General features: G+C 73.8%; 211 protein-coding genes, 4 pseudogenes and 1 riboswitch (1 of these 216 running past the window's edge). Of the genes and pseudogenes, 119 read left to right on the top strand and 96 right to left on the bottom strand.

The features are described 5' to 3' along the window. Positions 1-157: 157 nt before the first annotated feature. Positions 158-310: pseudogene (locus AB1207_RS04155) on the bottom strand (hypothetical protein); the annotation flags it as partial. 296 nt (positions 311-606) lie between these two features. On the opposite strand from AB1207_RS04155, the gene AB1207_RS04150 reads away from it, so the two are divergent. After that, on the top strand, positions 607-1128 hold the full coding sequence (locus AB1207_RS04150) for a hypothetical protein (RefSeq protein ID WP_367636514.1): 522 nt from the start codon (positions 607-609) through the stop codon (positions 1126-1128). A 7-nt stretch (positions 1129-1135) separates the two neighbouring features. Here AB1207_RS04150 and AB1207_RS04145 read toward each other — a convergent pair whose 3' ends face one another. Further along, positions 1136-2989, bottom strand: a complete 1854-nt coding sequence (locus tag AB1207_RS04145) for a phosphatase PAP2 family protein (RefSeq protein ID WP_437178857.1) — start codon at positions 2987-2989, stop codon at positions 1136-1138. 82 nt (positions 2990-3071) lie between these two features. Here AB1207_RS04145 and AB1207_RS04140 point away from each other — a divergent pair, with 82 nt between their 5' ends. Genes AB1207_RS04140 through AB1207_RS04130 form a run of 3 tightly spaced genes read left to right on the top strand, consistent with a single transcriptional unit; the run spans position 3072 to position 6117 of the window. Then, complete coding sequence (locus AB1207_RS04140; protein WP_367636513.1) at positions 3072-4091, top strand: lactonase family protein; 1020 nt, start codon at positions 3072-3074, stop codon at positions 4089-4091. A 13-nt stretch (positions 4092-4104) separates the two neighbouring features. Then, positions 4105-4896 (top strand): phosphotransferase, encoded by a 792-nt coding sequence (locus tag AB1207_RS04135; protein ID WP_367636512.1) that lies wholly within the window; start codon positions 4105-4107, stop codon positions 4894-4896. Between the two features lie 39 nt (positions 4897-4935). After that, the gene (locus tag AB1207_RS04130; RefSeq protein ID WP_367636511.1) at positions 4936-6117 is read left to right on the top strand and encodes a TolB-like translocation protein; all 1182 of its coding nucleotides are present in this window, start codon (positions 4936-4938) and stop codon (positions 6115-6117) included. Between the two features lie 6 nt (positions 6118-6123). Here AB1207_RS04130 and AB1207_RS04125 read toward each other — a convergent pair whose 3' ends face one another. After that, entirely contained in the window at positions 6124-6672 is a 549-nt protein-coding gene (locus AB1207_RS04125; RefSeq protein WP_367636535.1) for a DinB family protein, read from the bottom strand. Positions 6673-6801: 129 nt separating this feature from the next. On the opposite strand from AB1207_RS04125, the gene AB1207_RS04120 reads away from it, so the two are divergent. Then, entirely contained in the window at positions 6802-7677 is an 876-nt protein-coding gene (locus AB1207_RS04120; RefSeq protein WP_367636510.1) for an FkbM family methyltransferase, read from the top strand. On the opposite strand, the gene AB1207_RS04115 is transcribed toward AB1207_RS04120, so the two are convergent. Genes AB1207_RS04115 through AB1207_RS04105 form a run of 3 tightly spaced genes read right to left on the bottom strand, consistent with a single transcriptional unit; the run spans position 7620 to position 10815 of the window. After that, on the bottom strand, positions 7620-8903 hold the full coding sequence (locus AB1207_RS04115) for a glycosyltransferase family 2 protein (protein WP_367636509.1): 1284 nt from the start codon (positions 8901-8903) through the stop codon (positions 7620-7622). The genes AB1207_RS04120 and AB1207_RS04115 overlap by 58 nt on opposite strands. Next, the gene (locus AB1207_RS04110) at positions 8900-9922 is read right to left on the bottom strand and encodes a glycosyltransferase family protein (RefSeq protein ID WP_367636508.1); all 1023 of its coding nucleotides are present in this window, start codon (positions 9920-9922) and stop codon (positions 8900-8902) included. The genes AB1207_RS04115 and AB1207_RS04110 overlap by 4 nt, the downstream gene beginning before the upstream one ends. Continuing rightward, positions 9919-10815 (bottom strand): WcbI family polysaccharide biosynthesis putative acetyltransferase, encoded by an 897-nt coding sequence (locus AB1207_RS04105; protein ID WP_367636507.1) that lies wholly within the window; start codon positions 10813-10815, stop codon positions 9919-9921. The genes AB1207_RS04110 and AB1207_RS04105 overlap by 4 nt, the downstream gene beginning before the upstream one ends. An 84-nt stretch (positions 10816-10899) precedes the next feature. On the opposite strand from AB1207_RS04105, the gene AB1207_RS04100 reads away from it, so the two are divergent. Then, positions 10900-12093 carry a glycosyltransferase gene (locus AB1207_RS04100; protein ID WP_367636506.1) on the top strand — a complete coding sequence of 398 codons (1194 nt, stop codon included), beginning with the start codon at positions 10900-10902 and terminating at the stop codon, positions 12091-12093. Here the strand turns inward: AB1207_RS04100 and AB1207_RS04095 are convergent. From AB1207_RS04095 to AB1207_RS04075, 5 genes are all read right to left on the bottom strand, one after another. Further along, positions 11991-12926, bottom strand: coding sequence for a glycosyltransferase family 2 protein (locus AB1207_RS04095; RefSeq protein ID WP_367636505.1), 936 nt, complete (start codon positions 12924-12926; stop codon positions 11991-11993). The genes AB1207_RS04100 and AB1207_RS04095 overlap by 103 nt on opposite strands. Beyond that, the gene (locus AB1207_RS04090) at positions 12923-13939 is read right to left on the bottom strand and encodes a hypothetical protein (RefSeq protein WP_367636504.1); all 1017 of its coding nucleotides are present in this window, start codon (positions 13937-13939) and stop codon (positions 12923-12925) included. The genes AB1207_RS04095 and AB1207_RS04090 overlap by 4 nt, the downstream gene beginning before the upstream one ends. Beyond that, complete coding sequence (locus AB1207_RS04085; protein ID WP_367636503.1) at positions 13936-15030, bottom strand: glycosyltransferase family 1 protein; 1095 nt, start codon at positions 15028-15030, stop codon at positions 13936-13938. Before AB1207_RS04085 ends, AB1207_RS04090 begins: the two co-directional genes overlap by 4 nt. A gap of 101 nt (positions 15031-15131) precedes the next feature. Continuing rightward, the gene (locus AB1207_RS04080) at positions 15132-16277 is read right to left on the bottom strand and encodes a PP2C family protein-serine/threonine phosphatase (protein ID WP_367636534.1); all 1146 of its coding nucleotides are present in this window, start codon (positions 16275-16277) and stop codon (positions 15132-15134) included. Positions 16278-16354: 77 nt separating this feature from the next. Continuing rightward, positions 16355-16531, bottom strand: a complete 177-nt coding sequence (locus tag AB1207_RS04075; protein WP_367636502.1) for a CsbD family protein — start codon at positions 16529-16531, stop codon at positions 16355-16357. A gap of 175 nt (positions 16532-16706) precedes the next feature. On the opposite strand from AB1207_RS04075, the gene AB1207_RS04070 reads away from it, so the two are divergent. Beyond that, positions 16707-17207 carry a ribose-5-phosphate isomerase gene (locus tag AB1207_RS04070; protein WP_367636501.1) on the top strand — a complete coding sequence of 167 codons (501 nt, stop codon included), beginning with the start codon at positions 16707-16709 and terminating at the stop codon, positions 17205-17207. Between the two features lie 69 nt (positions 17208-17276). Beyond that, positions 17277-18797: an FGGY-family carbohydrate kinase gene (locus AB1207_RS04065; RefSeq protein ID WP_367636500.1), complete on the top strand. Its 1521-nt coding sequence runs from the start codon at positions 17277-17279 to the stop codon at positions 18795-18797. Positions 18798-18816: 19 nt separating this feature from the next. Here the strand turns inward: AB1207_RS04065 and AB1207_RS04060 are convergent, their stop codons facing one another. Beyond that, positions 18817-19755, bottom strand: coding sequence for a sugar-binding transcriptional regulator (locus tag AB1207_RS04060; protein ID WP_367636499.1), 939 nt, complete (start codon positions 19753-19755; stop codon positions 18817-18819). Positions 19756-19829: 74 nt separating this feature from the next. Between AB1207_RS04060 and AB1207_RS04055 the strand changes: the two genes are divergently transcribed. From AB1207_RS04055 to AB1207_RS04045, 3 genes are all read left to right on the top strand, one after another. Beyond that, positions 19830-20231, top strand: a complete 402-nt coding sequence (locus AB1207_RS04055) for a hypothetical protein (protein WP_367636498.1) — start codon at positions 19830-19832, stop codon at positions 20229-20231. 97 nt (positions 20232-20328) lie between these two features. Beyond that, positions 20329-21414 carry an alcohol dehydrogenase catalytic domain-containing protein gene (locus AB1207_RS04050; protein WP_367636497.1) on the top strand — a complete coding sequence of 362 codons (1086 nt, stop codon included), beginning with the start codon at positions 20329-20331 and terminating at the stop codon, positions 21412-21414. Next, the gene (locus tag AB1207_RS04045; RefSeq protein ID WP_367636496.1) at positions 21411-22736 is read left to right on the top strand and encodes an MFS transporter; all 1326 of its coding nucleotides are present in this window, start codon (positions 21411-21413) and stop codon (positions 22734-22736) included. Before AB1207_RS04050 ends, AB1207_RS04045 begins: the two co-directional genes overlap by 4 nt. Before the next feature lie 67 nt (positions 22737-22803). Here AB1207_RS04045 and AB1207_RS04040 read toward each other — a convergent pair whose 3' ends face one another. Beyond that, positions 22804-23568 carry an SDR family NAD(P)-dependent oxidoreductase gene (locus AB1207_RS04040; RefSeq protein WP_367636495.1) on the bottom strand — a complete coding sequence of 255 codons (765 nt, stop codon included), beginning with the start codon at positions 23566-23568 and terminating at the stop codon, positions 22804-22806. Beyond that, a complete protein-coding gene (locus AB1207_RS04035; protein WP_367636494.1) occupies positions 23565-24521 on the bottom strand; it encodes a sugar-binding transcriptional regulator in 957 nt (318 codons plus the stop codon). The genes AB1207_RS04040 and AB1207_RS04035 overlap by 4 nt, the downstream gene beginning before the upstream one ends. Positions 24522-24774: 253 nt before the next feature. On the opposite strand from AB1207_RS04035, the gene AB1207_RS04030 reads away from it, so the two are divergent. From AB1207_RS04030 to AB1207_RS04000, 7 genes are all read left to right on the top strand, one after another. Beyond that, positions 24775-25848, top strand: a complete 1074-nt coding sequence (locus AB1207_RS04030; protein WP_367636493.1) for a zinc-binding dehydrogenase — start codon at positions 24775-24777, stop codon at positions 25846-25848. Between the two features lie 79 nt (positions 25849-25927). After that, on the top strand, positions 25928-27370 hold the full coding sequence (locus tag AB1207_RS04025; protein WP_437178856.1) for an extracellular solute-binding protein: 1443 nt from the start codon (positions 25928-25930) through the stop codon (positions 27368-27370). Between the two features lie 91 nt (positions 27371-27461). Further along, the gene (locus AB1207_RS04020) at positions 27462-28349 is read left to right on the top strand and encodes a carbohydrate ABC transporter permease (RefSeq protein ID WP_367636532.1); all 888 of its coding nucleotides are present in this window, start codon (positions 27462-27464) and stop codon (positions 28347-28349) included. A 1-nt stretch (position 28350) separates the two neighbouring features. Next, on the top strand, positions 28351-29235 hold the full coding sequence (locus AB1207_RS04015; protein WP_366174698.1) for a carbohydrate ABC transporter permease: 885 nt from the start codon (positions 28351-28353) through the stop codon (positions 29233-29235). Further along, positions 29235-30377 carry an ABC transporter ATP-binding protein gene (locus AB1207_RS04010; protein ID WP_367636492.1) on the top strand — a complete coding sequence of 381 codons (1143 nt, stop codon included), beginning with the start codon at positions 29235-29237 and terminating at the stop codon, positions 30375-30377. Before AB1207_RS04015 ends, AB1207_RS04010 begins: the two co-directional genes overlap by 1 nt. Further along, positions 30374-31480 (top strand): ABC transporter ATP-binding protein, encoded by a 1107-nt coding sequence (locus AB1207_RS04005; protein ID WP_367636491.1) that lies wholly within the window; start codon positions 30374-30376, stop codon positions 31478-31480. The genes AB1207_RS04010 and AB1207_RS04005 overlap by 4 nt, the downstream gene beginning before the upstream one ends. A gap of 77 nt (positions 31481-31557) precedes the next feature. Further along, complete coding sequence (locus AB1207_RS04000) at positions 31558-32124, top strand: hypothetical protein (protein ID WP_367636490.1); 567 nt, start codon at positions 31558-31560, stop codon at positions 32122-32124. An 8-nt stretch (positions 32125-32132) separates the two neighbouring features. Here AB1207_RS04000 and AB1207_RS03995 read toward each other — a convergent pair whose 3' ends face one another. The 4 genes from AB1207_RS03995 to AB1207_RS03980 all read right to left on the bottom strand — a co-directional run bounded on the left by AB1207_RS03995 (position 32133) and on the right by AB1207_RS03980 (position 36365). Continuing rightward, the gene (locus AB1207_RS03995; protein ID WP_367636489.1) at positions 32133-32633 is read right to left on the bottom strand and encodes a hypothetical protein; all 501 of its coding nucleotides are present in this window, start codon (positions 32631-32633) and stop codon (positions 32133-32135) included. A gap of 64 nt (positions 32634-32697) precedes the next feature. Next, a complete protein-coding gene (locus tag AB1207_RS03990; RefSeq protein WP_367636488.1) occupies positions 32698-34305 on the bottom strand; it encodes a histidine kinase N-terminal 7TM domain-containing diguanylate cyclase in 1608 nt (535 codons plus the stop codon). A gap of 228 nt (positions 34306-34533) precedes the next feature. Further along, the gene (locus tag AB1207_RS03985; protein WP_367636487.1) at positions 34534-35484 is read right to left on the bottom strand and encodes an MBL fold metallo-hydrolase; all 951 of its coding nucleotides are present in this window, start codon (positions 35482-35484) and stop codon (positions 34534-34536) included. A 32-nt stretch (positions 35485-35516) separates the two neighbouring features. Beyond that, positions 35517-36365, bottom strand: a complete 849-nt coding sequence (locus AB1207_RS03980; RefSeq protein WP_367636486.1) for an alpha/beta fold hydrolase — start codon at positions 36363-36365, stop codon at positions 35517-35519. A 354-nt stretch (positions 36366-36719) separates the two neighbouring features. Here AB1207_RS03980 and AB1207_RS03975 point away from each other — a divergent pair, with 354 nt between their 5' ends. Continuing rightward, a complete protein-coding gene (locus AB1207_RS03975) occupies positions 36720-37235 on the top strand; it encodes a cell wall-binding repeat-containing protein (protein WP_367636485.1) in 516 nt (171 codons plus the stop codon). Positions 37236-37237: 2 nt separating this feature from the next. Here AB1207_RS03975 and AB1207_RS03970 read toward each other — a convergent pair whose 3' ends face one another. After that, positions 37238-38788, bottom strand: coding sequence for an FAD-binding oxidoreductase (locus tag AB1207_RS03970; RefSeq protein ID WP_367636484.1), 1551 nt, complete (start codon positions 38786-38788; stop codon positions 37238-37240). Positions 38789-38899: 111 nt separating this feature from the next. Between AB1207_RS03970 and clpB the strand changes: the two genes are divergently transcribed. Further along, positions 38900-41545 carry an ATP-dependent chaperone ClpB gene (clpB, locus tag AB1207_RS03965; RefSeq protein ID WP_367636483.1) on the top strand — a complete coding sequence of 882 codons (2646 nt, stop codon included), beginning with the start codon at positions 38900-38902 and terminating at the stop codon, positions 41543-41545. Between the two features lie 25 nt (positions 41546-41570). Here the strand turns inward: clpB and AB1207_RS03960 are convergent, their stop codons facing one another. After that, a complete protein-coding gene (locus tag AB1207_RS03960; RefSeq protein WP_367636482.1) occupies positions 41571-42701 on the bottom strand; it encodes an ATP-binding protein in 1131 nt (376 codons plus the stop codon). A gap of 251 nt (positions 42702-42952) precedes the next feature. On the opposite strand from AB1207_RS03960, the gene AB1207_RS03955 reads away from it, so the two are divergent. The 8 genes from AB1207_RS03955 (at position 42953) to AB1207_RS03920 (ending at position 52684) form a co-directional block, all read left to right on the top strand. After that, positions 42953-43825 carry a phosphotransferase gene (locus tag AB1207_RS03955; protein ID WP_367636481.1) on the top strand — a complete coding sequence of 291 codons (873 nt, stop codon included), beginning with the start codon at positions 42953-42955 and terminating at the stop codon, positions 43823-43825. Between the two features lie 12 nt (positions 43826-43837). Further along, entirely contained in the window at positions 43838-44596 is a 759-nt protein-coding gene (locus AB1207_RS03950; RefSeq protein WP_367636480.1) for a FadR/GntR family transcriptional regulator, read from the top strand. Between the two features lie 82 nt (positions 44597-44678). Next, entirely contained in the window at positions 44679-45491 is an 813-nt protein-coding gene (locus tag AB1207_RS03945; RefSeq protein ID WP_367636479.1) for a sugar phosphate isomerase/epimerase family protein, read from the top strand. Positions 45492-45615: 124 nt separating this feature from the next. Beyond that, complete coding sequence (locus AB1207_RS03940; protein ID WP_367636478.1) at positions 45616-46980, top strand: MFS transporter; 1365 nt, start codon at positions 45616-45618, stop codon at positions 46978-46980. Between the two features lie 33 nt (positions 46981-47013). Further along, a complete protein-coding gene (locus AB1207_RS03935) occupies positions 47014-47907 on the top strand; it encodes a phosphogluconate dehydrogenase C-terminal domain-containing protein (protein ID WP_367636477.1) in 894 nt (297 codons plus the stop codon). Between the two features lie 53 nt (positions 47908-47960). Beyond that, a complete protein-coding gene (locus AB1207_RS03930) occupies positions 47961-49577 on the top strand; it encodes a peptide chain release factor 3 (protein WP_367636476.1) in 1617 nt (538 codons plus the stop codon). Between the two features lie 72 nt (positions 49578-49649). Next, on the top strand, positions 49650-51071 hold the full coding sequence (locus AB1207_RS03925; protein WP_367636475.1) for an insulinase family protein: 1422 nt from the start codon (positions 49650-49652) through the stop codon (positions 51069-51071). Further along, a complete protein-coding gene (locus AB1207_RS03920) occupies positions 51071-52684 on the top strand; it encodes a hypothetical protein (protein WP_367636474.1) in 1614 nt (537 codons plus the stop codon). Before AB1207_RS03925 ends, AB1207_RS03920 begins: the two co-directional genes overlap by 1 nt. 8 nt (positions 52685-52692) lie before the next feature. Here the strand turns inward: AB1207_RS03920 and AB1207_RS03915 are convergent, their stop codons facing one another. Further along, the gene (locus AB1207_RS03915; protein WP_367636473.1) at positions 52693-53469 is read right to left on the bottom strand and encodes a helix-turn-helix transcriptional regulator; all 777 of its coding nucleotides are present in this window, start codon (positions 53467-53469) and stop codon (positions 52693-52695) included. 50 nt (positions 53470-53519) lie between these two features. On the opposite strand from AB1207_RS03915, the gene AB1207_RS03910 reads away from it, so the two are divergent. The 3 genes from AB1207_RS03910 to AB1207_RS03900 are packed head-to-tail and all read left to right on the top strand — an operon-like array spanning position 53520 to position 54915. Beyond that, the gene (locus AB1207_RS03910) at positions 53520-53939 is read left to right on the top strand and encodes a DUF2000 family protein (protein ID WP_437178855.1); all 420 of its coding nucleotides are present in this window, start codon (positions 53520-53522) and stop codon (positions 53937-53939) included. Positions 53940-53959: 20 nt separating this feature from the next. Continuing rightward, the gene (locus AB1207_RS03905; RefSeq protein ID WP_367636471.1) at positions 53960-54325 is read left to right on the top strand and encodes an STAS domain-containing protein; all 366 of its coding nucleotides are present in this window, start codon (positions 53960-53962) and stop codon (positions 54323-54325) included. Beyond that, positions 54322-54915: a DUF1684 domain-containing protein gene (locus tag AB1207_RS03900; RefSeq protein ID WP_367636470.1), complete on the top strand. Its 594-nt coding sequence runs from the start codon at positions 54322-54324 to the stop codon at positions 54913-54915. The genes AB1207_RS03905 and AB1207_RS03900 overlap by 4 nt, the downstream gene beginning before the upstream one ends. Positions 54916-54919: 4 nt before the next feature. Here AB1207_RS03900 and AB1207_RS03895 read toward each other — a convergent pair whose 3' ends face one another. Further along, positions 54920-55471 (bottom strand): hypothetical protein, encoded by a 552-nt coding sequence (locus AB1207_RS03895; RefSeq protein WP_367636469.1) that lies wholly within the window; start codon positions 55469-55471, stop codon positions 54920-54922. A gap of 62 nt (positions 55472-55533) precedes the next feature. Then, entirely contained in the window at positions 55534-56334 is an 801-nt protein-coding gene (locus AB1207_RS03890; protein WP_367636468.1) for an exodeoxyribonuclease III, read from the bottom strand. A 70-nt stretch (positions 56335-56404) separates the two neighbouring features. Between AB1207_RS03890 and pyrE the strand changes: the two genes are divergently transcribed. From pyrE to AB1207_RS03875, 3 genes are read left to right on the top strand one after another with little or no spacing between them, the layout of a single operon-like run. Next, the gene (pyrE, locus tag AB1207_RS03885) at positions 56405-56971 is read left to right on the top strand and encodes an orotate phosphoribosyltransferase (protein ID WP_367636467.1); all 567 of its coding nucleotides are present in this window, start codon (positions 56405-56407) and stop codon (positions 56969-56971) included. After that, positions 56971-57351, top strand: a complete 381-nt coding sequence (locus AB1207_RS03880) for a hypothetical protein (protein ID WP_367636466.1) — start codon at positions 56971-56973, stop codon at positions 57349-57351. The genes pyrE and AB1207_RS03880 overlap by 1 nt, the downstream gene beginning before the upstream one ends. Before the next feature lie 14 nt (positions 57352-57365). Continuing rightward, the gene (locus tag AB1207_RS03875) at positions 57366-58196 is read left to right on the top strand and encodes a methyltransferase domain-containing protein (protein WP_367636465.1); all 831 of its coding nucleotides are present in this window, start codon (positions 57366-57368) and stop codon (positions 58194-58196) included. Between the two features lie 107 nt (positions 58197-58303). Here the strand turns inward: AB1207_RS03875 and AB1207_RS03870 are convergent, their stop codons facing one another. The 6 genes from AB1207_RS03870 to AB1207_RS03845 form a co-directional block, all read right to left on the bottom strand. After that, positions 58304-58945 carry an IMPACT family protein gene (locus AB1207_RS03870; RefSeq protein WP_367636464.1) on the bottom strand — a complete coding sequence of 214 codons (642 nt, stop codon included), beginning with the start codon at positions 58943-58945 and terminating at the stop codon, positions 58304-58306. Next, positions 58942-59565, bottom strand: a complete 624-nt coding sequence (locus AB1207_RS03865) for a DedA family protein (protein ID WP_367636463.1) — start codon at positions 59563-59565, stop codon at positions 58942-58944. Before AB1207_RS03865 ends, AB1207_RS03870 begins: the two co-directional genes overlap by 4 nt. A 30-nt stretch (positions 59566-59595) precedes the next feature. After that, positions 59596-60021, bottom strand: a complete 426-nt coding sequence (locus AB1207_RS03860; protein WP_367636462.1) for an acyl-CoA thioesterase — start codon at positions 60019-60021, stop codon at positions 59596-59598. Positions 60022-60044: 23 nt separating this feature from the next. After that, positions 60045-60785 (bottom strand): DedA family protein, encoded by a 741-nt coding sequence (locus AB1207_RS03855; RefSeq protein ID WP_367636461.1) that lies wholly within the window; start codon positions 60783-60785, stop codon positions 60045-60047. Between the two features lie 159 nt (positions 60786-60944). Beyond that, complete coding sequence (locus AB1207_RS03850; RefSeq protein WP_367636460.1) at positions 60945-62054, bottom strand: Gfo/Idh/MocA family protein; 1110 nt, start codon at positions 62052-62054, stop codon at positions 60945-60947. Beyond that, positions 62051-62812: a sugar phosphate isomerase/epimerase family protein gene (locus AB1207_RS03845; RefSeq protein ID WP_367636459.1), complete on the bottom strand. Its 762-nt coding sequence runs from the start codon at positions 62810-62812 to the stop codon at positions 62051-62053. Before AB1207_RS03845 ends, AB1207_RS03850 begins: the two co-directional genes overlap by 4 nt. 147 nt (positions 62813-62959) lie before the next feature. Here AB1207_RS03845 and AB1207_RS03840 point away from each other — a divergent pair, with 147 nt between their 5' ends. The 8 genes from AB1207_RS03840 to AB1207_RS03805 are packed head-to-tail and all read left to right on the top strand — an operon-like array spanning position 62960 to position 69276. Then, positions 62960-63355, top strand: coding sequence for an ankyrin repeat domain-containing protein (locus AB1207_RS03840; RefSeq protein WP_367636458.1), 396 nt, complete (start codon positions 62960-62962; stop codon positions 63353-63355). Between the two features lie 59 nt (positions 63356-63414). Further along, the gene (locus tag AB1207_RS03835) at positions 63415-63822 is read left to right on the top strand and encodes a TOBE domain-containing protein (RefSeq protein WP_367636457.1); all 408 of its coding nucleotides are present in this window, start codon (positions 63415-63417) and stop codon (positions 63820-63822) included. Then, on the top strand, positions 63819-64595 hold the full coding sequence (gene modA, locus AB1207_RS03830) for a molybdate ABC transporter substrate-binding protein (RefSeq protein WP_367636456.1): 777 nt from the start codon (positions 63819-63821) through the stop codon (positions 64593-64595). Before AB1207_RS03835 ends, modA begins: the two co-directional genes overlap by 4 nt. Positions 64596-64642: 47 nt before the next feature. Next, the gene (locus AB1207_RS03825; protein ID WP_367636455.1) at positions 64643-65410 is read left to right on the top strand and encodes an ABC transporter permease; all 768 of its coding nucleotides are present in this window, start codon (positions 64643-64645) and stop codon (positions 65408-65410) included. After that, positions 65407-66516, top strand: a complete 1110-nt coding sequence (locus AB1207_RS03820; protein ID WP_367636454.1) for a sulfate/molybdate ABC transporter ATP-binding protein — start codon at positions 65407-65409, stop codon at positions 66514-66516. Before AB1207_RS03825 ends, AB1207_RS03820 begins: the two co-directional genes overlap by 4 nt. Positions 66517-66564: 48 nt before the next feature. After that, positions 66565-67452 (top strand): ABC transporter ATP-binding protein, encoded by an 888-nt coding sequence (locus AB1207_RS03815; RefSeq protein ID WP_367636453.1) that lies wholly within the window; start codon positions 66565-66567, stop codon positions 67450-67452. Beyond that, positions 67449-68624, top strand: coding sequence for an ABC transporter permease (locus AB1207_RS03810; RefSeq protein ID WP_367636452.1), 1176 nt, complete (start codon positions 67449-67451; stop codon positions 68622-68624). Before AB1207_RS03815 ends, AB1207_RS03810 begins: the two co-directional genes overlap by 4 nt. Positions 68625-68643: 19 nt before the next feature. Continuing rightward, positions 68644-69276: a TrmH family RNA methyltransferase gene (locus tag AB1207_RS03805; protein ID WP_367636451.1), complete on the top strand. Its 633-nt coding sequence runs from the start codon at positions 68644-68646 to the stop codon at positions 69274-69276. 19 nt (positions 69277-69295) lie between these two features. Here AB1207_RS03805 and AB1207_RS03800 read toward each other — a convergent pair whose 3' ends face one another. Beyond that, complete coding sequence (locus tag AB1207_RS03800) at positions 69296-71557, bottom strand: SpoIIE family protein phosphatase (RefSeq protein ID WP_367636450.1); 2262 nt, start codon at positions 71555-71557, stop codon at positions 69296-69298. Positions 71558-71774: 217 nt separating this feature from the next. Here AB1207_RS03800 and AB1207_RS03795 point away from each other — a divergent pair, with 217 nt between their 5' ends. The 3 genes and pseudogenes from AB1207_RS03795 to AB1207_RS03785 form a co-directional block, all read left to right on the top strand. Then, on the top strand, positions 71775-72071 hold the full coding sequence (locus AB1207_RS03795; RefSeq protein WP_367636449.1) for a hypothetical protein: 297 nt from the start codon (positions 71775-71777) through the stop codon (positions 72069-72071). Positions 72072-72198: 127 nt separating this feature from the next. Beyond that, the gene (locus AB1207_RS03790) at positions 72199-72636 is read left to right on the top strand and encodes an STAS domain-containing protein (RefSeq protein WP_367636448.1); all 438 of its coding nucleotides are present in this window, start codon (positions 72199-72201) and stop codon (positions 72634-72636) included. A gap of 453 nt (positions 72637-73089) precedes the next feature. Continuing rightward, positions 73090-74064, top strand: a pseudogene (locus AB1207_RS03785) (RNA polymerase sigma factor); the annotation flags it as partial. Positions 74065-74213: 149 nt separating this feature from the next. On the opposite strand, the gene AB1207_RS03780 reads toward AB1207_RS03785, so the two are convergent. The 3 genes from AB1207_RS03780 to AB1207_RS03770 form a co-directional block, all read right to left on the bottom strand. Further along, a complete protein-coding gene (locus AB1207_RS03780; protein ID WP_367636447.1) occupies positions 74214-74870 on the bottom strand; it encodes a transglycosylase family protein in 657 nt (218 codons plus the stop codon). After that, positions 74867-75037: riboswitch (cyclic di-AMP (ydaO/yuaA leader) on the bottom strand. (Overlaps the previous gene by 4 nt.) Positions 75038-75205: 168 nt before the next feature. Further along, positions 75206-75967 (bottom strand): lysophospholipid acyltransferase family protein, encoded by a 762-nt coding sequence (locus AB1207_RS03775; RefSeq protein ID WP_367636446.1) that lies wholly within the window; start codon positions 75965-75967, stop codon positions 75206-75208. Between the two features lie 133 nt (positions 75968-76100). Next, on the bottom strand, positions 76101-78392 hold the full coding sequence (locus AB1207_RS03770; RefSeq protein WP_367636445.1) for an SDR family oxidoreductase: 2292 nt from the start codon (positions 78390-78392) through the stop codon (positions 76101-76103). Between the two features lie 132 nt (positions 78393-78524). Here AB1207_RS03770 and AB1207_RS03765 point away from each other — a divergent pair, with 132 nt between their 5' ends. The 4 genes from AB1207_RS03765 to AB1207_RS03750 all read left to right on the top strand — a co-directional run bounded on the left by AB1207_RS03765 (position 78525) and on the right by AB1207_RS03750 (position 81673). Beyond that, complete coding sequence (locus AB1207_RS03765; protein WP_367636444.1) at positions 78525-80699, top strand: carbon starvation CstA family protein; 2175 nt, start codon at positions 78525-78527, stop codon at positions 80697-80699. Next, the gene (locus tag AB1207_RS03760; RefSeq protein ID WP_367636443.1) at positions 80696-80884 is read left to right on the top strand and encodes a CstA-like transporter-associated (seleno)protein; all 189 of its coding nucleotides are present in this window, start codon (positions 80696-80698) and stop codon (positions 80882-80884) included. Before AB1207_RS03765 ends, AB1207_RS03760 begins: the two co-directional genes overlap by 4 nt. 132 nt (positions 80885-81016) lie before the next feature. Next, a complete protein-coding gene (locus AB1207_RS03755) occupies positions 81017-81310 on the top strand; it encodes a hypothetical protein (RefSeq protein ID WP_367636442.1) in 294 nt (97 codons plus the stop codon). Between the two features lie 15 nt (positions 81311-81325). After that, positions 81326-81673, top strand: coding sequence for a metallopeptidase family protein (locus tag AB1207_RS03750; RefSeq protein WP_437178862.1), 348 nt, complete (start codon positions 81326-81328; stop codon positions 81671-81673). 3 nt (positions 81674-81676) lie between these two features. Here AB1207_RS03750 and AB1207_RS03745 read toward each other — a convergent pair whose 3' ends face one another. After that, complete coding sequence (locus AB1207_RS03745; RefSeq protein ID WP_367636440.1) at positions 81677-82072, bottom strand: DUF1801 domain-containing protein; 396 nt, start codon at positions 82070-82072, stop codon at positions 81677-81679. 50 nt (positions 82073-82122) lie between these two features. On the opposite strand from AB1207_RS03745, the gene AB1207_RS03740 reads away from it, so the two are divergent. Continuing rightward, positions 82123-82440 carry a tetratricopeptide repeat protein gene (locus AB1207_RS03740; RefSeq protein ID WP_366173522.1) on the top strand — a complete coding sequence of 106 codons (318 nt, stop codon included), beginning with the start codon at positions 82123-82125 and terminating at the stop codon, positions 82438-82440. 9 nt (positions 82441-82449) lie between these two features. Here AB1207_RS03740 and AB1207_RS03735 read toward each other — a convergent pair whose 3' ends face one another. Next, positions 82450-83229 (bottom strand): HAD-IIA family hydrolase, encoded by a 780-nt coding sequence (locus AB1207_RS03735; protein WP_367636531.1) that lies wholly within the window; start codon positions 83227-83229, stop codon positions 82450-82452. Positions 83230-83294: 65 nt separating this feature from the next. Beyond that, positions 83295-83957: a deoxyribose-phosphate aldolase gene (deoC, locus tag AB1207_RS03730; RefSeq protein ID WP_367636439.1), complete on the bottom strand. Its 663-nt coding sequence runs from the start codon at positions 83955-83957 to the stop codon at positions 83295-83297. 90 nt (positions 83958-84047) lie between these two features. Between deoC and dprE1 the strand changes: the two genes are divergently transcribed. Together dprE1 and AB1207_RS03720 are read left to right on the top strand one after the other, a co-directional pair. Then, positions 84048-85466 (top strand): decaprenylphosphoryl-beta-D-ribose oxidase, encoded by a 1419-nt coding sequence (dprE1, locus tag AB1207_RS03725; protein ID WP_437178861.1) that lies wholly within the window; start codon positions 84048-84050, stop codon positions 85464-85466. Positions 85467-85572: 106 nt separating this feature from the next. Beyond that, positions 85573-87168, top strand: coding sequence for a GGDEF domain-containing protein (locus AB1207_RS03720; RefSeq protein ID WP_367636438.1), 1596 nt, complete (start codon positions 85573-85575; stop codon positions 87166-87168). A gap of 25 nt (positions 87169-87193) precedes the next feature. Here AB1207_RS03720 and AB1207_RS03715 read toward each other — a convergent pair whose 3' ends face one another. Beyond that, positions 87194-87640: a winged helix-turn-helix transcriptional regulator gene (locus tag AB1207_RS03715; protein WP_367636437.1), complete on the bottom strand. Its 447-nt coding sequence runs from the start codon at positions 87638-87640 to the stop codon at positions 87194-87196. Positions 87641-87776: 136 nt separating this feature from the next. Here AB1207_RS03715 and AB1207_RS03710 point away from each other — a divergent pair, with 136 nt between their 5' ends. Continuing rightward, a complete protein-coding gene (locus AB1207_RS03710; protein WP_367636436.1) occupies positions 87777-88700 on the top strand; it encodes an oxidoreductase in 924 nt (307 codons plus the stop codon). A gap of 52 nt (positions 88701-88752) precedes the next feature. Then, positions 88753-89163, top strand: coding sequence for a GNAT family N-acetyltransferase (locus tag AB1207_RS03705; protein WP_367636435.1), 411 nt, complete (start codon positions 88753-88755; stop codon positions 89161-89163). Between the two features lie 5 nt (positions 89164-89168). On the opposite strand, the gene AB1207_RS03700 is transcribed toward AB1207_RS03705, so the two are convergent. The 4 genes from AB1207_RS03700 to AB1207_RS03685 form a co-directional block, all read right to left on the bottom strand. Further along, positions 89169-89654, bottom strand: a complete 486-nt coding sequence (locus AB1207_RS03700) for an NUDIX domain-containing protein (RefSeq protein WP_367636434.1) — start codon at positions 89652-89654, stop codon at positions 89169-89171. Next, complete coding sequence (locus AB1207_RS03695) at positions 89651-90478, bottom strand: PhzF family phenazine biosynthesis protein (protein WP_367636433.1); 828 nt, start codon at positions 90476-90478, stop codon at positions 89651-89653. The genes AB1207_RS03700 and AB1207_RS03695 overlap by 4 nt, the downstream gene beginning before the upstream one ends. A 122-nt stretch (positions 90479-90600) precedes the next feature. Continuing rightward, complete coding sequence (locus tag AB1207_RS03690) at positions 90601-91500, bottom strand: carbohydrate ABC transporter permease (RefSeq protein ID WP_367636432.1); 900 nt, start codon at positions 91498-91500, stop codon at positions 90601-90603. Beyond that, on the bottom strand, positions 91497-93062 hold the full coding sequence (locus AB1207_RS03685; protein WP_367636431.1) for an extracellular solute-binding protein: 1566 nt from the start codon (positions 93060-93062) through the stop codon (positions 91497-91499). Before AB1207_RS03685 ends, AB1207_RS03690 begins: the two co-directional genes overlap by 4 nt. Before the next feature lie 153 nt (positions 93063-93215). Here AB1207_RS03685 and AB1207_RS03680 point away from each other — a divergent pair, with 153 nt between their 5' ends. Next, positions 93216-94247 (top strand): LacI family DNA-binding transcriptional regulator, encoded by a 1032-nt coding sequence (locus AB1207_RS03680; RefSeq protein WP_367636430.1) that lies wholly within the window; start codon positions 93216-93218, stop codon positions 94245-94247. Positions 94248-94250: 3 nt separating this feature from the next. Here AB1207_RS03680 and AB1207_RS03675 read toward each other — a convergent pair whose 3' ends face one another. From AB1207_RS03675 to AB1207_RS03665, 3 genes are read right to left on the bottom strand one after another with little or no spacing between them, the layout of a single operon-like run. Then, complete coding sequence (locus tag AB1207_RS03675; protein WP_367636429.1) at positions 94251-95480, bottom strand: DNA polymerase domain-containing protein; 1230 nt, start codon at positions 95478-95480, stop codon at positions 94251-94253. Between the two features lie 20 nt (positions 95481-95500). Continuing rightward, complete coding sequence (locus AB1207_RS03670) at positions 95501-96421, bottom strand: acetamidase/formamidase family protein (protein WP_367636428.1); 921 nt, start codon at positions 96419-96421, stop codon at positions 95501-95503. A gap of 33 nt (positions 96422-96454) precedes the next feature. Then, positions 96455-97429, bottom strand: a complete 975-nt coding sequence (locus AB1207_RS03665; RefSeq protein WP_367636427.1) for a LacI family DNA-binding transcriptional regulator — start codon at positions 97427-97429, stop codon at positions 96455-96457. Between the two features lie 155 nt (positions 97430-97584). On the opposite strand from AB1207_RS03665, the gene AB1207_RS03660 reads away from it, so the two are divergent. From AB1207_RS03660 to eat, 10 genes are all read left to right on the top strand, one after another. Beyond that, the gene (locus AB1207_RS03660; protein ID WP_367636426.1) at positions 97585-99552 is read left to right on the top strand and encodes a glycoside hydrolase family 127 protein; all 1968 of its coding nucleotides are present in this window, start codon (positions 97585-97587) and stop codon (positions 99550-99552) included. Between the two features lie 38 nt (positions 99553-99590). Then, entirely contained in the window at positions 99591-100904 is a 1314-nt protein-coding gene (locus AB1207_RS03655) for an ABC transporter substrate-binding protein (RefSeq protein ID WP_367636425.1), read from the top strand. Beyond that, a complete protein-coding gene (locus AB1207_RS03650) occupies positions 100901-101797 on the top strand; it encodes a carbohydrate ABC transporter permease (protein WP_367636424.1) in 897 nt (298 codons plus the stop codon). The genes AB1207_RS03655 and AB1207_RS03650 overlap by 4 nt, the downstream gene beginning before the upstream one ends. Further along, positions 101794-102717, top strand: coding sequence for a carbohydrate ABC transporter permease (locus tag AB1207_RS03645; protein ID WP_437178854.1), 924 nt, complete (start codon positions 101794-101796; stop codon positions 102715-102717). The genes AB1207_RS03650 and AB1207_RS03645 overlap by 4 nt, the downstream gene beginning before the upstream one ends. A 176-nt stretch (positions 102718-102893) precedes the next feature. Further along, positions 102894-103652, top strand: coding sequence for a FadR/GntR family transcriptional regulator (locus AB1207_RS03640; RefSeq protein WP_367636422.1), 759 nt, complete (start codon positions 102894-102896; stop codon positions 103650-103652). Between the two features lie 28 nt (positions 103653-103680). Next, positions 103681-105036: a glutamine synthetase family protein gene (locus AB1207_RS03635; protein WP_367636421.1), complete on the top strand. Its 1356-nt coding sequence runs from the start codon at positions 103681-103683 to the stop codon at positions 105034-105036. A gap of 1 nt (position 105037) precedes the next feature. Beyond that, positions 105038-106438 (top strand): aldehyde dehydrogenase family protein, encoded by a 1401-nt coding sequence (locus tag AB1207_RS03630; RefSeq protein WP_367636420.1) that lies wholly within the window; start codon positions 105038-105040, stop codon positions 106436-106438. 40 nt (positions 106439-106478) lie between these two features. Next, positions 106479-107258 carry a 3-oxoacyl-ACP reductase gene (locus AB1207_RS03625; RefSeq protein ID WP_367636419.1) on the top strand — a complete coding sequence of 260 codons (780 nt, stop codon included), beginning with the start codon at positions 106479-106481 and terminating at the stop codon, positions 107256-107258. 8 nt (positions 107259-107266) lie between these two features. Further along, entirely contained in the window at positions 107267-107977 is a 711-nt protein-coding gene (locus tag AB1207_RS03620; RefSeq protein WP_367636418.1) for a gamma-glutamyl-gamma-aminobutyrate hydrolase family protein, read from the top strand. A gap of 33 nt (positions 107978-108010) precedes the next feature. Next, positions 108011-109426, top strand: coding sequence for an ethanolamine permease (gene eat / locus AB1207_RS03615; protein ID WP_367636417.1), 1416 nt, complete (start codon positions 108011-108013; stop codon positions 109424-109426). A gap of 12 nt (positions 109427-109438) precedes the next feature. Here the strand turns inward: eat and AB1207_RS03610 are convergent, their stop codons facing one another. The 3 genes from AB1207_RS03610 to yczR form a co-directional block, all read right to left on the bottom strand. After that, on the bottom strand, positions 109439-110038 hold the full coding sequence (locus AB1207_RS03610) for a TetR/AcrR family transcriptional regulator (RefSeq protein WP_367636416.1): 600 nt from the start codon (positions 110036-110038) through the stop codon (positions 109439-109441). 4 nt (positions 110039-110042) lie between these two features. Continuing rightward, complete coding sequence (locus tag AB1207_RS03605) at positions 110043-111086, bottom strand: NAD-dependent epimerase/dehydratase family protein (protein ID WP_367636415.1); 1044 nt, start codon at positions 111084-111086, stop codon at positions 110043-110045. A gap of 123 nt (positions 111087-111209) precedes the next feature. Further along, positions 111210-112637: a MocR-like transcription factor YczR gene (yczR, locus tag AB1207_RS03600; protein ID WP_367636414.1), complete on the bottom strand. Its 1428-nt coding sequence runs from the start codon at positions 112635-112637 to the stop codon at positions 111210-111212. A gap of 139 nt (positions 112638-112776) precedes the next feature. Here yczR and yczE point away from each other — a divergent pair, with 139 nt between their 5' ends. Both yczE and AB1207_RS03590 read left to right on the top strand, forming a co-directional pair. Continuing rightward, positions 112777-113325: a membrane protein YczE gene (gene yczE / locus AB1207_RS03595; RefSeq protein ID WP_437178860.1), complete on the top strand. Its 549-nt coding sequence runs from the start codon at positions 112777-112779 to the stop codon at positions 113323-113325. 38 nt (positions 113326-113363) lie between these two features. Next, positions 113364-113639, top strand: a complete 276-nt coding sequence (locus AB1207_RS03590; RefSeq protein ID WP_367636412.1) for a YciI family protein — start codon at positions 113364-113366, stop codon at positions 113637-113639. 24 nt (positions 113640-113663) lie between these two features. On the opposite strand, the gene AB1207_RS03585 is transcribed toward AB1207_RS03590, so the two are convergent. Next, positions 113664-114431: a phosphotransferase gene (locus AB1207_RS03585; protein ID WP_367636411.1), complete on the bottom strand. Its 768-nt coding sequence runs from the start codon at positions 114429-114431 to the stop codon at positions 113664-113666. A gap of 71 nt (positions 114432-114502) precedes the next feature. On the opposite strand from AB1207_RS03585, the gene AB1207_RS03580 reads away from it, so the two are divergent. The 3 genes from AB1207_RS03580 (at position 114503) to AB1207_RS03570 (ending at position 115829) form a co-directional block, all read left to right on the top strand. Further along, on the top strand, positions 114503-114910 hold the full coding sequence (locus AB1207_RS03580; RefSeq protein WP_367636410.1) for a hypothetical protein: 408 nt from the start codon (positions 114503-114505) through the stop codon (positions 114908-114910). Then, positions 114907-115227, top strand: coding sequence for a transcriptional regulator (locus AB1207_RS03575; protein ID WP_367636409.1), 321 nt, complete (start codon positions 114907-114909; stop codon positions 115225-115227). The genes AB1207_RS03580 and AB1207_RS03575 overlap by 4 nt, the downstream gene beginning before the upstream one ends. Before the next feature lie 104 nt (positions 115228-115331). After that, entirely contained in the window at positions 115332-115829 is a 498-nt protein-coding gene (locus tag AB1207_RS03570) for a DUF4383 domain-containing protein (protein ID WP_367636408.1), read from the top strand. Between the two features lie 27 nt (positions 115830-115856). Here AB1207_RS03570 and AB1207_RS03565 read toward each other — a convergent pair whose 3' ends face one another. From AB1207_RS03565 to AB1207_RS03545, 5 genes are all read right to left on the bottom strand, one after another. Further along, on the bottom strand, positions 115857-117026 hold the full coding sequence (locus AB1207_RS03565) for a DUF475 domain-containing protein (protein ID WP_367636407.1): 1170 nt from the start codon (positions 117024-117026) through the stop codon (positions 115857-115859). 163 nt (positions 117027-117189) lie between these two features. Continuing rightward, on the bottom strand, positions 117190-118158 hold the full coding sequence (locus AB1207_RS03560) for an ABC transporter ATP-binding protein (protein ID WP_367636406.1): 969 nt from the start codon (positions 118156-118158) through the stop codon (positions 117190-117192). Further along, entirely contained in the window at positions 118155-118913 is a 759-nt protein-coding gene (locus AB1207_RS03555) for an ABC transporter permease (RefSeq protein WP_367636405.1), read from the bottom strand. The genes AB1207_RS03560 and AB1207_RS03555 overlap by 4 nt, the downstream gene beginning before the upstream one ends. A 43-nt stretch (positions 118914-118956) precedes the next feature. Further along, positions 118957-119751: an ABC transporter permease gene (locus AB1207_RS03550; protein WP_367636404.1), complete on the bottom strand. Its 795-nt coding sequence runs from the start codon at positions 119749-119751 to the stop codon at positions 118957-118959. A gap of 40 nt (positions 119752-119791) precedes the next feature. Then, the gene (locus tag AB1207_RS03545; RefSeq protein ID WP_367636403.1) at positions 119792-120460 is read right to left on the bottom strand and encodes an NUDIX hydrolase; all 669 of its coding nucleotides are present in this window, start codon (positions 120458-120460) and stop codon (positions 119792-119794) included. 107 nt (positions 120461-120567) lie between these two features. On the opposite strand from AB1207_RS03545, the gene AB1207_RS03540 reads away from it, so the two are divergent. The 3 genes from AB1207_RS03540 (at position 120568) to AB1207_RS03530 (ending at position 125369) form a co-directional block, all read left to right on the top strand. Beyond that, positions 120568-121563 carry an SPFH domain-containing protein gene (locus tag AB1207_RS03540; protein ID WP_367636402.1) on the top strand — a complete coding sequence of 332 codons (996 nt, stop codon included), beginning with the start codon at positions 120568-120570 and terminating at the stop codon, positions 121561-121563. Then, positions 121560-122435 carry a hypothetical protein gene (locus AB1207_RS03535; RefSeq protein ID WP_367636401.1) on the top strand — a complete coding sequence of 292 codons (876 nt, stop codon included), beginning with the start codon at positions 121560-121562 and terminating at the stop codon, positions 122433-122435. The genes AB1207_RS03540 and AB1207_RS03535 overlap by 4 nt, the downstream gene beginning before the upstream one ends. Positions 122436-122507: 72 nt before the next feature. After that, positions 122508-125369 (top strand): FAD-binding and (Fe-S)-binding domain-containing protein, encoded by a 2862-nt coding sequence (locus AB1207_RS03530; RefSeq protein ID WP_367636400.1) that lies wholly within the window; start codon positions 122508-122510, stop codon positions 125367-125369. A gap of 41 nt (positions 125370-125410) precedes the next feature. On the opposite strand, the gene AB1207_RS03525 is transcribed toward AB1207_RS03530, so the two are convergent. Both AB1207_RS03525 and AB1207_RS03520 read right to left on the bottom strand, forming a co-directional pair. Continuing rightward, positions 125411-126433, bottom strand: coding sequence for a CE1 family esterase (locus tag AB1207_RS03525; protein ID WP_367636399.1), 1023 nt, complete (start codon positions 126431-126433; stop codon positions 125411-125413). Positions 126434-126491: 58 nt separating this feature from the next. After that, the gene (locus tag AB1207_RS03520; protein WP_367636398.1) at positions 126492-126914 is read right to left on the bottom strand and encodes a hypothetical protein; all 423 of its coding nucleotides are present in this window, start codon (positions 126912-126914) and stop codon (positions 126492-126494) included. A 137-nt stretch (positions 126915-127051) separates the two neighbouring features. On the opposite strand from AB1207_RS03520, the gene AB1207_RS03515 reads away from it, so the two are divergent. The 3 genes from AB1207_RS03515 to AB1207_RS03505 are packed head-to-tail and all read left to right on the top strand — an operon-like array spanning position 127052 to position 129832. Further along, the gene (locus AB1207_RS03515) at positions 127052-127495 is read left to right on the top strand and encodes a HutD/Ves family protein (protein ID WP_367636397.1); all 444 of its coding nucleotides are present in this window, start codon (positions 127052-127054) and stop codon (positions 127493-127495) included. Then, positions 127492-128628 carry an FAD-dependent oxidoreductase gene (locus AB1207_RS03510; protein ID WP_367636396.1) on the top strand — a complete coding sequence of 379 codons (1137 nt, stop codon included), beginning with the start codon at positions 127492-127494 and terminating at the stop codon, positions 128626-128628. The genes AB1207_RS03515 and AB1207_RS03510 overlap by 4 nt, the downstream gene beginning before the upstream one ends. Continuing rightward, positions 128621-129832 carry an allantoate amidohydrolase gene (locus AB1207_RS03505; RefSeq protein ID WP_367636395.1) on the top strand — a complete coding sequence of 404 codons (1212 nt, stop codon included), beginning with the start codon at positions 128621-128623 and terminating at the stop codon, positions 129830-129832. The genes AB1207_RS03510 and AB1207_RS03505 overlap by 8 nt, the downstream gene beginning before the upstream one ends. A gap of 10 nt (positions 129833-129842) precedes the next feature. On the opposite strand, the gene AB1207_RS03500 is transcribed toward AB1207_RS03505, so the two are convergent. From AB1207_RS03500 to AB1207_RS03485, 4 genes are all read right to left on the bottom strand, one after another. Further along, a complete protein-coding gene (locus tag AB1207_RS03500) occupies positions 129843-131222 on the bottom strand; it encodes a pyridoxal phosphate-dependent decarboxylase family protein (protein WP_437178853.1) in 1380 nt (459 codons plus the stop codon). 184 nt (positions 131223-131406) lie between these two features. Continuing rightward, on the bottom strand, positions 131407-132066 hold the full coding sequence (locus AB1207_RS03495; protein WP_367636394.1) for a hypothetical protein: 660 nt from the start codon (positions 132064-132066) through the stop codon (positions 131407-131409). Between the two features lie 101 nt (positions 132067-132167). Further along, the gene (locus tag AB1207_RS03490) at positions 132168-133172 is read right to left on the bottom strand and encodes a TIGR03557 family F420-dependent LLM class oxidoreductase (RefSeq protein WP_367636393.1); all 1005 of its coding nucleotides are present in this window, start codon (positions 133170-133172) and stop codon (positions 132168-132170) included. After that, on the bottom strand, positions 133169-133735 hold the full coding sequence (locus AB1207_RS03485) for a type 1 glutamine amidotransferase domain-containing protein (protein ID WP_367636392.1): 567 nt from the start codon (positions 133733-133735) through the stop codon (positions 133169-133171). The genes AB1207_RS03490 and AB1207_RS03485 overlap by 4 nt, the downstream gene beginning before the upstream one ends. A gap of 140 nt (positions 133736-133875) precedes the next feature. On the opposite strand from AB1207_RS03485, the gene fbaA reads away from it, so the two are divergent. After that, positions 133876-134898 carry a class II fructose-bisphosphate aldolase gene (gene fbaA, locus AB1207_RS03480; RefSeq protein ID WP_367636391.1) on the top strand — a complete coding sequence of 341 codons (1023 nt, stop codon included), beginning with the start codon at positions 133876-133878 and terminating at the stop codon, positions 134896-134898. Positions 134899-134967: 69 nt separating this feature from the next. Here the strand turns inward: fbaA and AB1207_RS03475 are convergent, their stop codons facing one another. After that, positions 134968-135342 (bottom strand): STAS domain-containing protein, encoded by a 375-nt coding sequence (locus tag AB1207_RS03475; protein ID WP_367636390.1) that lies wholly within the window; start codon positions 135340-135342, stop codon positions 134968-134970. 392 nt (positions 135343-135734) lie between these two features. On the opposite strand from AB1207_RS03475, the gene AB1207_RS03470 reads away from it, so the two are divergent. From AB1207_RS03470 to AB1207_RS03450, 5 genes are all read left to right on the top strand, one after another. Further along, on the top strand, positions 135735-138164 hold the full coding sequence (locus AB1207_RS03470) for an ATP-binding SpoIIE family protein phosphatase (protein WP_367636389.1): 2430 nt from the start codon (positions 135735-135737) through the stop codon (positions 138162-138164). After that, positions 138161-138580: a DUF3151 domain-containing protein gene (locus tag AB1207_RS03465; protein WP_367636388.1), complete on the top strand. Its 420-nt coding sequence runs from the start codon at positions 138161-138163 to the stop codon at positions 138578-138580. Before AB1207_RS03470 ends, AB1207_RS03465 begins: the two co-directional genes overlap by 4 nt. After that, entirely contained in the window at positions 138577-139611 is a 1035-nt protein-coding gene (locus AB1207_RS03460) for an NAD(P)/FAD-dependent oxidoreductase (RefSeq protein ID WP_367636387.1), read from the top strand. Before AB1207_RS03465 ends, AB1207_RS03460 begins: the two co-directional genes overlap by 4 nt. A gap of 146 nt (positions 139612-139757) precedes the next feature. Then, a complete protein-coding gene (locus tag AB1207_RS03455) occupies positions 139758-141044 on the top strand; it encodes an adenylosuccinate synthase (protein ID WP_367636386.1) in 1287 nt (428 codons plus the stop codon). A 7-nt stretch (positions 141045-141051) separates the two neighbouring features. Continuing rightward, positions 141052-141492, top strand: coding sequence for a GNAT family N-acetyltransferase (locus tag AB1207_RS03450; RefSeq protein ID WP_367636385.1), 441 nt, complete (start codon positions 141052-141054; stop codon positions 141490-141492). A 21-nt stretch (positions 141493-141513) separates the two neighbouring features. On the opposite strand, the pseudogene AB1207_RS03445 reads toward AB1207_RS03450, so the two are convergent. From AB1207_RS03445 to AB1207_RS03430, 4 genes and pseudogenes are all read right to left on the bottom strand, one after another. Continuing rightward, positions 141514-142733: pseudogene (locus tag AB1207_RS03445) on the bottom strand (GNAT family N-acetyltransferase). Between the two features lie 42 nt (positions 142734-142775). Then, the gene (locus AB1207_RS03440) at positions 142776-143282 is read right to left on the bottom strand and encodes a hypothetical protein (RefSeq protein ID WP_367636384.1); all 507 of its coding nucleotides are present in this window, start codon (positions 143280-143282) and stop codon (positions 142776-142778) included. 104 nt (positions 143283-143386) lie between these two features. After that, positions 143387-143794, bottom strand: coding sequence for a hypothetical protein (locus tag AB1207_RS03435; RefSeq protein WP_367636383.1), 408 nt, complete (start codon positions 143792-143794; stop codon positions 143387-143389). A 128-nt stretch (positions 143795-143922) separates the two neighbouring features. Beyond that, positions 143923-147078 (bottom strand): MMPL family transporter, encoded by a 3156-nt coding sequence (locus AB1207_RS03430; RefSeq protein WP_367636382.1) that lies wholly within the window; start codon positions 147076-147078, stop codon positions 143923-143925. A 235-nt stretch (positions 147079-147313) separates the two neighbouring features. Between AB1207_RS03430 and AB1207_RS03425 the strand changes: the two genes are divergently transcribed. Both AB1207_RS03425 and cls read left to right on the top strand, forming a co-directional pair. Further along, entirely contained in the window at positions 147314-147898 is a 585-nt protein-coding gene (locus AB1207_RS03425; protein WP_367636381.1) for a TetR/AcrR family transcriptional regulator, read from the top strand. A gap of 7 nt (positions 147899-147905) precedes the next feature. Continuing rightward, a complete protein-coding gene (cls, locus tag AB1207_RS03420; RefSeq protein WP_367636380.1) occupies positions 147906-149360 on the top strand; it encodes a cardiolipin synthase in 1455 nt (484 codons plus the stop codon). 24 nt (positions 149361-149384) lie between these two features. On the opposite strand, the gene aroC is transcribed toward cls, so the two are convergent. After that, a complete protein-coding gene (gene aroC / locus AB1207_RS03415; protein WP_367636379.1) occupies positions 149385-150623 on the bottom strand; it encodes a chorismate synthase in 1239 nt (412 codons plus the stop codon). Between the two features lie 211 nt (positions 150624-150834). Between aroC and AB1207_RS03410 the strand changes: the two genes are divergently transcribed. Next, complete coding sequence (locus AB1207_RS03410; protein WP_367636378.1) at positions 150835-157248, top strand: Ig-like domain-containing protein; 6414 nt, start codon at positions 150835-150837, stop codon at positions 157246-157248. Here AB1207_RS03410 and AB1207_RS03405 read toward each other — a convergent pair. Both AB1207_RS03405 and AB1207_RS03400 read right to left on the bottom strand, forming a co-directional pair. After that, a complete protein-coding gene (locus tag AB1207_RS03405) occupies positions 157229-157705 on the bottom strand; it encodes an Lrp/AsnC family transcriptional regulator (protein ID WP_367636377.1) in 477 nt (158 codons plus the stop codon). The genes AB1207_RS03410 and AB1207_RS03405 overlap by 20 nt on opposite strands. Positions 157706-157800: 95 nt before the next feature. Then, entirely contained in the window at positions 157801-158493 is a 693-nt protein-coding gene (locus AB1207_RS03400; protein WP_367636376.1) for a GntR family transcriptional regulator, read from the bottom strand. 108 nt (positions 158494-158601) lie between these two features. Between AB1207_RS03400 and AB1207_RS03395 the strand changes: the two genes are divergently transcribed. Continuing rightward, the gene (locus AB1207_RS03395; RefSeq protein WP_367636375.1) at positions 158602-159375 is read left to right on the top strand and encodes an IclR family transcriptional regulator; all 774 of its coding nucleotides are present in this window, start codon (positions 158602-158604) and stop codon (positions 159373-159375) included. Positions 159376-159377: 2 nt separating this feature from the next. On the opposite strand, the gene nhaA is transcribed toward AB1207_RS03395, so the two are convergent. Together nhaA and AB1207_RS03385 are read right to left on the bottom strand one after the other, a co-directional pair. Continuing rightward, positions 159378-160700 (bottom strand): Na+/H+ antiporter NhaA, encoded by a 1323-nt coding sequence (gene nhaA / locus AB1207_RS03390; RefSeq protein WP_367636374.1) that lies wholly within the window; start codon positions 160698-160700, stop codon positions 159378-159380. A gap of 190 nt (positions 160701-160890) precedes the next feature. Further along, positions 160891-161229, bottom strand: a complete 339-nt coding sequence (locus tag AB1207_RS03385; protein ID WP_367636373.1) for a bifunctional 3-phenylpropionate/cinnamic acid dioxygenase ferredoxin subunit — start codon at positions 161227-161229, stop codon at positions 160891-160893. A gap of 229 nt (positions 161230-161458) precedes the next feature. Here AB1207_RS03385 and AB1207_RS03380 point away from each other — a divergent pair, with 229 nt between their 5' ends. The 4 genes from AB1207_RS03380 to AB1207_RS03365 all read left to right on the top strand — a co-directional run bounded on the left by AB1207_RS03380 (position 161459) and on the right by AB1207_RS03365 (position 166023). Then, positions 161459-163048: a BCCT family transporter gene (locus AB1207_RS03380; RefSeq protein ID WP_367636372.1), complete on the top strand. Its 1590-nt coding sequence runs from the start codon at positions 161459-161461 to the stop codon at positions 163046-163048. A gap of 178 nt (positions 163049-163226) precedes the next feature. After that, positions 163227-164510 carry an aromatic ring-hydroxylating oxygenase subunit alpha gene (locus AB1207_RS03375; RefSeq protein ID WP_367636371.1) on the top strand — a complete coding sequence of 428 codons (1284 nt, stop codon included), beginning with the start codon at positions 163227-163229 and terminating at the stop codon, positions 164508-164510. Continuing rightward, positions 164507-165637: an FAD-binding oxidoreductase gene (locus AB1207_RS03370; protein WP_367636370.1), complete on the top strand. Its 1131-nt coding sequence runs from the start codon at positions 164507-164509 to the stop codon at positions 165635-165637. The genes AB1207_RS03375 and AB1207_RS03370 overlap by 4 nt, the downstream gene beginning before the upstream one ends. Next, positions 165634-166023 (top strand): nuclear transport factor 2 family protein, encoded by a 390-nt coding sequence (locus tag AB1207_RS03365; protein ID WP_367636369.1) that lies wholly within the window; start codon positions 165634-165636, stop codon positions 166021-166023. The genes AB1207_RS03370 and AB1207_RS03365 overlap by 4 nt, the downstream gene beginning before the upstream one ends. Before the next feature lie 10 nt (positions 166024-166033). Here AB1207_RS03365 and AB1207_RS03360 read toward each other — a convergent pair whose 3' ends face one another. Continuing rightward, positions 166034-167104 (bottom strand): zinc-binding dehydrogenase, encoded by a 1071-nt coding sequence (locus AB1207_RS03360; protein ID WP_367636368.1) that lies wholly within the window; start codon positions 167102-167104, stop codon positions 166034-166036. 91 nt (positions 167105-167195) lie between these two features. Here AB1207_RS03360 and AB1207_RS03355 point away from each other — a divergent pair, with 91 nt between their 5' ends. Beyond that, the gene (locus tag AB1207_RS03355; protein WP_367636367.1) at positions 167196-167993 is read left to right on the top strand and encodes a helix-turn-helix transcriptional regulator; all 798 of its coding nucleotides are present in this window, start codon (positions 167196-167198) and stop codon (positions 167991-167993) included. A 10-nt stretch (positions 167994-168003) separates the two neighbouring features. On the opposite strand, the gene AB1207_RS03350 is transcribed toward AB1207_RS03355, so the two are convergent. Further along, positions 168004-168885: an SDR family oxidoreductase gene (locus tag AB1207_RS03350; protein WP_367636366.1), complete on the bottom strand. Its 882-nt coding sequence runs from the start codon at positions 168883-168885 to the stop codon at positions 168004-168006. Between the two features lie 118 nt (positions 168886-169003). Between AB1207_RS03350 and AB1207_RS03345 the strand changes: the two genes are divergently transcribed. Continuing rightward, positions 169004-169594 (top strand): TetR/AcrR family transcriptional regulator, encoded by a 591-nt coding sequence (locus AB1207_RS03345; protein ID WP_367636365.1) that lies wholly within the window; start codon positions 169004-169006, stop codon positions 169592-169594. Positions 169595-169622: 28 nt separating this feature from the next. Here AB1207_RS03345 and AB1207_RS03340 read toward each other — a convergent pair whose 3' ends face one another. Both AB1207_RS03340 and AB1207_RS03335 read right to left on the bottom strand, forming a co-directional pair. Next, a complete protein-coding gene (locus AB1207_RS03340) occupies positions 169623-169874 on the bottom strand; it encodes a hypothetical protein (protein ID WP_367636364.1) in 252 nt (83 codons plus the stop codon). 88 nt (positions 169875-169962) lie between these two features. Next, positions 169963-170742 carry an MBL fold metallo-hydrolase gene (locus AB1207_RS03335; RefSeq protein ID WP_367636363.1) on the bottom strand — a complete coding sequence of 260 codons (780 nt, stop codon included), beginning with the start codon at positions 170740-170742 and terminating at the stop codon, positions 169963-169965. A 189-nt stretch (positions 170743-170931) separates the two neighbouring features. Here AB1207_RS03335 and AB1207_RS03330 point away from each other — a divergent pair, with 189 nt between their 5' ends. Both AB1207_RS03330 and AB1207_RS03325 read left to right on the top strand, forming a co-directional pair. Next, positions 170932-171765, top strand: a complete 834-nt coding sequence (locus AB1207_RS03330; protein ID WP_367636362.1) for a helix-turn-helix domain-containing protein — start codon at positions 170932-170934, stop codon at positions 171763-171765. 266 nt (positions 171766-172031) lie between these two features. Further along, the gene (locus AB1207_RS03325) at positions 172032-173714 is read left to right on the top strand and encodes an ABC1 kinase family protein (protein WP_367636361.1); all 1683 of its coding nucleotides are present in this window, start codon (positions 172032-172034) and stop codon (positions 173712-173714) included. A gap of 27 nt (positions 173715-173741) precedes the next feature. On the opposite strand, the gene AB1207_RS03320 is transcribed toward AB1207_RS03325, so the two are convergent. Together AB1207_RS03320 and ku are read right to left on the bottom strand one after the other, a co-directional pair. After that, positions 173742-175097: an MFS transporter gene (locus AB1207_RS03320; protein ID WP_367636360.1), complete on the bottom strand. Its 1356-nt coding sequence runs from the start codon at positions 175095-175097 to the stop codon at positions 173742-173744. Between the two features lie 138 nt (positions 175098-175235). Continuing rightward, the gene (gene ku / locus AB1207_RS03315; protein ID WP_367636359.1) at positions 175236-176252 is read right to left on the bottom strand and encodes a non-homologous end joining protein Ku; all 1017 of its coding nucleotides are present in this window, start codon (positions 176250-176252) and stop codon (positions 175236-175238) included. Between the two features lie 78 nt (positions 176253-176330). On the opposite strand from ku, the gene AB1207_RS03310 reads away from it, so the two are divergent. Continuing rightward, positions 176331-177185 (top strand): 3-methyladenine DNA glycosylase, encoded by an 855-nt coding sequence (locus AB1207_RS03310; protein ID WP_367636358.1) that lies wholly within the window; start codon positions 176331-176333, stop codon positions 177183-177185. Between the two features lie 154 nt (positions 177186-177339). Here AB1207_RS03310 and AB1207_RS03305 read toward each other — a convergent pair whose 3' ends face one another. After that, a complete protein-coding gene (locus AB1207_RS03305; RefSeq protein ID WP_367636357.1) occupies positions 177340-177849 on the bottom strand; it encodes a hypothetical protein in 510 nt (169 codons plus the stop codon). A 187-nt stretch (positions 177850-178036) separates the two neighbouring features. On the opposite strand from AB1207_RS03305, the gene AB1207_RS03300 reads away from it, so the two are divergent. Next, positions 178037-179335, top strand: a complete 1299-nt coding sequence (locus AB1207_RS03300) for an AAA family ATPase (protein ID WP_367636356.1) — start codon at positions 178037-178039, stop codon at positions 179333-179335. 160 nt (positions 179336-179495) lie between these two features. Further along, entirely contained in the window at positions 179496-180050 is a 555-nt protein-coding gene (locus AB1207_RS03295) for a hypothetical protein (RefSeq protein ID WP_367636355.1), read from the top strand. Positions 180051-180192: 142 nt separating this feature from the next. Here AB1207_RS03295 and AB1207_RS03290 read toward each other — a convergent pair whose 3' ends face one another. Then, positions 180193-181350, bottom strand: coding sequence for an AAA family ATPase (locus AB1207_RS03290; protein WP_367636354.1), 1158 nt, complete (start codon positions 181348-181350; stop codon positions 180193-180195). Positions 181351-181409: 59 nt separating this feature from the next. On the opposite strand from AB1207_RS03290, the gene AB1207_RS03285 reads away from it, so the two are divergent. Together AB1207_RS03285 and AB1207_RS03280 are read left to right on the top strand one after the other, a co-directional pair. Further along, positions 181410-181673, top strand: coding sequence for a hypothetical protein (locus AB1207_RS03285; protein WP_367636353.1), 264 nt, complete (start codon positions 181410-181412; stop codon positions 181671-181673). An 82-nt stretch (positions 181674-181755) separates the two neighbouring features. Next, positions 181756-182301, top strand: coding sequence for a hypothetical protein (locus AB1207_RS03280; RefSeq protein ID WP_367636352.1), 546 nt, complete (start codon positions 181756-181758; stop codon positions 182299-182301). Positions 182302-182313: 12 nt separating this feature from the next. On the opposite strand, the gene AB1207_RS03275 is transcribed toward AB1207_RS03280, so the two are convergent. Then, positions 182314-183165, bottom strand: coding sequence for a siderophore-interacting protein (locus AB1207_RS03275; RefSeq protein WP_367636351.1), 852 nt, complete (start codon positions 183163-183165; stop codon positions 182314-182316). A 10-nt stretch (positions 183166-183175) separates the two neighbouring features. Continuing rightward, entirely contained in the window at positions 183176-184222 is a 1047-nt protein-coding gene (locus tag AB1207_RS03270; protein WP_367636350.1) for a siderophore-interacting protein, read from the bottom strand. A 118-nt stretch (positions 184223-184340) separates the two neighbouring features. On the opposite strand from AB1207_RS03270, the gene ligD (AB1207_RS03265) reads away from it, so the two are divergent. Beyond that, positions 184341-185267 (top strand): non-homologous end-joining DNA ligase, encoded by a 927-nt coding sequence (ligD, locus tag AB1207_RS03265; RefSeq protein ID WP_367636528.1) that lies wholly within the window; start codon positions 184341-184343, stop codon positions 185265-185267. 3 nt (positions 185268-185270) lie between these two features. Next, positions 185271-186218 (top strand): non-homologous end-joining DNA ligase, encoded by a 948-nt coding sequence (ligD, locus tag AB1207_RS03260; protein WP_367636349.1) that lies wholly within the window; start codon positions 185271-185273, stop codon positions 186216-186218. A gap of 7 nt (positions 186219-186225) precedes the next feature. On the opposite strand, the gene AB1207_RS03255 is transcribed toward ligD (AB1207_RS03260), so the two are convergent. Beyond that, positions 186226-186900 (bottom strand): hypothetical protein, encoded by a 675-nt coding sequence (locus tag AB1207_RS03255; RefSeq protein WP_367636348.1) that lies wholly within the window; start codon positions 186898-186900, stop codon positions 186226-186228. Between the two features lie 124 nt (positions 186901-187024). Here AB1207_RS03255 and AB1207_RS03250 point away from each other — a divergent pair, with 124 nt between their 5' ends. Beyond that, on the top strand, positions 187025-187876 hold the full coding sequence (locus tag AB1207_RS03250) for a GNAT family N-acetyltransferase (RefSeq protein WP_367636347.1): 852 nt from the start codon (positions 187025-187027) through the stop codon (positions 187874-187876). 118 nt (positions 187877-187994) lie between these two features. On the opposite strand, the pseudogene AB1207_RS03245 reads toward AB1207_RS03250, so the two are convergent. Together AB1207_RS03245 and AB1207_RS03240 are read right to left on the bottom strand one after the other, a co-directional pair. Then, positions 187995-188192, bottom strand: a pseudogene (locus AB1207_RS03245) (PH domain-containing protein); the annotation flags it as partial. A gap of 304 nt (positions 188193-188496) precedes the next feature. Further along, positions 188497-189375 carry a hypothetical protein gene (locus AB1207_RS03240; RefSeq protein ID WP_367636346.1) on the bottom strand — a complete coding sequence of 293 codons (879 nt, stop codon included), beginning with the start codon at positions 189373-189375 and terminating at the stop codon, positions 188497-188499. A 75-nt stretch (positions 189376-189450) separates the two neighbouring features. Here AB1207_RS03240 and AB1207_RS03235 point away from each other — a divergent pair, with 75 nt between their 5' ends. Then, positions 189451-189897 (top strand): hypothetical protein, encoded by a 447-nt coding sequence (locus AB1207_RS03235; protein ID WP_367636345.1) that lies wholly within the window; start codon positions 189451-189453, stop codon positions 189895-189897. 10 nt (positions 189898-189907) lie between these two features. On the opposite strand, the gene AB1207_RS03230 is transcribed toward AB1207_RS03235, so the two are convergent. Genes AB1207_RS03230 through AB1207_RS03220 form a run of 3 tightly spaced genes read right to left on the bottom strand, consistent with a single transcriptional unit; the run spans position 189908 to position 192204 of the window. Next, a complete protein-coding gene (locus tag AB1207_RS03230; protein WP_367636527.1) occupies positions 189908-190591 on the bottom strand; it encodes an HAD family hydrolase in 684 nt (227 codons plus the stop codon). Positions 190592-190608: 17 nt separating this feature from the next. Beyond that, positions 190609-191085 (bottom strand): DUF4383 domain-containing protein, encoded by a 477-nt coding sequence (locus AB1207_RS03225; RefSeq protein ID WP_367636344.1) that lies wholly within the window; start codon positions 191083-191085, stop codon positions 190609-190611. A 27-nt stretch (positions 191086-191112) separates the two neighbouring features. Beyond that, complete coding sequence (locus AB1207_RS03220) at positions 191113-192204, bottom strand: FUSC family protein (protein ID WP_367636343.1); 1092 nt, start codon at positions 192202-192204, stop codon at positions 191113-191115. An 85-nt stretch (positions 192205-192289) separates the two neighbouring features. Here AB1207_RS03220 and purD point away from each other — a divergent pair, with 85 nt between their 5' ends. The 3 genes from purD to AB1207_RS03205 are packed head-to-tail and all read left to right on the top strand — an operon-like array spanning position 192290 to position 195467. Further along, positions 192290-193567 (top strand): phosphoribosylamine--glycine ligase, encoded by a 1278-nt coding sequence (purD, locus tag AB1207_RS03215; protein WP_367636342.1) that lies wholly within the window; start codon positions 192290-192292, stop codon positions 193565-193567. Next, positions 193564-194454 carry a phosphoribosylaminoimidazolesuccinocarboxamide synthase gene (locus AB1207_RS03210; RefSeq protein WP_367636341.1) on the top strand — a complete coding sequence of 297 codons (891 nt, stop codon included), beginning with the start codon at positions 193564-193566 and terminating at the stop codon, positions 194452-194454. The genes purD and AB1207_RS03210 overlap by 4 nt, the downstream gene beginning before the upstream one ends. After that, entirely contained in the window at positions 194451-195467 is a 1017-nt protein-coding gene (locus AB1207_RS03205; RefSeq protein WP_367636340.1) for a hypothetical protein, read from the top strand. Before AB1207_RS03210 ends, AB1207_RS03205 begins: the two co-directional genes overlap by 4 nt. Positions 195468-195518: 51 nt before the next feature. Here the strand turns inward: AB1207_RS03205 and AB1207_RS03200 are convergent, their stop codons facing one another. Both AB1207_RS03200 and AB1207_RS03195 read right to left on the bottom strand, forming a co-directional pair. Further along, positions 195519-195692 carry a CsbD family protein gene (locus tag AB1207_RS03200; RefSeq protein WP_367636339.1) on the bottom strand — a complete coding sequence of 58 codons (174 nt, stop codon included), beginning with the start codon at positions 195690-195692 and terminating at the stop codon, positions 195519-195521. Positions 195693-195810: 118 nt separating this feature from the next. Then, positions 195811-196290 carry an Asp23/Gls24 family envelope stress response protein gene (locus AB1207_RS03195; RefSeq protein ID WP_367636338.1) on the bottom strand — a complete coding sequence of 160 codons (480 nt, stop codon included), beginning with the start codon at positions 196288-196290 and terminating at the stop codon, positions 195811-195813. Between the two features lie 253 nt (positions 196291-196543). Here AB1207_RS03195 and AB1207_RS03190 point away from each other — a divergent pair, with 253 nt between their 5' ends. The 7 genes from AB1207_RS03190 (at position 196544) to AB1207_RS03160 (ending at position 200997) form a co-directional block, all read left to right on the top strand. Then, positions 196544-197146: an Asp23/Gls24 family envelope stress response protein gene (locus AB1207_RS03190; RefSeq protein ID WP_367636337.1), complete on the top strand. Its 603-nt coding sequence runs from the start codon at positions 196544-196546 to the stop codon at positions 197144-197146. A gap of 60 nt (positions 197147-197206) precedes the next feature. Then, complete coding sequence (locus tag AB1207_RS03185; protein WP_367636336.1) at positions 197207-197998, top strand: MIP/aquaporin family protein; 792 nt, start codon at positions 197207-197209, stop codon at positions 197996-197998. A gap of 94 nt (positions 197999-198092) precedes the next feature. Continuing rightward, the gene (locus AB1207_RS03180; RefSeq protein ID WP_367636335.1) at positions 198093-198494 is read left to right on the top strand and encodes a hypothetical protein; all 402 of its coding nucleotides are present in this window, start codon (positions 198093-198095) and stop codon (positions 198492-198494) included. Positions 198495-198560: 66 nt separating this feature from the next. Then, complete coding sequence (locus AB1207_RS03175; RefSeq protein WP_367636334.1) at positions 198561-198887, top strand: hypothetical protein; 327 nt, start codon at positions 198561-198563, stop codon at positions 198885-198887. Between the two features lie 31 nt (positions 198888-198918). Further along, a complete protein-coding gene (locus AB1207_RS03170; RefSeq protein WP_367636333.1) occupies positions 198919-199329 on the top strand; it encodes a CidA/LrgA family protein in 411 nt (136 codons plus the stop codon). Further along, positions 199326-200021 (top strand): LrgB family protein, encoded by a 696-nt coding sequence (locus AB1207_RS03165; RefSeq protein ID WP_367636332.1) that lies wholly within the window; start codon positions 199326-199328, stop codon positions 200019-200021. The genes AB1207_RS03170 and AB1207_RS03165 overlap by 4 nt, the downstream gene beginning before the upstream one ends. Positions 200022-200046: 25 nt before the next feature. Further along, on the top strand, positions 200047-200997 hold the full coding sequence (locus tag AB1207_RS03160; protein ID WP_367636331.1) for an ABC transporter substrate-binding protein: 951 nt from the start codon (positions 200047-200049) through the stop codon (positions 200995-200997). Between the two features lie 15 nt (positions 200998-201012). Here AB1207_RS03160 and AB1207_RS03155 read toward each other — a convergent pair whose 3' ends face one another. Then, positions 201013-202530: an MFS transporter gene (locus tag AB1207_RS03155; protein WP_367636330.1), complete on the bottom strand. Its 1518-nt coding sequence runs from the start codon at positions 202528-202530 to the stop codon at positions 201013-201015. A gap of 138 nt (positions 202531-202668) precedes the next feature. Between AB1207_RS03155 and AB1207_RS03150 the strand changes: the two genes are divergently transcribed. Beyond that, positions 202669-203316: a TetR/AcrR family transcriptional regulator gene (locus tag AB1207_RS03150; protein WP_367636329.1), complete on the top strand. Its 648-nt coding sequence runs from the start codon at positions 202669-202671 to the stop codon at positions 203314-203316. A gap of 19 nt (positions 203317-203335) precedes the next feature. On the opposite strand, the gene AB1207_RS03145 is transcribed toward AB1207_RS03150, so the two are convergent. Further along, entirely contained in the window at positions 203336-203848 is a 513-nt protein-coding gene (locus AB1207_RS03145) for an Lrp/AsnC family transcriptional regulator (RefSeq protein WP_367636526.1), read from the bottom strand. Between the two features lie 99 nt (positions 203849-203947). Between AB1207_RS03145 and ald the strand changes: the two genes are divergently transcribed. Next, positions 203948-205063, top strand: a complete 1116-nt coding sequence (ald, locus tag AB1207_RS03140) for an alanine dehydrogenase (protein ID WP_367636328.1) — start codon at positions 203948-203950, stop codon at positions 205061-205063. Between the two features lie 12 nt (positions 205064-205075). Here ald and AB1207_RS03135 read toward each other — a convergent pair whose 3' ends face one another. After that, positions 205076-206227: a glutamate--cysteine ligase gene (locus tag AB1207_RS03135; protein ID WP_367636327.1), complete on the bottom strand. Its 1152-nt coding sequence runs from the start codon at positions 206225-206227 to the stop codon at positions 205076-205078. 65 nt (positions 206228-206292) lie between these two features. Between AB1207_RS03135 and AB1207_RS03130 the strand changes: the two genes are divergently transcribed. Beyond that, positions 206293-207744, top strand: coding sequence for a dihydrolipoyl dehydrogenase family protein (locus AB1207_RS03130; RefSeq protein WP_367636326.1), 1452 nt, complete (start codon positions 206293-206295; stop codon positions 207742-207744). A 103-nt stretch (positions 207745-207847) separates the two neighbouring features. Here the strand turns inward: AB1207_RS03130 and AB1207_RS03125 are convergent, their stop codons facing one another. The 3 genes from AB1207_RS03125 to AB1207_RS03115 form a co-directional block, all read right to left on the bottom strand. Continuing rightward, positions 207848-209539 carry an MFS transporter gene (locus tag AB1207_RS03125; protein WP_367636325.1) on the bottom strand — a complete coding sequence of 564 codons (1692 nt, stop codon included), beginning with the start codon at positions 209537-209539 and terminating at the stop codon, positions 207848-207850. Between the two features lie 110 nt (positions 209540-209649). Beyond that, positions 209650-210522 (bottom strand): aminotransferase class IV, encoded by an 873-nt coding sequence (locus tag AB1207_RS03120; protein WP_367636324.1) that lies wholly within the window; start codon positions 210520-210522, stop codon positions 209650-209652. 31 nt (positions 210523-210553) lie between these two features. Further along, the gene (locus tag AB1207_RS03115) at positions 210554-211432 is read right to left on the bottom strand and encodes a LysR family transcriptional regulator (RefSeq protein WP_367636323.1); all 879 of its coding nucleotides are present in this window, start codon (positions 211430-211432) and stop codon (positions 210554-210556) included. Between the two features lie 70 nt (positions 211433-211502). On the opposite strand from AB1207_RS03115, the gene AB1207_RS03110 reads away from it, so the two are divergent. Next, positions 211503-211883 carry a nuclear transport factor 2 family protein gene (locus AB1207_RS03110; RefSeq protein WP_367636322.1) on the top strand — a complete coding sequence of 127 codons (381 nt, stop codon included), beginning with the start codon at positions 211503-211505 and terminating at the stop codon, positions 211881-211883. Positions 211884-211904: 21 nt separating this feature from the next. On the opposite strand, the gene AB1207_RS03105 is transcribed toward AB1207_RS03110, so the two are convergent. Further along, positions 211905-212678, bottom strand: a complete 774-nt coding sequence (locus AB1207_RS03105; RefSeq protein WP_367636321.1) for an SDR family NAD(P)-dependent oxidoreductase — start codon at positions 212676-212678, stop codon at positions 211905-211907. A 54-nt stretch (positions 212679-212732) separates the two neighbouring features. Then, positions 212733-213767 carry a LacI family DNA-binding transcriptional regulator gene (locus tag AB1207_RS03100; protein WP_437178852.1) on the bottom strand — a complete coding sequence of 345 codons (1035 nt, stop codon included), beginning with the start codon at positions 213765-213767 and terminating at the stop codon, positions 212733-212735. A 93-nt stretch (positions 213768-213860) separates the two neighbouring features. Between AB1207_RS03100 and AB1207_RS03095 the strand changes: the two genes are divergently transcribed. Together AB1207_RS03095 and AB1207_RS03090 are read left to right on the top strand one after the other, a co-directional pair. Further along, on the top strand, positions 213861-214748 hold the full coding sequence (locus AB1207_RS03095) for a sugar phosphate isomerase/epimerase family protein (RefSeq protein WP_367636319.1): 888 nt from the start codon (positions 213861-213863) through the stop codon (positions 214746-214748). A gap of 11 nt (positions 214749-214759) precedes the next feature. Continuing rightward, positions 214760-215755 carry a Gfo/Idh/MocA family oxidoreductase gene (locus tag AB1207_RS03090; protein ID WP_367636318.1) on the top strand — a complete coding sequence of 332 codons (996 nt, stop codon included), beginning with the start codon at positions 214760-214762 and terminating at the stop codon, positions 215753-215755. 26 nt (positions 215756-215781) lie between these two features. Here AB1207_RS03090 and AB1207_RS03085 read toward each other — a convergent pair whose 3' ends face one another. Further along, positions 215782-216189 carry the 3' portion of an MBL fold metallo-hydrolase gene (locus tag AB1207_RS03085; RefSeq protein WP_367636317.1) on the bottom strand. 237 nt of this gene lie beyond the right edge of the window, so only the last 408 of its 645 coding nucleotides appear in the window; its start codon lies beyond the right edge, outside the window — the gene reads right to left on this strand; it ends in the stop codon at positions 215782-215784.

The following is a 216189-nucleotide window of genomic DNA, read 5'->3' as shown; positions in this document are numbered from 1 at the left end:
ACGTGGCGCAGGAGCTGAACGGGCGACCACGCAAGACGCTCGGCTGGGCCAACCCAGCCGAGCGCCTACGTGATCTACTCACCCTCACGTAGACCACGCGGTGTTGCGAGGACCACGAGAATCCGCCGTCGTCCGCGTCGTAGGCCGTGTGCCGCGACAGGACGACGTCGAACCGGTCGTCGGGGAGCGGCAACCGGCCCTGGGACGCGGTGTGGGCCACGACGGGGATTCCCAGGGGAGCGAGTGCCGTCTGGGCGACGGGAACGTTCGGGGCCCAGCCCTCGGTGGCGTGCGTGTCGGCCGGAAGCACGTCCGCCAGACTCGTGAGGAACTCCCCGCCACCGGTCCCGAGGTCGAGCGCGGAGCGCGCCGCGGCCAACGCCTCGCCGGCGAGCGCCGCGTAGGACCAGGGTGGCTCGACCGTCTCGACGACGCCCGAGAACTCGGTGAACGACCACCCGGCGACGGGTTCGGCGAAGCGCCGGGACCAGCCGGCGAGGAGCTCGTCGGAACCGGTGCGTGACGTCACGACTCCACCGTGTCGCCGTGCGGGCAGCCGGGACAACTGGATTGGTGCACCAGAGCACGCGGGTCGAGACTGCGCGCGTGTGGTGGCGTTGGTACACAGCGCCCGCCTGGTGGCGGGTCCTCGAGTTCACCGTGGTGTTCGGGGCGGTCTACGCGGTGGGCGCCGTCGTCACGGACTCGGGAGGAGCTGCAGGCTCGGTGGTGTGGACCGGTCTCGTCGGCGGTCTCGTCTCCGGTCTGGTCGTCGGGGCTCAGACGGCCGGCGCGCGGGAGCGCTTCGTGCGCGCCCTACCCCCGGGGACGACGCCGGAGCAGGTGCGTGCAGCGGTCCGGGCCAGCCACCGCGGGGCCGTTCCTCACGATCCCGTCGTGCGCGTCGTCACCACGGTCCTCCTGAGGCAGCGGGCGGCGGGGGTGCTGAACGGTCGCCGTTCGTCCGTGGTCGTGGGCGCCGTCGGGGCCGTCGTCGGTGTGGTGCTCGCCCTGACGTCCGGCCCCGGTTGGTGGCTGCTCGCCGCGGTCTTCCTCCACGTGCTGGTCGAGGCGTTCTGGGCTCCCCGCCGTCTGACGGCGCGGCTCGTGGCGGTCGCCGGCGACTGACAGGACGTCAGCCGGCGAGCCGCCGGACGCCGACCCCGTGACGGGTCGCCACGAGTTCGGCCCGGCCGCCGCCGGTGACGGCGACCGCGCCGAAACCGCCGCGCACGGAGCGGGCCTCGAGCACCGGCCGGACTTCGCCGACGCGGCAGTCGTCGCCGAACGCGACCTCCAGGCGGCTGCCGGGGGCGAGCGTCGCCGTCCCGGCCACGGTCAGCGGAGCGCGTCGCCCACCCACGGGGACGTCCAGGACCACGCCCGGGGCCTGCGTGAAGTTCCCGTCCAGCCGCAGGTCGCCGGAGAGCGTGAGCGTCCCCCAGCGCAGGTCGACGTCCCCGCACCCCAGCGCCGACGAGGAACCTGCGACCAGCTCGCCCGCCTCGAGACGCACACCGCCGCGGAAGGAGTTCCGGCCCGTGAGGGCCAGGCGGCCGGATCCGCGCTTGACGAGCCCGCCCGTACCGCCGATGTCGTTGCGCCACGCGTCGGTGGCGTTCAGACCACCTGCGCCCGCGTCCATCGCGACCGTGACGTCGCCGTCGAACCGGCCGTAGCCGTCGGCGGCGTCGAACAGGTTCAGGCGGCCCCACAGTTCCGGGCCGTCCAGGACGGGGTACCCCGCCGGGAGCGCCGTGGTGCACAGCACCTCCCGGCGCTGCGTCGCGTCGAGGTAGGGGTGTCGGGTCTGGAGCAGCACCTCGGCGCCCTTCGGGACGACCATCGGCCGCTGCGGCCCCGTCCGCGGGAAACCGTAGGTGAGGTGGTCCAGGACGGCGGCGCGCGCGCTGTCCCTGTCGAACGCGGAGAACTCCACGAGGCCGGTCGCGTCGAGACCGGTGGCGCGCTCGAAGTACGCGAGCGCGGTCGCGCGGGCGGCCTCCGCCTGCGCCGCGTTGGCGGGGTCGGCAAGTTCCGCGGCGGCCAGCGCGGTGGCGAGCGTCCGGCCGCCGAGCACGTCGAGCGGCGAGTGCATGCCCGCGACGATGCGCAGGTGGGCGCGCTCGAACGCGCGGGCCACGAGCGCCTGGTAGCGCTCCGGCACGGCGTGGGCGAGGGCGAGGGTGGCGAGGAACAGGGCGTTGGTGTGACCGCTGGGGAAACCCCCGTCCGTCTCCGGCGTCGTCGAACGCTGCCGCAGGAGCGTCGGCACGACGACGACGTCCGAGCGGTACTCGGGGTACCCCAGGGCGTCGGTGCGACCGGTCGGCTGCACGGTGCTGTCGGGGGTCAACCGCCACGGCCGTGGGTACTGGAAGGCGTTCTTGCTGGGGTTGCCCGAGGCGAAGGGTCCGCGCAGCGTCTGCACGAGCCGGACGACGTCGCCGAGTTCGGAGTCGACCGAACCGGCGCCGGTCGCCGAGCCCGCGGGTGCCCCGGCGGGGACCGCGTCGTCGACCTTCGTCGGCGGCGTCGTCGCCGGGGCGCGGGTGATGCTGGTGACCGCCAGGCTCCCGGCCAGGTAGGCGGGGGCCAGCGGGCCGAGACCCGCGATGACGGCGTAGCTCTGGTCCTGCCGGTCGACGATGAACGCCTCCGCGGCCTGCTCGGCCGTGCGCGACCGGGTGACCTGGGCGCAGTAGCGGACGTTGCGCCGCAGGACCCCGCGGTCGAGGACCCGGCCGGTGTCCCACGTCGGCCCCGTCTGCCAGTACCGGTTCAGGTCCGACAGGATCCGCACGGCCGCGTTCGTCGCCGCGGTCGTGTTCTCCGGGACGTTCGTGCGGTAGGAGTCGACGAACGCGGCGGCCGCGGTGGGGTTCTGCGCGGCCTGGGCGCTGCGCGCGGGGGTGAGCAGGGCGACGGGGGCCGCGAGTCCGACGGCGAGCAGGCTGCGGCGGGTGGGCGCGGCGGTCGGTGGGATCACGGTCACGGACGGTAAGCGGTTTCCCGTGGGGTGGTCAAGGGTGCGGTGCGGGATCGCTCGGCGTCCGTGGTGTGATCGGCGCGTGGACGCACAGGTGCTCGCCGTCGGCTCCTACACCGCCGCGACCGGGGGTCGCGGACCCGGCCTCGTGCTCGTCGAACGGGATCCCGTGACGGGCCGCCTGGGCCGGCTCGGGGCCGCCGTGGACGTCCCCTCGCCCTCGTTCCTGGCCGCCGGCCCGGACGGCACCGTCCACGCCGCGCACGAGGTGGACGACGGTTTCGTGTCGTCCTGGCGTGTCGGTGGCGGGGCCTGGGAACGGGTGGGCGGGGCTCCCAGTGGTGGGTCGTCGCCGTGCCACCTCACCGTCGTCCCGGGGTTCGTCCTCGCCGCGAACTACGGCGGCGGGGTCGGTGTCCTCGCACTGGCCGGGGGCTCGGTCACCGAACTCCGGCAGACGTTGCGCGGCAGCGGGTCCGGCCCCGACACCGAACGGCAGGAGGCCTCGCACCCGCACTCCACGACGGTCCTGCCCGGGGGTCGCGTCGCCGTCCTCGACCTCGGGACCGACGAGGTCCGGGTCCACGACGTGACGGCGCAGGGGTTGTCCCCCGAACCCGCGCAGGTCCTCGCGCTCACGCCGGGGACGGGCCCCCGGCACGGCGCCCTGGTGCCGGGCCCGGACGGGGACCGGTTCGTCGTCGCCGGCGAGCTCGACGCCACGGTGACGTCGCTCGCGGTCCGGGACGGCCTGCTCGCCGACCCCGTCCGGAACCCCGCGCTCGCCGTGCCCGTCCCCACCGCCGGACGGGTCTACCCCTCGGAGGTCTGCCGCACGCCGTGGGGGCTCGTCGTCGCCAACCGCCGCGCCGAGGTGCTCACGCTGCACGAGGTCGCGGACGGCGTCGCCCGTCCCGTGCGGGACGTCGCGATCGGTGCCGTGAACCCGCGGCACGTCGTCGCCGTGGGACGCCACCTCTACGTCGCCGCGCAGGACTCCGACCAGCTCGTCCACCTCGCCCTCGACGACGACCTCACGGTCGTGGACCGCTCGGTCCTCGAGGTCGGGTCGCCGTCCTGCGTCCTGCCCCTGCCGGCCTGACGGGTCCCCGGCGGTGGCGCAGTGCGAGGAGGGTTCCGACGACGTCGAGGTGCTCACCGGCGGTGGGGTGAACGAGGTCGTCCGCGTCGGCCGCACGGTGCGGCGTCCGACCGGCCCGCACACCCCGCGCGTCCACGACCTGCTGCGCCGGCTGGAACCCCTCGCCGGCGTGCCCCGCGTGCACGGGCTCGCCACCACCCCGGACGGGGAACGGGAGGTCCTCGACTTCCTGCCCGGCACGGTTCCGGGCGGTCTCGTCGGCGACGCCGCCTCCGGGACCGCCCTCCTCTCCGCCGCGGAGTTCCTGCGCGGCTTCCACGACGCGACGGCGCCGTTCGCGGCCGAGCTGCCCCGCGACGGCTGGATGTTCCCGGCCGGCGACCCGGTGGAGGTGGTCGTGCACGGGGACTACGCGCCCTACAACTGCGTCCTGGTCGACGACCGCGTCGCCGGGCTCGTCGACTTCGACACGGCCCGGCCCGGTCCCCGGATCGTCGACGTCGCCACGGGTGCCTACCGCTGGGCGCCCCTGTCCGGGGTCGCCGAGCAGAGCCCCGCCGAGCAGGCCCGCAGGCTCGTGACCTTCTGCGCCGCCTACGGTCTGGACGCGGCCGCTCGCGCGGGGCTGCTGGACGCCGTCGGGGCGGAACTGCACCGGCTGGTCGCGTTCCTGCGGGCGCAGGCGGCCGCCGGCTCGGCCGCGTTCGCCGCCCACGTGGCCGACGGCCACGACCTGCACTACCTCGCCGACGCCGAGCACGTGCAGGTGCACCGGCCCCTGTTCCAGGACGCGCTGGACGCCTGATCGCGCAGATCCCCCCGCGGCGCCCCGGAACCTGCTGAGATGGAGGTCGGTCGCGGGGGCGGCCACGGACCGGGGGGTTTCATCGTGCGTGCGTTGGGGGCGACGCTGGGCGTCGTCGTGCTGTCGACCTCCCTCCTCGTGACGGCCGGGTCGGCGTCCGCGCAGGACCGCCCGGGGCCGTTGCTGGCCTACACCGGCGTCTCCGCCGGACGCGTCGACGGGCTCGACGTCGTCGACACCGGGACCGGCCGGCAGTGGCGCGTGGCCGACGGTCTCACCCACGACGCGAGCTGGTCTCCCGACGGGTCCCGCATCGCCTGGATCGCCTACGGCAGTGGCGGCGGGACGGACGACCTCGGCCGCGTGCAGGTCGCGGCCGCCGACGGGTCCGGCCGCACGCAGGTGGACGACGCGGGCGACTCGCGCTCGCTGGCGTGGAGCCCGGACGGAACGCTCGCCTGGTTCCACCGCAGCGCCTGGAACCCCACCGACTGCTCCGCGGCGGACCGGTTGCGGCGTCCCGACCTCGTGCTGCGCGGCGTCGACGGCACGACGCGGACGTTCGGCACCGTGGCGCCCACGGCCGACGGGCTGCAGTTCTCCCCGGACGGCGCCACCGTCGCCTGGCGCGAGCGCGGCGACGACGTGTGCGCCGCGGCCGGCACCCGCCTCGTCGTCGCGGACGTGGCCACAGGCCGGCAGACCGTCGTGGCCGGAGCCGAGGACACCACGGGCCTGTCGTTCTCCCCGGACTCCACGACCCTCGCCGCGAGCCGTGCCACGGCCGACGGCGGCGACGTCGTGCTCGTCGACCTGGCCACCCGCACGGCGCGCACCGTCGTGACCCCGGAGGCGGGCGAGACGTTCCCGGTGTTCGTCGGCGACGGCACCGACCTCGCCGTCGTGCGCACGACCCCGACCGACCGCACCCTCAGCGTCGTCGACCGCTCGGGCGTCCCCGTCCGCGACCTCGCCGAGCCCCCCGAGTTCGTCGAGGCCCTCGTCGCCTCCACCGACCGCACGTCGGTGCTCGTCGCGGGCCGGTCGCTGCCGTCGGCCGACGGTGCCGTCCAGGACACCCAGCTGTGGCGGCAGCCGCTCGACGGTGCCGCCGCCACGGCGCTCGCCGGCAACGGCCGCGCCGCGGTGTTCGAGGCGGCCGTGTCGTTCCGGTCCGCCGACGCTCCGCACCTGGAGCGCCGGCAGCGTCCCCGTCGCTGAGGGGAGTCAGCGCCCGCGGTGCAGGTCGCGCAGCAGGGCGATCTCCGCGCCGTGGTGGATGGCCTCGCGGTTGATGTGCAGGCACAGTTCCGCCATCGAGTGCTCGGACCAGCCGGGCTCGGCCGCACCGACGGGCCGGGCCAGCCCTGCGGGGTCCAGCGCCGCCACGCCGTCGCGCCAGCCGGCGTACGTGCGGTCCAGCTGGTCCAGTGCCGTCGCGGCGTCACCGGGGTACTCGTGCGTGTCGTAGTCGAACGCCGGTCCGCCGAAGTGCGCCGCGACGCGCATCCCGAACACGCCGACGACGAGGTGACCGATCCGCCAGGCGATCGTCGTCACCGGCGGTGGGTCGGGCTCGGGGAACGCGAAGTCGATCGTGAACGGGCCGGCGCCCGCCGACACCGGTGCCGTGGAGGTCCCGCGCGGACGGACGTTCCACGCCCCGGCCACGGGTTCCCACCGGTACTCCTCGTCCGTGAGCCCTTCCAGCCGCGGGCGCAGCGCCGTGCGCCAGTGCCAGTCGAGCTGCTCGACGAGCTGCCGCCCCCAGTCCACCTGCGTCCCGTGCGCCACGACCGGGGACGGTACGCCCCGTCGCGCCGCCCGACCAGGGGACTGACATGCTCCGCAGGCAGGGCCGCGGACGATCCCGGCCCGTGGACGGGACGAACGGAACGAGGACACGTGGCCGAGGCCTGGGTCGACCTGCTGGACACCGCGCGCCTGACGGCGGTCGTCGACATCGGCGCCAACCCCATCGACGGCGACCCGCCCTACGGGCCCATGCTGCGCGACGGGTTGTGCACCGTGACGGGTTTCGAACCCCAGCCCGAGGCGCTCGCCGAACTCCTAGCGGCGGCGGGACCGAACGAGCGCTACCTCCCGCACGCCGTCGGTGACGGGGGCGAGCACGAGCTCAAGGTCACCTGGATGAACGGGATGACCAGCCTGCTCGAACCCGACGTCGAGCGGCTCTCGACCCTCAACGAGTTCGCCCGCTACGGGGACGTGCTGCAGCGCAGCACGATCGCCACCACCCGGTTGGACGACATCACCGACCTCGGGCCGCTGGACCTGCTGAAGATCGACGTCCAGGGCTCGGAGCTGACGATCTTCCGCAACGGCCGGGACACCCTGTCCGGTGCCGTCGCCGTCCACACCGAGATGTCGTTCGTCCCCCTGTACCGCGACCAGCCGCTCTTCGGCGAGGTCGACGCGGAACTGCGGGCGCAGGGTTTCGTCCTGCACACGTTCGCGGCGCTGAAGAAGTGGCCGATCGCGCCGGGGGTGTTCGACGGGAACATCTTCACCACCCACCAGCAGGCCATCGAGGCGGACGTCGCCTACGTCAAGGACTTCGCCCGCCTCGACGAGCTCGACGCGGAGCAGCTCAAGCACCTCGCGCTGCTGGCCCACCACGTCTACGCCTCGCACGACCTCGCGGTGCGGTGCCTGGCCCAGCTCGTGGACGGCGGAGTGGTGGACGCCGAGGTGCTGACCGCCTACGGCGCGGCGGTGGGCCGTTCCGTGGCGACGAACGGCGTGCGCAGCGACCGCTGAAACCGCGGCCGCCGCTGGTGGTCCTCGTGACCCCACCGGCGCTGCAGGTCGACGTCCTGCGCGGGTTCGGCGGTGACCCCGGGAACCTGCAGGACCGCGGGGTCGGGCCCACCGCGGTGCAGGTCGCGGGTGCGGCGGACCGCGAGGTGCTCCCCGACCCGGACGGGGGCGACCTCCGCGAGGTCGGCCAGCGTCGCACCGGTCAGCACGACGGGACGCTCGAGGTCGACGCGGTAGCGGGCCCGTCCGAGCACGCTCGCCGGGGGTTCTCCGCGGTGCACGCGCGGGTCCTCCAGCACGGCGAGCGCCGCCCCGTCGCGCAGCCAGACCCCCGCGTCGGAACCGGTCAGCACGGACCGGACGGACGCCACGACGTCGGCCACCGCGGCGCCGGTGTCGTCGAGGCGCACGACGACGTCGGGGTGGGACCACACGAGCTGGTCGCCGCGGTTCGCGTGCCCCGGCACGAACCGCGCCAGCGTCAGCCCCTCCACGTTGCGCGACCGCCGGGCCTGCGCGTCGTCGGTGCGGCCCGCGAAGTCCGGCCCGTCGTGCCAGGCGACGGCGTCCGGCACGTGCCGGAACTCCGCGCCGCGCAACCAGCAGCGGTGCGCGAACTCCCAGTCCTCCCCGCCGTAGGCCGAGAACGCCTCCTCGAAACCCCCGACGTCCTCGAACAGGCGGCGCGTGGTGGACAGGACGGCGGAGATCACGAACCGGTAGGCGTCGTCCCCGGCGTCGGCGAGGTCCGCCGTCCGCTCGTACGCCTCCCGCAGCCAGGTGGGTTCGTCGAACTCCCGCGGGACGGGCCCCTGGCCGCCGAACCAGCGGCGGAGGGCGTCCGGTGCGGTGGCGGACAGGTCGGCGTGCCGGCGGCGGCCGACCACGAGGTCCGCCCCGGCCGTGACGGCGCGGACCACCGCCGCGACGTAGCCGGGTTCGGGCACGGTGTCGGCGTCGAGGAAGCACAGGACCTCGCCCCGGGCGGAGGCCGCCCCCAGGTTCCTCGCCGCCGCCGCCCGGAAACCCTCGTCGGCCTGGCGCAGGACGCGCACGGCGTAGGGACGGGGCCCGGGCTCGGGGGCGTCCCGGGAACCGTCGTCGGCGACGAGCACCTCGAGCCGGTCGAGGGGGTGGGTCTGGAGCTCCAGCGCGGTCAGCAGGAGTGCGAGGTCGTGCGGGGCCTCGTAGTGCGGGACGACAACGGACACCAGCGGGGCGATCACACCGGCACCCCGGCGAGGACGGGACGCAGCAGGTCCACGGTGGCGGCGACCGTCGGTCCGGGGACCGTCCCCGGCGGGGCCCAGGTGAGTTCGGGCCGGGCCCACGCCTGCGCCAGCGCCTCGCCGAGCGCCCCGGGTTCGTAGACCCGCAGCGCACCGGGGGAGCGTTCCTCGAGTTCGGTGACGTAGTCGCTGCGGGGGACCAGGGGACGACGCCCCGCGCCCGTCCACGCGTTGATCGACCCGGAGGCCGACAGGTGCTCGTGCGGGGCGACCGGCAGGACCGGGGAGCGCAGGACCGACGGCAGGTCGGCGTCGGGGACGAACCCGGTGACCTCGACCGTCCGCCCCACGGCCCGGGCCTGACCGGCGAGCGCCTCGACGAGGTCCTCGTGCCCGTCCGAGGGGCGGCCGACCGCGGTGAGGCCGGCACCGGCGGGCAGCGCCTCGAGGGCCGCCAGGACCTGGTCGTGCCCCTTGCCGGGGTACAGGTACCCGAGGACCGCGACCGTCCGCAGCGGCGTCGAGGGCGCCGCCGCGGGGGCGTGCGTGAGGTCCGGCACGGGCAGGGGCACGACCGAGCAGGGCACGTCCGCGCCGCACGCCCGCAGCAGGCGCTCCTCGTGCCGGCTCGCCACGACGACGTGCCGTGCCGCCTGCGCCACGCGCCGGTAGGCCTCGCTGCGGCGGGGCAGGTTCCGGACGCCGTCGCTGGCCTGGGGGAGGTCGTGCAGCGTCACCACGACGTCGCGACCGCCGGCCAGGTCGACGAGCACGTCGGCCGCCTCCTCGGGGGACCGGCCGAAGAGCCGGTCGGTGACGTGGACGTGGACGGTGCCGGCGGGCACCCCGCGCAGCGCGGTGGCGAGCCCTTCGACCCCCGGCTGGGCGGGGGCGCGGACGAGGAGCGTGCCGGCGTCGTGCCGCAGGACGTCCCACTGGGCGAGGGCCGCGGCCGTCACCCCGTGCTCGGCGGGACCGACCACGAGCTGGACGAGCGGGGAGGGAGCGGTCCTCACGCGGCCAGCTCCTCGGCCGCCTCGGCGTGCCGGTCCAGCCCGGCCTCGGCCACCCCCGGGTGCTCGGCGTACCAGCGCAGGTGGGCCGCGCGGACGTCGGCATCGCTCGTCGCGACGCCGTGGACGCGCCAGTCGGGACGCCCCGCTCCGGGGATCCCGAGCGCGTCCAGCGTCTGCGGCAGGACCGGGGTGTGGATGCTGTCGAGCAGCGTCCGACCGGGGTCGGGGACCTCCGCGGGCAGCCCGAGCGCGGCGAGGACGCGCCCGGCCAGCCCGCGCAGGACGGGGTTGCCGGGGTGGTTGACCGTCTGCGTCGCCCCGTCGCCGGCGGCCTCGAACAGGTCGACGACGGGCAGCGCGCCGTGCCGTTCCCCGCGGGCGTGCAGCTCCCGCGCCGACAGGTCGCGCACCGCGCGGACGGCGCGCGCGGACGGCACCTCGGGCAGTTCCGGACGGCCCGCGGCCAGCGTCAGCGTGCGCAGGTCGTGGTAGGGCACGACCGGCGGTTCCCCGGCGCCGGGAGACCGCACGATGACCTGGAACGGGTGCAGCGCAGCCCACCGGAGCACCGGGACGACGACGAGACGCGGCCGCCGCGGTGCGCGGGCGAGGAGTTCGGCGGTGCCCAGCGGCAGGTCGCGGTAGCCGTCGCGCACGGGCTGGGACACGAGGACGTCGACCTCGTCGAGGACCCGCTGCAGGCGGGGCAGGTCCTCGGCCGTGAGTTCGTGGACGGGCGGGACGCGGACCGTCCGCACCTGCCCGGTCCCCTCGAGCAGCACCCGCGTCGACTCCGCCTGGCAGTTGCCGTGCACGAGGACCAGGGGACGGTCGTCCCGCACCAGCGGGAGCAGGCCGTGGAAGTGGGCGTAGTGCTGCTGCCGTCCGGTCACGTCCCGCACCCTAGGGGCCCCCGCGAGGGTGCACCGGGTGAGCCACCGCACGCGGAGGTGGCGAGGACGTGCTTGCATCTGCAGGTGCCCCGTCCACTGCCGACCCCGCCGACCGCGACCGCGGCGCGACGGCTCACGGTCGCCGTGCTGGGGCCGAGCCGCTTTCCCGTCGCCGAACCGTACGTCGGTGGTCTGGAGTCGTTCGTCGGCGGTCTCGTCGCAGCCCTGCGCGCCCGCGGGCACCGCGTGCTGCTCTTCGCGGCTGCGGGATCGACCGGCGCGCAGCCGGAGGTGCTGGCGGGCGGGGGCTGGGAACCCGACGAGCTGTCGCGGCAGGACCCGTCGATGCCGGCCGAGGCGTTCCTGCGCGAGCACCACGCCCACCTCGCCGTCCTGAACGCGCTGCGCACCACGTACGCCGGCGAGGTCGACGTCGTGCACAACAACTCCCTGCACCACCTGCCGCTGACCCTGTCCTCGACGTTGCCGGTCCCGACGGTGACCACGCTGCACACGCCGCCGACGCCGTGGCTGACCGCGGCGCTCGCGGCCGGGGGTTCCTCGCACGCCTTCACGGCCGTCAGCCGGTTCACGGCCCGGCAGTGGGCACCGTGGGTGGGGTCGGCCGACGTCGTGCACAACGGCGTCGACCCCGGCCGGTGGCGCCTCGGCCCCGGCGGCGGCGGGCTCCTGTGGTTCGGCCGGCTGGTGCCGGAGAAGGCGCCGCACCTGGCGGTGGACGCCGCGGCCCGCGCCGGTCACCACCTGCACCTCGTCGGCCCTGCGCTCGACGAGGAGTACTTCGCCGCGCAGATCGCGCCGCGGCTCGGCCGGGACGTGACGTGGCACGGGCACCTCGGGGGAGCGGACCTGTCGGCCGCCGTGGGCCGCGCCGACGCGGTGCTCGTCACCCCGGTGTGGGACGAGCCGTTCGGCCTCGTCGCGGCGGAGGCGGCCATGAGCGGGACCGCCGTCGTCGCCTTCGACCGGGGAGGCATCAGCGAAGTGCTGCGCCCCAACGTGGGTGAGCCCGCGGGGGTGCCCGCCGGGTTCGTCGTGCCGGCCGACGACGTCGCCGCGATGGCCGCCGCGATCCCGGCCGCGCTCGCGCTGGACCGTTCCGGCGTGCGGACGGCGGCGCTGGCCCACCTGTCGGTGGCGACCATGGTCGGCCGCTACGAGGCCGTGCTGCGGACGGCCGTCGACGGTCCCGCCGCGAGGGGTGCGGGAACCCCCCGCGGGGTCGCGGCCGTCCAGGACCGCGTCGCGGCGTCGTAGTCGACGAGGCCCGCGGCGCGGAACTGCTCGAGCCAGCCCGTCATGGGCCACCACCCCCACCGACGGTGGAACACCGCGCCGTTGCGCAGGATCGCCGCGACGTGCTGCACGGGCGGGTTCCGCGTCGGGTGGTGCTGGTGGAACGCCTCGGCGCCGCCGACCCAGAACAGCGCACCCCCGAGTTCCCGCACGGTGGCGGCGACGTCGGTGTCCTCGCCACCGTAGCCGCGGAACTCCTCGCAGAAACCCCCGAACGACGCCCAGTCGGCGGCGGTCACGGCGAACGACAACGACCAGAACAACCACCACTGCGACTCCGAGGCGCGCACGACCTCGCCCGGGGCCGGAGCCGGTCGCGCGGCGTGCGGTTCTGCGGCCCCGGGGAGCCGGTCGAGGTCGGTGGCGTCGTGGACCCGGACCTCCGGGGGCAGGTACGCCACGGGGCCGCAGAGCAACCGCGGTCCGGGAACGTCGGCCACACGGTGGGCGGCGTCCTCGTAGGCCCCGACGAGTCCTGGTGCGGGGACGCAGTCGACGTCGAGCAGGACGAGGAGGTCGGCGCCGAGGGCCGTCGCCGTGCCCGCCGCGGCGTTCCGGGCCGCGGCCAGGGGAAGTTCACCGTCGGCGGCGACGGGGACGTCGAGGACGACGCGCCGCGTCCCCTCCGCCGCGGGAACGGAGTCGAGCACCGCGCGGATCCCGGGATCGCCCATGGCCGCCACGACGTGCCAGGCCGGTGGCCGCCGGGACCGGGCCAGGCCGAGGAGCTGCCCGCGCAGGTGGTCGTGGCGCCCGGAGACGATCGTCAGGACGGCGGTCCGCCGGCCGTTCACGCGGGAACCCCGGCACGGTCGGCCGCGCTGTCGAGGTAGGCGGCCGCGCGTTCGGCCCCGTCCCCGGGAGCCCAGCGCCGCCAGGGGCCCGGCCCCACGGATCGGGCCTGGCGCAGCAGGTCCGGCCACCGGTCCGCGGCCGGCCAGCCGTCGACCGCGACGAGTCCCTCGGCCCGCAGGAGGTCCACCCGGCGCAACTGCTCGTCGAAGGGCCGTTCCTGCGCGACCACGACGGCGGGGCGCCGGGCCGCGGCGACCTCCGCGACGGCGTTGTGGCCGCCGTGCACGACGACGACCTCGGCCCGTTGCAGCGCGGACCAGACGTCTTCTCCCGCAGCGCCTCCGGTCGCGCCGGTGGTGAGGGGGGACCCCGGCACGCGGAACTCCCACGTCCACCCCGGGGTCGCCGCCTGCGCCGCGTGGAACTGCTCGTCGGTGACGTCGCGGCCACCGCTGCCCCACAGGACGAGGACGGTTCCGGGCCGCGTCGCCGCAGGGGAGGTCGGCCGGCCGTCGAACCGGGAGAACGCGCCCACGTGGACGACCGGGGACCTGGCGGGGTCCTGCTCGGCCACGGGCGGGCCGGGCCACGGCGCCAGCAGGGCGCGTGCGACGTCGCGACCGAGCCGGTGCGCGGGGTCGTGGCGGTCGCCGAGCATCGCGGCGACGACGACGGGAACCCCGCACAACCGGACCAGCGTGGTCACCTCCACCGAGACGTCGGTGACGAACAACCGGGGTCGGTGGGTCGCGATCCAGGCCGCGATCGTGGCGTGCCGTTCCTGCAACCCGGGGTGGTGTTCGGGAACCCAGTGCAGCCGGCCGCCCGCCGTCGCCGAGGTGCGGTCCAGGGGTGGGGTGTCGTCGCGTTCCAGCGGAACCCAGTCGCCGTGGAAACCGGCCGGCCTGGGTGCGGAGCTGAACGCCGTCACGGGCGTCCGCAGGTGCCGGGTCACGGCGACGAGCCGTTGCAGGTGCCCGGCGCCGTGGTGGTGGACGTACCAGCCGATCACGCGGGCACCACCGCTCCGGACTGCGCAGCACGGTGAGCGGTCAGCGTGCGGTACAGCTGGAGGTGCTCGCGGGCCACGTCGAGACGCTGCCTGCGCCGGGCGTCGGGCGTCGCCGCCGCACCGGGAACCCCGAGGAGCGCGTGGCGCAACGCCCGGGTCACGGCGTCCGGGTCGGCCAGGTCGGCCTGGACGAGCGGTTGCTGCTCGTGCAGGAAACCCACCCGGTCGGCGAGCACGACGGTGCCGAGGTCGTGGCACAGTTCCAGCCAGCCGGAGTGCGTCCCGTGCCCGTAGGCCAGCACGGACACGTCCAGGCCGCGCAGGTACTCCTCGAGCTCGTCGTCGTCGAACCGGTGGCGCACGTGGACCTGCGCCGTCCCCTCGTCCGCGGCGTCCCGCAACCATGCCGCGAGGTCGGCGTCGTACCGTGGGAAACCCGGGTCGAGGGCCTCGGTGTGGACGTCCACGCGCACGGTGGTGGGGGTTCCCGTGTCGGTCAGACGCCGCGATGCGACGACCAGGGAACGCAGCACGGGCAGGGCGCGCAGGTTGGCACGCAGGCTCTTCAGGTGCAGACCGACCACGCGTGGGGACCCCGGGCTCCGGGGGAGGCCGATGCGGTCGAGGGGGGCGACGTGGGGGTGCGCCACGACGACCGGTCGCCGGCCCCACCGCTCCTGCACCTGCGCCGCGGCACCCGGCGTCAACGTCACGAGACCGTCCGCCGCGGGCACCAGGACGTCGAGGAGCCCGGTGTAGGGGCGCTGGTCGCGCAGGTGCGGGTTCTGCAGGTCGTGGACCGTGAGGACGAGGGTCCGATCCGTCACCCGCAGCGCGTCGACGAGGGCCTGCAGCTGCGCCGGGGTGCGCCCCTCGAACCCGAAGTGCAGGTGCAGGACGTCGAACTCGCCCGCGTGGGCCAGGACCCAATCCGCCTCCAGGGCGCGGGAGGGGTGCCAGCCCGGGCCCGTCGGAGTGCCGTCGTCGACGACGACGACCCCCGGCACGCGGTCGTCCTGGAGGTGGTCGACGTAGCCGTGGGCACGGGGCACGTGCAGCACCCGGACGGGCGCAGGGCAGGGTTCGGACACGGTGGGGCTCCCGAGCAGGACGGTGGTGCGGGTCGGAGGTGCGGCCCGCTGCTGGAGCCGTCCCGGGGAGGGCCATTCAACCGCGCGCGGTGCGTGATCGCTCAGCGCGGGGAACGGCGCAGGACCATGAGGGTCAGGTCGTCGGTGGGCCCGTCGCCCACGTGGTCGCCGACCGCCGCCAGGACGGCGTCGGCGACGTCGTCGGGGCTCGCGGAGGCCTTGTCCCGCAGCCCGTCCAGGGCGGCGAGGAGGCGGTCGTCGCCGAAGAGCTCGTGCGTCGGCGAGGCCGCCTCGGTGACGCCGTCGGTGTAGAGGACGAGGTGCTCGCCCGCGGCGAGGTCGACGGGTGTCTCGCGCAGGTCGGGGTCGGGGAAGGGCCCCAGGAGCATCCCGGGAGCACCCACCATCCGGCTCGGCCCGGCCACGGGCACGAGGACGGGACGAGGGTGGCCGGCCAGGCACAGGTCCACGGCGCGACCGGGCTCGGGGGGCAGGCGCACGGCGGCGACGGTGGCGAACCGGTCGCCGAGGGTGTCGTGCACCGCGCCGCCCACGTGGCGCAGCGCGTCCGCCGGCCCGGAGACGACCCCGAGGACACCGCGGACCGCCCACCGCAGGGCGGCCGTCGTGGCGGCTGCGGCGGGGCCGCGCCCGGACACGTCGCCGATGACGGCGACGGCCTCACCGGACGTGAGGACGCGCAGGTCGTAGAAGTCGCCGCTCACCTCGCCGCGGCTGCCGTCGGCGCGCGAGGCGGGTCGGTAGCGCACGGCGACCTCCCACCCGGGGACGTCGGGGAGTTCCTGCGGCACGAGCTGCTGCTGCAGGTGGTCCGCGAGTTCGGCAGCCTCGGCCTGGACCGCGTCGCGCGCGGCCTGCGCCTGCACGCGAGCGGTGACGTCCTGCTGCACGGCGACGTAGTAGCGGACGGCGCCGGTCGCGTCCGGCAGCGGGCTCAAGGCCAGTTCGTTGCAGAACACCGAACCGTCCCGGCGCCGGTTCGGGATGAGGACCGTCCCGCCGGCGCGGCGTTCGATGAGCGAGCGGATCTGCGCTGCAGGAGTGCGGACGTCGTACCCGCGGTCGGACAGGCCGTCCTGCAGGAAACGGCAGTTCCGTCCGACGGTCTGCGACGCGTCGTACCCCGTCGTCCGGGTGAACGCCTCGTTGACCCACACCACGGGTTCGTCGGGAAGGCTCACGTCCGCGACGCAGACAGCTTGCTCCGCAGCACGGAGGGCGGACACGAGCAGTGCGTCCAGGCCGCCGGGATCGGCGGCCACGGTCGGCCCCCGCCCCTCACGGGCGGGGGCCTGCGACCGCCTCACTTGTCGTGCAGCGCGTCCTTGGCCTTCTCGGTCTCCTGGCGCGCCGCACCCATCGCCTGGTCCTTCTGACCCTGGGCGATCTGTTCCTGGTCGTCCGTGCGCTTGCCGACGGCCTCCTCGGCCTTGCCGACGGTCTGCTGGACGACGTTCTTGGCCTTGTCAACGAAGGACATGACCGCTCCTTTTCGACGGTGAGTGCCGTTGTCGGCAGTGCCACCCTAGGAACGGTTCGGGGAGCGCGCACCCGGAGATGCGACGGGAAGCATCGGGCGGTCCCGGGGCGTTGTGAGGGGTGGACGAGAGCGGCCCGCGACGGGCCGCCGATCCCCGAGTCCCTGGAGGAACCCGATGACCGATCTGCAGTGGCGTGTCGTGGTGGCGGCCGACGAGGCCGGTGTCTCGTACAAGGACGCGATCAAGGCCGACCTGCTGGAGGACCCCCGGGTCAAGGAGGTCATCGACGTCGGCGTGAACGCCGACACGGACAAGACCGCCTACCCGCACGTGGCCGTCGCCGCGGCCCGCAAGATCGCCGCGGGTGAGGCCGACCGCGGGATCCTCGTGTGCGGGACGGGCATGGGCGTGGCCATCGCGGCCAACAAGGTGCCGGGCATCCGCGCCTCGGTCGCCCACGACTCCTTCTCGGTGGAGCGGCTGGTGCTGTCCAACGACGGCCAGGTCCTGACGCTGGGCGAGCGGGTCATCGGCAAGGAGCTGGCGCGGCGGCTGGCCAAGGAGTTCCTCGGCTACGTCTTCGACTCCTCCAGCGCCTCGGCCGCCAAGGTCGACGCCATCACGGGGTACGAGACCGGCGCCACCGACGGGGAGACCTCGGCGTCCTCCTGCTGACCCGCCCCGACCGCGCCGCCGCTCCGGGGTGACAGGATGCGCCCCGGAGGCGCGCGCGAGGAGGCGGACGTGGGTGGTGTTCAGGAGCTGCTGCTCGGCGTCGACATCGGCACCGGCAGCAGCAAGGGCGTCCTGACGACGCTCGACGGCCGGGTGCTGGCGCGCTCGTCCCGGCGGCACCGCACCGACCACCCGCGCCCGGGCTACGTCGAGCACGACGCCGACGCTGTCTGGTGGGGCGACTTCTGCGCGATCGCGCGCGAGCTGACCGGCCGCGCGGACGACCCCTCCGACGTCGCGCACGGTCGTGTCGTGGCCGTCGGGACCAGCGGGATCGGGCCCACGGTCCTGCTGGCGGACGAGCACGGGAGACCGCTGCGCCCGGCGGTGCTGTACGGCGTCGACACCCGTTCCCTCGCCGAGGCCGTGGCGCTCGAGGAGCGGTACGGCGTCGAAGACCTGTTGCAGCGCTGCGGTTCCCGCATGTCGACGCAGGCCGCGGGCGGCAAGCTGGAGTGGCTGCGTCGTCACGAGCCCGAGGTGTTCTCCCGCGCCCGGCACTTCTTCATGTCGAACTCCTACCTCGCCTTCCGGCTGACGGGGGAGTACGTGCTGGACCAGCACTCGGCGAGCCAGACGACCCCCCTCTACGACCGGCACGCGGCGGCCTGGATCGAGGACCGGTGCGCCGAGGTCGCGCCCGGTGTGCCGATGCCGCGGTTGGTGTGGCCGTCGGAACGGGTGGGGACCGTCACCGCGGAGGCCGCGGCCGAGACGGGCATCCCCGCGGGGACGCCCGTCGCCGCCGGCACGTGCGACGCGTGGGCCGAGGCCGAGAGCGTCGACGTCGGTCGACCCGGCGACCTCATGGTCATGTACGGCTCCACGACGTTCTTCATCGCCGTGACCGACGGCCCCCGCGTCCACCCGTCGCTGTGGGGGACCACCGGTGCGCGGCCGGGGCAGAGCAACCTCGCGGCGGGCATGGCCAGCTCCGGCAGCGCCGTCGAGTGGTGGCGCGAGACGATCGGCTCGCCCGAGGTCGCCGAGCTCGTCGCCGAGGCCGCGGCGGCCCCGCCGGGGTCCAACGGGGTGCTGGCCCTGCCGTACTTCGCGGGCGAGCGCACCCCCTTCGCCGACGCCGACGCCCGCGGGGCGCTCCTGGGGCTGACGCTGCGGACGACGCGCGGCGAGGTCGACCGCGCCCTGCTGGAGGCGACGGCCTACGGCGTGCGCCACAACCTGGACGAGATGCGCGCCGCCGGTGTCGACATCCGCCGCGTGGTCGCCGTCGGGGGCGGGACGGGCTCGGCGCTGTGGCCGCAGATCGTCACCGACGTCACGGGTCTGCAGCAGGAACTGCCCGCCGAGCGCATCGGCGCCTCCCTCGGCGACGCCAAGTTCGCCGCGGTGGCCCTGGGGGCCGTCGACGTCGACGCCACCTGGAACAGCGTCGAGTCGACCACGGAACCCGATCCCGCCGCGGCCGAGGTCTACGCCGGGCTCTACCCGGCCTACCGTGCCCTGCACGAGGCGACGGCCCAGCTGCAGCACCAGCTGTCCGCCCTGGAGCGCCGTACCCGCACCTGAGGGCCCGGAGGGGGGTGGGTCAGGCGGCGGCGAGCAGAGCGGTCGCCGTCGCCGGGTCGGTGACGAGGTGGTTGAAGAACCCGCCCCTCGCCCCGGCCAGGACGCTCGGCACCTTCAGCGTCCCGTAGGCGACGGCGATGCGGTCCGGCACCCGGCGCAGCACCTCGAGGGGGATCGCGATGAGGCGGTCGGAACCGTCGTAGTCGATCTCCCGGCCGTCCGCGTCGTAGAAGCGCGAGGCGACGTCACCCACGGAGTCCCGCAGGGGCGCCTGTTCCGTCGGGACGAACCCGGGGATCGACGACCGTTGCAGCGGAGGCGCTCCGACGCCCATGACGGCGCAGCGCCCAGTCTCCCACAGGTTCGCGAACCGCTTGAACTCCGCGTCGGCGACGAGGCTGCGCCGCAGGGCACGTCCCGGGAACGCGGGGGCGTACAGGAACCGGGGCGTTCCGCCGACGCCCACGGCGACGCGCCGGGCGATCTCGTTCGTCTGGTACCAGGGCTCGGGTTCGTCCTGCCCGCCCACCATGGGAGCGACGACGACGCGCGGCAAGGTCGGCAGTTCGCGCTGCGCGATGTCGTACACGGTGCGCCCGGAGGAGACCAGGAGGACGTCCCCCTCGGCCAGTCCCACACCGGCCAGGACGCGCGACAGGACGGGGGAGACGGCCTCGGCCAGGTGGGCGCTGCTCGTGGGTGCCGTCAGGTGGACGGCCGTCAGGCCGAGGGCGTCGCGCAGGCGCTCCGCGAGGTCGCCGGGATCCTCCTCGGGCAGGGGCAGCACCTCGATGCGGACGAGACCGCGGTCCCGGGCCTCCTGCAGCAGGCGGCTCACCGTGGCGCGGGAGGTGCCGAGCCGTTCCGCGATCTCGGCCTGGGTCGCGTCCTGCAGGTAGTACAACGTCGCCGCCGTGTGGGCGAGGGCGAGCGGGAACCGGCCGTCTCCTTTGGCCACCTGGCACCTCCTGGTTCGGATCACCGTACTTCGTCCCCGCGCCCCGGCGGGGTGCTCGGGTGAGGATGACCGGCGTGCTGACGGAAGCGGACGTGGCGTGCTGGTTGCTCAAGTCCTCCGGCCGTCCGGCGGAGCTCCCGGACGGACCCGCCGCAGGTGCCGTCGTGCTGTCGCGGTGCCTGCGACGCAGCTACCGGCTCGGGCTCCTGCGCGTGGGACAGCCCTGCGTCCTGTGGGTCAGCGGCCGGGTCGACCCGGGGGTGGCCGCCGTCGGGCGCATCGCCTCGCACGTGCGGGAGGAGGGCGGTGGACCCGCCGTCGACGTCGAGCTGACGGCGCTCGCGGACGTCGTCCCGCGCGCCGAGCTGCTCCTCGACCCTGCTGTCGGATCCGCCGAGGTCCTGCGGATGCCCGCGGGCAGCAACCCCTCGCACCTGCGGCCGCGGGAGTGGGCAGCGCTGTCCCGTCGCCTGTGAACAGACGTGCTGGACATCTGTGCAGAGTCGCCGTACGGTCGGGCCCGACCGAGGATGGTGCCCGACGACGTCGGGCGGACCTGCGAGGGAGCAGAACATGACGGGCACGATGCAGGCGGTCGTGGTGCACGGCCCAGAGGACTACCGGCTCGAGCAGATCCCGGTGCCGGAGGCCGGCCCCGGTGAGGCGCTGTTGAAGGTCGAGGCGGTGGGGATCTGCGCGAGCGACCTGAAGTGCTACCACGGGGCGGCGAAGTTCTGGGGGGACGAGAACCGGCCGGCGTGGGCGGAGACGGACACGGTCCCGGGCCACGAGTTCACGGGGCGGATCGTCGAGATCGACGAGGAGGCCTCGCGGCGCTGGGGTGTGCAGGTCGGTGACCGGGTGGTCGCGGAGCAGATCGTGCCGTGCTGGGAGTGCCGGTACTGCAACCGTGGTGATTACCACATGTGTCAGCCGCACGACATGTTCGGTTTCAAGCGGCGGACGCCGGGGGCGATGGCGGAGTACCTGGTGCTGCCGAAGGAGGCGTTGGTCCACAAGGCGCCGGAGTCGATTCCGCCGTGGCAGGTGGCGTACGCCGAGCCGTTGTCGTGTGCGTTGCACGCGGTGGAGCGGGCGGGCATCCGGTTCGACGACACGGTGGTGGTCGCCGGGTGCGGGCCGATCGGGTTGGGGATGATCGCGGGGGCGGCGGCGAAGTTCCCGCAGCGGATCATCGCGTTGGACGCGTTGCCGCAGAAGTTGGAGCTGGCCAGGAAGTGCGGCGCTGACGTCACGTTGAACATCACCGAGGTCGACGTGGTGGAGGAGGTCAAGAAGCTCACGGGTGGTTACGGCGCGGACGTGTACATCGAGGGGACGGGGCATCCGTCGGCGGTGGCGCAGGGGTTGAACCTGTTGCGGAAGCTGGGGACGTTCGTGGAGTACTCGGTGTTCAAGGATCCGGTGACGGTGGACTGGTCGATCATCTCCGACGACAAGGAGTTGAACGTGCTGGGTGCGCACCTGGGGCAGGACACGTGGCCGGCGGCGTTGAGGTTGATCGAGTCGGGTCGTCTGCCGTTGGACGAGATCTGCTCGCACCAGTTGCCGTTGTCGGAGTTCCAGAAGGGTCTGGACCTGGTGGCGGACTCGGCGAACTCCGTGAAGGTCTCCCTCATCCCCGGGACGGCGGCGTGAGCAGCACCTCCGCCACCACGGCGTCGGGCGGTCTGGAGGAGTCGCGGCTGCAGCGACTGGGCATCCCGCCCGTGCTGCGCTGGGGTTTCCTCGGGGTCCTCGTCTTCATGACGGGCAACGGGGTCGAGTCGAACTTCCTGACCCCGCACCTCGTCGAGGTCCTGGGGCGGCCCGAGAAGGCCGTCGCGGTCATCATCACGTACTACAGCCTCTGCGTCCTCGTCGGCAGCTACCTGTCCGGGGCCCTCTCGGACCTCTTCGGTCCGCGCCGCGTCATGGCCGTCGGGTTCGGGGTCTGGGTCGTCTTCGAGGTGCTGTTCCTCCTCGCGCTGCAGGCCGGCAGCTTCCCGCTCGCCGCGGCCGCCTACGCACTGCGCGGCTTCGGCTTCCCGCTCTTCGCCTTCGCGTTCCTCGTGTGGGTCAACATCACGACCCCGCCCGAGCGCAACGGGGCGGCGGTCGGCTGGTTCTACGTCGCCTTCACCGGCGGTCTGCCCACCCTGGGCTCCCTCTTCGCCGTCGGCGCCATCCCGGTGTTCGGCGGAGGGACGCAGGGGGAGACGGGCGCCATGGTCGCCTCCATCGCGCTCGTCGTCGTCGGGTTCCTCATCGCCTGGTTCGGCGTCCGCGACGAACGGGGCCGGCGCCGCATCGCCCCGGCGGGCGAGAGCGCGGGGCAGGTGCTGACGTCCGGTCTGCGCCTCACGTTCACGCGGCCGAAGATCGCGGCGGGGTTCCTCGTGCGCCTCATCAACACCGCTCCGGAGTTCGGGATGTTCATCGTCCTGCCCGCCGTCATCGCGACCGAGCGCGGGTGGGGCCAGTCGCGCTGGCTCGTCATGACCGTCTGCGTCTACGCGACGAACATCCTCGTCAACGTGATGTTCGGGGCGATCGGTGACCGGATCGGCTGGCAGCGGACCGTCAAGTGGTTCGGCATCGTCGGGTCGGCCTGCGGACTGCTGCTGTGGTGGTACGTCCCGCAGCTCGTCCCCGCCGGCAGCGACTGGGGCTACGTGCTGTCCGTGCTCGCCGGCTGCCTCTTCGGGATGCTGCTCGCCGGCTTCGTCCCGATGGGCGCGATCATGCCCGCGCTGGCTCCGGACCACCAGGGCGCCGCGATGGCGATGTACACGACCGCGGCCGGTGGGGCGACGTTCCTCGGCTCGGCCGTCGTCTCGATCGTCCTGGGGGTCGGGGGCAGCAACGTCGCCGTTGTGTGGACCTTCGTCGCGCTCTACGCCGTGGCCTTCGTCCTCGTCTCGTTCCTGCACGTCCCGCAGAAGCACCGCGCGCACGGCCGCCTCGAGACCGTCTCCTGACGCGGCACCGCACGAGGCCCCCGCGACCACCGGTCGCGGGGGCCTCGTGCGTTCGGCGCCGCGTGGGTCAGGCGGCCGAGAACCCGCCGTCGACGGTGAGGTCCACCCCGTTGACCATGGCCGAGGCGTCGGAGGCCAGGTAGACGACGGCGTTGCTGACGTCGGAGGGCTGGGCGAAGTGCCCCAGCGGGATCCGGGCGATCATCGGTGCCGCCTTCGCCTCCTCGCCCCACACCCGCTGCCCCATCTCGGTCATGACGACCGTGGGGCTGACGGAGTTCGCGCGGACGCCGGAGGGGCCGAGCTCGAGGGCCAGCACCTTCGTCGCCATGAGCAGCCCCGCCTTGCTCGCCGAGTAGGAGAAGTGCTCGGCCAGGGCCAGGGATCCCGCGACCGACGAGACGTTGACGATGCTCCCGCGTCCCGTCTCCGCCATGGCCCGGCCGATCCGGGAACCGAGCAGCGCCGGTGCCCGCAGGTTCACGGCCAGGACGCGGTCCCACGTGGCCGCGTCCACGTCGACGACGCGCTGGGGCACCGAGATCCCCGCGTTGTTGACGAGGACGTCGAGGCCACCGAACGTCGCCAGGGCCGCGGCCGCGAGGGCCCCGGTGTCGTCGGCGTCCGCGAGGTCCGCCGGGACCACCTCGACGCGGGTCCCGTGCTCGGTGACCAGCGCCTGCGCGAGGGTCTCGAGCGCATCGCGGCTCCGCGCGCTGAGGACCAGGTCGCAGCCGGCCGCGGCCAGCGTGCGGGCCACGTCGCTGCCGAGGCCCTGCGTGGCGCCGGTGACCAGGACACGGCGGCCGGTGAGGTCGAAGGGGGATGTCACGGGATCTCCTGGGGGTGCGGTGCGGACGTGAGGAGCGCCGACGCCGTGGCGGGGTCGGTGACGAGGTGGGTGAAGTGCCCGCCGCGCGCGCCGGCGACGATGCTCGGCACCTTGAGGGCGCCGTACGCGACGGCGATGCGGACGGGGACGCCCGAGAGGACGTCGAGGGGGATCGCGATCAGCCGGTCCGCTCCGTCGTAGGTGATCTCGGCGCCCGACGCGTCGTAGAACCGGGACGCCACGTCGCCGACGGCGCCGGCGAGCGGGGCCTCGCCGGTCGGCACGAAGCCGGGCAGGGACTCCCGGCGCAACGTCGGGGCGCCGACGCCCATGAGGGCGCAGCGCGCACCGGCCCACAGCTGCGCGAACCGCCGGAACTCCGGGTCCTCGACCAGGCTGCGGCGCAACCGGCGTCCGGGGAAGGCGGGGGCGTGCAGGAACCGGGGAGTGCCCCCCACGGCCACCGCGACGCGGCGGGTGATCTCGTTGGTCTGGTACCAGGGTTCGGGTTCGTCCTGCCCGCCGACCATCGGCACGACGAGGACACCGGGCAGCGCGGGTAGTTCCCGCTCGGCGATCTCGTGCAGGGTCCGTCCCGAGGAGACCAGGAGGACGTCCCCGGGCGAGAGTCCCACTCCGGCCAGCACCGCGGCGACGGTGGGGGAGACGGCCTCGGCGACGTGCGCCTCCGGAGTGGGTGGGCACAGCGAGACGTGGTGCAGGCCCAGGGCCGTGCGGACCTTCTCGGCCAGGTCGCCGGGGTCCTGCTCGGGCAGCGGCACCACCTCGATGCGCACGAGCCCGCGGTCGCGGGCCTCCCGCAGCAGCCGGCTGACCGTCGCCCGCGACGTCCCGATGCGCTGGGCGATCTCGGCCTGGGTCGCGTCCTGGAGGTAGTAGAGCGTCGCCGCCGTGTGGGCCAGTGCCAGCGGGAACCGTTCGGTGTGGACCACCGGCACCCCTCCCCGTCCGTGCGCTCGCGGGCCGGTCGGCTCCGTCGCCGGACCGGTCACCAGATCGTTGCACGCATGTGCTGGACAAGTGTGCCGTACAGGTCCTAGCGTTCGGAAGACCACGGAGGAACCCGGCGCACCCGGTCCCCGCGGGGCTCGCACCACGACGACCCACCGACGAGTTGTCCCACAGCCCACCTCACACCCCCCGCTCCCCGGCCCGTCCCCGGAGCGCGCTGCGAAGGAGCAGTTGATGGCAGAGACGATGAAGGCGGTGGTCGTGCACGGACCGCACGACTACCGCTTGGAAGAGGTCCCCGTCCCCGTCGCCGGTCCCGGTGAGGCGTTGTTGAAGGTCGAGGCGGTGGGGATCTGCGCGAGCGACCTGAAGTGCTACCACGGGGCGGCGAAGTTCTGGGGGGACGAGAACCGGCCGGCGTGGGCTGAGACGGACACCGTTCCCGGTCACGAGTTCACCGGGCGCATCGCCGAGATCGACGACGAGGCGGCGGCGCGGTGGGGTGTGCGGGTCGGTGACCGCATCGTGGCCGAGCAGATCGTGCCGTGCTGGGAGTGCCGGTACTGCAACCGTGGTGACTACCACATGTGCCAGCCGCACGACATGTTCGGTTTCAAGCGGCGGACACCGGGGGCGATGGCGGAGTACCTGGTGCTGCCGAAGGAGGCGTTGGTCCACAAGGCGCCGGAGTCGATCCCGCCGTGGCAGGTGGCGTACGCCGAGCCGTTGTCGTGTGCGTTGCACGCGGTGGAGCGGGCGGGCATCCGGTTCGACGACACGGTGGTGGTCGCCGGGTGCGGGCCGATCGGGTTGGGGATGATCGCGGGGGCGGCGGCGAAGTTCCCGCAGCGGATCATCGCGTTGGACGCGTTGCCGCAGAAGTTGGAGCTGGCCAGGAAGTGCGGCGCTGACGTCACGTTGAACATCACCGAGGTCGACGTGGTGGAGGAGGTCAAGAAGCTCACGGGTGGTTACGGCGCGGACGTGTACATCGAGGGGACGGGGCATCCGTCGGCGGTGGCGCAGGGGTTGAACCTGTTGCGGAAGCTGGGGACGTTCGTGGAGTACTCGGTGTTCAAGGATCCGGTGACGGTGGACTGGTCGATCATCTCCGACGACAAGGAGTTGAACGTGCTGGGTGCGCACCTGGGGCAGGACACGTGGCCGGCGGCGTTGAGGTTGATCGAGTCCGGTCGTCTGCCGTTGGACGAGATCTGCTCGCACCAGTTGCCGTTGTCGGAGTTCCAGAAGGGTCTGGACCTGGTGGCGGACTCGGCGAACTCCGTGAAGGTCTCCCTCATCCCCTGACCGAACGAACCCCGCACCCCACGACCGTCGGTCGTGGGGACGGCACCCCCTACCCTCCCCACGCGATGGAGCGTCAGCCATGAACGAGTTCACCCGGTCCGAGAGCGGACTGCACGTCCCGAAGAAGAAGGTCACCCGCCGCTCGATGCTCGCCGCCATGGGCGGCGCGGCCACCGTCCCCATGCTGTACGGCTGCGGGGTCGGCACCGGTGGTGGCGGCGACGACGCCGGCAGCGCCAACGGCGCCGGCGAGGTCACCGGGTCCTTCGACTGGAAGGCCCTCAAGGGCGAGAGCATCAAGATCCTGCAGACCCCGCACCCCTACCAGCAGGCCTTCCAGCCGCTGCTGAAGGAGTTCACCGAGCTCACGGGCATCGAGGTGCAGGCCGACCTCGTCGCCGAGGCGGACTACTTCACCAAGCTCAACACCGAGCTCGCGGGCAAGACCGGTGCCCACGACGTCTTCATGACGGGTGCCTACTTCATCTGGCAGTACGGTCCGCCCGGCTGGATGGAGGACCTCAAGCCCTGGATCGAGAACTCCGCCGCGACGAGCGACGAGTACGACTTCGAGGACATCTACGAGGGTCTGCGGACGTCCACGCGGTGGGACTTCGAGAAGGGGTCCGAGCTCGGGACCGGTGGTCAGTGGGCCATCCCGTGGGGCTTCGAGACCAACGTCGTCGCCTACAACAAGAAGGAGTTCGACGCCCGCGGCATCGCGCTGCCGGAGACCTTCGACGACTTCATCCAGCTGGCCAACGACCTCACGGACCGCTCGCAGAACCGCTACGGCGTCGCCTTCCGCGGCTCCAAGTCGTGGGCCACGATCCACCCCGGTTTCATGACGCAGTTCACCCGCGAGGGCGCCAAGGACTACACGGCGGAGGGGACGACCTACACCGCGGCCATGAACTCCGACAAGGCCGTCGACTTCACCAAGAAGTGGGTCGACCTCGCCAAGTCCGCGGGTCCGACGTCCTGGACGACGTACGACTACCCCCAGTGCACCGGGGACCTCGGCAACGGCAACGCCATGATGGTCTACGACGCGGACAGCGCCACGTACCCCAAGCAGAAGGCCGGGGCCAGCGCCCAGGCCGGCAACCTCGCCTGGTACCCCGGCCCCGCCGGCCCCGACGGCAGCTACGCCACCAACCTGTGGACGTGGTCGCTGGCCATGAACGCGGCGTCGAAGAAGAAGCAGGCCGCGTGGCTCTTCATCCAGTGGGCGACGGGCAAGGAGGCCATGAACAAGGCCACGTCCTCCACCTTCGCCGACCCGGTCCGCGCCTCGGTGTTCGACGGCTCGTTCAAGCAGACGCTCGGCGAGTTCCCCGGGTACCTGGAGACGTTCGAGAAGGTCATCGACTCCACGAAGATCCAGTTCACGCCCCAGACGAAGTTCTTCGAGACGACCGAGGACTGGGCCGTGGCGCTGCAGGACATCTACTCCGGTGCGGACGCGAAGTCCCGCCTCGACGAGCTCGCCAAGGCCAACACGTCCAAGATCAACGCCTGACCCACCGGGTCGGGGCAAGGGAGGAGGAGTCGTGGCGACCACCGTCGGAGGCCGGACACCCTCGCAGGAGACCTCGCGGGGGAGCGGGCCGGTGCGCCGGGTGCCCGCCTGGCGGCGCGGACTGCGTCCGTACCTGCTGTCGGTGCCCGCCGTCCTGCTCATCATCGGCATCCTGTACGCGTTCTTCTACGGCGTGTACTACACGGTGCTCAACTACGCGGCGACCAACCCGACACCGTCCTTCGTCGGCGCCGACAACTACCGCAGCGTCCTCGGCGACCCGCTGTTCTGGCGCAGCGCCGGGACGACGCTGCTGTACGCCGTCGCGGCGACGGGCCTGGAGACGGTGCTCGGGGTGGCCATCGCGCTGCTGCTGAACCGGTCGACCCTCATCGGCAAGACCTTCGAGCGGCTGCTCATCCTCCCGCTGATGATCGCCCCGGTGATCGCCGGGGTGATCTGGAAGCTCATGTTCAACCCCCAGTTCGGCGTCCTCAACCACGTTCTCGGGCTGGGGTCGACCTTCGACTGGCTGAGCAAGGACCGGGCGCTGGCCTCGACGATCCTCGTCGACGTGTGGATCTACACGCCGTTCGTGGCGATCCTCGTCCTGGCCGGCATCCGGTCCCTGCCCAAGGAGCCGTTCGAGGCGTCCGACGTGGACGGGGCGAACTGGTTCTACATGTTCCGCCGGCTCATGCTGCCGATGATGTGGCCCTACATCCTCGTGGCCGTCATCTTCCGCTTCATGGACTGCCTCAAGGTCTTCGACGCCGTCTACGTCCTCACCGCCGGTGGGCCGGGCGTCACGACGACGACCCTGCAGATCGGGGCCTTCGAGGACTCGATCACCAACCTCAACTACTCCCGCGGCAGCACGTACATGTTCCTGCTGTGGATCATCGTCTTCATCACCGCGCGCTACCTCGTGAGCGTGCTCGGCAAGGCGCAGCGTCGTGCTGCGGGAGCGGGGGCCTGACATGGCGATCACGTCGCGGTTCGCCCGGGAGCTCACCCCCGGACAGAAGCGGGTCACGCCCGGCTCGGTGGTCGCGGACCTCGCGATCCTCGCCTGGTTCGTGTTCTCCCTCTTCCCCCTCGTGTGGATGGTGCTGCTGGCGCTCAAGAACGACGCCCAGCAGACGTCGACGTACTTCGAGTTCTCACCCACCCTCGCCAACTTCGGGACGGTCCTGTCCCAGCGCGGTGAGGACCTCACGAGCGTGGACTTCGGGCACGCCATGCTGACGAGCGTCCTGAACTGCGCGGGCGCCGTCGTCGTCTCCCTCGTCGTCGGCATCCCGGCGGCGTACGCGGCCGGCCGGTGGAAGTTCCGGGGGTCCGAGGACCTCATGTTCCAGATGCTGTCCTTCCGGTTCGCCCCCGAGCTCATGGTCATCGTCCCGCTGTTCGTCATCTACAACACGCTGGGGATCTTCGACACCAAGCTGGGCATGGTGTGGGTCCTGCAGCTGGTGACGATGCCGCTGGTGGTGTGGATCCTGCGGTCCTACTTCACCGACCTGGCCCCGGAGCTGGAACAGGCGGCCCTGCTCGACGGGTACACCCGGACCCGCGCGTTCCTCACGGTGGCGCTGCCGCTGGTCCGGCCCGGCATCGCGGCCGCCGCCCTGCTGGCGTTCATCTTCGCGTGGAACAACTACCTGTTCCCCCTGATCCTCACCGACTCCCAGGCCACGACGGTGACGGTCGCCGTCACGAAGTACCTCGGTGGCGGCGGGCAGGCGTACTACAACCTCACGGCAGCCGCGGCCATCCTCGGCGCGCTGCCGCCACTCGTCCTCGCGCTGACCATCCAGCGGTACCTGGTGCGGGGCCTGTCGTTCGGGGCGGTGAAGGCCTGATGGCCACGGTGCGCATCGCGAACCTGTCGAAGACCTACGGCACGGGCAAGTCCGCCGTCGAGGCGCTGCACGACGTCGACCTGTCCATCGGCGACGGGGAGTTCTTCGTCGTCCTCGGTCCGTCCGGTGCGGGCAAGACGACGATGCTCAAGAGCGTCGCGGGCCTCGTCGAGGTCGAGCAGGGCGACGTCGAGATCGCCGGTGTGTCGATGGACGGCGTGGAGCCCTACCACCGCAACGTCGCCATGGCGTTCGAGAGCTACGCGCTGTACCCGCAGAAGACGGTGTTCGACAACCTCGCCTCGCCCCTGCGGTCGGGACGCACGGGGAAGTACACCGCCGAGCAGCAGCGCCAGCGCATCGACGCCGTCACCACGACGCTGGGCATCAACCACCTGCTCAAGCGGTTCCCCCGCGAGCTGTCCAACGGCCAGCGCCAGCGCGTCGCCCTCGGCCGCGTGCTCGTGCGACCCGCGGACGTCTACCTCCTCGACGAGCCCCTGTCCCACCTCGACGCCAAGCTGCGGGCGCAGATGCGCGCCGAGCTGAAGCAGCTGGGCGAGATGTCGAACACGACGTCCCTCTACGTCACGCACGACTACCAGGAGGCCCTGGCGCTGGGGAACCGCATCGCGGTGCTGCGCGCGGGACGTGTCGTGCAGGTCGGGACGCCCGAGGAGATCTGGCGCCGGCCCGTCGACACGTTCGTCGCGAAGGCGCTGGGGCAGCCGGAGATCAACCTGTTCGACGTCACCGCGGAGGACGGGGTCCTGCACGGGGCCGGTGGGGACCTGTCGGTGCCCCTTCCCCGCCACCTCGACCTGCCCGGCGGCCGCGCCCGCATCGGGATCCGGCCCCGCGACCTGCAGCTCGGGCCCGGCGGGCCGGGCGCGTTGTCGCTGCGCGGCCGGGTGTCGCTGGCCGAGCGACTGGGCAGGCTCATGGAGTTCAGCGTCGACGTCGGGCCGCAGGGGCGCACGGAGCACGTCATCGTCGTCGCGGACTCCGACGCCGGTGCCCGCGAGGGTGACGTCGTCGACCTGCACCTGTCCCTGGAGGACGTGCACGTGTTCGCCCCCGCCGAGTCCGCCGCGGACTCCGTCCGGCTGGGGTCCGCCACGCAGGAGAGGGTGTCCCGGTGAGCGCCACGACCGTGATCCAGCCGACGGCCAAGGCGCTGGTGCTGGACAACCTGCACAAGCGGTACGAGAGCCGCGGCCGCGAGGCGTTCCACGCCGTCAAGGGGATCGACCTGCACATCGAACCCGGTGAGCTCGTCGCCCTCCTCGGCCCGTCGGGGTGCGGGAAGACGACGACGCTGCGGATGATCGCCGGGTTGGAGACGGTGACCTCCGGGGACATCCGGATCGGGGACCGCTCCATCCCGCACCTGCCGCCCGGCAAGCGCGACGTCGGCGTGGGGTTCGAGAGCTACGCGCTCTACCCGCCCCTGGACGTGGAGGGGAACCTCTCGTACGGGCTGAAGGCGCGGGGGGTGAAGGACGCCGACGCCCGGGTGCGGGCCATCGCCGAACGCCTGGAGATGACCGACCTGCTGCCGCTGCGGCCCGCCGGGCTGTCCAGCGGGCAGAAGCAGCGCGTCGCGCTCGCCCGCGCCCTCGTCCGGAACCCGCCCGTGCTGCTGCTGGACGAACCCCTGTCCCACCTCGACGCCGCCCAGCGCCAGCGGGTTCGGCGCGAACTCAAGGTGCTGCAGCGCGAGTTCGGGTACACGACGATCGTCGTCACCCACGACCAGCTCGAGGCCCTCAGCCTCGCCGACCGGCTCGCGGTCATGGACGGCGGGATCATCCAGCAGTTCGGCACCGCCGACGAGATCTTCGACGACCCCGCGAACCGGTTCGTGGCCGACTTCGTGGGGGAGCCCAAGATCAACCTCGTCGAGGGTGTCGTGGACCGCCCTGGCACCGTTCGCGTGGGCCGCGACGGTGTGCTGCCGACGAGTTCGGCCGCCGCCGCGGGAACCGCCGTCACCGTCGGCGTCCGCCCCCAGGACGCCCGGATCGCCGGCGCTGGGGAGGCCTCCGTGCCGGGCGAGGTGCTCGTGTACGAGAACGTCCTGGAGTTCGGCCTCGCCACCGTGCGGGTCGAGGGGCTCGACTCCTCGGTCGTCGTGCAGACCCCTGCGGACGTCACCTACCGCCGCGGTGAGGCGATCCGCCTCACCGCCCCGCCGGAGCGGGTCTACCTCTTCGAACCGGAGGGGGGAGCGCGCGTGCGGTGAGCCGGGGCACGTGGGTCCCGCCTCCACCGGGGTGGGGACGGCGTGCCGCGGAGCCTCTCGTCGGCGACCATGTCGCCGTGAGCGCTCCGGGGGGCACCGACCGGTGGGCGGTTCCCCGGCGTCGCTGGCACCGCCCCACCTGGCGGGATGCGTTGCACTGGCTGCTCGTGCTGGTGGTCGTGGGCGGCACGTTCCTGGTGATCACCGGTGACACGGGCACCCTCGCCCTCGGGGCCGCCTCGATGCTCGTCAACGTCGTCGCCTCCTTCCACCACGCCGACGAGGGGACGCCCTACGCAGCACGCTTCTCCCGGCCACCCGACCCGGCGACCCAGCGCACCGTCCACGAGCACGTCGCGCGCGGGGAGTTCCCCGCCGACGGTGAGCTGCGCGACCTCGCGGTCGACTACGCGGCGGGGTGGACTCGGCGTCTGCGGCGGTTCCTCGTCCTCGCGACGTCAGCAGCGGCTGCGTGGTGCCTCGTGTGCGCGGCGCTCACGGCGTGGTTCGACCGCCTCTGGCCGGAGTCGGCATCGGCGAGGCAGGGGGGTCTCACGGCCGTGGTGGCCGGTACCGCGGTGTGGCTGGTCTGCTTCGTCCTGCCGCTCGCGTCCCGGTGGTGGCGGCTGCGTCGGATGGCCTGACCGCGGGCTCAGCGAGTCGTCCGCTGGCGGCAACCCTCCGCGGGGTCCCGCCCCGGGTCGGGCAGCGTGGCCGAGTCGATCGCGTAGCTGCCTTGCTCGTCGAAGATCCACGAGCTGAACCTGACCTCCGCTATGAGCCGGCCGTCCGCGTCGACGGCGCGCAGTGGCTGGTCCACGGGCGGGCGCGGGGTGGCGCGGGTGACCTCGGACAGGGCCGTGAAGGCTTCGACGTCCCCCTCGGCCCGGCTGAGGATGCCGGAGAAGTACGGGTCGTCGGTGAGCTGCGGGGCCCGGACGTGGAGGTCCTCGAGGGTGCTGCGGGCGCCGCGCAGGTACTCCTCGAACAGCTGGTGGGCGTCGGGAGAACCGGAGATCGACTCGTACACCGCACCGCCGAAGCACCGCTCGGAAGTGACCGGTGTCGGCCTCGGGAACGCACTAGCCGAGGTGAGCAGCAGCGGGCCGGCGACGACCGTGACCAGGCCGACCGCACCGTGCAGGAACCTCATCCGGCGATGGTGCCAGGAACCGCGCCGCCAGGCACAGGTCCGGGTGTCGACGCGGCCGGGGCCCTCAGCGCCCCGGGGAGGTCCCGTCCGCCGCGACCACACGGTTCCGCCCCGCCGCCTTCGCGGCGTACAGCGCGCGGTCGGCGGCCGCCAGCAACCCGGGCGCGTCGGTCCCGTCGCGCGGGGCGACGGCGGTGCCGATGGACACGGTGGGGCGGACGGAGGCGGACGCCGGGTCGTCGACCGGGATGCACGCCCCCGCGCACGCGGCTCGCAACTGTTCCGCGCGGGCGGCGAGGACCCGTTCGTCCGCACCGGGCAGGACGAGGACGAACTCCTCGCCACCGGTGCGGGCGACGAGGTCGCCGGGGCGGGCGGACGCCGCGAGGATCCCGGCGATCTCGACCAGGACGCGGTCGCCGGTGGCGTGCCCGTGGGTGTCGTTGACCTGCTTGAAGTGGTCGACGTCGAGGACCAGCATCCCCACGGGCGCCCGGTGCGCTCCCGCCACGAGGGCGGCGGCCGCGGGGTCGAAGTGGCGTCGGTTGTGCAGCCTCGTGAGCGGGTCGCGGACGGCCTCCTCCGCGAGCCGGGCGCGCAGTTCCTCGGCCACGGCCACCTGTTCCTCGAGCCGCTCGCGGGCCTGGACGAGTTCGGTGATGTCGCGGCCGACGACGACCCGTCCGAGTTCCCGGCCGCGCCGGTCGACCAGGGGGCTGATGCGCACGTCGAGGTGCAGTCCGCCGGCGTAGCCGATGGCGTAGCTCAGGCCCTCCGACGGGAGTTCCCCGAGGGCGCGAGGGGTGAGGAACAAGGACGCGGGCAGCCCGACGGGATCGTCGGGCAGGTCCGGTCGCCGCGTCCGCAGGTAACGCCGACCCGCGCCGTTGACGTCGACGACCGAACCCCCGGCGTCCACCACGACGATCGCGTCCTGGACCGTTTCGAGCACGCGTTCCCGGGCGACGGGGACGACGCGCAGCAGTCCGGCCCGCAGCAGTGCGTACGCGTCCAGGAGCGCGGTGACGGTGAAGAACAACGGCGTCAGGTCGCGCCCGGACAGCGCCGTGGAACCCGCCAGCACCACGACGTTCCCGGCCAGCGGGACGACCCCGGCCACCAGCAGGAGCCCGAGTTGCCGGCGCAGCACGGCCGATCCGTGCCACCACGCGACGGCCAGCCGCCGGAACGCCAGGCCCAGCACGAGGTAGCACCAGGCGGTGTGGACCCAGAACAGGGGACCGAACTCGTCGCGGAACCACGGGAACCGGTCCAGCGGCACGATCCGGCTGAACACGAGGTGGTGCCACGGGTCCGTCGCGACGGCGACCAGGATGGCGGCGGGGACGCCGGCGAGGAACGCGGTGTGCCGTCGACGGGGACGGAAGTGCGGGTCGCAGGCGAACCGGGCGAGCAGGTACAGGCTGACGACGGCGCCGAGGATGCCGACGAACGACACGTAGACGAGGGCGTCGTGCACGGCCCGGGCGACCGGGAAGCTCAGCGGAGCCCCGACGGCCGACCACAGCGTGAGGCTCGCCGCCGCACCGACCAGAGCGCCTGCTGCCGGGGTGGCGGAGCGGTGGCGCCAGGCGATGGCGGCCGTCACGAGGTTGAGCAGGGCGGCGACGACGAACGCCGCGCACAGCGCTGTGGCGAGCGGGTCGATCACCGCGGTCGCGCTCCTGTCCTCCGGCGCTCCCGGACGCTGCGGCCGTCCCGGGGTGCACCGGCGCCGGTCGGCACCCCCTCCGGACCCCGCCCCGGCTACCGGGTGAGCGGCGGGCCGGTCAGTCGCGGTCCAGGTCGTCCGCGACCTCCTCCTCCGGGCGCGGCGGGACGTCCTCGTCCTGCTCGAGCTCGGGGACGGGCGGGTCGTCGGGGTCGAACGCGGGCTGGCTCATGCCGCGACGCTACTGCGCTCGGCGCGCGGTGGCACCGGGACGACGTCGAGGTCCCGCACCACCCGCACCGTGGTCCGCCCGCCGACGGCGGCCACGGCGGCGCGCGCCTCCTCCTCCAGCTCCGCCCCGTCGTAGCGGGCCGAGACGTGGGTCAGGACGAGCGACCGGACGCCCGCGCGGGCCGCGGTCTCCCCGGCCTGCCGCGCGGTGAGGTGGCCGCGGGCCAGGGCGAGGTCGGCGTCCCGGTCGGTGAACGTGCACTCCAGCACGGCGAGGTCGGCGTCGCGGACCACCTCGGAGACCGACGGGCAGAGCCGGGTGTCCATGACGAACGCGAACACCTGCCCCCGGCGGCGGGTGCTGACGTCGGCCAGCCGCACCCCGCGCAGTTCCCCCTCGCGCTGCAGGCGACCCACGTCGGGACCGGTGATCCCCGCGGCTCGCAGGGCGTCGGGCGAGAACGTGACGTGCTCGGGTTCGACCAGCCGGTACCCGAGCGCCGGGACGCGGTGGTCCAGGGCCCGGGCCGTCAGGGCGGACCCGGCGACGTCGGCGACGGGCACGTCCTCCTCGAGGGCCGGGTGCCCCTGGACCGTGACGCGCACGTTCGCCTGCGCGACGACGGCGAGGGCTCGCAGGTGCTCGAAGGCGTCCTCGGGACCGTGCACCGTCACCTCGCGGCCCGGCCGGTCCTGCGCCATCCGGTTCAGCACCCCGGGCACGCCGAGGCAGTGGTCGTTGTGCCGGTGGGTGACGCAGATCCGCTCGATGCGCGGTGAGGACACCCCCGCGTGCAGCATCTGCCGCTGGATCCCCTCGCCGGGGTCGAAGAGGACGGACGTGCCGTCCCAGCGCAGGAGGTACCCGTTGTGGTTGCGCTCGCGGGTGGGGACGGCGCCTGCGGTGCCGAGGACGACGAGTTCGCGCGGTCCGCTGCCCAGGCTCACGGCCCCAGTCTCCCCGCCGCCACGGTGTCCGCTCAGCGGGGTCGAGGGGGGTGCCGCTCCCAGAACTGCAGCACGGCCGCGGAGAACTCCCCGGGACGTTCCAGCGGCAGCAGCGTGCGGGCGCCGGGGACGACGACGACCCGCGCGTCGGCGCAGTCGGCCGCGCTCTCGCGCGCCTGCTCCGGCGTGAGGTCACCGCGGTCGTCGCCGGCGAGCAGCAGCACGGGCACGGGGGAGCGGCGCAGTTCGCTCCCGAGGTCGGACCTGCCGACGACGAACGACCGCAGCGTCTCCGCGACGCTGCGGGGCCGGGCGTCGTCGAGGCAGGCGTTGACGACGCCGACGGCGGCCGGGTCGTGCTCGCGCGTCGCGTCCGTGAGCTGCGCGGAGACGACCGCCGAACGCAGCGGACCGCGCGGACCCGTGCGCTCGACGACGTGGCTGAGGAGTCCCAGGGTGCGGCGGCGGGACTCCGGCAGGGGGAACGTCGGGGCGCTCGCCGCGACGAGGGTCCGCAACCGGGCCGGCCGGGTCCCGGCGAGGCGGTACCCGACGTGACCGCCCCACGCGTTCCCGACCCAGTCCACCGGGCCGGGGTCGACGACGCCGCGCTCGGCGAGCGCGTCGAGGAGGTCCTCGGCGGCCAGGGCGCACTGCGCCATCGTCGTGCGCCGCTCGAGCGGGTCGCTGGCCCCCCAGCCGGGCCCGTCGACGAGCACGAGCCGCCGCTCCCGTCCGAGGTCGGCCGACACCCGGTCGAAGCTGCGGGAGTCGACGAACATGCTGTGCCACAGGACGGCCGTGGGCCCGTCACCCACGGTGCGGACGGCCAACCGGCCCAGCCGGGTCGGGACGAGGGTGGTGGACGTCTCGCTGCTCATCTGCGTGCACATCGCCGTTGACCGCTTCCGGACGTCGGGACGGCGTCGAGTCGGGGCCGCCTCGACGTCTTCGGGCGAGGGACAACGTAAGCCTGGGTCCCAGTGCGCGGAAGGGCTGCGGGGCAGTTCGCCTCGCCCCTTTCGGGGGACAGCGGGCGTGGGTGCGATCCTCCGTGAACCTGACGATCCGTGCCTCCTCCGTCACGTTCCGGAGCGGGGCGGCGGAGTCGAGTGGTGTGGTCCCCCGAGCGGCCGTGCCCACGAGCGCCGACGGGAACGCGGCCCGGCGGGGAACGGCGAACCTGCTCGGACCCCGGCCTCGAGACCTGGCCAGCCGAACACCTGGAGATCGCCGTGCGCACCCGAACCCTCGCCACCCTCGCCGCCGTCGGGCTCGCCGGGGTCACCGTCGTGGGGGCCGGTTCGGCCTCGGCGGCCGACGCCCCGCACCTCAGCCGTGGCAGCCGCGTCTTGTCCCCGCTCGTGACGCACGGCCTGTCGACCGCGGCCACCTCCCAGACCGGCAGTTCCACCCCGACCGTGGTGCGCATCGCCGGCGCCGACCGCTACGCCACGGCCGCCGCGGTCTCCCGGGAACTCGGGTGGTCGTCGGAGAACGCCTCCGTGGTGTTCCTCGCCTCGGGCACCGCGCTGCCGGACGCCCTCGCGCTCGGCCCGTCCGCCCAGGGCACCGGCCCCGTGCTGCTCACCGAGCGCGACCGCCTGCCGGAGGCCACCCGCACGGAGCTGCAGCGGCTGCGTCCGTGCACTCTCGTCGTCGTCGGCGGGACGCCGAGCGTGTCGCAGGCCGTCCTGGCCGACGCCGCGCAGTACGCCGACGTGCACGGTCCGGGCTGCTCCGCCGCCTGACCTCAGATCCTGATCCCGCCGGGGAAGGCGAAGAGGCCGTCGGGGTCCACCGCGGCCGCGACCTGCTGCAACCGCGCGCGGTTCGGTCCCCAGCAGGCCTGCGCCCGGTCCGGCAGGCCGGGGTCGGCGTAGTTCACGTACGCCGACCCGCCGGTCCACTCCCGCAACGCCTCCCGGGTCCCGGCGACGCCGGCGTCGAACGCGGCCGCGTCCCCCGTGCCCGTCCACGTCGCCGTGTGCTGGACCGTGGCCAGGGCCGTCCGCCACGGGAACGCCGTCGCGTCCGGGGCGACGTCGGCGACGGCCCCGCCGAGGGCGTCGAACGACATCCCGGCCTCGACGGCGCCCCGCGGCAGCGAGATGGCCTGCACCGCAGCCAGGGCCGCGTCGAGACCGGCCTGCGGCAGGGCCTGCGGCAGCATCGAGCTGGTCGCCGCGAACGGCTGCCGGTGCTCGGCGTCGAGCGCTCTGGTCGTGCAGGCGTCCGCGTCCAGCCCGGAACACCCGGCCTCGTAGGCCATCGCCGCGGTGTAGGGCAGCCGCTTGCCCGACCGGGACGCCGGAGCGGGCAGGTCGGCGAGCAGGCCCGACAGGTCCGGCGCGCCGCCGCCCGTCCACGTGCCGGAGACCTGGACGCGGTCGCCGTCGTCGGGGTTGCGCAGGAGCTTGCAGGTCGACCAGAGCTCGCGAGGGGCGTCGGCCTGCCAGCGCTGCCAGGCCGCGAGCACGTCGGAACCCTCCGACAGCGGCCACCGCGCGAAGAACACCGCCACCTCCGGCGCGGGTCGCACGGAGAACGTCCACGACGTCACGGCCGCGATGCCCCCACCCCCGCCGCGCAGCGCCCAGAACAGGTCCGCGTCGTCGCCGTCGGTGCTGTCGACGCCGACCGCGCGGGCCCGGCCGTCGGCCGTGACGACGTCGACCGCGGTGACCTGGTCGCAGGTCAGGCCGAACGAGCGGGCGAGCACGCCGACGCCACCGCCGAGCGTGAGCCCGCTGACCCCCACGGTCGGGCAGGACCCGGCGCCCACCGCGACGCCCGCCGCGCCGAGCGCCGCGTAGACGTCGATCAGCCGCGCCCCCGCCCCCACCCGGGCCGTCCGCGCGTCCCGGTCGACCTCGACGGCCGCCATGGGCGACAGGTCGGCCACCAGCCCGTCGCCGGCGGACCAGCCGCCGTAGGAGTGCCCGCCGTTGCGCAGGCGCAGCGGGACCCCGCCGTCCGCGGCGAAGCGCACGCAGGCGGCGACGTCGTCGGCGTCCCTGCAGTGCGCGACCGCCTGCGGCGCAGGGGAGAAGCGCGGGTTGTAGAGCAGCGTCGAGACGTCGTAGCCGTCGGCGTAGCCCGACGCGCCGCGCAGGCTGACGCCGCCGGAGACGCGCAGGGAACCCCAGTTCGGCGACGAGGAACCGCCGGGGGAACCGCTGGAGGTGGCCGGACCGGACGGGGAGCTGGGGGTGCCGGCCGTGCACCCGGCCGTGGCGAGCGCGAGGCCCCCGGCCAGGAGGGCGCGGCGCGTCGGACGTGCGGGTCGGTGCGCGTTCTCCACCCGCCCCACTGTGCTCCCCGGGTGACGAGCCCGCCAGAGTTGAGCGGAACAAGCTCAAGTCTGGCAGAGTTGTCACCAGTGTCGTCAGTCCACACCGTCTGGAGGTAGTCCGTGGACCTCAAGCTCACCACTCGCGCCCAGGAGGCGCTGGCCGATGCGGTCGGTCGCGCCACCTCCGCCGGTCACGCCCAGGTCGAACCGCTGCACGTCCTCGCCGCGCTGCTGGGGCAGGAGAACGGCGTCGCCGGGCACCTGCTCGCCGCCGTCGGCGCCGACCAGGCGCTCGTCCTCCGCCGCGTCGACGGCGCGCTGGCGTCGCTGCCCAGCGCTTCGGGCAGCAACGTCAGCCAGCCGCAGTTGTCCCGCCCCGCCCTGCAGCTCATGCAGGCCGCCGGGGACGAGGCGCGCGTGCTCGACGACGCCTACGTCTCGACCGAGCACCTCCTGCTCGGGGCCGCCGCCTCGACCTCCGCGGCCGGGGAGGCGCTGCGCGCCGTCGGCGCCACCCGCGACGCGCTGCTCGACGCGCTGCCGTCGGTCCGCGGCGGCGCGAAGGTGACCTCGCCGGACCCCGAGGGCACCTACAAGTCGCTGGAGAAGTACGGCATCGACCTCACGGCGCAGGCCCGCGAGGGCCGCCTCGACCCGGTCATCGGCCGCGACGCCGAGATCCGCCGCGTCGTGCAGGTGCTGTCGCGCCGCACCAAGAACAACCCCGTCCTCATCGGCGAGGCCGGCGTCGGCAAGACCGCCGTCGTCGAGGGCCTGGCCCAGCGCATCGTCGCCGGCGACGTCCCGGAGTCCCTGCGAGGCAAGCGGTTGATCTCGCTCGACATCGCCTCGATGGTCGCCGGCGCGAAGTACCGCGGTGAGTTCGAGGAGCGCCTCAAGGCCGTCCTCGCCGAGATCCAGGGGTCCGACGGGCAGGTCGTCACGTTCATCGACGAACTGCACACCGTCGTCGGCGCGGGCGCCGGCGAGGGCGCCATGGACGCCGGGAACATGCTCAAACCCATGCTGGCGCGCGGGCAGCTCCGCCTCGTCGGGGCGACCACCCTCGACGAGTACCGCGAGCGCATCGAGAAGGACCCCGCCCTCGAACGCCGGTTCCAGCAGGTGTTCGTCGGCGAACCCTCGGTGCCGGACACCATCGGCATCCTGCGCGGGCTGCGCGAACGGTACGAGGCGCACCACAAGGTCGCCATCTCCGACGCCGCCCTGGTCGCCGCCGCCACCCTGTCCGACCGCTACATCACGGGACGTCAGCTGCCGGACAAGGCCATCGACCTCGTCGACGAGGCCGCGTCCCGGCTGCGCATGGAGATCGACTCCTCGCCCATCGAGATCGACGAGCTCCGCCGCGCCGTGGACCGCATGAAGATGGAGGAACTCGCCCTCGGCAAGGAGGACGACGTCGCCAGCCGCGAACGCCTCGACGCCCTGCGCCAGAACCTCGCCGACAAGCAGGAGCAGCTGACCGCCCTCACCGCCCGCTGGGAGCAGGAGAAGGCCGGTCTCAACCGCGTCGGCGACCTCAAGCACCAGGTCGACGAACTGCGCTCCCAGGCCGAACGCCTCCAGCGCGAGGGCGACCTCGGCGCGGCCAGCGAGATCCTCTACGGCAAGATCCCCTCCCTCGAGGCGGAACTCGCCCAGGCGCAGGCCGCCGAGCAGGACGTCGCATCGTCGACCGGAGGGAGTGCCCCGATGGTCGCCGACGAGGTCGGGCCCGACGACATCGCCGAGGTGATCGCGGGCTGGACGGGCATCCCCGCCGGACGACTCCTGGAGGGCGAGACCGAGAAACTGCTGCGCATGGAGGAGTTCCTCGGCGCCCGGCTCATCGGTCAGACCGCTGCGGTGCAGGCCGTCTCGGACGCCGTCCGGCGCTCGCGGGCCGGGGTCAACGACCCCGACCGGCCGACCGGCTCGTTCCTGTTCCTCGGCCCCACCGGCGTCGGGAAGACGGAACTGGCCAAGGCCCTGGCCGACTTCCTCTTCGACGACGAGCGCGCCATGGTCCGCATCGACATGAGCGAGTACTCCGAGAAGCACGCCGTCGCGCGGCTCGTCGGTGCCCCTCCGGGGTACGTCGGGTACGAGGAGGGTGGCCAGCTCACCGAGGCCGTCCGGCGCCGGCCCTACTCGGTCGTCCTGCTCGACGAGGTGGAGAAGGCCCACCCGGAGGTGTTCGACATCCTCCTGCAGGTCCTCGACGACGGTCGCCTCACCGACGGCCAGGGCCGTACGGTGGACTTCCGCAACGTCATCCTCGTGCTGACGTCGAACCTCGGGTCGCAGTTCCTCGTCGACCCGGAACTGTCCCAGGCCACCAAGCACGACGCCGTCATGACGGCGGTCCGGGCCAACTTCAAGCCGGAGTTCCTCAACCGCCTCGACGACGTCGTGGTGTTCGACCCGCTGTCGACGCAGGAACTGTCCCGGATCGTCGACCTGCAGGTGCAGAAGATGGCCGAGCGCCTCGCCGACCGCCGCCTCGTCCTCGACGTGAGCGACGCGGCGAAGGACTGGCTGGCCCTCACCGGCTACGACCCCGCCTACGGGGCCCGGCCGCTGCGCCGCCTCGTGCAGCGCGAGATCGGCGACCGCCTGGCCAGGGCGATCCTGTCCGGGGAGGTCCGCGACGGTGACACCGTCGAGGTGGACGTCGCGCGCGGCAGCTTCGACCTCGACGACCCCGCGTCGAGTTCCTCCGGGCTCGTCGTGCGGCGGGCGGAGAGCGCCGTCTCGATCTGACGTTCCCAGACGGTGCGGGGGCGCCTCACTCCTCGGTGAGGCGCCCCTGCATCTCGTAGCGCGCGGCGTGGTCGCGCAGGTACTCGCGCAGGTAAGGGACGGCGAAGTCGACCAGCCCGTGACCAGCGGGCTTGATGATGCCGGCCGTGATGAGGCGGTCGCGGTAGACGTTCTGGTACTGCATGTCCCGCGACATGCGCGCCGCCACGGCGCTCGTCCTCGACGGTCCGTCGTCCTGAGCCATCGCGACGAGGTACGTCCGGTCGACGGCCGACAGGGACGCCAAGTTCGCCTCGTGGACGGTGCTCCCCAGCCGAACCTGGGCCGCTGCGACGCCCGCCGCGGCGGCCTCGACCTCGATGACGCCGTCGTCCGCCCGTCGCCAGACGTGGTAACCGACGAGCTGCACCATGAAGGGGTAGCCGCCCGTGGCCGTCGTGGCGACGTCCAGAGCCTCCTCGGTGATGTCGACCTCGCTACCCGCGATCGTTGTGGACAAGGCCACCCGGACGTCGTCGAGGGGGACGTCCGCCAGTGTCTGCCGGTCGGCGCGCCGGAGGAACGTCAGGACATCGTCGTTCAGGAGGTCGTGCACCGCCGACGGCAGGCCCGCCACGACCAGGGCGACGTCCCGGTCCTCCCGGACCAGGTGCTGGAACGTGGCGGCGATCTGGCGGAGGTCGTCGATCTCCTTGCGGTGCACCTCGTCGATGGTGACCAGCAGGCCGCTGCCCCGCTCCTCGACCGGAGACAACAGTTCTTCTAGGGCTTCGCGCAACCCGGGGGAACGTGGCGGTGGTGGTGGGACGAACTGGGCCCCGCCCAGACGACCGACGGTGAACCCCGTGAGCGCGCGGCGCTTTCCCGGAGCGAGGTCAAGGGTTTCGAATGCGCGGACGGCCGAAAGACGGACGCGCTCCAGGAGTCCCGGGGTCGCCGTCTCGTCGATGGTGACCCAGCCCGTCGTCCGGGCGATCTCCGTCAGCTCCGCGAGCACGACCGTCTTCCCCACACCGCGGGCCCCCGTGACGAGGGAGAGGCGCCCGGGTGCACCCGGCCCGTCCTCGAGCGCGATCCGGAAGTCCTCCAGGACTGCGTCTCGTCCGATGAGGACGGGTGGGCGGGCTCCTGCGGTCGGTGTGAAGGGGTTCGGCACGTCTCCTCCTCTTTTACATCCTTTATATTCTCCGTTCATTCTCGTGGCAAGGCCGTCGGCGCGCCGATGGGCGAGGCGACGAGCCGTGGATCTCCTGGTGAGCTTGCCGAGCAGCTTGCGAACCTGCCAAGCAACCTGCGAACTTGCCGAGCGCTCGTCCCGGTGACGTGTGAGCAGGGGGACGACCCGCGTCCGCCCACCCGCGGAAACCCCTTGGCGCTCCGACACCCTGCGCTGCGACGGTGGACCCCGTGATCGCGTCCGGAGGCAACCGCGTCGGGTGGGAGGACCTGCCCGCCACCGTCCACGCCGCTGTCGCCGAGGTGCTGGGTGCGTCCGTCGTGCACGCCGTCTCCCAGCCCGGGGGTTTCTCGCCCGGGTCGGCCGACCGCGTCGAGACGACGGCCGGGACCCGCGCGTTCGTCAAGGCCGTCAGCCCGGCGCAGAACGCCGCCAGCCCCGCGATGCACGCCCGGGAGGGGCGGATCGCGGCCCTCCTGCCTCCGGGTGTCCCCGCACCGCGGCTGCTCGGCGCGCGCGAGGTGGGGGAGTGGCAGGTGCTCGTCCTGGAGGACGTGGCCGGCCGGCACCCCGCCCTGCCCTGGCGGCGCGACGAGCTGGGCCTCGTCGTCGCGGCGCTCGAGACGCTCGTCACCGTCGCGACGCCCTGCCCCGTACCCGGCCTGCCGACCGCCCGGGAGTCCCTCGCCACCGAGCTGCCCGCCGACGCGCTGGCCCACCTCGACGGCGACTCGCTCGTCCACCTCGACCTGCGGGCCGACAACCTGCTCATCTCCGGCGGCCGGGCCGTCCTGCTCGACTGGCCGCACGCCTGCTCCGGCCCGGCGTGGCTGGATCTGCTCGCGCTGCTCTTCGAGGTCGACCGCCTCGGTGGGGAGGACCTGGCGGAGGAGGTGCTGCGCACGTCGACCCTGACCGGGGACGTCGAGCCGCACGTCCTGACGACCGTGCTGGCCGGGTTCGCCGTGTTCTTCCTGACACGCGCCGCCGAACCGGACCCGCCCGGGTTGCCGACGCTGCGCGCGTTCCAGCGCGCGCAGGGGGAGGCGCTGCAGCACTGGGTCGCCCGCCGTCGCGGCGGATCCGCACCGGAGTGCGCGTGAGAGGGTGACCCGGTGCCCGTCTTCCGCGACGACGACTCCCGACGCGTCGACCTGGAGCTGACGGCGCTGCCCCGCGGTTCGGCCGTCTCCGAGGTCTCCCGCCAGATGACCTCCCTCATCGCCGACGGCACCTTCGCCCCGGGGACGCGGCTGCCCCCCGAGCGCGCGCTCGCCGAGTCCCTGGGGGTCGGCCGCTCCGCCGTGCGCGAGGCGCTGGCCGCCCTGGAGATCCTCGGGCTCGTCTCGGTGCGTCCCGGTTCCGGTACCTACGTCCGCGACAGCATGTCCGAGCTGCTGCCGACCACGCTGAGCTGGGGGCTCATGCTCTCGGCGGGCCACACCGCCCAGTTGTCCGAGGTGCGCGGGGCGCTGGAGGTGCAGGCCGCGGTGCAGGCGGCCGAACGCATCGAGGACGGCGACCTGGGGCGGCTGCGCGCCCACCTCGAGGCGATGGAGGCGAACACCGGCGACCTGCAGGCGTTCATCGAGGCCGACGCGGCCTTCCACCGTCAGCTCGCCGACGCCGCGGGCAACGACGTCATGGCCCAGCTGCTGCAGACGGTCCGCTCCCTGCTGCGCGTGTGGGTCGAGCGGGGTCTGCAGTCGGCCGAGCAGGCGGGCGAGGCCTGCCGGGAGCACCGCGCGGTCTACGAGGCCGTCGCCGCGCACGACGGCGACGCCGCCCGCAGTGCCATGGTCCGGCACATGCGGACCGCCGGGGACCGGGTCGAGCACACCGAGCCGCGGTCCGGCAGCTCGCTGGCGGTCTGACCCCACGCGCCGACCTGTGCCACCATTCCCGGCAACCGGTTGACCAATCAGAGGTTCGGCCGGGTCTGACCCAGGAGGCGTCGTGGCCGTCGGAGTGTCCACCTACGCGTACAGCCACCGGTGGGACGAGGGTGGTCCGGACCCCCTGTCGCTGCTGGAGATGCTGCACCAGACCGCCGACCTGGGGGCTGCGGTCTTCCAGGTCTGCGACCACCCGGACCTCGAGGCGCTGACCCCGGAGCTCGCGGTCGCGCTGCGCGCCGCCGCCGCCGAACGGGGGCTGGTCCTGGAGACGGGCACGCGCGGCACCGGGGTCGAGCACCTGCGGCGGCACCTCCAGCACGCCCTCGCGCTCGGCGCCCGCACCGTCCGGTCGATGGCCTACGCCGTCGTCGACGGCGTCGAGGACCGCCCCACCCTGCAGGAGAGCGTCTCCCGGCTGCGGGAGGTCGTCCCCGAGTACGCGGCCGCCGGGGTGGTCCTCGGCCTGGAGACGTACGAGCAGATCGCCACCGCCGACCTCCTCGCCGTCGTGGACGCCGTCGACGACCCCCACCTCGGGATCGTCCTGGACCCGGCGAACTGCGTCGCCGCCCTGGAGCACCCCCGCGACGTCGTGCGCCGGCTGGCCCGCCGCGTCGTCAACGTCCACGTCAAGGACTTCCGGTTCACCCGGCGCGACGGCTGGGCGGGTTTCACGCTCGCGAGCTGCCCGCTGGGGGAGGGGCAGCTGGACTACCGGGACCTGCTGGACGTCGTCCAGCCGGACCCCGCGCGCGTCCACCAGGTCCTGGAGCACTGGCTGCTGCCCCAGGGGGACGGGGTCGCGACACGAGCGGTCGAGGCGGAGTGGACCGAGCGGTCCCTGCGCACGCTCGAGGATCTCCAGGACTGACTGCAGTCAACCGGTTGACCAATCTGCGGTGGGGGTGCGACAGTCGTGTCGAGCCGCTGGCGCACCTGAGCGGCGCACTCCCGCCACCTCGCGTGGCTCCGACCCGTGCAAGGGAGCACGCCCCATGAGCACCCCCACCTCCACCCCCGGACTGGTTCCGGGGGACGGCAGCACGGCGCTGCGCAAGGCCGCCCTGCGACTGATCCCGTTCGTCGCGGTCATGTTCTTCATCAACTACCTCGACCGGACCGCGATCAGCTTCGCCGGACCGAACGGCATGAACGACGACCTGGCCCTGACCGCCGCCCAGTACGGGTTCGCGGCCGGCATCTTCTTCGTCGGCTACATCGTCCTGGAGATCCCCAGCAACCTGGCCCTGCACCGGTTCGGCGCTCGCAAGTGGCTGGCCCGCATCATGGTCAGCTGGGGGATCGTCGCGGTCCTGTTCACCTGGGTCCAGAGCGACACCCAGCTGTACTGGCTGCGGTTCCTCCTCGGCGTGACCGAGGCCGGGTTCTTCCCCGGGGCCATCCTGTTCCTCACGATGTGGTTCCCCCGCGAGTACCGCCGCCGGGCCCTCGCAGGGTTCTACCTGGCCCAGCCCCTGACCACGGTCATCGGCGCCCCGCTGGCCGGTTTCCTCATGCAGTCCGGGCACGGGGTGTTCGGCCTCGAGGGCTGGCGCTTCATGTTCCTCTGCGTCGGGATCCCCGCGATCGTCCTGGGCGTCGCGTGCTGGTTCTACCTCACCGACCGTCCCGAGGACGCGCGCTGGCTGACCGCCGACGAGCGGGCCTGGATGCGCCGCGAACTCGACGCCGAGGCCGGCGAGAACCAGCAGCGCGGCCACGTCTCGGCCCGCCGCATCCTGCGCGAAGGCCGGGTCTGGGCCCTGGCCGTGGCGTACTTCGGCCTCATCTACGGGCTGTACTCGCTCGCGTTCTTCCTGCCCACCATCATCGGGGGTTTCCAGGAACGCTTCGGCACCACGTTCTCGGTCTTCGAGAAGGGCCTGGTGACGGCCGTGCCGTACGTCCCGGCGGCGCTCGCGCTGTTCCTGTGGTCGCGGCACATCTACCGCAACGGGTTCAAGAGCTGGCACATCGCGCTGCCCACGCTCCTGGCCGGTCTCAGCGTCCCCGTCGCGCTCTACATGAACTCGCCCTACCTGACGATCCTCGTCATCGCCGTGACGGCCTGCGGGATCTTCATGGCGCTGCCGAACTTCTGGTCGCTGCCGGCGCAGTTCCTCACCGGCGCGGCCGCGGCCGCGGGCATCGCCTTCATCAACACGTTCGGCAACATCGGGGGCTTCTCCGCGCCGTACGTGACGGGCTGGCTGACCGACCTCACCGGGGACGAGAAGCTCGGCCTGTGGCTGACCGGCGGGTTGCTCGTGCTGTCCGCAGGGATCCTCCTCGTGCTCTCCCGTCGCAGCCGGGCGACCGACGCCTCCGAGCGCGTCGCCACCCAGACCTCCGCCGCCTGATCCCCGACCTCCCCCACCTCCAGGAGTGACGACATGACCACCACGACCCAGCCCGCCGAGAACCACACCGCGGCCACCGCGCCGGTCCGCATCGCCGTCGTCGGCGCCGGCGGCAAGATGGGCATGCGCGTCTCGCGGAACCTGGCCCGGTCCCACCACGAACTCCGCTACGCCGAGGCCTCCCCGGCCGGCATCGAGCGGATGGCGGCCGAGGGCCGCGACGCGGTGCCCACCGAGCAGGCCGTCGACGGCGCCGACGTCGTCGTCCTCGCCGTGCCGGACACCGTCCTCGGCCCGGTCTCGGAGTCGGTCGTGCCGGCCATGAAGCCCGGCTCGATCCTCGTCACCCTCGACCCGGCGGCCGCGTACGCGAACCTGCTGGCCCAGCGCGAGGACGTCCTGCAGGCCGTCGCCCACCCCTGCCACCCCTCGGTCTTCCTCGAGCGCACCCGCCCCGAGGAGTACGCCGACAACTTCGGCGGCGAGGCCGCGCTGCAGAACGTCGTCGCCGCCTTCGAGCACGACGACCTGGCGAAGCGGGACGTCGCCGAGGACGTCATCCGGATCATGTACGGCCCGGTCGACACCGTGCACTGGGTGACCGTCAAGCAGCTCGCCTACCTCGAGCCCACGCTCGTCGAGACGGTCGCCTGCATGATCGGGTCGCTGCTCAAGGACGCCCTGCACGAGACGGTCCACACCGTGGGCGTCCCCGAGGAGGCCGCCAGGGCCATGCTCTTCGGCCACGTGCAGATCGCGCTGACCAACACCCTGCGCGGGTCCAACCCGTTCTCCGAGGCCTGCCTGGTCGCCATGGACTACGGCCGCGAGACGATCGTCAAGGACGACTGGAAGAAGATCTTCTCCGACGGCGAGCTCGACCACGTCATCACCCGGATGCTCAAGCTCGACGGCATCCAGCGCTGACAGCCCCCCCGTCGCCGTCGCCCAGCACGGCGGCGACGGGGGAGAATGGGCCCGTGACCACCGTCCCGTCCGACCAGCTGACCGACGTCCCCGCCGAGCAGGTGGCCGCCGAGTCCGCCCGCCGTCGCACCATCGCCGTCATCAGCCACCCGGACGCCGGGAAGTCGACGATGACCGAGGCGCTCGCGCTGCACGCGAAGGCGTTGCGCGAGGCCGGGCACGTCCACGGCAAGGCCGGCCGAGCGGGCGTCGTCACGGACTGGCAGGACATGGAGAAGCAGCGCGGCATCTCGATCAGCTCCGCCGTCCTGCAGCTCGACCACCGGGACACGGTCGTCAACGTCGTCGACACCCCCGGGCACGCCGACTTCTCCGAGGACACCTACCGCGCGCTCACCGCGGTCGACGCCGTGATCATGCTCATCGACGCGGCCCGCGGCATGGAGGTGCAGACCCGCAAGCTCTTCGGCGTCTGCAAGCAGCGCGGCCTGCCCGTCATCACCGTCGTCAACAAGTGGGACCGGCCCGGCCAGGAGGCCCTCGCGCTGCTCGACGAGGTCGAGTCCGTGACCGGTCTGCGGCCGACGCCCGTGACCTGGCCGGTCGGCATCGCGGGCGACTTCCGCGGGCTGCTCGAGCGGTCCACCGGCGGGTACGTGAAGTACACGAAGGCCCCCGGCGGCGCCACCCTCGCCGTCGAGGAGCGCTTCGACGCCGCCGGGGCCGAGGCCGTCGAGGGCGACGTGTGGCGGCAGGCCGTCGACGAGCACGAGCTGCTCGAGGCGACCGGCGCCGACCACGACGAGGAGGAGTTCCTCGCCTTCCGCACGACGCCGGTGTTCTTCACCGCCGCCGTCGCCAACACCGGCGTCGGGCAGGTGCTCGACGCCCTCGTCGACATCGCCCCCGCCCCCCGCGACCAGCGCGACGTCGCCGGCGAGGTCCACCCCGTGACGAGCCGGTTCACGGCCCAGGTGTTCAAGACGCAGACGGGCATGAACCCCGCCCACCGCGACCGCCTCGCGTTCGCGCGCATCCACTCCGGGGTGTTCCACCGCGGCATGACCGTCCGCGACGACCGCAGCGGCCGTCCCATGGTGCTCAAGCACGTCCAGACGGTGTTCGGCTCCGACCGCTCCACTGTCGACGTCGCCTGGCCCGGCGACGTCATCGGCCTCGTCAACGCCCGGCACGTCAACGTGGGGGACACGCTGTCCGAGAACGGCCGGACGGCCTACCCGCCGCTGCCGGTGTTCGCCCCCGAGCACTTCCGCACCGTGCGGCCCAAGGACCTCGGCGCGGGAAAGCAGTTCCGCCAGGGGTTGCGCGAACTCGACGCCGAGGGTGTCGTGCGCGTCCTCACGTCGGACTCCCGCGGCGACGGGGAACCCGTCCTGTCGGCCGTCGGCGCGCTGCAGTTCGACGTCGTGCAGTACCGCATGACCCACGAGTTCCGCTCGCCCGTGCTGTTCACCGAACTGCCCTTCACCACGGCCCGCATCATCGAGGCCAAGGACGCGCCGCTGCTGCGCGCGCACCGCGGGTGCGAGGTCGTCCAGAACTCCGATGGCCGCGTGTTCGCGCTGTTCACGGACGAGTGGCGCGTGCGCAGCTTCGAGCGCGACAACCCGGACGTGACGCTCGAGCAGCTCGTCGCCACGAGCGACTGACACCGACGGCGGCCACTGCGCCGGACGGGTGTTCCCGCCCGGTGCGGGGGTGCGCTGCGGCAGACTGGGACGGTGGCGATCGACTACCGCAAGCCCGGGCGTCCCCCGGCCGCCGGCGGTCGCCTCGTCCCGTGCCTGCAGGCGACCTCCTCCGGGGTGGCCTACGGGGCTCTGACGTTCCGCGTCGGCACGGCCGACGAGACGGTGCCGACCCGCGGGGTGACCCACCTCGTCGAGCACCTCGTCATGCGGCGCGCGCACGCGGTCGACCTGCGCTGCAACGCCTCCGTCGGTCTCGTGCACACGACGTTCTGGGCCGTGGGTGACGAGGCCGACGTCGAGGGGTTCCTGCGGCGCGTCGAGGAGGCGCTGCGGGACCTGCCCGTGCAGCACCTGGACTCCGAGCGCGCCCTCATCGCCGTCGAGGAGGAGCACCACCCCGTCACCGTGCCGTCCCCCGTGCAGCACTTCGGTGCGCAGCGCTACGGCGTCGTCGCCTTTGAGCAGCAGCTCGACCACCTCGGGCCCGACCTGCTGCGCTCGTGGGTGCGGGAGCGGTTCACCGCGGGCAACGCCGTGCAGACCCTCGTCGGGGTGGACCGGGGGAGGGCCGCGGTACGGCTGCCCGACGGCCGCTTCCACCCCGAGCCGTCCGTGCCCGCCGCGACCGGTGCCCGGCTGCACGTCGACCCGGGGGAGCGCACCGTCTCCCTCACCGCCCTCCTGCCGGCCGGCTGGGCCGTCCCGGTCCTCGCCGCCGTCCTGGACCGGGCCGTCGCCAACCGCCTGCGGCACCGGGAGCACCTCGCCTACGGCGCGGGCGCGGGCCACCTGCGCATCACCCTCGACACGTCGATGCTGACGATCACGTCCGACTGCGTCCCCGGCCGGGAGGCCGACCTCGTCACCGCCCTCCTCGACGAACTGCGCCGGCTCGAGGCGGACCTCGACGAGGAGACCGTGCTGCGCGCCGTGGGACGCGTCGTCGACCAGGCGGAGGAGGACGCCGGGTCGACCGGCCTGACCGAGGAGGCGTGGCGGCTCCTGCACGGCCGGGACGTCCCCGCGTCCGTGACCACCCTCCAGCGCGACCTCGACGCTCTCACGACGCAGGACCTGCGCCGCCTCCTGCGCACCGTCCTGGACACCGCCGTCCTGCGGACCCCGGTCCCCGTCCCCGCGCCGGCGGGTTTCCACCTCGACACGCCGGCCGCCGTCGAACCCTGGCCCGGCCGGGAGTTCACGGCCGCCGACGGCCGGCGTGCCACCGTCTCCGCCCGCGGTCTGCAGGTCGGCGACGTGCAGGTCACGTGGAGTTCCCTCGTCGCCGCGTACGTGAGCGGCGACCGGTGGTCCCTCGTCTCCCGACGGGGGCTCCGCCTGGACCTGCGGCCGGGGGAGTTCGGGGCGGAGTTCCTCGCCGAGCTGCGGGACAGGGTTCCGACGTCGGTGCGGATCGACCGGGTGAGGACCGAGAACGAGGAGGCGACCTGATGGTCGAGGTGTTGTTCGACGGGCGCGTGCGAGTGGACTACCACCAGTTCTACCTGGAGTCCGGGGAGGTGGAAGGAACCTTCACGGAGGCCTTCGAGGGTCAGGAGAACGGTCTGGTCGGGGCCGGTGTTCCGGGCGCCCTCACGCTGTCGGTCGGCACGGCCCTCGGCGACGTGGGCCTGCGGATCCTCCTGCGGGACGATGAACCGGCCGAGCCGGGCCTGGAGTGGGAGGACGTCGTCGAGGTGTCGTTCACCCCGGTCTCCAGCGAGGTGGGCATCCGCGAACCGCTCGACGGACCGTCCGCCAGGTTCGGCCTACCGGTCGCCGACTACCGTGTCCGGCTCTGCGCCAGGGGGATCGACGACGCCTGGGACGGCACGGTCGGCGACGACGAACTGCTCGTGGACCACTACGAACTCACCTTCTGGCCCGCCGTGCCCGCTGCCGACGCCGTCGTCCGGCTGACGAGCGTGCACGAGGTTGCGGCCCACAGGGCCCGAGACTCCGGACTGGCCCGGGAAGACCTCGTCGCCGCCTGGGACGGGAACCCTCCCGATGACCGGCTGGTGGCTGATGCCATGGCAGAGTGGTTCACCCGTCTCGACCGGCCGTTGGCGGAGGCCCTCCTGGCCGCCGGACCCCTCGTGCAACGTCAGGTGGCGTACTGGGCGGCCGAACATGGGCTGCGGAGAGCGGGCATCGTCGACCTCGACGTCGTCGCTGCCGGTCTGGGGTCCCTGCGGTCCGACCGCCCCCTGCCGCCGCCCTTCACCGATCCGGGGTGGATGTACCAGGCGCTCCAGGACCACCCGGAGAACCCTCGTCGGGTCGTGCGGGTCCAGGGGTACGAGAACGACCAAGGGGGAGCAGCCCTCTTCGCCATGCTCCAAGCTCTCAACCCCGACCCTCTGGACGCTGCGTTCAGCGCGATCACCGGGTTGCGGAACGTCGTGGGTGACGAGGGGGCCGACGCAGCCCTGGCTGCGGCGCGCACCGCCTTGGCCCAGCTCGTGGAGGAGTTCGGCCCTGAGCCGCGACCCGACAGTCGCACCCCCGTGCCCCACGAGGACGTCGACGTGCACTTCGTCGAGGTGGGGCCTGACGACGGCTGGTTCGAACCTGGAACTCTCCTCGCCCGCGACGATCCGGCAGCCCGGTACCTGGATCCGCGACCCTCGTCCGAACAGATCGCCGAACTCGGTGCCGCTCTGCCCGACCTGGTGCCCCGCCTTGAGGCGCTTCAGCCGAGGCAGCAGAGGGACTTCGCCTTCGACCTGGCTCGGAACGCCTGCCAGATGAGTGGGCTGAACCAGCTCCACTGGGTGAACGACGCGTTCCTCGCCTTCGGGCAGTCGTCGTCGCCGGAACCGTGGTCCACGGGAGCGGAGGGCGCCTGGGTCATGTCCCACCCGCGCGTCCGGGAGCGGACGACCCTGCACGACGGGGTTCCCGTTCCCGCGTGGCCGTTGGCGCTGCGAGCGGTGAAGCACGCCGTGGCGCCGGACCCCCGGGAGGCGCTCCTCCTGACGCTGGTGGCTGCACTGCAGACCGCCGGTGACACCCGGCGGGACGACGTCTTGACCTTCGTCGAGTACCGCCTGTCGGTGTGAGGGGGACCTCAGCCCACGAACCGCCCCGGCGTCGTCCCCAGCACCCGCCGGAAGTGCCGGGTGAGGTGCGGCTGGTCGTGGAACCCCGCGAGCACGGCGGCCTCGGCGGGGCGGTGGCCGGTGAGCAGCAACCGGCGGGCCAGGTCGACGCGGCGGCCGGTGAGGTAGGCGTGCGGTGGCATCCCGACCTCCCGGGTGAACGTTCGGACGAGGTGCGCGCTCGAGACCCCCAACCGGGTGGCGGCGTCGGCCAGCAGCACGCCGTCGACCACGTTCTCGTCGATGAGCGCGCGCAACCGGCGGGCGAGGGGCGCGTCGCGATGCGGGGACGGCGGGGTCCGCAGGACGTGGGCGGCGACGGCGTCGAGCAGCACCGCCGCGCGCGCGTGGACGTCGAGCGGGTCCGCCTCGCCGCTCAGACGGGTGTGCAGCGTCCGCACCGCGGCGGTCAGGTGGGGGTCGGGGAGTTCCGGCGCGTCCGCCACCCGCCCCGTGGCCGTCGCGGGCAGCGCGTCGGGGTCGAGGTAGAGGACCCGTTTGCGGAACCCCGCCGCCGTCGCGGCCCGGCCGTCGTGCGGGACGTGCGGGGGCAGCAGCGTCACGAGGCGGCCGGTGTCGTGGGGGCGACGGTCCAGGTCGTAGTGCACGGCGCCGTCCTCGACGAGCAGCAGCGTCCACGTGTCGTGGGTGTGCAGCGGGTAGGCGTGCTCGACGAACCGGGCCGTCAGCACCTCGGCGATGCCGGCGACGTCCGGCCGGTGGCTGCGCACCCGTTCCGGTCCCACGTCACGAACGTACAAGACCGCGGTCCCGGCGCCGGGGGACCGTGGCCCCCGTGACCGACTCCCGTCCCGACTCCCGCACCGCCGTCCTCGTCCGCGACGACCTCGCGACCTGGCAGCGTCTCAACGTCACGGCCTTCCTGCTGAGCGGCGTCACCGCGGCCCACCCCGAACTCGTCGGTGAGCCGTACGCCGACGCCGACGGCACCGGCTACCTCGCCCTGCTCGGGCAACCCGTCCGGGTGTTCGAGGGCGACGCGGCGACCCTGCGGGCGGCCCGGCAGCGGGCCGTCGGGCGAGGCCTGTCGACGGCCCTGTTCACCGCGGAGATGTTCACGACCGGTGACGACGCCGCCAACCGGGCCGCGGTCGCCGCCGTCGCCGCGGACGCCCTCGACGTCGTCGGCCTCGCCGTGCACGGTCCGAAGAACTCGGTCGACAAGGTTCTCAAGGGAGCCCACGCACATCCCTGACGCTGGGTAGCATTCGAGCGGTGACCTCGGGCAACACCTTCTCCGGCCCTCCCGGGTCGGTGGGCGTGCGGTCCGGGGTGGGCGCGTCCGGGGCTGCGGCTCCCGTGCTCGTCACGCTGGCCGGCGAGATCGACGCCTCCCTGGCCCCGGAGCTGGAACGCTGCGTCACCGAAGCCCTCGCGGCCGGTAGGCCCGTCGTGGTCGAGGCGGGGGCCGTGACGTTCATGGACTCCACGGGGCTCGGCTTCCTCGCCCGCCTCGCCTCGCGCAGCGGCGAACGTCGCATCACGGTCCAGGGAGCACCCGAGCACGTGCGCCACCTCGTCCACCGTGCTCGACTGGACGAGATGATCGAGCTGCAGACCCTCCCCGGCGCCACCGCGTGACCCGCCTCGACGTCCTCGACTGGCGCCGCCGCGTCACCGACCTCTACGCCGCCGTGCGCGCGCTCCCCCCGCAGGAGGGGCACACCCGCTGGCGCGCCGGTCGCGACGAGCTCTTCGCCCACCACCCGGCCGGCCCGCTGCTGCCCGCCGACCGCGCCGCGTTCACCGGGCTGCCCGTCGCGCCCTACGACCCCGCCCTGCGGTTCGAGGTGCCCGTCGAACCGGCCGACCCCCTGCGCCGCGAGGCCGTCACCGGCACCGACGGCACCGTCGCCTTCGAACGGGTCGGCACGGTGACGCTGCCCGGGGTCGGGACGCTCGACGTGTGGTGGCTCGACCAGTACGGCGGCGGGTTGTTCCTGCCGCTGAAGGACCCCGGACCCGGGTACGGGGGCGGTCGCTACCTGCTCGACACGGTCAAGGGCGCCGACCTCGGCAGCACCGAGCGCGGCCTCGTCGTCGACCTCAACTTCGCCTACCCGCCGAGCTGCGCCTACGACCCGGCGTGGGCCTGTCCGCTGCCGCCGCCCGGCAACGTCGTCGACGTCCCGGTGGCGGTCGGCGAGCTCGCCGGGCCGTGGAGCGGCTGACCGCTCAGTCGAACGGGACCGCCTGCGCCGGAACGCGCTCGCGCAGGTCCACCACCCGGGGGGCCCGACCGCGGCGCCAGGCGCCGAGCAGCTGCTCGGTGGCCTCGTCGTCGCCCGCGCAGCGGAACATGCCCAGGGTGTAGATGCGGGCGGCCTCCTCGGCCTGCCGGTGCCAGGAGAACTCCTCGCCCAGCTGCAGGTACACGTCGACGTCCGCGCCGTGGCTGTCGAGGATCTCGTCGGCCAGGACGACGGCCTCCCGCAGGTGCCCGCAGACCAGCAGCGCCGACACCACGTAGCAGCGGGTGTCGGGGGCGACGTGGTCGCCGGTGCCGAGGGCCTCCCGGGCCAGTCGCAGCGACCGTCTCGCGTCGCCGGCGAAGGCGGCGTGCTCGCTGGCAGCCACCAGCAGCCGGCCCCGCGTCACGGAGTCGCCCGGCACCGCGCGCCGGGCCCAGGCCTGCAGGAGGTCGGCGACGGCCCGTTGCCCCCGGGCGTCGTTGGCCGCGCTCAGTTCGACCCGCTCGAGGTCGTCGCAGCTCACAGGTGCTCGCACCGTTCGAACCTAGTGAGGCGACTCGTCCCCCGTCGCGCCCGCGGAGCCGGTTCGGGCAGGGTTCACGCGTTCGGCGCAAGCTCCACGATCACGGGTGCGTGGTCGGAGGCACCCTTGCCCTTGCGCTCCTCGCGGTCGATGGTGGCCCCGCTGACGCGCGCCTGCAGGGCGGGGGAGCCGAGCACGAAGTCGATCCGCATGCCCTGGCGCTTGGGGAAGCGCAGCTGCGTGTAGTCCCAGTACGTGAAGGTCCCCGGACCCGGGGCGTAGGGCCGCACGACGTCCGCGAAGCCCGCGTCCACCAGCGAACGGAACGCCGCGCGCTCCGGCTCGGAGACGTGCGTGGCCCCGGCGAAGAAGTCGACGTCCCACACGTCGTCGTCGGTGGGGGCGATGTTGAAGTCGCCGACGAGCGCCACCTGCGCCTGCGGGTCCTGCCCCAGCCAGCCCACGCCCGCCGAGCGCAGCGCCTCCAGCCACGCCAGCTTGTAGACGTAGTGCGGGTCCTGCAGCGTGCGGCCGTTCGGCACGTACAGGCTCCACACCCGCACCCCGCCGCAGGTCGCGCCGATCGCGCGGGCCTCCGCGGCGGCCGGTTCACCGAAGTGCGGGACGTCAGGGGAGAACTGCGTGCTGACGTCCTCCAGCCCCACCCGCGAGACGAGGGCGACGCCGTTCCACTGGGACAGACCGTGGTGCGCGACCTCGTACCCGAGGTCGAGGAACGCCTGCTCGGGGAACTGCTCGTCCTTGCACTTGGTCTCCTGCAGCGCGACGACGTCGACGTCGCTGCGGTCGATCCACGCCAGCACGCGGTCGAGGCGGGCACGGACGGAGTTCACGTTCCAGGTCGCGAGGCGCACGCGCCGGACGTTACCCGCCGCGGCCCGGGGTGCCCGGCGGTGCCTTCCGCAGCACCTAAGCTTCAGCACCGTGAGCACCGACCGAGAACGCCTCGCCGACCTCGTCGCGGCCAAGGCCGTCGTCCACGGCAAGGTCACGCTGTCCAGCGGCAAGGAGGCCGACCACTACGTCGACCTGCGCCGCATCAGCCTGGACGGCGAGGCGTCCGCCCTCGTCGGGCCGGTCCTGCTGGACCTGGTGTCGGACTGGGACTTCGCGGCCGTCGGCGGGCTCACGATGGGCGCCGACCCCGTCGCGCTCGCCATGGTCCACGCGGCCAACGCCCGCGGCTGGGCGCAGGCCCACGGCGGCGCCGCGCTCGACGCGTTCGTCGTCCGCAAGGCCGAGAAGACGCACGGCCTGCAGCGCCGCATCGAGGGCCCCGACGTCGCCGGGCGCCGCGTGCTCGCCGTCGAGGACACCTCCACCACCGGCGGGTCGGTGCTCACCGCCGTCGAGGCGCTGCGCGCGGCGGGCGCCGAGGTCGTCGGCGTCGTCGTCATCGTCGACCGCGACACCGGCGCCAAGGAGAAGGTCGAGGCCCAGGGCGTCCCCTACCGCTACGCCTTCAGCCTGGCCGACATCGGGCTCGCCTGATGGGCACCGCCGGGACGGTCGTGCTGGTCGTCGTCGTCCTCCTCGTGCTCGTCGCGGCGCTGTGGGCCGTCAGCACCCGCGCCGGTCTGGTCCGGATGCGGGACCTCGCCGTCGAGGCCGGTGCCCTCGCCGAGCAGCGCCGCAGCCGGCTCGCGGACCTGTCCGCGCACGTCGCCTCCCAGGAGTCGACCGAGTCCGGCGCCGACCCGCAGACCGTCAAGGCGCTCGCCGACGCCGAACACCGCCTGGCCGGGGACGTCGCCTTCCACGCCGCCGCCGTGCGCGCCTACGACGCGAAGCTGCACGCCGTCCCCGCGTCCTGGGTGGGGGCGCTGTCCGGGCTGCACCCGCTGGGCGCCGCGGCGGAGCAGCAGCGCTGAACCCCGCTCCCGCCGTGCTCGCCGAGGTCCTGCCCGCGCTGCGCTGCCCGCACTGCGCGGGGGACTTCGAGCTGTCCGGACGCGTCCTCGGATGCGGTGCGGGACACCGGTTCGACCTCGCCCGCCAGGGGTACGTCAACCTCGCCGTCGGCCGGTCGGCGAGCGGTGACGACGCCGGGATGGTCGCCGCCCGCGACGCGTTCCTCGGTGCCGGGCACTACGCACCGGTCGCGGCGGCGCTCGCCGACCGCGCGGTCCCCGGCCTGGTCGTCGACGTCGGCGGGGGGACGGGGTACTACCTCGCGACCGTCGTCGAGGCGACGGACGGTCCCGGTGTCGTCGTCGAACCCTCGACCGCGGCGCTGCGCCGGGCCGCGCGCGCCCACCCCCGGGTCGCCGCCGTCGGCGCGGACGTCTGGCGCGGACTGCCCTTCGCGGCGGGGTCCGTCGACCTCGTGACGACGGTGTTCGCGCCGCGCGGCGTCGCCGAGGTCGCCCGCGTGCTGCGACCCGGCGGCCGGTGGGTCGTCGTGACGCCGCTGGCCGAGCACCTCGAGGAGGTGCGCGAGGCCCTGGGCATGGTGGGGGTGGAGGAGCGCAAGGCCGAGCGCCTGCACGCCGACCTCACCGGCTTCGAGATCCTCACCGAAGACGAGCTGCGCTTCACCCGGACGCTGGACCGGGAGAGCCTGCGCGCCCTCGTGCTCATGGGCCCCAGCGCCCACCACGTCGACCCGGCCGCCCTCGACGCGCGGCTCGACGCCGTCCTCGCCGGCCGGCCCGGGGGCGTCGACGTCACCGTGGGTGTCCGCCTCACGGTCGCCGCCAGCCGTCGGGATCGTTGACGCATCGGGCTCATCGGGTGAGCTAGCCGCGTCAGCGAGTTCGACCGGGCTGCTTCCCGTGCTGCGGGCTCGCTGCGTCGCCCGGCTCGTAGGTCGAGCCGGCTGCGTCAACGATCCCCCACCCCGCGGGCGGGGCGGACAGCGGGCCCGAGGCCCTCGACGGTGACGGTGAGTGAGGCCGCGGCGAGGTGGGCGGCGAGCGCGTCGGCGCCGCCCGCGGCCACCGCGACGACGGCGTGCCAGCCGTCGCCGGCCCACTCGACGTCCTCCACCGCGAACGACCGGCGCAGCTCCGCCTCCACGCGCCCGCCGTCGGCCAGGCCTGCCGACACCCGGACCAGGTCGACGCGGCGACGCTGCACCGTGCCCGCCTCGGCGACGGCGGCGCTCACCGAGCCGCCGTAGGCGCGGACCAGCCCGCCGGTCCCGAGCAGCGTCCCGCCGAACCAGCGCGTCACGACGGCGACGACGTCGGTCACGCCCGCACCCCGCAGGGACGTGAGCATCGGCGCGCCGGCCGTCCCGGCGGGTTCACCGTCGTCGGAGGAGCGCTGCTCCTGGCCGTCCTCGCCGAGCACCCAGGCCGTGCAGTGGTGCCGGGCGTCGGGGAACTCCCGGCGCACCCGTGCCACCACGTCGTCGGCGGCCGCCACCGACGCGACGGGCTCCAGGGTGGTGAGGAAGCGGGAGCGCTCGACGACGAGCTCCGTCCGGACCGCGCGGGCCGGAACGGGCAGCGGGTCGCTCACGAGCGGGCGCGGGCCCGCCGCCGGCGGATCCAGGAGACGAGCGGGGTGACGATCGAGGCGAGGATCGCGACGCCGGCGATGGAGTAGGCGAGCGTCCGCACCCAGGGCAGGGAGTCGGCCGCGTACCCGGCCAGGACGAGCAGCGCCCCCCAGCACAGCGCGCCGACGACGTTGGCCGACGCGAACTTCGCGTACGGCATGGCCGCGGTCCCGGCGATGATCGGGGTGAAGGCGCGCAGCCAGGGGATGAACCGGCAGGCGACGACGGCGAACCAGCCGTACTTCTCGTAGAACGCCTCGGCCTTCGGCAGGTGGTGCGCGGCCTTGCCGGCGCGGCGCAGGAGCCAGGGACGCCCGAGCCGGCGGCCGGACCAGTAGCCGACCGTGTCACCGAGGATGGCGGCCAGCGTCACGCCGACGACGAGGACCGGCAGCGACAGCGGCGAGTCGTCGCGGGCGGCCAGCAGCCCCGCCGTGAAGAGGACGCTGCTGCCCGGCAGCCAGAACCCGACGAGGGTGCCCGTCTCGGCGAAGACGATGCCGAAGACGAGGAGGTACAGACCGACGGCGCCCAGGTCCTCCAACGGGGGGTCGGCGAGGTGGGCGAGCCAGTCGGACACCGGTCGATCCTCGCACTGGGAAGGGCAGCCTCACACGGCCAGGGTGGCGAGCCGCGCCCTCTCGTCGTCGTCGAGGCGCCGCGGACGGCCGGAGGCGAAGTCGTAGGCGACGCACACCGTCGACGCCGTGACGTACGTCGTGGGCGTCCCCGTGACGGGCGGGTCGGGCTCGCAGACCTCGTAGTCGACCTCGAAGCTGGCCCCGCCGACGCGGCCCACCCACAGGTCCACGGCCACGGGTTCCATCCGGTAGTCCAGCGGCGCCTTGTACTCGATCGTGTGCTTCGCGACGACCATGCCCGTGGCCAGCATCGGCGCGGAGCCGTCGGGGGAGGCCATGCCGAAGGCCCGGACGCGGGCCTCCTCGAGCAGCCGTAGCAGCTCGACGTTGTTCACGTGGCGGTAGGCGTCCATGTCGCCCCACCGCAGGGACAGGAGCAGGCGCTGGCGCGGCACCCGGACATCCTGCCCGGTGGGGGTCAGTGCTGGTTCTCGGGGGTCTGGCTCTCGGTGGCGCCGCCCTGGCGGGGGAGCGTGCCGGCCCGGCGCTGCTTGTGGCGGTCGCGCACGTACTCGATGCCGACCGGGATGAGCGAGAGGACGACGAGCAGGAGGAGCCCGAGCTCGAGGTTCTCGCGGATGAGCTTGACGCTGCCGAGGGCGTAGCCGAGGAGCGTGATCCCGGTCGCCCACAGCACGGCGCCGATCGCGGAGAAGGTGAGGAACACGCGGCGGGGCATGGCGCCGGCGCCGGCGGCGAGCGTGATGAAGGTGCGGACGACCGGCACGAAGCGCGCGAGGATGATCGCGCGGGCGCCGTAGCGTTCGAAGAAGTCGTGCGTCTGCTTGATGCGCTTCGGCGTCAGCAGCTTCGAGCCCTCGCGCTGGAAGATCGCCGGACCGGCCTTCTTGCCGATCTCGTAGCCGACCGCGTTGCCGAGGAAGGCCGCGACCGACAGCAGCAGGCACGAGACCCACAGCGGGTCCTTGAGGATCCCCGAGTGGGTGAACAGGCCGACCGTGAACAGCAGGGAGTCGCCGGGCAGGAAGAACATGAACAACCCGCACTCGACGAACACGATCGCCACCGAGACCCACAGCGCGGCCATGCCCAGGGAGTCGAGGAAGCTCTCGGGGTTCGCCCAGTCCGGCAGCAGGGCCGGAGCGGCGGCAGGTGCGGCGGACCCCAGGGCAGCCGAGAACTCGGCGAGGAAGGACACGACCCCAGGGTAAGTGCCGGGACGCGGTGCCCGGGCGCCTCGGCCTGGAGATCAGCCCAGAGGATGACGTGCCGCCCGTCAGGACCACCCGCTCGTCGGACGCCGTCCGGGTGGGTGGTGCGCGTCGTCCGGCCTCCCGGTGCCGGACGACGCGCTCCCTCACACGGTGCGGGTGGTGGGGTCCCAGTCGGCCGGCAGCAGCTCGGCCGGGGCCGCGGTGCTGGTGACCGGCACGAACGCACCCGTCTGGGCGGACTCGGCGATCGAGACCATCGCATCGACCACGTGGTGGGCCAACGCCCCCTGCACCCGGTGCGGACGACCCTCGCGCACCGCGCGGGCCATCTCCAGCACCCCCGTTCCCCGCGTCGACAGCGCCTTGGTCGAGGCGACCGTCTCCCAGTCCTCACCGTCGCGGCGCCGGATCCGCAGGTCCCCGTCGAAGTTGTTCGGGTCCGGCAACGCCAACGTCGCCTCGGTCCCGGTGATCTCCACGAACCCGTGCCGCGGCAACGGGGAGTCGAAGGAGAAGATGCTGCTGGCCGAGGCGCCACCGGCGAACCGCGTCAACGCGCTGACGTGGGTGGGCACCGTCACCTCGAACACCTCCCCGGCCTTCGGCCCGGACCCGATGGTCCGCTGCGCCCGGGACGTCCCGGCCACCGCCGCGACCTGCGTGATCGGCCCGAACGCCTGCACCAGCGTCGTCAGGTAGTACGGGCCGATGTCGAACAACGGCCCGGCACCGTGCTGGAACAAGAACGCCGGGTTGGGGTGCCAGGACTCCGGCCCCGGGGACTGCATCAACGTCAACGCGCTCAACGGGGTGCCGATGTCCCCCCGCCTCAGCACCGCCAACGCCGTCTGCAACCCCACCCCCAGGAACGTGTCCGGCGCGCAGCCCAACCGCACCCCCGCCGCCTGCGCGGCCGCGATCAACCGTGCCCCACCCTCACGGCCCAGGGCGACCGGCTTCTCCGACCACACGTGCTTGCCCGCGCCGATCGCGGCCAGCGACACCTCCACGTGGGCGGCGGGGATCGTCAGGTTGATGACGATCTCGACGTCCTCGTGGGAGAGGACGGTGTCGATGCCGCCGTGGGCGGGCACGCCGTGTTCGGCGGCCCGGCGGGCGGCGGCTTCGGGGTAGAGGTCGCCGATGGCGTGGACCTGCACGTCGGGGAAGGAGGTGAGGTTCTCCAGGTAGGTGCCGGAGATCACTCCCGCTCCGATGATCCCGATGCCGACGGGGCCGGTGCGGGCGGTCACGAGAGCGCCTTGGTGAGGTTGGTGTAGCTGTCCTGCACGGCGGTGAACATGTCCCCGGTCGTGTCGTCCAGTTCGAGGACCCCCAGCTCGACGTTCCCGCACGCGGCCAGGATCGCGCCGGTGTCGATCGCGCCGGTCCCGAACGCCACCTGCTTGGTGTTGTCGCGCGAGCCGTCGCCGTCCTTCAGGTGCACGGCCTTGACCCGCGACCCCAACCGGTCCAGCAGGTCCGGCACGTCCACCCCACCGACCACGGCCCAGTACGTGTCCACCTCCAACGCGACGGCAGGGTGCAGGTGGTCGGCCAGCACCTCCAACGCCGGCCGGCCGCCGATGCGGGTTTCCAGCTCGAACTCGTGGTTGTGGTAGCCGATGGTGACGCCGGCGTCGGCGGCCCGCTGCGCGGCGGTGTTCAACTCCGCCGCGATCGCCGCGACGTCCTCGGCCGTGGTCCAGCGGGCGCGGTCCACGTGGGGGTCGATGACCAGCGTGGTGCCGGTGGCCGCCGCCGCGGCCAGGACCGCGTCCAGGTCCGCGCCGATCACCGAGGTGTGCGCCGAGGGCGCCGACAACCCGTGCGCGGCCAACGCCGGCGCCAACGTGGTCGCCGACTGCGTCAGCCCGAACGGTTCGACCTGGGTGAACCCGATCGCGGCCAGCCGGGCCAGCGTGCCGTCCAGGTCGGCGGCCAACGCCTCCCGCACGGTGTACAGCTGCACCGAGATCCGCGACGCGTCGAGGGTGGTGGGTGGGGTCATGAGCGGAGCTCGTCCTTCCAGAGGTGGCGGACGTCCGCCTGGACGCCCTCGTCCCCGGTCCGGGCTCTCGAACCGAACCGGTTCAGCAACCGTACGTCGGGTCCCCGTGCGGGCGCTACCCCCACCGTCCCCGGATACGCTCCGGACGTGACCCACGGGCTGACCGAGGCCGAACTCGCGTTCCTGCACGAGACCTTCGACCTCGCCCGGGAGGGAGCGACCGCCGCCCTCGCGGCCCGCATCGACGCGGGTGTGCCCGCCGACCTGACGAACTCCGCCGGTGACACCCTGCTGATCCTCGCCTCCTACCACGCGCACGCCGAAGTGGTCCGCGCCCTGCTCGACCGCGGCGCCGACCACGCCCGCGTCAACGACAAGGGGCAGACGGCCCTGGGGGCGGCGGTCTTCCGGCAGTCCCGGCCGGTCGTGGAGATGCTCCTCGCCGCGGGGGCGGATCCCGCGCTCGGACGGCAGTCCGGACTCGCCGTGGCGGAGGTGTTCGGCCTGCCGGAGATGACCGAGGTGCTCCAGCGGCACGTCTGACGCCGCACCTGCGGCCGTCTGGCCGTCGTTGAGCCGCACGTGCGGGATATCATCGTCAGGTGCCCGACTACCGCATCCGCGACGTCGCCGACCTGCTCGGCGTCTCCGACGACACCGCCCGGCGCTGGGCCGACAGCGGCGCGCTCCCGAGCAGCAAGGACGCCTCCGGCCGGACCGTCGTCGACGGGGCGGCGCTGGCGGCCTTCGCCGTCGAGAACGCCGCCGGAGCCGCGACCGACACGACGACCGTGGCCCGGTCGGCCCGCAACCGCTTCGCCGGCCTCGTCACCCGCGTCGTCGCCGACGGGGTCATGGCCCAGGTCGAGATGCAGTGCGGACCGCACCGCGTCGTCTCCCTCATGAGTTCCGAGGCGGCCACCGAACTCGGCCTGGAACCCGGCAGTCGCGCGACCGCGGTCGTCAAGGCCACCACCGTCATCGTCGAGACCCCGGACGGCCGCTCGTGAGGCTCCGCGCGCTCCCGGGTCTCCTCGTGGTGGCCCTCCTGGCGGCCTGCGGCGCGGGCGGCGGCTCCGCGACCGGTGCGACGAGCAATTCCCCCGCCGAACGGACCCTCACGGTGTTCGCGGCCGCCTCGCTGAAGGGGACGTTCACGAGGATCGGCGAGGAGTTCGAGGCCGCCAACCCCGGCGTCCGCGTGACGTTCTCGTTCGCCGGTTCCTCCGACCTCGCGACGCAGATCGGCGAGGGTGCCCCCGCGGACGTGTTCGCCGCGGCCGACGAGAAGAACATGGCGAAGGTCACGGGTCAGTCCCTGACCGCGGGGGATCCGGTGGACTTCGCCACCAACGTACTGGAGATCGCGACACCGCCCGGGAACCCCGCGGGGGTCCGGAGTTTCGCGGACCTCGCGCGTCCCGGTCTGAAGGTCGTCGTGTGCGCCGCGCAGGTCCCCTGCGGGGCGGCGACCGAGACGGTGGAGAGGTCGACGGGTGTGACGCTCGCCCCCGTCAGCGAGGAGAACTCGGTGACGGACGTCCTCGGCAAGGTCACCGCCGGCGAGGCCGACGCCGGCCTCGTGTACGTCACCGACGTGCGCGGCGCGGGCGACGCGGTGACGGGCGTGGAGTTCCCCGAGTCCTCCCGTGCCGTGAACACCTACCCGGTGACCGCGCTGAAGGACGCCGCCGACGCCTCGCTGGCGAAGGGTTTCGTCGACTTCGTGTCGGGTCCGCAGGGGCGGGACGTGTTGCAGGACGCGGGGTTCGGCGCGCCGTGACCGCCCGGAGGGTTCCGGTCCGGCGGGGCGGTGCGGTGGAGGGGAGCGTGCTGCCCCGCTGGGTCCTCGTCCCCGCGGCGATCGGGCTGCTCCTGTTCGTCCTGCCCCTGCTCGGGATCCTCTCCCGGGTTCCGTGGTCGAGGTTCCCGGCGCTCGTCACGTCGGACTCGGCCCTCACCGCGTTGCAGCTGAGCCTGCGGACGGCGTCGGCGAGCACGGTGCTCTGCGTCCTGCTCGGCGTGCCGATGGCCCTCGTCCTGGCCCGCGGTCGCGTCCCCGGGGCCCGGGTGCTGCGCTCGGTCGTGCTGCTGCCCCTCGTCCTGCCGCCCGTCGTCGGCGGGTTGGCGCTGCTGTGGGCGCTCGGCCGTCGCGGGCTGCTCGGCCCGACCCTGTCCGTGCTGGGCGTCGAGGTGGGTTTCACCACCGCGGCCGTGGTCCTGGCGCAGACGTTCGTCTCGCTGCCGTTCCTCGTGCTCAGCCTGGAGGGGGCGCTGCTCACCGCGGGCGACCGCTACGAGTCCGTGGCCGCGACGCTCGGCGCCCGGCCCGGACGCGTCCTGGTGCGCATCACCGTCCCGCTCGTCGCGCCTGGCCTGCTGTCCGGTGCGGTGCTCGCGTTCGCCCGGGCGCTGGGGGAGTTCGGCGCCACGCTCACGTTCGCGGGCAGCCTGCAGGGGGTGACCCGCACGCTGCCGCTCGAGGTGTACGTCCAGCGCGAGACCGACCCGGACGCCGCGGCCGCGCTGTCGCTGCTGCTCGTCGTGGTCGCCGTGGTGGTCGTCGTCGCCGTCCGCGGCCGGCGGAGCACCGTGTGACGCTCCACCTCGACGTCCGCTTCGCACCGCGCGACCTCGACATCGCCCTCGACGTCGCGGCGGGAGAGGTCGTCGCGGTCCTCGGGCCCAACGGGGCGGGGAAGTCGACGCTCCTGGCGCTGCTCGCCGGGCTGCTCCGTCCGACGTCCGGACGCATCGAGCTCGGCGGCACCGTCCTGGCCGACGTCGGGGGCGCGGGTCGTGGCGTCTTCCTGCCCCCGCACCGGCGCGGGGTCGGGCTGCTGGCCCAGGAACCGTTGCTGTTCCCCCACCTCGACGTCGCCGCGAACGTGGCCTTCGGCCCGCGCAGTGCCGGTGCGTCCCGGGCGCACGCCCGCGCCCGCGCCGCCGACGTGCTCGCGGAGGTGGGGATGGCCGGGTTCGCAGACCGGCGACCGCGGGCGCTGTCCGGTGGTCAGGCGCAGCGCGTGGCGATCGCCCGCGCCCTGGCTGCCGACCCCCGCCTGCTGCTGCTCGACGAACCTCTCGCCGCGCTCGACGTCGCCGCCGCCCCCGAAGTCCGGCAGGTGCTGCGCCGCGTCCTGGGCCGGGGTGAGCGGTCCGCGGTCCTCGTCACCCACGAACCCCTCGACGCGCTCGCGCTCGCCGACCGGGCCGTCGTCGTCGACGGCGGCCGCGTGGTGGAGGAAGGGCCGGTGCAGCAGGTGCTCACCGCGCCCCGCAGCCGTTTCGCCGCGCAGCTGGCCGGCCTGGACCTGCTCCCCGGCGTGTTCACCGCCGACGGGCTGCGGACCCCCGACGGGGGGCTGGTCACGGGGTTGTCCGGCGACGGGCCGGCCGCCCCCGGCCGCCCGGGGGTCGCCGTCTTCAGCCCGTCGGCCGTCGCCGTGCACGTCACCGACCCCGGCGGCAGCCCGCGCAACCGCTGGGCCGCGACCGTCGCCGACGTGAGCCCGCGCGGTGAGGTGGTCCGGGTGCGGGCCCGGTTGAACCCGTTGCCCGAGCACGACGTGCTGGCCGACGTCACCGTCGCCGCCGCGGCGGAACTCGACCTCGTGCCGGGGGCCGCGGTCCACCTGGCGGTCAAGGCCACGGCCGTGAGACTGCATCCCACCGTCGAGGGGGAACGAGTGCCGTTCCGGTAGACGTTCGGTGGACGCGGCTGCCCCCGGTCGGCCCCTAGGTTCGGGCGGGTGCTCGTCCTCGACACCATCACCCGCCGCTTCGGGGAGCGTCTCGCCCTCGACGACGTCAGCCTCAGCGTGCCCGACGGCCGCATGGTCGGTTTCGTCGGTGCGAACGGCGCCGGCAAGACCACCACCATGCGCATCGCCCTCGGGGTCCTCGCCGCCGACTCCGGGTCGGTCACGTTCCGCGGGAAGACGCCCGACCTAGCGACCCGCCGGCGCTTCGGGTACATGCCCGAGGAACGCGGCCTCTACCCCAAGGGCCGGCTGCTGGAGCAACTCGTGTTCCTCGCCCGCCTCCACGGCGTGGACCGCGGGGTGGCGACGCGTCGCGGGCAGGACCTGCTGGACCGCCTCGGCCTGGGCGACCGGTCCCGCGACAAGCTCGAATCGCTGTCGCTGGGGAACCAGCAGCGCGTCCAGGTCGCGGCCTCCCTCGTCCACGACCCCGAACTCCTCGTCCTCGACGAACCGTTCTCCGGTCTGGACCCGCTGGCGGTCGACGCGATGGCCGACCTGCTGCGGGAGAAGACCGCAGCGGGCGTCGGCGTCCTGTTCTCCAGTCACCAGCTCGACCTCGTCGACCGCCTGTGCGACGACCTCGTCATCCTGCACGCCGGCCGCGTCGTCGCGTCCGGGGAACCCGAGAAGCTGCGCCGCCAGCGCGCCGGGTCGCGGTACGAACTCGTCGCCGAGGGGGACCTCGGTTGGCTCGACGCTGTTGCCGGTGTGCGGATCGTCGACCACCGCCGGCACGGAGTCGTCCTCGAACTGTCCGGGGCGCCCGACCTCGACCAGACCGTGCTCGCGGAAGCGGTCCGCCGCGGTCCGGTGCGCTCGTTCGCGCCGTTGCTGCCCTCGTTGTCCGAACTGTTCCAGGAGGTGTCCCGGTGAGGGGTCAGTGGCGGATCGTCGCCCAGCGCGAGATGACGGAGCGGCTGCGCGACAAGGGGTTCATCTTCTCGACCCTGTTCCTGTTCCTCATCGTCGCCGCCGCCGCCGTGCTGCCGGGGGTGTTCTCCGGGGGAACGGACGACTACGACGTCGCCGTCACCGCGGACTCCAAGCCCCTCGTCGCGACGGCCCTGCCGACGGAGGACTCCGGAACCCGGATCCACCTGCGCGACGAGGCCGACGTCGCCGCGGCCGAGGCCGCGGTCCGGGCCGGGGACGTGGACGCGGCCGTCGTGGTCCAGGGGGGCACGGCGTCGATCGTCGGCGACCGCAGCGTGTCCGACACCCTGTCCACCGTTCTGCGCAACCGCGTCAGCACCGCCCAGACGGTGTCCGGGTTCGAGAGCCTCGGCGTCAGCGGCACCGACGTCGGACGCGTCCTGTCCCTGCCCCCGCCCGCGACCCGCCTGCTGGCCCCGAACGCCGTCGACCCGATCACCGTCTACCTGCTCGGCCTGGCGTTCGCGATCATCTTCTTCCAGATCGTCATCATCTTCGGCTACTCCATCGCGCAGAGCGTCGTGCAGGAGAAGCAGACCCGCGTCATCGAACTGCTCGTCACCACCGTCCCGGTGCGGCAGCTGCTCATCGGCAAGATCGCCGGGAACGGGTTGCTCGCGTTCTGCCAGGTGCTCCTGCTCGTGGGGGCCGGGGTGGGCGCGTTGTCCGTGGCGCAGCCGGACCTGCTGTCCTCGATCCCCGGGATCCCGTCGGCCGCCGTCTGGTTCCTCGTGTTCTTCGTCTTCGGGTTCGCGATGCTGTCGTGCCTGTGGGCCGCCGCCGGCGCGATGGCCAGTCGGCTCGAGGACCTGCAGTCGACCGCGACGCCGGTGCAGATGTTCGTCATGCTGCCGTTCTTCGCCACGTTCTTCACCAACGACCCGGGGACGCTGCAGACCGTCCTCAGCTACGTCCCGCTGACGTCGCCGATGGTCATGCCGAAGCGGGTCGTCCAGGGCGACGTCGCGCTGTGGGAACCGCTGGTCTCGCTCGGGATCATCGCGCTCACCGCCGTCCTCTTCGTGAGCATCGCCCGCCGGTTGTACGAGAACAGCCTGCTGCAGACGGGACGGTCCCTCGGGCTGAAGTCCGCGTGGCGGAAGGTGGCCTGACACCTGGCAGGATCGGCGGGTGCCGGAGCAGCAGGGGGAGCAGCGGGTCGTCGGTGTCGGGCCCTGGGAGGGGCCCTGGCCCGACGACCCGCGGTTCGACCCGGAGCTGCTCGCCGAGGGTGACCGCCGAAACGTCGTCGACGAGTACCGGTACTGGTCGAACGCCGCGATCGTCGCCGACCTCGACACGCGGCGGAACCCGCTGCACGTCGCCGTGGAGAACTGGCAGCACGACGCCAACATCGGCTCGGTCGTGCGGACGGCGAACGCCGTCAACGCCGCGGGCGCGCACGTCGTGGGTCACCGCCGCTGGAACCGGCGCGGCGCCATGGTCACCGACCGCTACCTGTCTGTCCACCACCACGAGGACGTGGCGGCGCTGGCCGCGTGGGCGGCCGACCGTGGACTGCCTGTCGTCGGCATCGACAACGTCGAGGGGTCGGTGCCGCTGGAGACCTACGACCTGCCGCGCAAGTGCGTCCTGCTCTTCGGTCAGGAGGGCCCCGGGCTGACCGACGAGGCCGTCGCCCACTGCGTCGACGTGCTGGCCATCGCGCAGTTCGGGTCGACGCGGTCGATCAACGTCGGGGCCGCCGCCGCCGTGGCGATGCACGCGTGGGTGCGGCGGCACGTCTTCGGGCAACAGCCCTGAACGCTGGGCGGGCCGGTGGTCAGACCACCCGACGCCCTGCGGCCTCGGCCGGGCGGGGACGGTCCTCCGGATGGGCCCGCACGGCCAGGATCGCGCAGTCGTCCTCCGGTGAGTCCCCGACCAGATCGACCACGACGCGGTCCAGCAGTTCCTCCACCGAGAGGTCACGGCACGAGCTCAAGACCCGACGCAGGTCGTCGATGCCGTCCTCGAGGCTGCGGCCGCGGTGCTCGATGAGGCCGTCGGTGTACAGCAGCACCGTCGACCCCGGCGGCAGCGCCACGAGGTGGTCGCTGCGCTCGGCGTCCGGCAGGAGTCCGATGAGCATCTCCGCTTCGCTGGTGAGCACCTGCGTGGACCCGTCAGCCAGCAGCAGCAGGGGCGGCGGGTGCCCGGCGTTGGTCCACCGCAGTCGACGCAGCCCGCGTCCACCGGCAGCACCGGCCTGCGCGGTGTCGGCGGGGACCTGCTCGATCCGGCCCAGGACGAGCGTGGCCAGGCCGTCGACGCCCAAGCCGGCCAGAGCCCGGTCCAGACGGGTCACCACCTGGGCGGGGGGTTCGTCGCGGTCGTAGGCGAACGCCCTGAGCAGTCCGCGCATCTGGCCCATGTGGGCGGCCGCGGCCATGTCGTGACCGGTGACGTCGCCGATGACCAGCACTGTGGACCCGTCCCGCTGGACGATGGCGTCGTACCAGTCCCCGCCCACGTGCTCGCCGGCCGCGGCAGGTACGTAGCGGGACCGGAGTTCGAGGTGGTCCGGCTCGGGCAGCCGGGTCAGGAGCGACCGTTGCAGCACCTCGGCGGCGCTCCTGCGTTCCGCGGCCAGCACCGCGCGCTGGACGGCCTGCGCGGTGTACCGGCCCAGCGCTTGCAGCACCGCTCGATGTCGACTGGAGAAGGGGCGGGGCTCGGCCCAGGACAGGAAGACCGCCCCGATGACCTCGCCGGCGCTGATGAGGGCCAGGCTCGCGCTGGCTCCCACCGTTGCGGGCCCGACGTGCGCGGCGGTCACGGGATCCGCTGCCCGCGACGCGGTGCCGTCGCCGGAGAACACCGCCGCTCGCTGGCGCACCGCCTGGGCCGGAGGGACGTCGTCGCCCCAGCCGATGCGCGACCACACTCCGTCGGCGGGGGTAGGGGCGGCGGCGGACCTCACGAGGTCCAGCCGAGTGCGGGCGGCATCGGCCAGCAGCAGACCGCTGCCGGTCGCGCCCAGTTCGACGGTCACGACGTCGGCGATCGTGGCGGCGACCTCCGCCACGGTGGTCGTCGCCGTCAGGGCCTCGGACAAGGTCAGCAGCAGACGCCCTGAGCGGTCGGCGTCCTCGGCGGCGGTCTGCGCCTGGCGGGCTGCGTCCAGGCGCTCGTCGGTGTCTCGCCGTTCCCGGGCGCGCTCGTGCCGGGCGAGGACGTGAGCGGTGACGTCGCTCTGCAGGCTGATCCGGTGAGCGGTGCCGCCGTCCTCGTCCAGGACGGGGAGGACGGTGAGGTGGTTGTAGAACGCCGACCCGTCGCGACGGTGGGCCAGCAACGTCTCGCGGATCGCGTCGGCGGCGGGTTCCTCGGCGGGTACTGCCCCACGGGACGTCCGGACGAGGTCGCCACGCAGTCGGGCCAGGGCGTGCGGGTCCGTGTCGGGCCCGGTCCAGAACAGCAGGTCGCGGCCGACGGCGTCGGAGGAGGTGCAGCCGGTCAGCTGGGTGAAGGTGGACGAGACCCACACCAGGGGGTCCCCCTCGACGGTGGGGTCGGAGAGGGTCAGGGCCAGGCCGCTGGACAGGACCGAGCCGTGGTCGCGGCCGGCCCCTGCCCGGGTCCCGTAGGCGTCCGGGAGGTCGACAGGCACCAGGACGAGCAGCGACCGGGTCTGCAGTGGCGGCGGTGCGCCGTGCAGCGGCGCACCGGTCGCCCACAGGGCCTCACCTGCGTGGGCAGCGACACGGTGCAGGAGGGCCGTGGTCTGCTGCCCGGGCTCAGGACCACCCGCGGCCACGCGCAGCAACGAGGTGCCGTCCCGGCCGTCGAGCCCGCCCGGGGCGGCCTCCAGACCCGCTGCGCGGGACCAGTCCTCCACGGCCGCTGGAAGGTGCAGACCCGGGGCCAGCCGGCGGGCCGCGTCGTTGCCGGACAGCACCTGCTCGGCGACGACGTCGACGACGAGCACTGCCACCGGGCCCTCGTGGGCGACGACCGGCAGGTCCAGTCGACCCGGCACCCTCGCGGCCCCGTCCACCGGCCTGCTGTCGGCGTCCTCGCCCTTCCCGGGCCACTGGCGCACCAGCCCAGGGTAGCCACCCGGCGACCGACCGACCGGCGTCGGCGGCTTCGCCGGGAAAGGCCGACGTCCCGGCGGCTCGACGGGCCGCGCGGGCGCCGGTGCCGCACACTGGTGGGACACGGAGCCGTGGGCACCACCCGGTGGGTCAGAGCGTGGCCGGGAAGGCATCGTGACCAGCAGGCGTGCGCGCGTCGTCAGGACGTCGCCAGGAGCACCCGTGACCGACCCCACCGTCACCATCGTCGTCTCCCGCGTCCTGCGGGGCCGGAGTTGGGCTGAGCACGAGGCTCGGGTCAGCGCTGATCTACGTCGCCGGGCCACTGCCAGAGCCGTCGAGGCGGGGCTGTCGCCCGGCGACGTCGGTGACGTGGTCGTCCTCGCCGGGTCGGACGGTCTGTGGGCGCGCCTCACGTGCACCGCCACCGCACGTCCCCACCAGCGCGCCGGCGCGAGCTCCGAGGAGGGGGCTGATGGAGGGGCGTCCGTCGGCCCCGCCCACCCGGAGGACCTCTGACGCGGGGTGTGACCGGCGCCCACGCCTCGGCAGCCGTCGTGACCGGCGGTTCCGGGGTCCGCACGTGCGTCGGTGGGAACACCTGCCGGCGAGGAGAACGACCACCAGTGGACGGGAACAGCGCGCGATGGAGCTGCACAGCAGTACGCGAGGGAACGAACGGACCGTCGTCGTCGAGGGGGTCGTCGGCCCGGCGGAGGTGCCGGAGTTGCTCGCCGAGTTGTTGGCGGCGGTGCAGGACGGTGGCGGACACGACGTGCTGCTGGACGTGAGGGGGGTTTCCTCGTTCGCGGACGAGGCACTGACGGCCTTGACCGCGGGGAGGTCTCGTGCCAAGTCGTTGCGCCACCGTATCGTGGTCGTCGACGACCGGGAGGGTGAGACGGCGAAGAGCCTGCGACGCAGTGGACAGGTCTTCCGGTTCCCCGTCCACCCCGACGCCGGGAGTGCCAGTGCCGCTCTGGAGGCCGACCGGGTTTCGTTGGCCGCGACGAACCCCCTGCAGGCGGCGGACGGGCCCGCTGCGACGACGGTGCGAGCGCTGCGTGGGGCAGGACCGCGGTGAGGCTCCTCTGTGCGGAGCACCTCGCGGCCGACGGTTCCGAACTCGACGCGGTGACCGTCTGGGCCGGTCGCGCTGTCTGCCGGACGTGCCTGACCGGCCTCAGCGACAGGTCGACGACCGACGCGTGGGACCTCGAGGAAACGCGTGCGCGAGACCAGCGTCGCGCCGTGGACGACCTGCGTCGGTTCCCCCGTCCGGAGCGCTGAGCGCGAGAGGGGGCGGCCCAGGGCGCTGGGGGACGATGGTGTTCCGGGGCTGAGCGTGGTGTGATGGACGTGCTCAGGGGTACATCGAGAGCCGTCGATGCGTGCTTGGACATCAGACCGGTGCGCGGGACGACCGTCGCGTGCTGGTGTCGGCACCGTGACGAAGGGTTTTCCCGTGTCCTCACCGATCGTCCTGACGCAGCCGCGGGAAACCGCTCGGCTGACTGGTCCGCAGCAGAACGCCTCTCCGGTCGCCGTGGACGTCCTCGAGGACGAGGACGACGGTCCGATCGCGACTCTGGACACGGTCGGATCGAGCAGCGACCCGGTCAAGGACTACCTGCGGCTCATCGGCAGGGTCGCCCTCCTCACCGCCGAACAGGAGGTGGATCTCTCCCAACGCATCGAAGTCGGCCTGTTCGCAGATCAGAAGCTCTTGGCGGGTGACGAGCTGGACCCGGTCCTCGCGCGCGAGTTGCGATGGATCAGCGAGGACGGCCGCCGGGCCAAGAACCACCTCCTCGAGGCCAACCTGCGCCTGGTGGTCTCGCTCGCAAAGCGGTACACGGGTCGGGGGATGCTCTTCCTGGACCTCATCCAGGAGGGGAACCTGGGGCTCGTACGAGCCGTCGAGAAGTTCGACCACGCCCGGGGTTTCAAGTTCTCGACGTACGCGACGTGGTGGATCCGGCAGGCCATCACGCGGGCCATGGCGGACCAGGCGCGCACTGTCCGCCTTCCGGTGCACGTGGTGGAGCTCATCAACCGGCTGGCACGCTTGCGGCGGCAAGTGATGCAGGACCTCGGGCGCGAGGCCACCGTGGACGAGCTCGCCGAAGGGCTCGACACGACCCCGGAGAAGGTCGCCGACCTCCAGAAGCACGGCCGTGACACGATCTCGCTGCACACCCAGCTGGGGCAGGACGGGACCTCGGAGTTGGGTGACCTCATCGAGGACGCCCACGCCGTCGACGCACTGGCTGCCGTCACGTTCACGCTCTTGCAGGAGCAGGTGCGCTCGGTCCTGGACACGCTGTCCGAGCGCGAGGCCGGCGTCGTCTCGATGCGCTTCGGCCTCGTCACGGATCGGCCGATGACGCTCGACGAGATCGGCAGGGTCTACGGGGTCACGCGTGAGCGGATCCGGCAGATCGAGTCCAAGACGATGTCCAAGCTGCGTCACCCCTCGCGCTCCAACGTGCTGCGCGACTACCTGGAGTGAGTCGACGCCGGCGGACGTCCTCCTGCGAGCTGGACGTCACCGCGTGAGACCCGCTCGGCTCCCAGCGCCCGGACGACGAACGCCCCGGGCCCGGCCGAGGCCGGACCCGGGGCGGGTCACGTCTGCGGGCGCTCAGGCCCGGGGGTGCGTCAGGGCAGGACGAGGACCTGGCCGACGCGGATGTGCGCGGGGTTGTCACCGATGGCGGCGCGGTTGGCGTTCCACACGGCCACGTAGCCGCCGGCGACACCGTTGTTGACGGCGATCCGGTACAGCGTGTCGCCGGGGGCGACGACGTGGGTGCGGGCGCTCGCCGGAGCGGACTCGACGACCGGCGCGGGGGCCGGAGCCGGCGCCGGGGCGGGAGCCGGGGCGGGGTGCAGCAGCGCCGCCTCCATGCCGACCGGGTCGGCCGCGCCGCTCAGGCCGAGCTTGCGGGAGCAGGACGGCCAGGCGCGCCAGCCCTGCTTGGCCAGCACGCGCTCGGCGACGACGATCTGCTGCTCGCGGGAGGCCAGGTCCGCGCGGGGGGCGAACTGCCCGCCGCCGAAGCCGGTCCAGGTGCGGGCGCTGAACTGGACGCCGCCGTAGTAGCCGTTGCCGGTGTTGATGTGCCAGTTGCCGGTCGACTCGCACTGCGCGAGGCGGTCCCACTCCTGCACGGGGGCCGCGGAGGCGCTGGAGACCGGGGCGAGCAGCGCCGCGCCGGCGGCACCGGCCGCGGCGGTCGCGAGCAGGCCACGACGGACGAGCTTGGTGTTGCTGGGCGCACGGTGGCGCGCGGGGGCGCGACGGATCGCAGACATGTGACCTCCAACGCCTACGAGGTCAGCTGTCGGGTTCGGGTCGAAGGTGTTTGACCCGGCCGCGTGGGCGCGGCTTCACCCCGAGGACTCCCGCCGGAGCGGTCGTCCGAGGAACGTGTGGGTCCCCCGCTCCTGCCCACGGGCTCTGCTTCCGGCGCGGTGGGCAGGACTCGGCGTTCCGCGGCCGTGTCCCCGGGGTTCCCCGGGAACGTTCCGACGGTAACGGCTCAGCGGCCTGGCGTACACCGTCCCGCGACCTGCCCGTGACCTGGACCCGCGGCACTGAGCGGCCGCAACCGCTCGTTCGTGACGCAGATCACGCGCGGGGCCGGGTGTCAGCTGTTGGCGAGCAGCTTCGCGACGGCTTCCTCGATGCGGGTGGTGAAGTCGCCGGCGCGTTCGCCCTCGCGACCGTGGAGGGGTTCGCCGAAGGTGACGTGGATGTCCGGCCGGCCCTTGACGGGCCAGTTCTTCTTCGGGGGCATGGCCTCGAAGGTGCCGCGCAGCGCGATCGGGACGACGGGCACACCGGCGTCGAGCGCGAGGTAGGCCGCCCCCTTCTTGAAGGGCCGCATCTCGCCCGTGTAGCTGCGCCCGCCCTCGGCGAAGATCACCAGGCTCCAGCCGTCCGCCAGCAGCTGGGAGGACGGGTTCGGGCCCCGACCGCCGCGCCGTTCCAGGGGGTAGGTGCCGATGACGAGGCCCGAGGGCGCCGCGCGCCACCAGACGTCGAAGAAGTAGTCCGCGGCCGCGGCGATGGCCACCCGGCGGCGCCGGCGCGCCCCCAGCGCCTCGAGGATGACGGGCGCGTCGAGGTGGGAGGAGTGGTTGGCGACCAGGACGGCAGCGGTCCCGAGCCGGTCCAGCGCCTCGACGTTGTGCACGTGGATGCGCACCTGGGACTTCATGAGCGGGGTCATCAGACCGCGCTGCAGGGTGGCGCGGACGGCCGTGGCCGGCCCCGAGCGCACCCAGTCGTTGCGGTGGACCGAGCGGCCGCCCTCGTCGGGCTCGGACGGTCCGGTGGAGTGCTTGCGCAGCAACGGCAGTGCGCGCACGATCCGGGTCGGTCGCGGGATCCCCATCAGCCTCGCCATCCTTCGGTCCTCGACACACCGGCGGTCACTGGCGGTGCGGAGTTCACAGGGGGCATCCTGCCACGGCCCCCGCCCGGGGGCCGGTCCGCCACCACCGACCCGGCCCCTGCACCCGTGTCCTCGATCCGTGGCCTCAGTCCGTGCCCGCCAGCACCTGCTGCGGCACGCGCAGCCGGCGGGTGGGGGACGAGGCCGCCCAGTCGGCCACCGGCCAGCGGGACGCGCGCGCCACGCGGAACAGCGGGACGTCGGGGGAGACCGCGCTCGGGTTGCCGACGGTCTTCAGCAGCGGGATGTCGACGTGGGAGTCGGCGTAGGCGTAGCTCGCGGCCAGGTTGGCCCCCTCCACCTCGGCGTACCGGCGCAGCCAGGCCGCGCGCGCCTCACCGACGAGGGGTGGGGACGTGAGGAAGCCGCTGGCGACCCGGTGGCCGTCCTGCACCACCTCGTCGAGCTCGGTGCAGACGACCTCGTCGAACAGCCCCTCCAGCGGGCGGGTCACCTGGCGGACGTCCCCCGTCATGAGGATCGTCCGGTGCCCGGCGTCGCGGTGGGCCTGGATGCGGCGCAGCGCGTCCGAGGACACCTGCTGCAGGAAGGAGGGGGCGAAGACGTCGTCGACGTACTCCTCCAGGGCGTCCAGGTCCACGCCCGCGTACCCGCGGAACAGCGAGCGCAGGAAGCTCCCGCGGTCCCGGCGCTCGGCCGCGATCCAGCCCGGCAGGTGACGCATGATCCGGCCGAACTCCGCGATGCGGGCGGGAGCGTCCAGGGAGGACAGCCGCAGCGTCAGGTACGTGTCGACGACCGTGCCCGGCAGCAGCGTCCCGGCGAGGTCGAAGACGGCCAGGACGGGCGCGGACCCCTCGGTCGCGGGGCGCAGCTCGCGCGGCCCGCTGGCGGCGGCCTGCGTGCGCCGGCGGCGGATCTCGTCGTACTTGCGCATCTGCGCCGTGACGCTCGGGCAGTGCGACTCGAGCCAGTAGTGGTCCCAGTCGACCTCGGAGGTGTCGAAGCCCCACATCTCGACGTCGGCCGGGTCCAGAGTCCGGTGCAGCGCCAGGGTCCGGTCGTCGACGAAGCGCAGCTCGGCCTCCGTGTACGCCTTGTACAGGTCCATGTACCGCCGGGCGAACTCGACCTGGCCCTGGGCCTTGTCGAGCTTGCGCGAGACCTCGCGCACCCGGGACGACCGCGGGGCCAGGGCCAGCACGCGGTTGCCCGCGCTCGTCAGCAGCTCGCCGGCGCGCACCTTGCGCTCGACGGCGCGGCCGCCGGGGAAGTCCCACGTCGGCATGACGGCGGGGGAGGAGTCGAAGGGGTGCTCGGTGAAGTACTCGCGGATGAACTCGTACACGTCGCGGAACGTCAGCGGGTTCCGGCTGCCCGAGCTCACGTGGTAGTACGCCGGCTGCGACAGCGGCGGCGGCGTCGCGGCGGCCACGACGATCGCGTTGACGACGTGGTCGATCGGCACGACGTCGATGACGGAGTCGGGAGCCGCCGGGAACTCGGTGAGCTCCCCGCGGCCGTAGGCCAGGATGATCGGCTCCGCCATCTTGAAGCCCTCGATCCACCCCGGGTGCGGGTGCTTGACCGCGGACTCGACGATGCTCGGACGCAGGATCGTCGTGGGGATGACGGGGGCCGCGATCTCCTCGACGAGCCGCTCGCCCATCGCCTTGGTGAACGTGTAGCAGTCGGTCCAGCCCAGCGTCCGGGCGCGCTCCTTGCCCGCTGCCTTCTGCTGCGCGGTGACCCACGCGACGCGGCGCTCCTCGGCGCCGGCGGCCACGCTCAGCGGGCCCGCCCGGCCGTGGTCGCGCTCGGCGGCGCGCAGGAACTCCCGCAGGCGACCCTCGAGGCGGGAGTCCTCCTCGATGCGCGCGGCCAGCCGCAGGCCCGACTCGGTCTCGGTGCGCCAGTCGACCTGGTGCTCCACGGCCCGCTCGGGGACGGCGCCGCGACGGCGACCGCCGACGTAGGCGGTCGAGACGTGGACGTAGTGGACGGTGCGGCCGCCGCGCTCGCCGGCCTCCAGCGTGCGCTCGACGAGCGCCCGGGTCCCCGTGACGTTGGTCGTGAAGGCGTCCTGGATGAGCGGGTCGAACGAGACGTCCCCGGCGCAGTGCACGACGACGTCGATGTCGGAGGGCAGCTCGGGCACGTTCGACAGGTCGCCCTCGAGCGCCTCGACGCGCGTCTTCAGCAGGTCGTCGGCCTCACCGGCGGCGCGGAAGATCGGCTTGCGCAGCACCGAGCGGAGGCGGTCCTCGCCGCTCTGGCCGGGCTTGGGACGCACCAGCGCGACGGCGGTCGTGGAGGGCAGGTCGACGAGCAGGCGCTGCAGCAGCGCCTCACCGATGAAGCCCGTCACCCCGGTCAGGAGGAACCGCTTGCCGTCGAGCTGCTCAGCCAATCGCACGCGGAGGATCCTGCCACGGATGCGGCCCCCCTCCGTGCGTGCGCGTCCGGTCCGGCGTGCGTCCGCGCCCACCCACCGCGCCTGTGCCAGGCTCAGCAGGTCCACAGGACGCTCGACCGCGAGGAGGCGGCGATGAGCCGGTTGCAGTCCGATGCCCTCGAGGTGACGCGCAGGCGTCCCTCGCCCCGTTCCGTCGTCGTCTGGACGGCCGTCGCCGCCGTCGGCGCGCTGTGCTGGACGGTGCTGGCGCTCTCGCGCGGGGAGTCCGTCAACGCCCTCTGGGTGCTGTTCGCGGCGCTCGCCTCGTACGCCATCGCCTACCGCTTCTACTCGCGGTTCATCACCTACCGCGTCCTGCGCGCCGACGACCGGCGGGCGACGCCGGCGGAGAAGTACGAGAACGGCGTCGACTTCGAGGTCACCGACCGCCGCGTCCTGTTCGGGCACCACTTCGCCGCCATCGCCGGCGCCGGCCCGCTCGTCGGCCCCGTCCTGGCCGCTCAGATGGGCTACCTGCCCGGCACCATCTGGATCGTCGTCGGGGTCGTCTTCGCCGGCGCCGTCCAGGACCTCACGGTGCTGTTCTTCTCGATGCGCCGCGGCGGCAAGAGCCTGGGGCAGATGGTCCGCGAGGAGATCGGCGTCGTCGGCGGGATCGCAGCGCTCATCGCCGTCTTCGCCATCATGATCATCATCCTGGCGGTCCTCGCGCTCATCGTCGTCAACGCGCTCGCGGAGTCACCGTGGGGCGTCTTCTCCATCGCCCTCACCATCCCCATCGCCCTGTTCATGGGCGTCTACCTGCGCTTCCTGCGGCCCGGTCGGGTGCTGGAGGCCACCGCGCTCGGCGTCGTGCTCCTCCTGCTGGCCATCGTCGGCGGCGGGTACGTCGAGAGCTGGGGGCTGGCGGAGTCGCTGACCCTCTCGCCCGAGACGCTCGTGGTGGCCCTCGTCGTGTACGGGTTCGTCGCCTCGGTCCTGCCCGTCTGGCTCCTGCTGACCCCGCGCGACTACCTCTCCACCTTCATGAAGGTCGGCGTCATCGCGCTCCTGGCGGTCAGCCTCGTCGTCGCGCGGCCCGTGCTGGCCAACGACGCGGTCACGTCCTTCGCGCGGGAGGGCAACGGGCCCGTCTTCGCCGGTTCGCTCTTCCCGTTCGTGTTCATCACCATCGCCTGCGGCGCGCTGTCGGGGTTCCACGCCCTCATCTCCTCCGGCACGACGCCGAAGATGGTGGCCAAGGAACGGCAGGTCCGGCTCATCGGCTACGGCGGCATGCTCATGGAGAGCTTCGTCGCGATCAGCGCGCTCATCGCCGCCTCCGTCATCGACCAGGGCCTCTACTACGCGGTGAACTCCCCGGCCGGGGCCACGGGCGGCACCGTCGAGACGGCGGCGAGCTTCGTCTCCGGGCTCGGCTTCACGGCGACCCCCGAGACGCTCGCGGCCGCCGCGCAAGCCGTCGGCGAGGAGTCCGTCGTCTCCCGCACCGGCGGTGCCCCCGCGCTCGCCCTCGGCATCTCGCAGGTCTTCCATGAGGCGTTCGGCGGTGGGCTGCAGGCGTTCTGGTACCACTTCGCGATCATGTTCGAGGCGTTGTTCATCCTCACCGCCGTCGACGCCGGCACCCGCGTCGGGCGGTTCATGCTCCAGGACACCCTCGGCAACGTCTGGAAGAAGTTCGGTGACCTGTCCTGGCGGCCGGGCAACGTCCTCGCCAGCGCCGTCGTCGTCGGCGCGTGGGGGTACTTCCTCTACACCGGCGTCACCGACCCCCTGGGCGGCATCAACCAGCTGTTCCCGCTCTTCGGCATCGCCAACCAGCTGCTCGCCGCCATCGCCCTGACGCTCGTGACGACGCTGCTCGTCAAGCACGGACGGGTCCGGTACGCGTGGGTCACGGCCGTGCCGCTCGTCTGGGACCTCGTCGTCACGATGACCGCCAGCTACCAGAAGGTGTTCTCGGACAACCCGGCCATCGGGTACTTCGCGCAGCGGGCCAAGTACGCCGACGCCCTCGCGGCGGGGGAGGTGCTCGCCCCGGCCAAGGACGCGGCGCAGATGCAGCAGGTCGTCACGAACTCGACGGTCAACGGCGTCCTGCAGTCGTTGTTCGCCCTGCTCGTCGTCGTCGTGGCGGCCAACGCGGCCGTCGTCATCGCCCGGGCCCTGCGCGCCGGGCAGCTGCCGACGACGGAGGAACCGGCCGTGCCGTCCGCGCTGGTCGAACCGGCCGGGATCGTCGTGACCGCGCGGGAGCGGGCCGAGCTCGACGCCCTGCGCGCCGAGATCGGCGCGGAGCGGTGACCCGGCTGCTGCCCCGCGTGCGGGCGGGACTGCGCTGGGCCCGCCGGCAGGTCGACGGTGAGGACCGGTGGGAGGCGCACCTGCTCCGGTGCGCCCGGCACGGTCACCCGCCGGGCAGCCGGGCCGAGTTCGAGCGTCGTCGCGCCGACGCCAAGGCGGCAGTGCCCGGTGGTCGGTGCTGCTGAGCCCGCGGCGGGCGGGGCGAACCGATCCCGGCGCCACCTCGTTCCCCCGGCGGAGCCCCCTCCGACGCCGACCTGAGACGGAGCTGAGACGTCGTGCTCGACAGCTGGAGGACGAAGCGACACCATCGGTGCGTGAGCACCGCGCAACAGTCCGTGAAGCAGCCCCGGTACCGGGTCACCGTCGTGGCGCACCGGCGCTTCGCGGCCGGCCGGCCCCGCGGCCTGCCGTCCGGGCTCGAGCACGTCGTGGTCCTGCGCGCCGAGACACCCGCCCTCGCCCGCGACACCGCCCTCGTCCACCTGCACGCCGAGGCGGCGCTCGCGGACGCGGTCCTCGGGGTGGACGCCGTCCTCGTCGAGCGGCTGCGGTGGGGACGGGTCGCGGTGCGCGAGCTCGACAGCCGGCGCGCGCTGGCCGTCGGCTGAGCCGCCGTGGTCGACATGTCCCGCGCGGAGTTCGAGGAAGCCGTCGCGGACGCGCTCGACCGCATCCCCGCCGAGCTGGCCCGGGCGATGGACAACGTCGTCGTCCTCGTCGAGGACGACCCGCCGGAGGGTTTCGAGGCGGACCTCCTCGGGCTGTACGAGGGCACACCGCTGACCGAGCGGGACGGCTGGTGGGCCGCGGGCGCCCTGCCCGACCGCATCACGGTGTTCCGTCGTCCGACGCTCGCGATCGCCCGCGACCGCGACGAGGTCGTCGCCGAGGTGGGGATCACCGTCGTGCACGAGATCGCGCACCACTTCGGCATCGACGACGCCCGGTTGCACGAGCTGGGCTGGGCCTGAGGGCTACCGCTTCCGGGTGCTCGCCTTCGCGGCGTTGTGGGCGATGGCGGCGCGGACCAGGTCGGCGAAACCCTCCTCGTCCAGGACGTCGCCCTCGGCGAACTCCACGGACCGGCGCTGGTTGCCGCCCAGTTCGCCGTTGAACAACCCCTTCGGGTCCTCCAACGAGGCGCCCCACAGGAACCCCATCTTCACCTTGGCCTTGAACACGCCGCCGACGATGAGCGTGCCGTGCCGCGACCACACGGGCGCGCCCATGTACTTCCACTCCTCGACGACGCCGTCGTCGACGGCGAGGATCGTCCGCCGGCACGCGGCGAGCAGCTCCCCGCGCCAGTCGGGGTGCTTCGCCACCAGGTCGTCGATGTGCTGGGAGGCGGTCAGGTCGGCGTCGGCCACGCGCCGAGGCTATCCGGAATCAGCGGCTCGGTGCGGGGGTTGTGGGATCCGTGAACATCGACCTGCTGAGCTTCGAGATGGCCCGCGACGCCTTCGACGAGCGCCGGTTCACCGACGCTGTCCGGTCGCTGGAACCCCTGGTGCGCCGGCACCCCGACGACCGGTCGCTGCGCGAACTGCTCGCCCGCAGCTACTTCGGCGCGGCGATGCTGGGCAAGGCCGAGGAGCAGGCGCGGGACCTGGTGCGCCGCAGCCCGTCCGACGCCTTCGCTCACCTGCTGCTGTCGCGCGCCCTGGAGCGGCAGAGCCGGCACGACGAGGCCCGCGGCCACCGCGTCATGGCGCACGTCCTCGGCGCGGAGGTCTGACCCCCGCCGTCAGACGAGGTCGACGAGGTCACCGATCCCGTCGACCACCTGGTGCGGCTGGAACGGGAACCGGCGCACCTGGTCGCGCTTCGTCGATCCGGTGAGCACGAGGAACGTCCGCAACCCGGCCTCGATGCCCGCGACCACGTCGGTGTCCATGCGGTCGCCGATCATCGCGGTCGTCTCCGAGTGCGCTTCGATCCGGTTCATCGCCGAGCGGAACATCATCGGGTTGGGCTTGCCGACGAAGTACGGTTCGGCGCCCGTGGCCCGCGTGATGAGCGCCGCCACGGATCCCGTCGCCGGCAGCGACCCCTCCTTGGAGGGGCCGGTGGCGTCGGGGTTCGTGGCGATGAACCGGGCGCCGGACTCGACCAGGCGGATCGCCTTGGTGATCGCCTCGAACGAGTACGTCCGGGTCTCGCCGAGCACGACGTAGTCGGGGTCGGTGTCCGTCATCGTGTAGCCCGCCTCGTAGAGGGCCGTGGTCAGACCGGACTCACCGATGACGTACGCCGAACCCCCCGGCATCTGCCGCGCGAGGAAGTCGGCCGTCGCCAGCGCCGACGTCCAGATGTTCTCCTCCGGCACCTCCAGGCCGCTGCGCGACAGGCGGGCGGCCAGGTCGCGCGGGGTGAAGATCGAGTTGTTGGTCAGCACGAGGAACCGGCGGCTCGCGTCGGCCAGTCGCTGCAGGAACTCGGCGGCGCCGGGCAGGGCGTGCTCCTCGTGCACGAGGACGCCGTCCATGTCGGTCAGCCAGCACTCGATGCCGTTCGCGTCGCTCATCTCGTTGCCCTCCACGCGTCCACCCTGGGTCCTCGTCGTCGTCCTCGCGCGCCCGAGCGGGCCCCTCAGTCCGAGAGGCCGCCCAGGACGGCCGCCGACCCGGACAGCCCGAGCCGGGTGGCGCCGGCGTCGAGCAGCGCCAGCGCCAGCTCGGTCGTCCGGATCCCGCCGCTGGCCTTGATGCCGAGCCGTCCGCCGACCGCGGCGTGCATCACCTCGACCGCGTGGACGGTCGCCCCACCCGCCGGGTGGAAGCCCGTGGACGTCTTGACGAAGTCGGCGCCGGCCGCCTCGGCCGCGCGGCAGACGGCGGAGAGGACGTCGTCGGGCAGGGCCGCGGACTCGACGATGACCTTGAGCACCGTGGGCGCGGGCGCGGCCGTCCGCACGGCGGCGATGTCGTCGCGGACGGCGTCGAGGTCCCCGGCCAGGGCCGCGCCGACGTCGATGACCATGTCCACCTCGTCCGCACCGTCCTGCACGGCCGCGGCGGCCTCGGCCGCCTTCACGGCGCTGGTGTGCTTGCCGGAGGGGAACCCGCAGACGGTCGCCACGACCAGCTCACCGGTGTCCGCCAGCGGCAGCATCGTCGGGGAGACGCACACCGCGAGGACGCCGAGCTCCCGCGCGTCGGCGACGAGCGCCGCGGCGTCCGCGGGGGTCGCCTCCGGCTTCAGGAGCGTGTGGTCCACGAGGCGGGCGACGTCGGAACGGGTGCGAGGGCTCACGCGGCGAGTCTGCCACCCGGGACTGCGGCCGCCCGTCCCGCGCCGGGGAACGAGGCGGTGTCGGAGCCCGCCGTTAGGCTCGCCCCCGTGGTGAGCATCCCCGGTCTGAAGTCCGCGTCCCGTTCCGCGTCGCCGTCCGCCGGCGGGGCCGAGCGCCGGACGGAGCGCCTCACCGGCTGGGGTCGCACGGCCCCGACGACGGCGACGGTGCTGCACACCGCCGACCTCGACGTCATCGCCGAGGCGGTCCGCACGTCCGGCCCGCGCGGGGTCATCGCCCGCGGCCTGGGCCGCTCCTACGGGGACCCGGCGCAGAACGCCGGTGGGCTCGTCGTCGACATGACCGCGCTGGACCGCATCCACGACATCGACGTCGACGCGGCCGTCGCCGACGTCGACGCGGGCTGCTCCCTCGACAAGCTGCTGCGGGCCGTCGTCCCCCACGGGCTGTGGGTGCCCGTCCTGCCCGGCACCCGGCAGGTCACCGTCGGCGGGGCGATCGGCGCCGACATCCACGGCGGCAACCACCACACCCAGGGCACCTTCACCCGTCACGTGCTGTCCCTGGACCTGCTGACCGCCGACGGGCAGATCCGGACGCTGACGCCGGACGGCCCGGACCGTGAGCTCTTCCTCGCCACGACGGGCGGCATGGGCCTGACGGGGATCGTCCTGCGCGCCAGGATCCGCCTCGACCGCGTCGAGACGTCCTACTTCATCGCCGACGTCGAGCAGGCCACCGACTTCGACGACATGCTCGAGCGGCTGCAGCACAACGACGAGAACTACACGTACTCCAAGACGTGGTTCGACTCGGTGACCAAGGGCGCGCACATGGGCCGCGGGTTCCTGCTGCGCGGCTCGTCGGCGAAGCTGTCGGACCTGCCGCCGGAACTGCGCAAGGACCCGCTGAAGTTCGACGCGCCGCAGCTCGCGACCTTCCCGGACGTCTTCCCGCCCGGCATGCTCAACACCCTCACGGCCAAGGCGCTGAACGAGGTCTACTACCGGAAGTCGAAGACCAAGTCCGGTGTCGTGCAGAACATCACGCAGTTCTACCACCTGCTCGACCTGTTCGCGGACTGGAACCGTGCCTACGGTCCGCGGGGGTTCCTGCAGTACCAGTTCGTCGTGCCGTTCGAGCGGGCCGACCTGCTGCGCGCGAGCATGGAGGCCATCGTCGACTCGGGCCACATCTCGGCGCTCAACGTCCTCAAGCGCTTCGGCGACGGCAACGACGCGCCGCTCTCGTTCCCCCAGCGCGGCTACACCCTCGCGGTCGACCTGCCCGTGAAGAAGGGCCTGGACCAGCTCTGCGACCTGCTCGACGAGATGGTCCTCGACGCGGGTGGCCGGCTCTACCTGGCCAAGGACTCGCGCACCACGGCCGACCGGTTCGCCCGGATGTACCCCGAGCTGCCGGCCTGGCGGAAGGTGCGCGACGCGGTGGACCCGGAGCGGAAGTTCGCCTCCGACCAGGCCCGCCGTCTGCAGCTGGTCACCGGCTGAGTCCGGTCGGGGGAGAGCGGTCGCAGGAGGTCAAGCCGGGCTCCCCACCTGCCGACACCCCCCACAGGTCCACTTCGGGGCCGAAGACCGGAAGGCGGTGGTGGCGGTGACCGGCGATCTCGCGCTGGGCCCTGCCGTCGGCCACGCCGCGACGCCCGCCGAGCTGGCCTCGGTGCACGCCGACCTGGAGGCCCTGGACGACCTCGTGGGCCGCGACCCGGCGCAGGCCGCGGCGTGCGCCCGGGACATCGCGGCCCGTGCCGCGCTGCTGGGCGACCACGTCAGCGTCGCGCTCGCCCGGGTCGGGGAGGCCGAAGCCGTCCAGCGCGACGGCGACCCGGCGGGTGCGGCCGACATCGTCACGCGCCTGCTCGGTGAGACCGACGCCACGGGGCGCGGGGCCGAGGCCACCGTCCGCGCCTCGTGGGTCCTGTCCCGCGTCTTCACCGACCTCGGCGACCGTCCGACCGCGCTCGAGCACGCCCTCGACGCCGTCGCGGCCTTCTCCGACGACGTCCCCCAGCGCCTGCGGACCCGGGTCCTGCTCACCGTCGCGGACCTCCTCGACGAGCTCGGGGGCGTCGAGGACGCCCGCACCTGGTACTCCCGGGCTGAGGAGCTCGCGGTCGGGGACGCGGTCCTGCACCTGCGGGTCGTCAACAACCGCGCCTACGGCGAGCTGGACCGCGGGGACGCCGTCAGCGCCCGCCGCGAGCTCGACCTGCTGCTGCGGCTCGGTGAGCAGTACGCGATGCCCCTCAACGCCAACACGCTCGACACCGTCGCGCGGGTCCAGCTGCTGTGCGGGGAGCTCGACGCGGCGGAGGCCTCGGCCCGGGCGGCCGTCGCCACCAGCGCCGCGATGGACGCCAAGAACGCCGACGACGAGCCGGTCTACCTGCTGACCCTCGCGATCGTGCTGCGGTCCAAGGGGGACCCGGCCGCCGCGGCGGAGGTCCTGACCGAGGCCCGGTCGCGCTGCACCGGGGCGGGCTTCCGGACCGTCCGCGCCCAGCTGCTCGCCGAACAGGCCGAGGTGCACGCGGCGCTGGGGGACCACCGCGCCGCCTTCGAGACGCACAAGGAGTTCTACGCGGCCGACCGGGAACTGCTCTCGGAGCAGCGCGAGGCGCAGGCCCGTGCGCGCCAGGCCATGTTCGAGACCGACGTCGCCCGCGCCGAGGCGGCCCGGTACCGCGAGGAGGCCCGGCGCGACGCGCTGACCGGTCTGCGCAACCGCCTGTTCGTCGACGAGAAGCTGCCCGCGCTGGTCGAGGACTTCCACCACGGCGGCCCGTCGGTGAGCGCCGTCCTCTTCGACCTCGACCACTTCAAGTCCGTCAACGACACCTTCTCCCACGAGGCCGGGGACGAGGTGCTGCGGCTGACGGCCGGCATCCTCGAAGCCTGCGTGGCCGAGTGCCCCACCGGGAACGCCTTCGCGGCGCGGCTCGGCGGGGAGGAGTTCGTCGTCGTGGTCACCGGTGGCGGCGACGGCACGGCGGCGGAGCTCGCCGAGCGGGTGCGCCGCACCGTGGCCGGTTTCGACTGGTCCGGTCCCACGCCCGGCCGGGGCATCACCGTGAGCGCGGGGGTGGCCCTCCTGGAGCGGGGTGGCGACAAGACCTCCCTGCTGTCGGCCGCCGACGCCCGCCTCTACGCCGCCAAGGCCGGCGGCCGGAACCAGGTGCGCGCCGGCTGACGCCTCCGTCCCGCGGGGTCCGCCCTCACGGGCGGGCGCCGTGCTCGGCGCGGTGGGTGAGGACGGCGTCCATGTTGGCCTGGGCCCACGTCCGCAGCGCGCCCACCACCCGGTGCAGCGACAGACCGAGCTCGGTGAGTTCGTACGTCACCGTGACCGGCACCGTCGGGGCCACCGTCCGGGTCACGAGGCCGTCGGCCTCCAACGAGCGCAACGTCTGGGTGAGCATCTTCTGGCTGACGCCGGCGAGCAGCCGGGACAGCTGGGAGTAGCGCAGCACCCGGGGACCGGCGGGGGTGCCGCCCTCGTTCGCGGTGGCCTCACCCGCCAGGGCGCACAGGACCAGGGTGACCCACTTGTCGGAGATCCGGTCCAGGAGCTGCCGGCTCGGACAGACCGCCAGGAAGGCGTCGTACTCCTGCGCTGCGGTGCGGCCGGTCTGCGTCCCCGCCGTCGTCCTGCTCGCGGTCACGTCCCCTCCTGAGGTCCACGGTGGTGCGTTGCGCACTCGAAAGTGCCTACTTCCCGGTGGAGAGCGGGGGTGTCAGTGTCGTGCTCGCCGCACCTGCGGCGCCACCACCGGCTCGCCCCACGACGAAGGACACCCCGTGACCACGACCTCCACGCCCACGACCTCCACGCCCACGACCTCCACGCCCACGACCTCCACGCCCACGACCCTCCCCGGCGGCACCTGGATGCTCGGTGACCGGGAGGTGACCAGGTTCGGCTACGGGGCCATGCAGCTGGCCGGCCCCGGGGTGCTGGGTCCGCCGGCCGACCGCGCCGGCGCCCTCGACGTCCTGCGTGCAGCCGTCGAGGCCGGCGCCACCCACGTCGACACCTCCGGCGCCTACGGTCCCCACGTCACCAACGAGCTGATCCGAGAGGCCCTGCACCCCTACCCGCCGACGCTCACGATCGCCACGAAGGTCGGCGCGGACCGCGACCCCCAGGGCGGCTGGCCCACCGCGCGGCGGCCCGAGGACCTGCGCCGCCAGGTGCAGGAGAACCTGCGCACCCTGGGCGTGGACACCCTCGACCTGGTGAACCTGCGCATGGGCGACGCCGCGGGCCCCCGGGCCGGCTCCCTCGCGGAGGCGTTCGAGACCCTCGCCCGGCTGCAGCAGGACGGTCTGGTCACTCACCTCGGGGTCAGCAACGTGACCGCCGAGCAGGTCGCCGAGGCCCGGGGCATCGCCCCCGTCGTGTGCGTGCAGAACCTGTACAACCTCGCCGTCCGCCACGACGACGACCTGCTCGAGGACCTGGCCCGCGACGGGATCGCCTACGTCCCGTTCTTCCCCCTGGGCGGTTTCACGCCGCTGCAGTCGCAGGCGCTCTCGGCCGTGGCGCAACGGTCGTCCACCACGCCGATGGCGGTGGCGCTCAGCTGGCTGCTGCAGCGTTCACCGAACGTGCTGCTCATCCCGGGCACGAAGTCCGTCGCCCACCTGCGCGAGAACATCGCCGGAGCGGGCACGGTCCTGTCCGCGCAGGACGTCGCCGAGCTGGACACCATCGGGCGCTGACCGGCCGGGAAACCCGCTGGAACGGGACCCGGCCGCAGCGCAGGCTGTCCCCGTGCCCGCAACCCCGAGCTACCGCTGGCGTGCAGACGTCGACGACGACGACCTGCTCGACCTCGTCGCCTCCCACGGCGGCCGCGCCGACCCCGGCTGGTGGCCCCGCGTCCGCGAGCACTCGCTCGGCTGGGTCACCGCGCACGACGACGACGTACTCGTCGGGTTCGTCAACGTGGCCTGGGACGGGGGAGACCACGCGTTCCTGCTCGACACGAAGACGCGGCCTTCCCACCAGCGCCGGGGCGTTGGCACCGGGCTCGTACGGCACGCCGTGCAGGAGGCGACGGCGGCCGGGTGCGAGTGGCTGCACGTCGACTTCCTGCCGGAGCTGGCGCCCTTCTACCTCGAGGCCTGCGGGTTCCGGCCGACGGAGGCCGGGCTCGTGCACCTGTCCGCTGCGAGGCCCTGAGGACGTCAGGCGCCGACCACGAGCGGCGACGAGCCGGCGGGCAGCCGGGCCGCCAGCGGCACCAGGTCGGCGAGATCGCGGGGAGCGGGGACGATCCCGACGTCCCCCATCGCGGCGATCTCGGCCGGCGACCACCAGCCGAAGCCGTGCAGGTCCTCGGCCAGCAGCCGCTCGGCGTCGAAGCTCCCGCGGGGCGTGAACGCCGCGGGCACGCGGACGAGGAAGACGTCCTCGGACAACCCGTCCCACCCGGGTGCCGCCCACGGCTCCACGACCGTCCGGCGCCACACGTGCGGGCAGTCCGCCGGGTCGACGTCGAGGCCGACCTCCTCGAGGAGTTCGCGCCGCAGGGCGGCGCGGACGTCCTCGGCGGGTTCGAGTCCGCCGCCGGGCAGGGCCCGGACGGTCACCCCGTCCGGGTGGTGCTCCGCGAGCAGGACCCGCTCGTCCGGGGTGAGGACGAGGGCGCGCGCGGCCCGCCGCAACCTCACGCGAGGAGGGGGACGGCGCTGCCGGTCACGACGATGCCCCCGGTGGGCGGCACGTCGACCGTCAGCAGTCCGGGCCGGCCGACGTGCCGGCCCTGGTGCACGACAACGCGGGCGGGCGGGTCGACGAGGCCCAGCGCCCGCAGGTACCCGCCGAGCGCCGCCGCCGCCGACCCCGTCGCCGGGTCCTCGGTCACCGGGCCCACGGGGAACGCGTTGCGGGCCTCGAAGACCAGTGGCTCCCGGCGCAGCGCGACGGTCAGCGTCGCCGGCCAGCCGTTGCCGTCCAGGACCCGGCGGGCGCGAGCGGGGTCGAACGTGAACCCGTCGAAGCGGTCGGCGTCCCGCAGGACCAGCAGCGGGTGCGGGTTCCCGGCTGCCGCGATCCGGGGCGGGCACTGCGGGTCGAGGTCGTCGGCGACCAGCCCGAACAGGTCGAGGAGTTCGACGAGCTGCGCGTCCGTCAGTTCGGCGACGGACGGCTCGACGCTCGTGAACGACGCCCGCCCGGCGGCCACACCCAGCTCGATCTCCCCGACCGGTGTCTCGAACGTGAAGTCACCGTCGCCGCTGCGCCCGGCGAGGGCGACGGCGGTCGCCACGGTCGCGTGCCCGCAGAACGGGACCTCGGCGTGCGGGGAGAAGTAGCGCATCGTCACCCGCCGGTCGCCGGGGTGCCCGACCACGAAGGCCGTCTCGGCGTACCCGACCTCGGCGGCCACGGCGAGCATCTGCGCCGCCGTGGCCCCCGCGGCGTCGAGCACGACCCCGGCGGGGTTCCCGCCGGCGGGGTCGTCGGTGAAGGCGGCGTAGCGCAGGACGTCCACCCGCGCGACCCTACTGCGCCCCTCGCTCCGCTCGGGGGACGCATCGTTGGACCCTCGCTTTCGATGAACGGAAGCGAGGGTCCAACGATCCGGCCCCTGAGCGGAGCGGGCGGGGCGGCGGGTCAGCCCTTGAGCGCTCCGGCGGCGATGTTGGCGATGAAGTGCCGGGAGCCGATGAGGAAGATCCCGATGAGCGGGACGACGCTGACGACGGCGCCGGCCATGATCATCCCGTAGTCGGTCGTGTAGACCGAGTTCAGCTGCGCCAGCGCGGTCTGCAGCGTCTGGCGCCCGGGGTCCACGAGCACGACCAGCGGCCAGATGTAGTCGTTCCAGGCCGTCACGAACGTGAAGATGCCGAGGAACGCCAGACCGCCGCGCAGCATGGGGATCGCGATCGACCACCAGGTGCGGAAGAACCCCGCGCCGTCGAGGGTGGCGGACTCGATGAGCTCGTCGGGGATGGACGCCTGCGCGAACTGGCGGAGCAGGAAGATGCCGAACGCGTTGGCGGCGCCCGGGACGATGAGGGCCTGCAGCTGCCCCATCCACCCCAGCTCGGACATGAGGACGAAGCTCGGGACGAGGGACAGGTTGCCCGGGACGAGGAACGTGATCAGCAGGACGGCGAAGAGGACGTCCCGGCCGGGGAACTTGTACTTCGCGAAGGCGAACGCCGCCAGGGAGTCCAGCAGCACGACCAGGACGGCCAGCGAGCCGGCGACGATGAACGAGTTCAGCATCGCCCCCAGCAGGTCGATGTTGCCGACGACGTTGCGCAGGTTCTCCAGCAGGTGCGTGCTCGGCAGCAGGTTGGGCGGGTAGCCGAAGATCTGCGCCGTCGTGCTCGTCGACATGACGAGCAGCCAGTAGAACGGGAACAGCGACAGGACGACGCCGACGAGGATGCAGCCGTGGGTGACGACCCGGCCGAGGACCCACTGCCGGCTCCGCCGGGGCTTCACGACGCTCAGCCGGTCGCGGTGGCCGCGGGACGTGCGGGTCAGTTCCGGAGCGCTCACCGCGCCACCTCCTTCGTGCGGCGGCTCTTCTTCGGCACCGCGTCGCGGTCCCGCAGCAGCCGCCAGTTGATGATGGCGAAGACGGCGGCGAGGGCGAACAACGCCCACGCGATGGCCGAGCCGTACCCGAAGTCGAGCTGGGAGAACGACTGGTTGTACTGGTACAGCACGATCGTCATGCCGGCCTCGTTGACGCCACCGACGGTGCCGTTGCCGTTGGCGGCACCGAAGAGGATCTGCGGTTCGGTGAAGAGCCCCAGGCCGCCGATGGTCGAGGTGATGACCGTGAACAGGATGACCGGCCGCAGCATCGGGATGGTCACGGAGAAGAAGGTCCGCCAGAACCCGGCGCCGTCCACCTTGGCGGCGTCGTACAGCTCGTCCGGGACGGCCTGCAGCGCCGCGAGGTAGAGGATCGCGTTGTAGCCGGTCCACCGCCAGATGACCATGACGGCGATGGTGATCTTGATGCCCCACTCGGTGGACAGCCACGCGACGGTGGGCAGCCCGAGCGCGGTGAGCGCGGAGTTGACGATGCCGAAGCTGTCGGAGAACACCGAGCCGAAGACGATGGCCATCGCCACCATGCTCGTGACGTTGGGGATGAAGAAGGCGACGCGGTAGAAGCCCTTCAACCGGATGTTCTGGTGCAGCAGGAAGGCCATGACCAGGGCCAGGAACAGCATCGGCACCGTGGAGATGACCCAGATGATGAGCGTGTTCGACACGGCGTTCCAGAACCGCGAGTCCTGGAGCAGGTAGGCGTACTGCTGCAGGTTGCGCGTGACCTTGGCCTGGACGGCCTTGACGGCGGTGTCCCACGCCTCGCGGATCGCCGAACCGGGCTCGTGGAAGAGGGGCTTGTCGTCCTTGTCGAAGTACCTCTCGGGTGAGGCGTTGACGAACTGGTTGAAGACCATGACGGCGTTGCCGGCGAGCGCGACGTCGCTGCTCTCCCGCAGCTGCTTCCCGAAGGCGATCCAGTCGTCCCACGTCCGCACCGCAGCCGACACCTCGTCGGGCTGCGACGGCATCCCCGCGGCCTCGAACAGGTCGGTCCGGTAGAAGAACCCGGTCGGGCCGGTGTCCATGGGGAAGAAGAGGAAGCGGCCGCTCGGGGTGCGTCCGAGATTCCACTTCCAGTCGTAGTAGTCGCCCTTGAAGTCCTGGGCGCCGTAGTCGTCCAGGTTGACGAACTGGTCCTCGGTGGGGAAGTACAGCGCGGCGTTGGAGTTCACGGCGGTGAGGTCGGGGATGTAGGCCCGCGCGGCGAACCCCGTGCGCAGCTTGCTGTCGAAGGCGCCGCCGATGACGTCGGCGCGCAGGCGCTTGGACGTTCCGGGGATCTGCTCGGCCGCCTTCTGCAGCAGGCTCGGGGCGATCGACCGGTTCCAGTACCACAGGACCAGTTCGGCCGGGTCGCTGGAGATCGAGGTGCCCGACCCGCAGCCGGTCAGCGCGGCCGTCAGGGGGATGCCGGCCGCCCCGGCCAACCCGGCCCGCAGGAGCGCGCGGCGGGAGGGGGGACGGCCGGAGGCGACCCCCGGCGGGGGAGACGTCACGTGCAATCCAACCAGCCCACTCTCTTCGTCGAGATCTTCGGCCGTGCTTCCGTGAGCGCTCACGGAGTGGTAGGACGGTGCCACCGGCCAGGGACGCTGTCAAGGCGCGCGATGATGCGTGCCGGGTGTCCAGACCAGGGAGCGAGGGTTCGTGTGACGGCTGACCAGGGCGAACGCGTCGAGGAGAGGGTCCGTCGAGCGCGGCGCAGCGCTGCGACCATCGAGGACGTCGCCACCGCCGCGAGCGTGTCGCGCCAGACGGTGACGCGGGCCATGAACGACATGGAGGGCATCAGCGCCGCGACGAAGGCGAGGGTGCTCGCGGCCGCCAAGGAGCTGAACTACCGGCCCTCGCGGTTCGGTCGCGGCCTGGCCCGGGCGACGCACGACACCCTCGGCCTCGTCGTGTCCGACCTGGCCAACCCGTACTACCCCGAGTTCGCCGCGGCCACCGTCCGGTACGCGGGGGAGCTGGGCTGGAACGTCGTGCTCGTGGACACCGCCTACGCGACGGACCAGCAGCGGTTGCTCGTCGACCTCGCCAGCCAGGTCGACGCCGTGCTGGGGTACCTCGGCCCGAGCGAGGTGTGGGCCGACGCGCTCAGCGGCATGACCGTCGTCACCGTCGACCCGGCGCCGAACGGGCGCGCTCCCGGGGCGCACGCGGTCCGCCTCGACCCGCGGGCCGCCCTGCGCGACGCGGCGGCGCACCTGGCCGGCGTCGGCACGCGGACCGCCGTCGTCCTCGACGCCGACCGCCCCGGCCGCACCAACGAACGGGGTGAGTCCATCGCCTCCTCGTTGCGGCACGTCGGGATCGCCGTCGAGGTGCTGCACGCCGGCGGGCAGGACGTCGAGACGGCGCGGCAGGCCACCCTCGGGCTGCTGCGCCGGGGGTTGCCGGACGCGGTGTTCGCCTGGAACGACATCCTCGCCGTCGGTGCGCTCGCCACGTTCGTCGAGCAGGGTGTCTCGCTGCCCCGTGACGTCCGCCTGGTGGGGATCGACGGGCTGTCGCTCGGCACGTTCGTCACCCCGCAGCTGACGACGCTGGCCGTCGACCGGCACGAGGTCGCGCGGCAGGCCGTCGACCTCGCGGTGAGGGCACTGAGGGACCCGACGTCGGGAAGGGAACCGCAGACGCGCTGGGTCGAGCACGTGTTCACCCCGCGCGGGACGGCCTGACCTTCAGCGCCGCTGCTGGCGTCCGCGGTACGTGGCCCACGGGTCGTAGTCGACCTCGAGCTCGGCCTGCTCCGGCCGCTGGTCCTCGGGCACGTGCTGCAGGTTGACGCGCACCCGGTACCAGAGGGAGCTGCTGCCGCGCATGCCGTCCACGAGCACGTCGGCCTCGGCCAGCAGCGGGACGACGTCGGGGTGCTTGGCCTTCCACGACTCCAGGCCGGCCAGGACCTCGGGCTTCGTCCGGGCCCGGGCGACCTCGATGAGCGGCATGGTCTTCGTCCGCGAACCGGTGCCCTTCGGGGGTTTCTCCGCCGGGCCGAGCCGTTCGGCGAGGTCGAGCAGCGCCTGCAGGGAACCCCCGGTCCCGTCCATGCCCGCCCACGGGTCACCGCCGAGTTCGGCCCAGCGCCGCGGGACGGTGAGGACCGTGTGGTCCTCGGGCCGCACGTCGCGCACCTCGTCCCACGTCAGGGGCGTCGAGACCCGGGCGTCCGGCAGCGCGCGCACCGAGTAGGCCGAGGCGACGGTGCGGTCCTTGGCGTTCTGGTTGAAGTCGACGAACACGCCTTCGCCGCGTTCCTCCTTCCACCAGCGGCTCGTGGCCAGGCCCTCGGCGCGGTTCTCCACCTCGCGCGCCACGGTCTCGGCCGCGAGCCGCACCTGCGGGTAGGACCACACGCCGGGGTCGATGGGGGCGTAGACGTGGAAACCCCGGGAACCGGACGTCTTGGGCCACGCGGTGAGCCCGTGGTCGGCCAGCACGTCGCGGGCGACGAACGCGACGTCGACGATCTGGTGCCAGTCCACCCCGGGCTGGGGGTCGAGGTCGATCCGCAGTTCCACCGGGTGGTCGAGGTCCTCGGCCAGCACGGGGTGGGGGTTGAGGTCCACGCAGTTGAGGTTGAGCACCCAGGCGAGCGAGGCCTCGTCCCGCACGACCGTCTCGGCGGCCGACGTCCCGCGGGCGTAGTGGAGTTCGGCGACCTCGATCCAGTCGGGCCGCTTCTCCGGGGCCCGCTTCTGGAACACCGCCTCGGCCTCGATGCCCTTGACGAAGCGCTTGAGCACCATGGGCCGCCCCCGCACCCCGCGCAGCGCCCCGTCGGCGACCGTCAGGTAGTAGCGGACGAGGTCGAGCTTCGTCGTCCCGGTCTGCGGAAAGACCACCTTGTCGGGGCTGGTGATCCTCACCTCGCGGCCGGCGAGCTCCAGGACGTGCTGCGTGGACGCCACGTCCGCAGACTAGGGGCCGCTCAGCTCCGGCGCAGGGCGTCGTGGCGCAGGACGGCGTGCACGCCCCACGTGCGGTTCGCGACCTGCGTGACGCGCAGGTCCGCGCAACTGCTCAGCAGGGCCAGCGCGGTCAGGCGGTCGAGTTCGTGCTCGGCGGCCACCCACGTCACGAGGTCCCCCAGGGCCGCGTCGGTGGCGGCGTTCAGGTCGGCGTCGAAGCCGAACGTGATCCGCTCGGTCGGGGTCACCGCGTGCACGGTGGGCAGGGCCGGGTCGGCGACGACGGAGACGGTGAGTTCCGTCGTCGTCGCGCACTCCACCGCGGTGCCGCAGACCTCACCGTCGCCCTGCGCGGCGTGCCCGTCGCCGAGGCACAGCAACGCGCCCGGGACGTGCACGGGCAGGAACAGCGTCGAGCCCGCGACGAGGGACCGGCAGTCGACGTTCCCGCCGTGACCGGGCCGCGGGGGGATCGTCGAGTGCCGCCCGGGCGCGGCCGGCGTCGTCCCCACGACACCGAGGAACGGGGCGGTGTCGACCGTGAACCCCAGCTGGTTCGTCGCGGTCCCGCCGTCGACGTCCCACAGCAGGTCCACGCGTCCGGTGGTGCCGAGCCGCTGGTTCAGCGGGGTGTCCATGCCGGCGACCGTCCAGCCCCAGTCGCCCGTGCGGATCGAGTGGAACGTCACCGCCAGGACGTCGCCGGGTTCGGCGCCGCGGACGGCGACCGGGCCGGTGAGGCAGTGCCCCTCGGCGTCCTCGAGCAGGCGCGGGGTGGGGGCGCCGGGGTGCTCGGGCCGACGGGTGAACCCGTGCGCGTCGAGGGCCTCGACGGTGAAGCGCTCGCCGCTGTCGACCGTGAGGACCGGTTCCAGCGCGGGGTCGAAGGCGTCGGTGACGGTGCCGGGCGCCGGGCGGAGGACCTGCTGTGCGGGAGTCACGGGTTGATCCTCTCCCCGACGGGGACGCCACGCTCAGGCCGGAACCGTCGACTCCCGCACCACGAGCCGGGTCGGGAGCGTCGTCGTCCCGGGAGAGGGCTCTCCGGCCACGGCCTGCAGCAGGAGTTCCCCCGCGCGCCGTCCCAGGGCCTCCAGGCCGAGGTTCACGGTCGTCAGCGGTGGCCGCGACGCCAGGGCGATGACGTCCCAGTCGTCGAACCCGACGACGGCCACGTCCTGCGGCACCCGGCGGCCCGCGTCGCGCAGCCCGTCGCACAGGCCGCGCGCGATCTGGTCGCTGCCGCACGTCACCGCGTCGAGGTCGGGGTGTCGGCGCAGCAGCAGGTCCGCGGCCAGCCGTCCCCAGCGCTCGCTCCAGTCGCCGTGCAGCACGGGCCCGGCGAACGCCTCGCCCGCCGTCCGCTCGGCGGCCTCGGCGCGCACGCGGGTGGCGTGGTGGTCGGCCGGACCGGTGACGTGCGCGACGCGGCGGCGCCCGAGGTCCAGGACGTGCTGGACCGCGTCGGCGGCGCCGGCCGCCTGGTCGGCGACGAGCGAGGTGTCCCGGGCGTCCTGCGAGGGCGTGAACGCGTAGACGACCGGGACGCTGGCGGCCAGCGGCGGCCGCGGGTCGGTGCGCCGGCCCGTGACGATGATCCCGTCGACCCGCCGTGCCTGCAGCGTCCGCAGGTAGTGCTGCTCGCGCAGCGGGTCGTCGCGGCTGTCGCACAGCAGGACGCTCATCTCCCCGGCGCCCAGCGCGTTCTCCGCGCCGAGCATGACGGGGATCGAGAAGCGGCCGAAGCTGTCGGTGGTGATGAGCCCGACGGTGTAGCTGCGCCCGGAGGACAGGCCCCGTCCGACCGGGTCCGGGGTGAACCCCAGCTGCTCGGCCGCCCGGCGCACGCGGTCGCGGGTCTCGGCGCGCAGCTGCCCCGTCCCGTTGAGCGCCTTGGAGGCCGTCCCCGCCGAGACGCCCGCCAGCGCGGCGACGTCCACGATCCGCACCGGAACGACGCTTTCCGTCACTGCCCACCTCCCGACCCGTTGAGTCGCAGCAGACTACCGCGCTCTTGACGGGCCAGGGCGCCCGTTCTAGATTCGGAGCAGAAAACGTGTTCCGGAGTTTCCGGACACGCCGGCACCGCCTCGATGGAGAGCTCATGACCAGCACGACCGCTGGACCGGACCTGACCGTCACGCCCGGTACCTCCCCGGTGAACGCGCCCGTCGCCCCGACCGCGGACGCGGCCGTGGCGCTGCAGCCCGTCCCGCTCGGCGCCTCGCGCAGCACCGGCGGTTTCTGGTTCGAGCGCATGCAGGCCAACCGCCGCCAGGCGATCCGGACGGGCTACGAGAAGCTCGAGACCGCCGGGAACCTGCGGAACCTGCGCATCGCCGCCGGGATCGAGCAGGGCGAGGCCAAGGGCCCGATCTTCATGGACTCCGACGTCTACAAGTGGCTCGAGGCGGCGGGGTGGGAGTACGGCCGCGAGGCCGACGAGGAGGTCCTCGGCTGGATCCGCGAGGTCACCGCCGTCGTCGCGGCCGCGCAGGCCGAGGACGGCTACCTCGACTCCGTCCAGCAGGTCCGCGGGAAGGGCGAGCGCTACACCGACCTGCACTGGAGCCACGAGCACTACTGCGCCGGGCACCTCTTCCAGGCCGCCGTCGCCGTCCACCGCAGCACGGGCGACAACGGCCTGCTCGACGTCGCCGTCAAGCTCGCCGACCACCTCGTCGCGACCTTCGGGGCGGGGAAGACCGAGGAGGTCGACGGACACCCCGTCGTCGAGATGGGTCTGGTCGAGCTGTTCCGCGAGACCGGGAACCGCGCCTACCTCGACCTCGCGCGCTGGTTCGTCGACGCCCGCGGGCACGGCATCATCCAGACGAAGCACGACTCCGAACCGACGTACTTCTCCGACCGCGTGCCCGTGCGCGAGGCCACCTCACCCGAGGGCCACTCGGTCCGGGCCGTCTACCTCACGGCCGGCGCGGCGGACGTGGCCGCCGAGACCGGCGACGCGGAACTGCTCGACGCCCTCGTGCGCCAGTGGGAGGGGATGCTCGCCTCGAAGACGTACGTGACGGGCGGCATCGGGGCGCGCTGGGACTGGGAGCAGTTCGGCGACCACTACGAGCTCGGCCCCGACCGCGCCTACGCCGAGACCTGCGCGGCGATCGCGAGCGTGCAGTGGAGCTACCGCCTGCTGCTGGCGACGGGGGAGGCGCGCTACGCCGACCTGGTCGAGCGGACCCTCTACAACGCCTTCCTGCCCGGGGTGTCCCTGGCCGGGACGGAGTACTTCTACGTCAACGCCCTGCAGCTGCGGCACGGTGCGCACGCCGAGGAGGAACGCAGCGTCGCGCACGGCCGGCGGCCCTGGTTCGACTGCGCCTGCTGCCCGCCGAACATCATGCGGACGCTGTCCCAGCTCGACGCCTACGTCGCGACGAGCGCCGACCGTGACGGGGTTCCCGGGGTCCAGCTGCACCAGTTCACGACGGGTGAGGTCGAGGCCGGCGGGGTCCGGCTCCGCGTGAGCACCGACTACCCCTGGGACGGGACCGTCCGCGTCGAGGTGCTGGACTCCCCCGGGGAGTTCGAGCTCGCGCTGCGCGTCCCCGGGTGGGCCGAGGGCGCCACCGCCACCGCCGCCGGGGAGGCCCTCGCGACGACCCCTGGCGAGTACCTGCGGGTGCGCCGGGAGTTCGCGGCCGGTGACGTCGTCGAACTCGTCCTGCCGATGACCGTCCGTCCCGTCGAGGCCGACCCGCGCGTCGACGCCGTGCGCGGCTGCGTCGTCGTCGAACGCGGGCCGCTCGTCTACGCCGTCGAGCAGGTCGACCTGCCCGACGGCCTCGTCGCCGACGACGTCCGCGTCCGCGTCGCCGAACTGCGGGGCGCCCGCGCCGAGCACCGCCCCGACCTGCTCGAGGGGGTCACCGTCCTGCACCTGCCCGTGCACGCGGCGGCGGCCGCCGCGACGGGTCCGCTGTACCGCCCGGCCGGGGACGACCCCGCGCCGCAGGCCGAGGACGCCACCCAGGTCGTCCCGGCCGTGCCGTACTACGCCTGGGCCAACCGCGAGCTCGGCGCGATGCGCGTCTGGCTGCCGCGGGCCTGACCCCGGCCCGGTCCGGAACTCGTTCCCCAGGAGGTGCGATGGAGCTCCACCGCAGGACCCTGCTCGCGCTGGGAGGGCTCGCCGGTCTGTCGGCGCTCCTGCCCTCCTGCGCGTCGCAACTGCCCGAGGCCGACGTCACGGCCGCCGGCTTCGGCCAGGACGCGACCGGGACCGTCCGGTTGTGGTGCCGGGCGGCGACGGTCGTCGGCGTCCGGCAGGTCGTCGACGCGTTCAACGCCTCGCAGGACGCCGTCACCGTCGAGGTGACACCCGTCCTCGACGGTCAGTACGTCACCAAGCTCGCCACGGCCATCCGCGGCGGGAACGTGCCGGACATCGTGGACATCGACGACATCAACTCGATGCTCTTCATCTACCGCGACTCGTTCACGGACCTGACGCCGCTCGTGCAGCAGCTGGGTTTCGCCGACCAGCTGAACCCCGGCCAGCTGGCTCTCGCGACGCGGGACGAGAAGCACTACGGCGTCCCGTACATCGCCGACAACTCGGCGCTGTTCTACAACACCGAGCTGTTCGAGAAGGCCGGTCTGGACCCGGCGGACCACACGCAGGACTTCGACGGCCTGCTCGAGGCGGCCCGGGCGATCGGGGCCCTGGGGGACGGGACGTACGGCTGGTCGGTCGACGGCAACGCGGCCGGCATCCTGGGGTTCGTCGTGCAGCCGCACATCTGGGCGGCGAAGGCCCCGAACATCGTCGGGGACGTGGGGGAGCAGCGCGGGTCGATCGCGGACAACGACGCCGTCCGGCGCACGTTCGAGCTCTACCGGACGATGTGGGACGAGAAGCTCATGCCGCAGGGGAACTTCTCCGGCGACGGGTCCCGCTGGGGCGCGGACTTCCGCGACGGCACGGTCGGGCTCTTCCCGGCGAACTTCTCCGTCGCGGCCCTCAACGCCTCCGAGGAGATGCGCGCCAAGACCGGGGTCGTCCTGCTCCCAGGACCGGACGGGGGACGGGCCACCTTCGCCGGCGGGGACAACCTCTGCATCCCGCGGGGCGCCGCCAACGCGTCGGGGGCCTGGCAGTTCGCCCGGTTCGCCCTCGACCTGCCGCAGCAGGAGAACCTGCCCGCCGGCGGGTACATCCCCGTCCGCTCCGACGCCGCCACCGAGCAGTACCGCGAGAAGTTCCCGCTCGCGGTGGCGCCGCTGGACGGGATCGCGGGGGCGTACGCCCCGACGACGCTCGCCTACAACCTGCTGTTCAACCAGCAGGACTCGCCGTGGATCGCGGCGTTCCGCCGAGCCGTCTTCGACGGGGACCTCGACGGGGCGCTGGCGCAGGGGCAGAAGGACTTCGACCGCATCCTGGAACAGGCGCAACTGTGAGCACCCTCGAGAGAAACCCCCGGTCCCTCACCCACCCGCCGCGCACCGGTCTGCTCCTGACGCTGCCGGCCCTCGCCTTCGTCACGGTCTTCGTGCTCGTGCCGCTGGTCTTCGCGGTCTACATGTCCTTCACCAACTGGCCCCTCATCGGGTCCTACCAGTTCATCGGTCTCGGCAACTACGCGGCCATCGCGTCGGACCCCGTGTTCTGGAAGTCGGTGGGCTACACGGTCCTGTACACCGCGATCGTGACCGTGCCGATCCTCGTGCTCGGCTACGTCCTCGCCGTCGTGGTCCGGGCCAACCGGCGGTTCTCCACGGTGTTCCGGACGGTGTTCTTCGTCCCGTACGTCATCGGGCTCACGACGCTGAGCTTCCTCATGGTGCTGGAGGCGCAGCCCGGGTCGGGCATGGTCAACGTCGTCCTGGAGACGCTGGGGATCACCGACGGGACGACGGCCTGGCTGGCCGACGGGCCGCTCGCGACGGGGCTCATCTGCGTGATGATCGTCTGGGCCGTGTCGGGGCTGACGATGGTGCTGCTCATGGGTGGCATGCAGGGCATCCCGCGCGACGTCTACGAGTCGGCCGAGATGGACGGCGCGTCGTGGTGGCAGCGCGAGCGGAGCATCACGATCCCCATGCTGCGCCGCACCATCGCCATGAGCCTGGTCATCTCCGTCATCGGCTCGCTGCTCGCGTTCACCCAGTTCTACGTCCTCACCCGCGGCGGACCGGGGACGGACACACAGACGGTCGTCATGTACGTCTACCAGCGCGGTTTCGTCCAGCTCCAGCTCGGTGCGGCCTCCGCGCTCTCGATCGTCCTGGTCGTCGTCATCGGTCTGGTGACGGCCGCCCAGTTCCGGCTGCTGCGCGAGAAGGAGGGATGACCGTGGCCACTCTCACGAAGACCGGGGCCCCGCAGGACCTGCGGGTCCGGAACACCCGCGGGGCGGCCGCGGCCGGCCGCGCCGAGAGCCGCACCAAGCTCACGCTCTACTGGCTCGGCGGGACCCTCGCCGCCCTCGTGTTCCTCGTCCCGCTGGTGTGGTCGGTCCTGCGCTCGTTCCAGTCCAACGACGCGATCGTGGCGACCGACCCGAAGGCGGGGGACCTGTTCTCCCTCACGACGGCCAACTTCTCGGCCCTGTTCAGCAGCGACCTCGACATCCTGCGCTCGGTGGGCAACAGCCTCGTCGTCGCCGTCGGGACCGCGGTGCTCACCGCGGTCGTCGCGACGCTGGCGGGGTACGGCTTCGGCCGGTTCACCTTCCGCGGCCGCAACGTCCTGTTCGGCCTCGTCGTCGTGACGATGATGGTCCCGTTCCAGGCGATCATCACGCCGCTGTACCTGCAGATGAACGCCATGGGACTGACCGACTCCCGCCTGGGCCTGGTGCTCTTCTACACGACGGTCAACCTGCCCTTCGGCGTCTTCGTCATGCGCAACGCCTTCGAGACGATCCCCGCCGAGATCGAGGACTCGGCCCGCGTCGACGGCGCCGGGACCATGCGGGCCCTGGTCTCAGTGCTGCGGCCCATGCTGATCCCCGGGATGGCGACGAGTGCGCTCTACGCCTTCCTCGCCAGCTGGACCGAGTTCCTCGGCGCACTGACGTTCCTCACCGACGACCGGCTCTACACGCTGCCGTTGTCCCTGGTGAACCTGCAGTCCGGTGCCTACGGGGCCGTGAACTACGGCTACCTCGTGGCCGGCGCCGTCGTCGCGATGATCCCGTGCGTCATCCTCTACGTCGCCCTGCAGCGGTTCTACGTGGCGGGCCTCGCCTCGGGGGCCGTCAAGGGCTGAGCCCCCCAGACCGGGCCCGGGCCGCGCACCTCGTGCGCGGTCCGGGCCCTTCCACGTCCGGGCCGGTCCCCGTGAGGGTGCCCGTTCCCGGCGGGGGCGCGGGGGCGAAACCCGGCACCCAAAGGTCTGAGATCAGACCATTGACGGCGGCTGCGGGCGTCGGCACACTGACGCGCATGCTCGCCGACGCCGACGCCACGCCCCGGGGTGCCGGCGACGCGCCCGGGCTCGGCTGGCTCGTGCTGCACCCCGTGCGGGGGCAGCACGCGTTCGAGGCGTGCGTGGAACAGCTCGGCACCGCCATCCGCCTCGGGGTGTTCCCGCGGGGTTCCGCGCTGCCGACCGAACGTGACCTCGCGACGCGGCTGGGGGTCTCGCGGGCCACGCTGCGCGAGGCGATCGCCGCCCTGCGCGCGGCGGGCATGGTGGAGACGAAGCGGGGCCGCGGGGGCGGGACCGTCGTGACGATGGCCCCGACCCTGCCGCGGCGGGTGGGAGCCCAGCAGCGGCAGGCGCGGCGGCAGGCGTGGCTCGACACGCTCGACTTCCGACGCATCGTCGAACCCGGTGCCGCGCACCTCGCGGCGACGCGGGACCTCACGCCCGAGCAGCGGGACCGGCTCGAGGCGGCGCACACCGCCGTCCTGGAGGCCACGGAACCCTCGACCCACCGGCAGGCCGACTCGCGGTTCCACCTGACGGTCGCGACCCTCGCCGGCTCCGACCTCGTGCTCGAGGCCGTCACCTCCGTGCAGGCCGGGGTCCACGAGATGCTCACGGCGATCCCCGTGCTCGGCACGAACATCGACCACTCCGACCGGCAGCACGCGCGGATCGTCCGGGCCGTGCTCGACGGCGACGGCTCCCGTGCCCGCCGGGCCATGGAGGAGCACTGCGACGACACGGCCGCGCTGCTGCGCGGTCTCCTCGACTGACCCACCCACCCGGCGACCGGAGGACGACGTGCGCAACGACCGACACCTGACCCGCGAGGACCTGCTCGGCCTGATCGACAGCGGGACCCTCGACACGGTCGTCGTCGCGTTCACCGACATGCAGGGGCGGCTGCAGGGCAAGCGGTTCCACGCCGCTTACTTCCGCGACGTCGTCCTGGAGCACGGCACCGAGGGCTGCAACTACCTCCTCGGGGTCGACGTCGACATGAACACCGTCCCCGGTTACGCGATGACCTCCTGGGAGAAGGGGTACGGGGACGTCGAGTTCGTCCTGGACCTCGAGACCACGCGGCTGCTGCCGCACCTGCCGGCGACCGCGATGGTCCAGGCGGACCTGGCCTGGCTGGACGGGACGCCCGTGGACCAGAGCCCCCGGACGGTGCTGAAGAAGCAGGTGGACCGGGCGCGCGACCTCGGGTACAGCGTCGTGGCGGGCACGGAGCTGGAGTTCATCCTCTTCGACGAGACCTACGAGGCCGCGTCGTCCCGCAACTACCAGGACCTGGTGCCGTCCAACCAGTACAACGTCGACTACTCCATCCTGGGCACGACCCGCGTCGAACCCGTCCTGCGCGACATCCGCAACACGATGTACGCCGCCGGGCTCAACGTCGAGTGCGCCAAGGGCGAGTGCAACTACGGCCAGCACGAGATCGGGTTCCTCTACGACGACGTGCTCACCACGGCGGACAACCACTCCGTCTACAAGACGGTCGCCAAGGAGATCGCCGCGCAGCACGGCAAGGCGCTGACGTTCATGGCCAAGTACGACCAGCGCGAGGGGAACTCCTGCCACATCCACCTCAGCCTGCGCGGACTGGACGGCGGCACGGTCTTCTGGGACGAGGGGCACCGGACCCCGCTGTACGACTCCTTCGTCGCCGGCGTCCTCGCGACGATGGCCGACTTCACCCTGCTCTACGCGCCGAACGTCAACTCCTACAAGCGGTTCGCCCACGGTTCGTTCGCACCGACCGCGATCGCCTGGGGCGAGGACAACCGCACGTGCGCCGTCCGGCTGGTGGGGGACGGTGCGGGGGCGCGGCTGGAGAACCGCCTGCCCGGCGGCGACGTGAACCCCTACCTCGCCCTCGCCGGCGTCCTCGCCGGTGGTCTGCACGGGGTCGAGCAGGGTCTCGAGCTCGAACCGGCGCTCACCGGCAGCGCCTACACCTCCGACGCCCCGCGCGTTCCCGGCACCCTTCGGCACGCCCGGGACCTGTTCGCCGCCAGCACCGTGGCGCGCGCGGCGTTCGGCGACGAGGTCGTCGACCACTACACCAACGCGGCCGACGTGGAACTGGCCGCGTTCGAGTCGGCCGTGACCGACTGGGAACGCCGCCGCGGATTCGAACGGATGTGACATGAGCACCCCTGTGGACACCGGCAGCAGCAGCACCGACAGCGGCGTGCACGTCGTCGTCGACCCCTCCTCGGGCGAGCGCCTCACGGAGGTCCGCCTCGCCGGTCTGGAGGAGACCGACGCGGCCATCCAGCGCGCCGCCCGGGCCTTCACCACCTGGCGCGACGTCGCCCCCGCCGACCGGGCCAGGATGCTGCGCGCCTTCGCGCGCGTGGTGGACGACCACGTGGAGGAGCTGGCGGACCTGGAGGTCCGCGGCGCCGGGCACACCCGCGGCAACGCGCGCTGGGAGGCGCGCAACGTGCGGGACTGCCTGGAGTACTACGCGGCGGCCCCGGAACGCCTCTTCGGCCGGCAGATCCCGGTGCCCGGCGGCATCGACGTGACGTTCCGCGAACCGCTGGGCGTCATCGGGATCATCGTGCCGTGGAACTTCCCCATGCCCATCGCGGCGTGGGGGTTCGCCCCGGCCCTGGCGGCGGGGAACACCGTCGTCCTGAAACCCGCGGAGCTGACGCCCCTGACGGCCGTCCGGCTCGGCGAACTGGCCCTGGATGCCGGCCTGCCGGAGGGCGTGTTCACCGTCCTGCCCGGCCGCGGCCCGGTCGTGGGGGAGCGGTTCGTGACGCACCCCCTCGTGCGGAAGGTCGTGTTCACCGGGTCGACGGCCGTCGGCAAGCGCATCATGGCCGGGTGCGCCGAGCAGGTGAAGCGCGTGACGCTCGAGCTCGGCGGCAAGAGCGCGAACGTCGTCTTCGCCGACGCCGACCTGGAGAAGGCCGCGGCCGCGGCACCGTACGCGGTCTTCGACAACGCCGGTCAGGACTGCTGCGCCCGGTCGCGCATCCTCGTCGAGCGCTCGGTCCACGACGAGTTCGTCGAGCGCCTGCAGGCCGCGGTGGCGGGGATGCGCGTGACCGACCCGCGCAGCGACCCGGACTCGGAGATGGGGCCCCTCATCTCGGCCGGCCAGCGGGACCGCGTGCGCGCCTACCTCGACGACGCCGACGTCCTGTCCACCGGGCCGGCCCCCGACCTCGGGGGTTTCTGGGTCCCTCCGACCATCGTCCGCGTCCAGGACGCCCGGGAACGGATCTGGCGCGACGAGGTGTTCGGTCCGGTCGTCGCCGTCATGGCGTTCGACGACGAGGCCGACGCCGTCGCCAAGGCCAACGACACCGACTACGGCCTGTCCGGGTCCATCTACACGCGGGACGTCGGCCGGGCCCTGCGCGTGGCGCGCCGGGTCGAGGCCGGGAACCTCAGCGTGAACTCGCACTCCTCGGTCCGGTACTGGACCCCCTTCGGCGGGTTCAAGCAGTCCGGGCTGGGGCGTGAACTCGGCCCGGACGCGCCGAACTCCTTCACCGAGGAGAAGAACGTCTTCCTCAGCGACGACTGACCGACCACCCCGCAGCAGCACGAGAGCAGGAGAACAGCGCATGGCAGGACGCATCGAGGGTCGCGTGGCCGTCATCACCGGCGGGTGCTCGGGCATCGGCCTGGCCACGGCCCGGCGCTTCGTCGCCGAGGGCGCCAAGGTCGTCGTCGGCGACATCGACGAGGCCTCGGGGGCCCGCGTGGTCGAGGAGCTCGGCGGCGCCGAGGTCGCCGCCTTCGTCCGGGTGGACGTCACCGACAAGGAGCAGGTCGACACCCTGTTCCGCACGGCCAAGGAGACGTTCGGCTCCGTCGACATCGCGTTCAACAACGCCGGCATCAGCCCGCCCGACGACGACTCGATCCTCACCACGGACCTCGACGCCTGGCGCCGGGTGCAGGAGGTCAACCTCACGAGCGTGTACCTGTGCTGCAAGGCGGCCCTGCCGCACATGCTGGAGCAGGGGCGCGGGTCGATCATCAACACGGCGTCGTTCGTCGCGGTCATGGGGGCGGCGACGAGCCAGATCTCCTACTCCGCGTCCAAGGGCGGGGTGCTCAGCATGAGCCGCGAGCTCGGCGTGCAGTTCGCCCGCGAGGGCGTGCGCGTCAACGCGCTGTGCCCGGGGCCGGTGAACACGCCGCTGCTCAAGGAGCTGTTCGCCAAGGACGAGGAGCGCGCGGCGCGGCGGTTGGTGCACGTACCGATGGGGCGCTTCGCCGAACCGGAGGAACTGGCCGGCGCCGTGCTGTTCCTCGCCTCCGACGACGCGAGCTTCATCACCGCCTCCACGTTCCTCGTGGACGGCGGGATCTCGGCCGCCTACGTGACCCCGTTGTGAGCTCCGGCGTGAGCACGCCCGTCGTCGGCGTCAGCTGCTACCGCGAGCGGGCGGTCCACGGCATCTGGGACGAGGTCTCCGACCTGCTGCCCACCGTCTACTCCGACGCCGTCCGCCGCGCGGGCGGGGTTCCCGTCGTCCTGCCGCCCACCGCGCCGTACGGCCCGTCGGCGCGGGCGGTCGTCGAGCGGCTCGACGCGCTCGTCGTCGCGGGCGGCGCGGACGTGGACCCCGCCGCCTACCGCGAGGAACCGCACGCGCGCACGGGGACACCGCACCCGGACCGGGACTCCTGGGAGCTGGCCCTCCTCGACGCCGCCGTGGAGCTCGCGAAGCCGACCCTCGGGGTCTGCCGCGGGATGCAGGTCATGGCGGTGCACGCCGGCGGCGCCCTGCACCAGCACGTCCCGGACGTCGTCGGGCACGAGGGGCACGACCCGGGCGGGGACTCCTACGGTTCGACGCTCGTGACGATCGACCGCGCCGGCACCGTCGGCCGGTTGCTCGGCGAGCGCGCCGTCGTGCCGTGCCACCACCACCAGGCCGTCCGGGAGCACCCCGGGTTCACGGCCGCGGCGTGGGCCGAGGACGGCACGCTGGAGGCGTTCGAGCGGACCGACGGCACCGGTCACCCGTTCTTCCTCGGGGTGCAGTGGCACCCCGAGGCGTCCGAGGACCTCGGCCTGTTCCGGGGCCTCGTCGAGGCCGCCCGAAGCTGAACCCGTTCCACCTCTCGAGACGAAGGAGTCACGATGTCGGACCGCTCGACCACCGCCACCACCGCGAGCGAGGACTACCTCGAGCGGCGGCAACTGCGCCGGGGCACGGCCGGCTGGGTCCTCCTGGCCGGCCTCGGCGTCAGCTACGTGATCTCCGGGGACTACTCGGGGTGGAACTTCGGGCTGGGGCAGGGCGGGTTCGGCGGCCTGGCCGTCGCGGCCGTCGTCGTGGCCGGCATGTACCTCGCCCTCGTCCTGGGCATGGCCGAGATGTCCTCGGCCCTGCCGACCGCGGGCGGGGGGTACACGTTCGCCCGTCGCGCGCTCGGCCCGTGGGGTGGGTTCGCGACCGGCACCGCCATCCTCATCGAGTACGCCATCGCGCCCGCCGCGATCGCGACGTTCATCGGCGCCTACGTGGAGTCCCTCGGCCTGTTCGGCATCACCGACGGCTGGTGGGTCTACCTCGCCGCCTACGCGCTCTTCATCGGCGTCCACCTCGTCGGCGTCGGCGAGGCGCTGAAGGTGATGTTCGCCGTGACGACGATCGCCGTCGTCGGGCTCGTGGTGTTCGCCGTCGCCGCGCTGACGGAGTTCGACGTCGCGAACCTCACCGACATCGCCCCGGACGGCAGCCTCGGGTCCTCGGACCTGCTGCCCTTCGGGTTCATCGGGATCTGGTCGGCGATCCCGTTCGCCATCTGGTTCTTCCTCGCGATCGAGGGGGTGCCGCTGGCGGCGGAGGAGACGCGAAACCCCGAGCGCAACGTGCCGCGCGGGATCATCGCGGCGATGGCCGTGCTGCTCGTCACCTGCGCCGCGACCCTCGTCCTGACCACGGGCGCGGGCGGGGCGCAGGCCATGTCGACGTCGGGCAACCCGCTCGTCGAGGCGCTCGGCGGGTCGACCGCGGCGACCGTTGTGAACTACATCGGGCTCGCCGGGCTGATCGCCAGCTTCTTCTCGATCATCTACGCGTACTCGCGGCAGCTGTTCGCGCTGTCCCGCGCCGGGTACCTGCCGACGGTCCTGTCGGTGACGAACCGCCGCAAGACGCCGACGCTGGCCCTGGTCGTCCCCGGCCTGGTCGGGTTCGTCCTGTCCCTCACCGGGCAGGGGGCGTTGCTGCTGAACATGGCGGTGTTCGGGGCGGCCGTCAGCTACGTGCTGATGATGGTCAGCCACATCGTCCTGCGCGTCCGCGAACCCGGAATGCACCGCCCGTACCGCACGCCGGGCGGGGTCGTCACCACGGGCTTCGCGCTCGTCGTCGCGGTGCTCGCCGTCGTCGGGACGTTCCTCGTGGACAGCGTCGCGGCCGCGTGGTGCGCCGTCGCGTTCCTGGTGCTCCTGGCGTACTTCGGCCTGTACTCCCGCAAGCGCCTCGTGGCGAACTCCCCGGACGAGGAGTTCGCCGCGCTGGCGGACGCGGAGAAGGACCTGGCGTAGCGGGCCGCCCCCTCAGCCGCCGTCCCGCGGTGCCTGGGCGAGGGCGACCGCGGCGCGGACGAGCACGGGGGCGACCTCCCGCAGGTCGTCCCCGCGCTCCAGGACGGACGCCGTCAGCGCCTCGATCCCCCCGGCGAGCAACCGCGCGGTCGCGTCGTCGAGGGGTTCCAGGCCGTCGCGCCCGAAGGCCCGGCTGCGCGACAGGTTCTGCAGCAGCGACACCACCGTGTCCATCGACCGGGTCCCGACCTCGACCCCCGGCGCCCCGAGGACGGGCAGGTCGCGGACCCACGACAGGCAGATCGCCGGTTCCGCCGACACCGTCTCGACGTAGGCGTCGACGGCCTGCCGCACCTGGTCCCGCCACGGGGCGGCCGGGTCGACGGCCGACCGCACGTTCGCCGCCATCCGGGCGTCCTCCTGCTCCAGCAGTGCGATGTAGCACTGCTCCCGCGTCGCGAACTCCTCGTAGAACGTGCGGCGCGAGACCCGGGCGAGCCGGACGACGTCGGCCACGGTCACGGCGCGCAGGGGTTTCTCCCGCAGCGCCGAGCGCATGGCGTCGAGCAGACGCCCCCGGGACAGCGAGGACGACGTGGGGGTTCCGGGCACGGCGTCAGCCTCGCACGGCGCGGTTCCGGCTCCAGGCCCGGTAGTGGTCGCGCAGGCTATCGGCGACCGGACGGTAGGACACGCCGAGCTCGGTGCGGCTGCGCCGGTTGTCGAGGGTGAACCGGATGCCGACGTGGTGCTCGATGAACTGCCGGTCCAGCCCGAACGCCGGTCCGAGCAGTCGCACGGCCGGAGTGGGCAGCCGGGTGCGCGGGACCCGCCAGGGGTGGTCGTGCACGGACCGCAGGATCCTGGCCATCTCGGTGAACGGCACCATCTCGCGGTGGGACACGATGTACCGGCCGGCGGCGTCGGTGCGCTCACCTGCGGCGACGTGCGCGTCCGCGACGTCGCGGACGTCGACGGCGGCGAAGGCGATGTCCGGGACCCCGAACCACAGCTTGCCGGCCATGAGCTCGTCGAGCAGGAACAGGCTGCCCGACGCGGACCCGGGGACGAGGACGGGTCCGAGGACGAGCCCGGGGTTGACGCTGACCATCGACCAGCGGTCCTGTTCGTCGGCGATGCGCCACGCCTCGTTCTCGGCGAGGACCTTGGAGTAGTGGTACGGACTGCGCTGCAAGGAGCTCGACGTGTTGACGACGTCCTCGGTCAGCACCCGCCCGGGCAGGGCGAGGGTGTCGGAGTAGTCGCCGAACATCGCGCCGATGGTGGAGGTGAGGACGACCCGGCGCACGCTCGGCGTGCGGTTCACCGTGCCGAGGACGTTGCGGGTGCCGAGGAGCGCGGGGTCGACGAGTTCGGTCTGCGGGTCGGTGATCTGCTCGGCCATGAAGAACGGCGAGGCGACGTGGAACACCGTGTCCACGCCCTCCGCCGCCGCGTCGAAGGACCCCTCGGTGAGCAGGTCCGCCGCGTGCACCGCCAGGTGACCGGGACGGCCGACCGTCAGGTTCCGCAGCGCCGCGGTCCGTCGACCGCCCGGGTCCCGGACGGTGACGGACACGTGGTGGCCGTCCTGCAGCAGCCGGGCCACCAGGTGGCTGGCCACGAACCCCGTCCCGCCGGTCACGAGCACTCGGTCCACGGTGGTGTCCTCTCGTCGGGCACCCTGGTACGGGTGCGTACCAGGCGAGGTTAGAGGGGTTCCCCACCGCGGAGGACCGCCGGTCGCCGAACCTTCACGAGACGTCCCCCCGGGGCCATGCCGTCAGACGACGACCTCGAGCCGCCCGGGCACCGGAACCATCGCGCCCGCCTCGCGCCAGGCCCGCACGAGGGCGGGCACGACGACCGACCGCAGCGTTCCGGCACCGGCGCCGAAGGGCAGCCGCAGGTACCGCTCGAAGGCGCCGTCGACCCCGAACCGCGGTCCCGCGGTGAGCAGCACGCCGTGCCGGTGGGCGGCGAGGGCGAGCGCCGAACTCGTCGCGGTCGGCAGGTGGACCCACGCCGCCAGACCTCCGGGGACGTGTGGGACCTCCCACTCCGGCAGGGCGGTGGCCAGCCCGTCCCTCAGCGCATCGCGCCGACGCCGCAGTTCCGCGCGCCGCTCGACGAGGACCTCGTCGAGCTGCGGCAGGCACCGGGCGACGACGAGCTGCTCCAGCACCGGAGTTCCCAGCTCCCAGGGCGCCCGGTGGGCGGCCAGGTGCCGCACGGTCGCGGCGTCGGCGCGCACCCACCCGATCCGCAGCCCGCCCCACAGCGACTTCGCCGTGGACCCGACGTGCAGCACGTCCGCCGGGAAGGGCGGGGGGACGGGGCCGTCCAGGGCGAGGTCGTTCGTCGTCTCGTCGACCACGAGCCGGGTCCCGTGCCGGCGGGCGAGTTCGACGACGCGTCTGCGCAGCGCCGGCGCCATGACGGCGCCGGTGGGGTTCTGGAACCCGGGCATGAGGTAGGCGAGCGCCGGTCGGGTCCGGGCGAAGGCGTCCTCGAGCGCCTCCTCGTCCCAGCCCCCGGGGGTGTCCGCCGTGGCGGCGGTGACGGGGACCGCGACGGGACGGCCACCGGCGGCGCGGGCGGCGTCGACGGCGTGCGGGTAGCCGGGGGACTCGACGAGGACGCGGTCGCCGGGGGAGAGGACCGTCCTGCACAACAGTCCGACGGCGTGCTGGGCGCCGAGCGTCACGAGGACCTCGTCGGGGGTCGTCGGCAGGCCGCGGGCGGTGTAGCGGTCGGCGACGGCGGCCCGCAGTGCCGGGATGCCGAGGAGTTCGTACCCGTCCCCGGGCAGGTGGTCGAGCAGGTCCTGCGCGGCGTCGCGGGCGGCGTCGGCGACGACGGGGGCCGCGGGGAGCACGGCACGGGTGAGGTCCACCAGCCCGCCGGGGACGGAGAGCGGTTCGGACGGAGCGGCCGCGGGGGCGGCGGGCAGGGTGATGACGCTGCCGGACCCCCGCACGCTGCGCAGGTGTCCGCTCTCGCGCAGGCGGGAGTACGAGGCGGCCACCGTGGTGCGGCTGATCCCGAGCGCCGCCGCCAGCTCGCGTTCGGCCGGCAACCGGGTGCCGGAGAGCACGCGGCCGTCGAGCAGGAGGAGGCGGACCCGGTCGGCCAGCGCGCGCAGGGCCGGACCGTCGTCGCGCCAGTCGCCGAGCAGTTGGGCCAGTCCGGAGGCGGAGAGGGTCGGCACCAGGCCACTCTAGGCGGATTGGCGCTGTTGCCGGGCGAGGAACGTGCGGTCCAATCCTCGTGTGAGCAAGCCAGTCTTCGCCGCCCGCGTGGCGCGTCTCCTCGTCGGTCTCGTCCTCTACGGCGTCGCGGAGGGGTTGATGGTGCTGGCCCACGTCGGCGTGGGGCCGTGGACCGTGTTCGCCACCGGCCTGGCCGAGCGGACCGGTGCGGGGGTCGGCTGGCTCACGAACGTCATCGGCATCGCCGTGCTCCTGCTGTGGATCCCGTTGCGGCAGAGGCCGGGCGTGGGGACTGTCCTGAACGTCCTGCTCGTGGGCACGGTCATCGAGGCGACCGTGGACCTGCTCCCGGCGCCGGAGCACCTGGCCCTGCGCGTGCCGCTGTTCGCCGCCGGGTTGCTCCTGCTGGCCGTCGCGAGCGGTGTCTACATCGGGGCCGGTCTCGGCCCGGGCCCGCGGGACGGGTTGATGACCGGCCTGCACGCGCGGACCGGTCGCCCGATCTGGCAGTGCCGTGGTGTCGTCGAGGTGTCGGTGCTCGGCGTCGGGTGGCTGCTCGGCGGCGACGTCGGGGTGGGGACCGTCGTCTTCGCGTTCGGCATCGGCCCGCTCGTCGGGGTCGTGCTGCCGCGGCTCGACGGGTCCCGGGCCGCGCGCCCGGTCGTCGCGCCCGTCGGCGCGCGGTAGGAGTTCGGCGTTCCGGAACGTGCCGGTAGCGTCCCGGCATGCCGTACTTCGTCGCCACCTACGCCTACACGACCGACACCGCCGCGCGGGACGCCGGCCGCGCAGCCCACCGCGAGTACCTGGGGTCCCTGTCCGAGGTGGTCGTCTCCGGCCCCACCGACGACGACGGGGCGGTGCTGGTGTTCGAGGCGTCCGACGCCGCGGCCGTCGAGGCGCTGCTCGACGCCGACCCGTTCGTGCGGGACGGGATCGTCGCGCAGCGCCGCGTCGTCGGGTGGACCCCCGTGCTGGGGCGGATGGCCTCGCAGTTCTGAGGCGCCCCGCCGCCGGGGGTCGGTTCAGTCGAACGCGCTGAGGGCCTCGCGGAGCATGCGGTGCCCCTGGCGCTCGAACTGCCCGTCGCCCACCTCGTGGGCCCAGACGGCCGTCGCCACCGCCTCGCGCACCTGGAGGAACGGCCAGACCCCCGGGTCGCGGGGATCGCTCCCGTAGCCGTCGAGGAACGCCGCCTCCAGTCGCACGTCGCTGCGCCACTGCTGCACGGCGAGGCGGCACAGGTCGCTCATCGCGGGCCGCCGGTCGAAGCGTCCGAAGTCGATGACCCGGACGGCGCCGGCGTCCAGGAGCCAGTTCCGCGGCTGCCAGTCGCCGTGGGTGGGGACGAGGACCGCGAGGCGGGGCCGGTAGGCCGTCAGCACCGTCCGCACCCGGTCCGCCTGCGCCGCAGGGATGCGGTGCGGGCGGTGCAGCGCCGCCAGGCTCTTCGCCGACGCGGAGCGCTCGAACTCCTGCTCGACCCGTCCGTCCTGCGCGTGCAGGACGCGCAGCAACCGGCCGGCCTGCCGGTGGACCTCCGGGTCGTGCTCGGCCGCCGTGCCCTCGACGAGGTCGCCCGGCAGGTACCGGGTGACGAGCACCCGGCGCTCGCGGTCGGCGTGCAGCAGCCGGGGTGCGTGGCCCGTCGCGGCCAGCACGGCGACGGCGTCCTCGTGGGCGCTGATCTCGCGCAGCAGGTGGTGGTTCGTCCTCCCCGACGCCTTCACCACGAACTCGCCCGTCCCGTCCGTCACCCGCAGGACCGTGGTGTCGAGCTGGTTCCAGGACATCCAGCTCCAGACGCATGGCGCAGCATCCGGAGTACTTGCGCGACTGGAAAGTACTCCGGTAGGAATGAGCCATGACCACAGCAGACCGCGCCAGGAGCGACCTCCGGACCGCCGACGCTGCGCTCGCGGCCGCCCGGCCGGACCCGTTCCCCCGCTGGGTGCCGCCCGCCGTGACCCTGCCCTACGTGACGGGGTTCCTCGCCCTCGCCGTCGCCGTCTGGACCGGCGGGTCGGGCTGGGCGGTCGCGGGGATCGCCCTGCTCGTCGCCTTCTTCGTCCTGTTCCTCCTCACGTACCTCCGAGGGCCGGTGCGCGCCTACCCGCGCCGGAGCTGGCGACGCTCGCTCGTCGAGGTGGGTGTGATCGCCGCGGCCGTCGTCGTGTTCCTCCTCGTCGACGAGGGGGTCGCGATGCTGATGATCGGCGGTGCCTTCGGAGTTCCCCTGTACCGCCAGCTCCGCGGCTGGGGCCGGGCGTGAGCGGGGAACCCCGGCTGGATCCCGCCGTCCAGCACCCCACGAAGCTCGCGGTCGTCGCGTTCCTCTCCGGGTGCGCCGAGGCCGACTTCAAGACGGTGCGCGACCGGTTGGGGCTCAGCGATTCGGCGTTGTCCCGGACGTTGTCCGGCCTGGAGGAGACGGGCCACGTCGCCGTCCGCAAGGGTTTCGTCGGCAAGCGGCCCCGCACGTGGGTCTCGTTGACCGGCGACGGGCGACGGCGACTGGCGGGCCACCTCGCAGCGCTGCAGCAGATCGCGGCGGACGCCCTCGCCGCCGTGCCGGAGACGACCGCCTGACCCTCCGGGATGCCCGGCACGCCCGCGGTGCCTACGGTGGGGCGAGGTCGAAACTCCGGCCGGCACATCGCCGGGAGTTCCCGGCTGCGCTCCAGGAGTCGTCCATGAGCACCACCCGTCCCTCCACCCCGGCCTCGTCCCGCCGAGCGCCCGTCCAGACCACCGCCCTCGTCGTCGGCGCGGCGTTCCTGCTCGTCGGAGTCCTGGGGTTCGTCCCCGGGATCACCACCGACTACGGCTCGATGAGCGGTGCGGGGCACCACTCCGGCGCCATGCTGCTCGGGGTGTTCCAGGTGTCGGTCCTGCACAACCTCCTGCACCTCGCGTTCGGGGTCGTCGGCATCCTGCTGTCCCGCAAGCCGTCCCCGGCCAAGCTGTTCCTCGTCGTCGGCGGGGTCACCTACCTGGCCCTGTGGGTCTACGGCCTCGTCGTCTCCGAGGACAGTTCCGCGAACTTCGTCCCGCTGAACACCGCGGACAACTGGCTCCACCTCGTCCTGGGTCTGGGGATGGTGGCGCTCGGGCTCGTGATGCCCCGTCGCTACACCCGCGAGACCGCGCCGTCCCAGCACGGCCCCACCGCGGGCGGCGACATCCAGTGACGCCGCACGACGGCGCCGCGCGGCGCCTCAGCGGCCACCGGCTCCCCGGTGGTCGGTGGTGCGGCGGGCGCGGACGAGGGAACTGACGAGCGCGGCGCCGACCACGACGCCCCCGAACCAGCCGGCGACGAGCGAGGGCACGGGCCGGAAGAGGCTCACCCACAACAGGACCGCCAGGACCCCCAGGACGTAGGCCGCCCCCGCGGGCAGGTGCTCGTAGCGCCGCAGCGACCCGTGCTCGTCGAGGCGGCGGGTGAGCTGGACGAGGAACACGGCGCCGATCGCGACCCCGCAGACGGCGATGCCGACGCGTTCCCACGCCGGCAGTCCGTCGGCGCCGCCGGTGAAGGAGTAGGTGCCGTCGAGCACCTCCAGCAGCATGAACACCGCCAGGGCCCGCTCGAAGACGACCGCCGCGCCGTGGGCGGTCGCCCGGACCCACGACGTCCGCGGCGCCGGGTCGCCGGCGGTCGGCGGTGGGGGAGCCGTGCGCAGGGCGATGCCCTTGACGACGCCGTAGGCCACCAGACCCCCCAGCCCGGCCAGGGCCACCCGCCCGTTCTCGGCGGCGGGAGCCAGCAGCGCGGCGGCACCGGCCAGGACGACGGCGACGGCGACCTGCACGACCCGGGGGTGGCGCAGGTGCAGCAGCGGACGTTCCAGGGGCCCGATCCACGCCGGGCGGTCCTTGCGGTCGCAGTTGAAGAGGAACTCGGTGAACACGAGCCACAGGAAGACCCCGCCGAAACCGGCCAGGCCGGGGCGGATCTGGGACAGGTGCGCGGCGTAGGCGCCGGGGTCGTCGATGACGTCGGCGGCGACCTGCACGGCGGACTCGTGGCTGGTCGCCGAGACGAGGGTGGGTGGGGCGAAGAGGCGCATGAGCAGGACCCCGGCCAGCAGCCCGGCCGCCAGGAAGACCTCCTTGGCCTGCTGGTGCAACCGGCCCGCGACCCCGGCCATGGGGACGGCGTTGTCGGCGCTGAGGGCGATCTCGTAGGCGGCGAGGCTCGTGAGCGCCGCCGCGGCCGACCAGCCGTCCAGCCAGTAGGCGGCCCCGGCCCCCACGACGAGAAGGGCCAGCGGCAGCCGCAGGACGCTGTGCCGGGCCCGGGGGCGGTTGCCGTCCGGCGCGGAGACCTCGAGGGCAGGCCGGAGCGTCGAGGGGGTCTGGGGGTCTCGCGTCGGGCGGGACACGGTTCTCCGATCGCCGGGTCTGGACGGTCCGGGACACCCTTGGCCCGGGGTCACTCTTCCGGACCGCAAGCGACCGTGCCACCAGTGACGTGTCGGCTCGACACGTGACCGGGTTCCGGAAACGGTTGTGCTGGAAGGACTCTGAGTGTCGGCAGTGGACGGGTCAGGAGTTCGACGCCGCGTACAGCCGCCGCAGGACGTCGGCGATGTCCGGTTCCTCCACCGACAGGTCCCGCACCTCGGCCGAGCGCGACACCTGCGCCAGCACCTCCGCCGCCGTCGTCACCTCGGCCGAGAACGCGTAGCGCCGGCGGTACCCGCCCTCCTCGACCGCGAGCAGGTCGGCCCCGGTGACGGGGCCGGGGTCGACGGGGTCTCGCAGGTCGACCACGAGGACGCGGCGCGCGCCGACGCGCCGGACGAGGCCGGGCAGGTCACCGTCGTACGCGGCGCGTCCGTGGTCGACGACGAGGACGCGGTCGCACAACCGCTGCACGTCGCCCATGTCGTGCGTCGTCAGCAGCAGCGTCGTGCCGTGCTCGGCGCGCTCGGCCCGCAGGAACTGCCGCAACCGCTCGCTGGACAGGACGTCGAGGCCGATCGTGGGTTCGTCCAGCAGCAGGAGTTCGGGGGAGTGCAGGAGCGCGGCCGCGACCTCGCCCCGCATCCGCTGTCCCAGCGACAACTGGCGGACGGGGGTGGTGAGGAACTCACCCAGGCCGAGCCGTTCGTCGAGGTCGGCCAGCCGCGGGCGCCACACGTCGGCCGGCAACCGGTGGATGGCCGCGAGCAGCCGGAACGACTCGCTCAGCGGGAGGTCCCACCACAACTGGCTGCGCTGGCCGAAGACCACACCGATGCGCCGGGCGAGCTCCCGCCGGTGCGTCACCGGGTCCAGGCCGCAGGTCCGGACGGTGCCGGCCGACGGCACGAGGATGCCCGTCAGGAGTTTCACCGTCGTCGACTTCCCGGCCCCGTTGGCGCCGATGAACCCCACGGACTCCCCGGGCGCCACGCGCAGGGACAACCCGTCGACGGCGCGGACGACCTTGCGACGGCGGCGGAACCGCGAGGCCCCCGGTTCGCGGACCACGTACTCGCGGACCAGGTCCTGGACCTCCAGCGCGTTCACGACCCGCTCCCCGTGTAGTGACGGACCCCGCCCCGCCACAGCAGCAACGCGACCGCCCAGAGGACGGCTGCCGCCAGCGGTGAGCACCAGCCCAGCCAGGCGGGCAACCCGGCCGGCCCGGGTTCGCCGAGCAGCGCCAGCACGGGCAGGTAGGCCACGAAGGCGGCCGGGACGACGTAGCAGAACAGCCAGCGCAGTGGCCCGGAGTACAGCGACGCCGGGTACTGGGCCGCGTTCGACCCGCCGTAGGTGATGGAGTTCACCGCCTCGCGGCCGTCCAGCAACCAGAACTGCAACGAGCCAGCGACCACGAACACCGCGCTGAAGATCGCCGCCCCGCCCGCCACGGCCACCGCCAGCAGCGCCACGGCGCGACCGTCGAACGGGACGTCCGCGCGGGGCCAGGCCACGGCGAACACGAGGGCGGCGACGAGGACGCGCCCGACCCGGCGCAACGCGACGTCGGACGTCGCGAGCTGCGCCAGCACGGGCAGCGGCCGCAGCAGGAACGCGTCGAGGGTTCCGGTGCGCACCAGGGTGGGCAGGGTGTCGACGTGCCCGACGACGAGGTCGGCCAGGGAGAAGGCGACGTTGGCCAGGGCGAAGACGAGGGCGGCCTGCCAGACGGTGAGCCCGCCGAGTTCGGACGTCCGCGAGAACACGACGTAGATCGTCGCGAACTCGCCGAGCCCGATGCCGACGTTCGCCAGGACGTCCGCGGCGAACGACGTGCGGTACGAGAGCTGCGCCCGCACGCGCGATCCCAGGAGCGCGCGGTACGGGCCGGGTGCGCGCCGGTCAGCCACCCTGCACCACCAGGCGTCGGGCGCCGACGGCCAGGAGGAGGCGACCCGCCCCCAGCAGGACGGCGAGCCAGACGAGCTGCACCCCCAGCAACCGCAGCGCCCCGAGGCCGGCGGCGCGGCCGAGGACGACGTCGACGGGCGTCTGCAGCATCGACGGGAACGGGGTGGAGTGGGCGAGCGTGGCCATCCACGGCGGGAACCAGGCGACGGGGATCGACAACCCGGTGAGGGTGGTGGCGAGGACGGTGTAGAGCAGGAGGACTCCTCGCACCTCGGTGAGCCAGAACGCGGTGAGGTTGACGATCCAGCGCGCCGCGAAGCTCACCGAGACCCCGACGACCAGGCTCACGACGCCGAGGACGTACGGCAGCGGCGAGGCCGGCACGGCCAGCCCGGTCAGCAGGGCGCCGAGGACGAGGGGTGGGACCCCGCGGGGCAGCAGCTGGTACGCCGCCCGGCCGAGGTCGGTGGCCCAGCCCGCGAGCTGCGGGTCGACGGGGCGGGCGAGGTCGACGGCGATGTCTCCCGTGCGCACGCGGCGGGCGAGTTCGTCGTCGGCGAAGACGCTGACGGGCGCGAGGAAGGCCTGCGTCGTCCAGGCGAACGTCGCGGCCTGGAGGGGGTCGTACCCGGCGACGGAGGCGCCCGCGGACGTCACCGTCCCCACGAGGACCGCGGCCTTGATGGCGCCGAAGACGGAGTTCGTCAGCGCGCCCGCGGCTGTCGCGGCGCGGTAGGTGGACCACCTGCGGAACCCCGCCGCGACGAGGGCGGGGTACGGCGACACGGCGTTCGACCCTAGACCACGCAGCGTCGCGTGAGAAGGCTCAGCGCAGCAGCGGCGGGTGCAGGGTGGTGGCCGGCCCGCGCCGGAACAGCGTCGCCGGCCGGCCGCCGTCGCGCGTCGTCGTCCCGCCGGTGGGTTCGAGGAAACCCGCTGCGCCGGTGACCTTCCGGTGGAAGTTGCGGGCGTCCAGCGTCGTGCCCCACACGGCTTCGTAGACGCGCCGGAGTTCGGCGACGGTGAACTCGGGGGGGCAGAACGCGGTGGCCAGCGGCGTGTACTCGAGCTTGGCCCGGGCCCGTTCGACCGCGTCGGCGAGCAGGACGTCGTGGTCGAAGGCGAGGTCGGGCAGGTCGGCGACGGGGGCCCACCGCGCGTCCGCGGCGTCCGTCCCAGCCCGGGGGACGGGCAGGTCGGGGGCCAGGGCCAGGTAGCAGACCGTCACGACGCGCTGGCGGGGGTCGCGGTCGGGTGCCCCGTAGGTGGCGACCTGCTCCAGGTGGACGAGGCCGCGGGGCAGGCCCGTCTCCTCCTGCAGTTCCCGGGAGGCGGCGCCGGGCAGGTCCTCGTCCGGCCGGACGAACCCTCCCGGCAGGGCCCAGCGGCCCAGGAACGGTTCCTCGCCCCGCTCGACGAGCAGGACGTGGAGGGCGCCGGCGCGCACGGTGAGGACGACGAGGTCGACGGTCACGGCGAGGGCGGGGTGGCTCACCCGGTCAGCGTACCCACTTGTCGTCGACTTGACGACAAGGGGTCGGGAGGGCTTATCGTCATCTCGACGACAACGAGTCGCCGCACACCCCGACACAGGAGGCAGTCATGGCCGACATCACCCGCTACCCCTTCGCCCGGCACCTGCGCAGCACCCCCACCACGCACGTCATCCACCACCGCGGCGGCAAGGTCGCCCACTCCGGCACCGGCCAGGCGTTCTGGTTCCGGCCGCTGAGCGCGACGCTGTCCGAGCTGCCCGTCGACGACCGCGAGCTGCCGCTGCTCCTGCACGCCCGCACGGCCGACTTCGTCGACGTCACCGTCCAGGCCACCGTCACCTTCCGCATCGAGGACCCCGAGCTCGCGGCCACCCGCGTCGACTTCTCCCTCGACCCCGCCACCGGCCGTTGGCGCTCGGCCCCGCTGCAGCAGATCGCCGGGCTGCTCACCGAGACCGCCCAGCAACACGTCCTCGACGTCCTCGCCGGCATGCCCCTGCGGGACGTGCTCGTCACCGGCGTGACGCTGACCCGCGAACGCATCACCGCCGGCCTGCTCGCCGACAGCCGCCTCGCCCAGACCGGACTCGCCCTCGTCGACGCCCGCGTCGTGGCCGTCCGGCCCGACCCCGACGTCGAGAAGGCCCTCGGCACCCCCACCCGCGAGCAGCTGCAGACCGAGGCCGACCGGGCCACGGCCGAGCGCCGGGCCCTGGCCGTGGAGCGGGAGCGGGCCATCAGCGAGAACGAACTGCAGAACAAGATCGCGCTGGCCCAGCGCGAGGAGCAGCTCGTCGCGCAGAAGGGCGCCAACCAGCGCCGCAGCGTCGAGGACGCCGCGGCCGCCGACGCCATCCGCACGACCGCCGAGGCCGAGCGCGAGGAGCGGCTCGCCCAGGCCCGCGCCGCCGCGCGCCGTCTCCAGGGCGAGGCGGACGCCGGGGCCGAGGCCGCCCGCATGGCCGCCATCGCCGGCACGCCGCCCGAGGTGCTCCTGACCCTCGCGCTGCGCGAGTTCGCCGGGCAGCTGCCGAACGTCGGGACGCTCGTCCTGACCCCCGACGTCGTCACCGGCGCCCTCGCGAAGCTGGTGCAGCCGTGAGCCTCGCGCCCCGCGCCGTCCTCGTGCACCGCCGCACCGCCTACGCCGAAGCCGTCGCCCGGCACGGCACCCCCGGCGCCGCCGACTTCTTCCTCCGCACCCGTGGGCGATCCCTCGACGAGCTGGAGGAGGCCGACGAGCAGCAGCGCCGGGCCCTCGCCACCGTCGCGGCCGCCGTGCCGGTCGACTGGCGGACCGGGACCGTCGAACGGGCCGACCTGTCCCGCTTCCTCTTCGCCCCCGAGGACGTCGTCGTGGTCGTCGGGCAGGACGGCCTCGTGGCCAACGTCGCGAAGTACCTGTCCGGCCAGGTCGTCGTCGGCATCGACCCCGCGCCGGGCCGCAACGCCGGCGTGCTCGTCCCGCACCCCGCGTCCGCCGCGCGGGACCTGCTGCACCGCAGCCTGTCCGGAGGAGTGTGCGAAGCCCGGACGATGGTCCGGGCGAGCACCGACGACGGGCAGGAGCTGCACGCCCTCAACGAGGTGTTCGTCGGCCACCGCAGCCACCAGACCGCCCGGTACGTCCTCGGCGCGGGCGGCCGGCGCGAGGAGCAGGCCTCCAGCGGGGTCGTCACGGGGACGGGCACGGGGGCGACGGGGTGGCTCGCCTCGCTGTCCCGGGGGCGCGCGGGTCTCCCGGCACCGACCGACGCCTCGCTGGCCTGGTTCGTGCGCGAGGCCTGGCCGTCCCGGACCACGGGCGCCGACCTCGTCGCCGGTGCCGTCCGCGACGAACCCCTCACCCTCGACGTCCTGTCCGACGAACTCGTCGTCTTCGGCGACGGCCTCGAGGACGACCGGCTGACCGTCAGCCGCGGCCAGCGGATCACGGTCACGGTGAGCCCGCGGCGCCTCGCGCTGCTGCGCTGAGGCCCCGGTGACGTCCCAGGTGAGGTCCGACTCCGTGTCGGAGCACCCTCCCGGCGGCGGCACACTGAGGACGTGACCCTCATCGACGACGCGCGCGCCCAGGCCACGCCGGAGGCGACGACCACCACGACCGCGGAGCTGGTCGCCGCGCTCGACGCCGCCCTGGGGACGACCCCGGGGTCGGGGACCGTCGACGCGTCCAGCCGCCGCCGCGCCGAGTACACGACCGACGCGTCGAACTACCGCGTCGTCCCGCTCGTCGTCGTCTTCCCCCGCACGGTCGAGGACGTCGTCGCCGCCTGGGGCGTCTGCCGCGAGCTCGGCGTCCCCTTCACCTCCCGCGGCGCCGGCACGTCCGTGGCCGGGAACGCCATCGGACCCGGCGTCGTCCTCGACTTCTCCCGGCACCTGCACCGCGTCCTGGAGATCGACGCCGAGGGCATGACGGCGCTGATCGAGCCGGGCGTCATCCTCGACGACCTGCAGCGCGAGGCGGCCCCGCACGGGCTCCGCTTCGGGCCGGACCCCTCCACCCACGCCCGCTGCACCGTCGGCGGGATGATCGGCAACGACGCCTGCGGCTCGCACGCGCTGGCCTACGGGCGCACGTCGCACAACGTCGTCGCGCTCGAGGTCCTCGACGGGCACGGCCGCCGGTACTGGACCGACGCCCCGCCCGCCGAGCTGCTCGAGGAGCTGCGCTCCGTCGCCTCGGCGCACCTGGGGCTGATCCGCACGACGTTCGGGACGTTCGGCCGCCAGGTCTCCGGGTACGCCCTCGAACACCTGCTGCCCGAGACCGGCGGACCCACCGGGACGGCGCTCGCGCGCCTGCTCACGGGGTCCGAGGGGACCCTGGCCACGATCCTGCGGGCCCGGGTCCGCCTCGTCCGGCAGTCGCCGTCGACGACGTTCGTCGTGCTCGGGTACGACTCGATGCACGAGGCCGCCGACGCGACGCCCTTCCTGCTGGAGCACTCCCCGCTCGCCGTCGAGGGCATCGACCGCCGCCTCGCCGACGTCGTCGTGCGGCGCGGCGGTTCCGTCGACGGCCTGCCGAGCGGCAACGGCTGGCTGTTCGTCGAGATGGGGGGCGAAACCCCGCAGGAGTCCCTCGCGGCGGCCCGCGCGATGGTCGCCGACTCCCGCGCGCTGGACTCCGTCGTCATCCCGACCGCGGCCGAGGCGAAGAAGCTGTGGCGCATCCGCGAGGACGGCGCCGGCCTCGCCGGGCGTTCCCCCGAGGGGCAGCCCGCGTGGCCGGGGTGGGAGGACGCGGCCGTCCCCCCGGCGAAGCTGGGGGACTACCTGCGCGAGTTCGACGCCCTCATGGCCTCCCACGGTGTGGACGGGCTGGCGTACGGGCACTTCGGCGACGGCTGCATCCACGTCCGCATCGACTTCCCCCTGTACGAGGACGGCGGCGGCGCGGCCGCCAAGGCGTTCCTGGAGGACGCTGCCCGCCTCGTCGCCCGCCACGGCGGGTCGCTGTCCGGGGAGCACGGCGACGGCCGCGCCCGCGGCGGGTTGCTGCCGCTCATGTACGACGCCGAGGCGATCACCGCCTTCGAGCAGGTCAAGCGCGCCTTCGACCCGGCCGACCTGCTGAACCCCGGCGTCATCGTCCGCCCGGCCGACGTCGCCGCCGACCTGCGGGTCCCCACGGCGCGCCCGGCGCACGCGCTCGGAATGCCGCTCAAGTTCGCGTACTCGCGCGACGAGGGCGACCTGACCCGCGCCGTCCACCGGTGCGTCGGCGTCGGGAAGTGCCGCGCCGACTCCGGCGGCGTCATGTGCCCCTCCTACCTGGCGACGGGCGACGAGAAGGACTCCACCCGCGGCCGGGCGCGGCTGTTGCAGGAGATGGCCAACGGCACCCTCGTCACCGACGGCTGGCGCTCGCAGGAGGTCAAGGACGTCCTGGACCTCTGCCTGTCCTGCAAGGGGTGCAGCGCCGACTGCCCCGCCGGCGTGGACATGCCGACCTACAAGGCCGAGTTCCTCGACAAGTTCTACGCCGGCCGGTTGCGGCCGATGAACCACTACCTGCTGGGCTGGTTGCCGCGCTGGTCGAAGCTGGCGTCCATCGCGCCGAAGGTCGTGAACCGGCTGACGTCGGTGCCGGCGCTGGCGTGGACGGCGCGGGCCCTCGGCGGGGTGGACCAGAACCGGCCGCTGCCGGCGTTCGCGGAGGAGACGTTCCGCGCCTGGTTCGCCCGGCGGCCCGAGGTTCCGGGTCAGCCGGTGCTGCTGTGGGTCGACTCCTTCACCGAGCACTTCTCTCCCGAGGTGGGCAAGGCGGCGGTGAAGCTGCTGGAGCACCTGGGGTTCTCGGTGCGGCTGACGGAGAAGCAGGTCTGCTGCGGGCTCACGTGGGTCTCGACCGGTCAGCTCGACGGTGCCAAGCGGCAGTTGCGGTCATCCCTCGACGCGCTGGGGAACTCCGCCGTCCCCGTCGTGGGTCTGGAACCGTCGTGCACGTCGCTGCTGCGCGAGGACGCCGCGGAACTCCTGCCCGACGACCCCCGCGCCCAAGCGCTGGAGAAGAGGGTCAAGACGCTCGCCGAACTCATCGCCGAGCAGCGCCCGGACTGGATCCCGCCGCGTGTGGACCAGAAGGCCGTCGTGCAGCCGCACTGCCACCAGCACGCGACGATGGGTTTCGGCCCCGACGAGCGGTTGCTGGCCAAGGCGGGCGTGGACGCGCAGGTCCTGTCCGGCTGCTGCGGTCTCGCGGGGAACTTCGGGGCCGAGAAGGGGCACCACGAGGTGTCGGTGAAGGTCGCCGAGCACAAGCTGCTGCCCGCCCTGCGCGAGCGCGGTGACGCGCTCGTCGTGGCCGACGGGTACTCGTGCCGCACGCAGGCGGACAACTTGGCCGGGGTGCGGCCGAAGCACCTCGCCGAGATCCTCGCCGACGCCCTCCCGGACTGAGAGAGGTGGTGCGCCCCCGGTTCTCGGGGACGCACCACCGGTCAGACGTGCTTCGGGTGCGCCTCGAAGAACGCCCACATCGTCTCGGACGCGTCGACCTCCTGCGTGATGGGCCCGAGCGGTCCTTCCGGTTCGTCGGCGCCCGGCCAGGTGTGACCACCGCCGACGATGCGCTGGAACTCCACGTCGGCACCCCCTGCGCACCGGGTGTACGTCGTGACGGTGACGTGCTCGGTGAGCGTCGTGCGGAGCGGTCCGGTGCGGCAGTCGTTGAGCCGCGCCCAGGTCTGCGCCGCGACGGGGGCGGAGTACCCCCAGCGCAGGTCGTCGCTGCCGTCGTACGGGTTCACCCCGTCAGCGGTGCCGTGGAACGTGAGCACCGCGACGGGTTCCCGTGGCGTGCAGCCCTGGACCTCCGGTACGGACACCTCGTCCGGCGCCGGGCGTCCGGCGCGCAGCCCGGCGACCGGGGCGATGGCCGCGATCCGGTCGGACACTTCGCAGGCCAGGGCGGAGGCCATGCGTCCCCCGCCGGAGTAGCCCGTTGCGTAGGTGCGACGGGTGTCGACGCAGGCCGCAGCCCCGAGCTGGTCGAGCAGGGCGGAGAGGAAGGCGACGTCGTCCCGGGCGCCCGCCGGTGGGAACTGACCGGCGGTCGTGGGAACGCCCGGCACGTTCCAGGCCCAGCTCCCTCCAGCCAGGGGCGGGTCCGTCGGCGGGAGCTCGATGGCTGCCGTGGGGTTGGCCACGACGAACCCTTCCCGCTCGGCGACGGCCTTCAGGTCGCTGATGCCGGCCTGGGTCGGGCCGTTGGAACTGCTGCCGTGCAGGTCGAGGACGAGCGGGACGCGCGTCGGGCGGTGCGAGGGGACGAACACCTGGACGTCGGTGGTGGCACCCGCGAAGCGGATCGGCACGGTCTGCGTCCCCGGCGGCAACGTGGGCGTGCACGCGGCCGCCCGTGGAGCGGGTGTCGCCGGCGCGGCACCGGCACTGCTGGCGGTGGACGCCGCCACCGCCACGACGGCGACCGCGGCGAGGGCGAGCGAGGTTCGACGGGACACGGTGGACTCCTTCGTCCTGGATCGGTCCGGCGATCTTTGCGTGCCCTGTGAAACCGTGTCAACGCCCCGCCGGCCCGTCGGAACCGGAGTTCGTCCGTCGGACGGCGAGGTCCACGAGGAGGTGGGTGTCGCGGCGGTCGCGACCGTTCCGGAGGTTCTTGGGGGGACGGTGGACGTCGCGGAGTTCCAGGGAACCGGGCACGGGACGGCGGTCGTCGGAGGGACCGGACAGTGCCCAGTTCACGAGCCGGATGCGGATCGGGAAACCCGTGGTCTCCACGCCGCCGGGGGCGGGATCGCACGTCGCGTGGCGCACGACGGGACCGAACTCGGCGGGGGAGGGGCGGACCCGCAGGAACCACGTCACGTCGTCACCGACGGTGGGTTTCGGGCGGTGCGGCAGCTCCTTGACGTGGAGCAGGACGCGGAGGACGACGAACAGGCGCAGGCTGACCGGGGTCAGCGCGGTGTGGCGGTGCACTCGAGGACCCGCGCACTCGACGGACCGGGGGACGAAGCCCCCGGGCGCGGGTTGACCGGTGACAGGGTGGACCGCGCGCCGTACCCGGGTCAAGCCCCGGGGAACCGCCCCGCGGCGCGAGGGGGCATCCTGGTCCCGTGCGGACGGTCACCTACGAGGAACTCCCGGACGTGCCCTGGCGCAACGGGCTCGGCACGACGCGGGAGGTGCACCGCGACGAGCGGTGGCGGCTCAGCATCGCCACGATCACCGCGCCCGGGCCGTTCTCCGTCTTCCCGGGGGTGGACCGCACGGTCGTGGTGGCCCGCGGACAGCTCGTGCTGACGGTCGAGGGCCGGGTGCACCGCCTCGGGCCCGGGGACCTCCTCCGGTTCGCCGGGGAAGCCGCCGTCACCGCCGAGCCGGACGGCGACGTCACGGCCGTCAACGTCATGACGACGCGTCCGCACGAGGCCCAGGTGCGGGTCGGCGTCCCCGAGCAGGCCGTGGTGGCCGTCGACCTGTCCACGTTGCAGTCCCACGTCGCCGTCGCTGCCGGAGACCTCGCGCGACGCGCCGTCGTGGTGGAGGCGGTCTCGTGAGTTCGGAGTTCCTCGTCGTCGGCGCCGGGTTGGCGGGTGCCTCGGCCGCCTGGCGGCTGGCGCAGCGCGGGTTCTCGGTGACCCTCGTCGAGCGCGACGTGCCGGCGTCCGAGCGCGGCAGTTCGCACGGCTCGGCGCGCATCTTCCGCTACGCCTACCCCGAGCGGGTGTACGTCGACCTCGTCGGCGCCGGCGAACCCGGCTGGGCGGAACTGTCCGCGCTGCACGGGTCCGACCTCGTGCAGCGCTGCGGAGCACTGGACTTCGGGGCACGGCGCGGCCCGCACGGGCTGGCGGCAGTCCTGGCCTCCGCGGGTGTCGAGCACGAACTGCTGTCCCGGGACGACGCCCGCGACCGCTGGCCGCACATCGCGTTCGACACCGACGTCCTCCTGCACCGGGCCGGCGGCGTGCTGGACGCCGAGTCCACCGTCACGACGATGGTGTCGGCGGCGCAGGCGCTCGGGGCGGAGGTGCTCACCGGGTGGCCGCTGCGGCGGCTGGAGCGGACCGGGGCGGGGTTCACCGCGCACGCCGAGGACGGGCGCACCCTGTCGGCCGGTCGTGTCGTCGTCGCGGCGGGCGGCTGGCTGCCCGACCTCCTCGGTGACCTGGGGCTGCCGAGCGGGTTCCTCGCCGCCCTGCCGCCGCTGCGGGTGACGGAGGAGAACGCGTTCCACTTCCCCTACCGGGACGGCGCGGACGAGTGGCCCACGCTCATCCACGACCGCGACGAGATCTGCGTCTACGCGCTGCCCGGCGGACGCGACGCGCACTTCCGGGGGCAGAAGGTGGCCGAGTTCGCCGCGGGGCGGGCCATCGGCTCCGCCGCGGCGCGGACGGGCCGCGTCGACCCCGCCAACCGGGAGCGGGTCGTGGAACACGTGCGCCGGTTCCTGCCCGGCCTCGTTCCGGAGCCGTACGCCGAGACGACGTGCCTGTTCACGAACACCCCCACCGAGGACTTCGTCGTCGACGAGGCCGACGGGGTGACCGTCGTGTCCCCGTGCTCGGGGCACGGCGCCAAGTTCGCGCCCGTCCTCGGCCAGCTCGCGGCCGACGTCGCCCTGCGGGCGGGATCCGGTGCGGCGTCCGTGCCGGACCGGTTCCGGGTAGGTTCGGCCCGTGCCTGAGACCGCGCAGCTGCTGGCCGCCATCGCCGACACGGGCCGCGACCCCGTGCGCGGTGGGTACTCCCGACCCGTCTTCGCGAGCGCGGAACGTGAACTGCTCGAGTGGTACCGCGCCGAACTCGGCCGCCGCGGCCTCGAGAGCGAGACCGACCGGAACGGCGTCGTCTGGGCGTGGTGGAACCCCGCCGGGGTGCCGCTGCGGGACGCCGTCGTCACCGGCAGCCACCTCGACTCGGTCCCGGGGGGCGGCGCCTTCGACGGGCCGCTCGGAGTCGCCTCCGCCTTGCGCTCCCTCGACCTGGTCCGCGAGCGCGGGGTGGAACCCGTCCGGCCCCTGGGGCTGGCGGTGTTCCCGGAGGAGGAGGGGTCCCGGTTCGGCGTCGCGTGCCTCGGCTCGCGGTTGCTGACGGGGGCGATCGCCCCCGAGCGCGCGCTCGCCCTCACCGACCCCGACGGGAACACCTTCGCGGACGTCGCCCGCGGCGCCGGGCTCGACCCGGCGGGTTTCGGACGTGACGACGAGGCGTTGGCCCGCATCGGCTGCTTCGTGGAACTCCACGTCGAACAGGGCCGGGGCCTCGTCGACCTCGGCGCCCCCGTGGCCGTCGCGTCGTCCGTCATCGGGCACGGGCGGTGGCGGTTCACGGTCCACGGTCAGGGGAACCACGCCGGGACGACCCTGCTCGCCGACCGCCACGACCCGCTGCTCGTGGCGGCCCTCGTCGTCGCGGCCGCCCGGGAGGTCGCCGCCGCGCACCCCGGGACGCGGGCGACGGTGGGACGGCTGAACCCGGTGCCGGGCGGGACGAACGTCATCGCCTCCCGCGTCGACCTCTGGCTCGACGTGCGTCACCCCGAGGACGCGGTGACCGCGGCCGTCGTCGCCGAGGTCTCCCGGCGCGCAACCGGGCTCGCGGCCGCCGAGGGCTGCACCGTGGACGTCCGCGAGGAGTCCCTCAGCCCGACCGTCGACTTCGACGTCCCCCTGTCCCGCAGGTTGTCCGGGGTCCTGCCCGGCGCGCCGCTGCTCGCGACCGGCGCGGGTCACGACGCGGGCGTCCTGGCCGAGCGGGTCCCGACCGCCATGCTCTTCACCCGGAACCCCACGGGTGTCTCGCACTCGCCCGAGGAGTTCTGCACCGACGACGACGCCGAACTCGGGTCCGTCGCCCTCGCCGACGTGCTGGCCGACCTCCTGGTGTGAGGCCGCGCGGTCAGCTCATCGTGTCCAGGATCGCGGTGAGGTCCTCGATCGTCGTGCGCGGGTTGACGATCGCGAACCGCGCGTTGGGGCGGCCCCGGTGGCTGCTCGGCGTCACGAACGCGAGCTGCTCGTCCAGCAGCCGCGCCGACCAGGCGTCGTAGTCGGCCTTCGTCCAGCCCACGCGCTCGAACACCACGACGGACAACTGCGGCTCGCGCACGAGGGACAGTTCCGGGCGCCCGGCGATGACCCGGCCGATCTCGGCCGCCAGGTCGATGGCCGCGTCGATCGCCTCCCGGTAGGCCCGGACCCCGTAGGTCGCCAGCGAGAACCACGTCGGCAGCCCGCGCGGACGCCGGGTGAGGTGGGCGGCGAAGTCCGAGGGGCTCCAGTCCTTCGTCTCGGTCAGGGTGTCGAGGTACTCGGCGTGCTGGGTGTGGGCGCGACGCCCGCGTTCAGGGTCGCGGTAGATGAGCGCGCACGCGTCGAACGGTGCGAACAACCACTTGTGCGGGTCCACGATGACGGAGTCGGCGTGCTCGAGGCCGGCGAACACCTCGCGGCGCCGCGTCGACAGCCTGCCGGCCAGACCGTAGGCGCCGTCGACGTGCAACCAGGTCCCGCGCTCGGTGGTGACCTCGGCGATGCCGGCCAGGTCGTCGACGATGCCGAAGTTCGTGGACCCCGCGGTGGCCACCACCGCGAACACCCGCTCGCCGTGCTCGTCGAGGGCTGCGCGGACGGCGTCGCCGCGCAGGACGCCGTCCTCGCCCGGAGCCACGGCCACGACGTCGACGTCCATGACCCGGGCGGCCGACGCGATCGAGGAGTGCGCCTCGGCGCTGCAGACGACGGCCCAGCGACCCGGCGCGGTCCCTCGACCACGGGCGTCCTCCCGGGCGGCGACGAGCGCGGAGAGGTTGCCGAGGGTCCCGCCCTGGACGAAGACCCCGCCGGAACCGGCGGGCAGCCCGAACTCGTCGGCGAGCCAGCGCAGCACCTCGTTCTCGGCGTGCACGGCCCCGGCCCCCTCGAGCCAGGAACCCCCGTAGAGGGCGCTCGCCGAGACGACGATGTCGAAGGCCGCGGCGGCCTTGGAGGGCGCGGAGGGGATGAACGACAGGTAGCGCGGGTGGTCGGTCGTGATGCAGGCGGGCGCCAGCACGTGCTCGAACACGGCCAGCGCCCGGGCGGCACCGATGCCGTCCTCGGTGACGGCCGGCGGTGCGAGACGGCGCAGGTCGGCGCTGCTGACGGACTTGTCCAGAGGCAGGTCGCGCGCCGTCAACCGCTTGCGGGAGTAGTCGAGCACGAGGTCGAGGGCCGCCTCGTTCTCGGTGGTCGTCTCGTGCATGCGCGCGGACGTGCCCGCGGGGGTCTCGTCGTGCATCGGCCAGCTCTCGGTGGGCGTCCGGGGCCACACGGCGCCGGACGGGACGGGGACGGACCGCGGCGGGTGCCGGCTCCACCACCACGCTAGGGGTGCGTGCAGGGAGGCTCAAGACGCCTGGCGTGCGCGCACGCGCAACGGATGCACCGTCTCGCCGGGCGGGGCGGGTGGTCCGTTGCGCGCCTCACGCGGCCTGGCCCCGGGGTTCGTCGTCGAACCAGCGGTCCGGTGGGTCGGTGGGGCTCTCGTCGAGCCACCGACGTGCGGCCTCGGGGTCGCGCCGGTGCAGCTCGGTGAGCAGCAGGCTCAGCGCTCCCACGAGCCGCTCCCGCTCAGCCCCCGGAGCACCCTCCGACGCCGTGCGCAGGGCCCGCCACTCGGCGAAGAGGGCCTCCAGCGGCAGGACCCCGAACAGGTCGGCGAGGGCGTCGGGGCTCTGTCGCACGTCGACGGGCGGGGCAGGGGTGACGTCCCGACGGGCGGGGGCGGCCGACGCCTCCCACGACAGCAACCACCGCACGACGACGGCCGACCCGAGGCCGAGGACGGCGGCGGAGAGCAGCCGGGACGGGACGCCGGCCGCGTGCGCTCCCGCCACCAGCGGGCCCACCGCGGCGGCGGCCAGCAGCAGCCCGCGCGTACGGCGTCGAGTCTGCGGGCGACGGGCGGACTCCGGCGTCGTCACGGCCGGCAGGACGAGCAGCACCAGGCTCACGAGCGCGGCCGAGAGGAGGACGGTGGCGGGGGTGCCCACGGCCCCCACGACCGCCACGACGGTGGCGACCGTGCCCGCCACCGCAGCACCGGCCCGCAGCGACCAGCGGGCTGTGACGTCCGACCGCACCACGACCCTCCTCACCGCCCGCCCCGGGACCAGGCGACCGCGGTGGTCCTGAGGAGTTCTCTCGTCGTGGACAACGCCCACCGGGCCCCGGGGGTTCCCCGTCAGCTCGGGGAGGGGTCCGATCCCTGGGCCGCCTCGCGCAGCGCCGGGATGATGTCGGACTTCGCGGCCGCCAGGAACTCCTCCTGGTGCTCACCGCCGATCTGGACGAGGGCGAGGTCGGTGAAGCCCGCCTCGAAGTACGCCGACGCCGCCTCGACGACGGCGTCCACGTCGTTCCCGCAGGGGATCTGCCCGGCGACGTCCTCCGGCCGCACGAACTGCGTGGCCCCGGCGAAACCCGCCGTTGTCGGGAGGTCGGCGTTCACCTTCCAGCCGCCGGCGAACCAGCGGAACTGCTCGTGGGCGCGGGCGATCGCGGCGTCCTTGTCCGAACCCCAGCTGACGGGCATCTGCCCGATCTTCCGGCTGGGCTGCTGGCCGGTCTCCCGGGCTGCGTCCCAGGCCTTCAGCGCCGCGTCGGGTTCGACCGCGATGGCGTGGTCGGCCAGGGGGGAGAACCGCGTGGCGGACTTCTCCCCGCTGATCGCCACGGCGATCGGCACCCGGTGCTCGGGGACGTCCCACAACCGGTGGGAGTCGACGCGGAAGTACTCACCCGCGTAGGTGAGCAGGTCGCCGTCGAAGAGGTTCGAGATGATCTCGCACGCCTCGACGAGCATGTCCTGGCGTTCCTCGACGGCGGGCCAGCCGTGGCCGACGACGTGCTCGTTGAGGTTCTCGCCCGACCCCAGGCCGAGGACGAAGCGTCCCTCGGACAGGATCTGCACCGTCGCGGCCTTCTGGGCGACGATCGCGGGGTGGTACCGGACCGTCGGGCACGTCACGTACGTCATGAGTTCCACGCGCGACGTCGTGGCGGCCACCGCGCCGAGGACCGACCAGGCGTACGGCGCGTGGCCCTGCGACGTCAGCCACGGCGAGGCGTGGTCGGAGAACACGACGGTGTCGAACCCCGCCTCCTCGGCCGCACGGGCGTCGCGGACGAGCCAGCGCGGGTCGGACTGCTCGCTCATGCAGGTGTAGCCGATGCCGGGCGCGCTCACGACAACGCCTCCAGCAGCGCGCGGTTGAACGCCGGCAGGTCGTCGGGGTTGCGGCTCGTCACCAGGGGGCCGGGGCCGTTGCGGTCCACGACGACCTCCTCGTCGACCCACTCGGCGCCCGCGTTGCGCAGGTCCGTCTGCAGGGAGGGCCACGACGTCATCCGCCGGCCCGTCAGCACGTCGGCCTCGGCCAGCGTCCACGGCGCGTGGCAGATGGCGGCGATGGGCCGCGTGGAGGCAGCGAACTGCTGGACGAAGGTCACCGCGGAGCGCGAGGTGCGCAGGGCGTCGGGGTTCGCGACGCCGCCGGGCAGGACGAGGGCGGCGTACTCCGACGGGCTGGCGTCGTCGACGACGACGTCCACGTCGAAGGTGTCGGCCTTGTCGAGGTGGTCGAACGCCTGGACCGTGCCGGGCTCCAGGGACAACAGCACCGGCTCGCCGCCGGCCTCCTGCACCGCCTTCCACGGTTCCGTCAGCTCGACCTGCTCGATGCCCTCGCCCGCGACGAGGAACGCGATCTTCTTGCCCGTGAGCTTGCCCGTGAACGTTGCGTCCGTCATGCCGCCACGCTCGCACCGCGGGCGGGGGTCGGCATCCGGGAGCGGGTGCCGTGCACGCCGGTGGCGGGGCCACTGCCAGCGGCGCTGCGGGCGTGGAAGGATCACCCCTGCCAGAGCCGTCGCACGGAGGAGTGCCCCCCATGCCCATCGCCACCCCGGACGTCTACGCCGAGATGCTGGACCGCGCGAAGGCCGGTTCCTTCGCCTACCCGGCCATCAACATCTCCTCCTCGATCACGTTGAACGCGGCCATCCGCGGCTTCGCCGAGGCCGAGAGCGACGGCATCGTGCAGGTCTCCACCGGCGGGGCCGAGTTCCTGTCCGGCACCACGGTCAAGGACATGGTCCTGGGCTCGCAGGCGCTGGCCGAGTACGCCCACCACGTCGCCAAGGCGTACGACGTCAACATCGCGCTGCACACCGACCACTGCCCCAAGGACAAGCTCGACGGGTTCGTCCGCCCGCTGCTCGCGATCTCCGCCGAGCGCGTCAAGAGCGGTCGCGACCCGCTGTTCCAGTCGCACATGTGGGACGGCTCGGCCGTGCCGCTGGAGGAGAACCTGCAGATCGCCCAGGAGCTCCTGGCCCAGGCCGCCGCCGCCAGGATCGTCCTCGAGGTCGAGATCGGCGTCGTCGGGGGCGAGGAGGACGGCGTCGCCCACGAGATCAACGACAAGCTGTACACGACGGTCGAGGACGCCCTGGCCACCGTCGACGCGCTCGGCACCGGCGAGAAGGGCCGGTACATGGCCGCCCTGACGTTCGGCAACGTGCACGGCGTCTACAAGCCCGGCGGCGTGAAGCTGCGCCCGGAGATCCTCAAGCAGATCCAGGACGAGGTCGGCTCGCGCGTCGGCAAGGACAAGCCCTTCGACCTCGTCTTCCACGGCGGGTCCGGCTCGTCGGCCCAGGAGATCAGCGACGCCGTGGACTACGGGGTCATCAAGATGAACATCGACACCGACACCCAGTACGCGTTCACACGCCCCATCGTCGGCCACATGTTCACCAACTACGACGGCGTCCTCAAGGTCGACGACGAGGTCGGCAACAAGAAGGCGTACGACCCGCGCGCGTGGGGCAAGGTCGGCGAGACCGGCATGGCCGCGCGCGTCGTCGAGGCCGCGCAGAACCTCCGCAGCGCGGGCAAGTCGGTCAAGTGACCCGCTGACCGGACAGCACGCGGCCCCGCTCACCGGAAGGTGGGCGGGGCCGACTGCTGGGGGCCGGTGTCAGGCGGGCTGCGGGCCGTCCCCGTCCGCGGCGCTGCTCAGGCCCGGCTCCTCGTCGACGACGTCGAGCAGCTGGACGATGTTCGTCGTCTCGATGAGGAACTTCACCACGGCCGGGGGACGGATGAGCGTCACCCGGTGCGCCTTGGACCGCGAGGCCAGCCGTGCCAGGAAGGCGAGGCCGGTCGAGTCCATGAAGGTCACGTGGTGGGCGTCGACCTGCAGCGGACGGCCGGAGCTCAGCGCGTCCTCGGCGGCCTCGAGCAGGTCGGGGCCGAGTTCGGCGTCGATCTCGCCGGTGAGCACCACGCGGGTGGCCCGGGGTTCGTAGAGGACGTGCACCGAGCCCGGGTCCACCGAGCGCACCTGGGGCACCCGGGGCGCCTGTCCCGGCGGTGTCGCGTCGTTCGTCATGGGTCCTCCGAAAGGTCCGCACCCTGTACCGCTGAGCCCGGCTCTCTTCAGGCAGCGGACGACCGTCCCGCGCGGTCTTGCACCACGCGGGTGAGGCGGGCGCCCCGGCGTCTCCTCGACGCGCGGTCCGTCCGACCCCCCTGCATGCTATCGACGCCGGATCGGCACCCGCGCCGTGCACCGCGGACGGCTGGTCCTGCGGGCGTCCGGGGGGCCGAACTGGTCAACCGACCGCCGGACACCCCCGGCCGTCGGGCAGACTCCACCACGACCCGGCCGCACGACCAGGCCGCACGACCCGCCGCCCGCCCGCCGTCCCGCCGCCCGTTCCGCCGCACCGAGGAGCCCCGCCCATGCCGGCCAGCAGTCCGCAGGCGCTCGCCCTCGGCGAGCCCGCTGCCGTGCTGCTGCTGGCCCCCGGCGCGGGGACGCTGCTGGCCGCGGACGCCGGGGCCCGGGGGCTCGCCGGCGGGCGGGGGTTGCCGCGGACCCTGGAGGACTTCCGGGTCGCGGCGGGTCTGCCCGCGGGGACCGTCTGGCAGGCCGCTTCCGCGGGCCGCCCGGTCCTCGGTGAGCTGCTGGCGGGGGACCTGTGGTGCAGCGCCGACGTCGTGCCGGGCCGCGACGAGGTCGTGGTCGTCCTGGCCCCCGTCGACCGGGCCCACGCCTCCGCGGGCGGCGTCTCCGTCGTCGCGGCCGCGCCCGGGGCCGCCCTGTCCGCCGTGCGGGAGGGCCGCTTCGTCGTCGACGCGGTCGACGGGGCCTGGACCCGCACCACGGGTGTCGCAGCCGGGGACGTCGAGCACCGACCCGCCCACCACCTCCTGCGCACCCGCGACCAGCGGGCGCTCGGTGAGCTCGACCGGGCGCTCGCCAGCGCGGAGCCGGTGTCCCTGACGGTCCTGGACCAGCGCGCGGACGGCTCCGACTTCCTGCACCACGTCCGCACCGTGCCGCTCCTGGACCGCGCCGGTGCGGTCTGCCACGTCCTGACCTGGCACAGCGACGTCACCCGCCGGACCGCCGCGGACCGGACCGCCGGGGCCCGCCTGGACGTCCTCACCCGCCTCGACGCCGGCGTCGGCGACGCGGTCGACGGGCCGCGCGACCCGGGGACGCCGCCCGCCCCGCCCGACGCCGACCGGGTCCTGCAGGACGTCGCCCGCGTCCTCGGCGACCAGCTCGTGGCCGGTGCGCTCGTCGTCCGGGCGCGGGAGCGGTCCGGGCGCACCGACCTCGAGGTGGTCGCCGCGCACGGCAAGCGGCTGCACGCGCTGCTCGGCCGGCGCCTGTCCCGCGGCCGGGCCGCCGCGCCCGACCCGTTGCTCGACGCCTGCACGCGCGAGCTGACCGACCTCGCCGACGTCCCGGACGAGCCGGGTTCGGTGGCCGCGTGGCTGCACGGGATGTGCACGGACTCCGACCACCCCGGGGCCGCCGCGACGGGCACGTCCGCGCTCGCCGTCCCGTTGAGAGGGCAGCAGGAGGTCCTCGGGCTGCTCGTCGTGTGCCCGCACCCGACCGGGCTGGCGCCGCAGGACCGCGCCGTCGTGGTGGGTGCGGCGGCGCGGACGGCCCTGCTGCTGGAGAACGCTCGACTGCACGCACGGGAGCACGACTTGGCGGAAACACTGCAGCGCAGCCTGTTGCCGGACGCGGCGGGGCTCGTCGGCATCGACGGGCTCGACGTCTGGACCTTCTACGCGCCCAACGCCGACCACTCGCAGGTGGGCGGCGACTGGTACGACGTGCTGCCCGCCCCGGCCGACGGCGGCGGCAGCGCGGTGGCCGGCATCGTCGTCGGCGACGTCGTCGGGCACGACGTCGAGGCGGCCGCGGCCATGGGGCAGATCCGCTCCGTCGTCCGCTCGGCGGCGCACGACGTCGACGACCCCGGCAGCGTCCTCATGCGCGTCGACCAGCTCGCCGGCGGGCTCGGCATCGGCCGGATGGCCTCCCTCGTCTACGCGACGCTGCAGCGCCTGGACGACGGCGGCTGGGAGATGGCCTGGTCCAGCGCCGGGCACCTGCCCCCGCTGCTGCGGCGCGGCGCCGGGGGCGGATCGCCCGCCGGTCACCGCGTCGAGGTCCTCAGCGAGGCGACGGGCACGCTCGTGGGTCTCGGCGAGCGCCCGCGTCCCACCCGCGAACGCGCGCTGTCGCCCGGCGACGTCCTGGTGCTCTACACCGACGGCCTCATCGAGACGCGTTCGCGCCCCATGCGCGACGGCCTCGAGGTGCTGGTCGAGGTGCTGGCCCGCTCCAGCGCCCGCGACGCCGCCGGCATCGGCGAGGAGCTGCTCGCCGGTCTCGGTGAGACGCCCGAGGACGACACCGCGATCGTCGTCGTGCGGGTGCCGGAGGAGTCCGAGCGCGACGGCGAGCCGCTGCCGACGGCCGACACCCCGCGCCGCCGCCGCTGGCAGCTGCCGTCCGAACCGTCCTCGATCGGCAAGGCGCGGCACGCGACGTTGCGCGCCTGCGCCGTGTGGGGCCTGGACTGCGGGCCGCGGGCCGAGATCGTCGTCTCCGAGCTCGTCGCCAACGCGGTCCTGCACGGCTGGGGCACGATCGGGCTGCGCCTGTTCGACCTCGAGGGCCACCTGCGCATCGAGGTCGAGGACGACAGCCCCGAGCAGCCGCAGCTCGTCGACGCGCGCCCCGACGGCGGCGGGGGCCACGGGATGCGCCTCGTCGCATCGCTGGGACGGTGGGGGAGCACACCCACCCGGCGCGGCAAGATCGTCTGGGTCGAGATCAGCACTGGAGAGGACCGAGCGTGAGCACCGGCACCAACCTCCTCGGAGGACCCCCGCCCACCCACCTGCCCGCGAACTCCGAGGTCGACGACGCCCTGGCGGCCGGCACCGACCCCGCCGCGGTCGCCGCGACCCACCCCGCGGCGTCGCTGCCGTGGGCGCTGCTGGCCGAGCGCGCGCTCGTCGCGGGGGACTCGGTGACGGCGTACGCCTTCGCCCGCACCGGGTACCACCGCGGGCTGGACGCCCTGCGCCGCGCGGGGTGGCGCGGTCACGGGCCGGTGCCGTGGGCGCACGAGCCGAACCGCGGGTTCCTGCGGGCGCTGGCCGCCCTGCAGCGTGCCGCGCAGACGATCGGTGAGACCGAGGAAGCGGTGCGCTGCACCACCTTCCTGAACGACTGCGACCCGGCCGCCGCCCGCGAACTGCTGCCCTCGTGACCGACGTCACCACGGTCGACCCCGCCCGTCCGGTCCTCGTGGTCGGGGCCGGGATCTCCGGGCTCGCCTGCGCCCGTGCCCTCACCGACGCCGGGGTGCCCGTGCGCGTCGTCGACCGCGGTCGGCGCAGCGGCGGGCGCATGAGCGGCCGCCGCGTCGAGAGCACTGGCGGCGTGCGCGTCGTGGACCTCGGCGCCTCGTACTTCACCGTCTCCGGGGACGGGGACTTCTCCCGCCTCGTCGCCGGCTGGGAGGAGCGCGGCCTGGCGCGGCCGTGGACCGACACCTTCGCCGTGCTCGACGGGTCGGGCGGTGAGCCGGGGTCGTCCTCCGGGCCCGTCCGCTGGGCCTCGCCCACAGGGCTGCGCAGCCTCGTGGAGGACCTCGTCGCACCGCCCGGCGCGACCCCGCTCGACGTCGTCCAGGGCATCGACGTCGAAGGCGTCTCCAGCGGTGACGACGGTCCCGGCGTCGACGGCCGCACCGCCCCCGCGGTCGTGCTCGCCATGCCCGACCCGCAGGCCGCGGACCTGCTGCCGCGCATGGTCGCCACCCGGCTCGACGTGTCGGCCCGGTGGAACTGGCGGCCCTGCATCGCCGTGTACGCCGGCTGGGAGCAGCGCTGGTGGCCCGACTTCCACGGGGCCTTCGTCAACGACTCGGACCTTCTCGTCTTCCTCGCCGACGACGGCTCGCGCCGCGGTGACGGGGCCCCCGTGCTCGTCGCGCACACGGCGCCCGACGTCTCCAGCGAGCACCTCGACGCCCCCGCGAGCATCGTCCCGTCGGTGCTGGAGTCCCTCGGGCCCCTGCTCGGCGTGACCGGGGCACCGGCCCCGACGTGGGCCCGTGCGCACCGCTGGTCGCTCGCGAGCCCGCTGCGCCAGCACGAGGACGCCGTGTTCGGCTTCGACGAGGAGAGCGGCATCGGGGTCTGCGGCGACGCCTGGGGCGAGCGGTCCAAGGTGCAGACCGCCTGGGAGTCCGGGACGGCGCTCGGGCGGCACCTCGCCGGGCGGTTCACGGGCTGAGCGCGGAGCCGCCGTCGGACGGTCGCCGCAGGTCCACCACCCGGTAAGCTCGTCGTGGTCTGCGGTGACCACCCCCTGAGCTGGGCCGGTGGTCCGTGGGGCCGTGCAGGACCCGGACAGTCGTCACCAGGAAGCAGGGGATCTGAATGCCCGCGATCGTGCTCGTCGGCGCCCAGTGGGGGGACGAGGGCAAGGGCAAGGCCACCGACGCCCTCGGCGCACGCGTGGACTACGTGGTGAAGTTCAACGGCGGCAACAACGCCGGGCACACGGTCGTCGTCGGCGACGAGAAGTACGCGCTGCACCTGCTGCCCAGCGGCATCCTCACCCCGGGCGTCACGCCCGTCATCGGCAACGGCGTCGTCGTCGACCTCGAGGTGCTGTTCCACGAGATCGACGCCCTCACCGCGCGCGGCGTCGACTGCTCCAAACTCCTGCTGTCCGCCTCGGCCCACGTCATCGCGCCGTACCACCGCGTGATGGACCAGGTCACCGAGCGCTTCCTCGGCAAGCGCAAGATCGGCACCACCGGCCGCGGCATCGGCCCGACGTACGCCGACAAGATCAACCGCATCGGGATCCGGGTCCAGGACCTGTTCGACGAGTCGATCCTGCGGCAGAAGGTCGAGGGTGCCCTCGACCAGAAGAACCACCTGCTGCTCAAGGTCTACAACCGCCGTGCGGTCTCGGTCGACCAGACCGTCGAAACCCTGTTGTCCTACGCCGAGCGCGTCCGGCCCATGGTCCGCGACGTCAGCCTGGAACTGTCCCGCGCGCTCGACCGCGACGAGATCGTCCTGTTCGAGGCCGGGCAGGCGATGATGCTCGACATCGACCACGGCACCTACCCGTACGTGACGTCCTCCAGCGCCATCGCGGCCGGGGCCTGCACGGGTGCGGGGATCCCGCCGAACCGCATCGACCGGATCATCGCCGTCGTCAAGGCGTACACCACGCGCGTCGGCGAGGGGCCGTTCCCGACCGAACTCCTCGACGCCGACGGCGAGAAGCTGCGCCAGGACGGCGGGGAGTACGGCACCACGACGGGCCGGCCGCGCCGGACCGGCTGGTACGACGCGGTCATCTCCCGGTACGCCGCGCGCATCAACGGCGTGACCGACTTCGTGCTCACCAAGCTCGACACCCTCACGGGCTGGGAACGCATCCCCGTGTGCGTGGCGTACGACGTCGACGGGGTCCGCTACGACGAGATCCCCATGTCGCAGAGCGACTTCCACCACGCGACGCCGGTGTACGAGTACTTCGACGGGTGGACCGAGGACATCTCCTCGGCGCGGTCGATGGCGGACCTGCCGAAGAACGCGCAGGCGTACGTCGAGGCGCTCGAGCAGATCTCCGGGGCGCGCATCAGCGCCGTCGGCGTCGGTCCGGACCGCGAGCAGACCGTCGTCCGGCACGACCTCCTGGGCTGAGTCGCCGATGAGTTCCGTGCAGGTGCGGGAGGCGGCGCTCGCCGACCTCCCGCCCGCGGTGCTGTACGCGCTGCTGCGGTTGCGCGTCGACGTGTTCGTCGTCGAGCAGGAGTGCGCCTACCCCGAACTCGACGGCCGGGACCTCGAACCCACCTGCGTGCACGTGTGGGCCGACGTCGACGGGGCCGTCGCCGCGACGTTGCGCGTGCTGCGCGACGCCGACGGCCGCGGACGGATCGGCCGGGTCGCGACGGCACGGGACTTCCGCGGGGCCGGGGTCGCCGCGCGGTTGATGGAACGGGCGTTGGAACTGCTCGCGGGTTCCGACGTCGTGCTCGACGCGCAGGCGCACCTGCAGCACTGGTACGCCCGGTTCGGGTTCGTCGCGCAGGGGTCGGAGTTCCAGGAGGACGGGATCCCGCACGTGACGATGGTGCGCACCGCCTGAGACCCCGGCGGTGCGCCACGGTCAGAAGACGTGGTGGGACCAGGGGGCGCGGTCGGTGCGGAACAACTGCTCGGCCCTCACCACCGCGTCCTCGTCGCGCGCCCGGATGCGCCCGGCGCGGACGAGGTCGCGGGGCGGCACACCGCCGAGGTACAGGCTCCCGAGGTCGCTGACGTCCAGGACGAGGTCGGGTTCCCGCGCGGTCGTCGCGCACTCCGCCGCCCCGTCCACCACGGTGAGCTCGTACCGCGAACTCCCGCCGAGGAACGGGTCCTCGACCTGCAGGACGAGCGTCCCGTCCCCGGCCCACCCGCGGGCCCGCAGTGCGGCCGGGACGTCGAGGACCCTGACCCACAGCCAGGGTTCGTCACCGCTGGAGGTGACGGCGTCGTGGTCGAGGAGCTGCCAGCGCAGCGGGTGGTCGGTCGGGGCCTGCGGGAACACCACCTCGCGCACGAGGTCGTGACCCAGGACGAACCGGTCGAGGACCTCGCGCACCGCGTCGTCGGTGGTGACCGTCTCGTCGACGGTGAGGACGCCGTCGTCGAGGGCGTAGCTCACGTAGCCGTCGGGCCGGCCGTCGGCGGTGCGGTGCAGGCCGATCCACCGCTGGTCCCGCGACACCGGAGGGTGCCCCGCGCCGCGGGCCCACCACCGGTGAGGACGGTCCAGGGCCCCGACGTGGTGGAGCCGGTGCTGCTCGTAGACCTCCTCCAGAGCCGCGACGCAGTCCCGCCGGCGGACGACCTCGACCGTCCCCTCGTCGCGGGCCGCCGGTCCGAGCCGGTGGTCGTCGAACGCGGCCCGAGCCCGGGTGACCGCCACCCGGCGGCTGAAGGTGACCGGCCCGTAGCCGAAACGCCGGTAGATCGTCGGTTCCATCGCCAGCAGCACGGTGACGCACTCGCCGCGGGCGCGGAGGTCCTCGAGTTGCCGGCGCATCAGGGCGGTCGCCGTGCCGCGGCGCCGGTGCGAGGGCACGACCCCGACGTTCGTCACCCCGGTGGTCGGGACGCGGGCCCCGCCGGGGAGGGTCAGCTCGAACGAGTACCCCGCGGCCGTGCCCACGGGCCGGCCGTCGTCGGTGACGGCGAGGAGGTTCCGGTCCATCTCCAGGACGGACCAGAACACCCCGCTGCCGTCCTCCTCGGGGGTGTCCGGGAACCGCGCGAAGCGGCGTGGACGGTCTCGACGAAGACGTCGAGGTCGGCGGGGGTGGTGGCGCGGACGGTGACGGGCACCCGGGCACGCTAGGGACGGGCGGCGCCGCTGTCACCGGGGTTTCAGGTCCGCTGGCGCCGGATCACCAGTGACACCACGGTTCCCGCGGCGATGACCGTGCCCGCGACGACCGCGGTGGTGACGCCGAACCGCCCGTGAGTGGCGCCGAGGACCAGGACGGCCAGTGCGGCGACGCTGCACGGGGCGATCCGCGACCCCCAGCGTCCGGGGGGTTCGGGGGTGTCCCTGTCGTTCCAGGAGAACCACATCGGGACCGTCGTGAACAGCAGCAGCGGCCAGAGCCCGCCCGCCTGCGCCTCCGAGGAGGGCTGCTGCACGACCACCAGGGTGAGGACCACGACCACGACGGCGAAGACCGTCCAGAACGCGGTGTCGACGCGGTCCGGCACCCGACCCGCGTCGCGCAGCGGGACGTACCACCAGGCGCGCCGCCGCAGTGCGCGGCTCGCGAGCTGCAGGGCGATGGCGGGGAAGAAGAGCCACGGCTGGGCTCCCCAGCTGTCGGACAGCAGGGGTGTGGCGGCCACGGACAGCAGGACCAGCCACACCAGGTCGCAGGCGAGCGCGCCGGCGTACAGCGCCCGCCCCGCCCCGCGTCCGCAGCGGGTGGTTCCCGGCGGCCCGGGTGAGTTCCTGGGTCATCGACGTCCCCTCACAGTCCGCGGTTCTTCAACGTCTTGTGCAGCGCCTGCCGGGTGACCCCCAGCAGGTCGGCGAGCTCCACGAGGCTGTGGTCCTGCACGAGGTCGGCGAGCAGCCCGGCCCGCGCCGCCGCGACGTGGGAGCGCAGCACGGACGCCGCCGCATCGACCTCTGCGAGCACGAGGACGGCCCCGAGCGGCCCACCGCAGTCGGTGACCCAGTCGCGGTCGGTCGGCTGCCCCGCGAGCTGGCGCAGCAGGCCGTCGCCGTGGTCGGCCAGCGCGGCGGCCACGACGGCGGGGGAGGTCCACCGCTGCAGGCGGTCGGCGACGGCGGGGGCTGCCGGGTCGTAGGGCGGTCGGTGGGTCAGCACGGCGAACCACTCGTCGCCCTGCACCGCCTCGCGCACCTCGTCCACGGCAGCAGTGAACCCAGGGTTGACGAGACTGTCAACCCTGGGTTCAGGAGGGGCGGAAAACACTCTTTCCGCCCTCAGGACGGCCTCTCAAGGGCGGAAGGAGTGTTTTCCACGGGGGCGTGGGTGGGTCAGGAGCGGGCGGCCTCGTCCGGGTCGTGCTGGACGGCCTGGCCGAGGCGCACCTCGACCTCACGGTGCCCGCCGTCGGCGACCTCGACCGGAGTGGCCACCGGCGGGAAGCCGGCCGCGGTGAGCGTGTACCGGCCGCGGGTGAGGTCGTCGAAGGCAAACGTGCCGTCCACGTCCGTCGTCGCGGTGTCGACCACCGACCCGCCCTCGTCGACGAGCGTCACGGACGCCTCGGCGACGGGGGAGCCGTCGCCCGTGCCGACCGTCCCCACGAGTCGCCCGCCCGCGCTCAGCGTCACGTCCAGCTCGACGTCCCCACCGTGGTCGACCTCGAGGGTCTGGGCGACGGGGCGGAAGCTCGACGACAGCACGGACAGGACGTAGCTGCCGGCGACGAGGTCGGCGATGCGGTACCGGCCGCCCTCGTCGGTCCGGGTGGTGGCGACGACGGCGCCCTGCACGTCCAGCAGCGTGATGACCGCTCCGGCGACCGGGCCGTCCGCGCTGCGCAGGACCCCGTGCAGCGCAGCGCTGCCGACGAGGCGCACGTCGTGCCGGACGGTCCGCCCGGCGACGGGCACGAGGTGCGCGACGGGGCGGGCGTCGGCCGCGGCGACGATGAGGACGAACGTCCCGCCGGCCTCCAGCGGCAGCGAGAAGAACCCCACCTCGTCGGCGGCCGTGCGCGCGAGCTGCCGTCCGGAGTGGTCGGTGACGGTGAGCACGGCGCCCGCCAGCGGTCGTCCCGCCGGGTCCCGCACGAGGCCCACGACGCCGAGCGGCAGGTCGAGGAGGACCCGCTCCACCCGCTGCTCGGCCGGCAGGCCGTGCGGAGGACCGTCCGGGGCGTCCTCGGGGTGCCGGCGTTCCTCGCGCGGGGTCGGGACCTCGGGGGTGGCGGGCGCGGCGGCCTCGCCCGTGCCCGAGGCGATCGCGGTGGTCCCGCCGGCCTCGCGGGCGAGCATGGCCTCCAGGCCTCGGCCCTCGGCGTCGACGTTCGGCACGAGCCGGCTCATCCAGCGCGGCATCCACCACGCGGCCCGGCCCAGCAGAGTCAACGCCGCGGGCATGATCACCATGCGGACGACGAGGGCGTCGGCGAGGACGCCGACCGTCAGGGCCATGCCGATGGACCCGATGATCTGGTCCCCGCTCGTGGCGAACCCGACGAAGACGCCCGACATGATGAGCGCGGCGGCCACGACGACGGGAGCCGAGCGGCGGAACCCCGCCAGCACCGCGTCCTTCGGGCTGCGGCCGTGGGCGTGCTGCTCGTGGATCGCCGACACGAGGAACATCTGGTAGTCCATCGCGAGCCCGAACAGGATCCCGACGACCAGCACCGGCATGAAGCTCAGCAGGGGTCCGGGCTGGGCGACCTGGAAGACGTCGGACAGCCAGCCCCACTGGTAGATCGCGACGACGGACCCCAGCGAGGCGCCCAGGGAGAGCAGGAACCCGACCGTCGCCAGCAGCGGCACCGCGAGCGAGCGGAACAGCATGATGAGCAGGAACAGCGCGAGCACGACGATGATCGCGATGTAGACGGGCAGGGCGTCGTTGAGCGCGTCCGTGACGTCGATGTCGAGGGCCGTCTGACCGGTGACGAGGACGCTCGCGCCCGACGTGTCGCCGGTCGCGGACCGGATGGCGCGCACCAGGTCGCTCGTCTTCTCGTCGGTCGGGCCCGAGGCGGGGACGACCGTGATGAGCTGCGCGGTGCCGTCCTGGGACGGGACGGCCGGCACGACGGCGGCGACGTCCGGCAGGCCCTGGACGGTCGTGGCCACCTGCCCGGCCGCGGTCGCGACGGCGGAGGCGTCCGTGCCGTCGACGAGGACCAGCAGGGTGGACTGGGAGCCGGGGCCGAAGCCCTCGACGAGCAGGTCGTACGCCTGCCGCTGGGACGTCGCGGGGTCGGCGTTCTCGGCCGACGGCAGCGCCGTGCGCATCGAGGCGACGGGGATCGCGACGGCGCCGACGGCCACGACCGCCAGCAGCAGGGCGATCACCGGGTGGGCCGTGACCCCGCGCACCCAGCGGCCGAGGAACCCGCGGCCGGCGAGGTCGACCGTGGCCCTGTCGACCAACGAGTCGTCGCTGTCGGCGACAGCCCGCAGACCGGCACGGTCGCGGCCGCGCTCCTTCTTCGGCAGGACGCGCATCCCGAGGACCTTGAGGAACGCGGGCACCGCCGTGAGGGCGACGAGCACGGCGATCGCGACCGTCGCCGCGGCGGCCAGCCCCATCTGGGTCAGGAAGGGGATGTTCACGACCGACAGGCCGACGAGCGCGATGATCACGGTGGTGCCGGCGAAGACCACCGCCGTCCCGGCCGTGCCGGTGGCCTTGGCGATCGCGAGGTCGAGCTCCTCTCCGCGCCGCAGCTCGGTCCGGGTGCGGGCGAAGACGAAGAGGGCGTAGTCGATGCCGACCGCGAGGCCGAGCATCCCGGCCAGGGCGGGGGTCGTCGTCGACAGGGAGACGACCTTGCCGAGGGCCGTGATGCCGAGGAAGCCCGCGCCGACGCCCAGGCCCGCCGTCAGCAGGTTCGCGCCGGCGGCCGCGAGCGAGCCGTAGGTCAGGACCAGCACGAGGGCCGCGACGGCGACGCCAATGGCCTCGCTGGTGTGCCCGGCCTCGGTCTGCTGGACCTGTGAGGTCACCTCGACGCGGACGCCGTCGACCGTGCGGTCGGCCACCCGTTCGAGCGCGTCGGCCTGCGCCGCGGTGACGTCGCCGACCGTCCCGTCGAAGGTGACGCGGGCCGCGGCGATGCGGCCGTCGCGCGAGACCATCGGGCTCTGCTGGGCGAACGGGTCGGTGACCGACGCGATCCCGTCGAGACGGCCGACCTCGGCCACGACGTCCTGCACGACCGTCGCGTTCGCGGCCGTCAGCGTCTGACCCTGCGGCGCCTGGAAGACCACGGTCGCGGTGGCGTTGTTCGCGCCGCTGGCGAACTTCTGCTCCAGCAGGTCCAGGCCGTCGCTGGCCTGGGTCCCGGGGATCGAGAAGCTGGTGTCCTTGGCGGCCGTCTGGTTCAGGCCGAACGCCAGCGCCGCCAGCGCGGCCACGAGCGCCGCCCACACGGCGAGCACCAGCCAGTGGCGACGGGCGCTGAACCGCCCGAGTCGGTAGAGCAGCGTGGCCATCGGGCGGGCTCCTTGGGGAGGCGTGGAGGGGTCCGTCGGCTCCGGTGGCGACGAGGAACGTGCTGTTCGGCTCGTCGACGGTACCCCGGCGACCGGGGTGTCGCCAACGGTTCGCGCTAGTCGATCGGCTAGTACCGAGGGCCCCCGACGTCCTCCGGAAGTCGTACCGCGGGCGGTGCCGACGGCCACGGATACAGTTCTCCCACCGGGCGCGCAGCCACGAGCGAGGAGACCCATGACGACGACGGCCGGCGAGGCTCGGCCCGCCGGGCCGGGGCGGCAGCGGTTGCACGAGGCGGCGCTCCGGTTGTTCTCCGAGCACGGGGTCAGCGGGACGTCGCTGCAGATGATCGCCGACGAGGTCGGGGTCACCAAGGCGGCCGTCTACTACCACTACCGGACCAAGGACGAACTCGTCGTGGGCGTCGTCGCCCCGTTCCTCGACCGCGTGTCCGACGTCGTCGAGGCCGCCCGGGCGCGGCGCGGTCGCCGGGCCCAGGTCGAGGTGCTGCTCGAGGGCCTCGTCGACCTCATCGTCGACGTCCGCCGCCTGTACGTCGTCGCCGCGGTGGACCCCGTCATCGCGCACCTGCAGGAGCACTACCCCCGCATGCGCGAGATCGGGGACGAGTTGCGGGAACTGCTGGCCGGTCCCGACGCCGACGCCGAGCGCCGGGTCGCGGTGGTGTTCTTCCTGTCCGGTCTCGTGGGTCCGCTGGGCGACGCGTCGTGCCGCGACATCCCCGACGAGGACCTGCGCCGGATGCTGCTGGGGACCGGACGCCGTTCGCTGCTGCCGCGTCGGGCCTCGCGCGCGTGAGCCGGCCGTGACCACGATCGCCGTCCTGAGCGAACTGCTCGTCGTCGTCGACTACGCCGTGAAGGTGTGGGCGATCGGGACGGTCCCGGAGGACCGACGGCCCGGGTCCTCCTCGGCCTGGCTGCTGCTCATCCTCTTCCTGCCCGTCGTGGGGCTCCCGCTGTTCCTGCTGCTGGGCAGCCCGTACGTCGCGGGTCGCCGCCACCACGTGCAGCAGCTCACGAACCAGGTCATCGCCGACAGCGTCGTGGACATGCCCCTGATCCCCGAGGGCGTCGTCGTGGACGAGCACCTGCGCAGCCTGCTCGGGCTCAACCGCCGGCTGACCTACCTGCCGTGCGTCGTGGGGGACCACCGGAACCTGCTGGCCGAGGACGAGTTCGTGCCCGCGCTGGTGCGCGCCGTCGACCGCGCCGAGCACACCGTGCACGTGGAGTTCTACATCGCCGCGCTGGACGCGACGACGGAACCGTTCTTCGACGCCCTGCGGCGCGCGGTGGCCCGGGGGGTGCGCGTGCGGTTCCTCTACGACCACCTCGGCGCCCGGGGGTACCCGGGGCACCCGCGGATGAACGAGCGCCTCACCGCGGACGGGGTGGAGTGGCACCGCATGATGCCCATCGACCCGTTGCGCCGTCGGTGGCGCCGGCCGGACCTGCGCAACCACCGCAAGCTCGTGGTGGTGGACCGCCGCACGGGTTTCGTCGGATCGCAGAACCTCATCGACCCCGGGTACCTGAAACCCCGGCACGTCCGCGCGGGCCGACGCTGGGTCGACCTCAACGTGGAACTCACCGGCGCGGTCGTGCAGTCCCTGGAGGAGGTGTTCGCGACCGACTGGTTCGCCGAGACCAGCGAGGTCCTCACGGAGGTGGCCTCCGCGGCCGAGCAGAGTTCCCCCGGGGGTTCCAGCGGCGCGTTCCAGGTGGTGCCGTCGGGGCCGGGCTACCCGACGGAACCGAACCTGCGGATGTTCTGCTCGCTCATCCACGCCGCGACGCGGAAGGTCTCCATCGTCAGCCCGTACTTCGTCCCCGACGAGGGCCTGGAACAGGCGATCACGACGGCGTCCTACCGCGGGGTCGAGGTGGAACTGTTCGTCTCGGAGAAGGCCGACCAGTTCATGGTCCACCACGCCCAGCGGTCCTACTACTCCTCGCTGCTGCGCGCCGGGGTGCGGATCCACCAGCTGCCCGCCCCCGCCGTGCTGCACGCCAAGGTGCTCGTGGTGGACGGCGAACGGGCGGTCATCGGGTCCAGCAACATGGACATCCGCTCCTTCAACCTCGACTACGAGGTCTCGTTGCTCGGCCTCGAACCGAGGTTCGTCGCCGACCTGGCCGCCGTCGTCGACGACTACCGCGCACGGTCGGTGGAACTGACCGCCCAGGAGTGGGCGCGCCGGCCGTTCCGGCAGCGCTACGTCGACAACGTCATGCGCCTGACCGCTGCGCTGCAGTGACTCCCGCACCCCTCGCGGAGGGGATCAGGGCGTCGGGGCGACCTTGACCTCGAGGGAGTCGAGGTAGCTGCGGACGTTCGCTCGGACCTGCTCGACGTTGTCCCCGCCGAACTTCTCCACGACGGCGTCGGCGAGCACGAGGGCGACCATGGCCTCGGCCACCACCCCCGCGGCCGGGACCGCGCACACGTCCGAACGCTGCGCGATCGCCTGCGCCGCACCGCCGGACGCGGTGTCCACGGTGTCGAGCGCGCGGGGGACCGTCGAGATGGGTTTCATGGCGGCGCGGACGCGGAGCACCTCGCCGTTCGTCATGCCGCCCTCGAGGCCGCCCGCGCGGTCGGTGCGGCGCCGGACGGTGAAACCCTCGGTCCCCTCGCCGCCGTCGACGCGCTCGATCTCGTCGTGCGCCTGCGAACCCCGACGGCGGGCCGTCTCGAAACCGTCACCGACCTCGACGCCCTTGATGGCCTGGATGCCCATGAGGGCCGCGGCCAGGCGTGCGTCGAGCTTGCGGTCCCAGTGGACGTAGGACCCCAGGCCCGGCGGCAGGTCGTGGACGACGACCTCGACGACGCCGCCGAGGGTGTCGCCCTCGCCGTGGGCGGTGTCGATCTCGGCCACCATCCGGGCGCTCGCCTCGGGGTCGGCGCAGCGGACCGGGTCGGCGTCGACGGCGTCGCGCTGCCCGCGCGCGGGGACGGTGCCCTCGGCGACCGCCTGGGTGCCGATGGACACGACGTGGGACAGGACCTCCGCGCCGACCGTCTGGGCCAGGAAGGCACGGGCCACCTCGCCCAGCGCCACGCGTGTCGCGGTCTCGCGGGCCGAGGCGCGTTCGAGCACGGGACGGGCGTCGGGGAAGCCGTACTTCTGCATCCCGGTCAGGTCCGCGTGCCCGGGGCGGGGACGGGTCAGCGCGGCGGCGCGGCCGCGGGCCGGGATGCGGCCGGGCTCGTCGTAGCGGCGGCCGTCGGCGTCGGCCGGGTCGGCGGCCATGACCTCCTGCCAGCGGGGCCACTCGCTGTTGCCGATGCGCAGGGCGATCGGCCCGCCCTGGGTGCGGCCGTGCCGGATGCCGCCGATGACCTCGAGCTCGTCCTGCTCGAAGTTCATCCGGGCGCCGCGGCCGTGGCCGAGGCGGCGGCGCGCGAGCGCCTGGCGGATCTGCGCGCTGTCGACCTCGACCCCGGCGGGGAGGCCTTCGAGGATGCCCGCCAGCGCGGGGCCGTGCGATTCACCTGAGGTCAGCCAGCGCAACACGCGCCCGATTCTGCCGTACCCGCCGGGGCGGACCGTCCGCGCCGGGGGGCCTGCGCCGGGCGCTTGATGAGCCGAACGGGTGGACATGGCCGTTCTAGAAGGTTCGTGGGGTCCGGTCGCTCCAGTCCGGTGGGTCGTCGTCCGAACCACGTCTAGAAGTTCTAGATGTCACGTCCTCGCGGCGTGGTGGATCGGAAGTGAGGTGGTCCGGGTGCCCCAGTCGCGCCCCGTCACGGTCGTGGTGCTGTCGCGCCCGAGCGTCTCGCTGGCGGCCGTCGCCGCCCGCGGTCGGCACGCCCTCGCGGGCCTCGTCGCGCTGTCCATCGGCGTCGGCCTCCTCGGCGGTCCCTTCGCCCCCGCCGCCTCCGCCTCGCCGACGTCCTCCCTGTGGTCGGCGACCAGCGGCGCGACGCTGGCGAAGGTCGGGATCTCCGCCGTGGGTGCCAACCTGGCCACCGTCGGCGTCGGCCCCGCCGTCGGGACCGCCGACTCCAGCTCCGCCCGGCGCGTGGTCGCCGACGTGAACACGCTGAGCGCCGGCATCGCGGGCCTGTCCATCCCCCTCGGGGTCGCCCACCAGGAGGGGCCGGCCGACAACCCCACGCCCGCCACCAACGGTGTCGGCGTGGCGGTCTCGAGCGGACTGCTCGACGTCCAGGCAGTCAAGGGCTCGGCCGGGGCCCGCTGGGCCGGTGACGCCGTCTGCCTGCCGAACGCGTACGACCTGACGAGCACCACGACGCAGACCGCGGGCCTGAAGGTCGGCACGCTGGTGAACACGCAGGCCCTGAAGACGTCGACGACGACGGGCTTCACCGCCGCGGACGCCTCCCGCCGCGTCGGCGTCCGCGCCGCCGCCACCACCGACTCCGTCGACGTGGCGTTGACCAGCAACGTCGTCGTCCACGTCCCGCGCCAGACCGCCACCGTCACCGCCTCGGGGACCGCCGGTGGAGCCGTCGCGACCTTCACCGACACCGCGCCCACCGTGACCGTCGGGACAGGTTCGCCCGTCACCCTGTCCAAGGGGCAGTCGCAGTCCTTCGCGTCCGGGACGATCACCCTGAAGTACAACGGCGCCACGAGGACCGAACCGTCCGACGGCCGCTCCGCCTCCGTCACCAGCCCCGGTCTGCTGACCGTGTCGGTCAACGTGCTCGGCGTCGCGTCGACCACCGTCGACCTCTTCCCCCTCGACACCCGCGTCGCCGCACCCGCGGGCGGCGTGGACTGCACCGTCCCCGCCCCCGTCATCACCGCCCCCGCCGACGGCACCGTCCACACCTCCGGCGCCGTCGCCGTCAGCGGCACGGGCGTCCCGGGGGCGACCGTCACCCTCAAGCGCGGCGCCGCGACCGTCGGCACCGCGACCGTCGGCCCGGCCGGCACCTGGGCGACGACCGCGACCCTGCCCGACGGCCCGACCACCCTCAGCGCGACGCAGACCGCCTGGTCGCAGACGTCGGGCGCCTCCGCCGCCGTCGCCCTCACCGTGGACAGCACCCCGCCCGCGGCGCCGGTCATCACCTCGCCGGTCCCGGCCGCGCCCGTGCGCACGGCGACCTACCAGCTCACCGGGACCGCCGAAGCGGGCAGCGCCGTCGTCCTCTCCCGCGGCGCGGACACCTTCGGGCCCGTCACCGCCGACGCCGGCGGCGCGTGGACCGTCCTCGTCACCCTCGTCGAGGGCCCGAACACCTTCACCGCCACCGCGAAGGACGCCGCCGGCAACGCCTCGGCCGCCTCCGCCGGTTGGACGGTCACCGCCGACACCACCGCCCCCGTGACGCCGGTCGTCACCGCTCCCGCCTCCGGCACCGTCACCCGGAACACCGCCCCCGTCGTCTCCGGCACCGCCGAGGCCGGGACGACCGTCACCGTCCTGACCGCGGCCGGCGCGACCCTCGGCACGACCGCCGCCGACGCCTCCGGCCGCTGGAGCCTCACCCCCGCAGGCACACTGCCCGAGGGACCCTCCGCCCTCTACGCCGTCTCCGCCGACGCGGCCGGCAACCAGAGCACCTCCGCCCAGGTCCTCGTGACCGTCGACTCCCAGGCCCCGGCCGCTCCCGGGGTCACGACGCCCCAGGACGGGTCGTCCGCCGCGGTGACCGCCACCTCGGTCACCGGGACCGGTGAGCCGGGCGCCACCGTCGCCGTCGTCGTCGACGGCGCCTCCTTCGGCACGACCACGGTCGACGCTGCGGGCCGCTGGACCGTCACCGGCTCGCTGCCCGCGGCCGTCGGCCCCCACTCCGTCGCCGTCGCGCAGACCGACGCCGCGGGGAACACCTCGCTGCCGACCACCGTCCGCTACACCGTCACCGCCCCGGCCAACGCCGTCAGCGTGCCCGTCGTCGCGGCGCCCACCGGGACGTCCCTCGACGCGGCGAACACGGTGCGCGGCAGCGTGGCCGGCGCCCTCGTCGGCGACACCGTGACCGTCACCGTCACCCCCTCGGCCGGCACGACCGGCAGCACCCGCACCCTGTCCGCCACGCTCGACCCCGCCACCGGCGCGTTCGAGGCGCCCGTGACCCTCGGCGACGGCGGCTGGATCGTGACCGCCACCCACACCAGCGGTGCGGTCACCTCCGACGCCAGCGCGCCCGTGCTGCTGACCGTCGACTCCACCCGTCCCGACGCCCCCGCGGTCACCGCCCCGGCCCCCGGCACGACGGTCACGACGTCGACCCCCCTCGTCACCGGCACCGCCGAACCCGGCTCCGTCGTGACGCTGACCGTGGGTGGCCAGGACGTCGGGTCCGGGCAGGCTGGGCCCGACGGCGCGTTCGCCGTCGTCGTCTCCGCGCTGCCCGAAGGGCCCGTCACCGTCACGGCGAACGCGAAGGACCCCTACGGCCGCAACTCCTCCGCGACCCAGCGCTCCTTCACCGTCGACGCCCTCCCGCCGGCCCCGGTGACCATCACCGCCCCGGCCGCCGGTGCCGCGTTGAACGGGGCCGTCACCGTCGCGGGGACCGACGCGGACCCCGGCGCGACCGTCACCGTCCGCGACGAGCTGGGCCGCGTCCTCGGCACGGCCACCGCGGACGCCCGGGGCGAGTGGTCCGTCGCCGCCGGCACGCTGCCCGACGGCCGCCACACCGCCACCGCCGAGCAGGTCGACCGCTTCGGCCGCCCCTCGGCGCCCACGAGCGTCAGCTGGACCAGCGACGCCACCGCTCCCGACGCGCTGACGGTCGCCTCTCCGCTGGGGACCGTCGCCGTGCGCGACACCGTCCCCGCCGTGAGTGGTGCGGGCGCCGAGCCCGGCGCCACCGTCCGGCTCCTCGCCGCCGACGGCACCGTCCTGGCGACCGCTCCGGCCGCCGCCGACGGCACCTTCGCCCTCGCGCCGGTGGCCCTGCCCGCCGGCACCCCCGAGGGTCCGCTCACGGTGACGGTGGTCCAGGTCGACGCGGCCGGCAACGTCTCCGCCCCCGCCCCCGTGCAGCTCACCGTGGACACGTCCGCGGCGCCGCCCGCCGTGACCGCGCCCACCAGCGGCACGACGACCCGCGACACCCGCCCGTCCCTCAGCGGGACGGCCGAGCCCAACGGGTCCGTCGTCGTCACGCTCGACGGCACCGCCCTGCCCGCCACGCCCGTGGCCGCCGACGGCACCTGGGTCGTCCGGCCCGGCACGGCGCTCGCGGACGGTGCGCACACGCTGACCGCGGTGCAGACCGACGCCCTCGGCAACGTCTCCACGGACTCCCCGGCCGTCACGTTCACCACCGACACCACGGCCCTGCCGCCGGTCGTGACGTCCGCGCTCGTCGACACCACCGGCGCCGGGACCGTCGCGGGCACCGCCGAACCCTTCGCCCACGTCGTCGTCCGCACCACGACGGGCACCCCCGTCGGCGAGGCCGACGCGGACGCCCAGGGCGCGTGGGCGGTGCACGGCAACGGGTTGAGCCTGCTGACGATCCTCACCGCCGTCCAGACCGACCCGGCCGGCAACACGTCCGCGCCGGCCCTCGACGTGCACGTTTCGCTCGGCCCGGTGACCACGCCGACGCCGACGCCGACGCCGACGCCGACGACCACGTCCACCGGCACGCCGACGGACACCGCCACCGCGACCGGCACGTCCACCGCGACGCCCACGGACACGTCCACCGCGACGCCCACGGACACGCCGACCGCATCGGCCTCGCCCACGACCAGCGCTGCCGTCTGCGGGATCCCGGTGCTCGGTGGGCTGCTCTGCCCGACCGACACCCCGACGAGCACGCCCACCACCCCCACGGGTGTCCCCACCGACACGGGCAGCACCACGGTCCCGACGAGCACCCCGACGGGCACTCCGACGGGCACCGCGACGACCACCGCGACGAGCGGACTGTGCGACCTCCTGGGCGCCGTCGGCCTGTGCCCGACGGCGAGCGGGACGCCCACCACGTCGACCCCGACGGACCTGCCGACCGGGGCCCCGACCGGCACCCCGACCGGCACCCCGACGACCGCTCCGACGGGCACCCCCACGGGCACGCCCACCGGAACGCTCTGCGACCTCCTCGGCGCACCCGTGTGCGCGACCTCCGTGCCGACCACCTCGGTGCCGACGACCTCGGTGCCCACCACCTCCGTGCCGACCACGAGCACCCCGGTGGTCACCCCGACCGTCACGGTCACGGTCACCCCGACCAGCACCCCCACGGTGACCACGCCCACCGCGCCGGCCACGCCGGCCACGCCGGCCACGCAAGGACCTTCCATCGTGGTCCCGGCCGACGGGTACGTGACCGCGCAGGGCCACCAACTGGTCCGCGGCCGCGCGGCGCCGGGCAGCACCGTCATCGTCAAGGACGGCGCGACCGTCCTCGGCACCGTCGTCGCCGACGCCAACGGCATGTGGACCATCGCGCCCACGACCGCCTTCACCGCCGGGACGCACGTCCTGACGGCCACCCAGGTGAGCGCGGACGGCAAGCGCGCGACGTCGGCCGTGAACCGGCTGACGATCACCGCCGCCGCCGGTGTCGGACCCGTCATCACCTCGCCCATCACGGGCACCGTGACGCCGAGGACCCGTCCCACGTTCTCCGGCACGGCGGCCCCCGGGTCGACCGTGACGCTGCGCACGCTCGACGGCCGGGTCGTCGGGACCGCCGTCGCCACGGCCAGCGCCGCTGACCCGACGGTCGGCACCTGGGTCGTCCCCTCCGGCACCGACCTGCCCACGGGGGACACGACGGTGATCGCCACGCAGGTCCTGGGCGGGGTCGCCAAGACCTCGAACACGACCACGGTGACCATCGACCCGAACGCTCCGGCTCCGGTCGAGATCGACACCCCGCTCGACCTGACCCTGAACACCACCGGCCACGAGACCGTGACCGGCACCGGTGAACCCGGCGGCGTCGTGCGGCTGTGGACGAACTCGAGCACCGACCACGACTTCGGGCAGATCCTCGTGGGCGCGGACGGCCGCTGGCGCGCCGACCACGTCGACATCGACATGGGCATGCGCTACGTCGTGGCCCACCAGGACGTCGCGTGGGGTCCGGGCATGGTCACGAAGAGCACGACCCGCTCGAGCTCGACCCCGGCCACGACCCAGGAGCGGGGGACCGCCCGTCTCCTGTCCTCGCGCACGGTGACGCTGCTCGCCGACGACACCTCGACCACCACCGTGAGCTCGACGTCGCAGACGGTCCGCCTGTTGCGCGCCGCGGCCGCGACGCCGGCCGTCGCGCCGCCCACGGTCCTCACCCCGACGGAGGGTCAGGTCCTGGCGGGCAACCGCCCGACCATCACGGGCACCGGGGAGCCGGGGGCGACGATCACCGTCCTCGACTCCGCGGGCAACGTCCTGGGCGTCGCGCTCGTCGCGGCCGACGGGACGTGGAGCCTGGTGCCGGCGAACCCCCTGCCTGCGGGGACGACGTCGATCCGCGCCGTGCAGACGCTCGCCGACGGGACCGCCGTCGGGACGAGCGAGGTCCGCAGCTTCGTCGTGCCGCAGTCCGCGGCCGGCGCCCCGCTGCCGACCGACCCGGCCCTGCCCACGGCGCCGGGGGCACCCGCCCCCGGGACCGCGGCGGGCAGCCCGGCTCCCACGTCGGCCTCGCCGGCGCCGGCGACGGCGGCGCGACCCGCCAGCGGCTCGGCCACGACGGCCCGCGCGGCCTCCGGGTCGGCGACCGCGGTCAAGGCGGCGGGTGCCGCGGTGACGCGACTGGCCCGCACCGGGGCGGACTCGAAGCCGCTCGTCCTCGGGATCGCCCTGCTCCTGCTCGGGATCGGCGCGATCCTCGCGGCCCGCACCGGCCGCCGCCGGCCCGCCCGCCCGACGACGGTCGCGCTGACGGACGCCGTCCCCACGAGCGGGGAGGCTCCCGCTGAGGGTTCTGAACCGTTGCGGCGCAAGCGGACGCTGTGGACCGGTGTGGGACGGGGGACGGGGACGGCGGTCCTGGACCGGCCCGCCGCCGCCGCACCCCAGCGCCCGTGGCAGGGACCGGACGCGCTGTCCGGCCTCCCGCGCCTGGCGGTCGACCCGTCCGCGGTCAGGAGGGGGTCGGCCACCCGGCGCAGACGGCCCGCCGACCACCTGCCCCCGGGCCGCGGCGGGCGGCCGAGAGCGGCCGGCGTCAGTCCGCGAGGTCGGTGAGCAGCGGGTCCACCCGGTAGGGGACCAGTTCGCGCATGGCCAGGGAGGTCCTCGTCCGGACGACCCCGGGGATGGACAGGACCTCCTGGCCGACGCGGTAGAGGTCGTCGGCGTCCCGGGCGACGATGCGGCACATGAGGTCGCCGTCGCCGGTGATGCCGTGCACCTCGAGGACCTCGGGGGTCTCGCGCAGCCGGCGCAGGGTGTCCTCCTGCTGGCCCTGGTGGATCTCGATCATGACGAACGCCGAGACCGAGAAGCCCAGGGCCGCGGGCGCGAGCCGCCGGGAGAACCGGTGCAGCACACCGTCGGACTCCAGCCGTTCCAGGTGGGCCTGGACGGTGCCGCGGGCCAGGCCGAGCTGGCGCGACAGGCCGAGCACGGTCGCGCGCGGGTCCTCGTCCAGCGCGAGGAGGATCCGGGCATCGATGGAGTCGAGGCGGCGCACGGACGACATCTTGGCGCATCGTCCGCCCGCTCCGGCGGACAATGTGCGCACCGAGGTGTGCGTCACCTGTGCACCGGGCCCCTGCGGACCCGTCCGGAGGGGCGTCAGAGGACCTGACGGACCGACTCCTCGAAGCCCGTGACGTGGGCGAGGGCGAGCTCGGCCGCGCGGTCGGCGTCGCCCGCGACGATCGCCTCGAGCAGCTCCACGTGCTCACCGACGTGCCCGGCGAAGTCCGGCAGCCGGTCCAGGACGAGGCACCAGATGCGCGTGGCGAGGTTGTCGAGCCGGACGAGCACGTCCTGCAGGTAGGGGTTCTGGCTGTGCCGGTAGATGCTGCGGTGCACGTCGACGTCGTGCTCCATGAGCTCGCGCTGGGTGAGGTCGCCGCCGTCGACGGCCGCGTGCAGCGTCGCCACCGTGCGGGCCAGCGCGCGCATCTCCTCGCGCGCCGCGGGTCCGGCGCGGCGGGCGGCGGCCGCCGCGGCCGCCGGTTCGAGCGCACGCCGGACCTCGGAGATGTGGCCCAGGTCGGTCATGTCGACGGTCGTGGCGAAGGTCCCGCGGCGCGGGTAGGCCACGACGAGCCGGTCCACCTCGAGGCGCTTGAGGGCCTCGCGGACGGGGGTGCGCCCGACGCCGAACTCCTTGGCCAGCAGGTCGTCGTTGAGCGGCTCGCCCGGCCGGATGTCGAGCACCACGAGCCGGTCCCGCAGGCGTTCGTAGGCCACGTCCGCCAGTGACCGGGCCGCGGGGGAGGTCTCCTGACCCGCGTGCGTGGTCGTCGGTGCGCTCACGGCCTCACCCTACGCGTCGTCTGGTACACCAGTCCCGGTGCAGGGTCCGGGGCGGGTACCGGGCACGCCCCGGCCCGACGGGCGCGGACACCCTGACACCATGACGCCATGACCGGCACCCCCGACGCGCGCACCTCCCCGGTGCAGTCCGTCGACCGGGCCGTGACGGTCCTGGAGGTCCTCGCCGAGCTCGGGGAGGGCGGCGTCACCGAGATCGCCCAGCGGCTCGAGGTCCACAAGTCGACCGCCTTCCGCCTCGTCACGGCCCTGGAGGCGCGCGGACTGGTCGAGCAGGTCGGCGACCGCGGCAAGTACCGCCTCGGCATGGCCGTCGTCCGGCTCGCCGGCGCCGTGACCGACCAGCTCGACGTCACGCGGCGCTCGCGGGCGGCCTGCGAGGAGCTCGCGGCGACGACCGGGGAGACGGTGAACATCGCCCTCGCCGACGGCGACGCGGCGCTCAACGTCGACCAGGTCCGCGGCGCGTCGTCCGTCGTCACGCACAACTGGATCGGGGAGCGCACGCCCCTGCACGCCACGTCCAGCGGCAAGGTCCTCATGGCGTTCTGCGCCCCGGTGCGAGCGGCCGGCACGGCCGGCCGGCTGCGCCGGTACACGGACGCGACGACGACCCGACGTCGCGACCTCGAGGAGCAGCTCGACAAGATCGCCGTCGACGGGTTCGCCACCACGACGGAGGAGCTCGAGGTCGGGCTCAACGCCGTCGCGGCCCCCGTGCGGGGGGCCGACGGCGAGGTCCTGGCGGCGCTCAGCGTGTCGGGGCCGTCCTACCGCCTCACCGCCGACCGGCTGTGCGAGATCACGCCGGCCGTGGTGGCGGCCGCCGACCGCGCCTCGGCCGCCCTCGGCTGGCGCGCCTGACCTCAGCCCGCGGGGCGCTGCTGGTAGACGTCCGGGATCCCGTCGCCGTCCTCGTCGACCTGCTCCAGCTCGTGCAGCCGCTTGTAGGTGCGGTTGCGCAGCCGCAGGACGACGGTCGCCAGGGCCGCGGCCACCAGCGACCCGGTGAGCACCCCGACCTTGACGTGCTCGTCCCGCAGGCTCCCCGCGCCGAACGCCAGCTCGCCGATCAGCAGCGAGACGGTGAACCCGATGCCGCCGAGCATGGCAGCGCCCAGGACGTCCCACCACGACAGGGAGCTGTCGAGCCGCGCGCGGGTGAAGCGGCAGACCAGCGCCGTCGCGCCGAGGATGCCCACGGTCTTGCCGACGACGAGCCCGGCGACGATGCCCAGCGCGACGCGGTCCTGCAGGGACTCGACGAGGCCGGAGAACCCGCCGACCGTGACCCCCGCCGAGAAGAAGGCGAAGACCGGCACCGCGAAGCCGGCCGACAGCGGACGCCAGCGGTGCTCGAAGTGCTCGGCCAGCCCGGGACCGGCCTCCGGCCCGCCCGCCGCCTGGGAGCGGACCACGGGCACGGTGAAGCCGAGCAGCACCCCGGCGACCGTGGCGTGCACCCCCGAGGCGTGCATGAGGGCCCAGGCCACGACGGCCAGCGGGACGAGCAGCCACCACGTGCGCACTCGTCGTTGCACGAGCACCCCGAAGACGGCGACGGCGGCCAGCGCCCCCAGCAGCGGCCCGACGGAGAGCTGGTCGGTGTAGAAGACGGCGATGATCGTGATGGCGAGCAGGTCGTCGACGACGGCCAGGGTGAGCAGGAACGTGCGCAGCGCCGACGGCAGGTGGGTGCTGATGACGGCGAGGACCGCCACGGCGAACGCGATGTCCGTCGCGGTCGGGATCGCCCAGCCCCTCGTCGCGTCCCCGTCACCCGCGGTCACGAGCGCGAAGAGCAGCGCGGGGACAGCCATGCCGCCGACCGCGGCGACGACGGGCACGACCGCTCGCCGGGGGTCGCGCAGGTCACCCGCGACGAACTCCCGCTTGAGCTCGAGGCCGGCGATGAAGAAGAAGACCGCCAGCAGGCCGTCGGCGGCCCACTGGCCGAGCGAGAGGTCCAGGTGCAGGGCGTGGGGGCCGACGACGAGGTCGCGCAGTCCCGCGTAGGAACCGGAGGCGGGGGAGTTGGCCCAGACCAGCGCCACCACGGTCCCGACGAGCAGCAGCAGCCCACCGACGGTCTCCTTGCGCAGCACCTCGGCGACGCGCTGCGTCTCGGTCCAGGAGCCCCGGGAGAAGAGGGTGCGGCGGGGCGTGGGGGTGGTGGGGGGCGGAGTCACGGGGTCCTTCCGGGGTCGACGGACGAGCAGATCGCCGCAGCGACCGCCGACCAGACTTCCCGGCACACCGCGGTCCACCGTACCCGCCGACCCTTGACGCCGCTCCCCACGCCTCCGTAGTCTGCGCACTGGTATATCAGTCGCGACGAGGCGACGACCTCGTCCGGACCGTCGGAGGTGCCGTGGCTGCTCAGGCGGGTCGGGGTGTGCCCACCTCGACGACCACGTCCCCGTCGACGACCTCGACCAGGTGCGTCCGCACCGGCGTGAGGGCCGGCGGGCTGGACGGGACTCCGGTGCGCAGGTCGAACGCCGAGGCGTGCCGGGGGCACTCCACGGCGCAGTCCTCCACCCAGCCCTGCGCCAGGGACTCGTCGGCGTGGGTGCAGGTGTCGTCGATCGCGAAGAACTCGCCCTCGACGTTGAACACCGAGACCGGCGCCCTGAGCTCGGGGCGGTCCACCCGCACCACTTCACCCGGCGGCAGGTCCGCCACCGGGCACGCCACGATCCGTGTTCCCGTCGCCATGGTCCTTCGTCCTCCTGTGCGCCGCTCCGTCGTCCGGGTCCCGTGGACCGTCCCCGGGATGCTCCCACCGTCCTGGGGTCGCCGCCCCGGCGGGCCGGTGTTCCGCGAGTGTTCCCGCTCTGTTGCGTTCTGGTGAACTCGTTGCTCATCGCGCAACAACCGCACTACCGTGCCACAGCGTCACTCCCACCCACCGGGTGCTCGGCACCCCCTCCGGAGAGGACCTCTCGTGATCGAGCAGGAGATCGACGAAGAGCGTGCGGAGAACAGGCGGAGAAGACCGCTGGACGTCCCGGTGCTGGCCGCCTCCCTGGTGGTCGTGGCCGTCCTCCTCGCGGTCGGGGTGGTCGTCCCCGGCCGGCTGGCCTCGGGCACGGGGACGGCGCTGTCCTGGATCACCGGCAACCTCGGCTGGGCGTTCGTCCTCGGGGCGACGGGTTTCGTGGTGTTCGCGCTCGTCCTGGCGTTCAGCCGCGTGGGTCGCATCCGCCTCGGGGCCGACGACGAGCGGCCCGAGCACTCCCGGGCGTCCTGGATCGCCATGATGTTCTCGGCGGGCATGGGCATCGGCCTGATGTTCTACGGCGTCACCGAGCCGGTGACGCACCTCATGACGCCGCCGGAGGCGGGCACCGAGCCCGGCACGGACGCCGCCGCCGGTGAGGCGATGAACTACGCGCTGTTCCACTGGGGCCTGCACCCGTGGGCCATCTACGCGGTGGTGGGTCTGGCCCTGGCCTACTCCAGCTACCGCAAGGGGAGGTCCGGAGGTTTCTCGGCCGCCTTCGCGCCCCTGCTGCGCGGACCCCGTGGGGCCGGGGCCGCCCGCGCCATCGACGTCCTGGCCATCTTCGCGACGATCTTCGGCTCGGCCGTGAGCCTGGGCCTGGGGGCCGCGCAGATCAACGGCGGCCTGTCGCAGGTGTTCGGTGCCGGCAGCGGCACGGGCTGGCAGGTCGGCATCATCGCCGTCCTCACGCTGTGCTTCGTGGTCTCGGCCATCAGCGGCATCGAGCGCGGCGTGAAGATCCTCTCGAACACGAACATGGTGCTCGCCGGGGTCCTGCTGCTGTTCCTGTTCGTCGTCGGCCCGACGGTGTTCATCCTCGACCTGATGCCGAACGCCGCGGGGAACTACCTGGCCCACCTGCCGGAGATGTCGGTGCGCACCGGCGCCTACGGCGGCTCGGAGTGGCTGTCGGGCTGGACCATCTTCTACTGGGCGTGGTGGATCTCCTGGACGCCCTTCGTCGGCGCGTTCCTGGCGAAGATCTCCCGCGGCCGGACCATCCGCGAGTTCGTGGTGGGCGTCATGCTCATCCCGACCCTCGTCTCCCTCGTGTGGTTCTCCGTCTTCGGCGGCACCGCGATCCACGAGCAGCTCACCGGGGCGCTGGACGTCCTGGCCAGCCCGGACCAGAACACCCAGATGTTCACGCTGCTCCAGCAGTTCCCCCTGGCCGGCGTCACCTCCGTGCTCGTGGTCGTCCTCGTCGCCATCTTCTTCGTCTCGGGCGCCGACGCGGCGAGCATCGTCATGGCGTCCCTGTCGAGCCACGGCGACGACGAACCCCGGCGCTGGCTGACCGCCCTGTGGGGTGTGCTCACCGGTGCGGTGGCCGTGGTCCTGCTCTACGCCGGCGGCCTGCAGGCGCTGCAGAACGTCACGATCATCGCCGCGACCCCGTTCCTCGTCGTCATGGTGGCCTTGTGCATCGCCATCACCAAGGACATCCGGTCCGACCGCCTCATGCGTCCGGTGAGCCCGCGACCGGTGCAGGTGGACGTGTCCAAGGCGCCGGTCACGGTCGACGACTGACGCTCGCAAGGCGTTGCGGGGCGCTGTGATCGGCCGTCTCCCGGCGGCCGGCCGCGGCGCCCCGCGCGTTGCTTGACACGGCCTTCTCCGCGGTCCCAGACTCGTTCCGCGATGAGGCACCTGTTCCGTGATGCGGAACGGACCGGCCAGGACCGAACTCCTCGAGAGGGAGCGCAGCATGACCGCTCACACCGTCGCCCCCCGCAGCGCTCCGGGGGTCCAGCAGACCCCGGAGGACGTCGACGAGCTGGTGCGCCGTCGCGTCCCGGGCATGAGCCTGGAGGCGCCCTTCTACACCTCGCAGGAGGTGTACGAACGCGACCTCGACGTCGTGTTCGGGCGGAACTGGATCTTCGTCGCCGCGGCGGCCGAACTGCCCGAACCCGGGGACTTCGTCACCGTCGAGGTGGGCGACTGGTCGGTGATCGTGGTCCGCGACGACGACGAGCAGGTGCAGGCGTTCCACAACGTGTGCCGCCACCGGGGGTCGCGGTTGCTGCCGGAGCGGCAGGGGTCGGTCGGGAACATCGTCTGCCCGTACCACCGGTGGACGTACGGGGTGGACGGCAAGCTGCTGTTCGCCGAGTCGCAGCCGGCGACGTTCGACAAGTCCTGCTTCTCGCTGCGGTCGGTGCACGTCCGCAACCTCGCCGGCCTGGTGTTCATCTGCCTGGCCCAGGACGCGCCCGAGGACTTCGACGCCGTGGCGGAGGTCCTCGAACCCCACCTGCGGCCGTACGAGCTGGACCGCGCCAAGGTCGCCGTGACGTACGACCTGCAGGAGGCGGGCAACTGGAAGCTCGTCATGGAGAACAACCGCGAGTGCTACCACTGCGACGGGCACCCCGAACTCATCACGGCGTACTTCCCCCTCTTCGCCTACGAGGCCGAGGACATCACCCCCCGCCTGAAGCCGCTGTACGACCGCTACGTCAAGGCGGCCGACGCGCTGGCGAAGGTGCGGGCCGACCACGGCCTGCCGCTGCGCGACCACCGCGAACTGGACACGCGCCAGGTGGGTTTCCAGCTCTCGCACCTGCCCCTGGACGGGGAGGGAAAGTCCTTCGCCCCGAACGGCGCCGCGGTCTGCACGAAGCTGCTGGGGTCCGTGCAGGACGCCGCCTTCGGGGACCTCTCGCTGCACATGCAGCCGAACTCCTGGTTCCACCTGCTGTCCGACCACGCCGTGGTGTTCTCCGTGCTGCCGACCTCGACGGGCACGAGCACGCTGCGCACGACGTGGCTCGTCCACCCGGACGCGGTCGAGGGCGTCGACTACGACCTCGACGCGCTGACGATGGTGTGGCGCGCCACCAACGACCAGGACCGGGCGCTGGTCGCCGGGACGCAGGTCGGCTGCGCGAACCCCGGGTACGTGCCGGGGCCGTACTCGATGGTCGAGGACGACGTCGAGGCGTTCGTGAACTGGTACGTGACGCGGCTGCTCGAGGCGATCGCGTGACGGTCACCGAGACGCAGGGCGTCCCGCACCCCGGCGAGATCACGGCCTGGGGCGACGACGTCGACGTCGCCGAACTCGTCTGCGGCGGGGTCCGGGAGATCACCCACGACGTCAAGACGTTCTGGTTCGAGCCGGTCGGCCCGCAGGTCTTCCACTTCGACCCGGGGCAGTTCATCACCCTGCACCTGGACGTCGACGGGCAGCGCCTCCAGCGTTCCTACACGATCTCCTCCCCGCCGACCCGGCCGCACCGTCTGGCCATCACGGTGAAGCGCAAACCCGGCGGACTCGTCTCGAACTGGCTGCACGACCACCTGTCGGTGGGGGACCGGGTGTCGGCGGCCCCGCCGCTCGGGGCGTTCAGCATGGTCCACCACCCCGCGCGCAAGTACCTGTTCCTCTCCGCGGGGTCGGGCATCACGCCGCTCATCTCGATGACGCGCACCCTCGTCGACCTGGGGTCCGACGTCGACGTGGTCTTCGTCCACTCCGCGCACAGCCCGGCGGACATCATCTTCCGGCCCGAACTGCTCGGGCTGCCCACCCAGTTCCCGACGGTCAACGTGGTGCAGGTCTGCAGCCAGGACAGCCCCGGCCAGGAGTGGTGGGGCTGGAAGGGTCGGCTGACGCGCGAGGCCTTGCGGGAGATCGCCCCGGACCTGCACGACCGCGAGGTGTTCGTCTGCGGCCCCGACGGCTACATGGCCACGGTCCGGGAGATCCTCGGCGAGCTGGAGTTCGACCTCGCCCACCACCACGAGGAGACGTTCACCTTCGAGGCACTGCCGCAGGCGGCCTTCGCCGACACCGACCCCGTCGACGTGGGGTCGATCGGGGCGGACGTCCCGGCGGGGGCGGACGCGGGGACGTTCACGATCTCGATGGCGAAGTCCGGCCGCACCTTCCCCTGCGCCCCGGACGAGTTCATCCTCGACGCGGCGTTCCGTGCCGGGATGTCCCCGCCGAGCTCCTGCAGCCAGGGCATGTGCGGCACGTGCAAGACGGTGCTCCTGACCGGCGAGGTCGACATGCAGCACAACGGCGGCATCCGCCCGCGGGAGATCGCGGCGGGCAAGGTCCTCATCTGCTGCAGCCGGCCCCTGGGCGACGTGGCCATCGACGCGTGAGCGGCGAGGAGGGCGCAGCCGGACGGGTCGCCCGGTCCTTCGCCGACGCCGTCGACGACCGCGACTGGGCCTCCCTCGCCTCCCTCCTGGCGCCGGGGTCCACCGCGACCCTGGTCCACACCGGGGAGACGTTCACGGGCGAGCAGTTCGTCGCCTTCAACCGCGACTACCCCGGCGGCTGGCGGTTCACCGTCACCGACCTCGTCGCCTCCGGTGACCGCGCGGTGCTGCGGGCACGGGTCACCCCCGCGTCCGGGGGCGACGGGGTGTTCCACGTCGCTTCGTTCCTGCGCGTGGCGGACGGTCTCGTGACCGAGCTCGTCGAGGTGTGGGGCGAGGAGCTCCCGGCACCTCCGGCCCACCGGCCCGGGGTCGCGGGCACGTGAGTGTCCGGCCTCAGGGGACCAGGACGACGAACTCCAGCCCGCGCGACCGTGCGGCCTGGTCCAGCGCGCCGGCGGGGTCGTCGAGCCCGACGGTGGCCACCGCCACCGCGTCGAGGTCCAGGACCGCGCCGTGCACGAGCCGCCACACCGTCGCCAGCGTCTCCGGACGGGCCATCCAGGACCCCGTGACGGTCTGGCGCCGGCGCATGAGGTAGCCGTAGGGAATCGTCAGGTCGTGCCGGACGCCACCGACGAGGACGAGCGTCCCCCCGGGGGCGAGGCTGTCGAAACCCGTCAGGGTGGGTTCGGCGCTCGTGGCGGCACCGAGCGCGTCGAGGACGACGCCGGGAGCTCCTCCGGCCGCGACGGCCGCCGCGTCCCGCCGGCGGTCCCCGGTGAGGACGACCGGGACGACGCGGGTGTCGAGGGCGGCCAGCCGGTCCAGCGCCTCGGCGTTGCGGCCGACGGCCACGACGCGCGACGCCCCCCGGGCGAGGGCGAGCAGGACCGCCGCGCCGCCGAGCTGGCCGGTGGCCCCCAGGACGGCCACGCCGTCGCCGGGGCGTTGGCCGCCGCGGTCCCACCCCTGCGCGGCGATGGCCAGCCAGGGGAGCACGGCGAGGCGTTCGGGCCTGGGGTCCTCCTCGGCGCCGGGCAGCCGCACGAGCACGGAGGCCGGCAGGACCGCGCGCTCGGCGAAGGTGCCGTCCCGCCACACCCCTCGCAGGCGGGCGACGTCGGGCGTGCGGTCCCCGGTGCCGCCGATGCCCGTCCAGGACAGGATGAACTCCTCGGGGCGGGTGACGTCGGTCGAGCGGAGCAGGCCGCCGTTGACCACCACGTCGCCGACGTGGACGCCGAAGACGTCGTCGGCGACGGCCGTGACGCGGCAGACCCCGCCGGTGCCCAGGACCATCGGCGTCGGCAGGTCGCCGCGGGCGCCGGTCGTCAGTGCGGAGGTGTAGGCGGGGACGTGCACGGCCAGCACGTCCACCAACGCGGCGCCCGGCCGCAGCACGGGCTCGGGCACCTCCTCCCGCCGCAGGTCGGAGGACGTCTCGTCGAGGAACCAGGTCTTCACCGGACCAGCGTCGAACGGGTCTAGCCTGGTATCCAGAATCCCTTCGTCCTGGTACCCGGGGTACCAGGCGAGCACCGCCGCGGGAGGTTCGGTGACCGTCGTCGAGGACCGTTCCGTCGCCGCCGCGCGCCGCCGGGAACTGGGGTCGTTCCTCCGCAGCCGCCGCGAACGGCTCACCTGCGCGGACGTGGGCCTGCCGCTCACCGGCCGTCGCCGGACCCCGGGGTTGCGCCGGGAGGAGCTGGCCGTGCTGACGGGGATCAGCGCCACCTGGCTCACGTACCTCGAACAGGGCCGCGACGTCCGCCCCTCCCGCCAGGTGCTCGACGCCCTCGCCACGGCGCTGCAGCTCACCGCCGCCGAGCGTCGTCACGTCGTGGACCTCACGGCTCCACCCCTGGAACCCTCCGCGCCCGAGGTCCCGGTCGCCGTCGCCGGGGTGGTCCGGGCGCTGGACCCCGACCCGGCCTACGTCGTGACCGGCACGTTCGACGTGCTCGTGTGGAACCCGGCCGCGGCGGCGGTGTTCCCGCTCCTGGTGGGTGGTCCCGCCCCGAACCTGGCGCGGTGGGTGTTCACCGACCCGGCCGCGCGTGAGGTGCTGGTGCAGTGGGACGCCGTCGCGCAGGACCTCCTGGCGCGTCTGCGCGCGACGGTCGCCCAGCGGCCCGACGACCCACGCCGCGACGCGCTCGTCGCCGACCTGCGGGCGGTGAGTCCGCAGGCGAGGGAGTGGTGGTCGCGGCACGACGTGCGGGCGAGCCGCAGCGGGACGAAGCGGTTGCGCCTGGCCGGACGCGGCGTCCTCGACGTCCCGCACGCGTCCTTCGCGGTGGCGGGGCAGCCCGACCTCGCGCTCGTCGTGCACCTGCTCTCGCAGGCCGGGTGAGGCGCACCCCTCAGGGTTCGAGGAGTTCCAGGTCCGCGAGCAGGCCGGGGTGGCGCGGTTCCCAGCCGAGCACCGCCCGGGTGTGCGCGCTGGAGGCCGGCTGGTCGGCGGCGAACACGGGTCCGAAGGGGCCGAACGACTCGGCCGGGACGGCGCGGACGGGCAGTCCGAGCCGCCGTCCGATGACGGCGGCGATGTCGCGGACCGCGTCCCCCTCGTCGGCGACGGCGTGCCAGGACGTGCCGGCGGGCGCCGACTCCAGGGCGAGCCGGACGAGCGAGGCCGCGTCGGCGGCGTGCACAGCGGGCCAGCGCTGGGTGCCGTCGCCGGGGTGGCCCGCGACGCCGCTGCGGCGGGCCGCGTCGGTGAGCAGCCCCGCGAAACCTCCGGTGCCGCGCTGGTGCACCGTGCGGGGCATGCGCACCGAGGAGACCCGGACGCCGCGGTCGGCGAGGGCCAACGCAGCCGTGACCGTGCGTCCGCGCCCGGCGACGGGACCGTCGGTCGGGAGCGGATCCGCCTCCGTCGCAGCGCGTCCGGGGACGGCGGGCGTCCCCGAGACGACGACGAGCGGTTTCCCGGTGCCCACGAGGGTGTCGCCGAAGGCCGCGACGGCGGCGGCCTCCTGGGCGACGGAGGCCGCGAGGGCGTCCGCGTCGGGCGTCGCGTGGTCGAAGGCGAGGCTGACGACGCCGTCGGTGGCTGTGGCCCCGGCGCGCAGGACGTCGAGGTCGGCGAGGGAGCCGCGCAGGGGTTCGGCTCCGAGGGCGCGGACGGCGTCGGCGGAGGCGTCGGAGCGGGCGAGGGCGAGGACGGTGTGGCCGTGCGCGAGCAGTTCGGCCGCCACGGCGGAACCGATCGTGCCCGTGGCGCCGGTGAGGAGGACGTGCATGGGTGAACCTCCAGGTCAGGGTGACGGGACCGTTGTCCCGTGGAACTCACCGTACGCCCCTGATGGGACCCTTGTCCCGTCAGGACGGGACTGTTGTCCCGTGACCTAGGGTGGGGCCATGGCGCGATGGGAACCGGGAGCCCGCGAACGGCTGGTCGTCGCCGCGGTCGACCTGTTCACCGAGCAGGGGTACGACGCGACGACCGTGACCCAGATCGCCGAGCGGGCCGGCGTCACCAAGAGCACGTTCTTCCGGCACTTCCCCGACAAGCGGGAACTGCTGGTCGCCGGGCAGGAGACCCTCAGCGCCCTGCTCGCCGAGGGCATCGCCGCGGCGCCCGAGGGGGCCCCGCCGCTGGACGCGGTCGCCGCCGGCCTCGAACTCGCCTGCGACGCCATGGGCCCGGCGAACCGGGAACTCGGCCCCCGCCTCAAGGCCGCCGTCGCGGCCAGTGCGGAACTCCAGGAGCGCGACGCCCTCAAGAGCGTCGGGATGGCCGCGGCGATGGCCGAGGCGTTGCAGGGCAGAGGGGTTCCGGAGGTGCAGGCGCACGTCGCGGCCGAACTCGGCGTCCTGGCGTTCAAGCGGGGTTTCTCCGCCTGGAGCGAGGCGGAGGCCGAGCGTGCGGGCAGTTTCTGGGACCACGCCGCCGTCGCGTACGAGGAACTGCGCGCAGCCGGCGCGGCGCTGGTCCACGGCGGGAGCTGAGCCCGCGGATGGACGGCTGACCCCGGGGTCAGCCGTCTCGGGCGGCTCGCCGCAGGAGGTGCACCTCGCGGACGGCGTCGGCGGTGGCCCCGACGGCCGCCAGCCCGCCCAGGACGGTCAGCCAGGGGCTGATGTCCTGGATCCCCAGCAGCACGGCCACTCCCACCACCAGGGCGGCCAGGCAGACGTCGGAGGCGACGAGCGCGCCGTGGCGGGGCCGCGTGCCGCGACGCCAGCGCGCGAGGCCGGACCGCAGCGAGGTGTCGGTCCCGGTGTCCACCCTCCGCATCCTGGAGGAGTGGCCCTCCGGCCGCCAGACCGTCACCCGTTCGGACCACCCCGTCCCCGGGCGACGCCCGGGGCCGGCGTCAGTGCCCGGCGCCGAACAGGTACCGGTTGGCGATGTCGATGACGAACGTCCCGTCGTAGTCGGGGTACCGCTCGGTGATGGCGGCCTCGTAGGCGTCGCCGTCGTCGCCGAGGACCTCCGCGGCGGTGGCCAGGTACCGCTCCACCTCGGCGTACACGGCCGGGGTCGTCGGCTGCCCGTGCCCGGGCAGGACGACGTCGTACCCGGGGTCGGCGGCCAGGACGGCGACCGCGCGACGCCACCCGGGGATGTCGTCGTCCCCGAGGAACAGGTGGATGTGGTTGTAGACGAGGTCCTGGACGATGGCGACGCGCTGCTCCGGTAGTTTCACCACGAGCTGGTCGGGGGCCTCGCCCCCGCTGACGGCCTCGAAGACGAAGGGGACGCCGTCGATGACGGTCGTCCCGGGTTCCAGGGCCTGGGTCGGCAGGACGTCGCGGAGGGCCACCGTGGTGCCCGTCGGGTCCTGGACGTCGCCGCGGGCGCGGATCTGGTCGATGACCACGGGCAGGGCGTGCTTGGGAGCGTCGAAGTGCCCCGCACCGGCGTAGTGGTCGGGGTGGGCGTGCGTGATGACGACCCGGTCGACGGGTTTGCCGAGGTCGCGGGTGAGTTCGACGACCTCGTCGGCGAAGCGGCCGAGGAACTGGGCGTCGACGACGACGAGGGAGTGCGGGGTCTCGACGACGTGCGAGGTGACGTTCACGCTCGCGTCGGGGGCGACGTAGGTGTGGACGCGCACGGCGCCCCGGTCGGTGACGTGGACGGTGCCGATCACGGTGGTTCCTCCTGGGGGACGGGCTCCGGACTGGAGTGGTTCCACGGTGCCCCTTCCGGTGCTGCGTGGGCACGGTGCGATCCCGCCGGGTCAGGGTCAGGATCGGACACGGAGCGCGGCCGGGAGAACCGTCCGAGGCGTGCGCGCGGGGTGGGGGACGCGGTGCCGGGACGTCAGAGGATTCCGCGGTTGCCCTTCTCCGCGGCCGTGCGGACTCCCGGGTTCGAGGTCGTCAATCTCGCCGAGCTCCGGGACCGGCGGGCACGGCACCCGGACCGCCTGCACCGGCTCGAGTTCCACACGCTGAGCCTCGTCACCGCGGGACGGGGCCGACGCGAGGTCGACTTCGACTCCTGCGCAGCGGTTCCGGGGACGTTCCTGTGGGTGAGGCCGGGTCAGGTGCAGCGCTTCGACCGGGACGACACCACGCAGGGGTGGCACGTGCTGTTCACCGCCGACTTCGTGTCCCCGGTGGTCCAGGTGTCCGGGCTTCTCGACACGTGGGTGCCCACGTCGGTGCGGCAGACGTCGATCGGCAGCGAGCAGAACGCCCGGCTCGTCCGGTTGTGCGAGCAACTGGCCCTGGAGGGCGGGAACGGTCATCCCGACGCGGGGGTCCTGCAGCTGCTGCTGGCCGCGCTGCTGCTGGCGGCCGAGCACGGATCGCCCGTCTCCGCGAGGACCGGCGGGGCCGACCAGGTCCACGCGCGCTTCCGTCGCCTGCTGGAGCAGCGCTTCGCCTCGGACCGGTCCGTGGAGTCGTACGCCGCGCTCGTGGGGTGCAGCCCGCGGACGCTCACGCGCGCGTGCCACGCCGCGGTCGGGTCCTCGGCCAAGGACGTCGTGGACGACCGCGTCGCCCTGGAGGCTCGGCGGTTGCTGGCCCACACCGACCTGACCGTGGCCGCCGTGGGGCGGCGGCTGGGTTTCGAGGAGACGACGAACTTCGTGAAGTTCTTCGTCCGCCGCACGGGGACGACGCCGGGAACGTTCCGGCAGGACGCCACGACGCCGCGGGGCTGAGGTTTCTCCCCCCCGACGGGTCCCACCGAGTTCCGCGTCGACCCGCGTCGGTGGGACGGTACTCTCGCCGGAGGCCGAGGCCGGTCCACCCCCGAGCGCGGGGCGAGGTGGCGCGCGGTGTCGCCGGACGCCCTCCCGGGCCCCGGCCGAAACACCCCCAGGTTCCACCTCCACCCCCTCCGGGACTCCACGACGACCGGCAGTCCACGGTGGCTGCCGGGCCCGCTCGGTGTTCCCCGGCCCTCGACGTGAGGAGACCGTTCGGCATGGACGACGGTGCACGACCCGGACAGCGTGCGGTGCAGCTCCTGCGCACCGCGCGGCGGCACGGCCTGCTGCCCCCGAACCGCCTGGACCTCGGTCGTGATCCGGCGACCAGCGCTGCCCGCCGACGGCAGGCCGCCGCCGCGGTGGGAGCGCTGGAGGAGGCGGGCGCGGTCTTCGTGAAGTCCGGTCAGCTGCTGTCGACCCGCGACGACCTCCTGCCACCGGAGTGGACGGGTGAACTGTCCCGGCTCCAGCACGCGGTCACCCCGGTGGCCTGGGCCGACGTGCGTGCGGTCGTCGAGGGGGAGCTCGGGACGACGCTGGGCGACGTCTTCCGCACCTTCGACCCTGAGCCCGTGGCCGCGGCCTCGATCGCCCAGGTGCACCGGGCCGTGCTGCACGACGGGTCGGTCGTCGCGGTCAAGGTGCAGCGACCCGAGGTGCGCGCACTGGTCCAGCGGGACGTGGACCTCCTGCGCCGGCTGGGGGAGCAGGTGGTGCGCTGGTCGGCGGAGGCGCGTCGGCTCCGGATGGACGAGGTGGTCTCGCAGTACGCCGACGAACTGGTGCGCCAGGTCGACCTCTCGATCGAGGTCCGGAACCTGCGGTCGCTGGCCGCTGGTCAACGCGATCCCGGTCGGCCGGGGAGGGTCCGGTACCCGGAGGTCTTCCCGCGGTGGTGCACGGTCCGCGTCATCACGATGGAGTTCATCGAGGGCGAGAGCCTGGCGGACGTCGCCGCCCGGCGCGCGGCGACGTCCCCCGACTCCGCACGGGGTGCCGGTGGCACCGAGCGGTCGGCGGTCTCGGACGCCCTGCGGCTCCTCGCGCGGTCCTTCGTGACCCGGCTCGTCCTCGACGGGAAGTACCACGCCGACCTCCACCCCGGGAACGTCCTGGTCCAGCCGGACGGGTCTCCCGCCGTCGTCGACTTCGGCGCCGTCGGCGTGCTGGACCGGGAGGCGCGGGAGTCGCTGCTCGAACTGCTGGTGGCGTACCTGCAGTCCGACCCCCAGCGCATGGCGGACGTGCTCCTGACCGCGGCACCGGTGGAGGACCCGGTCGTCGAACGACGGTTCCGGGCCGGCCTGTCCCGGTTCAACGTGCAGGAGATGGGCGCCGGCGCGGTGGTGGACTCGTCGATGGTCTACGGCGTCGTGCTCCTGCTGCGCACGCACGGCATCGCGGTCCCACCTGACCTGGTCGCGGCCGCGCGCGCTCTGGCGACCCTGCAGGGGACCGTGCAGGCGCTCAGCCCCGAGGTGGACCTGCTCGCCGAGTTCCGCGCCGTCGCGGCGGAGCGGCCGGACGTCCTGCTGACGGGGGCCGGGGTGCGTGACCGGGTGGCGGTCGAGGTGCTGTCGGCCCTGCCCGGGCTGCGCCGGCTCCCGCGGCGCCTGGACCGGATCGGCCGCTCCCTGGAGTCCGCCGAGGTCACCGTCCGCGTCGCGCTGACCGACCAGGACCGCCGTCGCCTGGCCGGGGGTCTTCGCCGCGGCTCCGCCCTGGTGCTCGCGACGCTGACGGGTCTGCTCGGCCTGCAGCAGTTGACCACCCCCGTGCCGGCGGACGACCGGGGTGCCGTCCTCGCCCCGACGACCGCCGGGTGGATCCTGCTCCTCGTGTGTTCCCTGGCCCTCCTGGTCCTCCTCGACCGTGCCGCCGACCGGAGGCGCCGCTGACCGGGGGTTCCGACGAGGACGGACGGCTCAGGCCTCGGCCGACCCCCGGGACCGGACCGCCGCCAGGACAGCCCCGACCGCGACGACACCGGCGCCGAGGAACAGCACGCTCGTCACGGCGTCGGAGTGCGCGGCGGCCGAACCAGCGGCGACCCCGGTCGCGACGAACACGACGCTGACCGCGCCCGAGCCGGTCGACTGCGACACCGTGCGGTTGAGGTTCAGGACGCCCGCGGCCGACGACGAGTGCCGCAGGGGAGCGGCCGACATCATGTCCCGGTTGTTCGGGGACTGGAACACCGCGAACCCGAGCCCGCACACCGCCGTCCGCACGAGGACGTCGACGGTGGAGGCGTCGTCGGGCAGCAGCGCGAGGGAGACCAGGCCGCCGGCCAGGACGGTCAGGCCCACGCACGCGAGCAGGGTGGGGGAGACGCGGTCGGCGAGCCGGCCCGCGAGGGGTGCCACGACGACGATGACCGCGGGCCACGGCGTGAACAGCAGGGCCGAGCGCAACGCGCTGTCCCCGAACGACTCCTGGAACAGGAACGGCAACGCCACGAACGCCGTCCCCTGTCCGAAGAACGAGCACGTCGCCGTGACGACCGCCAGGGAGAAGGGGCGCGTGAACAACCCGGGCGGGATGACCGGTTCGGCGGCCCGGCGTTCGGCCCGCACGAACAGGACCGTGACGACGACCGCGACGAGCAGCAGCGCCACCGAGACCGGCAGCGTGGAGACGGCCCCCAGACCGCGGACCCCGAGGAGGAACGCGGCGATCGCCCCGGCGACGAGCAGCGCGCCGCGCAGGTCGAACCGCGCCTGGCGTCCCGGCACGCTCGGCAGGTAGCGCCAGCCGAGCGCGGTGGCCGCCGCCCCGATGGGGACGTTGACGAGGAACAGCCACGGCCAGGACGCCACCGTGAGCAGCACCCCGCCCAGCGCCGGGCCCGCGGACGTCCCCAGCGCCACGGTCATGGCATTCAGTCCCAGCACGCTGCCGAGGCGCTCGGGCGGCACGACGCGGCGGAAGACGGGGATCGGGACGGCGAGGACGAGCGAGGAGGCCATGCCCTGCACGACGCGGGCGGCCACGAGCAGGTCGAGCGTCGGGGCCGCCGCGCACGCGACCGAGGCGAGCGTGAACAGCGGGACGCCGAGGAGGAACAACCGCCGCCGGCCCACCCGGTCCCCGAGGGCCGCCGTCGCGGGGATGCAGCAGGCCGCCGCGAGCAGGAACCCCGTCGTCACCCAGACGGTGTCCGAGGGGGAGGCGTCGAGGTCGCGCGCGAGGGTCGGGAGCGCGACGTTGACGATGGACGCGTCGATGGTGGCCATGAACGTCGCGGCCAGCAGCGCGGCGAGGATCGGACCCCGCCGCACGACGGGCCGGTCCGGCGGGTCGGTGCTCAGGAGGGGCGGTCCTTCCGTGCGTCGGCCGGCGCACGGGGCGGACGCCGGAGGCCGGGGCCTCGGGCAAGCATCGGTCACCCCGCCGCCCGGCGGACGGCGGGGTGGGGGTCAGGCGCTCTTGCGGGCCCGCGTCGTCGTCTTGGCGGTCGTCGTCTTGGCGGTCGTCTTCTTGGTCGTCGTCTTCTTGGCCGCGGTCTGCTTCGTCGCCGTCTTCTTCGCTGTGGCCTTCTTCGCGGTCGTCTTCGCCGTCGCGCTCTTCCTGGCCGCCGGCCGGCTGGACCCCTCGGCGTCGTCGTCGGCGACCTCGGCCGGCGCGGACGCACCGGACCCGCCCCGGGCCCGTTCGACGGACCGCTGGAGCGCGGTGAGCAGGTCGACGACCTCGCCGCCGCGCGCTCCGCCACCGGAGGCGTCCTCGTCGGCGAGCGCGGCGGGGGCGGCGGCCGCGTCGTCCAGCCGGGCGTCGATGAGCTTCTTCACCGCGACGGCGTAGTCGTCCTCGAACTCCTCGGGGTGGAAGTCGCCCGCGAGCGACTCCACGAGGGAGGCCGCCATCGTCAGCTCCTGCGGGCGCAGCTCGACGTCGGTCTCGAGGACCTCGAACTCCGCCGCCCGGATCTCGTCCGGCCACAGCAGCGTCTGCAGGACGATCGCCTTGTCGCGCACGCGCAGCAGCGCGATGGACTCCCGCTGCCGCAGGGCGACCTTGACGACGGCGACGCGGTCGGTCGCGGTGAGGGCCTCCCGCAGCAGCGCGTAGGGCTTGGCCGCGCGCGACTCCGGTTCGAGGTAGTACGGCTTGGACAGCATCATCGGGTCGACCTGGTCGACGGGGACGAACTGCAGCACGTCGATCTCGTGGCCGCTGGCCACCGGCAGGTCGTCGAAGTCCTCGTCGCTGAGGACGACGAGCTTGCCGTCGGGGCTCTCGTAGCCCTTGGCGACCTCGTCGTAGGAGACCTCTTCGCCGTCGATGGAGCAGGTGCGCTTCATCTTGATCCGGCCACCGTCGGTACGGTGGACCTGGTGGAAGCGGATGTCGTGCTCGCCGGTCGCGGCGTAGAGCCGCACGGGCACGTTGACCAGACCGAAGGACACAGCGCCCTTCCAGATGGCGCGTGGCATGACGTACCCCTTCCGGAGACCGGAGTTCCACCGTACGGGGTGGACCCGGCCCGCGCACAGGAATCATCGGCGGCTCCGGTGCTGGCCCCCACGGCCTGGCGGGAACGGGAGCGCCGGCACGCCGAGCGTGCCGCCGCGCTGACGGGGCAGGCCGCGCAGCGGCGGTCCCGGGGGGAGACGCACCCCGTCGAGGACTTCCTCTACACGTACTACGCGTGGGCGCCCGGCAAGCTGCAGCGCTGGCACCCCGGCGTCGGGGTCGTCCTGGCCGGGGCCGAGGAGCGCGCGGACTGGGCCAACTACGTCGCCGTCCCCGCGGGCGTGCAGGTCGACGCGGCCGGGATCGTCGGGCGCAGACGCGCCACGGTCCGGCTCGCGCGCGACGTCCTCGTCGCCACCCGCGGCCGCGCCCCCCAGCTGGCCTGCTTCGGGCTCCACGAGTGGGCGATGGTGCACCGGACCCGTCCTGAGCAGGTCCGGCACGCCGGTCTGCCGCTGCGGCTGGGGCACGACGGCACGGACGCGGTCGTGGAGTCGCACCGCATCCGCTGCAGCCACCACGACGCGTTCCGGTTCTTCACCCCCACCGCCGTCCCCCTCAACGAGCTGCAGCCCACGCGCCAGGACCAGCCGGCGCAGGAGCAACCGGGGTGCCTGCACGCGACGATGGACCTCTACCGGTGGGCCATGAAGCTGTCACCGGCCGTGCCGGGGGAACTGCTCCTCGACTGCTTCGAACTCGCCAAGGACGTCCGGGTGCTCGACATGCGCGCCTCGCCGTACGACGTGACGTCGATGGGTTTGAGCCCCGTCGCGATCGAGACGCCGGAGGGGAAGGCGGAGTACGCCCGCGCCCAGCGGGAGTTCGCGCACCGGGCGGACCCGCTGCGCGTCGCCCTCGTCGCCGTCTGCGAGGCGCTGCTGCGGGCGTGAGCGCCTGCTCCTGCAAGGTTCTCCCGGCCTCAGGGGTACTCCCGGCGGGGGGCCTGGTGGTCCGCGCCGACGTCTCCGGCCGGGGACGGTGGGACGCGCTCCAGGCCGCGCTGGACACCCCGAGCGAGGGCGGTTCCCCGAGGTTCCTGATCCCTCAGCTGCCGCCGTTCGTGCAGCTCCCGCGGCCGGCCGGTGGTTCGAGGGAGTACGTGAAGGACTGCAGGACGTACCCGTCGGCGGCGGTCGGTTCCACGAACACCTGGCCGGCGAGGCCGTACCGGGCTTCGGCCACGACGCGGCCCTGGTCGTCCTGGGCGGTGAGCCGGAGGGAGCCGGGTGCGGTGTCGCTGTCGGCGCCGGGCCGGCTCAGTGCCCGAGCGGCGTCGGCCTGCGCACGAAGGTCCCGGGCTCCGGCCGCGTCGGCGCGTCCGGCGTCGGCGCGGAGAGCGTCCGCCCGCCGCGCGAGGTCGGCGCGCACCGCGTCCGGTCCCCGCAGCCCGGCCGCGTCGGTGCCGTGGGAGTACAGGGCCGTGACGGAGCAGTCGGCGGGGACGGGCGGCGCCGAGGCGTCCCGCACGGAGGTCTCGTGGAGCTGACCGCCGGCCAGCAGCAGGAGCGGGGTGAGGATCCCCACCGCCATCGTCGTGCGCGTCACGCTCGGCATGCCCGCTCATCGGCACGTGCTCCTCGGTTCTTGAGGCCGCCGCCTTGAGCGCCCGAACGGGTGGTTTCGCGGGTGGGGACGCGATCGACCCCCGAAGAGCGGTCGTCCTTCGCGGAACGTCAAGAGTTGCGCTTCTTGCGCCCCGAGCCGGAGTCCTGGGCCGCCCGCCGGCGCCCACAGTGGCAGGGTGTCCGAGCCAACGCACCCGTCCTCCGGGCCGGTCAGCCTGCGTCCCTTCCACCCCGACGACGTCGAGGGCGTGCTCTCCCTGTGGGAGGCCGCCAAGATGACGACGGGTGAGCCCGTCTACGGGCTGGCCGAGGTCCTGGCCTCCTGCCAGAAGGACCACGCGGTCGTGGCCCACTCCCGGGGACGCATCGTGGGCGCGGTCGTGGGCCGGGCGGCGCACGCGCAGGGTTGGGTCGTCTTCCTGGGGACGGCGTCCGGTGGACCGGACCTCGGCGCCCGACTGCTCGCCGAACTCGAACGGGTCATGTCCGGCGCAGGGTTGTCCCAGCTCTCGGCGCTGCTGAACGACGACCTCGCCGCCTCCGAGGCCTTCGCCCGGCAGGGTTTCGTCGCGAAGAAGGACCTGCACTACGTCGAACGCCACCTCCCCTTGCAGCGGTCGGAAGTGCAGTTGCTGAACGACCTCGGAGGGCGGATGCTGCCGCGCTGCTTGTGGGACGGGATCGGCGGGATGGAGCAGGAGAAGGCGCTGCTGGAACGCCGTCTCGTCGTGCCGTTGGCGCAGCCGGAACTCGCGGAGCAGTTCGGGGTGACGCCGCCGCGCGCGGTCGTCCTCTTCGGGCCGCCGGGAACCGGGAAGACGACCTTCGCCCGCGCCATCGCGTCCCGGTTGGAGTGGCCGTTCGTCGAGGTGTTCCCCTCGCGGCTCGCCGCCGACCCCCAGGGGTTGGCGGGGGCGCTGCGCGAGACCTTCAGCCGGGTCGCGGACCTCGAGCACGTCGTCGTCTTCATCGACGAGGTGGAGGAGATCGCCGGCCGGCGCGGCGGGTTGCCTCCCTCGCCCCTGCAAGGGGTCACGAACGAACTGCTCAAGCTCATCCCCGCGTTCCGGGAACGCCCGGGGCGCCTGCTGGTGTGCGCGACGAACTTCATCCGTTCCCTCGACGGCGCCTTCCTGCGTCACGGCCGCTTCGACTACCTGCTGCCCATCGGCCTGCCCGACGCCCGGGCGCGGGAGGCGATCTGGCAGCGCTACGTCCCGAGCGCGGTGCGCGACCGGATCGCGCTGGGCGACGTCGTGGCGCGCAGCGACGGTTTCTCGCCGGCGGACATCGAGTTCGCCGCTCGCCGTGCCTCGCAGTCCGCGATGGAGGAGGCGCTCGAGGGGGGTGCCGACGCCCCCGAGGGTCCCGCGACGCGCCACTACCTCGCGGCCATCGCCGTGACGCGCAAGACGGTGTCGGCCGAGGTCGCCGGTGAGTTCGTCGAGGACATCGAGCGGCTCGCGCGGCAGTGAGTCGTGTCGCCGAGCAGTGGGACCGGCGAAGGCGATCGACCGGGAGGTCGGGGTTCGCGCCTGGCACGATGGTCGGGTGCTGGGACGGTGGAGGCGTCGGCGACGCGAGCGCGCCTGGCGGAGCACGGAGCGGCGGCCGCTGGACCCCCAGCCCGACGACGTGAGCCCTCCGGGCGTGCGCCTGCGCGAACTCCTCCCCGCGACGCAGCGTCGGGTTGCGGCGGACGACGCGGGGGTGCTCCCGACGGTTCGCCAGGCCGTCGTGGGACGCGAACTGGGGTTCGTGCTGTCGAGCGATCTGCCCGGTCTGGCGGCGCGCTGGTTGGCGGCGGGGCTGGACAGCCCCCTCATGAGGGAACTCGCCGGTCATGCCCGGCACGACGCGTGGGGCCTGGACGACCTGTGGCGGCGGATGCTCGAGGAGTTGCCCGGTGCTGCCGTGGACGAGGCGGTGCCGGGAGAGGAACCCGCCGGGGCGGAGTGGTTGCCGGTCGAGCTGGCGCGGTGGTCACGGGGTGAGATCACCGTCGAGCAGGTGACGTCACGACTGCTCGCCCTCCAGCAGGACGGCCACGTCGGCGCCGTGGCGGGGCTGGGGGAGTTGTTGCTCGTGGAGGAGCTGCGCTGGGCGCCGTCGGCGACGAGGGAGGCCGGCGACCACGAGCGGGACGCGATCCTGACCGGGTTGGCAGCCGACGTCCTCCACGAGGGGTGAGCCGGGGCACTCCGGCCAGTGCAGCGACGGGTCAGCCCGCCTGGAACTGCCGCCGGAGCCGCGCGTCGCGCGGAGCCGGTGGTCCCGACGAGGGTTCCCCGTGGGCGAACCCGTCGGCAGGGTTGCCAGTCGACTCGTCGGGTCAGCCGTCCTCGGCCGGTTCCCCGCCGAGCAGGGCCGCGATCTCCTCCGCGACGGCGTGGGCGTCGACGCCGTCGGTGTCCACGACGACGTCAGCAGGGTCTTCGTCCTCCAGACGCCGCTGCTCGCTGAGTGCTCGGTCCACGGTGCGCTGCACCTCGTCGGCGTCCGCACCGACGAGTTCGTCGCCGGCCAGAGCCGGCCCGAGGCCGAGGGTTCGTTCCCTCAGCCGGTCCTCGAGGGATTCCCGTCCGACCCGCAACCGGACCACGGTGAGCGTCACGTCACCCAGCGCGGCCCGGTAGTGCGCGACGTCCCCCTGCGTCCTCACGTGTCCGTTCAGCACGAGGGCGCGCGCCCCGCCGGCACGGTGTTCCCGCCACACCTCGGCGACGCACGCAGCCCTGAGCCGGTGGCCACCGGGATCGTCGGCGGGCCGGGGAACGTCCGCGAGGAAGCCCACCTGCTGCAGGTCGAGGAAACTGCTGGGACGACCGTCGTCGAGCAACGTGCTGAACAGGGCGAAACCTGCGGTGGACTTCCCCGCACCGGGCGGGCCGACGAGGAGGACGGCGGTGGCACCGTCGGGCGCGGGAAGCGGTGGTGGTGCGGGGAGCGGGTCGACGCGTGGCGGCGGGGAACCGGGCCTCGCCCCCTCCAGGAGTTCCGCGGCCCGCGCGGCGACCTCCCGGGGAGGGGCCGAACCGCTGTCGACCGTCAGGTGCCCCTCGTCCAGCCGGTCGGCGTCCTCCGCCTCGTCGAGGGCGCGCTGGGCGAGGTCGGGGCCGTACCGGGCGCGCAGACGGCGAACCAGTTCGTCGCGGTCGACCCGCACCCGGCAGAACGCGACGTCGGTGCCGTGCACCGCCTCGCCGCGCAGGGCCTGCATGGACGCGTCGTCGAGCACGCCCGAGACGACGACCGTCCTCGCGCCGGCCGCCACCAGGCAGCGCGCGAGGGCACGGGCGCTGCGGGCCTTGAGGGCGTACCGGTCCGGGTCGTCCTCGCGCTCGGGGTAGCACATGCCGACCTGGTCGACGTCGAAGTACGCGCGGGGCTCACCGGCGAGGAGGTTCGTGTGGAGTTCCCAGGCGGTCACCGACTTCCCCGCGCACGGGGACCCGTGCAACCACCAGAGCCGCGCCGTCGCTGTCCGCACGGGAAGCAGGGTAGAGGCGCTGCGCTGCGGCCCCCACGACCACGGGGCCATGATGAGGCGTGACCACTCACGCCCCGCGGGCCCTGTCCACCCGGCTGCGCGCGCTCGCCGGCGACGACGCCGAGGGCAACCCCCACCTGCGCACGATGCGGTCCGCTGCGGTGGTCAGCCTGGTGGCGGGGCTGCTCCTGCTGGTGTCCGGCGTGACGACCGGCGACGTGGCGCTGATGGTCCTGGCCGGCGTCGTCCTGCTCTGGACGGGAGTCGTCCAGGTGGGTTGGTGGGTGGTCTGCGCCCTGATCTGGGAACGAGCCCAGGACTGACTCTCGTCCCAGGGGGACGAAGGCGTTCCTGAGGAGTTCGAGAACGCCGGACACCGGCGCCCCCGCCTGTCATGGTTCGACCATGATCAGACGTGGGGCCGCGGTCGGCGCCGTCGTGCTCGTCCTGGTGGCCGGCTGCTCGGCCGGTGCGGCCCCGGACGGGAGGCACGACGCCCAGGTCGGCACCCCGCCCGTCAGCGACCACCGGGCGGAACTGGCCCACGACGGCGAGGTGCTGGGGCAGGTGTTCCAGGTCCCCGCCGACGCGGTCGGCGTGAGCCGCACGCAGGTCCCCACGGGATCGGACACGCCGGACGGGTGGCAGGTGGAGGGCTTCACGTCCGTCACCGGAGCAGACCTCGTCCCGGTCGGCGCGCACCAGGTCCACGTCGCGTGCGTCGGGACCGGTTCCCTGACCGTCCTCACCCGGCCGGCGGCCGGCACCACCGCGTCACCGAGCCCGGCGTCGGCACCCGTGGATCCCCAGGCGTCGTCGGTCGTCGGCTGCGCCCCCGACGGGGTGGTGGACGTCCACGACCTCACGGTGGCCGCGGAAGACCCCGGCGTCGAGACGGTCGTCCGGCCCGCAGAGGGCACGGTGGCGGTGCTCGGCTACGCCCTCACCTGACGGTCGAGGGCCCTAGACGCCGGCGCTCGCGTCGTCCGTCTCGGTCGCGGCGACCCAGTCGCGCTTCTCCTCGCGCCACCCGTCCTCCGTGCGTCCGCGCCGCCAGTACCCCGACGCCGACAGCAGTTCCCGGGTGACGCCCAGGTCGGTGCGCGCCCACCGCCGCACGGCGCGGACGGTGTCCGCTTCGCCGTGGACGAAGGCGTGCGGGGCTCCGGCGGGCAGGTCGAGGGACCGCAGGAACTCGACGAGCGCCTCGGGGTCGGGCGCGGCGCGGTGGACCCAGTGCAGCCGCAGGTCCCCCGGGCAGGTCAGGAGCAGTTCCTCGGCGGGGGAGTGCACCTCGACGACGGCGACCGCGATCGCACCCGCGGGAACGTGCTCCAGGGACGCCGAGATCGCGGGCAGCGCGCTCGCGTCACCGACGAGCAGGTGCCACGGGGCGTCGGCCGACGGCGTGTACGCGCCGCCCGGCCCGAGCATCCAGACCTCGTCCCCCGGTCGGGCGGCGGCGGCCCAGGGGCCGGCGATCCCCTCGTCACCGTGGACGACGAAGTCGATCGTCACCTCCCCGTCGGTCACCGCGCGCACGGTGTAGGTGCGCTGCGCGGGCCACTCCTCCCGGGGACGTTCAGCACGCACGGCGGCGACGTCGAACGGTTCGGGGTAGCTCACACCGGGGAGGGGGAACACGAGCTTCACGTACGAGTCGGCCTGCTCGACGCCGAAGTCCGCGAGGTCCTCGCCGCCGAGGACGACGCGCACCATCTCGGGGGTCAGCCGTTCGACGCGCTGCACCACGCCGCGTCGCTGGCGACGGCCACCGGCAGGACGCTCGGTGCCGCGCTTGAAGGGGTTCCGCACGGTCCGATCCTCACTCACCCTCGGCCCGCCCGGCACGCCAGTACCCCATGAAGGCCACCGAGGACCGCGGGACGCCGACCTCGCGCACGAGGTGGCGCCGCAGCGCCTTGACGACGCCCGACTCCCCGGCCAACCACGCGTAGAGGCATTCCGGGCCCGCGGCCTCGGCGTTCTCCGGGACGTCCCAGAGGATCCCGTCCTCGTCCTCCCCGTCCTGGTCGGTGCCCTGGCTGGTCAGGTCCTCCGCGCGCACCTGGTCCACCAGGGCCGAGGCGACGTCGTGGACCCGGCGCTGCAGGAGGTCGCCGGGGGCGTGGACGTCGTTGCGCGGCAACCACTCCACCGTCAGGTCGGCGTCCGAGCGCAGGTCGAGGATGTCGCCCGCGTCCGGCACCTCGAGCAGCGCGGTCACGGCGACGCCGGCGGGCAACTGCTCCAGCACCGCGGACACGGCCGGCACCGCCGTCTCGTCGCCGGCCAGCAGCAGCGTGCGGGCCTCGGCGGGCGGAGCCCACTCCACGCCCCACATGCGACCGGTCCCCGGAGCGTCCGGCCCGACGAGGACGACCTCGTCACCGACCGCGGCACCGGCGGCCCAGCGCGACGCCGGCCCGGCGTGCGCGCCCCCGTCACCGGTCCCCTCGCCGATCCCGTGCAGGACGAAGTCGACGTCGATCTCCGCGTCGGCGGCGGCCGTCGCCGGCCGGAACGCCCGCACCGTGTACGTCCGCATGACGGGCCGGACCTCGTCGGGCAGTTCGCGCCACCACGTGTACCAGTCGCCCTGCGGCACCCCGTAGTCCTCGAACGGGCGGGGGAACAACAGGACCTTGAAGCGTTGGTCGTACCCCGCGGCGCCGAAGCGGGCGAGGTCCGGGGACGTCATCGTCAGCCGGACGAAGCTCGTGCCCAGCCGTTCCACGGCGGCCACGCGGACCCGGAACAGGGTGTACGAGGCCCGCGCCGCCTCCCCGCGGGCGACCCGCACCTCGTCCGTGCGCTGGTCCGTGCGCTGGTCCGTGCGCTGGTCCGTGCGGTCGTCCGTCTGCGCGCTCATCCCCACTACCCCTCGATCGATGTGAGGACAGGCTAACCAACGTCGAGCGCGGTGGGAACCGCCGGGCCCCCACTGGCCCGGCGGGCGCCGTCCCAGCAGAGTGGGACCCGTGCTCCCGATGCTGGCGACCGCCGCGCCGGCCGCCGGGGTGCCCGCGGACGGCGACCGCTGGGCCTACGAGGTGAAGTGGGACGGCATGCGCGTCCTCGCCGACGTCCACGAGGGCCGGGTGTCGCTGCGCTCGCGCACCGGCCGGGACGTCACGGTCACCTTCCCCGACCTCGCCGACCTCGCCGACGCCCACGCCGACGTGCTGCTCGACGGCGAGGTCGTCGCCCTGCAGGACGGCCTGCCGTCGTTCGCGGCGCTCGCCGAGCGGATGCACGTCCAGGACGCCCGCTCGGCCGCCGCCGCCGCCCGTCGCACGCCCGTCACGCTCATGGCCTTCGACGTCCTGCGCCTCTACGGCGTCGGCCTGCTCGACCGGCCGTGGCAGGAGCGCCGCGAGTCCCTCGACCGGCTCCCGCCGTCGGGCAGCGCCTGGCAGGTCTCGCCCGTCTACCCCGACGCGCGGTCGCTGCTGGCCGCGACGCTGGAGCAGGGCCTCGAAGGGGTCGTGGCCAAACGCCGGACGTCCGTCTACCAACCGGGCCGGCGCAGCCCCGACTGGGTCAAGCACGCCCACCGGAGGCACCAGGCCTGCCTCGTCGTCGGCTGGCGACCCGCCGAAGGCTCCTCGCACCGGATGGGGGCCCTGCTGCTCGCGGTGCCCGCGGCCGACGGCCGGCTCCGCTTCGTCGGGCGCGCCGGCAGCGGTCTCAGCAGTGCGCTCGAGGAGGACCTGCGGGCCCGGCTGGCCGGTCACGAGGTGGCCGAGCCCGTCGTGGACGTGCCGCGCGTGGACGCCAAGGGCGCCACGTTCACCGCACCCGTGGCCGTCGTCGAGGTCCGCCACCTCGGCCGCACGACCGGTGGCCGCCTGCGCCAGCCCACGCTGCGCGGACTGCGCGGCGACCTCGACCCGTCCGACGTCCGCGAGGAGTGACCCATGGCCACGCAGAACGCGAGGAAGAACGAGGGCGAGGACACCGTCGTCGAGGTGGAGGGACGGCGGCTGCGGCTGCGGCGCCTGGAGAAGGTGCTCTACCCCTCCACGGGGACCACCAAGGCCGAGGTCCTGACCTACGTCACGACCGTCGCGCCCGCCCTGCTCGCCCAGCTCCACCAGCGCCCGCTGACCCGCAAGCGCTGGCCCGACGGCGTCGCCTCCTCGTCGTTCTTCGAGAAGAACGTCCCGCGCGGGATGCCGGACTGGGTGCGCACGGTCGAGCTCGATGCCCCCGGCAGCACGAAGAACCGCGAGAAGATCCTCTACCCGCTCGTCGAGGACCTCGCGGGCCTCGTCTGGCTCGTCAACCTCGCCGCGCTCGAACTGCACGTCCCGCAGTGGCGCGTCGGCCCGCGCGGTGGCGTCCACCACCCCGACCGCCTCGTCGTCGACCTCGACCCGGGCGAGGGCGCCGGCCTCGCCGAGTGCGCGGAGGTGGCGCTCGCGGTCCGCGAACGTCTCGCCGACGACGGGCTGGAGTGCCTCCCCGTCACGTCCGGGTCGAAGGGGATGCAGCTCTACGCACCCGTCAGCGGGGAGCAGGACGCCGACGTCCTGCGCTCCTACGCCCACCGCCTGGCGCAGGGGCTGGAGAAGGACCGTCCCGACCTCGTCGTCAGCCGGATGACGAAGGTGCTGCGCGGGGGCAAGGTGCTGCTGGACTGGAGCCAGAACAACTCCGCCAAGACGACCGTCGCCCCGTACTCCCCGCGCGGGCGGGAACGTCCGTGCGCCGCGGCCCCCCGCACGTGGGACGAACTCGCCGACGCGGACGCGTTGCGGCAGTTGACGTTGGAGGAGGTCGGGGAGCGCTACGCGCGGGACGGGGACCTGCTCGCCGACCTGGGACCGGACGCCCCGCCCGGCCCGCGCGTCCCGACGTCCTGAGCAGCCCTCAGGCGCCGACGCGCGCGATCCGCACGTGGCCGGGGTGCAGGCTGATCCGCGGGGAGTAGCCGAAGACGGCGCTCGCGGTCAGGAACTCCTCGGCCCCGAAGTCGACCGACGTGAGGCTGACCTGCAGGTACCCGCGCAGACCCGTGAGCTGCTCGTCCGCGACGACCGCGTACCAGGGACGCTGCCGGCGGGAGGTGAACTGCACGTCCGCCTCGCACCACCCCGCGTCGACCGTCCGCCGGCGGCCGCCGATGAGGCGGAGCCCGGCGTGGCGGCGCAGCTCGGCGTCCAGGTAGGCGGACGGGCTGTCGACCGACGCGGACGCCTCGCTGACGGACTGCGTGGCCTCGACGAGCCAGGCGGCCAGCGCCTCCGGGGCCACGTCCTCGACGTCGACCTGCGGGAGCAGCCGTTCCAGGCACGCGTGGTCGACGGCACCGGCCAGCGTCGTGAGCGCCTCGGTCTCGGCCCGGGTCACGTCGTCGAAGTCGGCGCGCCGCACGGGCACCGGCTCGCCGACCGCGCGCACCTGGGTGCGGGGGTCCGGGTCGTCGGGGGACTCGGCGTCGTCCCACAGGCTGAAGGCGCTGTGCCGGTGCACGTCGCCGACGTGCTCGGCGTCCAGGGTGATCGTCTCGCCCCGGCGGGACAGGACGGTGGGTTCGCTCTCCATCGCCGACGATGGTAGGGAACCGACCCCCGCCCAGGCCAACCACTTCGCCCTCCTGTGGAGGCGCACGCGTGCCGGCGGGTGGAAAGCCGTTGACCGGCCGCGCACACCACGGTCGACTGGCGACGTGCTGCGCGCCCGGACCCACCTGACCCCCGACGACCTCAGCGCCGTCGCCGACCTCGAACGGCGCGTCGTCGCGCACGACGGTGGGCGCTTGAAGATCGAGTGGGAGGACCTGCGTGCTCGCGCCTCCGACCCCGGCGACGGTCCGACGACCGACCTCCTCTGGACCACCCCGGACGGGCGCGCCGACGGGTACGTCGGCTTCGACTCCTGGGACGGCCGCACCGTCGAGCTCGTCGGCATGGTCGACCCCGACGCGCGCGGCCGGGGCATCGGCGCGGCCCTGCTCGGCGCGGCCGTGCAGGTCTGCCGCGACCGGGGTTTCGCGCAGGCCCTCCTCATCGTGCCGCGGCCGTCGGAGGCGGGGCACCACCTCGCCCGGCGCCTCGGCGCGCCGCTGGAGCACTCCGAGCACGCGCTGCGTCTGGACACGCCACCTCCGCCCGCCGAGGAAGACCCGCGCACGACGCTGCGCGCCGCCACGACCACCGACCTCGACGTGCTCGCAGAACTCCTGACCGCCGCCTTCGGCCAGGCCCCGACCCACCTCGCGGCGAGCTTCGCCGCGGGCGACACGCTCGCCGTCGAGCACGACGGGGCCGTCGTCGGAACCCTGCGCCGCCCGCGCGACGGGAGTTCCGGCGGCATCTACGGTTTCGCCGTCGCGCCGGAGTTCCAGGGTCGCGGCATCGGGCGCGACGTGCTGCGCCGGGTCAGTCGTGCGTTCTTCGACGAGGGCGCCACGTCGGTGCGCCTGGAGGTCGCCGTCGGCAACGACCGGGCGCTCGGGCTCTACACGTCGGTGGGTTTCCGGAGGGTGCAGACCGAGGACTACTACGACCTGCCGTTGTGACCGCGGCCCGCCCCGGTGGTGGGAAGCGCCACGCCCCACGGTGTCCCGGTCCGGCGTCCTCGCACCAGTCCCGGTTCCGCGCCTCGAGCGACTCGGACAACCGCCGAGAGTCGTCGACGGGCGCCCCGGTCAGCCGTTCGGTCCGGCCGTTCCTCAGGACCAGTTCGCTGGCCTCAGGCCAACGGCCCTGCACCCGCACACCCTCCACGTCGGCCCACGGGATGGCCCGGGCGCCGGGGAAACCCTTGCGCACCGTCACGGCGTCCTGCGTGAGGAGGGTTCCGGGGGTCCAGAGGAAGTAGGCGCCGAGGAACAGGTGAACGCGAGCAGTTGGACGACCGACAGCACCACGCGAAGCTGTCGGGGGACGACGACAGCCGGATGACCGCTGTCACCGCCTGCAGGCTGGTCGAGGCGAACAGGACGGTGCGCAACCCCCGGCCCGTCGTCCACGTGCAGCGCGGCTGCAGCCCGGTGAGGTCGGGGGCATCCGGCTGCTTCAGCCTCCCTCGACCCTGGCAGAGGAACTCGTCCCTGCGAGCCGTCCTGGAGGGTTGCACCCCGCTCGGCTCAGGGGGCGCCGAGGGAGTTCTCGGCCGGCACGCGGTCGCCGACCAGCGTCACCTCCGCCACCACCGCTTCCGTCCCGGTTCCGGACGCGTCCGGTACGCTGCGACCACCTCGTCGACCGTCCGTCCCAGGACGAGGCGGAACCACTCGACGTCCTCGGGCTGGTGCTGCTGCGCGAGTTCCTGGCGACCGTCGACGGTCCGGGTGATCGACCACAGGCCGGGCGAGGTCCGGACGTCGGAGGGGACCAGGGGTTCGGTGAACGCCTCGTACCCCTCCACCTCCCGGGCGACGGCAGCGACGAGCCACAGGTGCGCGACGCCCACGGGGCGCAGGCTCCCGCGCCGGCCTCGCGGGTCGTCGACGAGGGTCATGGTGTCGATCCGTCGCGCGACCCACGTCCCGTCGCCGACCCGGAACCGGCAGACGGTGTCGGTGTGCAGGTCGACCACCGCCCCGAACGCGGCCAGGGCGTCGACGGTCTGCGTGTCCAGCAGCCGTGCGGCGACCGTCCGCTCGCGCTCCCGCAACTCCCGTTCCCGGCGTTCGGCCGCGACGGGTGCCCACCGCCGCTCCAGGGCACGGCGGTCGAGGGGCTCGCCCGCGCGCAGCCGTTCCAGCAGCCAGTCGGAGTCCATTTGCGTCCAGTACGCGTGGAACAGCTCCGGCGTCCCCTCCCGCACGGGCAGGTCCGCCAGCGTGCGGTACCGCTCGTCCCACACGCGGCCCCCGCGCCCGGAGGACCACACGGCGAACGGCACGCCGTTCCAGTGGCACACCCACGTCCACGTGTCGGGCGCCGAGACGTCCGGCCAGGCGGTCCGCAGGAGCTCGGCGACGCTCGCGTCGTCGGCGACCTCCAGGGTGCGGTGGTGGGGGACGGCGTCGTCGCCCATGGCGACGCTGTCGCGGTCGACGCTAAGGTGCACGTCGTCATCCTCGCGCGGTGGTCCCGTCGTGCCGGTTCGGCCGCGCGGAGGCGAGAGGGCTGGCACGGTGGGGACGTGCCCTCGACAGGACCCCGTCCCCGCGCACCGCGGGACCCGCTGCTGCTCGCGCTCCTGGGGCTGCCCGCTGTTGGGGCGGTGACGACGCTGGCGGTGTCGGCGCACCTCACGAGCTGGGACGTCTCCACGGAGAGTGCCCTGATGGTCGTCTTCTCCGTGGTCTCGACCGTGTGGTCGGTGCTGCCCTTCGCCGCCGCGGTCGCCGTGGGGCTGTCGGTGCGCCGGCACTGGCGCGGGGGAGCGGCTGCGGTCGTCGTCGGGGACGTCCTGCTCGTCGCCCAGACGGTCTGGTTCCTGTCGGACGTCCTGACCTCGGAGTCGTCCACGGCGGTCCTGGGCCTGCTGTTCGCGCCCGCCCTGCAGGCCGCGCTCGCCGGGGTGACCCTGCTCGCGGCGATGGGGCTCGCCCGCCTGCGGGGACGGGGCCGCCCGCGCACCGCGTGAGGCCCGTGAGTCAGCGCAGGAAGACGCCCAGCTCCCGCAACGACGTCATGCGCTCCGCCTCGTCGGCGGGCCCCTCCCCGTGCCGGTCCAGGTGCACGGCGCTCAACCCCGCCGCCCGGGCGCCGACGACGTCGACGGGGTGGTCGTCGCCGACGTGCAGCGTGCGCGCGGGGTCGGCGCCGACGGCCGCGCAGGCGGCGTGGAACACCTCGGGACGGGGTTTGGCCAGGCCCAGCTCGCCCGCCGTCAGGACGGGGCCGACCCGGCCGCTCAGACCGAGGGCCTCGAGCTTGGCGTGCTGCTGCTCGGGCACGCCGTTGGTGAGGAGGGCGACGCTCACGCCGGCCGCGGCGACGGCCGTGAGCGCGTCCTCGACGTCGTCGAAACCCCTCCAGTGCGCGCGGTAGCGCACGAGGTACTCGTCGTGGAACTGCGCGTCCAGGACGGCGTCGTCGCCGACCGGACGGCCCACCAGGGGCAGGAACTCCCGCAGCCGACGGCGGCGGTGCTCGTCGTGGGGGACGAGGCCGTCGCGCCACGCGCGGTGGTGGCGCTCCTCGGCGTCGTGCCAGGCGGCGTGCAGGGCCGGCGTCGGCTCGCGGCCGCACGCCCGGACCCAGTCGTCCACCGCGGCGCGGGAAGCGCCGCGGTGGTCGAAGAGGGTGCCGTCGAGGTCGAGGACGACGGCCTGCAGGCGAGGCCCGGGACGGCTCAGAAGACGCCCAGCTGCTCGACGTGCTTCTTCCGGGTCGCCCAGGCGCCGCCCAGGATGACGACGAACAGGGCCAGGTGCAGCCAGTTGCTCGCCACGTTCACCGGCAGGTCCGTACGGGAGGCGTTGACCATGAGACCGGCCCCGCCGAGCCCCGCGGCCAGGTAGGCCAGGGCGACCCAGACGACGACCTTGTGGGCCTGCCGGGGCGATCCCGAGAAGGCGAGGATGGCCAGCCCGAACAGCACCTGCACACCGATGACGACGGCCGACGTGCGGAACAGCCCGAAGAGGTTCGCCTCGGAGGAGTAGAAGCCCATCTGCGAGTAGTTCGACGTGATCCCGGGGACCGCGCCGAGGACGGCGAGGGCCAGGACGAGGACGGCGATCGCGCGGGCGTACCCGCAGACCGGGCCGCCGGCCTCGGCGGGGTTCGCGGACTCGATCGCGAGGGGCTCGTGCGCGGGAGCGTTCATGGTCCCCATCATCCCCGACGGTGACGCTCAGTGCGGCAGCAGCCGGTGCGCCTCGGCCGCGCCCACGCCTTGCGCCTGCAGCAGGTCCACGACCGTCGAGCGCAGCTGCGCCACGACGACCGTCGCCGACAGCGACTCGGCCCCCAGGGTGCGGGGGCCGAGCGTGACCGCGAGCTCCTGCAACCCCGCTACGGCCGGCGTGAGGGTCTCGCCGGCGTAGGCGGGTTCGCCGGTCGAGCGCACGGCGGCCGCGAGCTGCTCCATCGCCCCGGCGAGGGAGTCCGGCAGCTGCTCGTCGTACTCCAGCGCCGTGCTCACCCGGCGCAGGGCGACCCGCACGTTGCGGGTCGCGCGGTCCATCCCGGCCTGCAACTTCTTCTGCTGCACGATCTCGCTGCGCCCCCGCCGGCGCAGGGGGGACAGCCGGTGCACCTCCTGGCCGGCGTTGACCGACTGCGACCAGCCGTCGAGCTCGGTCTGAGTGCTCCGCGCCCGGGACAGCACCTCCTCGGCCTTGGCCGCGTCGTGCTCGCGGACGGCGGCGGCCGCGTCCTCGAGGAGGTCGGCGAGCTGGCCTGCGTAGGCCCGGGCCCGGCCCCGCACGTCACGGCGCGGGTCCGGTGGCAGCAGGGCCGCCACCCCGAGCGCGACGACGACGCCCGTCATGGCGTCCAGCCAGCGCGCCCCGCCCGTGCTCCCCGGCATCGGGGGGTAGGCCACGATGAAGCACGCCTGCAGCGCCGCCTGGTTCACCAGGAGGATCCCCGAGTCCAGGAAGCGGGCGATGAACATCGCCGCCACGACGATGCCCGCGATCTGCAGGGGCCCACGGCCGACGAGGTGCACGATGAGCGTGCCGAAGATGACCCCGATGGTCACCCCGACCCCGAGCTCGCCGACCCGCCGCAGCCGCTGGTTGTTCTGCACCCCGAGGCACACGACGACGGCGACGCAGGCGAAGACGGGGTACTGCTGGTCCCACAACGCCTGGGCCAGGAGCCACGCGATGCCCGCGCCGAGCCCGCACTGCACGATCTGCCACCACGAGCCCTGCCAGCGCTGCCAGCCGGTCCGGAGCCGGCGGCGCAGGCTGAGCGCGAAGGGGATCGTGCGGGGCACGGCCCGATCCTGCCGCACCCGGTCCCGGCCGCGCGGTGGACGCACGGTCGGGGCGGCCGCCCCGGAACCTCTACCCTCGGTGCCCGTGGAGGTCCTCGTCATCGGCTCCGGTGCCCGTGAGCACGCCCTCGTCCGCGCCCTGCTCGACGACCCGGGGGTGGATCGCGTCGTCGCGGCCCCGGGCAACGCCGGCATCGCGCTCGTCGCCCCCGTCGAGCCCGTCGACGCGACCGACCCCGACGCCGTCGCGGCGCTCGCCGGCCGGCTCGGTGCGGACCTCGTCGTCGTCGGCCCGGAGGCCCCGCTGGTGGCGGGGGTCGCCGACGCGGTGCGCGCCGCCGGCATCCCGGTCTTCGGTCCGTCCGCGGAGGCGGCCCGCCTCGAGGGCTCCAAGGCCTTCGCCAAGGAGGTGATGGCCGCGGCCGGGGTGCCGACGGCCATGGCGCACCTGTGCACGACAGAGGAGGAGGTCGCGGACGCGCTCGACGCGTTCGGCGCTCCGCACGTCGTCAAGGACGACGGTCTCGCCGCGGGCAAGGGCGTCGTCGTGACCTCCGACCGCGAGGCGGCCCTCGCCCACGCCCGCACGTGCCTGGCGCACGGGCCGGTCGTCGTGGAGGAGTTCCTCGACGGTCCCGAGGTGAGCGTGTTCTGCCTCACCGACGGCACCTCGGTGGTCGCACTGGCCCCGGCCCAGGACTTCAAGCGCGCGCTCGACGGCGACGAGGGCCCCAACACCGGTGGCATGGGCGCCTACTCGCCGCTGCCGTGGGCGCCCGCCGGTCTCGCCGAGGAGGTCGTCGAACGCGTCGCCCGCCCGGTCGTCGTCGAGATGGCCCGCCGCGGCACGCCGTTCTCCGGGGTCCTGTACTGCGGCCTCGCCCTCACCTCCCGGGGGACGCGGGTCATCGAGTTCAACGCCCGCTTCGGCGACCCCGAGACGCAGGTCGTCCTGGCCCGGCTGGCGACTCCGCTCAGCACGGTCCTGAACGCCTGCGCCACGGGCACCCTCGACACCCAGCCGGACCTGCGCTGGCGCGAGGAGGCCGCCGTCACCGTCGTCCTCGCCGCCCCCGGGTACCCGGAGGCGCCCGTCACCGGCGGGACCCTGCGCGGTCTGGACGCCGCCGAGGCCGTCGGCGGGGCCGCCGTGCTGCACGCCGGGACCTCGCCCGCACCCGACGGGACGGGCATCGTCAGTTCCGGCGGACGCGTGCTGTCCGTCGTGGGCACCGGAGCCGACCTGCACGCCGCCCGCGCCAGCGCCTACGAGGCCGTCGAGCTCCTCGACCTCGAAGGGGGCCGGTTCCGCCGGGACATCGCCCTGGCGGCCGCGAACGGCACGACGGGGGCGCAGGCGTGAGCGTCGTCGAGCTCGAGGGCTGGACCCACCGCTACTCCGGCAAGGTCCGCGACCTGTACGAACCCGCCGAGGGGTCGGACCGGGCCGGCGACGGCACGGTCCTCGTCGTGGCGAGCGACCGGATCTCCGCCTACGACCACGTCCTGCCCACGCCGATCCCCGACAAGGGCAAGGTCCTCACCGCCCTGTCGCTGTGGTGGTTCGAGCAGCTGACCGACCTCGTGCCGCACCACGTCGTGTCCACGGACGTGCCGGCCGCGGTGGCCGGTCGCGCCATGGTGTGCCGGCGGCTCGACATGTTCCCGGTCGAGTGCGTCGCCCGCGGGTACCTCACCGGCTCCGGCCTCGTGGAGTACCGGCGGGACTCCACGGTCTGCGGCGTCCCGCTGCCCCCCGGCCTCGTCGACGGGTCGCGGCTGGACGAACCGGTCTTCACGCCGGCGACGAAGGCCGAACTGGGCGAGCACGACGAGAACGTCACGTTCGAGCACGTGGCCGCCACCGTCGGCGCCGACGCGGCCGCGGAACTGCGCGACCTCACCCTCGCGGTGTACCGCCGGGCCGAGGGCATCGCCCGCGACCGCGGCATCGTCCTGGCCGACACGAAGCTGGAGTTCGGCCGTGCCGACGGCGTGACCGTCCTCGGCGACGAGGTGCTCACCCCGGACTCGTCCCGGTTCTGGCCCGCGGAGACGTGGGAACCCGGCCGGGCCCAGCCCAGCTTCGACAAGCAGTTCGTGCGCGACTGGCTGACGTCCCCGGCGTCGGGGTGGGACCGGGGCGGCGTCGAGGCGCCGCCGGAACTGCCCGCCGAGGTGGTCGAGCGCACCCGCTCGCGGTACGTCGAGGCGTACGAACGGCTCACCGGGCAGACGTTCGCGGGGTGAGCCGGGCTCCCCGCGGGCTGCGCCTCGTCCGCAGCACCAAGGCCGTCCAGCACCTCACGACCTTCGTCGTCGCAGGCGTGTCGACGATCCTGCTGACGCGGCTGTACCTCGCGCTGACCGGGTACCCGCAGATCGGCGGCGACACGGGACTGCACGTGGCGCACGTCCTGCCGGGCGGGCTGCTCATGCTGGCGGCGATGTGGTTGCAGTTCTCCTACGTCGGGCCCGGTCCGCGTCCCCTCGCGGCGCTGCTCGGGGGCGTGGGGTTCGGGTTGTTCATCGACGAGGTCGGCAAGTTCGTCACGTCCGACAACGACTACTTCTTCGCCCCGTCGGCCGCGATCATGTACGTGGTGTTCACGGGTTTCGTCGTCGGTGCGCACTTCTGGCGACGACGCGTTCCCCTGTCGGACGCCGAACGCGTCGCGAACGCGGCCCACGTGCTGGTGGACGGGCTCGCGGGACGGTTGTCCGCTCAGCGCCGGGCCGAGGTGCTGCACTCCCTCGACGGCCTGGACCACCCCCGGGACGCCGTGGGCGTCGCCGAGGTGCGGGAGCTGCTGGAACGGGTGGAGACGCGCACACCGGCCGTCCCGCAACGGTTCGAGGAGCTGTGGCAGCGGGTCGGCGAGGGTTTCACCCGGCTCGCGTCCTCCCGGTTCGCCCTCCCCGTCATGGGAGTCCTGCTGCTCGCGCAGATCGCGTGGGCCCTCGCCGTGCTCACAGAGCTCGTGCTGAGCCGGACCCCGCACGGGGTCGCGGTCGGCGGTGTCCTGGTGGGAGCGGGTGCCTCGACCGTGTTCACCGCGACCGGGTTGTGGCAGGGGCGCCGGCGCGGGCGTCGCGCAGCGGTGGAGTCCTTCCAGCGGTCGGTGCTCACGTCCCTGCTGCTGACGCAGGTGTTCCTCTTCGCCGTCTCGCAGTTCGCGGCGACGGCCGGGCTCCTGGTGGACCTCGCACTGCTGGGGCTCGTCAACGCCGACCTCGCTCGCCTGCGCCGCGCGGACCGCTAGACGTGCCAGGGGGCCGGACCTCCCCGTCCGGCCCCCTGCGCTCGAGTGTCGTCAGCGCTTGAAGGCGTCCTTGACGTCCTCACCGAACTGCTTGGTCGACGCCGAGGCCTGGTCCTTCTGACCCTCGGCCTCCAGCTTCTCGTTGTCCGTGGCCTTCCCGACGGCTTCCTTGGCCTGGCCGGCCAGCTTCTCGGCGGCGTTCTTGGCCTTGTCGGCGATGCTCATGGAAATCTCCTCTTCTCGGGTTCTCCAGTGGGACCACCGGCCGGTGCCGGTGGGGGGTTCGTGTCGTACCGGCGTCCGCCGGCACGGAGTCACTGCCAGGTATCGGTCAGGGCACGGGTCACTGCACGCGGGTGACGTGCTTCTCCTCGTCCTGGTCGTCGTCCTCGGGCAGGTGGATGTCGGAGACCTCGATGTTCACCTCGGTGACCTGCAGGCCGGTCATGCGCTCGACCGAGCTGATGACGTTGCGGCGCACGGCGGAGGCGAGGTCGGCGATCGGGGCGCCGTACTCGGCGATGAGTTCGATGTCGACGGCGGCCTGGCGTTCGCCGACCTCGACGGAGACACCCTGGGAGTGGTTCACGCGCCCGCCGGGGATGCGCTCGCGCAGGGCGCCGACGGCGCGGGCGGCGCCGCCGCCGAGGGCGTGGACGCCGGAGATGTCGCGGGCGGCGATGCCGGCGATCTTGGAGACGACGGTGTCGGCGATGGTGGTGGCGCCGTGGTCGCTGCCGAGACCGGAGCCCTGGCCGGACGTCCCGCGGCCGGCGCCGGTGGCAGCGGTGGTGGGACGGGGCGTGGTGGCGGTGTCAGCCATGGTTCCTCCTGTGCTCCGGGTGAGGGGCCGGTCGTCTCGGTGCGGCCGGTCGGTTGCGCTCACGACGGGTTGGAGCCGTCGGGCCGGGAATCGTCACGGTCCTGTTCCTGTGACGTGCATCACACTTCTCAAGCCGGGTCGGTGTGGCGCACGTCACACGGAGGGGTCCGTGACGTTCCCCCCGGACGGTGCTCTGACACGGCGTCGTCCACCCGTCAGGCGGAAGCGCCGCCGACCGAGAGGGAGGAAACCCGTGACCGACGAGACCGTCCGCCCCGCAACCGCTCCCGAGCCCGGGACCGCCGTCCCGGTGGTCGTGGACCGCCCTTCTGCCGGGGGTGCGGACCCCTGGCGACCCGGCACCACGAGCTCGGGGGAGAACTCCCGCGCGCCCCGCACGACGATGACCGACACCGTCGTCGCCAAGATCGCGGGGATCGCGGCGGCGGGTGTCCCCGGGGTGCACCGTCTCGGTGGCCCGGTCGACCGTGCGCTGGACCGCGCTCTCGACGGCGTGCGGGACGGGGTGCTGCGCGGACTGCAGCGAGACCTCGGCGACGCCCTGGACGACCTCGCGCCGGACCCCGTGCTGGACCCGGGGTCGGACGGACGGGACGCCCATCGCGGCGTCACCGTGCTCGTCGGCGAGCGCGAGGCGGCGGTCACCGTCGAACTGACCGTCGAGTTCGGCGTCTTCGTCGACGAGGTGGCCGCGGCGGTCCGCCGCGAGGTCTCGGCGGCCGTGCAGCGCATGACGGACCTGCGCGTCCGCGAGGTCGACGTCCGCGTCGCCGACGTCCACGTCCCCGCAGCAGGACCGTCCGACGGACCCGCCGGAACCCCACCCGCGCACTGAACCCCGTCCTGGAACCACCGTCACCACCATGAGATCCCGAACCCCGGAAGAGGAGTTCCCGTGACCACTCGCAGTTCCTCCGACCGCCTCGACGTCCGTCGCAGCGACCGCCCCGAGGTGGACCCGCAGGGCCTGTTCGGCAGCAGCCCCGGGACCCGGCTGGTGCGGTCGGCGACCGCCGAGGTCGTCGGCACCTCCGTCCTCGTCCTCGCCGGCACGGCCACCGCCATCGGTGCCGGACGTGCCGACGCCGTCTACGAGCTCGTGGCCGTCGTGCTGGCCTTCGGCATCGCCCTCGCCGCGATGGCCGCGACGCTCGGCCACGTCTCCGGATGCCACCTGAACCCCGCCGTGACGCTGTCCCTCGCGGTCACCCGGAAGTTCCCCTGGAAGGCCGTGCCGGCCTACGTGGTGGCGCAGCTGCTCGGGGGTGTCCTCGGGTCGCTGGCCGCCTGGGGCGTCTACGCGGGCAGCGGCCGGGAGGTCGTCGCCCTGTCCGCCACCGTCCCCGCCCAGGGGGTCGGGACGGGACAGGCGTTCTTCGTCGAGGCCGTCGTCACGTTCGTGCTGGTGCTCGTGGTGATCTCCGTGGCCACCGACGAGCGCGTCCCCGGCGGGCTCGCCCCGCTGGCCGTCGGCGCCGCCCTGGCGACCGCCATCTTCATCGCCGGCCCGATCACCGGTGGTGCCGTGAACCCCGCCCGCGCCTTCGGCCCGGCCGTCGTCTCCGGCACCACGACGTCCCTGTGGCTGTACCTCCTCGCCCCGGTCGTCGGCGGTCTCGTCGCCGCGGTCCTCTACGACCGGCTCCTGAAGCCGACCGCCCCGCCCGCGCCGGTGGAGGCCCACTGACCCGCGAAGACCTCCAGGGGGCGGGGTCCACCGACCCCGCCCCCTCCGCCGTCCGGAAGCACCTCTCCCGCAGCGCACACCGAAGGAGCAGACCGTGTACCGCACCCGTGCCTCCGCGTCCCGCTACCCCACGTCCCGCAGGCCGCGTGTCGTCCGCGCGTCCACCGGTGCGCTGCTGGTCGTCCTGACCCTGCTGCTCGTGCTGGGTCCCGTCCTCGGCCTCGTGGGGGCCGCGGCCGCCGCCGGCCCGCTCCTGCAGGTGCCGTACGCGAGCATCACCGCCGTCGTGGTCCTCGGGGTGCTCGTCGCCGCGGCGTGCGTCCTCGCGGCGTACCGGACGTCGGTCGGCTGGCTCGGCTGGACCCTCGTGGTCGTCGCCGTCCTGCTGACGCTCCTCGCCTCGCTGTGGCCGTTGCTGGCCACCGGCGACGCGGCCGTGGACAGCGCCCGCGACATCTGGCCGTGGATCGTCCAGCTCGTCCGGGACGTCGCCTGAGCGTCGTCCCCCGGACGGCCGGTGGTCGAGAGGCGATCACCGGGGTGGGGGAGGACAGTGGCGCGCATGACGCTGCTGGCCCCCGAACCCCGACCCGCCACGACCCCTGCGCCGGAAGCGGATCCGGTCCTCGGTACCGGTCTGGACACCACGTCCCTGGACACCACGTCGGCGACGTTGCTGACGTGGTGGGACCGCCTCCCGCGGGGTCGTCGTGAGCAGATCCTCTCCCTCTCCCCGGACGAGGTGCTGCCCCGTTCGGTGGCTGCGGAACTCCAGCGCCTGGGCGTCGAGTGCCCGCTGACCCTCGTCGCCGAGGACCTGCGCCAGGTGCGCCGGGCCATGCCCCCGCGGGCGCTCCTGGAGCTGATCGAGCGCGAGCGCGGTCGCTGACGGCGTCCTGACCGACTGGCACCCTGGGGCGGTGCCCGGAACCCCGCCACCGCCACCCGAGCCCGCTCGCGGGTGGGCCCACCACGTCCCGGCCGTCCTCGCCGGGTTGGCGCTCCTGCTGGGGTTGCAACTGGCCGGCACGGCGCTCGTGGAGGTCACCGGTATCCCGGTTCCCGGCGCCGTGGTCGGCCTCGCCGCGCTCCTGGCCCTCGGGGCCCGGTGGCGGGGCGTGGTCGCGCGGGCCGAACCGGCGGGCACGCCCCTGCTCAAGCACCTGCAGCTCCTCTTCGTCCCGCCCGGTGTGGGGGCGCTGACGCAGCTGTCGACGCTCGTGCAGAACGCCGGCCCACTCGCCCTGGCCGTCGGGGGATCGTTCGCGGCGGGCCTGGTCGTGGCCGGCACCCTGCTCCAGAGGCTGTTGCGCCGCAGGGTCAGTGCATGAGCGCGCTCGTGCACGCGCCCGGTTTCGGGCTGTTCCTCACCCTCGCCGCGTACCTGGGGGCGGGGGAACTGCACCGTCGGTTGGGCAGGCCCGCGCTGCTGGCCCCCGTGCTCGTGGCGATGGTCGTCGTCGCGGTCGCCCTGGAGCTCCTCGGCATCGGCTACGACGAGTACCTCGCGTCGGTGTCCGTGCTCACCCTCCTGCTCGGACCCGCCACCGTCGCCCTCGCCCTCCCGTTGCTGCGTTCCGGCCGCGCACTGCTCGCCGACCGCGGGGCCGTCCTCCTCACGCTCCTGGCCACCGGCGCCGTCAGCGTCGCCGTCACCGTCGCCGCCCTCGAGCTGTGGGGGGCCTCCGACGCGCTCGTCCTCACGACGTTGCCGCGCTCGGTCACCACGCCCGTCGCGCTGACCCTCGGTCAGACCATCGGGGCCAGCACGACGCTGGCGGTCGTGCTCACGCTCGTCTCGGGCGTCCTGGGTGCGACCGTCGGGCCGTGGCTCCTCGACCGGGTGCGGGTCGTCGACCCACGCGCCCGCGGGTTCGCGGTCGGCATGGTGTCGCACGGCATCGGCACCTCGAGGGCTCTGGCCGAGTCGGACACGGCGGGCGGCTGGTCCAGCGCCGCGATGGTCCTCAACGCCCTGGCCATGACCGTCGTCCTGCCCGTGGTGGCTCGCGCGTTCTCCTGACCATGGTGAGGATAGGCTCACCTGCGTGCTGCGACCGCGTCTCGCCCTCGTCCTGTCCGCCGGCCTGCTCCTCACGGGGTGCTCGGCGTCGACCTCCACCCCGGACCCCTCCTCCGCGTCCGCCGCCGGACCGGCTGCGCCGGAACGGGTCGTTGAGCACGCTCGGGGTCAGACGCGGGTGCCGGCCGCCCCGCAGCGGGTGGTCGTCCTCGAACCCGTCCAGCTCGACACCGCCGTCGCGCTCGGGACGACGCCCGTCGGCGCGGCCGTGGCGAGCAACGTGACGGGGGTTCCCGCCTACCTGGGGGTCGGCGACGCCGTGGAGCCGGTCGGCACCGTCCCCGAACCCGACCTCGAGGCGATCGCGGCGCTGCGCCCGGACCTCGTGCTCGGCACGCAGACCCGCCACGGGCAGCTCTACGACGCGTTGAGCCGCATCGCCCCGACCGTCTTCATGGCCTCGCAGTCCGACCCCTGGCAGGAGAACGTGCGGCTCGTGGGGGAGGCCCTCGGCAAGGTCGACCGCGCCGAGCAGCTCCTCGACGGGTTCGAGGCGCGGTGCGCCGAGGTGGCGCAGGAGCACGGCCTCGGTGGGACGGGCACGGCGCCGGTGACGGCGAACCTGCTGCGTCCCCGCGACGGCGGCACGTTCAGCCTCTACGGGCCGACGTCCTTCGCCGGCAGTGCGCTGGAGTGCACCGGCCTGGACCTCCCGGACCGCGACTGGGGTGGCGGCATCCAGGTCGACCTCTCCGCGGAGAGGGTTCCGGAGGCCGCGGCCGACCACCTGTTCGTGCCGGCCGACCCCGGGTCCCTCGACGACCCGGCGGTGGTCCCGGCCCTCGTCGCGGGGAACGCGGGCGCGTTCGGAGCGGTGCACGTCGTCGACACCTCGTACTGGATCTCCGGTGTCGGGCCGCTCGGCGGTCGCCGTGTCCTCGACGACGTCGACCGGATCCTCACCGCGGCGTCCTGAGCAGTTCTCCGGACCTCAGTGCGCGGTGCTCGGCGCGGGGATCGCGGCGAGGCCGGCCAGGCGTTCCTGCCGCACCGAGTGGCGGTTGACGAGGGTCGCGGAGACGACCGCGACGAGCAGCACCGCGAACGCACCACCGGCGAACGCGACGTGGTACCCGTGCAGGACGGCCTCGGCGGGAGTTCCCCCGGCGCTGCGCACGGAACTGGCGAACACCGTCGACAGCAAGGCGGTGCCGATCGACCCGCCGATCTGCTGGAACGTGTTGACGCTCGCGCTGGCCGCGCCCGCGTCCTCGCGCGCCACCCCGCTGGTCGCGGTGTTCATGGCCGAGGAGATGGTCAGCCCCATCCCCAGGCCGGTGACGACGAGCGCGGGCAGGACGGTACCGGCCCAGGTGCTGTCCACGTCGGTGCGCAGGAACAGCAGGATGCCGGCCGCGGCGACGAGACCTCCGCTGCGCAGCAGCACCTTCGGTCCGACCCTCGGCAGCAGGCGCGGGGTGATCTGCGTCGCCGCGGTCATGATCGACAGGGGCATCGGCAGGAACGACAAACCGGTCTCGAGGGAGGAGAAACCGAGGGTCTGCGTCAGGTAGTAGGTCAGGAACAGGAAGATCCCGAACATCGCGACACCGACGAGGCCGATCGCCGTGAGCGCGCCACCGCGGTCGCGGTCGCGCACGATCCGCAGCGGCAGCAGCGGGTGCGACACCCGCGACTCGACGAGGACGAACAGGGCGACGAGCACGACACCGGCCGCGAGCGAGGCGATGGTCACCGGGTCCGACCACCCGTCGGTCTCCGCGGAGGAGAACCCGTAGACGATGCCGACGAGGCCGAGCGTGATGGTGACCGTGCCGACGAGGTCGAGCCGCGGCCGCGGACCGCGTGCCTGCTTCGGCATGAACAGCAGCGCCCCGAGGACGCCCACGACGGCGAAGACGACGTTGACGTACAGGCACCAGCGCCACGAGGTGTACTCGGTGAGCACACCACCGAGCAGGACGCCCGTCGCCGCGCCGGAACCGGCGATGGCGCCGAACACGCCGAACGCGCGGGCACGTTCGGCCGGGTCGGTGAAGGTGGTCGTGAGCAGCGCGAGCGCGGAGGGGGCGAGGAGTGCGCCGAACACGCCCTGCAGCGCACGGGCCGCCACGAGCTGGGAGAAGTCCTGCGCCAGCCCGCCGACGACGGAGGCCGCCGCGAAACCCGCCAGGCCGAGGACGAACAGGTTCTTGCGCCCGAACAGGTCCCCGAGCCGGCCGCCGAGCAGGAGCAGCGAACCGAACGCGAGCGAGTAGGCCGTGACGATCCACTGCCGCTGGTCGTCGGCGAACCCCAGCTGCTGCTGGGCCGAGGGCAGGGCGATGTTGACGATGGTCGCGTCGAGGACGACGGCGAGCTGGGCGATGCCGATGACCGCCAGGACGATCCAGCGGTGGTCCCGGGCGGCCCGGTGCTGCGGGGCCGCGGGCGCGGGGGCAGTCACGTCGGGGGCCGGGCCGGTGCGTGCGGAGGGGGTGGAGCTCATGGAGTTCTCCAGGTGGTCGAGGTGCCGGCGGGTGGTTCGAGCCGGCTGAAGCGGACGTCTCGCGTCCACTTCCAGCAGCCTACACGCAAACGGACGGACCCTGTCCACTTGTTCCCGGTCCGGCGTATCCTCGACGGCGTGAGCACGACCACCGCCCGCCCGTTGCGCGCCGACGCCGTCCGCAACCGCGCCCTCATCGTGGACGCGGCGCGCCGCCTCTTCGCCGAGCGCGGGCTCGACGTCACGCTGCACGACGTCGCCGAGGCCGCGGGCGTCGGGGTGGGGACCGTCTACCGGCGCTTCCCGGACAAGGACGCCCTGCTGGGCGGCCTGCTCGCCGCGAAGTACGAGACGCTCGTCGACCTGGCCGAGCAGGCGCTCGCCGAGCCCACGGGCCGGCAGGCGCTGCGCTCCTACCTCCTGGGGGCCATGGAACTGCGGGCCAGCGACCGCGCCCTGTCCACCGCCGTGCTGCGGGCCGCCCCCCAGACGCAGGAGGCGGCGGAACTGCGCGAGCGCCTGCACCGCGTCGTCGAGGAGGTCGTCGACCGCGCCCGGGCCGAAGGTGCTGTGCGGCGAGGTTTCACGGGGGAGGACGTCCCGGCCGTCACGTCCATGATCGGCTCCATCGCCGACCGCTCCCGCGACGAGCTGCCGGGGGCCTGGCGGCGGTACGGGCTGCTCGTGGTGGACGCCGTCTGCCCCCCGGACGGCCCCCTCGAACCCCTCGCCGGCAGTCCGCTGCCGGCTCCGACCGCCACCTCCTGCGTCGTCAGCCCCAGCTGACCTCCCGCGCCGGCGCGGGTCAGGACCGGCCGGCGGCGCGAGTGTGCTCGAAGATCAGGCTCGTCTCGGTGAGGCCCACGTCGGGGTCGCGGGAGAGGTGCTCGGCGACGAAGTCGCGCAGGGCCGCGGTGCTCTCGACGGCGACGTGCAGCAGGTAGTCGTCGGCCCCGGCCACGAAGTAGACGTCGAGGACCTCCGGCTGCCGGCGCATCCGCGCGACGAAGGGGCCCATGCTCCCGCGGGCGTGCGCGGCGAGCTTGACGGCGATCATCGCCTGCAGGTCCAGGCCGAGGGCTGCGGGGTCGACGTCGGCGTGGAAGCCGCGGATGACGCCCGACTCGCGCAGGGCGCGCACGCGCAGCAGGCACGTCGACGCCGCGATGCCGACGCGCTGTGCCAGAGCGGCGTTGGTGATCCGCGCGTCCTCGGCCAGGACGTGCAGGATCGCCCGGTCGACGGGGTCGACGACCTTCTGCAGCTTCTTCGGCTGGACCGGGCCACCCGACGTGATGTCCGAAGTATCTTCCACCAGGACAGCCTTGCACGAATCTCCTGCAGCTTGCTTGTCCTCCCGTCGAACCGTGTTCACGCTGGACCCCAGAAGGCCACGCATCGACGAGGAGTGAGCACCATGCGCATCGGCGTCCCCACCGAGGTGAAGAACCGCGAGTACCGCGTCGCCCTGACCCCGGCCGGCGTCCACGAACTCGTCGGTCACGGGCACGAGGTGCTCGTCCAGGCCGGGGCCGGTGCCGGCAGTTCCCTGCCCGACGCCGAGTACGAGGCGGCCGGTGCGAAGGTCCTCGCCGACGTCGACGAGGTGTGGGGCGCCGCCGACCTGCTGCTGAAGGTCAAGGAGCCGATCTCCTCGGAGTACCACCGCCTCCGCCGGGACCAGGTCCTCTTCACGTACCTGCACCTCGCCGCGTCCCGTGAGTGCACCGACGCCCTCCTCGCGGCCGGCACGACGGCCGTCGCGTACGAGACCGTGCAGCTGCCCGACCGCTCCCTGCCGCTGCTGGCTCCGATGAGCGAGGTCGCCGGGCGCCTGGCACCCCAGGTCGGCGCCTACTCCCTCATGCGCGCGGCCGGCGGACGCGGTGTCCTCATGGGCGGGGTTCCCGGCGTCCGCGGCGCCGACGTCGTCGTCGTCGGGGCCGGCGTGTCCGGTCAGAACGCCGCCCAGATCGCGCTGGGCATGGGTGCCGAGGTGACCGTCCTCGACCTCTCGATCCCGAAGCTGCGCGAGGTGGACGCCCGGTTCGGCGGCGCGGTGCGCACGATCGTCTCGAACTCCTACGAGCTGCAGCGCGCCGTCCGCAGCGCCGACCTCGTCATCGGCGCCGTCCTCGTCCCGGGGGCCCGCGCCCCCAAGCTCGTGAGCAACGACCTCGTCGCGCAGATGCGCCCGGGATCGGTCCTCGTCGACATCGCGATCGACCAGGGCGGCTGCTTCGAGGACTCCCGGCCCACCACGCACGACGACCCGACGTTCACCGTCCACGGGTCGGTGTTCTACTGCGTCGCGAACATGCCGGGCGCCGTGCCGCACACCTCGACGTACGCGCTGACGAACGCGACGCTGCCCTACGTCGCCAAGCTCGCGAACTCCGGCTGGAAGGCCGCGCTCGCCTCCGACGCCGCGCTCGCGCACGGGCTCTCGACCCACGCCGGCGAACTCGTCAGCCCCGAAGTCGCTGCGGCGCACGGCCTGCCGAGCACGACGCTGGCGGCCGCACTGGCCTGAACCGGCTCTGGTTCAGCCCTCGCGCAGTTCGGCGACGAGGGAGTCGACGACGGCGTGCAGGGGGTTGGCGTCCCCCCGCGCGCACGCGGCCTCGTACGTCGACCGCTGCCGCTGGTAGCTCGCTCCCCGTCGCGGGATGTCCGCGACGAGGGCGAGTTCGTCCGCGCACTCCAGCCGCCGGGCGACGGGTTCGAGGCGGTTCAGCCACTCGTCCAGGTCGTCGGTGACGAGGCGTTCGCGGCCGGCGGCGTCGACGATGACCTCGGCGTCGAGGCCGTAGCGCGCGGCGCGCCACTTGTTCTCCTGCACGTGCCACGGCGGCATCGTCGGGAGTTGTTCACCGTTCTCCAGCCGCTCGTCGAGGTGCACCACGAGGGCGTGGATGAACGCGACCAGACCGCGCAGTTCCCGCAGCGTCGGGGTCCCGTCGCACACCCGGACCTCGATGGTGCCGAACCGGGGGGAGGGGCGGATGTCCCAGCGCACGTCGGACAGTCCGTCGATGACGCCCGTGACGAACATGTCGTCGACGTACTCCTCGAACTCCCCCCAGGCCGCGAACTGGAACGGCAGTCCCGCCGTCGGCAGCTGCTGGAACATCTGGGCGCGGTTGCTGGCGTAGCCGGTGTCGAACCCCGTCCAGTAGGGCGAGCTCGCCGACAGCGCCTGCAGGTGCGGGTAGTGGTTCAGCAGGGTGTTGAGGATCGGCAGCACCTTGTGGACGGAGTTCACGCCGACGTGGACGTGCACGCCCCAGATGAGCATCTGCCGGCCCCACCACTGCGTGCGCTCCAGCAGTTCGGCGTACCGGTCGTCGGCCGTGACGAGCTGCTCGTCCCAGCGGGCGAAGGGGTGGGTCCCCGCGCACATGAGGTCCAGGCCGAGCGGGTCGGTGACGCGGCGGACGGCGTCGATCGTCGTCGTCAGGTCCGCGGTGACCTCCGCGACGGTGTCGCAGACGCCGGTGACGGCCTCCAGGGTGTTCCGGAGCAGTTCCTTGGTGACCCGAGGACCTGTGGGCGAGGCCTCCCGGTCCACCGCCTCGAGCACCTCCGAGGCCCTCGACGCGAGGTCTCGCGTGCGGCGGTCCACCAGGACCATCTCCCACTCCACGCCCAGCGTCGGGCGGGGGGAGGCGTTGAACTCCACCGTGCGTCGACCCACGCGACGATCACACCACACCGCAGCCCCCCTCGCCGCACCATCGCGCGGGCCGTAGCGTCGCGGGCGTGAGCACAGGACAGGGGGCGGCGGAGGCCGCGCGCGAGGTGGACCGGACCGTCGACGTCGTCGTGATCGGCGCGGGGGCGGTGGGCGAGAACGTCGCCGACCGCGCGGCCCGCACCGGACTCGACGTCGTCGTGGTCGAGAAGGAGCTGGTCGGCGGGGAGTGCTCGTACTGGGCGTGCATGCCCAGCAAGGCGCTGCTGCGGTCCGGGCACGCGCTGGCTGCGGCGCAGCGGCTGCCCGGTGCGGCCGAGGCCGTCACCGGCGGGCTCGACGCGGCGAGGGTGCTGGCGCGGCGCACCTCGTTCACGAGCGGCTGGGACGACTCCTCGCAGGCGCAGTGGCTGGACTCGGCGGGGCTGACGCTGCTGCGGGGGACCGCCCGGCTGACGGGCCCGCGTCGTCTGGAGGTGACCGGCACCGACGGCACGACGACGTCGCTCACCGTGCGGCAGGCCGTCGTCCTGGCGACGGGGTCGGTGCCCGTCCTGCCCGACGTCCCCGGGCTGGCCGACGCCTCGCCGTGGACCTCGCGCGAGGCGACGAGCGCGCGGGAGGTCCCCGGCCGGCTCGTCGTCCTCGGCGGGGGCGTCGTCGGCGTGGAGCTCGCCCAGGCGTGGGCCCGGCTCGGCTCGACCGTGACGCTGCTCGCGCGCAGCGGGCTGCTGGGCGGCCAGGAGGACTTCGCGGGCGAGCTCGTCGCGGAGGCCCTGCGCGCCGACGGCGTCGACGTCCGGCTGGGCGTCTCCCCGACGCGCGTGGTCCGGGACGGTGCGGTGCGCGTCGAGCTGTCCGACTCCTCCGTCGTCGAGGCGGACGAGTTCCTCGTCGCGACCGGCCGTCGCCCCGCGACCTCCGGGGTCGGTCTGGAGACCGTCGGTCTCGAGGACGGTGGGTCCCTGGAGGTCGACGACACCGGCCTCGTCGCGGGCGTCGACGGCTCCTGGCTGTACGCCACGGGCGACGTCTCCGGACGCGTGAAGCTCACGCACCAGGGCAAGTACGACGCCCGCGCCACCGGCGACGTCATCGCCGCCCGCGCCGCCGGCCCCGTCGAGACCCCGGCGTGGTCGAAGTACACCGCCACGGCCGACCACCACGCCGTCCCGCAGGTCGTCTTCACCGACCCCGAGGTCGCGCAGGTCGGGCTGACCGCCGCGCAGGCCCGCGAGGCCGGGATGGACGTGAAGGTCGTCGACTACGACATGGGCAACGTCGCCGGCGCCTCCCTCGTCGCCGACGGGTACACGGGCAAGGCCCGGATGGTCGTCGACGAGCAGCGGCGCGTCGTCGTCGGCGTGACCTTCGTCGGCCAGGACGTCGCCGAGCTGCTGCACGCCGCGACGGTCGCGATCGTCGGCGAGGTGCCGCTGGAGCGCCTGTGGCACGCCGTCCCCGCCTACCCCACGGTCAGCGAGGTCTGGTTGCGCCTCCTCGAGAGCTACGGGCTGTAGTCGCCGCGCCCTCCCGGTGGTGGGTCGTCGACGCTGCGGGCCGGTAGGTCCGGCCCGCAGCGTCGACGAGCCCCCCGGGCCGCGCCGCGCTGGTGACCGAGCGTCACGCGTGGGCGGGGGTGGCGGCTTCCTCGGCGGGGCGGGTGGGGGTGCTGACGGCGAGGACGGCGAGCACCGCGGCCACCAGGGTCGCGACCCCGCACACGACGTAGCCGAACGCGTAGGCGTGGTCGAGGGCGGCGAAGGCGACGTCCTTGAGGGGGTTGAAGGGCACCGACGTCCCGTCCACCTCGATGGTCCCCGGCACGGCGTTGGCGCCCAGCGGACCGGACTGCACGGCCTCGACGGCCGCCTCCAGGGCGGCCTTCTGGGCGCCGGTGGCGGCGTCGGGGGCGGCGGAGAAGGTGGCGAGGGCCTGGCGCAGCGAGGCGTCGGCGGCCAGGCGCTCGGCGATGCTGTCCGCGGCACGCGACAGCGCGATGGACCCGATGACCGCCGGGCCCAGGGTGAACCCGAAGTCGCGCAGGAGGCTGGCCGTGCCGCCGGCCATGCCGGCCAGGTGCGGCGGGGCGGCGTCGACGGCGGCCGCCGAGACGGCGTTGAGGGCGAGAGCGAACCCGAGGCCGACCACGGCGACGGGCGCGGCGATGAGCGCGACGGACATCGTCGACGCGGGGACCGCGGCCGCCCAGAAGCACCCGACGGCCATGAGGCCGAACCCGGTGACCATCGTCCAGCGCGCGCCCCAGCGCTCCATGAGGTGCGAGACGGGACGGGCGAAGACGAGGGTCGAGCCGTTGAGCAGCACGAACGCGACGGACGTCGTCAGCGGCGAGAAACCCTGGATGGCGGACAACCGGATGCTGGAGGAGTAGGCGCAGCCGAGGTAGCCGAACATCCCCACGACGGTCGCGAGGGCGGTCAGCGAGAAACCCCGTCCGGCGAACAGGTCGAGACGGACCAGCGGCGAGGGCGAACGGTGCTCGATCCGGACGAACGCCGCGAACGCGGCCAGGGAGACGACGTAGGCGCCGACCACCAGGGGGCTGCCCCAGCCGCTCGAGGAACCCTGGATGGTGCCGAACAGCAGGCAGAACAGCGCGACCGAGATCGCCGCCTGACCGGGCCAGTCCATCGACCGGCCCTCCGGCGAGCTCGACTCCTCTGCCAGACGTGCCGTGAGGACCAGGCTGACGAGCGCGAGGACGGCCGCGGCGAGGAACGCCCACCGCCAACTGCCGGTCTCCGAACCGCGGAAGGCGAACTTCGCCAGGAACCCGCCGACGACGGGGGAGACGAAGCTGCCCGTCGCCAGGGCCGCGGCCCACACCCCGATGGCGCGGCTGCGGTCCCGGGCGGTGTGGGTTCCGGCGGCCACCATGGCCAGCGACGTCGGCATGATCGCCGCCGCGCCGAGACCGCAGAGCACCTGACCGGTGAGCAGCCAGCCCACGCGCAGACCCTGGTCGCCCGAGACCGGGGTGAGCATGCCGACGACCTCGCCGACGGCGAGCACGGCGGCGCCGGCCAGCAGCAGCCGTCGACGGCCGTGCAGGTCGCCCAGCACGCCGAAGGCCAGCGTGAAGAGCGCGACGGGCACGAAGTACGCGTCGGAGATCCAGGTCAGCTGGGACGCGCTCGTGCCCAGGTCCTGCTGGAACAGGCCGTTGAGGACGGCCGGCATCGCCAGGGCCACCTGCGCGACGAAGATGCCGCCGGCGGCGGCGACCAGGGTGCGGGTCGTGAGCCGGTAGGGACCGGTGGTGCTGTCGGACGGGACCGCGGTGCCTGTCATGGGGAACCTTCCACGCCGAAGGGTGCCGGACGTCGGTGAAGGTAACAGCAAACCTGACAGTACGGAATGCTGATGGTGTGACCGGGCCAGGACCTCCGTGGGTCGCCCCGTCAGTCGTGGACCGTCAGCAGGTGGTGCAGGAGTTCGGCCTGCAGCGCCGCGTCGGTCGGTCGCGGGACCCCGTCGAGGCTGCGGACGGGGGCCGACAGCCGTCCGCTGGACAGCAGCCAGACGGCGTCCGCGACGCGCAGGTCGTCGACCCGCAGGCGGGCGACCTCCGTCCGGTCGCCGCGGCCGGCCGCCCAGGCGAAGGCCCGCCCGGCCGTCGTGCCGTCGAGGATCCCCAGGTCCGGCGGCGGGGTCACCCAGCGGTCGGCCAACCGGGCGAGGACCGTCGAGTTCGGGCCCTCCAGGACGTCGCCGTCGCTGGAGACGAAGACGACGTCGTCCGCGCCGTGCGCCCGGGCGTACCGCTGGGCCGCGGTGTTCAGGGCGTACGACAGCGTCTTGGCCCCCTGCAGCAGCCACGGCGCCCGCGTCACGACGTCGCTGGGGTACGCGCGTTCCAGGACGAGCACGTCGATCCCGGCGGTGCGCTGGGAGCCGTAGTCGTGGGCGGGGAACACGTGCACCCACCCCGTCGGCACGTCGCCGCCCTCCACCCCGCGGGTCAGGACGAGCTTGGCCAGGAGTTCGGGGGCCGACGCGTGCGCGGCCGCGGCGTCCGCGACGGCCTGTGCCCAGGCCGCCGTGTCGGGTGCGGGCAGCTCCAGCAGGGCCGCGGACCGGGCGAACCGCTCGAGGTGGTGCCGCAGGCTCTGCGGGTGCCCGTCGACGACGGCCACCGACTCGAAGATCCCGTCCCCGCGCGTCACCCCGAGGTCGTCGACCCGCACGTGCGGGGCCGAGGCGTCGGCGGGGCTGAACGTGGTGGCGCCGTCGGGGTGGATCTCGGCGAGGAACAGGACAGGGCTGCTGGACACCGGGACATCCTCCCGTCCGGCGGCCCGCACCTCAGGTGCGGGTGCCGCCGGTGCGGACCAGGGCGGTGAATGCGCGCAGGGCGGGCGAGGGGTTGGCCCGGCGCCACGCCACGCTGACCCGGCCTGCGGGGACGGGCCGCACGATCCGCACCGCGTGCACCCCGTCGGCGACCGGCGCGGACGCGGGGACCACCGCGACGCCGTGCCCCTCGCGGGCCAGGGCCGCGAGCAGCACCGGGGAGTTCGCCTCCACCTCGACGTGGGGTCGCAGGCCCAGGCCGGCGCTCGCCGCGTCGAGCGCCCCGCGGACCGCGCCGCCGGGTGGGGCCACGAGCAGCGGTTCGGCGCACAGGTCAGTGAGGTCGACGGTGCGCCGCCGGGCCCAGCGGTGCCCGGCGGGGACGAGCGCGGCCAGGGGTTCGGTGCTCACGAGGTGGCCGGTCAGGTCGTCCGGCAACGGTCCCGCCGTCGCGGTCCAGGCGACGTCGAGGCCGCCGTCGCGCAGCCGGGCGAGCAGGGTCTCGGCGTCCGCCTCGACCACGCGGACCTCGACGGCGGGCGCCCGGTCGCGGAAGGTGCGCAGCACCGCGGGCATGTCCATCCCGTTGCTGGACAGCAGGATGCCGATGCCCAGTCGGCCGCGGAGCAGCCCCGACAGTTCGGCGACGCTCTCGCCGACGGCGGTCGCCGCGGCCAGCGCCGCTCGCGCGTGCGGCAGGGCGGCCTCGCCCGCCGGGGTCAGCGTCGCGCCGCGGGCGTGCCGCTCGAAGAGGGCCTGGCCCAGCTCGCGTTCCAGTCCCCGCACCTGGGCGCTCACCCCGGGCTGGGCGACACGCAGGCGTTCGGCGGCCCGCGTGAATCCCCCCTCGTCGACGACGGCGACGAAGTGCTCCAGTGCTCGCAGGTCCATCACGACATCGTATGGCTGGGACGCCGAACTGGTCTTGGACGTATGGGTCGCGCTGCGTCAGGGTGGGGGCATGGCCACCACGACCACCGCCGGCGACGTCAGGAACCACGCCACCGCCTACTTCGACGGCTGGAACACCGGGGACGAGGAGGCGTTGCGCGCGCTGTTCGCCCCCGGCGTCACCTTCCGCGGACCGATGGGCACCGTGCACGGCCCCGACGAGTGCGTCGCGGGACTGCTCGGGATGCGCCGGGCCTTCCTCGACGAGGTCGCCGTCGAGCACCTGCTCGTCACCGGCGACGAGGCCGTCACGTGGTTCGAGATGCGCACCCGGCTCCCGGGCGTGGAACCCTTCCCGGTCGTGAACCGGATGCACGTCGGCCCGGACGGCATCGACCGCATCCGGGTCGTCTTCGACCCCCGGGAACTGCTCGCCGCGCTCGGCGGTTGACGACCACCGCGGCGGTCGCCCTCAGTCCTGCTGTGGGCGACTCGCCCGCGCGAACTCGGCGGCCTTGACCGGGTCGCTCAGCGTCCGGTTCCGGGCGGCGTCCTCCCGGGTGGCTTGGTCGCCGCCGATGACGTGGTCCTGGTCGGCGAAGAGGGCGTCCAGTCCCTGTCGGGCCACCAGGGCAGGGTCGTTCTTCCAGTCGATCGACCCGAACTTCGTCGCGCCCATGCCTGCGGTCTGGTGGAAGTCGGTGGCCGTCGCCCCCGGAAGCAACGCCGTGACGACGACGCCGTGCTCCGCCATCTCCTCGCGCAGACCTTCGGCGAAGCTCAGCATGAAGCTGCGGGTGGGGCCGTAGATCGACTCGTACGGGGTCGGGGTCAGCGCCGAGCACGACGTGGTGACCAGGAGGTGCCCAGCCCGGCGGGGAGCCATGTGCCGGACGACGTGCTTGGCCAGTCGGACCTGGCCCGTGACGTTCAGCGCGAGCATCGCCAGTTCGTCGTCGAGGTCGGTGTCGAGGAATGCTCCGCCGAGGCTGCGGCCGGCGTTGAGGCACGCGACGTCCAGCGGGCGCCCGGTGGCCTCGACGGCGGCCCAGACCCGGTCGACGCCCTGTGCGGTGGACAGGTCGGCCTGGACGGGGAGGACCTCGACGCGGGCGACGCGGTCCTGGAGGTCGGCGATGCGTCCGCTCGCGCCGACGCCCACGAGGTCGTACCCGCGCTCGGCGAGCTGTCGGGCGAGCTGGAAACCGATGCCGGCGGAGGCGCCGGTGACGAGGGCCAGGGGCACGGGACTGTTCCTTCGGGTGGGAGTTCGGGTTTCGGTGGGGGCTCGAGGTCGCGGTCACGACGCCGGGGGACTGCTGGTCGTGCGCCGCACCACGAGTGACGCGGGAACCTGGTGGACGCGGGGCGCGTGGGCCTGACCGTCGATGCGCTCGGCCAGGAACCGGGCCGCCTGCACGCCGATGGCCAGGGTTCCGTTCTCGACGCTGGTCAGGGACACGTGCCGGATCATCGCCAGGTAGGTGTTGTCGTACCCCACGACGGACACGTCCTCGGGGACGCGCAGTCCGAGGTCGTGCGCCGCGGACAGGGCGCCGATGGCGGCGAGGTCGTTGTAGGCGACGATCGCGGTCGGCCGCCGGGTTCCGGTCAGGACGCGGCGCGCGGCGGCGTACCCGCTCTCCTCGCTCATCCCGCCGGGAACCGCGGTGGGTTCCAGACCGGCCGCGGTCATCGCCTTCCGGTACCCCTGGAGACGGAGTTCCCCCACCCGTCCGGGGCCCTGCAGGTGCGTCACCGCGGTGTGACCGAGGTCGGTGCAGTGCCTTGTCGCGGCCACCGCCCCCTCGACGTCGTCGTTGACGACGACGTCGACGGCGGTGCCGGAACCGGGGCCGAGGTCGGCGGGTTCGTACGTCCCGGCCAGCACGATCGGCACCACGGTCGCAGCCCGGCGCAGCTCCTCCTCGTCCTCGGTGGTCCCCACCACCACGATGCCGTCGACCTGCTGCCGCAGGAGCTGGTCGACGGGGGAACCCCCGACCCGGCGGGAGGTCGCGGAGTCCACCAGCACCGGCGCCAGGCCCACCGTGTCCAGGGTCGCCGTCGCCCCGGCCAGCAGGTCCACGAACCACGGGTTGCGCAGGTCGTTCAGGAGCACCCCCACCGTGCCGGAGCGCCTCGTTCCCAGCACCTGGGCCACCCGGTTGGGCTGGTAGCCCAGCTCGTCGACCGCCCGGGTCACCGCATCCCGCCGCGCCGGGCTGACCCCCGGATCGCCCCGCAGCACCAGCGACACCAGGGACTTCGACACCCCGGCCCTGGCCGCCACGTCGCGGATCGTGGGCGTTCGTTCCGTCGACACGAGGACCATCCTAGCCTAGGATGGACCGGTCCAGTCCTGTCCAAGTCGTCCCGGCCGGACCCCGACCGGGAGCGCGACGCAGCACCGACGCCCAGGAGCACCGTGGCACCGAAGATCTCGATGAACGTGACGACCACGTTCTTCGGCAACGTCGTCCAGGACATCCGCCTGGCCAAGGAGGCCGGGTACACCGGCATCGAACTGCAGAGCCCCAAGCTCTACCGCTACCTCGACGCCGGCTTCGACGTCCGCACCCTGCCCGAACTGCTCGCCGGCCTGGAGGTCACCGGGCTGGGGGCGGTGCTCGACATCGAGCGTCAGGGCCCAGCCCGCGAGGAGTTCCTGGCCGAGGTGGACCGCATGTGCAAGGTGGCCGTGGCGGTCGGCGCGCCCATCGTGCAGCTGTGCACCGGACCGGTGGACTGGAACGTCGTCGAGGACTTCACCGCCGGGCGGCTCGCTGCGGACGACGGCCGCTACCGCGCGACCCTCGGCCTGGACGAGGCGGACGCGATCCGCGTGACCGCCGCCAACGTGCGCGCCGCCGCCGACGTCGCCGGCTGGTACGGCCTGGACCTCTACCTCGAACCCCTGGCCTGGGCCCGGCTGAACCGCTGCCGCCACGCCCTGGCCCTCATCGAGGAAGCCGGCCGCACCAACGTCGGCATCGCCCTGGACACGTGGCACTTCTGGACGACCGGGGACACCCTGGAGGAGGTCCGCGCCCTCCCGAAGGAACTCATCAAGGCCGTCCACCTCTCCGACGGCCTGGACCTGGACCGCGCCCAGGACGTCCCCGACCAGTCCCGCCACCGCAACGTCGTCATCGGTGGTGGCTCGATCCCGCTGCAGCAGTGGGTGGACGCAGTCAAGGCGACCGGGTACGACGGCTGGTGGGTCACCGAGATGTTCTCCGACCGCGCCAACGAACACGACCCCGCCGTGGTCGCCCGCACCATGCGGGACCTCACCGCCATCCTCGTCAGCTGAAGGACCTCACCGTGCAACGCTTCGCCCTCATCGGCGCCGGTTTCATCGGCGCGGTCCACGCGGCCTCCCTCGCGGCACACCCGGACGTGGAGTTCGTCGGCGTGCACGACGTCGACACCTCCCGCGCCGGCGCGCTGGCCACCCGGTACGGGACGCGCGTCCTGGACGCGTCGGAGGTCTTCGACGCCTCCCGCCTGGACGCCGTCTTCGTCGCCTCCTCCACCGACACCCACGCCCAGCACCTGCGGTCCGCAGCCGACGCCGGACTCGCCGTCCTGTGCGAGAAACCGATCGCCCCCGACCTGGCCGAGGCCGTTGCCGTGGCCGACCACGTCCGGGCGTCCGGGGTGCCGGCGATGGTCGACTTCAACCGGCGGTACGACCGGGACCACGCCGAACTGCGTCGTGTCGTCGCCTCCGGCGGCGTCGGTGACGTCGAACTCATCCAGCTCACGTCCCGCGGGCCGAGCCTCCCGCCGGTGGAGTACCTGCGGTCCTCGGGCGGTCAGCTGCGGGACCAGACGGTGCACTTCTTCGACCTGGCCCGGTGGATCAGCGGTCAGGACCCGGTCGCGGTCTCGGTCACGGGGTCGGCGCTGGTGGACCCGACCATCGCCGAGTTCGGTGACGTCGACACCTCGGTGGCCACGCTCTCCCTGCCCAGTGGGGCGCTCGTGCAGATCGACAGCGTCCGCCGCACCAGCTACGGCTACGACGAACGCATCGAGGTCATGGGGTCGACCGGCCTGGTGGAGTCCCGGCGCCAGCGCCGCGGGAACGTCGCCCGCTACGGCAGGGCCGGCGTCCTCGACGACGGGTTGCACGAGGGCTGGTTCGAACGGGTGCACCCCACCTACGCGGCCACCCTCGCGGCCTTCGTCGACGCCCTGGAGCGGGGAGTGGAACCGCCCGTCACCCTGGACGACGGCGTCCGCGCCCAGGCCGTCGCGGAGGCGGCGAGCCGCGCGCTGGAGTCGCGTCGACAGGAGGTCGTCACCTACCCCTGAGCCGACCGGCTCGGGGCGGGCTCGCGTCAGAACTCCAGAGGTGCCGTCCCGTCGCTCTCGCGCACGTCCAGCCCGCCCAGCGCCCGCACCTGGTTCCCGTAGACGGCCCTGCCCGGGGCCGCGAGCAGACCGTCGTGGATGGCCAGCCCCGCCGAGGCCCCGACGGCGCGGACGAAGTCGACGGTCTCCTTGAGCGCGGCCCACGGGGCGTTGACGGGCACGGCCAGGACGTCCACCCCCGCGGGCACGGCCTCGTAGGAGTCGCCGGGGTGGAACAGCGTCGGCTCGCCCTCGGCCGACAGCAGGACGCCGACGTTGCCGATCCGCGGGACGTCGGCGTGGATGACGGCGTGCCGCCCGCCGGCGCCGGTGAGGCGGATCCCCGCCAGCTCGACGGAGTCGCCCGCGTGCAGGGCCGTCGCCTCGATGCCGGA

The organism is Kineococcus endophyticus (assembly GCF_040796495.1).
GTDB classification, from domain to species: domain Bacteria; phylum Actinomycetota; class Actinomycetes; order Actinomycetales; family Kineococcaceae; genus Kineococcus; species Kineococcus endophyticus.
This window is presented reverse-complemented; position numbering and strand designations above follow the sequence as displayed.

Excerpts from the sequence above, each read along its gene's own strand:
- AB1207_RS04130 (WP_367636511.1), top strand. The coding sequence starts at position 4,936 with ATGGAGGTCGGTCGCGGGGGCGGCCACGGACCGGGGGGTTTCATCGTG.
- AB1207_RS04075 (WP_367636502.1), bottom strand. The coding sequence starts at position 16,531 with ATGTCCTTCGTTGACAAGGCCAAGAACGTCGTCCAGCAGACCGTCGGC.
- AB1207_RS04070 (WP_367636501.1), top strand. The coding sequence starts at position 16,707 with ATGACCGATCTGCAGTGGCGTGTCGTGGTGGCGGCCGACGAGGCCGGT.
- AB1207_RS04050 (WP_367636497.1), top strand. The coding sequence starts at position 20,329 with ATGACGGGCACGATGCAGGCGGTCGTGGTGCACGGCCCAGAGGACTAC.
- AB1207_RS04030 (WP_367636493.1), top strand. The coding sequence starts at position 24,775 with ATGGCAGAGACGATGAAGGCGGTGGTCGTGCACGGACCGCACGACTAC.
- AB1207_RS04025 (WP_437178856.1), top strand. The coding sequence starts at position 25,928 with ATGAACGAGTTCACCCGGTCCGAGAGCGGACTGCACGTCCCGAAGAAG.
- AB1207_RS04015 (WP_366174698.1), top strand. The coding sequence starts at position 28,351 with ATGGCGATCACGTCGCGGTTCGCCCGGGAGCTCACCCCCGGACAGAAG.
- AB1207_RS04010 (WP_367636492.1), top strand. The coding sequence starts at position 29,235 with ATGGCCACGGTGCGCATCGCGAACCTGTCGAAGACCTACGGCACGGGC.
- AB1207_RS03995 (WP_367636489.1), bottom strand. The coding sequence starts at position 32,633 with ATGAGGTTCCTGCACGGTGCGGTCGGCCTGGTCACGGTCGTCGCCGGC.
- AB1207_RS03980 (WP_367636486.1), bottom strand. The coding sequence starts at position 36,365 with ATGAGCAGCGAGACGTCCACCACCCTCGTCCCGACCCGGCTGGGCCGG.
- AB1207_RS03940 (WP_367636478.1), top strand. The coding sequence starts at position 45,616 with ATGAGCACCCCCACCTCCACCCCCGGACTGGTTCCGGGGGACGGCAGC.
- AB1207_RS03935 (WP_367636477.1), top strand. The coding sequence starts at position 47,014 with ATGACCACCACGACCCAGCCCGCCGAGAACCACACCGCGGCCACCGCG.
- AB1207_RS03920 (WP_367636474.1), top strand. The coding sequence starts at position 51,071 with ATGGTCGAGGTGTTGTTCGACGGGCGCGTGCGAGTGGACTACCACCAG.
- AB1207_RS03880 (WP_367636466.1), top strand. The coding sequence starts at position 56,971 with ATGGGCACCGCCGGGACGGTCGTGCTGGTCGTCGTCGTCCTCCTCGTG.
- AB1207_RS03845 (WP_367636459.1), bottom strand. The coding sequence starts at position 62,812 with ATGACCCCACCCACCACCCTCGACGCGTCGCGGATCTCGGTGCAGCTG.
- AB1207_RS03790 (WP_367636448.1), top strand. The coding sequence starts at position 72,199 with ATGGAGCTGCACAGCAGTACGCGAGGGAACGAACGGACCGTCGTCGTC.
- AB1207_RS03780 (WP_367636447.1), bottom strand. The coding sequence starts at position 74,870 with ATGTCTGCGATCCGTCGCGCCCCCGCGCGCCACCGTGCGCCCAGCAAC.
- AB1207_RS03775 (WP_367636446.1), bottom strand. The coding sequence starts at position 75,967 with ATGGCGAGGCTGATGGGGATCCCGCGACCGACCCGGATCGTGCGCGCA.
- AB1207_RS03765 (WP_367636444.1), top strand. The coding sequence starts at position 78,525 with ATGAGCCGGTTGCAGTCCGATGCCCTCGAGGTGACGCGCAGGCGTCCC.
- AB1207_RS03750 (WP_437178862.1), top strand. The coding sequence starts at position 81,326 with ATGTCCCGCGCGGAGTTCGAGGAAGCCGTCGCGGACGCGCTCGACCGC.
- AB1207_RS03735 (WP_367636531.1), bottom strand. The coding sequence starts at position 83,229 with ATGAGCGACGCGAACGGCATCGAGTGCTGGCTGACCGACATGGACGGC.
- AB1207_RS03660 (WP_367636426.1), top strand. The coding sequence starts at position 97,585 with ATGACCAGCACGACCGCTGGACCGGACCTGACCGTCACGCCCGGTACC.
- AB1207_RS03655 (WP_367636425.1), top strand. The coding sequence starts at position 99,591 with ATGGAGCTCCACCGCAGGACCCTGCTCGCGCTGGGAGGGCTCGCCGGT.
- AB1207_RS03645 (WP_437178854.1), top strand. The coding sequence starts at position 101,794 with ATGACCGTGGCCACTCTCACGAAGACCGGGGCCCCGCAGGACCTGCGG.
- AB1207_RS03640 (WP_367636422.1), top strand. The coding sequence starts at position 102,894 with ATGCTCGCCGACGCCGACGCCACGCCCCGGGGTGCCGGCGACGCGCCC.
- AB1207_RS03630 (WP_367636420.1), top strand. The coding sequence starts at position 105,038 with ATGAGCACCCCTGTGGACACCGGCAGCAGCAGCACCGACAGCGGCGTG.
- AB1207_RS03625 (WP_367636419.1), top strand. The coding sequence starts at position 106,479 with ATGGCAGGACGCATCGAGGGTCGCGTGGCCGTCATCACCGGCGGGTGC.
- eat (WP_367636417.1), top strand. The coding sequence starts at position 108,011 with ATGTCGGACCGCTCGACCACCGCCACCACCGCGAGCGAGGACTACCTC.
- yczE (WP_437178860.1), top strand. The coding sequence starts at position 112,777 with ATGGTGCTGGCCCACGTCGGCGTGGGGCCGTGGACCGTGTTCGCCACC.
- AB1207_RS03590 (WP_367636412.1), top strand. The coding sequence starts at position 113,364 with ATGCCGTACTTCGTCGCCACCTACGCCTACACGACCGACACCGCCGCG.
- AB1207_RS03585 (WP_367636411.1), bottom strand. The coding sequence starts at position 114,431 with ATGTCCTGGAACCAGCTCGACACCACGGTCCTGCGGGTGACGGACGGG.
- AB1207_RS03580 (WP_367636410.1), top strand. The coding sequence starts at position 114,503 with ATGACCACAGCAGACCGCGCCAGGAGCGACCTCCGGACCGCCGACGCT.
- AB1207_RS03570 (WP_367636408.1), top strand. The coding sequence starts at position 115,332 with ATGAGCACCACCCGTCCCTCCACCCCGGCCTCGTCCCGCCGAGCGCCC.
- AB1207_RS03540 (WP_367636402.1), top strand. The coding sequence starts at position 120,568 with ATGGCCGACATCACCCGCTACCCCTTCGCCCGGCACCTGCGCAGCACC.
- AB1207_RS03500 (WP_437178853.1), bottom strand. The coding sequence starts at position 131,222 with ATGCACGACGAGACCCCCGCGGGCACGTCCGCGCGCATGCACGAGACG.
- AB1207_RS03485 (WP_367636392.1), bottom strand. The coding sequence starts at position 133,735 with ATGACGGACGCAACGTTCACGGGCAAGCTCACGGGCAAGAAGATCGCG.
- fbaA (WP_367636391.1), top strand. The coding sequence starts at position 133,876 with ATGCCCATCGCCACCCCGGACGTCTACGCCGAGATGCTGGACCGCGCG.
- AB1207_RS03470 (WP_367636389.1), top strand. The coding sequence starts at position 135,735 with ATGCCGGCCAGCAGTCCGCAGGCGCTCGCCCTCGGCGAGCCCGCTGCC.
- AB1207_RS03455 (WP_367636386.1), top strand. The coding sequence starts at position 139,758 with ATGCCCGCGATCGTGCTCGTCGGCGCCCAGTGGGGGGACGAGGGCAAG.
- AB1207_RS03450 (WP_367636385.1), top strand. The coding sequence starts at position 141,052 with ATGAGTTCCGTGCAGGTGCGGGAGGCGGCGCTCGCCGACCTCCCGCCC.
- AB1207_RS03430 (WP_367636382.1), bottom strand. The coding sequence starts at position 147,078 with ATGGCCACGCTGCTCTACCGACTCGGGCGGTTCAGCGCCCGTCGCCAC.
- AB1207_RS03425 (WP_367636381.1), top strand. The coding sequence starts at position 147,314 with ATGACGACGACGGCCGGCGAGGCTCGGCCCGCCGGGCCGGGGCGGCAG.
- AB1207_RS03405 (WP_367636377.1), bottom strand. The coding sequence starts at position 157,705 with ATGTCGTCCGTGCGCCGCCTCGACTCCATCGATGCCCGGATCCTCCTC.
- AB1207_RS03395 (WP_367636375.1), top strand. The coding sequence starts at position 158,602 with ATGACCGGCACCCCCGACGCGCGCACCTCCCCGGTGCAGTCCGTCGAC.
- AB1207_RS03385 (WP_367636373.1), bottom strand. The coding sequence starts at position 161,229 with ATGGCGACGGGAACACGGATCGTGGCGTGCCCGGTGGCGGACCTGCCG.
- AB1207_RS03375 (WP_367636371.1), top strand. The coding sequence starts at position 163,227 with ATGACCGCTCACACCGTCGCCCCCCGCAGCGCTCCGGGGGTCCAGCAG.
- AB1207_RS03350 (WP_367636366.1), bottom strand. The coding sequence starts at position 168,885 with ATGCACGTCCTCCTCACCGGCGCCACGGGCACGATCGGTTCCGCCGTG.
- AB1207_RS03345 (WP_367636365.1), top strand. The coding sequence starts at position 169,004 with ATGGCGCGATGGGAACCGGGAGCCCGCGAACGGCTGGTCGTCGCCGCG.
- AB1207_RS03325 (WP_367636361.1), top strand. The coding sequence starts at position 172,032 with ATGGACGACGGTGCACGACCCGGACAGCGTGCGGTGCAGCTCCTGCGC.
- ku (WP_367636359.1), bottom strand. The coding sequence starts at position 176,252 with ATGCCACGCGCCATCTGGAAGGGCGCTGTGTCCTTCGGTCTGGTCAAC.
- AB1207_RS03305 (WP_367636357.1), bottom strand. The coding sequence starts at position 177,849 with ATGCCGAGCGTGACGCGCACGACGATGGCGGTGGGGATCCTCACCCCG.
- AB1207_RS03280 (WP_367636352.1), top strand. The coding sequence starts at position 181,756 with ATGATCAGACGTGGGGCCGCGGTCGGCGCCGTCGTGCTCGTCCTGGTG.
- AB1207_RS03270 (WP_367636350.1), bottom strand. The coding sequence starts at position 184,222 with ATGAGCGCGCAGACGGACGACCGCACGGACCAGCGCACGGACCAGCGC.
- ligD (WP_367636528.1), top strand. The coding sequence starts at position 184,341 with ATGCTGGCGACCGCCGCGCCGGCCGCCGGGGTGCCCGCGGACGGCGAC.
- ligD (WP_367636349.1), top strand. The coding sequence starts at position 185,271 with ATGGCCACGCAGAACGCGAGGAAGAACGAGGGCGAGGACACCGTCGTC.
- AB1207_RS03255 (WP_367636348.1), bottom strand. The coding sequence starts at position 186,900 with ATGGAGAGCGAACCCACCGTCCTGTCCCGCCGGGGCGAGACGATCACC.
- AB1207_RS03225 (WP_367636344.1), bottom strand. The coding sequence starts at position 191,085 with ATGAACGCTCCCGCGCACGAGCCCCTCGCGATCGAGTCCGCGAACCCC.
- AB1207_RS03200 (WP_367636339.1), bottom strand. The coding sequence starts at position 195,692 with ATGAGCATCGCCGACAAGGCCAAGAACGCCGCCGAGAAGCTGGCCGGC.
- AB1207_RS03195 (WP_367636338.1), bottom strand. The coding sequence starts at position 196,290 with ATGGCTGACACCGCCACCACGCCCCGTCCCACCACCGCTGCCACCGGC.
- AB1207_RS03175 (WP_367636334.1), top strand. The coding sequence starts at position 198,561 with ATGACGCTGCTGGCCCCCGAACCCCGACCCGCCACGACCCCTGCGCCG.
- AB1207_RS03165 (WP_367636332.1), top strand. The coding sequence starts at position 199,326 with ATGAGCGCGCTCGTGCACGCGCCCGGTTTCGGGCTGTTCCTCACCCTC.
- AB1207_RS03155 (WP_367636330.1), bottom strand. The coding sequence starts at position 202,530 with ATGAGCTCCACCCCCTCCGCACGCACCGGCCCGGCCCCCGACGTGACT.
- ald (WP_367636328.1), top strand. The coding sequence starts at position 203,948 with ATGCGCATCGGCGTCCCCACCGAGGTGAAGAACCGCGAGTACCGCGTC.
- AB1207_RS03125 (WP_367636325.1), bottom strand. The coding sequence starts at position 209,539 with ATGACAGGCACCGCGGTCCCGTCCGACAGCACCACCGGTCCCTACCGG.
- AB1207_RS03115 (WP_367636323.1), bottom strand. The coding sequence starts at position 211,432 with ATGGACCTGCGAGCACTGGAGCACTTCGTCGCCGTCGTCGACGAGGGG.
- AB1207_RS03110 (WP_367636322.1), top strand. The coding sequence starts at position 211,503 with ATGGCCACCACGACCACCGCCGGCGACGTCAGGAACCACGCCACCGCC.
- AB1207_RS03100 (WP_437178852.1), bottom strand. The coding sequence starts at position 213,767 with ATGGTCCTCGTGTCGACGGAACGAACGCCCACGATCCGCGACGTGGCG.